The following is a 230,686-nucleotide window of genomic DNA, read 5'->3' on the forward strand; positions in this document are numbered from 1 at the left end:
TGAAGAATTCACACCGGCTTACCTCATGGAAAAAATGGGATTGACGCCAAACCAGTTTATTGACCTCAAAGCCTTGATGGGAGATAAATCGGATAATATTCCAGGAGTGACCAAAATCGGTGAAAAAACTGGGCTCAAGCTCCTTCATGAATTTGGTAGTTTAGAAGGTATCTACGAGCATATTGATGGATTCAAGACCTCAAAAATGAAAGAAAACTTGATTAATGATCGTGACCAAGCTTTCCTATCTAAAACGCTCGCCACTATCAATACAGCATCTCCTATCACAATTGGCTTAGATGATATTGTCTACAATGGTCCAGATGTTGCTAGTCTCTCTCAATTTTACGATGAGATGGATTTTGTGCAACTCAAGAAAGGTCTTGCTAGCCAGATGCCTCAAGAGCCAGTAGCTGTCATTTCCTATCAAGAAGTGACCAATGTGTCTGCTGATTTGTTTAGCGCAGAAGACATCTTCTACTTTGAAACGCTTCGGGACAATTACCATCGTGAGGCCATCATTGGTTTTGCTTGGGGACATGGTGAGCAGATTTACGCATCCACAGACCTTGGCCTATTAGCGACGGATAGTTTTAAGCAGGTCTTCCAAAAACCCATTGCCACTTATGATTTTAAACGTAGCAAGGTCTTGTTGAGCCACTTAGGAATTGAGTTGGTAGCACCTAGCTATGATGCTAGATTAGCTAATTACCTTCTGTCAACTGTAGAAGACAATGAGCTTAGCACCATTGCCCGCATTTTTACTGACATCTCTTTGGAAGAAGACGATACAGTCTATGGTAAAGGTGCTAAACGGGCTGTTCCTGATAAAGACGTCTTACTAGAACACTTAGCTCGTAAGGTCAAAGTATTATTAGATAGCAAGTCTCAAATGCTAGACAAGCTCACTGCCCATGAGCAACTAGACCTCTATCAGAATATTGAATTGCCTTTGGCTAATGTCCTTGCTAAAATGGAAATTGAAGGGATCAAGGTTAATAGGGCGACTTTGCAAGATATGGCAGAGCAAAACAAGGTCATTATTGAAGCGCTCACCCAAGAGATTTATGATATGGCTGGCCAAGAATTTAATATCAATTCGCCTAAACAGTTAGGCAGTATCTTGTTTGAGAAGATGCAACTACCTCTTGAGATGACTAAGAAGACCAAAACAGGTTATTCTACAGCTGTTAATGTTTTGGAACGTTTGGCACCGATTGCTCCAATTGTGGCTAAAATTTTGGATTACCGCCAGATTACCAAATTACAGTCTACTTATGTGATTGGTTTACAGGATTATATTCTGGCTGATGGCAAGATTCATACCCGCTATGTGCAGGATCTCACGCAGACAGGGCGTTTGTCTAGTGTGGACCCTAATCTTCAAAACATTCCCATTCGTTTGGAACAGGGGCGTTTGATTCGTAAGGCCTTTACCCCATCTCATGAAGATGCCGTCTTGTTGAGTTCAGATTACTCACAGATTGAATTGCGGGTACTGGCACATATTTCAGGGGATGAGCATTTGATTGCTGCCTTTAATGAAGGGGCAGACATTCATACCTCAACGGCTATGCGTGTGTTTGGGATTGACAGGGCAGCAGATGTTACTGCCAATGACCGCCGTAATGCCAAGGCTGTTAACTTTGGAATTGTGTATGGGATTTCTGATTTTGGTTTGTCAAATAACCTTGGTATCACCCGTAAACAGGCCAAGTCTTACATTGATACCTATTTTGAACGCTATCCTGGGATTAAAGCCTATATGGAAAATGTGGTGCGTGAGGCTAAAGACAAGGGCTATGTAGAGACCCTCTTTAAGCGTCGTCGTGAATTACCGGATATCAACTCTCGTAATTTCAACGTTCGCTCTTTTGCGGAGCGTACAGCCATCAACTCGCCCATTCAAGGAAGCGCAGCTGATATTCTCAAAATCGCTATGATTAATCTGGATAAGGCCTTGCAAGCAGGTGGTTTTAGAGCTAAAATGCTGCTTCAAGTGCATGATGAAATCGTTTTGGAAGTGCCAAATGATGAGTTGACTGCTATAAAAAAACTTGTCAAAGACACCATGGAAGCTGCTGTTGATTTAGCTGTTCCTTTATGTGTCGATGAAAGTACTGGGCATAGCTGGTACGAAGCCAAATAAGTTTTCTTACTTGTTATTTCTCATTTTGACAACTTATGTTATAATAAACTAAAAAATTGTAGGAGAAGTCATGAAGCTGCTTTGAGCTTTTTGACGGATAAGGTTAAAAGTGATTGAAGCCATGCTTTAGGAGTTATCCTGCTATATTGAACAGCTGTAGAGGTTATTAAATAGATAGGGGAACAAGTGATTTATTCGTTTCAAAATCCCTCAGAGGATGTCCTAAAAGCTTACTTGGAGTCAGCCAAAACCATTGCGGTTGTTGGTCTTTCTGACCGCAAAGACACAGCAGCTTATGGTGTCGCCAAATTTATGCAGGCTATGGATTATCGGATCATTCCAGTCAATCCCAAATTAGCAGGTCAGCTTATTTTGGGAGAGAAGGTCTATGCCAGTATCAAGGCAATTCCCTTTGAGGTTGACATTGTAGATGTCTTTCGCAGAAGTGAGTTTTTACCAGAAGTTGCCAGAGACTTTTTAGCAGGTCAGGCCAAAGTCTTTTGGGCGCAATTAGGCCTTGAAAACCAAGAAGCACAAACCATTTTACGGTCGGCAGGCAAAGAGGCTATTGTGATGAACCGCTGCCTAAAAATAGACTATTTGCAATTAGTCGCTAAACCAGAATGCATCACAAATCATTGAAACTAGAGACGTGCGTGATAATAAAGGAAAAAAAGATAGGAGTAGCAGCTTATGGACATTCATTCACATCAGCAAGCCCTAGATGCCTATGAAAATGTCCTAGAGCATCTACGGGAAAAACATATTCGAATTACAGAGACACGTAAAGCCATTATTTCTTACATGATTCAGTCCACAGAACACCCTAGTGCCGATAAGATTTACCGTGACTTACAGCCTAACTTTCCTAACATGAGCCTTGCCACAGTCTATAATAATTTGAAAGTTTTAGTTGATGAAGGTTTTGTCTCAGAATTGAAAATCAGCAATGATTTAACCACCTACTATGACTTTATGGGCCATCAACACGTCAATGTGGTTTGTGAAATATGTGGGAAGATTGCTGACTTTATGGATGTTGATGTTATGGATATTGCCAAAGAAGCCCATGAGCAAACAGGTTATAAGGTCACGCGTATCCCAGTTATTGCTTACGGGATTTGTCCGGATTGCCAAGCAAAAGACCAACCTGATTTTTAGAGTTAACCCTTAAATAAAGGCATTATAAATATAGTGCCTTTACAAATCAAAAACCCCCAGTTCACTACCAGACCTTTGTTGCTTATTTTAAAGAGTTATTTGCTGGGGATCATAAGGAATTAAAGGAAAGAACCATCAATCATCTCCTCTATTGTTTGTTCCTCACCTGGGAAAATCTCTTTCTTACAAATCAATCGCGTCGTCGCTTGAAACTATTAGTGGTTGAGAGAAGTTATAACAATGTTGGCAACTTCTTAAAAGAGTATTTTGGAGGATTTTTTGAGATTGTCAACTTTGATGACTTGAGGCTGACCATGGTTGATATGGTGTCACTGTCTTCAGAGTATGACGTAATTGTGACAGATATGATTCTTGAGCAAACAACGGACTCCGAAATTTTATTTTTCAATCAGATGGCCCCTAGTGTGGTGGCGAATAGATTGACAGACATGTAACTAAACAATGATAATATCTGTGAGAGCATCGGAATTTAAAAAATGAGCGATAAATAAGATTAAGAATAAGTTAGACTTACAAGGAGTAGAGTCTATTACCTTGAAAAAGAAAAGCAAGGTTTAATTATTCAACTTGAAAAATTAAAAAACAAAAAGATCGAAAAAGAGATTCTTAGTGAATCTATGTATTAATATTTTTAAATGCATAATGAGGAAGTTTAGTGAAAAAGTATTTAAATCAAAATGTTTATGATGCATTGATAGAAAGATTACATTTTTTGTTTAATGATTTTCCTATTGTCTATATTTCCTTCTCAGGTGGAAAAGATAGTGGGTTACTTCTTAATATTTTACTGGATTTTAGAGATAAATATTATCCGGATAGAGAAATAGGTGTGTTTCATCAAGATTTTGAAGCACAGTACAGTTTAACAACAAAATATGTTCAAGAAACATTCACTTCTTTAGAAGGTAGAAAAAAAGTTTCTTTGTATTGGGTGTGCTTACCGATGGCTACTAGAACTGCACTTAGTAGTTATGAAATGTTTTGGTATCCGTGGGATGACAAAACAGAAGATATCTGGGTAAGACCAATGCCATCTCAAGATTATGTTATTAATTTGGAAAATAATTCAATTACTACTTATCGTTATAAAATGAATCAGGAGGATTTAGCGAAACAATTTGGTAGGTGGTATAAACAAATTCACGGAAATCAAAAAACAGTTTGTATATTAGGAAACCGTGCTTCAGAATCCTTACACAGATATAGTGGTTTTATCAATAAAAAGTATGGTTATCAAAAGGAATGCTGGATTACCAAACAATTCAAAGATGTCTGGACAGCATCTCCCTTATATGATTGGTCAGTGGAAGACATATGGCATGCTTACTATAAGTTTTCTTATTCTTATAACGAACTTTATGATCTATTTTATAAAGCGGGTTTAAAACCATCACAAATGAGAGTTGCATCTCCTTTTCAAGACTATGCTGTTGATAGCCTAAATCTTTATAGAATAATAGATCAAGAAACTTGGGTAAAGCTTTTGGGACGTGTTCAAGGAGTTAACTTTTCGAATATTTATGGACGTACTAAAGCAATGGGATATAAATCAATTGCTTTACCAAAGGGTCATTCGTGGAAGTCGTATACTCAGTTTCTTTTATCAACGCTACCAGTGAGGTTAAGAAATAATTATGTTAGAAAATTTAATAAATCAATAGACTTTTGGCATAAAACAGGCGGAGGACTTGCGGAGGAAACAATTAATGAACTAATTGAAAAAGGATATCGTATTGCTAGAAATGGTATTTCAAATTATACCTCTTTTAAACATTCAAGGGTTATTTTTTTAGATCAAATTCCTGATGATACAGACGATATTGTAACAACAAAGGATATACCAAGCTGGAAACGAATGTGTTTCTGTATTTTAAAAAACGATCATATTTGTCGAACTATGGGGTTTGGTTTGACAAGAGAGCAACAAAAAATAGTAGCCTTTTTAAAAGAGAAATATAAGACGAGTTTAAAGGAGTTAGAAAGTGAGTAATTTTATTAGTCCAGTCTATGAGATTAAATCAATTCCAATTGAAAAGATTTCTCCAAATGATTATAATCCGAATTCAGTTGCTCCGCCTGAAATGAAATTATTGTATGATAGTATAAAATCTGATGGTTATACTATGCCGATTGTTTGCTATTACGATAAGGAAGAGGATCGGTATAGTATTGTTGATGGTTTTCATAGATATCGTATAATGCTAGATTATTCAGATATTTATGAAAGGGAAAGTGGGAGATTACCTGTTTCTGTTATTGATAAGTCATTAGACTATCGAATGGCTTCTACCATTCGACATAATAGAGCTAGAGGAAGTCATGATGTTGATTTGATGAGTCAGATTGTAAAGGATCTTCATGAGTGTGGGCGAAGTGATAACTGGATTGCAAAACATTTAGGAATGGATAAAGATGAAATTTTAAGACTGAAACAAATAACAGGATTGGCTTCTCTTTTTAAGGACCATGAGTTTAATCAATCTTGGGAACCAGAAGAGCTATTAAATGAGTAAACAGGAAGTAAGAGACTCATTGTCAACTGTAGTGGGTGACTTATCATTAACAACGAGAGAGAATCAGATTGGTTCTCTCTTTTTGGATGTTCAAAGCGATGAGGATTTTGGTTTTAAAGTTGTCAAAGTTCTGAAATCTAAAGGCATTGTACTTAATGCCCTTGATGAGTCTGTTTGTGGCTTCAAGTTTGTCGTTGAATGAGGCAGCTGGAGGGCAGCGGTGACGTATTTTTGTAGCGGACAGAGGATTGAGAGCTGTTTTGAAAGTATGTGTATAAGGGGACTTCATACCATGGACTTGTCAAGAAAAATAGACATAAAGTTAAGCTAATGAGTAACTATTTTTTCAAATTCTACAGGTGAGAGATACCCTAAAGCTGAATGCAGACGTTTAGGGTTATAGTAAGTCTCACTATATTTAAAAATCTCAAGCTGAGCTTGCTTAATAGTTGCGAAATGAGCATCATTGACAAGCTCTCTTTTTAATGTTTTATAAAAGGCCTCCATGAGTGCATTATCGTATGGATTACCTTTTCGACTCATCCTGGACTTACATTTTTTCCATCTAAGTAGGTCCTGAAATCATGCTCCGGTATATTGAGAACCCTGATCTGTATGGACGATTACCCCTTCTTTAGGCTTTTCTCTATTATAAGCTTGATTGAAAGCTTCTGTTACCAACTTGTCTTGCATACGTTAGCCCATTGCCCAACCAACAACCTTTCTACTATAAACGTCTATCAAGACAGACACATAAAGTATTCCTTCTTGTGTAGGAATGTAGGTTAGGTCTCCTAGCCATAATTTATTCTTACCAGTCGCTTGGAAACATTGATTAACAAGATTGGGACGAGTTCATGAAGAACGTCGACGGTTATAGTATTTATATTGATATCGACTTCCTTTAGCATAGAGACCTAGCTGATGAAGGAGTCTACCAACACGTTTATAATTGACATGGATGCCACGTCTACAAAGTTCTTGGGTAATTCGTACACTTCCGTAACGCTCTTTATGTTCATAGAAAATGGCTTTAATCATTTCCTTTAAAGCTTCATTCTCAACATGCCTTGAAGAGGGACGACGTTTTAAATAAGCATAGAAACCTGAACGGGAGACTTGAAGAGTTTGACAGGTGTGATGACTATTCAAGCTAACACTATTTTCCTTCAGAAGCTGAAATTTTATTTCCGGTTTGGCTTCAAAAAGACCTGGAACTTTTTTAGAAGAGCTAATTCCTCCTGTAGCAGTTTGTGCTCTTTTTCAAGTTTTTTTGTCTCAAATTGAGCATGACGAAGTGCGCTCCCATGTCCTGGGAACGCACTTTCTCCATATTTTTCATATTCTTGAATCCATTGATAAAGACTATTGGGATGAATTTCTAAAGTTGAACTAACCATTTTTACAGACTGCTCTTCCTCAAGGATGAGTTTTACAGCAGAGAGTTTGAAGGCTTTATCAAAGGTTTTTCTTGGCATAATGACTTTTCCTCGTTTCCACTTAATTTTGTGTCTACTTTATTATACCAAGTCCAACCTTAAGTTAGACAATAAATCTAACTTAAGGAAGCTAGCAGCATGAGAATCCAGATGGTCAAGAGTGCCAAACTTAAGCTGATGGGCACACCCAGAAGAATTTGTTTTTTGAAAGCAAGACTGCGTTCCTCTATATGGGGAAGGGAGAGTTGAATGAGGGAACCAGCTGATGAAAAAGGAGAGATATTAGTAGATAGAGCGCCAATAATAGTGGCTGTTGTGAGTAAGCGAATATCAATGTGAGGACTTTGAGCACTGATGGTAGCAATGATGGGAAAGAGAGTTGGGGCTACGACGGATAGGGTGGAACTAAAGAGTGACATCACTCCGGCTATCACACAAAAGAACAGAGGTAACCAGAAATGAGGAATGGTTGTTGTTATGAGGTGCCCTATCAGTGTAACTAAACCTGACTTGACCGCTAGAGACATTAGTAAGCTCATACCGCAGAGCATGATAATTATAGCCCAGGGAACCTTAGCCAAAATGGCTTCTTGCTTCCCTAATTTGAGCCTTAAGGCGAGGCAGACCATGAGTATTGAGACAAAGCCAATATCAAATGTTTGTCGATAAGTAGCTATCCATGCGATGTTTGGGAAAATGAGATGCAACAAGGGAAAAAGCCAAACCAAAACCATGCTGCTGATCATGAGCAAGGTGGTTTGTCTTTGGACCTTGCTGAGGACTGGTGGTTGGTCAATAGTCAAGGATGAGTTTGTTCTTCCCTTACTGTAGCGGATGTAACAAGATAATAAAAGCAAGACGATGAGTGGGTAGATAATGCTGACGATAAAGATATGATTGCCAAGTGAAAAAGCTTGCTCTTCCCATCCCATTTGCTTAAACAGGCCTTGAAAGACAATGCCTGAGCCACTGGTTATCAAATTAGCCCCTCCTGAAGCTCCCCAATTGACGGCTTGAGCTCCAATCAAAGGGTGTTTGTCCGCTTTTTGACAGAGGGTAATCGCTAGAGGACAGCAAACGGCCATAGTAGTGAAAAATCCAGCACCTAAAGCAGACAAAAGGGTTGCTATCAGGTATAAAATCATGTAGAGGGCGTTAGGGTGGGTGCGTGTGCGGTAGAGAATGTGTTGAGCCAAAACATCAAGAGTGCCGTTAGTTGTTGCAACGTTATAAAAGAGAGAGACGCTAAAAATGGTAAAAAAGAGTGAGGTTGGCCAAAAATGAAGAAGTTCTTTGGGGCTTAATCCCATGAGAGTGGTTGCGATGAGGTAAGAAAAAGCAATAGCCAGCAGGCCAATATTGATTTTGGTGCGGTAACCAATTCCAATGGCTAGAGCAATGGCGCTAATTATTATTAAATGAATCATTGAATTGTCCTTTAGTTAGAATATGAAAATAGGTTGGCAATTTTGGCGCTCAAAAGACCACCTGTTTCCTATTGGTACTTGACTATTATACACAAAAAAATTACAATTGTCTTGACACTTGTTGGGATTTAAAATGAGGTATTCAGGTTTGTGATTTCCTACGGAAGTTAATAGCAATTGCCTCTAGTGCTTACAAGTGATATTAAAAATAGAGGACTTAGTGATGTCAATCATTTCAACTGATTTAACCCCTTTTCAAATAGATGATACATTGAAAGCAGCCTTGCGAGAAGATGTTCATTCCGAAGATTACAGTACCAATGCCATTTTTGATCATCATGGCCAAGCCAAGGTGTCGCTTTTTGCCAAGGAAGCTGGTGTTTTAGCGGGGCTAACCGTTTTTCAAAGGGTTTTTACCCTATTTGATACTGAGGTGACCTTCCAGAATCCTCATCAATTTAAGGATGGGGATCGTTTGACTAGTGGCGATTTGGTTTTAGAAATCATAGGCTCGGTGAGAAGCCTCTTAACATGTGAACGCGTTGCCTTGAATTTTTTACAACATTTATCAGGGATTGCTTCGATGACAGCTGCTTATGTAGAAGCCTTAGGCGATGATCGCATTAAGGTATTTGATACTCGAAAAACCACTCCTAATTTACGTCTTTTTGAGAAATATGCCGTGAGAGTTGGCGGTGGCTATAATCATCGCTTTAATTTATCAGATGCTATCATGCTAAAAGACAATCACATTGCGGCAGTAGGTAGTGTTCAAAAGGCGATTGCTCAAGCGCGTGCCTATGCCCCTTTTGTGAAAATGGTCGAGGTGGAAGTGGAAAGCCTTGCTGCTGCCGAAGAAGCTGCGGCGGCGGGTGTTGATATTATCATGTTGGATAATATGTCATTGGAACAGATTGAACAGGCCATTACTCTAATTGCAGGACGTTCTCGGATTGAATGTTCTGGAAATATTGATATGACCACTATTAGCCGTTTTCGTGGTTTAGCGATTGATTACGTCTCCAGTGGTAGTTTAACCCATAGTGCTAAGAGTCTCGATTTTTCCATGAAGGGTTTAACCTACCTTGATGTCTAAGTTGCAAAATAAACTAACTTTTTAAAGGATGTCTTTCCTCTAGAACGAGTTTTATGTCAGATAGTTTAAACGCCTTTTCAAATACTTTCCCTGTTTTCACCTGATTCGTGTCCGCTTATTATACCAATTCCAAGCATTCACCTGAAAAAACGATAGGGAGAGGTTAGTGTTTTTATTGTAAAAGTTCCACGCCAAATCCATGAAGAAAATTTTGTTTTCAGAAATCACGATTCATCATAATAAAATCAATCAAAGTCGTTAACTAGGAGTGTACTGACCCCAAAAAGTTGGACAAATAATTATTGAAAGGATTTAGTTCTGTATTGGACAGGACTAAATCCTTTTAGTTTTGCTTTAATTCGTTTGTTGTTGTAGTAAAAAATGTAATCTGTAATAGCTTCTTCAAGCTTGTCAAGTGATTGATAAGTTGTCTCGAGTCCATAAAACATTTCAGATTTGAGAATGCCAAAGAAGGATTCCATCATGCCGTTATCCGGACTATTCCCTTTGCGGGACATGGATGCCAGAATACCTTTAGACTCTAAAAAATCATGGTAGGACTGGTGTTGGTATTGCCACCCCTGGTCACTATGAAGAATAGTTCCGCTGTATGAATCTGCTGGAAAAGTCTTCTCAAGCATGGTTTGAACCTGTTTCAAGTTAGGAGACCGAGATAGAGTGAAATCAATAATCTCACTGTTATAGCCATCAAGAACAGGTGATAAGTAGAGTTTTCCTTCAGGTAAGGCCAACTCCGTCACATCAGTGTAACATTTTTCGTAAGGTTTAGAGCCTTCGAAGTGACGTTTAATCAGATTATCAGCCTTCTTACCAACCTCTCCTTTGTAAGAAGAATACTTGCGCTTCCGACGAATGCGGGCTGCTAAGCCCATGACTTTCATGAGACGTTGAACTTTCTTATGATTGACCACAAATCCTCGGTTACGCAACTCCATATGAATACGACGATAACCGTAATTACCTTTATGCTCATCATAAATCTCTCGAATCACATGCTTTAGTTCTATATCCTTATCTCCTTGAGCTAGTCGCTTCACTTGATAGTAATAGGTGGAGCGTGATAAATCAAGGATTTCAAGTAGCATCTCTAAGGGAAATTGATTCCTTAATGCTTGAATGATTTCTGTTGCTCTTTGAGTTTTGCTTCGTCCCTCAAGCGGTATTCTCTCAGCTTTTTTAGCACAGCATTCTCCGCTCTAGGGTATTCTAATTCCTTCTGAAGACGTTCAACCTCTGTCATCTCTTCCAAATTTTTCTTACGTTTACGCCCCATCTTACTCGGTCTCCCTCTTGGTTTTTCAAGAATAGTATAACCGTTTTTCTTGTATTGCGCTATCCACCTTGAGAGCATACTAGAAGTTGGTAAAGCATAATCTAAGGATGTTTGTTTCTGAGATTGGCCGTCAATCAGGACTTTATTTATTATCTCTTGCTTCAGTTCTGGAGAATAATAATGATTCTTACATTTTTGAACAATGGTTACCCCATACCTATCAATCAAGCGAATCATATATTTGAGATCGGATTCTGCCATATCAAACTTTTTTGATATGGATTTAATGGACTCTCCCATTTGCCGTAACTCATAAATCTTAACTTTCGTTTCTTGATTAAATTTCATAAAAAAATAGCACCCCAATCGTTAGATTTTGTGTCTAACTTTTGGGGTGCAGTTCAAGGGCTATTTTTATGGATGGAGGATTTATTTAGTCTTTTTGATCGTCATACATCATAGGAGTAGGATTTTTATTAAGCTGATGAAGGCTTAAATGTTCTCCTTCAATTGGGTCATCTTTGTCTTTGAAACGTTTCTTGAGTTGATCATAAAAAATGACATTGGCTGTTGTAAAATATGGTAAAAGATAGATATTAAGTAACCCAAAAGTAACAATATTCAGTAGAAACCAACCGGTGAAGCTAAGTTGTAGGAAAAAAAGCTTCCATTTATAACCTTTCATCATAGCTACACTTGTTTCAATGACGGCTATAGCTCCTAGATAAGTCCCCTCTTTAACCTCATCGTAGAGAAGGTATTCTGATAGACTATAAGCGTAATAACGGTTGATATAAATACCAAAACCAATTAAGGACAAAACTGCTCCAAATAGTAAAAAGATCAGTGAAATGACTGTTGAGCTACCTGATTTAGCATTGACCAAAAACGCTGAAAGTCCGGAAAGGAAAATAAAGAGGCCAAAAAACCAAATTAGTGACCAGATGAGAAAGAATAGCCACTTAGTGATCGCTAAAACCAGCAGGTTCCCAAAGAATTCTTTTGAGAAGGCTGTTGTTGATTCGGCAAAAGAAACTTTCTGACGAAAATGCCTAACAACATCAATCATCGTAAAGGATGCTGATAAAATGAAAAGGCTAAGGATAAGTCCTAGTAGTAATGGGAAATAACTAGCCGCTAGCGAGACTTCAATACCACTAGATAGGACGTAACCTTGATGAATCTCAATACCGAAATGAAACATAAAGAGAAGGGTTGGAATTAAAAATAGTAAATACTTGCCAGAGAGATTTTTTAACGTGTCTCTAGCCTGGCCTTTGATTGCTTTAATTGACATAACAGACTCCTTTATTTCATTATACCATAAAACAAAATGAGACAGCTAACCATTATTTTGACTATACTTTTTTGGGAAAGCATGACAAATTATGGATTTTTTGATAAAATGATAGGCGCTAGAACAACATGTCATCTTGAAGCCCTTCATTATGATGGAAACTCAGGCAGATCAAAAAAGCTCAAGACTGTTTAACTTGATAGCAAGGAAGAAAGCACATGACAGATTATCCGATTAAGTATCGCCTTATCAAAGCAGAAAAGCACACCGGTGCACGCTTGGGCGAAATTATCACCCCTCACGGGACCTTTCCGACACCAATGTTTATGCCAGTGGGAACTCAGGCTACTGTTAAAACACAGTCTCCAGAAGAGTTAAAAGCAATTGGATCAGGGATTATTTTATCAAACACTTATCACCTCTGGTTGCGTCCAGGAGATGAGTTGATTGCTCGCTCTGGTGGTCTGCACAAGTTTATGAACTGGGATCAGCCAATCTTAACCGATTCGGGTGGTTTTCAAGTTTACTCTTTAGCCGATTCACGAAACATCACTGAAGAAGGAGTGACTTTCAAAAATCACTTGAATGGCTCAAAAATGTTTCTATCACCCGAAAAAGCCATTTCCATTCAGAATAACCTTGGCTCAGACATCATGATGAGTTTTGACGAGTGCCCGCAATTTTACCAACCTTATGATTACGTGAAAAAATCCATTGAACGTACTAGCCGTTGGGCAGAACGTGGCTTGAAAGCCCATCGTCGTCCTCATGACCAAGGATTATTTGGAATTGTGCAAGGAGCTGGATTTGAGGACCTTCGTCGTCAGTCTGCGGCAGATTTGGTGGCTATGGATTTCCCAGGTTATTCTATTGGTGGTTTAGCTGTTGGGGAGAGCCATGAAGAAATGAATGCCGTCCTTGACTTTACGACTCCCCTCTTACCAGAAAATAAACCTCGTTACCTGATGGGAGTGGGAGCACCAGATAGCTTGATTGATGGTGTGATTCGTGGTGTCGATATGTTTGACTGTGTCTTGCCAACGCGTATCGCCCGTAACGGAACTTGTATGACTAGTGAGGGGCGTCTTGTGATTAAAAATGCCAAATTCGCTGAAGATTTTACCCCACTTGATCATGACTGTGACTGCTACACTTGTCAAAACTATAGCCGTGCCTACATTCGTCACTTGCTAAAAGCGGACGAAACTTTTGGTATTCGTTTGACAAGCTACCACAACCTTTATTTCTTGGTTAACTTGATGAAAAAAGTACGTCAGGCTATTATGGACGATAACTTACTTGAATTCCGCCAAGATTTTCTTGAACGGTATGGTTATAATAAATCAAACCGTAATTTCTAATTAAAAATGCTATGATCCTGGAACTGAGGGCGATCTATCGTCTTTGGTTTCAGTTTTTTTGTATAGACGGATGTCCTATTGCTTTCAACTGATAGGTCACTCTTTAAAGGGAAGTTCTTGTTTTACGTGTTCTTTTTCAGAAAACAGTTACCCTTTTGTAAAAATAGAGTTGACAAATCATAAGCTTTTGATTAAACTATTACAAGAGGATGAGATATGACGGACTGTTTTGGAATTGACCTTGACCAAGAGTATCGGTGCCTACATTATCATACCCCGCTTGATATTGTTGGGCTCAAATGTGCTTCTTGTCAGACTTATTATGCTTGTTACCATTGCCATGACCAGTTAACAGATCATGCCTTTGTGCCAACAGGACATCAAGAAACATCTCCTGTTATTTGTGGGCATTGTCGAAAGCTCTTGAGTCGAGCTGAGTATGGTTGTGGATGCTGTCCTTATTGTCAAAGTCCCTTTAATCCAGCCTGTCATAGGCACAAGGATATCTATTTTTTAAAGGAGTCGTAACTGATGTTTACAACCAAAGAACTTGTTAAGGTGGCTATGATGACCACTTTGATTATTATTTTAGGCTTTATTCCTGCTATCCCGCTAGGCTTTATCCCAGTCCCTATTGTTTTACAAAACTTAGGTGTCATGTTGGCTGGATTGATGCTGGGTGGTAAAAAGGGAACCTTATCTGTTTTCTTATTTTTAGTGATTGGCCTTTTCTTACCTGTTTTCTCAGGCTCAAGAACAACCATTCCAGTATTGATGGGGCCATCTGCTGGCTATGTTATTGCCTACCTTCTTGTGCCTATTGTCTTTTCATTACTTTACCGCAATTGGTTCTCAAAAAGCACGCCATTAGCATTCCTAGCTCTTTTAATCTCAGGAGTTGTACTGGTTGATGTTCTGGGTGCTATCTGGTTGTCAGCCTACACTGGCATGTCTCTTGTGACATCGCTTTTATCAAACTTGGTCTTTATTCCAGGAGATACCATCAAAGCAATCATTGCGACCATTATCGCTGTTAAATACAAAGATAGTTTTTTGAATACAAAACAGTAATCTAATCATCAAATAGTTAAGTTGTGTTGAACAGGTCTTGGCAGATTTATCTGCTAGGACCTGTTTTTGGTGGGTCTCAATCCTCTTTGACACTAATTTTTGTTATAATAAGAGTTAAAGCAAGAAAGAAGGGTTTGAGATGAAATTAACCACCTTAGGGTCTTGGGGAGCCTATCCCTATCAAGATGCAGGCACAACCTCTTATTTGGTCACAGGACATGACGGCTTTCAGTTATTGATGGATGCTGGTAGTCGAGCGCTCAATGAGCTGGAAAAAGAAATCAGTCCTCTCGATTTGGATGCAGTGATTATTAGCCATTACCATCCAGACCACGTGGCCGATTTAGGCGTGTTGCGCCATTATTTTCAACTTTATCCTAAACACCTGTGGCAGCCTAAAGTATTGCCCATTTATGGGCATGATGAGGACCGAAACGAATTTGCTAAGTTAAGCATTCCTGATGTTTCAGAAGGTAGAGCCTATGATGTTACTGGAGTTGAACAGATTGGTTCTTTTGACATTACCTTTCTTAAAACAGTCCATCCAGTTGTGTGTTATGCCTTTCGAATTGTAGAAAGAGCGACTGGTCAGGTACTTGTCTTTACTGGAGACAGTGGTTATTTTGAAGGATTGGCAGACTTCGCAAAAGAAGCAGACCTTTTCTTAGCGGATGTTTACTTATACGAAGGCAATGAAAATCATATGGCCCATTTGACCAGTAAGGAAGCAGGACTAATGGCTAGCCAGGCAGGTGTTAAGAAGCTTGTCTTGACCCACATGCCACCGGTTCCTCCAGATGGTATTAATTCCAAAAACCATTTAGAAGTGTTGAGGCAAGAAACACAGGCCTATGCAGGTAATATTCCTGTTGACCTTGCCTTACCACACAAATCTTGGAACTTGGGGAGTCTTTCTTGATGCCATATAGTTTAGAAGAGCAAACTTATTTCATGCAAGAGGCTTTAAAAGAAGCCGAAAAATCCTTACAGAAAGCTGAAATCCCCATTGGCTGTGTCATTGTCAAGGATGGTGAGATTATTGGTCGTGGGCACAATGCGCGTGAAGAGAGTAACCAAGCCATTATGCACGCTGAAATGATGGCTATTAACGAGGCTAACGCTCATGAAGGCAACTGGCGTTTATTAGATACCACACTCTTTGTGACCATCGAGCCTTGTGTGATGTGTAGTGGTGCCATTGGGCTAGCAAGGATTCCGCATGTTATTTATGGAGCCAGCAATCAAAAATTTGGTGGAGTAGACAGCCTTTACCAGATTTTGACAGATGAGCGCTTAAACCATCGCGTGCAAGTTGAACGAGGCCTGCTAGCAGCAGACTGTGCTAACATCATGCAAACCTTTTTCCGCCAAGGGCGAGAGCGCAAAAAAATAGCTAAGCATTTGATCAAGGAACAGTCAGATCCCTTTGACTAGAGTTTTAAGGAGTTTGTTATCACATGCATTTTTGGTGAAGGGTAGCCTGTCAAAATACTGAGTGAAACGTTAGACCATTTTTCCAATGGTTGTTAGATTCAACATACGAAGATAGAATATACAAAAGGGCGTTTCCAAGTACTAGAAGCGCTCTTTTTCAGACCCAATCGAGATGAAAACAATCGAAAAATAAAACACGTGATGACTAGATGAGTTAGTCATTCTTAAAAAGATTTACTATCTAAAAACAGATAGTAATGGCTCACCTTATTTTTGTTTTTAGTAAACTTATCAAGTTCAGACTTCTAGGGCTCAGAGCTGTCAGTTATCTGTTGCGTAGATTGACACTGACACAGGGATTAAAAACAAGTGACTTATAGGCATGGCTTGAGTTATTTAATCTTTTGTCTTAGCTGATATATTTTGCTAAAGCATTAAAAAAGAGCTCATCACTGTTGCTAATGTTACAAGCATTAGATGTGCTCAATCTGAAAAGGTTATATCTATTGAAGACGGTTAGAATAATAATCGCCTTCAATTGTGTTAGTATATCAATTTCTTGTAATGTTTGACAAAGATAATCATCTTAACTTTGTGTTTCATGTGTCTAAACCTAGTTCCTACTAGCAAATGAAATACTAAGAGTCTCTGGTAAGAGTCCATAGGTAAAGCCCGTATAATTATTCCAATACTGATTGAAAAGGTTATGATAACCTGTTTGATTCGTCGTTAAATCAGTTACCATTTGTTGATAATCATCTTGATGAGCAAATTGTAGAGACAGTGGCTCTTGTCTATTTAACAACTGATTTTCAAGGCTTGCAAGGATGGCGTCACTGTCAAACGTTGAGATATAGCTTTGATGACGTTTAGAATAAAGCAAAGAATCATCTGTACAAGAAGGTATAGTCCAAACATTTTCAAAACGTTCTTTAGTATTAAAAGCAATGTCTTTGCTTGGCTGATGTGATAAGGCCATTAGATAATCTGGCAGGCATAGAAAACTGTAATTGATAGTTCCTTGCTTTTGATGTGAGAGATGGTTATCAAAAACAGGGTCACCCCAAGTGACATCAACGCCATAATAAGTGTTATTAATTTGAACAGCATTCCATGCATGTGCAAAAGATTGCTGAGGTTGCTGAGATGTACCAGTTCCACGGATATAGGCGACTGGAATGCCAGCTTTTTGACAAAGAAACTGAAAGGCTTGGGCATAGCCATTACAAACAGATAAATGATCAATAAAAACACTTTTAATGTCTTGATTAGAAGCGACCTGGGCTTGACTGCCTGATTGATAGGCTTCAAAGGCTTTTTTATTGTAGTCTGTGTCTCGAATGATGACCTCATAAAAATATTTGACCTGCTCATAGCGATCCTTTGATGGCGTGTTTGCGACGATATCATTACCGATTGCTTGCAAGTCTTGATAAATGTTCTTGGCATCTTCTGGGATAGGAAAGGTGACAAAGACCGTTTGATCAGAAAACTCAAATCGATAATCGGCAGATGTAATCCAGTAAAATTCGGGATTATCCATCACAAAGGCGTCAATTGTTTTAATTAAGCTTTTTTTAGAAGCCGGCGTCAAACTGATGATTTCACGAAATTGTGCTAAACTATCGTATAAAGTGAGGTAATTTTCTTGTTCGGTTTTGGATAATTGTTGGAAATAATACCGTTGTCTTACTTGTTTGACGATTTGTTGGCGCTTTTTTCCGGTTAAAGAAAAAACAGAATCGGTATTAGAAGGTTTGCTAGTGTTGTGACACGCAGACATACCAACTGTCATAAGGCCAATTACTGTTAAGATTTTAATCTTTTGTTTCATCATAACTCCCATTCTAATCTAATAATCTTATTATAACATAGAGAATAGCTGGAATGGGGAGAGGGAAAGATTTTCAAAAAGCAAAATCGTGTTTGGAAAGGGTCATGATTTTTCTAGGTATTCAGTCCATCTTGTCCCAAAATGAAGCTATGCTCACTTGAAAGTGATTTTACTTAGTTGGAAAACTTGCAAACTGTCCGTAATATGATATAATAATAGGCGGAGCAACACTTGTGCGTGAAGTGGGTCAGGGGAGGAATCCAGCAGCCCTAAGCGATTTTCGGGTGTGTGCTCTTTTTTTGTTGACTTTACTAAAGTAATTTCCTCCTTCTATAGTGTCATCAGTTGTTGAAACCGATTGATATTTTTATTTAGGCTAAGAGGTATAAAACAGGACATAAAAAGTTTTAAATGAAAACAAACATTTTGACAATTATCATATTATCATGTGTTTTTAGCTATGGAAGTCAATTAGCTTATGCAGATGAAAATTTAAAAGATTTAAAAAGAAGTTTAAGATTTGCCTATAATATTACCCCATGCGATTATGAAAATGTAGAAATTGCATTTGTTACTACAAATAGCATACATATTAATACTAAACAAAAAAGATCGGAATGTATTCTTTATGTTGATTCTATTGTATCTTTAGGCATTACTGATCAGTTTATAAAAGGGGATAAGGTCGATGTTTTTGGTCTCCCTTATAATTTTTCCCCACCTTATGTAGATAATATTTATGGTGGTATTGTAAAACATTCGAATCAAGGAAATAAATCATTACAGTTTGTAGGAATTTTAAATCAAGATGGGAAAGAAACTTATTTGCCCTCTGAGGCTGTTCGCATAAAAAAGAAACAGTTTACTTTACAGGAATTTGATTTTAAAATAAGAAAATTTCTAATGGAAAAATACAATATCTATGATTCGGAATCGCGTTATACATCGGGGAGCCTTTTCCTTGCTACTAAAGATAGTAAACATTATGAAGTTGATTTATTTAATAAGGATGATAAGCTTTTAAGTCGAGACAGTTTCTTTAAAAGGTATAAAGATAATAAGATTTTTAATAGTGAAGAAATTAGTCATTTTGATATCTACTTAAAAACGCACTAGTGCTATTCTCCCCCCTTTGCTTTTTAAGTATTCAAATGATTGCCATTTTTAGATAATGAGAGTAAGTAATGTTAAGAAGATAGCATGAGAAAGTATTTACAGGTGATTGGGGCTTCAATTGCCTTTGTAGGTGTGGCTTTATGCATTGATCATATGCATGATGGGGTTATTACCCGTGTTGAAATGATAAAATCCTTAAAATAAGTTATTACGGTAAAGCGGCCTCAGGGCCTTTTTTCATGATATTTTTAGGAAATATGAAATCCTATTTTCTCTTAAAAAACCACTATGATGAGAATATGCTTGCATTGACACATGTTTTATGTCTGAAAAAACGAAAACCTTTTCAAAAAACCTAGCTTTTTCACAGGTGAAAACCACTAAAAACCATTGAAATATTAGATAGAAAAGGTTATCATACTAATGAAACTTAAAATTTTAAGGGAGCGAAACTCATGTCACATATTACATTTGATTATTCAAAAGTCCTCGAGTCATTTGCGGGACAACATGAAATTGATTTTTTACAAGGCCAAGTAACAGAAGCTGACAAGTTATTGCGTGAAGGAACTGGACCAGGTTCAGATTTCTTGGGCTGGCTTGATCTTCCAGAAAACTATGATAAAGATGAATTTGCACGTATCTTGACTGCTGCTGAAAAGATTAAGGCAGACAGCGAAGTTCTTGTGGTGATCGGTATCGGTGGGTCATACCTTGGTGCCAAAGCAGCGATTGATTTTTTAAATCATCATTTTGCTAACTTGCAAACTGCCAAAGAGCGCAAAGCCCCACAAATTCTTTACGCTGGAAACTCTATTTCATCTACTTACCTTGCCGATTTAGTTGAATACGTTCAAGACAAAGAGTTCTCAGTAAACGTGATCTCTAAATCAGGTACAACCACTGAACCAGCTATTGCCTTTCGCGTGTTCAAAGAACTTTTGGTTAAAAAATATGGCCAAGAAGAAGCTAACAAACGTATCTACGCTACCACAGACAAAGTTAAGGGTGCTGTTAAGGTAGAAGCTGACGCTAACAACTGGGAAACATTTGTGGTGCCAGATAATGTTGGTGGTCGTTTCTCAGTCTTGACTGCTGTTGGTTTGCTTCCAATTGCTGCATCAGGTGCAGATATTACTGCTCTTATGGAAGGGGCAAATGCTGCTCGTAAAGACCTTTCTTCAGACAAAATCTCTGAAAACATTGCTTACCAATACGCTGCTGTTCGTAATGTGCTTTACCGTAAAGGCTACATCACTGAAATCTTGGCTAACTACGAGCCATCTCTTCAGTACTTTGGCGAATGGTGGAAACAATTAGCTGGTGAATCAGAAGGAAAAGATCAAAAAGGGATTTACCCAACTTCAGCTAACTTCTCAACAGACCTTCACTCACTTGGTCAATTTATCCAAGAAGGTTACCGTAATCTCTTTGAAACAGTTATTCGTGTTGATAATCCTCGTAAAAATGTTATCATTCCTGAATTAGCAGAAGACCTAGATGGACTTGGTTACCTTCAAGGTAAAGACGTTGATTTCGTTAACAAGAAAGCTACAGATGGTGTGCTTCTTGCCCACACAGATGGCGGCGTGCCAAACATGTTTGTCACTCTTCCAGCTCAAGACGAGTTTACCCTTGGTTACACTATTTACTTCTTTGAGCTTGCCATCGCTGTTTCAGGCTACATGAATGCTGTTAACCCATTTGATCAACCAGGTGTTGAAGCTTACAAACGTAACATGTTTGCGCTTCTTGGAAAACCAGGTTTTGAAGCATTATCAGCAGAGCTTAATGCTCGCCTCTAATCAACAGATAGTCAAAAAGACTTCTTCCTTGTACAAGAGCTTAAAAGTTAGCCAAGCAATCTAAGAATTGGGGCGGCACTTCCATCATCGAGTGGATACAAGGTTAAGTAAAAGGGATAATAAAGTGCGCTTCCAGAACATGGGAGCGCACTTTATTATACCAAATTTCAGATAAGACCTTCAAAAAAGGGAAGAAGATCCTACAAGAGGAGTTGAACCGCTATAACAGTTCCAGTTCTGTTTCTAAGCAAATAGCAATGGCTAAAAAGAGAGCTTATCAAGGTTGCAAGTGACAACCTTAAAGACCCTCCTAGACTGTGAAAGTATCTAGGAGGGACTGTCAAAAAATTAAGAAGGAACTCTCCAAAGTTCTTCTAAACGTTTTTGGTAGTGGTTCTGGTGCAAGGCTAAGATGGTTTTGATTAAATCTTCGCGCTGCTGTTGGATACAGTCCAAACTCAAACCAAACAAGCGGGTCTCTTTGGGAAAAACACCGAGTTCTTTTAAGAAAGGCAAGAGCTTCTGACTGGTTACAACCAGATCTACAGGTTTATCATAGGGATAAATATTATCAGATAAGATATTGACCCGTGACAGTTTAACTTTGTAAGAAGGGATAGTTGAGGTGATGAAATTAGCTATAACGTTACCAACAGTTTCTTGGCTCTCAATAACAGTAATATTGATTGGAGCAATAGAGCTTTCCAAGATCTGCTCAAGGTATAAACACATCAAGTGTAAGTGACCAGAACTAATACTGCCTTGACGGCCTGTGTCATAAAGCCAATCTTTGATAACGGTTTCAAGCTTATCTAGTAGTAGCATGTTGCCTTGATATTGATCAAAATAATAACCATCAAAGGTAATTAAAGTTTGTAAATTGTAGAGAGTTCTTTTGAAAAAAGGAATTAAGTTAGGGATATGCTCATGAATATCGGAATATTTTCCAACTAGTGCCTGAAGACGATGGATTAGTAAATGATAATCGGGATCTTTGGTGATTAAATGGTAAAGTTGTTGTCGCTGATGACTTGTCCAGTACCCACTCAAGAAGGAGTTATCAGTCGTTAAATAAATTAAAAAGAGATAGTCAAAATCATCAGACGAAAATGTGACACGAGTTCGAGGTGCTAGCTCATCCACGGCAATGGTTTTGATATTGTCAAAAATAGGCAAGGATTTGAGATGTTCAAAAAGAGCTAAATGAGGCAAATGAACAGGATAGCGATGGCGCTTCCAAGTCAACATCAACAGCACATCAAAAAACAAGAAGCGTCTATCTAAAAAGGCAGAAGGTTGTAAGTTTTTTTGTGCTGCAAAGATAAAAGCATGAATCGTTTCAATGTCTGCAGGTTGTATATCATATAATATAATGCCGTACTCTTTATGTAAAAGAGCAATCAAATACCGTATTTTAAGTTCATCTCCGATAACAGTATTGTCTACAATATTTAAACCAATGTCTTGTAAATAATGTTTTAATTTATGAATAAGACGATAAGCTTTTGACTGGGATATCCCTTGTTTTCGTGTATAAACAGCGATTGATTTGTGTTTGGGATTATCTAGTAATAAGAATGTCAACATTTTTAGAGTATCTGATAAGGCAAAAATGTCATAAAAAAATGCTTCTCGCTTATCATTTAATACCTCACAATAAATACGAGATTTAATAAGCTCAATACGTAAGTACCCTTTAAATAAGGCGTTAAATTGTCGAAGATACTGCTTTATTTTTAAAGCAGTCAAAGTTGTTTGAGAACAAGCTGCTGCCATCGTCAGTTCTTTTTCTGTCAACAAAATAGCCAGTAGGATTTTCTGGTCAATAATATCGGATTCCAAATAATAATCTAACAATGTAATTTTTCTCTCCTTAAATTAAATTGTATAATCCTATATATTGTAGCGAATCTACCGTAAAAGTCAACTAAAATCAATAGGATTACCAGTATAGTCACAATAAAGATCATCAAAAAGCAGCAAACTTCATCAATAGATTGATTGATGCGTGTTTTTAGCCCATAATTGAGAGAGCTAAGAACACGCGGGTGAAATCATATTTTTGCTGTTGACTTTTTAAATTTAAAAACCTAACCAGCCGGTTAACTGGTCAGGTTTAAACAAGGGAGGGCACCTAAGAAGATAGGTGCCCAGGAGATTTATGAAAAGGGAAAACAAGGGGAAAACCTATTCTCCCAACGGTTTAGGTAAACCGCTTTTTAGGATGTTTTCATTCTACGATAGTAACCTTAAAGTTTTCTTAAATGATTCTTTAGAATGCCTTTATTTTTAATCTTTTTTGAGAGAGCTAGTTTCCACGCCAAACGCATGAAGAAACTTTTGTTTTCAGAAAACTAGATTCATAATGACAAAATCAATCAAAGTAGTACACTATAGATGAGGTGACTACGATGATTGATTTTATTATTTCTATTGATGATTGCGCAGTTGAATTGGATAGTCGTCAATCTTGGAAAATTCGCTACCCCTTATCAACCATTCTATTTCTTGTCTTCGTTTGTCAGTTAGCTGGCATTGAAACCTGGAAGGAGATGGAAGATTTTATTGAAATGAATGAACCATTGTTTGCGACCTACGTTGATTTGAGTGAAGGTTGTCCGTCTCATGATACCTTAGAGCGTGTGATTAGTCTTGTTAATTCAGACCGTTTAAAAGAGCTTAAAGTTCAATTTGAGCAATCATTGACAAGCTTAGATGCCGTTCATCAACTGATTTCAGTGGACGGTAAAACGATTCGAGGCAATCGAGGTAAAAATCAGAAGCCTGTTCATATTGTAACGGCTTATGATGGGGGTCATCATCTTAGTTTGGGACAGGTAGCGGTTGAGGAGAAAAGTAATGAAATTGTTGCCATCCCTCAGCTATTGCGGACAATTGATATCCGTAAAAGCATTGTAACGATAGACGCAATGGGCACGCAGACGGCTATCGTTGATACGATTATAAAAGGTAAAGCAGACTATTGCTTAGCCGTCAAAGGAAATCAAGAAACACTTTATGATGATATTGCTCTTTATTTTAGTGATGTCAACTTATTGGAAGAACTCCAAGAAAATGCACAGTATTATCAGACTGTTGAAAAATCTAGGGGACAGATTGAAGTTAGAGAATACTGGGTGTCTTCCGATATCAAATGGTTGTGTCAAAATTATCCCAAATGGCATAAGTTACGTGGTATTGGGATGACTCGTAACACGATTGATAAGGATGGTCAGCTGAGTCAAGAGAATCGTTATTTTATCTTTAGCTTTAAGCCGGATGTCCTCACATTTGCCAATTGTGTACGAGGTCATTGGCAGATAGAGAGTATGCACTGGTTATTGGACGTTGTTTATCATGAAGATCATCATCAGACATTGGATAAAAGAGCCGCATTTAACCTAAATCTTATCCGAAAAATGTGCTTATATTTTCTCAAAGTGATGGTATTTCCTAAAAAAGACCTCAGTTATCGTCGCAAACAACGGTATATTTCTGTCCATTTGGAAGATTATTTAGTCCAATTATTTGGAGAAAGAGGCTAAGCAGATGATTGATTTAAAAAGGAATCTTTTCAAAATTGATGTCCGGGCACAAAAGGATGAAGAGAAAGTTTTCATGCGTACGGCGTGGCTAGTTTCTTGTCAGCCTTGAACCTTTTTCCTAATTTATGGTATGATAAGAAGATGATGAAAAAAGAGATTCTCAAAGAACTCTTCTAGTCTTTACGAACTATGGATGTAGACTTAAAACGTCAAAATGATCAAGCTTTATTAGTGGATGTTGTTAGCAATCAAGCTTATCAGCGGGCCAATACGATTGCCAAATCAAACGATTTATGATATTGCTGTTTAGGAGGTTTATCTTAGATGACACAGTTATTAAAACGATATCCTATTACTATTTTCCTTTTAGGGTTAACAGGCTTAATTTTTATAGCAATGCAAGTGGTATATGGACATTTAGCAACTGGTGCTCAAGCTATTTATCAAGTTGGAGGTATGTTTGGATTACTAGTAAAAGCAATGCCAGACCAGTTGTGGCGATTGGTGACTCCGATATTTATTCATATCGGCTTTGGTCATTTTTTTGTCAATGGATTAACACTATATTTTGTTGGTCAAATCGTCGAAGACCTCTGGGGCTCACGCCGTTTTTTATTACTTTATGTTTTATCAGGTGTTATGGGCAATGCCTTTACTTTTTGGTTGACTCCTGAAACAGTAGCTGCAGGAGCATCGACGTCGTTATTTGGACTTTTTGCTGCTATTGTAGTATTGAGTTTTTTGGGTAAGAACCAAGCGTTGAAAGATTTGGGCAAGTCATACCAGACGTTAATTGTAGTCAATTTACTGATGAATCTTTTTATGCCAAACGTGAGTATGGCAGGCCATATTGGCGGTGTCGTGGGTGGTGCGTTACTGAGTATAGTTTTTCCAACTAAGATGAGAGTGATAACAGTGAAGAAAACCAAGCGAATGTTGGCTTTAGTGAGCTATGGTATTATTTTGGTTGGTGTGTTAGTGCTTGGGTTTTTATAAAAATAAGTGAGTGGTTAGCACTGTTACTTCTCAGATGGCTAGTAGGATGAAATGACTTAAAAACCATAAAAATAAGGAGGGATTTTCCCTCCTTATTTTTATGGTTTTGTCTTCTCTAGTGCTTTGCCCAGTTGGATGATGTAGGCTTTCAAGTCATCTTTGACTTGAGGGTGTTTCAGGGCATAATCCAAAGAAGTTTTCATAAACCCAAATTTATCGCCAACATCATAGCGTTTCCCTTTAAACTCACGAGCAAAGACACGCTGTGTCTTATTGAGGGTATCAATAGCATCAGTCAGTTGAACTTCATTGCCTGCACCAGGTTCTTGTTTTTCTAAAATACTAAAAATTTCTGGTGTGAGCAAGTAACGTCCAATAATTGCCAAATCACTAGGTGCATCTTGAGGTTGTGGTTTTTCAACAAAAGTATCCACACTATAGAGTCCTTTTACTGCTTTTGCTTGAGGAGCAATGATACCGTAGTTAGAGACATCCTCGTGAGGAACCCTCATGACGGCAATAGTTGCAGCATGAGTTTCTTCATAGTCATCGATCAATTGTTTGGTTAATGGTTTTACATTTGGATTTGTAATATCCATCAGATCATCACCTAGCATGACAACAAAAGGTTCATTGCCAACAAAGGTCTTTGCTTGAAGAACTGCGTCTCCTAATCCTCTTGGATGACTCTGTCGAATAAAGTGAAGATTAATAGAAGTGGTCTCGTCTACTAACTTTAGAAGTTCGATTTTTCCTTTAGCCTGTAAATTATATTCTAATTCAAAATTAGAATCAAAATGATCTTCTATGGAGCGTTTGGATTTTCCAGTAACGATAAGAATTTCTTCGATACCTGATTTTAGAGCTTCTTCAACGATAAATTGAATAGTTGGTTTATCAACAATAGGTAGCATCTCCTTGGCAAGGGCCTTGGTTGCAGGTAAAAAACGTGTGCCTAAACCTGCTGCGGGAATAATAGCTTTTCTGACTTTGGTCATCAGCACCTCCTCTTATTTTAGTGACGCATGGCTTAATGCCATTCATTTTCAGAACGAAATTCATTTGACATCATGCCGAGGATGCTTTCTTTGATATCAGCGCCCTCGTAGATGGACTTATAAATAGCTGTTGTAATTGGCATGTAAACTCCGAGGTCTTGGGCAATTTCATAGGCTACCTTAGTTGTTGCGATACCTTCGATAACCATACCCATGTTGCGTTCAATATCTTCTAATTTTTCACCACGTCCAAGGGCAGCTCCAGCCCGCCAGTTACGTGAATGGACAGAAGTACCTGTTACAATTAGATCACCAACACCAGATAACCCACTGTAGGTTAACGGGTCAGCACCAAGCTTGACGCCTAGACGGGTGATTTCAGCTAACCCACGAGTAATTACCGCTGCTTTGGCATTATCTCCATACCCAAGTCCATGGAGAGCTCCTGCTCCAACAGCAATAATGTTTTTGAGGGCACCAGCTGTTTCAACTCCGATGACGTCGGTATTGGTATAAAGTCGGAAGTAGTGGTTACTAAAGAGGGACTGAACATACTTTGCAGCTTCAATATCTTTTGAGGCTGCCGTGATGAGAGTAATATCGCGAACGATAGTTTCTTCAGCATGACTAGGACCTGATACAACGACCACTTCACTACGAAAATGAGCTGGAATTTCTTCTTCTAGGATAGTTGATAAACGTTCGTGGGTCTCTGGTTCTAGACCTTTTGAGGCATGCATGACCACTACTTTATGATCTAAAATGGCGGCAACTTGTCTAGCAACTAATCGTGTTACTTTAGTTGGCACAACAAAAAGCACCGCATCAACATCTGATAGGGCTTGACCTAAATCAAGAGTTGCCGTAATGTTTTTGTCTAACACAATGTCTTTGAAGTAGTGTCTATTGGTATGCTTGGTATTTATCTCTTCAATTTGATCAGGAATATTTCCCCATAAACGGACGTCATGGCCATTGTCATTAAGAACCTGAGAAAGGGCAGTTCCCCAAGAACCAGGTCCTAAAATAGCTACTTTTTGTTTTGTCATTCTAAATTCTCCTTCAAGAGCTAGTCACTCTATTATAACATAACACCTTGATTAGCTCTATTAGAAAAGGTATATGGTCTTGGCTAATAAGGCGTTCCCAAGAGAGCTAGCTATATTAATAATGTTGTTTAATAAGCTTCATCAGGTGAGCTGTTGTCATGGCTTTGCCCTGTTCTTTTTAGTTATTTAAGTTCGGAAACTTATTTTTAAAAATAAAGATATTTTAATTGACAATAGTTATCTAGAGAACTAAAATACTTATCATAGAAACTATTAAAGAAAATAAGGAGGGAAGAGATGTCACAAGTGATAGGTGATTTACGTGAATTGATACATCAAATCGAACAAATTAGTGATGAGATTGCAAAAAAATATGATGTAGAGCATCTAGCAGGTCCTCAAGGTTATGTTCTTGTTTTTTTAGCTAAACACCAAAATCAAGAAATATTTGTCAAAGATATTGAAAAACAACTTCGTATCTCAAAGTCAGTTGCTAGTCATTTAGTGAAACGTATGGTCAAAAATGGGTTTATCAATGTGATGCCTTCCCAAGTGGATAAGCGTTATAAGCAAGTAGTGTTAGCGCAGGTTGGTAGAGATAAATTGCCTTTGTTGCGGGAGTGTCGTAAGGATATCGAGCACTATTTTTTAAAAGAAATTACAAAAGAAGAGTTGCTGACAGCGAAAAAAGTAATTGAACAGCTCAAGCAAAATATGCTAACTTATAAAGGAGACAACGATGCTTAAAGACGCAATCTTACGTTATAAATGGTATGCTTTAGGCTCATTTTTTATGGTTATTGGGGTTGTTGCAAGTAGTCTCTTGCAACCACATTATCTTAAATCTGTGCTAAGCGCTGTTATTCAAAATAATCAAGAGAAAATTTATGAGGTTGGGAAACCATTACTTATTATTGCCCTTTTAGGGTTAATGTCTGGAGCGATTAATACGGTTTTAGCTGCTAAAATAGCTCAAGGTGTATCTGCTGATATGAGGGAGAAGACCTTTCGAAAAATCCAAGACTTTTCATATGCCAATATTGAAGCTTTTAATGCTGGTAATCTTGTGGTTAGGCTAACTAATGATATCAATCAAATCCAAAGTTTAGTCATGATGATGTTTCAAATTCTCTTTCGTTTGCCGATCCTTTTTATTGGCGCGTTTATTATGGCAGTTCAGACATTCCCTCAATTATGGTGGGTCATTGTTGTAATGGTTATCTTAATTGCCCTCATCATGGGTTTGGTGATGCGTCAAATGGGTCCTCGTTTTGGTAAATTTCAACGGTTAATGGATAAGATTAATCGCATCGCTAAGGAAAATCTCCGTGGCGTTCGCGTGGTTAAATCATTTGTACAAGAACAACAACAATACACTAAATTTAAAGAAACGTCCAATGATCTTTTGGCGTTAAATTTATCTATTGGTTATGGTTTTTCACTAATGCAGCCGGCTTTAATGTTGGTGTCTTATTTGGCAGTTTATGTTTCTATAAATGTTGTTTCGACCATGGTCGAAACAGATCCAACAGTGATTGGGAATATTGCCTCTTTCATGACTTATATGATGCAAATTATGTTTTCAATTATTGTGGTTGGTTCCATGGGGATGCAAGTTAGTCGTGCTTTTGTTTCTATGGCTAGAATTAGGCAAATATTGTCTACAGAACCTGCCATGACATTTGAAAATGAAAAGGAAGAAACCATCTCAGGAAGCATTGTATTTGACGATGTTAGTTTTACATATCCTAATGATGATGAGCCAACCTTGAAGCACATTTCTTTTGCTATTGAACCTGGGCAAATGGTCGGCATCGTTGGTGCAACAGGATCTGGGAAATCAACGCTTGCACAGCTCATCCCTCGCTTATTTGATCCTCAAGATGGCCAAATTTTGTTAGGAGGAAAGCCGATTAAAACCCTAAGTCAAACAACCCTGCGCCAATCGGTTTCCATCGTGTTGCAAAAGGCTATTCTCTTTTCAGGAACGATAGCTGATAACCTTCGCCAAGGCTCAGCAAAAGCTGATATTGATGCTATGCAAAAAGCCGCTCAAATCGCGCAAGCAAAAGAATTTATTGATCGTATGGATAGCCGTTATGAGAGCCAAGTTGAAGAGCGAGGTAGTAACTTGTCTGGCGGACAAAAGCAACGTCTGTCTATTGCACGTGGTGTCATTAATCATCCCAAAATTCTTATATTAGACGATTCCACTTCAGCTCTTGATGCAAAATCTGAAAAACGCGTTCAAGAAGCCTTAAGTCATAAATTAGAAGGTACAACTACAGTTATTGTTGCTCAAAAAATTTCATCGGTAGTTAAGGCAGATAAGATCTTAGTCCTTGACCAAGGACAGTTAATTGGAGAAGGAACACACGCAGAGTTGGTGGCTAATAATGCGATTTATCGTGAAATTTATGAGACACAAAAAGGAAGGGAGGAGTAGTGATGAAAACAGCACGTTTTTTCTGGTTTTATTTTAAACGCTATCGTTTCTCATTTACTGTCATTGCTGTTGCCGTTATCTTAGCAACTTATTTACAAGTAAAAGCTCCTGTCTTCTTAGGAGAGTCCTTGACTGAGTTGGGAAAAATCGGTCAGGCTTATTACGTTGCTAAGATGAGTGGCCAGACACATTTTAGCCCTGATTTATCAGCTTTTAATGCCGTGATGTTTAAGCTTTTGATGACTTATTTCTTTACTGTTTTAGCTAATCTAATATATAGTTTCTTACTTACACGTGTTGTCTCACATTCGACTAACCGCATGCGCAAGGGCTTATTTGGTAAATTAGAACGTTTAACCGTCGCCTTTTTTGACCGCCATAAAGATGGGGAGATTCTTTCTCGTTTCACGAGTGATTTGGATAATATTCAAAACTCGCTGAACCAATCCTTGATTCAAGTGGTGACTAATATTGCCCTTTACATCGGCCTGGTCTGGATGATGTTTAGGCAAGATAGCCGTTTAGCTTTGTTAACCATCGCATCAACCCCAGTTGCTCTCATTTTTTTAGTGATTAACATCCGTTTGGCAAGAAAATACACCAATATCCAACAGCAAGAAGTCAGTGCTTTAAATGCTTTTATGGATGAAACCATTTCAGGACAAAAGGCTATTATTGTACAAGGTGTCCAAGAAGATACGATGACAGCCTTTTTAAAGCATAATGAAAGGGTTCGACAAGCCACCTTCAAACGCCGTCTGTTCTCAGGACAATTATTTCCAGTCATGAATGGAATGAGCCTTATTAACACGGCTATCGTGATTTTTGTCGGTTCAACAATTGTCCTCAGTGACAAATCTATGCCAGCAGCGGCAGCGCTTGGTTTAGTGGTTACTTTTGTACAATATTCCCAGCAATATTACCAACCCATGATGCAAATCGCGTCTAGTTGGGGAGAATTGCAGCTGGCCTTTACCGGTGCTCACCGTATTCAAGAAATGTTTGATGAAACCGAAGAAGTTCGTCCACAAAATGCACCAGCGTTCACCAGCTTAAAAGAAGCAGTGGCGATTAACCACGTCGATTTTGGGTATCTTCCTGGGCAAAAAGTTTTATCAGATGTGTCAATCGTTGCACCCAAGGGCAAAATGATTGCCGTGGTTGGACCGACAGGTTCTGGAAAGACCACTATTATGAACTTGATTAACCGTTTCTACGATGTGGATGCAGGTTCGATTACCTTTGATGGCCGTGATATTCGTGACTACGATTTGGATAGTCTTCGTCAAAAGGTAGGGATTGTGTTGCAAGAGTCAGTTCTTTTTTCAGGAACCATTACGGATAATATTCGTTTTGGTGATCAGACCATTAGTCAAGACATGGTTGAAACTGCTGCGCGTGCGACCCATATTCATGACTTTATCATGTCCTTACCAAAAGGGTACAATACCTATGTCTCAGATGATGACAATGTCTTTTCAACAGGTCAAAAGCAGTTGATTTCTATTGCTAGGACGCTACTGACTGACCCTGAAGTGTTGATTTTGGATGAGGCCACTTCAAATGTTGATACGGTTACCGAAAGTAAAATTCAACGGGCCATGGAAGCTATCGTGGCAGGTCGAACTAGCTTTGTCATTGCTCACCGCCTCAAAACCATTTTAAATGCCGATCACATTATTGTGTTGAAAGATGGCAAGGTCATTGAGCAAGGAAATCATCATGAGCTATTGCATCAAAAAGGCTTTTATGCCGAATTGTATCACAATCAATTTGTCTTTGAATAGATGGCATCAGCTCCGCGTCTTAGCGGAGTTTTTTGGTGAACAATAAAGCAGTCAAGCTTTCTTTTCTGATATGGTATAATAGCAAGCAAGAGAAAAAACAATTAGAAAGTAGCCACAATGATTGATTTACAAGAGATTCTCGCTAACATGAATCCCAATCAAAAGATAAATTATGACAGGGTCATGCAACAGATGGCCAAGGTTTGGGAGAAGGAATCCGTGCGCCCCAGTATTTTAATGCATGTCTGCTGCGCCCCATGCTCCACTTACACCCTAGAATACCTGACGCAGTTTGCTGACATTACGGTTTACTTTGCCAATTCTAATATTCACCCTAAGGACGAATACCATCGCAGAGCTTATGTGACACAACAGTTTGTCTCCGAGTTCAACGCTAAAACAGGCAATACTGTTCAGTTTCTCGAAGCGGACTATGTCCCCAATGAGTACGTTCGACAAGTGCGAGGCTTAGAAGAGGAACCAGAAGGTGGGGACCGTTGCCGTGTCTGTTTTGATTACCGACTAGACAAGACCGCTCAAAAAGCAGTGGAACTTGGTTTTGACTACTTTGCCAGTGCCCTAACCATCAGTCCTCATAAAAATTCGCAAACCATTAATGATGTGGGCATCGATGTGCAAAAGGTTTACACCACCAAATACCTGCCAAGTGATTTCAAGAAAAACAACGGTTATCGCAGATCCGTTGAAATGTGTGAGGAGTATGATATTTACCGCCAATGCTATTGTGGCTGTGTCTATGCTGCCAAAATGCAAGGTATTGACTTGGTTCAAGTGAAAAAAGATGCCAAAGCTTTTATGGCAGACAAGGATTTGGATAATGATTTCACCCACATCCGCTTTAGTTATCGTGGGGATGAGATGTGATGGCATGATTAAAAGTGGTCCGTTTAAAGTTGACCGCTTTTTTGCTATTCTTTTACGAATAGTCTATAATAAGAGGATATGATTGACTTGAAAGGATATACCTATCATAATGACAAAAATTCGTGGTTTCGAGCTTGTTTCAAGCTTTACTAATCCTGATTTACTACCAAAACGTGAGACGACTCATGCAGCTGGTTATGACCTGTCTGTTGCTGAGGCTGTAACCATTGCCCCAGGGGAGATTAAGTTGGTACCAACAGGGGTTAAGGCCTATATGCAAGATGGCGAGGTGCTTTACCTCTATGATCGTTCGTCAAATCCACGAAAAAAAGGGATTATCCTGATTAATTCAGTAGGTGTGATTGATGCAGATTATTATGGTAATGAGGCTAATGAAGGACATATTTTTGCACAAATGCAAAACATTACAGATCACCCTGTGACATTAGCTGTGGGTGAGAGGATCGTTCAGGGTGTTTTTATGCCTTTTTTAATTGCTGATGGTGACCAAGCCAGAGGTGAACGAACAGGTGGTTTTGGTTCGACAGGGCAGTAAAGCGATTTAACAAAAATGCTTATGACAGCAGACCTATTCTTTAAGAGTGGGTTTGTCTTGTATAGGGGAGGGAGATTACTATGGCAAAGAAAAAAGCAACCTTTATCTGTCAGGAGTGTGGCTACCAGTCGCCAAAGTATTTAGGGCGCTGTCCAAATTGCTCGGCCTGGTCTTCTTTTGTGGAAGAAGTAGAGGTCAAAGAAGTCAAAAATGCCCGTGTTAGTCTAGCTGGAGAAAAGTCCAGACCGGTTAAACTAAAAGATGTGGATAATATTAGTTATCACAGAACACAGACTGACATGTCTGAATTTAATAGAGTTCTTGGAGGGGGTGTGGTTCCTGGAAGCTTGATTTTAATTGGTGGTGATCCAGGTATTGGAAAATCCACCTTACTCTTGCAGGTATCCACGCAGCTCGCTAATAAGGGAACGGTTCTCTATGTGTCTGGGGAAGAATCAGCAGAGCAGATTAAACTGCGGAGTGAGCGTCTGGGTGATATTGACAATGAATTTTACCTCTATGCCGAAACCAATATGCAAGCTATTCGCACAGAAATTGAAAATATTAAACCAGATTTTTTAATTATTGACTCCATTCAGACCATCATGAGCCCTGATATTACAGGTGTTCAAGGATCAGTCAGTCAGGTGAGAGAAGTCACTGCAGAATTGATGCAGCTTGCAAAGACGAACAACATTGCAACCTTTATTGTGGGTCATGTCACCAAGGAAGGAACCTTGGCTGGGCCTCGTATGTTAGAACATATGGTGGATACCGTTCTCTACTTTGAAGGGGAAAGGCATCACACCTTTCGCATTCTGCGGGCTGTGAAAAACCGCTTTGGCTCCACTAACGAGATTGGCATTTTTGAAATGCAGTCTGGCGGCTTGGTAGAGGTCTTAAATCCTAGTCAAGTCTTTTTAGAGGAACGCTTAGATGGGGCAACAGGATCGGCTGTCGTTGTAACGATGGAAGGAAGTCGTCCTATCTTAGCAGAGGTGCAATCTTTAGTGACACCAACCGTTTTTGGCAATGCCAGACGAACCACTACGGGACTTGATTTCAATCGCGTAAGCCTAATAATGGCAGTTTTAGAAAAGCGCTGTGGTTTACTCTTACAAAATCAAGATGCCTACCTCAAGTCGGCTGGTGGTGTCAAACTAGACGAACCTGCCATTGATTTGGCAGTCGCTGTGGCTATCGCATCCAGTTATAAGGAAAAACCAACCAGCCCTCAAGAAGCTTTCTTAGGCGAGATCGGGTTAACAGGTGAGATTCGGCGAGTGACCCGTATTGAGCAACGGATTAATGAAGCAGCAAAGCTTGGCTTTACCAAGGTCTATGCTCCTAAAAATGCCTTGCAAGGCATTGATATCCCTCAAGGTATTGAGGTTGTCGGAGTGACTACGGTTGGTCAGGTTTTAAATGCAGTTTTTAGCTAGAGGATCAGAAACTAAGAGCAAATGAGGAGGAAATTTGTCAAGAAAGTATCCCAATCATTTGTTTTTTTAACTTTTCGAACGATACCGACCGTCTAAGAGGTTAATCCAGCTATTTTCCATAAAAGATGTTAAGATAAGACAAACTAACAGCAAAAATAGCTCTGCTGTTTCTCAAAAGGAGTTTATTGATGTCTTATTTTGAACATTTTATGGCTGCCAATCAGGCTTATGTGGCCTTGCATGGGACAGCTCATTTGCCCTTAAAACCCAAGACTAAAGTAGCGATTGTGACTTGTATGGATTCACGGCTACATGTGGCCCAAGCTCTGGGGCTGGCTCTAGGAGATGCTCATATTTTAAGGAATGCTGGCGGACGTGTCACCGAAGACATGATTCGGTCGCTGGTTATTTCTCAGCAGCAAATGGGAACGAGAGAGATTGTGGTTCTCCACCATACAGATTGTGGCGCGCAGACTTTTACTAATGAAGGCTTTGCCAAGCATATTCATGAGCACTTAGGTGTGGATGTTTCAGGGCAAGATTTCCTTCCCTTCCAAGATGTGGAAGACAGTGTCCGCGAGGATATGGCTAAGATAAGAGCCTCCTCTCTTATCTCTGATGATGTCGTTATTAACGGTGTCGTCTACGATGTGGATACTGGAAAGATGACACAAGTAATGGAATAGTTAGTAGCCAAGTTGTAGAGCTGAATTCAGCTCTTTTTTATTTTTAAAAATTATTGAAAATATTAGACAAAGAAATAGGGAAGCGTTATAATAATTGTATCAAGTTATTCATACAAACAAGGAGAGTAAGATGGTCGACAATAGAATGAGATTTACGATTGATCAAAACATGCAATTTCCACTAGTTGAGATTGATCTGGAACATGGGGGATCAGTTTACTTACAACAAGGAAGTATGGTTTATCATACTGAGAATGTAACCTTGAATACCAAATTGAATGGTAAGGGATCTGGTTTAGGAAAATTAGTTGGAGCCATCGGCCGTTCCATGGTTTCTGGTGAATCAATGTTCATTACACAAGCTATGTCAAATGGAGATGGTAAATTAGCATTAGCACCCAATACACCAGGACAGATTGTTGCTTTAGAACTAGGTGAAAAACAATATCGTCTAAATGATGGTGCCTTTCTAGCCCTAGATGGTTCAGCACAGTACAAAATGGAACGTCAAAATATTGGAAAAGCACTTTTTGGTGGTCAAGGCGGACTTTTTGTCATGACAACTGAAGGCCTTGGTACCTTACTTGCTAACTCGTTTGGATCTATCAAGAAAATCACACTTGATGGTGGCACAATGACTATTGATAATGCCCATGTTGTAGCATGGAGCAGAGAACTTGATTATGATATTCATTTAGAAAATGGCTTTATGCAGTCAATTGGTACAGGTGAAGGAGTTGTTAATACCTTTAGAGGTCATGGTGAGATTTATATCCAAAGTCTTAACCTTGAGCAATTTGCTGGGACTCTTAAACGTTATCTACCAACTAGTTCAAATTAGTCAAAATAACATAAAATCAGCTTTTTAGGGCTGATTTTTTTCGCCTAAGCAAGTAAAATATGCTATAATAAGAAAGATTTTAGAAGAAGTCTGAAAAGGTCTTGGCAAGCTCAAATCATCATTTGTTGCTTGTTTTTCGTGCCACAGGTTTCTGAGTGATATATGTAACAGGAGAAGAAGCATGTCTAAACCAATTCGTGTGCGTTATGCACCAAGTCCAACAGGGCTTTTACATATCGGGAATGCCCGCACAGCCCTATTTAATTACCTTTATGCCCGTCGTCACGGAGGTACTTTTATCATTCGTATTGAAGATACTGACCGTAAACGTCATGTTGAAGATGGTGAACGTTCTCAACTTGAAAACCTAAAATGGTTAGGAATGGATTGGGATGAAAGCCCAGAAACGCATGAAAATTACCGCCAGTCTGAACGTCTAGCACTTTATCAACAATATATTGATCAATTGTTAGCTGAAGGAAAAGCCTACAAGTCTTACGTGACTGAGGAAGAATTGGCAGCAGAGCGTGAACGCCAAGAAGCAGCTGGCGAAACGCCTCGCTATATCAATGAATTTATTGGTATGTCAGCTGACGAAAAAGCTAAGTACATTGCTGAGCGTGAAGCAGCAGGTATCGTTCCAACAGTCCGTCTTGCTGTTAATGAGTCCGGTATTTACAAATGGACTGACATGGTTAAAGGCGATATCGAGTTTGAAGGTGGTAACATCGGTGGTGACTGGGTTATTCAAAAGAAAGATGGCTATCCAACTTATAACTTTGCCGTTGTTGTTGATGATCATGATATGCAAATTTCTCACGTTATCCGTGGCGATGACCATATTGCCAATACGCCAAAACAATTGATGGTCTATGAAGCTCTTGGCTGGGAAGCGCCAGAGTTTGGTCATATGACTCTTATCATCAATTCTGAAACGGGTAAAAAATTATCAAAACGCGACACCAATACCCTCCAATTCATTGAAGATTACCGCAAAAAAGGTTATATGCCTGAAGCTGTCTTTAACTTCATCGCCCTTCTTGGCTGGAATCCTGGCGGAGAAGAGGAAATCTTCTCTCGTGAGCAACTGATTGCCCTTTTTGATGAAAATCGCCTTAGCAAGTCGCCAGCTGCCTTTGACCAGAAGAAAATGGATTGGATGAGCAATGAGTATCTTAAACATGCGGATTTTGAAACAGTTTATGCCCTCTGCAAACCATTCCTTGAAGAGGCAGGCCGTTTGACAGAAAAAGCTGAGAAGCTAGTAGAATTATACAAACCTCAATTAAAATCTGCAGATGAGATTATTCCATTGACTGACCTTTTCTTTTCTGATTTCCCTGAATTAACAGAAGCCGAAAAAGAAGTGATGGCAGGTGAAACAGTTTCGACAGTCTTGCAAGCTTTCAAGGCTAAGTTGGAAGCTATGTCAGATGAAGACTTCAAACCAGAAAATATTTTCCCACAAATTAAGGCTGTTCAAAAAGAAACAGGAATCAAAGGGAAAAACCTCTTTATGCCTATTCGTATTGCAGTATCTGGTGAAATGCATGGCCCAGAATTACCAAATACGATTTATTTATTGGGACGTGATAAATCCATTGAGCACATCAAAAACATGCTATAAGGCTGTATCGTTCACCTTTATTTTTAAACGCTTTAAGGAGTTAAAAAGTCACGACAACGAAAGATTGAAGATTAAGTTCTTCAGTCTTTTTTATCGTTATCTGAGCTTGCTACCTTGGTAAAGTAAAAAATAGTATAGTTTATTTCTATTTTGGAGATTGGATTTGAAAGAGAGGTGGTGAGATGCTTACGTGATAATGACAGCAAACGGTGAGGTTTTGATTAGTGTGATTTAAAGAAATGGTTTTTATGAATCAATTAGTGTACAATATTTTTTTGGTATATACTGAAAGAGACTAGTTTAGTACTCACTTAGCTAATCAATTGTAATCAAATAATATTGTAATCATTGTCATAAAATATGCTAAAATAATAAAGTTGGAAAGGAGAAAAAAATGGCTAATAGCGAATATATGTTTTTATTATTATCAATTATTGTCTATTATATGACAAAAATTTATATTTTTTCCTTTCTATCTGATATCACATTACCAGTTTGGAAACAACTAACGATTTTGGCTTTAGCCCTATTTTTCAATCAGTTCCCGTATTTGTCGCCATTGCTAATTGATCCTCTATTATTTTTAGTTGTTTTAAGGCAAGAAACCAAGCAATTATTTTCTTTGAAAGCTCTTTTTTTGGCTGTTGCACCTAGTGTTTTGGTGGATTTGCTATCTCGATTTATGGGTACAATCGTTATCCCCTATCTTTTTTTGTCGAGTGGTATTTATCTGGGTCATATTATCTTTGACTTGCTTGCTTATCTGCTGATTTTTCCAAGTTTTGCTATTATTAATTATATGATTGGAAAAGATTACAAGATGATATGCCAATCCGGATATTCGAAACGATCGCATAATTTCTATCAAACATTGCTGATTTTTGTTTTGGTTTATTATGTGGACATTTTTGTCATTTTAGGATTTACGGACCCCTTTTTACATTTTCATCATTCTCTTTTTGTTCCCACACCTTATAAGTTATTGTTTTTGATGTTTATACTTCTTTTAGTTTATCTTCTATCTTATTTTAATCATAGTTCTAAAGAATACCTTAAAAATGAGTTGAGAAGAGAACAACAAGCTTATATGACTAACTTAGAGATTTATGGGAAACATCTTGAGAAACTCTATCGAGATGTAAGAGCTTTTCAAAGTGATTACCTGAGCCGTATAGAGCGTTTAGGTCAAGCCATTAAGAGTGAATCCATTACTCAGATTCAAGATATTTATGCCCAAACGGTTCATGAAGCTAACGACTACTGGGATGATAAACACTATAATATCTCGAAGCTTAGGAAAATTAATATCTCATCGATTAAGAGCTTATTGTCAGCTAAAATTATCAGTGCGGAAAAATCAGGTATTGATTTGAATGTGGAAGTGCCAGATAATATAAAAGAGACTTACATTCCTGAGTTGGACTTACTATTGTTGATGTCTATTTTTTGTGATAACGCCATTGAGGCAGCTCTTGAAGCACAACAACCTCATATGTCAATTGCTTACTTTTTGTTAGGTGACTATCAGATGTTTGTTGTGACAAATACGACTAAAAAAAAGGTAGACATTAACAAGATCTTTGAAGAAGGCTATTCTTCAAAAGGTTCAGAACGTGGTATCGGCCTTTCTAATGCGCAGCGTATTCTCAAAAAGTATCCTTATTTATCCTTGCGGACTAAAAGTTTTGATAAGGAATTTAGCCAAACCTTGACCATGCCAAAGGAGGAGGTGGATAGATGATGGTTATATACAGTATGGCTTTATTCTATGCTACCATCTTTATTAACAGCTGGGTCATTTTTGCAAAGGTTTCTGCTATTAAACTAAGCTGGAAACGGGTTAGCATTATAGGCATTAGTTTTGTAATTGCTAATATGATATTTGACAAAGTCATTTTGATTGACCAACTGTTCTTTATTATTGTTAGTTTGTTAAGTGCTCCGAAAAAGAAATTATTTGAGCATATGTTTAATGGTTTCTTTACTATCTTGATTGTCGAATTACTGTTTCGCGTCATCGGATCTTTCTTTTTACCAGCTGTCTTAGGATTTAGCATTGGTCAAATTAATAATAACCTTAAGCTTTTAGAGTTATGTTATCTTTTTGTATTACCAATATTTTATCTGTTTAGCTACATTTTCAGTATTGACTTAAGCTTAATAAGGTTTATCAGTGAAGATAAGATGAAAAAGTGGGTATTTTGGATGAATACTGCCATGTTTTCTTACTACTTTTTCGCCCATTTTTTGGTAACTGTGCAAAGCGGATTTCTTGCACTATATTTCCAGTACCGGTCTATTTTAGTATTTATTTATTTAGCTATTTTTATTTGGGTTATTGTGAAATTAGATCGATTTGCTAAAGATCAGCTGTCACAAAAATTAACACAAGCACAAAATGAACGTATTGCGTATCTTGAAAATTACAATCAATCGATTGAGCAACTTTACCGAGAAATCAGAACAGTTAAACATGATTCTGAAAATATTTTAATTAGTCTAAAAGATAGTATCGATAGTGGTGATATAGATCTGATTACTAGAGTTTATGACACGGTTATTCAGCAATCGGCAACTTCTATGATGCGCACAAATTATGAAATATCTTCTTTAGACAATATCAAAGAGGCTGTGATTCGCAGTATCATGAATTCCAAATTGCTTGAAGCTCAGTATTTGGGTATTGAACTTTATATTGAGATTCCAGATGTTATCGATCATTTACCTATTAAGTTAATCGACTTAATTGTACTTTTTACTGGACTAGTGGACAATGCTATTGAGACAGCCAAAGGCAGTAGACGTCCTTTTTTATCTATTGCATACTTTAAACAAGATAACAAGCAATTATTTATTATTGAAAATAGCACAAAAACCAATCGTGTGGATATAGCCAAACGCTTTGATGCTCAGCAGCAGAACTCAGCCCACTTTTTGACTGTTTTAGATAGTTACCCCCAAATAACGCTTTCGACTAAAAGTGACCATTATCGATTAAGACAATTGTTAGAAATGAGATAAAGTATGATGAACATTTTTATTCTTGAGGATGATTTTATCCAGCAGACACGCATAGAATCTATCGTAGTAGGCATCTTAAAAGAGACTAGAATACCATGTAATCAGCTTGAAGTGTTCTCGACTCCTCAAAAATTATTTGAGAGTATCCAAGAAAGAGGAGACCATCAGCTGTATTTTTTAGATATTGAAATTGGTGAATATACTCGTTGTGGGCTTGAATTAGCTGCAGCTATTCGACAAAAAGATCCTAATGCCGTTATTGTGTTTGTCACCACTCATTCAGAATTTGCTCCTATTTCTTTTAAATATAAGGTATCCGCTCTAGATTTTATTGATAAAGCAGGTGGTCAAAAACAGTTTAAAGAACAAATCGAAGAATGTATCCGATATACTTACGATATGATGTCTAGTCGTGAGTCAAAGGACATGTTTTTATTTGAGACTCCACAGACAAGATTAAAATTGCCCTATAAGGATATTTTATACTTTGCTACAGCCACAACTCCTCACAAAGTTTGTTTATGGACTCAGACAGAAAGATTAGAGTTTTATGGTAATCTATCTGAGATTCAAGCAGTAGCACCGAAACTTTTTTTGTGCCATAGATCCTACCTTGTGAATCTAGATAAGGTTGTTCGAATTGATAAGAGTAAGCAGCTCCTTTATTTCGAAAATGGTGATTCTTGTATGGTATCACGATTAAAAATGAAATGTCTGTTTGAACGGTGGGAGGCTCTTCGCTAAAGTTAAGAGAGCAATAACATTTTAGGACGAAAAAGCAACATTTCAGGAAATGATGCTCTTATTGAAACATTTTTCGCTATAATAATTAGTGTAAATAAAGATTTACGAAGTCATGAGTTTATCGAGCAATCAATCCCCAATTCAATCAAAATATTGTTTTCTCTCTCTCCATAAACAAATAGTATTTTTGATATGATGGCTCGGCAGACAAAATGACGATGTCAGTTGTCTTTGTTTGGATATCACATTAGCTGATTGTAAAATCAGTATTAAAGCCCGGCTTGCCGGGTTTTTTGATAGGTAAATACAGGGATAAGTAGCTGACGTCTTGTGGATTCTGACTTTTTATGGTTGTTTTCTGAAGGTTATTCCTTTGTCGAAAGAAGAACTATACTACGAAAAGATGGAGTGACAAGAGGCAGTTGAAGCACAAAAACTAGAAATAGTACAGAAAGAGGCTTAATCTGAAAGGGTTAGGGCTTTTTAATTTTTTAGGGGATGTGGTATAATGGTAATAATTTAGATATTGGAGTTAAATTTTGAAGAAGACCTATCGTGTCAAGCGTGAGAAAGATTTCCAAGCCATATTTAAGGATGGAAAAAGTACAGCAAATCGAAAATTTGTCATTTATCATTTAAATAGAGGCCAAGACCACTTCCGTGTGGGTATTTCTGTCGGTAAAAAAATAGGAAATGCAGTCACCAGAAATGCAGTCAAACGAAAGATACGTCATGTTATCATGGCATTAGGGCATCAGCTGAAGTCAGAGGATTTCGTGGTGATTGCCCGTAAGGGTGTCGAGTCTTTGGAGTATCAAGAGCTTCAACAAAATTTACATCATGTTTTAAAGTTAGCACAATTGCTTGAGAAAGGTTTTGAGAGTGAAGAAAAACATTAAAATTGCAAGAATAGTCCCCTTAGTTCTATTATTAGTGGCCTGTGGTCGTGGTGAGGTAACGGCACAATCATCTAGTGGTTGGGACCAGTTGGTTTACTTATTTGCCAGAGCAATTCAATGGCTTTCCTTTGATGGTTCAATTGGTGTTGGCATTATTCTTTTTACCCTTACTATCCGTCTCATGCTCATGCCTTTGTTTAACATGCAAATCAAATCAAGCCAGAAGATGCAAGACATCCAACCTGAGCTTAGAGAATTGCAAAGGAAATACGCTGGTAAAGACACACAAACGCGGATGAAGTTGGCTGAAGAAAGTCAAGCCCTTTACAAAAAATATGGGGTTAACCCTTATGCTAGTCTCTTACCCCTCTTAATTCAGATGCCAGTTATGATTGCCTTATTCCAAGCCTTGACACGGGTATCTTTCTTAAAAACAGGGACTTTCTTGTGGGTGGAATTGGCACAACATGATCATTTGTACCTTTTACCAGTTTTGGCAGCTGTCTTCACTTTCTTGTCCACTTGGTTGACCAATCTAGCGGCTAAAGAAAAAAATGTCATGATGACTGTTATGATTTATGTGATGCCGCTAATGATCTTTTTCATGGGCTTTAACTTGGCTAGTGGAGTAGTGCTCTATTGGACGGTCTCCAATGCCTTTCAAGTGGTACAACTACTGTTATTAAACAATCCTTTTAAGATTATTGCGGAAAGACAACGTCTTGCCAATGAAGAAAAAGAACGCCGTCTTCGTGAACGTCGTGCTCGTAAAAAAGCAATGAAGAGAAAATAGGAGTTTAGGTTATGGTATTATTTACAGGAAAAACAGTCGAAGAAGCTATCGAAACAGGACTTCAAGAGTTAGGGTTATCACGCCTTAAAGCGCATATCAAAGTCATTTCAAAAGAGAAAAAAGGTTTCCTCGGGTTTGGTAAAAAGCCAGCCCAAGTTGATATCGAAGGTATCAGCGACAAGACGGTTTATAAGGCTGATAAAAAAGCCACTCGAGGTGTTCCAGAGGATATTAATCGTCAAAATACTCCCGCGGTCAATTCTGCTGATGTAGAACCTGAAGAAATAAAAGCCACTCAAAGGTTAGAAGCAGAAGATACCAAAGTGGTTCCTCTCATGTCTGAAGATAGTCCAGCGCAAACCCCTTCTAATCTTGCTGAGACAGTCACTGAAACAAAAGCACAACAACCGTCAATCCCAGTCGAAGAATCAGAAGTGCCCCAAGATGCTGGTAATGATGGTTTCAGCAAAGATATTGAAAAAGCTGCTCAGGAAGTGTCCGATTATGTGACTAAAATTATCTATGAAATGGATATCGAAGCTACCGTTGAAACCAGCAACAATCGTCGCCAAATCAATTTGCAGATTGAAACGCCAGAGGCGGGACGTGTGATTGGTTACCATGGTAAGGTCTTGAAATCCTTGCAGTTGTTAGCTCAAAATTTCTTGCACGACCGCTATTCAAAAAATTTTTCAGTATCCTTGAATGTCCATGATTATGTGGAACATCGAACAGAAACCTTGATTGACTTTACGCAAAAAGTTGCCAAACGCGTTTTGGAATCTGGTCAAGATTACACCATGGATCCCATGAGTAACAGTGAGCGTAAAATCGTTCATAAAACCGTTTCATCCATTGAAGGGGTTGATAGTTATTCTGAAGGCAATGACCCTAACCGCTATGTGGTAGTCAGTCTTCAACGTTAGATCCTAAAAAGAATCTTTGGTAGTTAGTTTAGCTATCGAAGATTTTTTGTATGGCCAGCTTAACCGTTTGTTTTACTGATCTCATTGATTATTGTTGCTATTGATAAGGTTTCAACGGTAAGGCAAAGGAACAGTGTCAAAGAAGAGACACTTTATGAAATGAGCGGCCTCTTAAATGAGAGAGAAACTGTTGAAAAACGAAAATAAATCTTGACAGTAGACCCTCTTTAAGATAGAATATTATAGTATGTTTAGTAACTGATATCACAAATAGCCGGCTAAACGAATACAAAATCTATGAGGAGGTATTCACTGTGAAACGTACTTATCAACCAAGTAAAATCCGTCGTCAACGTAAACACGGATTCCGTCACCGTATGTCAACTAAAAACGGACGTCGCGTGCTTGCTGCACGTCGTCGTAAAGGACGTAAAGTATTATCAGCTTAATTGCAAAAAATACAACTAAAGTAAACCAAGAGTGCTCGAGGCTCTTGGTTTTTTAACGTTTTCTAATCGGAAATTTGCAATGTATAAGTATGGTGTCAACTCCTTACCTTTTTATTTGTTGTATGAAAGAGCATTCCAAATAATAGAAAATAATATAAAAAATGAAAGTAGATTCTAAAAGTCTCATTGCTATTGAAAGCGCTTTATTTTTTGTTATAATAACTTTGTGAACGTTATTTTTATTAAAACTAAGAAACACAAGGAGTAGAAACTATGCCTGATAAACCAACCAAAGAAAAGCTCATGGAGCAGTTAAAGGGTGGGATTATCGTTTCTTGTCAGGCTTTGCCAGGTGAGCCTCTCTATTCAGAGACTGGGGGTATTATGCCACTGATGGCAAAAGCTGCTCAAGAAGCTGGTGCTGTCGGCATCAGAGCTAATTCGGTTAGAGACATTAAAGAAATTCAAGCCATAACAGACCTACCAATTATCGGTATCATCAAAAAAGATTACCCGCCGCAAGAGCCTTTTATTACGGCAACGATGACCGAAGTGGATCAATTAGCTGCCTTAAATATTGCAGTGATTGCTATGGATTGTACCAAGCGTGACCGACATGATGGCTTGGATATTGCTAGCTTTATTCGACAAGTTAAGGAAAAGTACCCCAATCAGCTTTTGATGGCAGATATTAGTACCTTTGATGAAGGACTAGTGGCCCATCAGGCTGGCATTGATTTTGTTGGAACCACCTTGTCAGGCTACACCCCGTATAGCCGTCAGGAAGCAGGTCCTGATGTGGCATTGATAGAAGCTCTTTGCAAAGCAGGCATTGCTGTCATTGCCGAAGGAAAGATTCATTCCCCAGAAGAAGCCAAGAAAATTAATGACTTAGGTGTGGCAGGTATTGTTGTTGGAGGGGCCATCACAAGGCCTAAGGAAATTGCAGAGCGTTTTATCGAAGCGCTCAAATCCTAATAGTGGTTGTCAAACTAGAAACACACATCAAAAAAAGGAGATTTTACGATGAACATGAAGAAGTTAGCTTCATTAGCGATGCTTGGTGCATCTGTTTTAGGACTAGCAGCTTGTGGCGGAAAGAGCCAGAAAGAGGCTGGTGCAAGTAAATCTGATACTGCTAAGACAGAAATCACATGGTGGGCTTTCCCGGTCTTCACGCAAGAAAAAGCTGAAGATGGTGTGGGAACCTATGAGAAGAAATTGATTGCTGCCTTTGAGAAAGCTAATCCAGAAATCAAGGTAAAATTGGAAACCATTGATTTTACATCTGGTCCTGAGAAAATCACAACTGCTATTGAAGCTGGAACAGCTCCTGATGTCCTCTTTGATGCTCCAGGTCGTATCATTCAATATGGTAAAAATGGGAAATTGGCTGACTTGAATGACTTGTTCACAGAAGAGTTTACCAAAGATGTTAACAATGACAAATTGATTCAAGCCTCAAAAGCAGGAGATACAGCTTACATGTATCCTATCAGCTCTGCTCCATTCTACATGGCGTTGAATAAAAAAATGCTCAAAGATGCTGGCGTCCTTGATCTTGTGAAAGAGGGTTGGACAACAGATGATTTTGAAAAAGTCTTGAAAGCATTGAAGGACAAAGGATATAACCCAGGTTCTTTCTTTGCTAATGGTCAAGGTGGTGACCAAGGACCACGTGCCTTCTTTGCTAACCTTTATAGTAGTCATATTACCGATGACAAAGTAACCAAATACACCACAGATGATGCTAACTCTATTAAAGCCATGACCAAGATTTCCAATTGGATTAAAGATGGTTTAATGATGAATGGCTCTCAGTACGATGGTTCAGCTGATATTCAAAACTTTGCGAATGGCCAAACTTCCTTTACCATTCTTTGGGCGCCTGCACAACCAGGCATCCAAGCTAAATTGTTAGAAGCTAGTAAAGTGGATTACCTTGAAATCCCATTCCCATCAGATGATGGCAAACCAGAACTAGAATACCTCGTAAATGGTTTTGCGGTCTTTAATAACAAAGATGAACAAAAAGTCGCTGCCTCTAAGACATTTATCCAATTTATCGCTGATGATAAAGAATGGGGACCTAAAAATGTTGTTCGTACAGGTGCTTTCCCTGTAAGAACTTCTTATGGGGATCTTTACAAAGACAAACGAATGGAAAAAATTGCTGAATGGACAAAATTCTACTCACCATACTATAACACGATTGATGGGTTTGCTGAAATGAGAACTCTTTGGTTCCCAATGGTTCAAGCCGTCTCTAATGGTGATGAAAAGCCAGAAGATGCTTTGAAAGCCTTCACTGAAAAAGCAAACAAGACAATCAAAAAAACACAATAAGTGTTCCTAACAAGTGGCTTCTTTTCAATGCACATGTCAAATGGTCACTGGAAAGAAGCTTTTCTTTTTAGAAAAGTTGAACAGAAAAAAGAGGTATTTCAAGTGAACGTCAATAAATTAAAAATGAGAGAGACGCTCATCTCATACGCTTTCTTAGCTCCGGTCTTGGTTTTCTTTGTGATTTTTGTCTTGATACCGATGATTATGGGCTTTGTGACGAGCTTTTTCAATTATTCCATGACAGAGTTTACCTTTGTTGGTTTTGCTAATTATGCTAGGATGTTTCAAGATCCCATTTTCATGAAGTCTCTTATTAACACCTTGATTATTGTTATTGGTTCGGTACCTGTTGTAGTTTTCTTTTCCCTCTTTGTGGCGGCTAAAACCTACGACAAAAATGTAGTGGCGCGTTCGTTTTACCGGGCAGTTTTCTTTCTGCCTGTTGTTACCGGAAGTGTTGCGGTGACGGTGGTTTGGAAATGGATCTATGATCCAATGTCAGGGATTTTGAATTATGTCTTAAAATATGCTCATGTGATTGAACAAAATATTAGTTGGCTGGGAGATAAGCACTGGGCTTTGTTGGCTATTATTGTTATTTTATTAACCACATCTGTTGGGCAGCCTATTATTCTATATATTGCTGCTATGGGAAATATTGATAACTCTTTGGTAGAAGCTGCGCGTGTGGACGGCGCCACAGAATTTCAGGTGTTTTGGAATATCAAGTGGCCAAGTCTGCTGCCAACAACCTTATATATTGCTGTCATAACAACCATTAATTCCTTCCAATGTTTTGCTTTGATTCAACTTTTGACGTCTGGAGGGCCAAATTATTCAACCAGTACCCTCATGTACTATTTGTATGAAAAGGCCTTTAAGCTCTCTGAATACGGCTATGCCAACACAATGGGTGTATTCTTGGCAGTCATGATTGCAATCATCAGCTTTGCTCAATTTAAAATTTTAGGTAATGATGTGGAATATTAGGAGGATATTAAGATGACGAAAAAGAAACTAACCGCATCAGATATCTTAACCACTGTGATGCTATGTGTTTTGACCATTTTGTTTATTTTTCCATTTTATTGGATTATGACAGGAGCATTTAAGGCTCAAGCCGATACCATTATGATTCCACCGCAATGGTGGCCAAAGGCGCCTACTATTGAAAATTTTAAGGCCTTGGTAGTGCAAAATCCAGCCTTAAAATGGTTGTGGAATAGTGTCTTTATTTCGGTGGCGACCATGTTCTTGGTTTGTGGAACCTCCTCGTTGGCTGGCTATGCTTTGGCCAAAAAGCGGTTTTATGGACAGCGGCTTTTGTTTTCGATTTTTATTGCTGCTATGGCCTTGCCAAAACAGGTTGTTCTAGTGCCTCTTGTGCGGATTGTTAATTTTATGGGAATCCATGACACTTTGGCGGCTGTTATTTTGCCTCTTGTGGGCTGGCCATTTGGTGTTTTCCTTATGAAACAGTTCTCAGAAAATATTCCAACCGAGTTATTGGAATCCGCCAAGATTGATGGATGTGGCGAAATTCGTACCTTTTTCAATGTGGCTTTCCCTATTGTCAAACCAGGCTTTGCAGCGCTAGCGATTTTTACCTTTATCAATACTTGGAATGATTATTTTATGCAGTTAGTGATGTTAACCTCTCGAGAAAATTTAACGATTTCACTTGGGGTTGCCACTATGCAAGCTGAAATGGCTACTAATTATGGCTTGATTATGGCAGGGGCTGCCATGGCTGCAGTGCCTATTGTAACAGTCTTTCTTGTCTTCCAAAAATCATTTACCCAAGGCATTACTATGGGTGCTGTGAAAGGTTAGACTAAATAAAGCGTGTCGCTAAGCTTAATCTATAGGTTGCTTATTAATTTAGGTGCATACATAGATAAATCAGATGGGAAGCAAGTCATGTGTTAAACGTTTAAGAGGAGAGTTAGCTTTTGTTTGTAAGCGTATTTCTAGAAAGGAAGTTGTGATTTGACATCGAAAAAACAGGGACTTTTACACTCTCTCTTCAAGCTTGATAGTAAATGGATGAGGGCTAGCGCAGCACTGTTTGATTTGCTCGTGTTTAATCTCTTATTTGTCTTGTCCTGCCTTCCCCTTCTAACGATTGGGGTTGCTAAAATGGCTTTGTATGCGAGTTTGTTGGATTGGCGAGAAGGTCAAGTTAGTCAGCTTGTTACTACTTATAGCTCTCATTTTAAATATTACTTTAAAAGTGGGCTACGCCTTGGCCTTATTGAGCTTGGGATAATGACTATTTGTCTCTTAGATCTTTTCTTAATTCGAAACCAATCAGGCCTAGTTTTTCAAGGGTTTAAAGTACTTTGCGTTGCTGTTTTATTTTTGGTGGTTATACTCTTTTTGTACGCTTATCCTCAGGCCGTCAAAAGAGACCTTTCCCTATCTACGCTGTTTAAGCGAAGCTTTTTATTAGCAGGACTCTTTTTTCCATGGAGTTTTGCTTTCTTGGCTTTTATTTGTCTCACGATATTTAGCCTACAATTGTCTCTGTTAACGTTATTTGGAGGCGTGTCTTTGCTAGCTATCATCGGCATCAGTAGTCTAACTTATCTCTACTTGATTATCATGGAATCTCTTCTTAGGCGATTCCCACTTAATAATGACATTGAATAAAGGACATTACTATGACAGATCTTACGAAATACCAAGGCATTATTCCTGCCTTTTACGCTTGTTACGATGACCAGGGGAATATCAGCCCTGAGCGTGTGCGTGCCTTGACCCAGTACTATATTGACAAAGGGGTTCAGGGGCTTTACATTAATGGCTCTTCTGGAGAGTGTATTTACCAGAGCGTTTTTGACCGTCAATTGGTGTTAGAAAATGTCATGGCAGTCGCTAAGGGCAAGCTGACGATTATTAATCACGTTGCCTGCAACAACACTAAAGATAGTATTGAATTGGCAGCTCATTCAGAACGTTTGGGCGTGGATGCCATTGCAGCTATTCCGCCTATTTATTTCCGGTTACCAGAATATGCGGTTGCTGATTATTGGAATGCTATTTCTTCGGCTGCTCCTCACACAGATTTTATCATCTATAATATTCCTCAACTGGCAGGGGTTGCCTTGACGCCAAGCCTTTATAAGACTATGTTGGCTAATAAGCGCGTGATTGGCGTTAAAAATTCATCTATGCCAGTGCAGGATATTCAAACCTTCTGTGCGATTGGTGGGGACGATCATATTGTTTTTAATGGCCCAGATGAACAATTTCTAGGAGGGCGCTTGATGGGTGCTGCTGCAGGCATTGGTGGTACCTACGGGGCTATGCCAGAATTATTTTTAAGGCTGAACCAACTTATTGCTGACAAGGATTTAGAAAAGGCCAAGGCCCTTCAATATACTATTAATGAGATTATCGGTGTCCTTGTTTCTGCTCACGGCAATATGTATGGGGTTATTAAAGAAGTACTTCGTATTAATGAGGGTCTTGATATTGGTTCTGTTCGATCACCTTTAGCTGAGTTGGTCGAGGAAGATAGGGTTATTTGCCAACGGGCTGCTGCTCTGATTAATCAGGCTAAGGAAACCTTTTGATAAGATGCGAGGGGATAACAAATGAAGCATTATTTAGCAATTGATATTGGTGGTACTGCTATCAAGTATGGCTTGATTTCTGAAACAGGAGACCTGTTGGAAAAAGAGGAAATGGCCACTGAGGCTTATAAAGGTGGTCCCTCTATTTTGGAAAAGGTCAAGGGCTTGGTAAAGACCTATCAAGACCAAATGGATCTGGCTGGAGTGGCCATTTCTTCTGCAGGAATGGTTAATCCTGATGAGGGAGAAATCTTTTATGCCGGCCCTCAGATTCCTAACTATGCTGGAACTCAGTTTAAAAAAGAGATTGAAGAGACTTTCGGGTTACCGTGTGAAGTGGAAAACGATGTTAACTGTGCTGGTCTGGCCGAAGCTATTTCTGGTAGTGCCAAGGATTATCCTGTGGCTCTTTGCTTGACAATTGGGACGGGAATCGGTGGCTGTTTATTGTTTAATTCCCAAGTTTTTCATGGTAGTAGTCATTCAGCTTGCGAAGTTGGTTACCTTCATTTGTCAGATGGTCAGTTTCAGGATCTGGCATCTACCACAGCTCTTGTTCAAGAGGTGGTCTTAGCTTATGGCGATGACATTAGCCAATGGGATGGTCGTCGTATTTTTGAGCAGGCTAAAGCGGGTGATGCGATTTGTATAGCAGCCATTAGTAAGCAGGTGGATTACTTAGGACAAGGTATTGCTAATATCTGCTACGTTGTTAACCCAAATGTGGTGGTGCTTGGTGGCGGTATCATGGCGCAAAAAGACTATTTAGCTGATAAATTAAAGACAGCTCTTGATAGCTACTTGGTTTCTAGTCTTGCCAAGAAAACTCAGCTGAAGTTTGCTAGTCATGGAAATAATGCTGGTATATTAGGAGCTTACTACCATTTTAAACAAAAGAATGAGCGATCTTGTTCATTTATAACTCTTGAGAAAATCGAAAATAATTTAGCGAGTAGCTAATCTTAGTGGCTGTGAGTCTATATGACGTGAAGAGTTCTTGTTTAAGTATACTGGGGGAGGTGAATGACGACCCTTTAAAAAGAAAACAACGCCCTTTTTGCTATTGTAGTCTAAAGGTCGTTATTTTCTTTGTCAATAATAGTGTTTTTGAAGATTTTTTCTTTGTGCGGTTTGTCAATCGCTAAAACGTAAGCATAAATAATGTCCATCATAATAAGAAGAGGAAATTGTGGTGACACACGATTCCCATAATGTAGTTGGTGAGTTGATGATACGGGAATAATATCTAAGGAGTCGTCAAATTCGGTTTGATTATCTGTTGTTAAGAGGACAGTTTTGGCTCCTCGCTGACTAGCTTGATGAAGTGCTGTGATGACAGAGTTTGTTTTGCCAGATAAAGAAAAACCAAAAACAAGGCAATTTTCATTGACGAGGCTATTTGCCCAAGTAAAACCATCAGTGTCTGAATAAGCATCACAGATTAAACCAAGTCGCATAAAGCGTAGCTTCATTTCTCTTGCTACTAGTCCAGAAGATCCTTTGCCAAAGAAATAGACTCGCTCAGAAGAATCGATCAGCTTGGCTAAGTTCAGTAATTTTTCCTCATTAACGAGCTCATAGGTTTTATTAATAAGAGCGTCGTAGTCCATCAGCACGCGCTTTGTCAATTCTAAGTGAATAGATTGGAAAGTCTCTTGTGATTCTTGAAGACTGTGAAGGTAATCAAAGGCAAAAGCACGATAACCAGTAAAACCACATTTTTTTGCAAATCGAGTCAAGGCGGCTTGAGAGATGTGTAGTCGCTTAACTATCTCGGATGCGGTCAACTCTTGAGGTGTCAGATCGGTTGTAATAAAAAAATGAGCAATCCCTTTTTCTAAACTGGTCATATGTTCCAATGATGCTTCGATTTTGGTAATTAGGCGGTGGTTTTTAGGCATAGCAAAGCACACTCCTTACAGTTTAACTACCTACTAGTATAGCATAGATCGCTAACAGAAGGTAGCGACCCTTTTTGTGATACAGATTTGTTCAACCCACTTTATTTGAGTAGGTTGTAGTATTTTTGAGGGCTTATGTAGGAGCCGACTATTAAAGGTCATTTGTCAAAAAAGTAGAAAATAGACAAGTGTCAGCTAGCAAAGGGTTTTACGATCAACCTAAACGGCAGAAGTTCTCACCAAGTTTTCTGATGTGGTTAAGATCTTTATGTTATAATAACATCATGACAAATAAAGTAGAAAAACTAACTATTTTTGATACCCATACGCACCTGAATGTAGCAGAATTTCAAGGACACGAAACTGAAGAATTGACTTTGGCTCAAGAAATGGGCGTGGCCTACCATAATGTGGTTGGCTTTGACCAGGCCACTATTAGTGGGGCACTAACTCTAGCCAATAAATATGCCAATATTTATGCAACTATTGGGTGGCATCCAACAGAAGCAGGTTCTTATTCAGAGGCTGTTGAGGAGGCTATCGTCTCTCAATTATCACATTCCAAAGTGATTGCCTTAGGTGAAATTGGCTTAGACTATTATTGGATGGAGGACCCCAAAGAGGTGCAAATAGAGGTTTTTAAGCGCCAAATGCAATTAGCAAAAGACCATGATTTGCCTTTTGTGGTGCACACCCGCGATGCCTTGGAAGATACCTATGAGGTCATCAAAGCAGCTGGTGTTGGCCCTCGTGGAGGCATCATGCATTCTTACTCAGGGTCATTAGAGATGGCTGAACGTTTCATTGAACTTGGCATGATGATTTCCTTTTCAGGTGTGGTCACTTTCAAAAAGGCTCTTGATATTCAAGAGGCAGCGCAGCACTTGCCTTTGGATAAGATTTTGGTGGAAACAGATGCCCCTTATCTTACACCAGTTCCAAAACGTGGCAAACAAAATCATACAGCTTATACCCGCTATGTGGTTGATAAAATCGCAGAGCTACGGGGGATGACTGTGGAAGAAGTTGCAAAAGCAACGACTGCTAATGCAAAGAGGGTATTCAAGCTTGACTGAAAAAATTAATATTCAAGAGGTTCTTGTTGTAGAAGGCAAGGACGACACGGCTAACCTACGCCGTTTTTACGAGGTGGATACCTATGAGACTAGAGGCTCTGCTATCACTGAAGAAGATTTAGAACGAATCAATCGCCTAAACGATTTGCGTGGTGTTATCGTTTTAACAGACCCAGATTATAATGGTGAGCGCATTCGTAAGCTCATTATGGCTGCTGTGCCAACAGCTCGTCATGCCTTTTTAAACCGAAACGAGGCGGTTCCGAGTTCTAAGAGTAAGGGTCGTTCCTTAGGGGTTGAACATGCCAATTTTGAGGATCTCCAAAAGGCACTTGCTCATGTCACTCAGCAATATGATGATGAGTCTTATTTTGACATTCGTCAAACAGACCTGATTCGTCTAGGGCTTTTAATGGCGTCAGATAGCCGTAAACGCAGGGAATACTTGGGTGAAAAGCTCCGCATCGGTTATGCCAACGGCAAACAACTGCTCAAGCGCCTCGAATTATTTGGCATTACCCTAGCAGAAGTGGAAGAAGTGATGGAGACATATGAGGAGTAAAGAGTACAATAAAATATAACAGCCCCATTAACTGAATGGCGTGTCCTGGCAAAAAAGTTTAGGCTAGTGGTTCAAATGCCAAAAAGAAAGTGATCATAAAAAGAAGAGAATATATGAGAATTGCAGATTATAGCGTGACCAAGGCTGTCCTTGATCGTCACGGATTTACCTTTAAGAAATCTTTTGGTCAGAACTTTTTGACCGATACCAATATTTTACAGAAAATCGTTGACACGGCTGAGATTGATCAGAATGTCAATGTTATCGAGATTGGTCCTGGAATTGGGGCTTTGACGGAATTTTTGGCAGAAAATGCTGCTGAAGTGATGGCTTTTGAGATTGATGACCGCTTGGTGCCGATTTTGGCAGATACCTTGCGCGATTTTGATAATGTGCAAGTGGTCAATCAAGATATTTTAAAAGCTGATTTGCAGACCCAAATCAAGCAGTTTAAAAATCCTGATTTGCCCATTAAGGTGGTGGCTAATCTACCTTACTACATCACAACGCCTATTCTCATGCACTTGATTGAGAGCAAAATTCCATTCCAAGAGTTTGTGGTCATGATGCAGCGTGAAGTGGCAGATCGTATTTCTGCGGAGCCAAACACTAAAGCTTATGGTTCCTTGTCCATTGCGGTGCAGTATTACATGACTGCCAAGGTTGCCTTCATTGTGCCGCGCACCGTCTTTGTACCTGCACCAAATGTCGATAGTGCTATCCTCAAAATGGTGCGTCGCGACCAGCCTTTGATTGAGGTTAAGGACGAAGATTTCTTTTTCAGAGTGTCTCGTCTCAGTTTTGTCCATCGTCGCAAGACCCTGTGGAATAACTTGACTAGCCATTTTGGGAAGTCTGAAGACATCAAGGCTAAACTTGAAAAAGGTCTGGCACTAGCAGATATCAAGCCTTCTATTCGTGGTGAGGCCTTGTCGATTCAAGATTTTGGCAAATTAGCTGATGCTTTAAAAGAAGTTGGATTATAAAAGCTTTCCCCCGGTGACAATAAAAAAATTCCCTTGTAGACAAAACAGAGATGTTCAGTTCAGGGGGATTTTTCTTATTGAAGCTGGCCGTTAAGGCATCGCAGTGCAGAGCTAGTTTTTTTAATACCCCGGAAAAAAAGGGCAATTAACAAGAGCGTGACTATAGCGGTACGGTTAGACTCTTTTTCGTAAATAGCAAAGGTCTTCTTAAAATTCATATCGTTTCCTACCTCAAAAAATCATCAGTGATCTGATTTTTAGTTGATAAAATATTCTATTTTTAAAAAGCAGTGACCTAAATGATAGCCAGTGGTCTAGAGAATCTTGACAGTTTTTAAAGCGAGTGAAACTTAGACTCAAATGCTGATTTGGGAGCGGTTTTCTGATATAATAGAGTTATTATAGTAGGGCAAAGGAGCACAGTTGCAAGGTAAAATCATTAAATCTCTGGCTGGTTTTTATTACGTGGAGTCAGAAGGACAGGTATATCAGACGCGAGCGCGTGGTAATTTTAGGAAGCGCGGTGAGACACCTTATGTTGGAGATATCGTGGATTTCTCAGCAGAGGACAACTCTGAAGGTTATATTTTAGCGATTCATCCTCGTAAAAACAGTTTGGTAAGACCTCCTATCGTCAATATTGATCAAGCAGTGGTTATTATGTCTGCTAAAGAACCAGAATTTAACAGCAATCTTCTAGACCGCTTTCTCATCTTGCTTGAACACAAAGCCATTCATCCAGTGGTTTATATCTCTAAGATGGACTTATTAGATAGTCCCGAGGAGATTAAGGCTATTGGTCGACAGTATCAGGCAATCGGTTACGATTTTGTGACCAGTCTTGAGGAATTGCTGCCTTTGCTAGCTGATAAAATTACCGTCTTTATGGGACAAACAGGTGTTGGGAAATCAACCCTTCTCAACCGAATCGCCCCCGAATTGGCTCTTGAAATAGGAGAAATCTCAGATAGTCTAGGGCGTGGTCGTCACACCACCCGAGCTGTGAGTTTTTACAATACCCATGGCGGAAAAATCGCGGATACGCCAGGTTTTTCATCATTAGACTATGATATTGCTAATGCTGAAGATTTGAACGAGGCTTTTCCAGAGCTGCGCCGGCTGAGCCATGAGTGTAAGTTTAGATCCTGTACCCATACCCACGAACCCAAGTGTGCTGTCAAGGCAGCGCTTGAAACGGGAGAGTTGTGGCCAGTTCGTTATGAGCATTACCTGCAATTTCTCAGTGAAATTGAAAACCGTCGTGAAACATATAAAAAAGTTATCAAAAGAAAGTAGGTCTACTCCATGTCAACTCTAAAAATTGCCCCATCTATTCTAGCAGCTGATTATGCTAATTTTGCTTCTGAGCTAGCTCGTATTGAAGAAACAGATGCCGAATACGTTCACATTGATATTATGGATGGTCAATTTGTTCCTAACATCAGTTTTGGTGCAGATGTTGTGGCAAGTATGAGAAAGCACAGTAAATTGGTCTTTGATTGCCATCTAATGGTGGTTGATCCTGAACGCTATGTTGAGGCTTTTGCACAAGCTGGTGCTGATATCATGACCATTCACACAGAAAGTACTCGTCATATTCATGGAGCCCTTCAAAAAATCAAGGCAGCTGGCATGAAAGCAGGGGTAGTGATTAATCCAGGAACTCCTGCAACAGCCCTAGAACCTTTGCTAGACTTAGTTGACCAAGTCCTCATTATGACAGTCAACCCAGGTTTTGGGGGTCAGGCCTTTATCCCAGAATGTTTAGAAAAAGTGGCTACCGTAGCCAAATGGCGAGATGAAAAAGGATTGTCCTTTGACATTGAGGTTGATGGCGGAGTAGACAATAAGACCATTCGTGCTTGTTATGAAGCAGGGGCCAATGTCTTTGTGGCAGGTTCTTACCTTTTCAAGGCCAGTGACCTAGTGAGCCAAGTCCAAACCTTAAGGACGGCCTTGAATGTCTAAAGTTGCTCTTTTTGCGGGAGGAGATCTCTCTTATATCAGCCGTGATTTTGATTATTTTGTCGGTATTGATAGAGGGAGCCTATTTTTATTAGAAAATGGGCTTCCTTTGAATATGGCTGTTGGTGATTTTGATTCGGTTTCCCAAAAAGCGTTTACGGATATAAAAGAGAAGGCAGAGCTTTTTATTACTGCTCATCCAGAAAAAAATGATACGGATACGGAATTAGCCCTTAAAGAGGTCTTTGCTCGTTTTCCTGAGGCGGAAGTGACCATTTTTGGGGCTTTTGGGGGTCGAATGGACCACCTCTTATCCAATATTTTCTTGCCTAGCGACCCTGGTATTGCTCCCTTTATGGCACAAATCGCCTTGCGTGACCAACAAAATATGATTACCTACCGCCCGGCAGGTCAGCACCTTATCCATCAAGAAGAAGGGATGACCTATGTGGCATTTATGGCAGAAGGAGAAGCTGACTTGACCATTACTGGTGCTAAATTTGAGTTGACGCAAGATAATTTTTTCAAAAAGAAAATCTATTCCAGTAATGCCTTTATCCATCAACCTATTACAGTTAGTTTGCCAAGTGGCTACTTGATTATTATTCAAAGTAAAGATTGGAGTTAGTATGGACCTTATCTTGTTCCTTTTGGTCTTGGTTCTCTTAGGTTTAGGGGCTTATCTGTTGTTCAAAGTCAACGGCCTTCAACATCAGCTTGCCCAAACCCTAGAAGGCAACGCGGATAATTTGTCTGACCAAATGACCTACCAGTTGGATACAGCTAACAAGCAACAATTGTTAGAGCTAACACAGCTGATGAACCGACAACAAGCAGGCCTTTACCAACAATTAACAGATATTCGTGACGTCTTGCACCGTAGTTTGTCTGATAGTAGGGACCGGTCTGACAAACGCTTAGAAAAAATTAACCAGCAGGTCAACCAATCGCTCAAAAATATGCAAGAATCTAACGAAAAACGTTTGGAGAAAATGCGCCAGATCGTTGAAGAAAAATTGGAAGAAACCTTAAAAAATCGTCTGCACGCCTCTTTCGATTCTGTATCCAAGCAACTAGAAAGTGTCAATAAAGGCTTGGGAGAAATGCGTAGCGTGGCTCAAGATGTGGGTACTTTAAATAAGGTTTTGTCCAATACCAAAACACGAGGCATTTTAGGCGAACTTCAACTAGGCCAAATCATTGAGGATATCATGACATCAAGCCAGTACGAAAGAGAATTTGTAACGGTTAGTGGTTCTAGTGAACGCGTAGAATATGCGATTAAGCTCCCAGGAAATGGTCAAGGCGGTTATATTTACCTACCGATTGACTCAAAATTCCCTCTTGAAGATTATTACCGATTAGAAGATGCTTACGAAGTTGGTGATAAACTGGCCATCGAGGCTAGCCGAAAAGCACTTCTGGCAGCTATCAAACGCTTTGCCAAAGACATTCATAAAAAGTACTTGAACCCCCCAGAGACGACCAATTTCGGAGTTATGTTCTTACCAACAGAAGGTCTTTATTCAGAAGTGGTCAGAAATGCGTCTTTCTTTGATAGCCTTCGTCGGGAAGAAAATATTGTGGTTGCAGGCCCTTCGACCCTGTCTGCTTTGCTGAATTCCTTATCTGTTGGTTTCAAGACCCTTAATATCCAAAAAAATGCTGATGACATCAGTAAAATTTTAGGCAATGTCAAGTTAGAATTCGATAAATTTGGCGGCCTGCTTGCCAAGGCTCAAAAACAAATGAATACAGCTAATAATACGCTGGATCAGCTCATTTCAACAAGGACAAATGCCATTGTTCGAGCCTTGAATACCGTTGAAACTTATCAAGACCAAGCAACAAAATCTCTCTTGAACATGCCCTTATTAGAAGAGGAAAATAATGAAAATTAATCAAATGAAAAAAGACCAGCTTTTTGAAGGGTTCTACCTCATTAAGTCGGCAGAGGTTCGTAAGACAAGAGCTGGTAAAGATTTTATTAGCCTTACCTTTCAGGATGACACTGGCGAGATTTCAGGAAATCTGTGGGATGCCCAACCTTATAACGTTGAAGAATTTACTGCTGGTAAAGTCGTGTTTATGAAAGGGCGACGCGAGGTGTATAATGGTACCCCTCAGGTTAATCAAATCACCTTGCGAAATGTTCGCCCAGGTGAGCCCAATGATCCAAAGGACTTCAAAGAAAAGGCACCTGTCAGTGTGACAGAAGTACGTGACTATTTGGAACAGATGCTCTTTAAAATTGAAAATGCAACGTGGCAACGAATTGTAAGGGCTCTTTATCGTAAGTATGATAAAGAATTTTATACTTATCCTGCAGCTAAAACAAACCACCATGCTTTTGAGTCAGGCCTCGCCTACCATACTGCTACGATGGTCAGACTAGCAGATAGCATTGGAGATATCTACCCTGACTTAAATAAGAGTCTACTGTTTGCAGGTATTATGTTACATGACTTAGCTAAAGTCATAGAATTAACAGGACCAGATAATACAGAATACACCGTTCGTGGTAACTTGATTGGGCATATTTCTCTCATTAACGAAGAAATTACAAAAGTAATTTCAGAACTACAAATCGATGATACCAAAGAAGAAGTCATTGTCCTTAGGCACGTGATTTTAAGCCATCACGGGCAATTAGAATACGGTAGTCCGGTACGTCCACGCATCATGGAAGCTGAAATTATTCATATGATTGACAATATTGATGCTAATATGATGATGATGACAACAGCTCTTAGCCGTGTTAGCGAGGGCGAGATGACCAATCGGATTTTTGCCATGGATAATCGGTCTTTTTACAAGCCAAACTATTGATCAGTGTTTCTCGAGTAATAGTTCCTTTGCTTTTGTGATGATTTTTGATGTGCTTAACACTTATGATGGTTTCATAAGTGTTTTTGGCTCTTGTTATGGTTATTAAGTAGAATGTCCTTTCAGTAGGAATGTTGATTAGTTTATCTTAGATTGAATTCTTGCATGATATTAATAAGAACAAAAAAACCAATATTTTCCTAATCGAATGTTCGTTTTTTATTAACTTTATGGTATAATAGCAAAAAGTACATAAAAATGGGGAAACTATGAAATTAAGACGAAGTGAACGTATGGTTGTCATTTCAAATTATTTGATTAACAATCCGTATAAATTAACTAGTTTAAACACCTTTGCAACTAAATATGAGGCCGCAAAATCTTCTATCTCAGAAGATATCGCTATTATCAAGAAAGCTTTTGAAGAAGCTAACATTGGTGATATCGATACACTTACAGGAGCAAGTGGAGGCGTAATTTTTACCCCCAGTATTTCAGAAACAGAAGCGCGTACCATTGTTGAAGACCTGTGTCAAAGGTTATCAGAGAGTGATCGCATCTTACCTGGAGGCTATATCTATTTGTCAGACTTGCTGAGTACACCTAAAATTTTACAAAATATTGGTCGTATTATTGCCAATGCCTTTAAAGGAGAAAAGATTGACGCTGTGATGACAGTTGCAACCAAAGGAGTTCCTTTAGCAAATGCAGTGGCTAATATTTTAAGTGTTCCTTTTGTCATTGTTAGACGTGATTTAAAAATAACAGAAGGATCGACAGTGTCTGTCAATTATGCGAGTGCTTCTAGTGATCGTATTGAAAAGATGTTTCTGTCAAAGCGTAGTTTGAAACCCAATAGTCGTGTATTGATTGTAGATGATTTCTTGAAGGGCGGGGGGACGATTACAGGAATGATCAGTCTCTTGACAGAATTTGACAGCACTTTAGTTGGTGTTGCTGTGTTTGCAGAAAACGCTCAATCAGAGCGTGAGCAAATGACCTTCAAATCATTGCTGAAAGTTTCAGAGATTGATGTCAAAAACAACAATGTTGTTGTAGAAGTTGGTAATATTTTCGATAAATGGAAAAAGGAGAGAGAATGGACTTAGAACAAACGAAGCCAAACCAAGTTAAGCAGAAAATTGCTTTAACCTCAACAATTGCTTTATTGAGTGCCAGTGTAGGCGTATCTCACCAAGTCAAAGCAGATGATAGAGCCTCAGGAGAAACGAAGGCGAGTAATACTCACGACGATAGTTTACCAAAACCAGAAACAATTCAAGAGGCAAAGGCAACTATTGATGCAGTTGAAAAAACTCTCAGTCAACAAAAAGCAGAACTGACAGAGCTTGCTACCGCTCTGACAAAAACTACTGCTGAAATCAACCACTTAAAAGAGCAGCAAGATAATGAACAAAAAGCTTTAACCTCTGCACAAGAAATTTACACTAATACTCTTGCAAGTAGTGAGGAGACGCTATTAGCCCAAGGAGCCGAACATCAAAGAGAGTTAACAGCTACTGAAACAGAGCTTCATAATGCTCAAGCAGATCAACATTCAAAAGAGACTGCATTGTCAGAACAAAAAGCTAGCATTTCAGCAGAAACTACTCGAGCTCAAGATTTAGTGGAACAAGTCAAAACGTCTGAACAAAATATTGCTAAGCTCAATGCTATGATTAGCAATCCTGATGCTATCACTAAAGCAGCTCAAACGGCTAATGATAATACAAAAGCATTAAGCTCAGAATTGGAGAAGGCTAAAGCTGACTTAGAAAATCAAAAAGCTAAAGTTAAAAAGCAATTGACTGAAGAGTTGGCAGCTCAGAAAGCTGCTCTAGCAGAAAAAGAGGCAGAACTTAGTCGTCTTAAATCCTCAGCTCCGTCTACTCAAGATAGCATTGTGGGTAATAATACCATGAAAGCACCGCAAGGCTATCCTCTTGAAGAACTTAAAAAATTAGAAGCTAGTGGTTATATTGGATCAGCTAGTTACAATAATTATTACAAAGAGCATGCAGATCAAATTATTGCCAAAGCTAGTCCAGGTAATCAATTAAATCAATACCAAGATATTCCAGCAGATCGTAATCGCTTTGTTGATCCCGATAATTTGACACCAGAAGTGCAAAATGAGCTAGCGCAGTTTGCAGCTCACATGATTAATAGTGTAAGAAGACAATTAGGTCTACCACCAGTTACTGTTACAGCAGGATCACAAGAATTTGCAAGATTACTTAGTACCAGCTATAAGAAAACTCATGGTAATACAAGACCATCATTTGTCTACGGACAGCCAGGGGTATCAGGGCATTATGGTGTTGGGCCTCATGATAAAACTATTATTGAAGACTCTGCCGGAGCGTCAGGGCTCATTCGAAATGATGATAACATGTACGAGAATATCGGTGCTTTTAACGATGTGCATACTGTGAATGGTATTAAACGTGGTATTTATGACAGTATCAAGTATATGCTCTTTACAGATCATTTACACGGAAATACATACGGCCATGCTATTAACTTTTTACGTGTAGATAAACATAACCCTAATGCGCCTGTTTACCTTGGATTTTCAACCAGCAATGTAGGATCTTTGAATGAACACTTTGTAATGTTTCCAGAGTCTAACATTGCTAACCATCAACGCTTTAATAAGACCCCTATAAAAGCCGTTGGAAGTACAAAAGATTATGCCCAAAGAGTAGGCACTGTATCTGATACTATTGCAGCGATCAAAGGAAAAGTAAGCTCATTAGAAAATCGTTTGTCGGCTATTCATCAAGAAGCTGATATTATGGCAGCCCAAGCTAAAGTAAGTCAACTTCAAGGTAAATTAGCAAGCACACTTAAGCAGTCAGACAGCTTAAATCTCCAAGTGAGACAATTAAATGATACTAAAGGTTCTTTGAGAACAGAATTACTAGCAGCTAAAGCAAAACAAGCACAACTCGAAGCTACTCGTGATCAATCATTAGCTAAGCTAGCATCGTTGAAAGCCGCACTGCACCAGACAGAAGCCTTAGCAGAGCAAGCCGCAGCCAGAGTGACAGCACTGGTGGCTAAAAAAGCTCATTTGCAATATCTAAGGGACTTTAAATTGAATCCTAACCGCCTTCAAGTGATACGTGAGCGCATTGATAATACTAAGCAAGATTTGGCTAAAACTACCTCATCTTTGTTAAATGCACAAGAAGCTTTAGCAGCCTTACAAGCTAAACAAAGCAGTCTAGAAGCTACTATTGCTACCACAGAACACCAGTTGACTTTGCTTAAAACCTTAGCTAACGAAAAGGAATATCGCCACTTAGACGAAGATATAGCTACTGTGCCTGATTTGCAAGTAGCTCCACCTCTTACGGGCGTAAAACCGCTATCATATAGTAAGATAGATACTACTCCGCTTGTTCAAGAAATGGTTAAAGAAACGAAACAACTATTAGAAGCTTCAGCAAGATTAGCTGCTGAAAATACAAGTCTTGTAGCAGAAGCGCTTGTTGGCCAAACCTCTGAAATGGTAGCAAGTAATGCCATTGTGTCTAAAATCACATCTTCGATTACTCAGCCCTCATCTAAGACATCTTATGGCTCAGGATCTTCTACAACGAGCAATCTCATTTCTGATGTTGATGAAAGTACTCAAAGAGCTCTTAAAGCAGGAGTCGTCATGTTGGCAGCTGTCGGCCTCACAGGATTTAGGTTCCGTAAGGAATCTAAGTGATGCATTCGTCATAAGCAATTGCATCAAAGGAAAAATTCTATTTGACATGAAGTGCCGTCTGTGTTATTATATTAGACGGTACTTTTTACTTTTGGTCTCTCAAAAGTGTACAGAGACGTGCTGACAATTGTTGCAAAAAGTGCACCGGATATGGGCTGTCACCAAGTGCTATATCAACCAAAAATAAAAAAACACAGGAGAATGTAGATGCCTACAATTAACCAGTTGGTACGTAAACCACGTAAATCTAAAATTGAAAAATCAGATTCACCAGCTTTGAACATTGGTTACAACAGTCACAAAAAAGTTCAAACTAAAATGGCTGCCCCACAAAAACGTGGCGTTGCTACTCGTGTTGGAACAATGACACCTAAAAAACCTAACTCAGCCCTTCGTAAATTCGCTCGTGTACGTTTGAGCAACCTTATCGAAGTAACTGCCTACATCCCAGGTATCGGACACAACTTGCAAGAGCACAGCGTTGTTCTTATCCGTGGCGGACGTGTAAAAGACCTTCCAGGGGTACGTTACCATATCGTTCGTGGCGCACTTGATACTGCAGGTGTTGCTGACCGTAAACAAGGCCGTTCTAAATACGGTGCGAAACGTCCAAAAGGATAATAGAAGGGGGATAAGAGAAAATGAGTCGTAAAAATCAAGCGCCTAAACGCGAAGTATTACCAGATCCATTATATAACTCAAAAATCGTAACACGTCTTATCAACCGTGTTATGCTTGACGGTAAACGTGGTACAGCTGCTACTATCGTTTACGATGCTTTCAACGCTATCAAAGAAGCAACAGGAAATGACGCTCTTGAAGTATTTGAAACAGCTATGGACAACATCATGCCTGTACTTGAAGTACGCGCACGCCGTGTCGGTGGTTCTAACTACCAAGTCCCAGTTGAAGTTCGTCCAGAACGTCGTACAACACTTGGACTTCGTTGGTTGGTAAACGCATCACGTGCTCGTGGTGAACACACTATGAAAGATCGTCTTGCTAAAGAAATCATGGATGCTGCAAACAACACAGGTGCATCAGTTAAGAAACGTGAAGACACTCACAAAATGGCTGAAGCTAACCGTGCCTTTGCTCACTTCCGTTGGTAATATAAGATATTTTAGCGTCAAACAAATGCTAGACAAAATAGGGAAATTGACGCAGAAACTTCAGTTTCTAGGAACTATTATCTTTTTGTCAGTGGCTTGTAGCTCGAACTCAATTAATAAGATACGAAGGCGTATAGAACGCAAAGTGAAAATAGGAAATTTGACGAAGAAACCTTTGTCTCTAGGAAAGTTTATCTTTTTCACACAGCGTTTAGCCTGAGTTCAATGAATAAGATACCAAGCCTTATAAAGGCAATAGGTATTATCTTTACCAACAAATATTTAGATAACGGGTAGGTCCTGCCTATCCGTTTTTGCTAAATAGTGCTATAATGAAAGAGTAAACTAAAAAAATAGGAGAAACACATGGCTCGCGAATTTTCACTTGCAAAAACTCGTAATATCGGTATCATGGCTCACGTCGATGCTGGTAAAACAACTACAACAGAGCGTATCCTTTACTACACTGGTAAAATTCATAAAATCGGTGAAACGCACGAAGGCGCATCACAAATGGACTGGATGGAGCAAGAGCAAGAACGTGGTATCACTATTACTTCTGCCGCTACAACAGCTCAATGGGATGGTCACCGCGTTAACATCATCGACACACCAGGACACGTGGACTTCACCATCGAAGTACAACGTTCTCTCCGTGTTCTTGATGGTGCTGTAACCGTTCTTGACTCACAATCGGGTGTTGAGCCTCAAACTGAAACAGTTTGGCGTCAAGCAACTGAATACGGTGTTCCACGTATCGTTTTCGCCAACAAAATGGATAAAATCGGTGCTGACTTCCTTTACTCAGTACAAACCCTTCATGACCGTCTTCAAGCAAATGCACACCCAATCCAATTGCCAATCGGTGCAGAAGATGATTTCCGTGGTATCATTGACTTGATCAAGATGAAAGCAGAAATCTATACCAACGACCTTGGTACAGATATTCTTGAAGAAGATATTCCAGAAGAATACTTAGAACAAGCTCAAGAATACCGTGAAAAATTAATCGAAGCAGTTGCTGAAACTGATGAAGACTTGATGATGAAATACCTTGAAGGTGAAGAAATCACTAACGACGAATTGATTGCTGGTATCCGTAAAGCAACAATCAACGTTGAATTCTTCCCAGTACTTTGTGGTTCTGCCTTCAAAAACAAAGGTGTTCAATTGATGCTTGATGCGGTTATCGCATACCTTCCAAGCCCACTTGACATCCCTGCAATCAAAGGTGTTAACCCGGATACAGATGCTGAAGAAGAACGTCCAGCATCTGATGAAGAGCCATTTGCAGCTCTTGCCTTCAAGATCATGACTGACCCATTCGTAGGTCGTTTGACATTCTTCCGTGTTTACTCAGGTGTTCTTAATAGCGGTTCTTACGTTATGAACACATCAAAAGGTAAACGTGAGCGTATCGGACGTATCCTTCAAATGCACGCAAACAGCCGTCAAGAAATTGAAACAGTTTACGCTGGTGACATCGCTGCCGCTGTTGGTTTGAAAGACACAACAACTGGTGACTCATTGACTGATGAAAAAGCAAAAGTTATTCTTGAGTCAATCGAAGTTCCAGAACCAGTTATCCAGTTGATGGTTGAGCCAAAATCTAAAGCAGACCAAGACAAGATGGGTGTTGCCCTTCAAAAACTTGCTGAAGAAGATCCAACATTCCGTGTTGAAACAAACGTTGAAACTGGTGAAACAGTTATCGCTGGTATGGGTGAACTTCACCTTGATGTCCTTGTTGACCGTATGAAACGTGAGTTCAAAGTTGAAGCTAACGTTGGTGCTCCTCAAGTATCTTACCGTGAAACATTCCGTGCTTCTACACAAGCTCGTGGATTCTTCAAACGCCAATCTGGTGGTAAAGGTCAATTCGGTGATGTTTGGATTGAATTTACACCAAATGAAGAAGGTAAAGGTTTCGAATTCGAAAATGCTATCGTTGGTGGTGTGGTTCCTCGTGAATTTATCCCAGCTGTTGAAAAAGGGTTGATCGAATCTATGGCAAACGGTGTTCTTGCTGGTTACCCAATGGTTGACGTTAAAGCTAAACTTTACGATGGTTCATACCACGATGTCGACTCATCTGAAACTGCCTTCAAGATCGCAGCATCTCTTGCTCTTAAAGAAGCAGCTAAATCAGCACAACCAGCTATCCTTGAGCCGATGATGCTTGTAACGATTACAGCTCCAGAAGACAATCTTGGAGACGTTATGGGACACGTGACAGCTCGTCGTGGACGCGTTGATGGTATGGAAGCACATGGTAACAGCCAAATCGTTCGTGCTTATGTTCCACTTGCTGAAATGTTCGGTTATGCAACAGTTCTTCGTTCTGCTACTCAAGGACGTGGTACATTCATGATGGTATTTGACCACTATGAAGATGTTCCTAAGTCAGTTCAAGAAGAAATCATTAAGAAAAACAAAGGTGAATAACCACCACTAAGAGGTTGAGGATAACTATCCTAACCTCTTTTTTAGTGTAACAGAACGTTATAGTACAGTTTGAAGTTTTGGAAATCTTTCCCAATAAAAAGATAAATTACAGAATAGAACATAGAAAAAAGAAAGCCCTTTCCTATATTTGGTGGGTTTTGAAGGCTAGAAGAAAGAAGCTGCCCTTTATGAAAATGGCTAATTTATTTGCATTTTTTCTGAAATAGTTATATAATAGTTCTGTTGAAAGGTTGTTACAGATGACTGTAAGTTAATCTTTTCACAATAGGTAGGGAGCATTCCCTCTAAATAATATTCTTTTGATTTTCATAAGGAGGAAATCACTAATGGTAGTTAAAGTTGGTATTAACGGTTTCGGTCGTATCGGACGTCTTGCATTCCGCCGTATTCAAAACATCGAAGGTGTTGAAGTAACTCGTATCAATGACCTTACAGATCCAAATATGCTTGCACACTTGTTGAAATACGATACAACTCAAGGTCGTTTTGATGGAACAGTTGAAGTTAAAGAAGGTGGATTTGAAGTAAACGGAAACTTCATCAAAGTTTCTGCTGAACGTGATCCAGAAAACATCGACTGGGCAACTGATGGGGTTGAAATCGTTCTTGAAGCAACTGGTTTCTTTGCTAAAAAAGAAGCAGCTGAAAAACACTTACATGCTAACGGTGCTAAAAAAGTTGTTATCACAGCTCCTGGTGGAAACGATGTTAAAACAGTTGTTTTCAACACTAACCACGACATTCTTGACGGTACTGAAACAGTTATCTCAGGTGCTTCATGTACTACAAACTGTTTAGCTCCTATGGCTAAAGCTCTTCACGATGCATTCGGTATTCAAAAAGGTCTTATGACTACAATCCACGCTTACACTGGTGACCAAATGATCCTTGACGGACCACACCGTGGTGGTGACCTTCGTCGTGCACGCGCTGGTGCTGCAAATATCGTTCCTAACTCAACTGGTGCTGCTAAAGCTATCGGTCTTGTTATCCCAGAACTTAACGGTAAACTTGACGGTGCTGCACAACGTGTTCCTGTTCCAACTGGATCAGTAACTGAGTTGGTTGTAACTCTTGACAAAAACGTTTCTGTTGACGAAATCAACGCTGCTATGAAAGCTGCTTCAAACGATAGCTTCGGTTACACTGAAGATCCAATCGTTTCTTCAGATATCGTAGGCGTATCATACGGTTCATTGTTTGACGCAACTCAAACTAAAGTAATGGAAGTTGACGGATCACAATTGGTTAAAGTTGTATCATGGTATGACAACGAAATGTCTTACACTGCTCAACTTGTACGTACTCTTGAGTACTTCGCAAAAATTGCTAAATAATTAGTTATAACGAAAGAGAGCTTGGTTTATGCTGAGTTCTTTTTCGTATACTTTAAACACTACCTTAAATGTATGATTTTAACGTTTTGAACTATTCTAGACTCTAGCATAAAAGATATTTTAAAATAGTTCCCTTAATAAACTGTATACAAAAAGGCTAAGATGGAAGGGGTGTCTTAGCCTTTTTTTGTCTGACTTAAATTTGGAGAGATAAAAAGTAAAATCTTATTTTTTACCGTAACGTTTGTACTCGTGAATAATCTTCAGAGCACGTTTTCTGGTTTTAATATTGGGACTTTTCAGTCTTCTGTAAGCTGACGATAAGTCAGTTTTTTCTGCCATATTATCCTCCTAAATATAAATTATTAACGTTAACAAAAATAAGTATAGCATAAAATAGTTAACTGGTAAAGTATTTTATGACAAATTCTTTTTGAATTGAAAAAAGACCCAACTGGCATAGAAATAGTTGGATCCTTTATCTTATTTTAAGAAGCGTTGTAAAAATTCTTTGGTACGATCTTGTGTAGGATTCTCGAAAATTTGTTGAGGACTTCCTTCTTCAGTAATCAATCCCTTATCCATGAAGATGATACGGTCAGAAACATCACGAGCAAATTCCATTTCATGGGTAACAATAATCATGGTCAACCCTGATTTTGCCAAGTCTTGCATGGTTTTAAGGACCTCACCAACCATTTCAGGATCAAGAGCTGATGTTGGTTCATCAAAGAGCATGGCTTCTGGATTGACAGATAAGGCTCTGGCAATGGCAACCCGTTGTTTTTGCCCCCCTGATAATTGTTTTGGTTTGGCTTGCCAGTATTGTTCTGTCATACCAACCGCATTGAGGTTTTCTTTAGCGATTTGTTCGGCTTGTGCACGGTCTCTTTTGAGGACGGTGGTTTGAGCGACGATAGCATTTTCCAATACATTTAGGTTTTCAAACAAGTTAAAGGATTGGAAAACCATGCCTAGTTTTTCACGGTAGTGAGTCAAGTTGTAGTGTTCAGCAAGGACATCTTCACCATGAAAGAGGATTTGACCGGCACTTGGCTCTTCCAAAAGATTGATCGAGCGCAGGAGGGTTGATTTTCCAGAACCAGAAGAACCGATAATGGAAATCACTTCTCCCTTGTTAACAGAAAGGGAGATATCTTTGAGTACTTCATTGCTGCCGTAAGATTTTTTGAGATTTTTGATTTCAATAATTGAGTTAGACATTTGAGACCTCCGCAATCTGCATTTGGTTTGCTCCAGTGGTGTAAGTATCGGCATCGAAACGGCGTTCAATATAACGAAGGATACGTGTCACCGTGAAGGTAAGAACAAAGTAGATAATGGCGATAATCGTAAAGGTTTGGAAATATTGGTAGGTTTGTGTGGCTACGGTATTACCTGAGAAGTAAAGTTCCACAACAGAGATAACATTCAAGACAGAAGTATCTTTGATATTGATGACAAACTCATTACCTGTTGCTGGTAAAATGTTGCGAACAACTTGTGGTAGCACGATTTTACGCATGGTTTGTCCGTGAGTAAAGCCAAGAGCAGTTGCTGCTTCGAATTGACCTTTGTCGACAGCGAAAATACCACCGCGAACAATTTCACTCATATAGGCACCCGTATTGATAGATACGATAAAAATAGCCGCTAGGGTACGGTCGATCGAAATACCAAAGGCTTGCGCTGTTCCGTAGTAGATAACCATAGATTGAACAATCATAGGTGTCCCACGGAAGATTTCGATATAAATAGTGAGTAACCAACCAAAGAGTTTTTGTCCCAAGGCAGCTACTTTATGCTTAGCTTTAGGAGCTGTACGGAAAATACCGATTAATAATCCAATAAAGAGACCTGTAATGGTTCCGACCATGGAAATCAGAAGGGTCATTCCAGTTCCACGTAAGAATTGCTTCCAGTTACCTTTAAAAATAGCCCACATTTGGCCTAGAAATGATGCTTTAGCATCTTCGGCTTTCTTTTCCACGGGTTGTTTGGTAACCATATCATCCATCAGGGCCATACGATCTGTTTGAGAAAATCCTTCAAGCACTTGGTTGACAGTTGCCATACGATCGTCATTTTTTTTCATTCCGACAGCGATAGCAGCATCTGATTCAGCAACAGCAAACCCTTTTTTAAGAGTGATCATTTTCAAACGGCTATCAGCAGCTTCAGCAGTCATGGCTTCAGGTCGTTCAGAAATATAGGCATCGATAACACCCGAAGTAAGGGCTTGTCGCATTTGAGAGAAATCTCCCATTGGTGTTTGTAACTTAGCACCTTTTAGTTGAGTTAAGAGATTGACATGCCAAACGCCTTGCTGGGCAGTTACTTTAGCTCCAGAAAAATCCTTGAGGCTTGTTGCATCAGCATATTTGCCATTGGCAGTTACGACTAGAACAGGTTGGCTAGTGTAGTAGCTGTTTGAGAAGCTAATTTCGTTTCTACGCTCTTTGGTAGGACTCATACCAGCAGCGATCATATCGATTTTTCCAGAAGTTAATGCTGGAATTAAACCGGTCCAAGAGGTCTTAACGACTAAAAGTTCTTTGTTCATAGCTTTAGCGACTTTTTTAGCGACTTGGACATCGTAACCGTTGGCGTATTGGCTAGTTCCTTCAATTGGAACAGCCCCGTTTGAAGCGTCATCTTGAGTCCAGTTAAAAGGAGCATAGGCTGCTTCCATTCCGACTCTTAAATATTGGTTTGCTTGAGCCCGGCTCATTCCTCCAAACAGAAGGGCCAAGGCGACCAAACAGCTAAGGATTAGCTTTTTCATATAGGTCTCCTGTTTCAAAAATAGTATTCAGACCTATTTTACAGCAATTTGCATCCTATTTCAATATATTATCAGTGAATAGGTTGAAATATGGAAAAATATTCAAAATAATGATTAAAAATAAGATGAAGGACTTGGTTTAGGTTTTGTCATCTCCTTAAAATATGGTAAAATGAGGGCAGAAAGAGGATGTTGCCATGAAAAAAATTTTGATGACGCTTGTGCTCTGCTTCAGTCTTTTAGGGATACGAATAAAAGCAGCTGATGTAGACTATAGCATCACCAACTATGAAGGTCAGTTACTGTTATCAAAAGAAAATACTGCTCGGTTTGAGCAAAAAGTAACCTATCAATTTGACACTTCTTATAACGGCCAGTATATTTCGCTGGGCCGGACAGGTCATTTGCCAGCGGGCTTTGCTATTGACCAAAAGCCTAAAGTTGAGGTATATCAGAATGGTCAACAGGTACCTGTTAGTCAAGAGTTTAGTGACCTTGGAGATGGCTATCGTTTAAAACTTTATAATGCTGGCCAAGCTGGTGATAAGGTTGACGTCAAGGTTATCTGGCAACTGCACCACCTTTTAACAGCTTATCAAGACGTGGCAGAGCTGAATTGGACACCGATTAGTGATTGGGACAAAACATTAGAAAAGGTGAGTTTGACCGTCACTACCCCAACTGATATTCAGGATTCTAATCTATGGGCTCACAGAGGATATTACCAAAAGAAACCTCAAGTGTTAAAAGAAGGTAACAGTCGCTATCAGATTAATGCCAAGAATGTCTCAGGGCAACTGGAATTGCATGCTTATTGGGATAAAAAAGCATTATTGGGAAAAGAGCCAGTTGATGTTTCAACGAGTAAAAAGAATAAAATTGTAGCGTTAGAAACTAAGATTTCCAGACGAAGGACCTTGTTACAGCTGCTATTTGGCAAAGTCATTCCTCTGGTAGAGGTAGGTTTTCTTCTTTGGCAGTTAATACAGTTTACAAGATTAAAGAAACAATTCAATCGTTATCATTTGGCTAACCATACAGATCACAGTTACGAAGTCCCTGAAGATCTTTCGCCTCTTGTGTTGACACAAGCGATTTATGGACAGAGTTTTGCCTATTTATCCCCTACAGCATCAGAAAGCCAGAAATTATTGATCCCTAAAGGAGTGACCTTTGAGGCCCTTGTTCAAGCTACCTTGTTGGATCTGATCGACCAAAAGGTGCTTTTATTAACGAAAGAAGAAGGGAAAGCTTATCTTGAAATCAGTCAGTTAGATCGTGTGACAGATGAGGAAGCTGCCTTCTTAGATATGGCTTTTGGAAACAAGGTGACATTGCCGGTGGATCAATTGTTTAGTCAATACCATTATGATGCTGATACCATTAAACAATTAAAGAAAACGTACAAAGGTAAAAAGCTCGAGCAAGAAGTCCGTCAATCGTCTGAGCAGGTGATTAAGGCGATGAAAAAAGCGTCGGCAGCTATTACAAACAATGTCCTAGAAACTATCAAAAAGTTAAACTTACCAGATACTTATCGTCAAATGACCCCGGCAGAGAAACGAAAAAGCAATAGTGTCCAGGGATTAGGTTGTTTGTTGCTTATTCTAAATAGTGGTTTATTGATTTACTTGGCTATTAAAGAAAGTGGGTTAGCCCTCATTTACCTTGCTTTAATGGTGCTAACGATGTGCCTTGGCTTTTACATTAGCCTGAAGTTAGATCAATACAAGAAATTGGGTATTGAAACACCTGAGGGGGGTGTTCGGTTACATCAATGGCAGAGCTTTAAAAACATGATACGAGACATTGACAAATTTGAGGATGTTGCTATTGAAGGTTTGGTTGTTTGGAACCGTGTTTTGGTTTATGCCACCTTATTTGGTTACGCTAAGAAAGTGGAACGCTATTTGAAAGTCCATCGTATTGCCTTACCTGAGGTTTACCAAGCTGTTCGACCAGGTGAATTATCAATGGTAATGTATGCTACGACACCAACCTTTGTGTCTAGCTTGTCTTCAGCTACAACTTCCTCAAATTTCTCAGTCTCTTCCGGAGGCGGGATTAGTGGTGGTGGCGGCGGCGGTGCCTTTTAAAAAAGCTGCTTGGCATTAATCACAGTTTAGAAAATCACAATAAGAGTGGTTAATAAGGAGAAAACATGTTAATTATCGAATTGCTAAAAGCCATTTTCTTTGGCATCATTGAGGGAATCACAGAATGGTTACCAGTTTCAAGCACTGGTCACCTCATTTTGGTGCAGGAATTTATCCGACTAAATCAGGATAAGGCTTTTATAGAAATGTTTAATATCGTTATTCAATTAGGGGCGATTATCGCTGTTATGTTGATTTATTTTGAACGTCTCAATCCCTTTCAACCTGGGAAAACAGCAAGAGAAGTACAGCTTACCTGGCAATTATGGCTAAAAGTGGTGATTGCGTGTATTCCTTCTATTTTAATAGCGGTTCCTCTTGATAATTGGTTTGAAGCACATTTTTATTTTATGGTTCCGATTGCCATCGCTTTAATCGTCTACGGGATTGCCTTTATCTGGATTGAAAAACGAAATGCTCAACAAGAACCTGCTGTCACTGAATTAGCTAGAATGTCTTACAAAACAGCTTTCTTCATTGGTTGTTTTCAAGTCTTAAGTATTGTGCCTGGTACTAGTCGATCAGGGGCTACCATCTTAGGAGCTATTATTTTAGGAACTAGTCGAACAGTGGCCGCTGATTTCACCTTCTTTTTGGCCATTCCTACCATGTTTGGATATAGTGGATTAAAGGCTGTAAAATTTTTCCTTGATGGCCATCACCTTGATTTTGCACAAGTCCTTATTCTTTTAGTGGCTAGCTTGACCGCTTTTGTGGTTAGTTTATTGGCGATTAGGTTCTTGACAGATTATGTTAAGAAACACGATTTCACCATTTTTGGGAAATACCGTATTGTGTTAGGAAGCCTTTTACTTATTTATAGCTTCTTTAAATTTGTTTTTTAAACTTACATATCGTTTAGGATGTTGCGACAGACCTTGGGGACTGTCGCTTTTTAAATTTCCTTTTGTAGACGAGGAGTTAGTCATAAATTGCGAAATTACAGCATTTCTAGTATAATAAAATGACTACGCGTGCGAGGTATTGAGAATGGAAATGAAACAAATTAGCGAGACAACGCTAAAAATAACAATTAGTATGGACGATTTAGAAGAAAGAGGAATGGAGTTGAAAGATTTCTTGATTCCTCAAGAAAAAACAGAAGAGTTTTTCTATTCTGTGATGGACGAACTCGATCTTCCAGATAATTTTAAAGATAGTGGTATGCTTAGTTTTCGAGTGACTCCACGCAAGGACCGTCTAGATGTTTTTGTTACCAAATCTGAGATAAATAAAGATATTAATCTTGAAGATTTAGCAGAGTTTGGTGATATGTCCCAAATGACTCCGGAAGATTTTTTCAAGAGCTTGGAGCAATCCATGCGTGAAAAGGGAGATGTCAAAGCTCATGAAAAATTGGAAAAAATTGAAGAGATAATGGAAGATGTTGTTGAAGCCACTCTAGCTAATCAGTCTGAGGCGGCTGATCCATCAACTAATCATGAGTCAGAACCTTTAGACTATGTCCATTATGTATTGGATTTTTCAACGATTACAGAGGCAGTGGCTTTTGCTAAAACGATTGATTTTTCGATAGAAGCTTCAGAGTTATATAAGGGGAGCAACTGCTACCATATGACTATTTTATTAGATGTTCAGCAACAACCATCTTATTTTGCGAACGTCATGTATGCGAGATTGATTGAGCATGCAAACCCTGGATCAAAAACAAGAGCTTATTTACAAGAGCATGGCTTACAATTGATGCTTGATGGTGCTGTTGAGCAATTACAAAAGATTGAGTTGGGATAAAATAGTATGTTTTCATTCACAATAGATTATGTCCTTGTTCTGATAGGGGCTTTGTTAATGTCCTTATTCTTAACCCCTCTTGTTCGCTTTTTAGCCTTTCGTGTGGGTGCAGTAGACAATCCCAATGCCAGACGGGTCAATAAGGTTCCGATGCCAACCAGTGGTGGATTAGCTATTTTTATGTCTTTTTTAGTAGCAAGTTTGGGACTTATTCCGATTGCTTCTAAAGGCGCCATGTTTTTTGGTCAGACCTACTTCAGTTATATTTTACCTGTCGTGATTGGTGCTACAGTAATTACCCTTACTGGTTTTTTAGATGATTTGTATGAGTTAAGTCCTAAATTAAAGATGTTTGGTATTCTAATTGGTGCAGTGATTGTCTGGGCTTTTACCGACTTTAAATTTGATAGCTTCAAAATTCCTTTTGGAGGGCCGTTGTTAGTTTTTGGTCCTTTCTTAACCTTATTCTTAACAGTCCTGTGGATTGTTTCCATCACTAATGCTATTAACTTGATTGACGGTTTGGATGGTTTGGTTAGTGGGGTCTCTATTATTAGTTTAGTGACCATGGCTATTGTATCTTATTTCTTTTTACCTCAAAAGGATTTCTTTTTGACGTTAACCATTTTGGTCTTGATTTCTGCTATTGCAGGATTTTTTCCTTATAATTACCATCCAGCTATGATTTATTTGGGTGACACAGGAGCCCTCTTTATTGGCTTTATGATAGGGGTTTTGTCTCTTCAAGGATTGAAAAATTCAACGGCTGTGGCTGTGGTGACACCTGTTATTATTCTTGGTGTACCCATTATGGATACCATCGTGGCTATTATTCGACGTAGTTTATCAGGTCAAAAATTCTACGAGCCGGATAAGATGCACCTGCATCATCGACTCTTATCAATGGGCTTTACTCATCGAGGAGCTGTCTTAGTAGTTTATGGTATTACCATGCTTTTTTCCCTTATTTCTTTACTTTTAAATGTTTCTAGTCGAATTGGTGGCGTCCTCTTGATGCTTGGACTTTTATTTGGTTTAGAAGTTTTTATTGAAGGATTGGAGATCTGGGGTGAAAAGCGAACGCCTTTGTTTAACTTGTTAAAGTTTATTGGTAATAGTGATTATCGTCAAGCAATGCTTCTGAAATGGAAAGAAAAGAAGGATTTGAAACACTAAAAAAGCCGAGTAAGGCTTTTTTTGCTATAATAGATGCAGTGACCATTATAAAAAAAGCAGTGCAAATGACACTGTCTTTTCTTGAGATGGTATAGATGACAGAGAAAATAAGGGGTGTATCATGTCAATTCTTGAGATTAATAATTTACATGTTTCAATAGAAGGTAAAGAGATTTTGAAAGGGGTTAACCTAACTCTTAAAACTGGGGAAGTAGCTGCCATTATGGGGCCAAATGGGACAGGAAAGTCTACCCTTTCAGCAGCTATTATGGGAAATCCTAACTACGAAGTGACCCAAGGGCAAATTTTGCTTGACGGGGTCAATATTCTCGATCTAGAAGTTGATGAGCGTGCGAGACTGGGACTTTTTCTCGCCATGCAATACCCTTCAGAAATTCCAGGGATTACCAACGCTGAATTTATGCGTGCAGCAATGAATGCCGGTAAGGCAGATGAGGATAAGATTTCCGTGCGAGATTTTATCACCAAACTTGATGAGAAAATGGCTTTGTTAGGTATGAAAGAAGAGATGGCAGAGCGTTACCTCAATGAAGGTTTTTCTGGTGGGGAGAAAAAACGCAATGAAATTCTTCAATTGCTCATGTTAGAGCCTAAATTTGCTTTGTTAGATGAGATTGATTCTGGTCTTGATATTGATGCCCTAAAAGTAGTCTCTAAAGGGGTTAATGAGATGCGTGGGAAAGACTTTGGAGCTATGATTATCACCCACTATCAACGTTTGTTGAATTACATTACCCCAGACCTAGTTCATGTTATGATGGATGGTCGTATTGTCTTATCTGGTGATGCTGCCTTGGCTACTCGTCTTGAAAAAGAAGGCTACGCAGGTATTGCACAGGATCTGGGAATCGAGTATAAGGAAGAAAGTTAAGTTTTTGGAGACAATTACTTTAGCTTTCTACAAAAAGCTAGGTGATGTTCTATATACCCAGCCAATTTAAAAACCAGAGACAAAGGATTGACAGATGACAAAAGAAAAACTAGTGGCTTTTTCGCAAGCCCACGCTGAGCCTGCTTGGCTGCAAGAACGGCGTTTAGCGGCATTAGAAGCCATTCCAAATTTGGAATTACCAACCATCGAAAGGGTTAAATTTCACCGTTGGAATCTAGGAGATGGTACCTTAACAGAAAATGAAAGTCTAGCTAGTGTTCCAGATTTTATAGCTATTGGAGATAACCCAAAGCTTGTTCAGGTAGGCACGCAAACAGTCTTAGAACAGTTACCAATGGCGTTAATTGACAAGGGAGTTGTTTTCAGTGATTTTTATACGGCGCTTGAGGAAATCCCAGAAGTAATTGAAGCTCATTTTGGTCAGGCATTAGCTTTTGATGAAGACAAACTAGCTGCCTACCACACTGCTTATTTTAATAGCGCAGCCGTGCTCTACGTTCCTGATCACTTGGAAATCACAACTCCTATTGAAGCTATTTTCTTACAAGATAGTGACAGTGACGTTCCTTTTAACAAGCATGTTCTAGTGATTGCAGGAAAAGAAAGTAAGTTCACCTATTTAGAGCGTTTTGAATCTATTGGCAATGCCACTCAAAAGATCAGCGCTAATATCAGTGTAGAAGTGATTGCTCAAGCAGGCAGCCAGATTAAATTCTCGGCTATCGACCGCTTAGGTCCTTCAGTGACAACCTATATTAGCCGTCGAGGACGTTTAGAGAAGGATGCCAACATTGATTGGGCCTTAGCTGTGATGAATGAAGGCAATGTCATTGCTGATTTTGACAGTGATTTGATTGGTCAGGGCTCACAAGCTGATTTGAAAGTTGTTGCAGCCTCAAGTGGTCGTCAGGTACAAGGTATTGACACGCGCGTGACCAACTATGGTCAACGTACGGTCGGTCATATTTTACAGCATGGTGTGATTTTGGAACGTGGCACCTTAACGTTTAACGGGATTGGTCATATTCTAAAAGACGCTAAGGGAGCTGATGCTCAACAAGAAAGCCGTGTTTTGATGCTTTCTGACCAAGCAAGAGCCGATGCCAATCCAATCCTCTTAATTGATGAAAATGAAGTAACAGCAGGTCATGCAGCTTCTATCGGTCAGGTTGACCCTGAAGATATGTATTACTTGATGAGTCGAGGACTGGATCAAGAAACAGCAGAACGATTGGTTATTAGAGGATTCCTAGGAGCGGTTATCGCTGAAATTCCTATTCCATCAGTCCGCCAAGAGATTATTAAGGTTTTAGATGAGAAATTGCTTAATCGTTAAGACCTACTGCCAAAAAGAAAGAGGTTAGTATTGCTAGACGCAAAAGACATCAAACAAGACTTTCAAATCTTAAATCAACAAGTCAATGATGAACCCCTTGTTTATTTGGATAATGCCGCCACCACACAAAAACCGGCGCTTGTTCTTGAGGCTTTGCAATCCTATTATCAAGAAGATAATGCTAATGTCCACCGAGGAGTTCATACCTTGGCTGAACGTGCAACGCTCAAATATGAGGCCAGTCGCCAGCAGGTTGCTGACTTTATTCATGCTAAATCAAGTAAGGAAGTGCTCTTTACCAGAGGAACAACAACCAGTTTGAATTGGGTTGCTCGGTTTGCAGAGCAGGTCTTGATGCCAGAAGATGAGGTGTTGATTTCGATTATGGAGCATCATGCCAATATCATTCCTTGGCAACAAGCCTGTCAAAAAACAGGAGCAAGGTTAGTCTATGTTTATTTAAAAGATGGCCAACTTGACATGGACGATTTGGCAAACAAATTGACGACAAAAACACGTTTTGTTAGCCTAGTACATGTCTCCAATGTTCTTGGTTGCATCAATCCCATTAAAGAAATTGCCAAGCTGGCACATGCTAAAGGAGCCTACCTTGTTGTTGACGGTGCCCAGTCGGTTCCACATTTGGCTATTGATGTTCAAGACTTGGATTGTGATTTCTTTGCTTTTTCAGCTCATAAGATGTTGGGGCCAACAGGTTTGGGTGTTCTTTACGGCAAAGAAGAGCTTTTGAATCAAGTGGAGCCTCTTGAATTTGGCGGAGAAATGATTGATTTTGTTTACGAACAAGAGGCCACTTGGAAAGAATTGCCCTGGAAGTTTGAAGCAGGAACACCTCACATAGCTGGTGCTATTGGGCTAAGCGCAGCCATTTCTTACCTTCAGAGACTAGGCATGGCTGATATACATGCGCATGAAGCAGAACTAATAGCCTATGTCTTGCCGAAATTAGAAGCTATTGAGGGGCTTACCATATATGGACCAAGCCAGCCTAGTGCAAGATCTGGTCTGATTTCTTTTAATCTGGATGATTTGCATCCTCATGACTTGGCAACAGCCTTGGACTATGAAGGTGTTGCAGTAAGAGCAGGGCACCACTGCGCCCAACCTCTTCTTAGTTATTTAGGTGTACCAGCAACTGTTAGAGCAAGTTTTTATATCTATAACACCAAGGCAGATTGTGACCGTCTAGTCGAAGCAATTCTAAAAGCAAAGGAGTTTTTCAATGGCACTCTCTAAACTGAACCATCTATACATGGCTGTGGTAGCGGACCATTCGAAACGTCCACATCATCATGGGCAACTAGATGGCGTAGAGGCTGTTCAACTGAATAATCCGACTTGTGGTGATGTGATTTCTTTGACCGTTAAGTTTGACGAAGATAAAATTGAAGATATTGCTTTTGCAGGCAACGGCTGTACCATTTCCACAGCTTCATCAAGCATGATGACAGATGCTGTTATTGGTAAAAGTAAAGAAGAAGCACTCGCGTTAGCTGATATTTTTTCAGAGATGGTACAAGGACAGGAAAATCCTGCTCAAAAAGAGCTAGGTGAAGCAGAATTGTTGGCAGGAGTTGCAAAATTTCCACAGCGTATCAAATGCTCTACCCTAGCTTGGAATGCTCTCAAGGAAGCCATTAAACGAAGTGCCAATGCTCAGCACCTCACGGACCAAAATGTAAAGGAAGGGAAAAATGTCTGATATAAATGAGAAAGTAGAGCCAAAGCCAATTGACTTAGGGGACTACCAATTTGGATTTCACGATGATGTAGAGCCCATTTATTCTACAGGAAAAGGATTGAGTGAGGCAGTGGTTCGCGAACTATCAGCTGCCAAAAATGAACCTGAGTGGATGTTGGAGTTTCGTTTAAAATCCTTGGAAACCTTTAATAAAATGCCGATGCAAACCTGGGGAGCAGACTTATCAGATATTAACTTTGATGATATCATTTACTATCAAAAAGCATCTGATAAGCCAGCTCGTTCTTGGGATGATGTTCCAGAAAAAATAAAAGAAACCTTTGATCGTATTGGAATTCCAGAAGCAGAACGTGCTTATCTTGCTGGGGCATCAGCTCAGTATGAGTCAGAAGTGGTTTACCATAACATGAAGGGTGAATTTGAAAAGCTAGGGATTATCTTTACAGATACCGATTCCGCCCTCAAAGAATATCCTGATTTGTTCAAACAATACTTTGCCAAACTGGTTCCGCCAACAGACAACAAATTAGCAGCCCTTAATTCAGCAGCTTGGTCTGGTGGTACCTTTATTTATGTTCCTAAAGGGGTCAAGGTAGATATCCCTTTGCAAACTTATTTCCGCATTAACAATGAAAATACTGGTCAATTTGAGCGGACATTGATTATTGTTGATGAAGGAGCAAGTGTTCATTATGTTGAAGGATGTACAGCTCCCACTTATTCAAGTAACAGCTTACATGCTGCTATCGTTGAAATCTTTGCGCTTGATGGTGCATACATGCGTTATACCACCATTCAAAACTGGTCAGACAATGTGTATAATCTAGTAACAAAACGTGCACGCGCCCTTACGGATGCAACAGTGGAATGGATTGATGGCAATCTAGGAGCTAAAACCACCATGAAGTACCCTTCTGTTTATCTTGATGGGCCAGGTGCGCGTGGCACCATGCTGTCTATTGCCTTTGCTAATGCAGGTCAACACCAAGATACAGGGGCTAAAATGATTCACAATGCTCCACATACATCATCATCAATTGTGTCAAAATCAATTGCCAAGTCTGGTGGTAAAGTAGATTATCGTGGCCAAGTGACCTTTAACAAGCAATCTAAAAAATCCGTTTCCCATATTGAATGTGATACTATTTTGATGGACGATATTTCTAAATCAGATACAATCCCATTTAACGAAATTCATAATTCACAGGTGGCGTTAGAACATGAAGCCAAAGTGTCTAAGATTTCTGAAGAACAACTCTACTATCTCATGAGCCGTGGCTTATCAGAAAGCGAAGCCACAGAGATGATTGTCATGGGATTTGTGGAGCCTTTTACCAAAGAATTGCCAATGGAATACGCGGTCGAACTCAATCGATTGATTTCCTATGAGATGGAAGGTTCTGTCGGTTAATTGCATTTTCTCTTATCCATCTGAAAGATCTTTGAGATAGGATTTTATGAGTTGTAGTACTAACCCCAAGTGGTTAGTTTTTAGTTGCCTTGAACACGTAAGATAACATATCAAAAACCTCTGTGCTTTGACAGAGGTTTTTGATAATTCATTATTGGCGTCCCATTGCAAAGACAACGAGGCTTAGTAAAAGGATAGTAATTATAAAGATAGCTAAGCAAATAAGCAAGAAAGTGTGGTTGTGATTCATAAAATCTTCGACTCTTTCCAAGTACGATTGCTTTTTAGTGGCTTTGAAGTGCTGCTGTTTAGATGATGTTTCTTTTTTGGTTTGTGGCACTAATTTTTCGAGTTTTTGGCGTGCTTTTTTGGATAAGGTCTTACTATCTTTAAACCCTTTCTCAGTCAAGGCATTGACGAAAGGATGTCTATAAAACTCCCCGTTTTGATCTGACCAATCTCCGACCCCCATGACAATAGTAATGAGTCGAGTTTTGCCTCTTTTGGCAGTTATCATGGCGTTAAAAGCAGCACTGGGACTAGAACCTGTTTTTAATCCATCAACTCCTTTCATACCAAATTGATTATCTGGGAGAGAGTGGTTATAGGTGTGAAATTCTTCTTCATATGGCGTTCCTACCATAGTGTGCACAACAGATTTATTTGTAAAGGAGATAATTTCAGGGTATTTTTTTAAGAAGGCATAGAGTAACTTGGACAAATCTCGAGCGGTCGTAATATTTGAAGCAGATAAATCATATTTAGTAGGATTATAATAACCTTGAAAAGCTTGTGCTGCTGCACCACTAGCGTTTGAAAAATGAGTGTTAGTCATGCCTAATTGTTTGGCTGTGGCATTAACACGATCGATAAACGCAGAAGCATCATTGTTTGATAAATAATTGGCAATCATAACAGTTGCTGCATTTGATGAAGGCACAGCTGTCATAGTAATAAGATCACGAATAGGATAAGCTACTCCAGCGACGATATTATTATTGCTAATCTCATAAATGTTAGCGATAGCTTGATCGGTTGGAGTTGCCGTAATAGTAGTGTCCATCGTAATTTTTCCCTTAGCGAGCTCTTCAAATAAAATGTAAAGCGTAAACATCTTAGACATACTAGCAGGATCCCTAGGAATATCAATATTATCTTGCCAAAGAATATCTGAACTATTTGCATCAACGACAATAGAAGATTTTGGTCGATTAACCTCACTAACTGTGTAGCCTGCTTGCCTTGTAATATCCATGACATCTTCGGCGTGGACAAGAGGCATCACCGAAAAGCAAATAAAGGTAAAAATAGTTAGTATAATTCTTTTGGTCAATTTCCGACTCCTTTAAATGTAATGCATTTTCAGTATATCACTTTGCTAATACAATGTGAAGTTTTTTTGAAAAATTGTTAGGATTGGCCTAGTTTGCTTAAATAAAAATGAAAAAGACTGCAGAAGTACTCTGTCAGTCAATGTCATACAAAAAGCATTGTGTTATTCTATAAAGAGGTATTGACATACCTCACAAAACGGTTCCACCAGACCTTTAAAAAGAAACTTTTAGAAATGTTTTTTTGAAGGATAAGATTGATAGAAGGAGGAGTATCCAGATAACCTTGTCCAATAAGATGTTTATCTTGAAGGGTTGCTCTACCTAAGACTTGTCCCTTTGATAGAGGTGCGATCATTGTGGATGATTTCTTAGTAATATGGACGGTATTTTTGGTCTTTGTATGTATTGGTTTGATAAAAAATAAACTATTTTGGGCTACAAGTTTGACAGTTTTTTCAGGACTGTCTAAGACATATAACGTTTTTACTGGTTTATTATTTTCAATTAACTGGACTTTTTGAAAATTAATTAAAAGGTACTGCAACAATTGATTGGTTGTTTTAAATATAGCTAAATCATCCTCGTGGCTTTGATCAGCATTTAAAACTACTGTAATAACCCTCATTTGATTTTCGACACTAGTAGCTACAAAAGAAGCACCGGCTTTTTTAGAATAACCAACAAAAAGACCATCCACGCCTTCTCGATAACAAGGCATGCCTTTAAGCATGTAATTATAACTGTAAATGGTTTGTCCAGCAAAAATAGTGGAGGATTTGCTAGATAATTTCAGTACTTCTGGAAATTCTAATAAGAGATGCCTGGCAATAATAGCTAAATCAGTGGCGCAAAAACAATTTTCATCATCTGGTTCTGTATTAGGATAAGTATTAGCTCCTAAAAAATGGTTAGTTAAGCCAGTTGAATTGACGACCTTTGCATCGGAAATGCCCCATTGTCTTAATTGTTTTTTCATTTTGTCAACAAATTTGGGTTCGGTTCCGCCTATTTTTTCAGCTAAAGCAATAGCGGGGCTATTGGCGTTATTAACAACTAACGCACTTAAAAGTTCTTTAACGGTATATTTTCTCTTATCAAGAGGAACGTTACTAATAGTATAGTTTGTAGTGAGTTCATAAGGGTAGTTAGAAATAGTTACAGGACTATCCCAATTTAGCTTGCCCTTAGAAACTTCTTTGTAAACCAGATAGGTTGTCAAGAGCTTACTGACTGAGGCGACTGGGACAACTTCTTTAGCATCTTTTTCGTATAAAACTTTGCCACTTTCAAGGTCAACGGCAATCGCATGCTTAGCAGTTACCGAATACTCTTCACCGCTAACAGTGCTTGCTGCAAAAAATAAGGCGATGACCACTAGGGAAATTAATCGTTTGATCATTTATAGATTATCCTTACTCAAGTATTATTTTTTTAATTATACCATATTTTTGTCTAAGGTAATGACTTACCTCACAAGAGTAGTGATGTAATAAAACGCTACCATGAGAGAATGACAATCTTTATTAAACTAATTGAAACCTCATTAAAAAAGGAGTGTAACGCTTTCATATAGATAAATGTATAAAATAAAGAAAATTCTACGAAATATTCAGATAATTTTTCATTTCATTATTTTCTTTAAGAAAGTTTTATGATATAATGTCTTCAATTAACCAATTTCATTTAGCAATTGCCAAAAAATGAAAAATAAAGTTTAGGGGTGACTTTTATGAAGAAAAGTAAATGGTTGGCAGCTGTAAGTGTTGCGATCTTGTCAGTATCCGCTTTGGCAGCTTGTGGTAATAAAAATGCTTCAGGTGGCTCAGAAGCTACAAAAACCTACAAGTACGTTTTTGTTAACGATCCAAAATCATTGGATTATATTTTGACTAATGGCGGTGGAACGACTGATGTGATAACACAAATGGTTGATGGTCTTTTGGAAAACGATGAGTATGGTAATTTAGTACCATCACTTGCTAAAGATTGGAAGGTTTCAAAAGACGGTCTGACTTATACTTATACTCTTCGCGATGGTGTCTCTTGGTATACGGCTGATGGTGAAGAATATGCCCCAGTAACAGCAGAAGATTTTGTGACTGGTTTGAAGCACGCGGTTGACGATAAATCAGATGCTCTTTACGTTGTTGAAGATTCAATAAAAAACTTAAAGGCTTACCAAAATGGTGAAGTAGATTTTAAAGAAGTTGGTGTCAAAGCCCTTGACGATAAAACTGTTCAGTATACTTTGAACAAGCCTGAAAGCTACTGGAATTCAAAAACAACTTATAGTGTGCTTTTCCCAGTTAATGCGAAATTTTTGAAGTCAAAAGGTAAAGATTTTGGTACAACCGATCCATCATCAATCCTTGTTAATGGTGCTTACTTCTTGAGCGCCTTCACCTCAAAATCATCTATGGAATTCCATAAAAATGAAAACTACTGGGATGCTAAGAATGTTGGGATAGAATCTGTTAAATTGACTTACTCAGATGGTTCAGACCCAGGTTCGTTCTACAAGAACTTTGACAAGGGTGAGTTCAGCGTTGCACGACTTTACCCAAATGACCCTACCTACAAATCAGCTAAGAAAAACTATGCTGATAACATTACTTACGGAATGTTGACTGGAGATATCCGTCATTTAACATGGAATTTGAACCGTACTTCTTTCAAAAACACTAAGAAAGACCCTGCACAACAAGATGCCGGTAAGAAAGCTCTTAACAACAAGGATTTTCGTCAAGCTATTCAGTTTGCTTTTGACCGAGCGTCATTCCAAGCACAAACTGCAGGTCAAGATGCCAAAACAAAAGCCTTACGTAACATGCTTGTCCCACCAACATTTGTGACCATTGGAGAAAGTGATTTTGGTTCAGAAGTTGAAAAGGAAATGGCAAAACTTGGTGATGAATGGAAAGACGTTAACTTAGCTGATGCTCAAGATGGTTTCTATAATCCTGAAAAAGCAAAAGCTGAGTTTGCAAAAGCCAAAGAAGCTTTAACAGCTGAAGGTGTAACCTTCCCAGTTCAATTAGATTACCCTGTTGACCAAGCAAACGCAGCAACTGTTCAGGAAGCCCAGTCTTTCAAACAATCTGTTGAAGCATCTCTTGGTAAAGAGAATGTCATTGTCAATGTTCTTGAAACAGAAACATCAACTCACGAAGCCCAAGGCTTCTATGCTGAGACCCCAGAACAACAAGACTACGATATCATTTCATCATGGTGGGGACCAGACTATCAAGATCCACGGACCTACCTTGACATCATGAGTCCAGTAGGTGGTGGATCTGTTATCCAAAAACTTGGAATCAAAGCAGGTCAAAATAAGGATGTTGTGGCAGCTGCAGGCCTTGATACCTACCAAACTCTTCTTGATGAAGCAGCAGCAATTACAGACGACAACGATGCGCGCTATAAAGCTTACGCAAAAGCACAAGCCTACCTTACAGATAATGCCGTAGATATTCCAGTTGTGGCATTGGGTGGCACTCCACGAGTTACTAAAGCCGTTCCATTTAGCGGGGGCTTCTCTTGGGCAGGGTCTAAAGGTCCTCTAGCATATAAAGGAATGAAACTTCAAGACAAACCTGTCACAGTAAAACAATACGAAAAAGCAAAAGAAAAATGGATGAAAGCAAAGGCTAAGTCAAATGCAAAATATGCTGAGAAGTTAGCTGATCACGTTGAAAAATAAAACGATGTTCAAAAGAACTTTCTCGTTTATGTGAGGGAGTTCTTTTGAACTATTGAGGACAACTATGAAAAAATATATTTTAAACCGTATCATGCGATCGTTAGTGTCGGTAGTTCTGGTAACGGCTTTAACATACACCATCGTATATACTCTAGTACCTACCAGCCTTATCTTTAAACAAGACCCTAATTATAATAAAATGACAACAACACCAGATAAAAAAGTAGCGTATGAAAATCTAACTTTTCAACGTATGGGTTATGTCAATTATTTTTCAAGCAAAGAATTAAAAGATAATGCTTCTAAAGTAGATAGTAGTGTAACGACAGAAGCAACTAGTGCTAACAAAGCTATCTATGAGAAGTATATTGATTCTCTTGGCAATGGCTGGCAGCTAAAACGCTTCCCCACTAGCAAACAGTTTTATGCAATTCGCAATATTCCTATTTACGAACGTGTTTGGAACTTTTTCTCAAATCTAGTTGTTATTGATCACCCTTGGAAGATTCAGGATAAAGATAATCCAAAATTAGCTAGGTATATTCGTCTAGAAAAAGATAAATCAGTTGGCTGGTCACTTGTTGGTTCGGGGACAAAACATAAGTATCTCCTCTATACTAACGGAAAATTTCCTTATCTTCACCAAAACTTTGTTACCTTAAACTTAGGGACATCTTATCCAACATACAGCAATATTCCTGTTCTTCAGGTCATTTCACAAGGGCAAGGACGAACAGCTCTTCAAGATGTGACCTTCCCATCAGGTGTCACTAAGAAATCGTCAGTGGATATCTATAGCCGTAGCTACAAAAATCCAAAATCATTGGATGATATCACCAAGGTAAACTATGGTAAGGGAGATTCCTACACTAAAACCATCAATAATTATGTCGACCCATCAATGATTCACAATTCTTTTGTAATTGGTTTTTTTGGTGTTATGTTTTCCTATATCGTTGGTTTGCCTCTTGGTTTATTTATGGCTCGGTTTAAAAATACCTATTTTGACAGTTTCTCAACAGCGACCATGACCTTCATGCTTGCTTTACCAAGTATTGCTGTTATCTATGTTGTTCGCTTCCTAGGTGGCATGGTTGGTTTACCAGATAGTTTCCCAATGCTGGGGGCATCTGATCCTAAATCTTATATTTTACCAGCCCTTATTTTAGGAATTTTAAATATTCCAACTACGGTTATCTGGTTCCGTCGCTATCTTGTTGACCTTCAGGCCAGCGATTGGGTACGTTTTGCGCGTTCAAAAGGATTATCAGAATCTGAAATTTACAGAGGGCATCTCTTCAAAAATGCCATGGTCCCAATTGTGTCAGGGGTTCCTGCAAGTATTATCCTTGCTATTGGTGGTGCAACATTAACAGAGACTGTCTTTGCCTTCCCGGGTATGGGTAAAATGTTAATTGATTCTATTAAATCTGCTAACAATTCTATGATTGTTGGATTAACCTTTATCTTCACTGTCTTGTCAATTGTTTCACTTTTACTAGGAGATATTGTCATGACCCTTGTCGATCCACGTATTAAATTGTCAACAAAAAAAGGAGGTAAGTAATGGAATCGATTGATAAATCTAAATTTCGATTTGTTGAGCGCGATAGTGAAGCCTCCGAAGTGATTGATACCCCTGCTTATTCTTACTGGAAATCAGTGTTTCGTCAGTTTTTTTCTAAAAAATCTACAGTCTTTATGCTCGTAATTTTAGTGACAGTCTTGATGATGAGCTTTATTTATCCAATGTTTGCCAACTACGACTTTAATGACGTTAGTAATATCAATGACTTTTCAAAGCGTTATATTTGGCCAAATGCAGAGTACTGGTTTGGAACCGACAAAAATGGGCAATCTCTGTTTGATGGTGTTTGGTATGGGGCACGTAATTCTATTTTAATCTCAGTTATAGCGACACTAATTAATATCACCATTGGGGTAGTGTTAGGAGCCATATGGGGAGTTTCTAAAGCATTTGATAAAGTTATGATTGAAATTTATAACATTATCTCAAATATCCCTTCTATGCTTATTATCATTGTTTTGACCTATTCATTAGGTGCAGGATTTTGGAATTTGATTCTAGCTTTCTGTATCACTGGATGGATTGGTGTCGCCTACTCCATCCGTGTTCAAATCTTGCGTTACCGTGATTTAGAATACAACCTTGCTAGTCAAACTTTGGGAACACCAATGTACAAGATTGCTGTTAAGAACCTCCTGCCTCAATTGGTTTCAGTTATCATGACTATGTTGTCACAAATGCTACCAGTTTATGTATCTTCTGAGGCCTTCTTATCCTTCTTTGGGATTGGTTTACCAACCACCACTCCAAGTTTAGGACGTTTTATTGCTAATTATTCAAGCAACTTAACAACAAATGCCTACCTCTTTTGGATTCCCTTAGTAACATTGATTTTAGTATCGTTACCACTATACATTGTCGGACAAAACTTGGCTGATGCCAGTGACCCACGTTCACATAGATAGGAGTTAAAATGACAAAAGAAAATAATGTAATCTTAACTGCCAAAGATGTGGTGGTAGAATTTGATGTGCGTGATCGTGTTTTAACAGCTATCCGTAACGTCTCACTGGAACTTGTTGAAGGAGAAGTCCTTGCTTTTGTAGGGGAATCAGGCTCAGGTAAATCTGTTTTAACAAAGACCTTTACAGGGATGTTGGAGTCTAATGGACGCATTGCTAATGGTTCAATTGTCTATCGTGGGCAAGAATTGACAGATTTAAAAACAAATAAAGAGTGGGCAAAGATTCGCGGCTCAAAAATCGCAACGATTTTCCAAGACCCAATGACCAGTCTTAGTCCCATTAAAACTATCGGTAGCCAAATCACAGAAGTGATTATTAAGCACCAAAAAGTAAGTCATGCCAAAGCTAAAGAAATGGCCCTTGATTACATGAATAAAGTGGGTATCCCAAATGCCAAAAAACGCTTTGAAGATTACCCATTTGAGTATTCAGGAGGAATGCGTCAACGTATTGTTATCGCTATTGCTTTAGCTTGTCGCCCAGATATTCTTATCTGTGATGAGCCAACAACAGCCCTTGATGTGACTATTCAAGCTCAAATCGTTGAGTTATTGAAGTCGCTTCAACGAGAATATCATTTCACCATTATCTTTATTACGCACGATTTAGGTGTTGTGGCAAGCATTGCAGATAAAGTGGCTGTCATGTATGCAGGAGAAATTGTTGAATTTGGAACAGTCGAAGAGATTTTCTATGATCCAAGACACCCCTATACATGGAGTTTGCTGTCTAGCTTACCGCAGTTGGCAGATGAATCTGGTGAACTTTACGCTATTCCAGGAACGCCTCCATCACTTTATTCACCAATTATCGGAGATGCCTTTGCACTTCGCTCAGAATATGCTATGGTTTTAGACTTTGAAAAAGCACCTCCGGCGATTAACGTATCTGAGACTCATTGGGCCAAAACATGGCTTTTACACCCAGAGGCTCCAAAAGTTCAAAAACCAGAAGTCATTCAAGATTTGCATCAAAAAATCTTAAGAAAAATGTCACAACAGGAGGAAGGAAATGTCTGAGAAATTAGTCGAAGTAAAAGACCTAGAAATTTCCTTCGGAGAAGGAAAGAAAAAATTTGTTGCAGTTAAAAATGCTAATTTCTTTATTAAAAAAGGAGAAACCTTTTCTTTAGTTGGAGAATCTGGGAGTGGTAAAACAACAATTGGTCGTGCTATTATTGGTTTGAACGATACTAGTTCAGGTCAAATTTTATACGATGGGAAAGTAATTAATGGCAGAAAATCAAAATCAGAAGCCAATGAGCTCATTCGTAAAATTCAAATGATTTTCCAAGATCCCGCTGCTAGTTTGAATGAACGGGCAACCGTTGACTACATCATTTCAGAAGGTCTTTATAACTTTAATCTGTTTAAAACAGAGGAAGAACGTAAAGAAAAAATTAAGAACATGATGGCCGAAGTTGGTTTGCTATCAGAGCATTTGACGCGCTACCCTCATGAATTTTCAGGAGGTCAACGTCAGCGGATCGGTATCGCTAGAGCCCTAGTAATGAACCCTGAATTCGTTATTGCTGATGAACCGATTTCAGCTTTGGACGTTTCCGTTCGCGCACAGGTCTTGAATCTTCTTAAAAGAATGCAAGCCGAAAAAGGTTTGACTTATCTCTTCATTGCCCATGATCTTTCAGTCGTTCGCTTTATTTCAGATCGTATTGCGGTTATCCATAAAGGGGTTATTGTAGAAGTTGCAGAAACAGAAGAACTGTTTAATAACCCAATTCATCCCTACACCCAATCTTTGTTATCAGCCGTGCCTATCCCAGATCCAATTTTAGAGCGTCAAAAAGAACTTGTTGTCTATCATCCAGACCAACATGATTATACATTAGATAAGCCATCAATGGTTGAAATCAAACCAAATCACTTTGTTTGGGCAAACCAAGCAGAAATTGAAAAATATCAAAAAGAATTGTAAAAGAGATGCACTGACCCCAAAAGTTGGCTACTCTATTTTAAGTAAAGGATTTAGTTTTGTATTGTAGAGGACTAAGTCCTTTTAGTTTTATTTTGATACGTTTATTGTTGCAATAATCGATGATAATAGTAGGTAGAACGAGTCAATACAGCCGTTCTTAAAAGAAAATCTAATCAGAACTCGTCTTTGTCCATTTTTTATAATGGTTTTTTTGTCTTCTTCTTTGCAGAGATGCTTCTTTCAAACGGAGTTCCTCGGTTTTTTTAAGTAAGCAACCTCAGTTCTGAGATATTCATTTTCTTCTTGAAGCCGCTCTAATTTAGTCATTTCTTCAGGTTTCTTTTGGTTTACGTCCTGTTTGTGATGGTCTTGCTCTTGTTTTCTCAACAGTATAACTGTTTTTCTTATATTGTGCTATTCAACTTGGGAGAGTTCCTGCATGTAACAAGCCATAAACAAGTGATACTTGGTATTGTGGCGGGCCTTCTATCAAAACGTTATCCATTATTTCTTGCTTTATCTCTGGTGGATAGTAGATATTTTTTTCTTTCTTAACGATGTCTATTTCGTACTTTCATCACTTAATTTCATAAAAAATACCCCGAACGTTAGATTTTTTTGTCTAACGTTTGGGGTGTAGTTCAAGGCTTTTTCTCTTTTTTGTTGCACTTCATTTTACAACGCGGGCAAATAAAAAAGTACAAAAAAAGTAAAAAAAGAGTTGACAATGACAGTAAAGATATCGTATACTAATAAAGCTGTCAGAGAGGTTCCTGTAACACACTTATTGAAAAAAGATGAAAAAGTAGTTGACAGGCTATGAGAAACCTGATAGAATAAAGAAGTTGTCTCTTAGGAGACGTTAAGACCTTTGAGAACTGAATAAGACGAACCAAACGTGAGGGTGATATGGAGACATATTACCCGTCAAGAAACGAGAAATAAATCTGTCAGCGACAGAAGGAACGAGTAAGTTCAAACGCAAATTAAAGAGAGTTTGATCCTGGCTCAGGACGAACGCTGGCGGCGTGCCTAATACATGCAAGTAGAACGCTGAGAACTGGTGCTTGCACCGGTTCAAGGAGTTGCGAACGGGTGAGTAACGCGTAGGTAACCTACCTCATAGCGGGGGATAACTATTGGAAACGATAGCTAATACCGCATAAGAGAGACTAACGCATGTTAGTAATTTAAAAGGGGCAATTGCTCCACTATGAGATGGACCTGCGTTGTATTAGCTAGTTGGTGAGGTAAAGGCTCACCAAGGCGACGATACATAGCCGACCTGAGAGGGTGATCGGCCACACTGGGACTGAGACACGGCCCAGACTCCTACGGGAGGCAGCAGTAGGGAATCTTCGGCAATGGGGGCAACCCTGACCGAGCAACGCCGCGTGAGTGAAGAAGGTTTTCGGATCGTAAAGCTCTGTTGTTAGAGAAGAATGATGGTGGGAGTGGAAAATCCACCAAGTGACGGTAACTAACCAGAAAGGGACGGCTAACTACGTGCCAGCAGCCGCGGTAATACGTAGGTCCCGAGCGTTGTCCGGATTTATTGGGCGTAAAGCGAGCGCAGGCGGTTTTTTAAGTCTGAAGTTAAAGGCATTGGCTCAACCAATGTACGCTTTGGAAACTGGAGAACTTGAGTGCAGAAGGGGAGAGTGGAATTCCATGTGTAGCGGTGAAATGCGTAGATATATGGAGGAACACCGGTGGCGAAAGCGGCTCTCTGGTCTGTAACTGACGCTGAGGCTCGAAAGCGTGGGGAGCAAACAGGATTAGATACCCTGGTAGTCCACGCCGTAAACGATGAGTGCTAGGTGTTAGGCCCTTTCCGGGGCTTAGTGCCGGAGCTAACGCATTAAGCACTCCGCCTGGGGAGTACGACCGCAAGGTTGAAACTCAAAGGAATTGACGGGGGCCCGCACAAGCGGTGGAGCATGTGGTTTAATTCGAAGCAACGCGAAGAACCTTACCAGGTCTTGACATCCCGATGCCCGCTCTAGAGATAGAGTTTTACTTCGGTACATCGGTGACAGGTGGTGCATGGTTGTCGTCAGCTCGTGTCGTGAGATGTTGGGTTAAGTCCCGCAACGAGCGCAACCCCTATTGTTAGTTGCCATCATTAAGTTGGGCACTCTAGCGAGACTGCCGGTAATAAACCGGAGGAAGGTGGGGATGACGTCAAATCATCATGCCCCTTATGACCTGGGCTACACACGTGCTACAATGGTTGGTACAACGAGTCGCAAGCCGGTGACGGCAAGCTAATCTCTTAAAGCCAATCTCAGTTCGGATTGTAGGCTGCAACTCGCCTACATGAAGTCGGAATCGCTAGTAATCGCGGATCAGCACGCCGCGGTGAATACGTTCCCGGGCCTTGTACACACCGCCCGTCACACCACGAGAGTTTGTAACACCCGAAGTCGGTGAGGTAACCTATTAGGAGCCAGCCGCCTAAGGTGGGATAGATGATTGGGGTGAAGTCGTAACAAGGTAGCCGTATCGGAAGGTGCGGCTGGATCACCTCCTTTCTAAGGAAATGGAACACGTTTATCGTCTTATTTAGTTTTGAGAGGTCTTGTGGGGCCTTAGCTCAGCTGGGAGAGCGCCTGCTTTGCACGCAGGAGGTCAGCGGTTCGATCCCGCTAGGCTCCATCAGGATACAATCCTACTAAACTTAATACAAGTGAAGTTGAACACGCAACTCACTTCCTAGGAAAATGGACAATCTTCCCTTGTGTGCAAGGCCCACATGGTCAGATTCCTAATTTTCTACAGAAGTTTCGCTAAAGCGAGCGTTGCTTAGTATCCTATATAATAGTCCATTGAAAATTGAATATCTATATCAAATTCCACGATCTAGAAATAGATTGTAGAAAAGTAACAAGAAAATAAACCGAAAACGCTGTGACTATTTAATAAGTTTTCTAGTTTAAAAAAACTAGGTTAATAAGGTTAAGTTAATAAGGGCGCACGGTGGATGCCTTGGCACTAGAAGCCGAAGAAGGACGTGACAAACGACGAAATGCTTTGGGGAGCTGTAAGTAAGCGCTGATCCAGAGATGTCCGAATGGGGGAACCCACTAACTAATGGTTAGTATCCATAACTGTTAAGGTTATGAGAAGGAAGACGCAGTGAACTGAAACATCTAAGTAGCTGCAGGAAGAGAAAGCAAACGCGATTGCCTTAGTAGCGGCGAGCGAAACGGCAGGAGGGCAAACCGAAGTGTTTACACTTCGGGGTTGTAGGACTGCGACGTGGGACTTTAAAAGGATAGAAGAATTACCTGGGAAGGTAAGCCAAAGAGAGTAAAAGCCTCGTATTTAAAATTCTTTTGAGCCCTAGCAGTATCCTGAGTACGGCGAGACACGTGAAATCTCGTTGGAATCTGGGAGGACCATCTCCCAACCCTAAATACTCTCTAGTGACCGATAGTGAACCAGTACCGTGAGGGAAAGGTGAAAAGCACCCCGGGAGGGGAGTGAAATAGAACCTGAAACCGTGTGCCTACAACAAGTTCGAGCCCGTTAATGGGTGAGAGCGTGCCTTTTGTAGAATGAACCGGCGAGTTACGATATGATGCGAGGTTAAGTTGAAGAGACGGAGCCGTAGGGAAACCGAGTCTTAATAGGGCGATTTAGTATCATGTTGTAGACCCGAAACCATGTGACCTACCCATGAGCAGGTTGAAGGTGAGGTAAAACTCACTGGAGGACCGAACCAGGGCACGTTGAAAAGTGCTTGGATGACTTGTGGGTAGCGGAGAAATTCCAAACGAACTTGGAGATAGCTGGTTCTCTCCGAAATAGCTTTAGGGCTAGCGTCGATGTTAAGTCTCTTGGAGGTAGAGCACTGTTTGGGTGAGGGGTCCATCTCGGATTACCAATCTCAGATAAACTCCGAATGCCAACGAGATATCATCGGCAGTCAGACTGCGAGTGCTAAGATCCGTAGTCGAAAGGGAAACAGCCCAGACCACCAGCTAAGGTCCCAAAATAACTGTTAAGTGGAAAAGGATGTGGGGTTGCACAGACAACTAGGATGTTAGCTTAGAAGCAGCTATTCATTCAAAGAGTGCGTAATAGCTCACTAGTCGAGTGACCCTGCGCCGAAAATGTACCGGGGCTAAAACAGTTTACCGAAGCTGTGGATGACACAAAAGTGTCATGGTAGGAGAGCGTTCTATGTGTGAAGAAGGTGTACCGTGAGGAGCGCTGGAACGCATAGAAGTGAGAATGCCGGTATGAGTAGCGAAAGACAGGTGAGAATCCTGTCCACCGTAAGACTAAGGTTTCCAGGGGAAGGCTCGTCCGCCCTGGGTTAGTCGGGACCTAAGGAGAGACCGAAAGGTGTATCCGATGGCCAACAGGTTGATATTCCTGTACTAGAGTATATAGTGATGGAGGGACGCAGTAGGCTAACTAAACCGGACGATTGGAAGAGTCCGGCTAAGCAGTGAGGTGTAAGATGAGTCAAATGCTTATCTTTATAACATTGAGCTGTGATGGGGAGCGAATTTTAGTAGCGAAGTTAGTGATGTCACACTGCCAAGAAAAGCTTCTAGCGTTTAATGATACTCTACCCGTACCGCAAACCGACACAGGTAGTCGAGGCGAGTAGCCTCAGGTGATCGAGAGAACTCTCGTTAAGGAACTCGGCAAAATGACCCCGTAACTTCGGGAGAAGGGGTGCTGACTTAGGTCAGCCGCAGTGAATAGGCCCAAGCAACTGTTTATCAAAAACACAGCTCTCTGCTAAATCGTAAGATGATGTATAGGGGGTGACGCCTGCCCGGTGCTGGAAGGTTAAGAGGAGGGTTTAGCGCAAGCGAAGATCTGAATTGAAGCCCCAGTAAACGGCGGCCGTAACTATAACGGTCCTAAGGTAGCGAAATTCCTTGTCGGGTAAGTTCCGACCCGCACGAAAGGCGTAATGATTTGGGCACTGTCTCAACGAGAGACTCGGTGAAATTTTAGTACCTGTGAAGATGCAGGTTACCCGCGACAGGACGGAAAGACCCCATGGAGCTTTACTGCAGTTTGATATTGAGTATCTGTACCACATGTACAGGATAGGTAGGAGCCATTGACTTCGGGACGCCAGTTTCGAATGAGGCGTTGTTGGGATACTACCCTTGTGTTATGGCTACTCTAACCCAGATAGGTTATCCCTATCGGAGACAGTGTCTGACGGGCAGTTTGACTGGGGCGGTCGCCTCCTAAAGAGTAACGGAGGCGCCCAAAGGTTCCCTCAGATTGGTTGGAAATCAATCGCAGAGTGTAAAGGTATAAGGGAGCTTGACTGCGAGAGCTACAACTCGAGCAGGGACGAAAGTCGGGCTTAGTGATCCGGTGGTACCGAATGGAAGGGCCATCGCTCAACGGATAAAAGCTACCCTGGGGATAACAGGCTTATCTCCCCCAAGAGTTCACATCGACGGGGAGGTTTGGCACCTCGATGTCGGCTCGTCGCATCCTGGGGCTGTAGTCGGTCCCAAGGGTTGGGCTGTTCGCCCATTAAAGCGGCACGCGAGCTGGGTTCAGAACGTCGTGAGACAGTTCGGTCCCTATCCGTCGCGGGCGTAGGAAATTTGAGAGGATCTGCTCCTAGTACGAGAGGACCAGAGTGGACTTACCGCTGGTGTACCAGTTGTCTTGCCAAAGGCATCGCTGGGTAGCTATGTAGGGAAGGGATAAGCGCTGAAAGCATCTAAGTGCGAAGCCCCCCTCAAGATGAGATTTCCCATGATTTTATATCAGTAAGAGCCCTGAGAGATGATCAGGTAGATAGGTTAGGAGTGTAAGTGTAGCGATACATGTAGCGGACTAATACTAATAGCTCGAGGACTTATCCAAAAAGAAATATTGACAACGTTACGGATTCTTGTTAGACTATAGATATTCAATTTTGAGTGGGTTATGAAAATAGCACATTTACAAGTTAAGTGACGATAGCCTAGGAGATACACCTGTACCCATGCCGAACACAGCAGTTAAGCCCTAGAACGCCTGATGTAGTTGGGGGTTGCCCCCTGTGAGATAAGGTAGTCGCTTAGCGTTTATCCGCCATAGCTCAGTTGGTAGTAGCGCATGACTGTTAATCATGATGTCGTAGGTTCGAGTCCTACTGGCGGAGTAGAGAGAGGTAGGAAGCGTCCTATCTTTTTTTGCATTTTAGAGAAGAGTGTGGTAAGATAGAGGCAAGATATGCGTTGGCACCCTTAGCTCAACTGGATAGAGTACCTGACTACGAATCAGGCGGTTAGAGGTTCGACTCCTCTAGGGTGCATAATGAAAAAAACAACAGGACATTAATGTCCTGTTGTTTTTTTGTGGTTCTCTTTATACTAGGGATAGTTAAAAAGAAAAGGAGACTCAAAATGTCGATAGAGACAAGAGCAGCGTTTGAAAAAGTTAAGCCCATTATTTTGAAATTAAAGCGACACTATTATATTCAATTGTGGGATAGAGATGACTGGTTACAAGAAGGACATATTATCTTATTACAGTTACTAGAAAGGTACCCAGAGTTAATTGAGGAAGAAGAGCGTTTATATCGCTATTTTAAAACAAAATTTTCATCTTATTTGAAAGATTTATTACGCCGTCAAGAAAGTCAAAAGCGTCAGTTCCATAAGTTAGCATATGAAGAGATAGGGGAGGTTGCACATGCCATTCCATCGAGAGGGTTATGGCTAGACGACTATGTGGCTTATCAAGAGGTAATAGCTAGCTTAGAGAACCAATTAAATTCGCAAGAGCGTATGCAGTTTCAAGCACTTATCAGGGGCGAACGTTTCAAGGGAAGACGTGCTCTACTTAGGAAGATCAGTCCCTATTTTAAGGAATTTGCACAGCAGTTGTAAGCAAGACCTATAAGGAATTGGGGGTAAATCTATGAAAAAAGTGTAATCATTTTTTGATTTACAGTTATTATCATGTGTTATCTGGCGACTGTCCTGTTTACAAGTAAGTTCACAAGTATGGGATAAAATAGTATAAACTATAGTAAATACTGAATAGTCAAAGAAAAATATCGGCATAGGTCAGAAGAGCTGATATGTTTAATACTTTTTGCGGATATCTACTGTATTTAAATGTATTTGATATCCTTGTCAAGGATATACGTCTAAACAAGTTCAAAACGAAATCATTTGTGATTATCTTATCAGGAGTTGACTCTTGATAAGATTTTTGTATATCAGTACTGTGGTACGTTTAGATAGCTTGGCAGTGAATTTATAGAGTGTCAAACAACGAGTGTTTTGTGTTACACTAACCATTAGAAGAGTCTATTGTTGAGCATATCAAGGTGTTATCTTTTCGAGTTGAGGTATCATATCTAGTTGTAATGTCAAACATATCTAGTATATTTAACTATCACGCCAAACGCATGCAGAAACTTTTGTTTTTAGAAAACTAGATTCATAATGACAAAATCAATCAAAGTAGTACACTATAGATGAGGTGACTACGATGATTGATTTTATTATTTCTATTGATGATTGCGCAGTTGAATTGGATAGTCGTCAATCTTGGAAAATTCGCTCCCCCTTATCAACCATTCTATTTCTTGTCTTCGTTTGTCAGTTAGCTGGCATTGAAACCTGGAAGGAGATGGAAGATTTTATTGAAATGAATGAACCATTGTTTGCGACCTACGTTGATTTGAGTGAAGGTTGCTCGTCTCATGATACCTTAGAGCGTGTGATTAGTCTTGTTAATTCAGACCGTTTAAAAGAGCTTAAAGTTCAATTTGAGCAATCATTGACAAGCTTAGATGCCGTTCATCAACTGATTTCAGTGGACGGTAAAACGATTCGAGGCAATCGAGGTAAAAATCAGAAGCCTGTTCATATTGTAACGGCTTATGATGGGGGTCATCATCTTAGTTTGGGACAGGTAGCGGTTGAGGAGAAAAGTAATGAAATTGTTGCCATCCCTCAGCTATTGCGGACAATTGATATCCGTAAAAGCATTGTAACGATAGACGCAATGGGCACGCAGACGGCTATCGTTGATACGATTATAAAAGGTAAAGCAGACTATTGCTTAGCCGTCAAAGGAAATCAAGAAACACTTTATGATGATATTGCTCTTTATTTTAGTGATGTCAACTTATTGGAAGAACTCCAAGAAAATGCGCAGTATTATCAGACTGTTGAAAAATCTAGAAGTTAGAGAATACTGGGTGTCTTCCGATATCAAATGGTTGTGTCAAAACCATCCCAAATGGCATAAGTTACGTGGTATTGGGATGACTCGTAACACGATTGATAAGGATGGTCAGCTGAGTCAAGAGAATCGTTATTTTATCTTTAGCTTTAAGCCGGATGTCCTCACATTTGCCAATTGTGTACGAGGTCATTGGCAGATAGAGAGTATGCACTGGTTATTGGACGTTGTTTATCATGAAGATCATCATCAGACATTGGATAAAAGAGCCGCATTTAACCTAAATCTTATCCGAAAAATGTGCTTATATTTTCTCAAAGTGATGGTATTTCCTAAAAAAGACCTCAGTTATCGTCGCAAACAACGGTATATTTCTGTCCATTTGGAAGATTATTTAGTCCAATTATTTGGAGAAAGAGGTTAAGCAGATGATTGATTTAAAAAGGAATCTTTTCAAAATTGATGTCCGGGCACAAAAGGATGAAGAGAAAGTTTTCATGCGTACGGCGTGATTTAACTATGGTTTTAAATGCTATTTCAAAAAAAATATGATAAAATAGAAAGTACTAATTATTTTGGAGATGACATGAGTATCGATGATTATAGGCCGACCTATATGGTAGAGGCTATTTATGATTTAAGAGCAAATGATTTGTTGCGTCATGGTATTACGGCTGTTTTAGTGGATTTAGATAATACCTTAATTGCATGGAATAATCCTGATGGCACACCAGAGGTTCGCGCTTGGCTTGATGAAATGACTATCGCGGATATTAGCGTGGTTGTTGTTTCAAATAATAAACATTCTCGTGTTGAGCGTGCCGTTTCACGATTTGGTGTTGACTTTATTAGCCGTGCTTTGAAGCCATTTGCTTATGGTATTGAAAAAGCCATTGCTCGTTATGGATTTGATCGCAACGAGGTTATCATGGTTGGAGATCAACTAATGACTGATATCAGAGCTAGTCATAGAGCTGGAATAAAATCAGTTTTAGTCAAACCACTTGTTGCTTCTGATGCTTGGAATACTAAAATTAACCGCTGGCGTGAACGCCGTGTGATGGCAAAATTAGAAGAGAAATATGGTAAATTATCATATCAAAAAGGAATTTAATGGAAGAATTATTTTGTATAGGCTGTGGTATCCAGATTCAAACTGAAGATAAAGAAAAAGCTGGTTTTACGCCAGCTGCTGCTTTGAAAAAGGGTATGGAAACAGGAGAACTCTATTGTCAGCGCTGCTTTAGATTGAGGCATTATAATGAAATTACAGATGTCCATATTACCGATGATGAATTTTTAAGACTTCTTCACGAAGTGGGTGATAGTGATGCTCTTGTGGTTAATGTGATTGATATTTTTGACTTTAATGGTTCTATTATTCCAGGTCTATCTCGCTTTATTTCTGGTAATGATGTCTTACTGGTTGGGAATAAAAAAGATATTTTGCCAAAGTCTGTTAAGGATGGTAAAGTTACTCAATGGTTGACGGAACGTGCACACGAAGAAGGTCTTCGCCCATTAGACGTTATGTTAACGAGCGCTCAAAATAAATATGCGATTAAAGACTTGATTGGGCGTATCAATGAGTTACGTAATGGTCGAGATGTTTATGTTGTGGGGGTCACTAATGTTGGTAAATCAACCTTGATTAATGCTATTATCCAAGAGATTACTGGTAACAAGGATGTCATCACGACGTCTCGTTTTCCTGGGACAACTCTTGACAAAATTGAAATTCCTTTGGATGATGGGACGTTCATTTTTGATACGCCAGGAATTATTCACAGGCACCAGATGGCTCATTATTTATCCCCTAAAGAGCTAAAAATAGTGAGTCCTAAGAAGGAAATCAAGCCTAAGACGTATCAATTAAATCCAGAACAAACTCTCTTTTTAGGTGGTCTGGCTCGCTTTGACTTTATCAACGGTGAGCGTCAAGGATTTACAGCTTTTTTTGACAATCAACTAGAATTACATCGTACAAAATTAGCTGGAGCAGATGCTTTTTATGATAAGCATGTTGGAACTTTGTTAACCCCGCCAGATAAGAAAGAGTTGACTGCATTTCCTAAATTAGTTCGTCATGAATTTACAATTGATCAGAAAATGGATATTGTTTTTTCTGGTCTAGGATGGATTCGTGTTAATGGTCAAAAAGACTCAAAAGCGATAGTTGCTGCATGGGCTCCTGAAGGGGTTGCTGTCATTGTTCGTAAAGCGATTATTTAAAAATAAAAAAGAAGTTGGAAAAAAATGCTTACAAGTAAACAAAGAGCTTTCTTAAAATCTGAGGCTCATAGCTTAAAACCGATTGTACAAATTGGCAAAAATGGATTAAATGACCACATTAAGACTAGTATTCGTCAAGCTTTGGATGCTAGAGAATTGATAAAGGTCACTTTGTTGCAAAATACTGATGAAGATATTCATGAAGTAGCAGAGATTTTAGAAGAAGAAATTGGGTGTGATACGGTTTTGAAAATTGGTCGTATCTTGATTCTCTATAAGGTTTCTGCTAAGAAAGAAAACCGCAAGTTGTCCCCTAAAGTTAAAGCAATCTAGTCCTTTTATTTGTATAGGGACTGGTTTTATGAGACGAGGACTATTGTCGCGAGAATTTTGGAGAAAGTATGGCATTAGAATTGTTGACGCCTTTTACGAAGGTGGAATTAGAGGAAGAAAAAAAAGAAAGCAACCGCAAACAGATTGGGATTTTAGGAGGGAATTTTAATCCTATTCACAATGCACACCTTGTGGTTGCAGATCAAGTTCGCCAGCAATTAGGATTAGATCAGGTGCTATTGATGCCTGAATGTAAACCACCGCATGTGGATGCCAAAGAGACTATTGATGAGAAGCATCGTCTTCGCATGTTGGAATTGGCTATTGAAGATGTTGAAGGGCTAGCTATTGAAACCTGTGAACTTGAACGTCAGGGAATCAGCTATACCTATGATACGATGCTTTATTTGACTGAGCAGCATCCTGATGTTGATTTTTATTTTATCATCGGAGCTGATATGGTTGATTATTTGCCAAAGTGGCACCGTATTGATGAACTGGTCAAACTCGTTCAATTTGTTGGAGTTCAACGTCCAAAATATAAAGCTGGAACCTCTTACCCGGTCATTTGGGTAGATCTTCCTTTGATAGATATTTCTTCTAGTATGATTAGGGATTTTATTAAAAAAGGTCGTCAGCCCAATTATCTCTTACCTAAGCGGGTTTTAGACTACATTACTCAAGAAGGTTTGTATCAATGACATATGAAGATTATCTTCCTTATAGCAGGACCGAACTGTTAGCAAAAATTGCAGAGCAGATGAGCCCTAAACGGTTTAAACATGTACTTGGCGTGGAAAAGGCAGCCTTGTCCTTGGCAGAGTGTTATGGTTGTAACCCAGACAAAGCAGGGTTAGCAGCTCTTTTACATGATTATGCCAAGGAGTGCCCTGACCAGGTCTTTTTAGACTTAATTGACAAGTACCAATTATCTCCAGAATTAGCTAAATGGAATAATAATGTCTGGCATGGTATGGTTGGTATTTATAAGATTCAAGAAGACCTAGGGCTAAAAGACAAAGATATCTTGCGAGCTATTGAAATTCACACCGTTGGTGCTGCTGAGATGACCTTGCTGGATAAGGTCTTATACGTTGCTGATTATATTGAAGAAGGTCGCATTTTTCCTTTGGTTGATGACGCTAGAAAAATCGCGAAGCTCGATTTGAATCAGGCTGTTGCCTATGAAACAGTGAACACTGTCGCTTATTTAGCCTCAAAAGCGCAGCCTATTTTCCCACAAACTCTGGATACCTATAATGCGTTTTGCAGCTATTTAAAGGAATACTAATGGATAATGATATGAGGAATAAAATGAAAAAAGAAGAACTCTTAAAAATTGTTGTGGAAGCAACTGAGGAAAAGCGTGCTAAAGATATTTTAGCCTTGGATTTAGAGGGGTTAACTAGTTTGACCGATTATTTTGTGATTGCGAGTGCAACAAACAGTCGTCAATTAGAGGCTATTGCGGATAATATTCGTGAAAAGGTAAAAGAGGCTGGTGGAGATGCTAGCCATGTTGAAGGTAATAGCCAAGCAGGCTGGGTCTTGCTTGATTTGACCGATGTGGTGGTACATCTTTTTTTAGAAGACGAGCGTTACCACTATAATCTTGAAAAATTGTGGCATGAAGCGCCTGCTGTGGCTCTAGATGCCTATTTAGCTTAATGTTACAAAGAGACCTTGTCAATACGACAGGGTTTTTGAGGATGATAATGGAACATAATTATGAAAAATTTGCGTCAGTTTATGATGCTGTGATGGATGATTCTCTATATGACTTGTGGACAGATTTTTCACTTCGACATTTACCAAAGTCTAAGGGTCGAAATCGTTTGTTAGAGTTGGCCTGTGGAACCGGTATTCAGTCAGTTCGTTTTGCTCAAGCAGGTTTTGATGTGACTGGTTTAGACTTAAGTCAAGACATGCTGGCTATTGCTAAAAAGCGTGCGCAATCTGCTAAAAAGAAAATTGATTTTATTCAAGGTAACATGCTGGATTTGTCACAGGTGGGGCAGTTTGATTTTGTAACCTGCTATTCGGATTCCATTTGCTATATGCAAGACGAAGTTGATGTTGGCGATGTTTTTAAAGAAGTTTATGATGTTTTAGCAAACGATGGCATCTTTATTTTTGATGTGCATTCAACCTATCAAACGGATGAGTGTTTCCCTGGTTATTCCTATCATGAGAATGCAGATGATTTTGCAATGGTTTGGGATACCTATGCTGACGAGGCTCCTCACTCTGTTGTTCACGAACTCACTTTCTTTATCCAAGAAGACGATGGACGTTTTTCTCGCTTTGATGAAGTGCATGAGGAACGAACGTATGAGTTATTGACTTATGATATTTTGTTGGAACAAGCAGGGTTCAAGTCATTTAAGGTCTATGCTGATTTTGAAGATAAGGAGCCAACTAAGACCAGCAAGCGTTGGTTTTTTGTAGCATATAAATAGAAGAAAAAAGTAGCCTTTTTAGCTATAGGATTTAATGAATTATCTTGAATGTTACTTATATGAAAAGAGTTCATTAGGCATTAAATGCTATTATCAAAGCTTAGAAGTATTGGAGACATTACGATTGACACTATGTCTGAAGGTTGCTACCAACTTTAAAGAAAGCATTTTCTATTATACGTTGTGCTTAAGCATTTGATTTAACTCTTATTAGCCCTATAAAAGACTATTTAGTACAATTTGAGGAGATTCTATGACTGTTACCGGAATTATAGCTGAGTTTAATCCGTTTCACAATGGACACAAATATTTGCTAGAAACAGCAGAGGGACTAAAAATTATTGCTATGTCAGGAAATTTTATGCAAAGAGGAGAGCCTGCTCTTATTGATAAATGGATTCGATCAGAGATGGCTCTTAAAAATGGTGCAGATATTGTTGTGGAATTGCCCTTTTTCGTTTCAGTTCAATCAGCAGACTATTTTGCTCAAGGAGCTATTGATATTCTTTGTCAATTAGGAATTCAGCAATTAGCATTTGGGACAGAGAATGTGATTGATTATCAAAAACTGATTAAGGTCTATGAGAAAAAATCAGAGCAAATGACTGCCTATTTATCGACGCTTGAAGATACATTTAGCTATCCACAAAAAACACAAAAAATGTGGGAAATCTTTGCTGGAGTTAAATTTTCAGGGCAAACGCCAAATCATATTTTGGGGTTAAGTTACGCAAAGGCTAGCGCTGGAAAGCATATACAACTATGTCCTATCAAGCGTCAAGGGGCTGCCTACCATTCGAAAGACAAAAATCATCTGCTAGCTTCTGCAAGTGCCATTAGACAGCACCTGAATGATTGGGATTTCATAAGTCATTCAGTACCAAATGCAGGTTTACTTATAAACAATCCCCATATGTCATGGGACCATTATTTTTCATTCTTAAAATATCAAATTCTGAACCATTCTGATTTAACTAGTATTTTTCAGGTCAATGATGAATTGGCAAGTCGTATTAAAAAAGCGATAAAAGTTAGTCAAAATATTGACCACCTAGTTGACACTGTTGCTACCAAACGCTATACAAAAGCTCGTGTAAGACGTATTTTAACCTACATTTTGGTTAATGCTAAGGAACCTACTTTACCTAAAGGAATTCATATTCTAGGGTTTACCTCAAAAGGACAAGCACATTTAAAAAAATTAAAAAAAAGCAGGCCTCTGATTACTAGAATTGGAGCAGAAACTTGGGATGAGATGACACAAAAAGCAGACAGCATCTATCAACTTGGGCATCAGGATATCCCAGAACAAAGTTTTGGAAGAATACCTATTATAATAAAAAATGAGAGGCTCAATTAAACTCTAATTGAGTTTTTTTGGGGGCTTGACTCTAACATTACGTTGATGGTTTATACTTCAGTTAATCCAATGAGGAAATTTTATAACAATAATTAAAAAAGTCAGTCAAAAGATATACTTTCGAAGAACAGGCTAACGTTTTTACAAGATTATATCAGTAATCATTTTGACAATTGTAGTAATGGAATGTTGCCAAAATTTAGAACGTTGTATGTTATGGATGACAAGATTTTAAAGGAATACTAATTAAACGGGAGGTCGTGAACCGGAAGCTGTTGTCACTCAAGCGCCAAAATCTGTCTGTAACATAATATTGATGTATGGGAACGCAATTATTTGGTTTTTATTGTGATGCTTAAAACGATTTTATATTTCTATTTTACCAAAGCTTTTCAAAGTGCTATAATAAGGGAGTTAGAGTCAATATTAGTAACGTTAATGTTGACAATATTCAATAAAATACTATTAAAAGGAGACAAAAATGGGACGTAAATGGGCAAATATTGTTGCTAAAAAAACTGCTAAAGATGGAGCAACATCAAAGGTCTATGCCAAATTTGGTGTTGAAATTTATGTGGCTGCCAAACAAGGCGAGCCAGATCCAGAGTTAAATACAGCTCTTAAATTTGTCATTGATCGTGCAAAGCAAGCACAAGTGCCAAAGCATGTTATTGATAAAGCGATTGATAAAGCTAAAGGAAACACAGATGAAACTTTCGTAGAGGGACGCTATGAAGGTTTTGGTCCAAATGGTTCAATGATTATTGTGGATACTTTGACATCAAATGTTAACCGTACAGCGGCAAATGTACGTACGGCTTACGGTAAGAACGGTGGCAATATGGGAGCTTCAGGATCTGTATCCTACTTATTTGATAAAAAAGGGGTCATCGTTTTTGCTGGTGATGATGCTGACAGTGTCTTTGAACAATTACTTGAAGCGGATGTAGACGTAGATGATGTTGAAGCAGAAGAGGGAACAATAACAGTTTACACTGCCCCAACAGATCTTCATAAAGGTATCCAAGCACTTCGCGATAATGGTGTAGAAGAATTCCAAGTTACTGAACTTGAAATGATTCCTCAATCAGAAGTAGTTTTGGAAGGTGATGACCTTGAAACTTTTGAAAAGCTTATTGATGCACTTGAATCAGATGATGATGTTCAAAAAGTGTATCATAATGTAGCAGATTTTTAAATTGACATAGAATAATAAAAAGAGTTGAAATCTATTTCAGCTCTTTTTAAGTGATGCTTTTATAAGTAAGTACCAGGTAACATAGTCGTTGTTAGAAGATAATGAACAATAGTAAATCAGTATCAACTTGATAGGAATCAATTATTAGTGAACTCTAATTAAAAATGGTAAACTAGACACAAGAACAAAAAGGAGAGATAGGATGATTAAAAAACAGTATTTAGGAAGGGCAACAATTGCCCTAGCATCGACCCTTGTGCTAGCAGCTTGTGGGTCATCAAAAACAGCTGAGTCAGGAAATCAGGGGAGTTCTAAAGAAGTCTTATTTGCAACGGTTGGAACAACAGCTCCCTTTTCTTATGAAAAAGGTGGTCAACTAACTGGCTACGATATCGAGGTGGCTAAAGCAGTCTTTAAAGGATCGGATGATTACAAGGTGTCCTTTAAAAAAACAGAATGGTCTTCTATCTTTACAGGTTTGGACTCAGGAAAATACCAAATGGGTGGTAACAACATTTCCTTTACCAAAGAGCGTTCAGCTAAGTACCTTTTTTCTTATCCAATCGGATCAACACCTTCTGTTTTAGTTGTTCCAAAAGACAGTGATATCAAGAGCTTTGATGATATCCAAGGGCATACGACACAAGTTGTTCAAGGGACTACAAGTGTTGCACAGTTAGAAGACTTTAATAAGAAACACAGTGACAACCCGGTTACTCTAAAATTCACCAATGAGAACATTACTCAAATGTTAACCAATTTGAGTGAAGGCAAGGCAGATTTCAAGATTTTTGACGCTCCAACGGTTAACGCCATTATTAAAAATCAAGGGTTAGATAATCTCAAAACAATTGAACTCACCTCAACAGAGCAACCATTTATTTATTTTATCTTTAGTCAAGATCAAGAGAAATTGCAAAGCTTTGTTAACAAGCGTATTAAAGAGTTGACTGCTGATGGAACTCTTAGCAAGCTTGCCAAAGAGCACCTTGGCGGTGATTACGTGCCATCAGATAAAGAGTTGAAACTTCCTACAGCTAACTAAACCATCTATTAACCAGTTATTCATCTAGAAGACTGGTTTTTCTGATCGGAAACAATATTATAGTTTATGAGGTTATGTTATAAAAATTGCAAATAGCCTTAATCAAAATGAGATGTTAAAGTGCTTTTTGAGAAGTGAATATTGTATAAGAAGTATGCTTTGGGTTTTAGTCCTCAAATACCAAGTTTTTTGTTGACTAAACAAATAAGGATGGTTAGCATAGCATATAGTTTAAAACTATGGTATATGCTAGCCATTATCAATTTGAAAACTATATCTAATTAAGATACAATAATGATCGTAAACAAAATGAATCGAGGATAACGCTATGTCTTTTAAAAAATGGATTGGAATAGTCGGAATCGCTTTAGCATCAACTGTATTGGTTGCTTGTTCTGAAAAACAAGATGATAAAAACACTTTAACTATTGGGGTGATGACAAAAACAGAATCTGATCAAGCGAGATGGGATAAAGTTGAAGAATTATTGAAAAAAGACAATATCACTTTGAAGTACAAAGAATTTACAGATTACTCGCAACCTAATAAGGCAGTTGCTAATGGTGAAGTCGATATTAATGCCTTCCAACACTATAATTTCTTAAATAACTGGAATAAGGAAAATAAGGAACATTTGGTGGCCATTGCTGATACCTATATCAGCCCAATTAACCTTTTCTCTGGAACCAGTCAAGATGGAAAGGCTAAATACAAATCAGTAGCTGATCTGCCAAATGGTACTCAAATTGCAGTACCAAATGATGCGACCAATGAAAGCCGTGCCCTCTATGTGCTGCAATCAGCTGGCCTCATTAAATTGAATGTGTCTGGTGATCAATTAGCAACCATTGCCAATATCTCAGAGAACAAAAAGAAATTAGATATCAAGGAATTAGATGCTAGCCAAACGGCACGTGCTTTAGTATCTGCTGATGCAGCTGTTGTCAATAATAGTTACGCTGTTCCTGCAAAAATTGACTACAAAACCTCTCTTTTCAAAGAAAAAGCAGATGACAATTCAAAACAGTGGATTAACATTATTGCAGGTCAAAAAGATTGGGAAAAATCAGAGAAGGCTGATGCTATTAAAAAACTCATCAAGGCCTACCAAACTGATGAGGTGAAGAAAGTCGTGGAAAAAACTTCAAATGGTATAGATGTATCCGTATGGTAAATTTTAGCCATTGTTATAACAAGAGTGTGGTCGTGTTTAAAACACATGCTTTCTTGCATGCTTGAGGAAGAGTTTACGACTAATTTACCTTTAGAAAGCTATTTAAGACCTTTTCCCTTTTAGGATTTAGAAACCTTGGGAAGACTATTGCATGTTATCTTAATAGTCATGATTATGCAGGCGATGAAAACATTGCTATCGTAGATTACTGTCGCCATATCGTACTAATAGAGGAGTTATTAAAATCTTATGAATGAAGCAATAATTCAATTAGATCATATTGATATTACCTTCCGTCAAAAAAAACGGGTTATCGAAGCTGTTAAAGATGTCACGGTTCATATCAATCAAGGAGATATTTATGGCATTGTTGGGTATTCAGGTGCCGGGAAATCAACTCTTGTGCGTGTGATTAACCTGCTACAGGCACCAACAAACGGGAAAATCACTGTTGATGGGGATGTGACTTTTGACCAGGGGAAAATTCAATTGTCAGCTGATGCCCTTCGCCAAAAACGACGTGATATTGGTATGATCTTCCAACATTTCAATTTGATGGCCCAAAAAACAGCCAAAGAAAATGTAGCATTTGCGCTCCGTCATTCGTCGTTAAGTAAGACTGAGAAAGAACACAAAGTTATCGAACTGCTAGAACTTGTAGGTTTATCAGAGCGAGCAGATAACTACCCTGCCCAGTTATCGGGTGGGCAAAAACAAAGGGTGGCTATTGCGCGTGCTCTAGCTAACGATCCAAAAATTTTGATTTCAGATGAGGCCACATCAGCACTAGATCCAAAAACCACTAAACAAATTTTGGCGCTCTTGCAAGAATTAAACCGCAAACTTGGCCTTACCATTGTTATGATTACTCATGAAATGCAAATTGTTAAGGATATTTGTAATCGTGTTGCTGTTATGCAAAATGGTGTTTTGATTGAAGAAGGTTCTGTCCTTGATATCTTTTCAAATCCAAAAGAAGCCTTGACACAGGAATTTATCACAACAGCTACAGGGATTGATGAGGCTTTAGAAAAAATTAACCAACAAGACATTGTTAAACATTTGCCTGCAAATGCCCTTCTAGCTCAGTTGAAATATGCAGGAACTTCTACGGATGAGCCTCTACTTAATAGCATTTACCGTCAGTTTGAAGTGACAGCTAATATTTTGTATGGCAATATTGAGATTTTAGATCATATTCCAGTTGGTGACATGATTGTTGTCTTGGAAGGGCAAGCTGAAAATATTCTTGCGGCTGAGAAAGCCTTGCATGAAGCTGGTGTTGATGTTAGTATTTTAAAGAGAGGAGCCTAGATGTCACAGTTAATTCAAACTTATTTGCCAAATGTTTATGAACTCGGATGGTCTGGAGATGCTGGTTGGGGCTTAGCGATTTGGAATACTTTATACATGACCATTGTGCCTTTTATTGTTGGGGGTGCTATTGGTCTCTTATTAGGCTTGTTATTAGTTTTAACAGGACCGGACGGTGTTATTGAAAACAAAACGATTTGTTGGGTTATTGATAAAGTTACCTCTATTTTTAGAGCCATTCCTTTTGTTATTTTGATTGCTATTTTAGCTAGCTTTACCTATTTGCTTTTAAGAACAACTTTAGGAGCAACAGCGGCCTTGGTACCTTTAACCTTTGCGACTTTTCCTTTTTATGCCCGTCAGGTCCAAGTTGTTTTTTCAGAATTAGACAAGGGTGTTATTGAAGCAGCACAAGCTTCAGGTGCTACTTTCTGGGATATTGTCAAAGTGTATCTCAGTGAAGGTTTACCAGATCTTATTCGTGTTTCTACAGTCACCTTAATTTCTTTAGTTGGGGAAACTGCCATGGCAGGAGCTATCGGTGCTGGAGGATTAGGAAATGTAGCGATTTCTTATGGTTATAATCGTTTTAACAATGATGTGACTTGGGTAGCGACTATTATTATTCTTTTAATTATTTTTGCTATCCAATTTATTGGTGATAGCTTGACTAGAAGGTTTAGTCATAAATAAACGAAACAACACCCTAAGTAAAAACTTAGGGTGTTGTTGTTTAGATGATGTCATTAGCTTTTCTTCGTTTTACTTAGTATAAGCCCTATTAAAAAACCAATAGCAGCAAAGATAATCCATCCCATTGAGAATTGCCCTAGTGGAACAGTTTTTTGGAAAAAAGTTACAACGGCTTCTGGTAAATGAAATAATCCAGTCATTTGTGATAGTGTTAGGAGTGCATCAAATATGGCAGGAATAAAGGTTAGACCAATTGTAGTTCGATAGACAATAGGATCATTATTGAAGCATTTTTGTGCCAAAACAAGGAAAATTAAATCGACTGTTAATGGGTATAAAAGGAATAAAACAGGAGCTGACCAGTTGATAATGACTGATAAGCCACCAAAATAAAAGAAAGCTGATAGTAAAGTAAAGATAGTTGCCCAAGCAATATGAGATAAAGCAGGCACTAATTTATGGAAGTATTCAGCACTTGACGTGATTAAGCCTGTTGAAGTGGTTAGACAGGCCAGGAAAATCACAACAGCTAGAAATGCTTGTCCGATGCCACCTAGGTAAAAACGAGAAGCATGACTTAAGATTTGACCGCCATTAACTGGATTACCATGAAGGGTAAAGCTGCCATCAATAAAAGGAAATAATGATTGTGATGTTGCTCCAATACGACCGACAAAGATATAGACAAGTGCTAATAGCAAAATGGCAATAGCCCCAGAAATAAGTGTTATTTTGGTCATTTCTTTGTCCGTCTTAGCGCCAAATTGTTTGGTAGCCTCAATGACTAAAATAGCAAAAACAAGAGAAGCTAGTGCATCCATAGTGCCATAACCTTGAATTAATCCTGCTATAAAAGGAAAATCTTTAAAGGCATTATTAACACCGACCCCAGCGTTAAAAGCATCACCGTAATTTCCAGCAGGATGGACAAAGGACGCGATAACCAAAATAGAAATAACAACTAACAACGTTGGCGTTAAAAATTTTCCGATATTTTCAGCTAGTTTACTAGGTTTGATAGCAAGGAAGTAGGACAGACCAAAAAATAGTATAGCATAAATAGCTTTATTGGTTGTATTATCTCCTAAGATAGGAGCGATACCGACTGAAAAAGAAGTGGCTCCTGTTCTTGGAATAGCAAAAAATGGGCCAATAGATAAATACAAAATGGAAGAATAGAAGATTGCATACCATTTAGAGATGGGGCGTGCCAAACTTTCAACATCGCCTGATCCAGATTTAGCAACAGCAATGACACCGAGTAAAGGCAAGGAGACACCAGTTAAACAAAAACCAATGATAGACCATAGAATCTGATGACCTGAGTAGATGCCTAAAAAAGCTGGGTAAATGAGGTTTGCTGCTCCAAAAAATAGCGCAAATAGCATGAATCCAATGACGATATATACATTTTTTTGTTTCATTTATAAATAGTCTTTCTATTGATACTAATCCGAAGATTCTAACAATTTTAATTATATTATGTGTCAAAATAACAACAAAGGTTATTATATCTAAGATTACTTCGATAGTCAATAGAAATTGACTGAAAATTCTTAGCACAAAAAATGGTTAAGATATGTAGCTCATTCGATTTGACGAATAGATAGAATTATATTATTATAAAAAACATGTAACTTTAGTAAGGATGTAACGTATGAAAAAAATATATGATTTATGGGTTAGGGTTAGTCTAATCAAAAAAATAGGTATCGGTGTTGTAATAGGAGTCATGTTGGGCATTTTGGCTCCTGATCTTACAGGTTTTAGTATTTTAGGAAAGTTATTTGTTGGTGGTTTAAAGGCTATCGCACCTTTGCTTGTATTTGCTTTGGTTTCCCAAGCTATCTCCCATCAGAAAAAAGGGAAACAGACTAATATGACATTAATCATTGTTCTGTATTTATTTGGTACCTTTGCGTCAGCTTTAGTAGCAGTACTGACAGCTTATCTATTCCCTTTGACGTTAGTGTTAAATACACCTGTAAATACAGAATTATCACCACCTCAAGGTGTTGCTGAAGTTTTTCAGTCACTTCTATTAAAATTAGTGGATAATCCGATCAATGCTTTAGCTACTGCCAATTATATTGGTGTGCTATCATGGGCAATTATTTTTGGACTAGCATTAAAGGCTGCAAGTAAAGAAACAAAGCATCTTATAAAAACAGCGGCAGAAGTTACTTCACAAATAGTTGTTTGGATCATCAATCTGGCACCTATTGGGATTATGAGTCTGGTGTTCACTACGATTTCTGAAAACGGTGTTGGAATCTTATCTGATTATGCTTTTTTGATACTAGTTTTAGTAGGAACAATGCTTTTTGTCGCCTTAGTGGTTAATCCACTTATTGCGGTTTTGATTACACGACAAAATCCTTATCCCCTTGTCTTGAGATGTTTACGTGAGTCAGGTCTTACAGCATTTTTCACACGAAGTTCTGCAGCCAATATTCCAGTCAATATGCAATTATGCCAAAAAATTGGATTGAGTAAAGATACTTATTCAGTGTCAATTCCACTTGGAGCAACTATTAATATGGGTGGGGCAGCAATTACCATCAATGTCCTAACGCTTGCTGCTGTACACACTTTTGGTATTCCTATTGATTTTCTAACAGCCCTCTTACTTAGCGTTGTTGCTGCTGTCTCTGCTTGTGGTGCTTCTGGTGTTGCTGGGGGATCGTTGTTACTTATTCCTGTAGCATGTAGTTTGTTTGGCATTTCAAATGATCTTGCGATGCAGGTGGTTGGTGTTGGTTTTATTGTTGGTGTTATCCAGGATTCTTGTGAGACAGCCTTAAATTCGTCAACCGATGTTCTTTTTACAGCTATTGCTGAAAATGCTTTTTGGAAACGTAAAAAAGCATAGCTAGATTTAACATAGTAAAAAACATCCTTGGAAAACGCCAAGGATGTTTTTTTATTATTTAAGATAGCCAAGATAATCAAATTTTTCAAAGGTGTGGTCATTAGCGATGGCCACAATGATAGTATTCGGTTCTAAAGGTTCAAAAGGTTTGACATTAGTATCTAAGGTTTTAACTTCTTTTTGACGCATGCCAATCACATTTAACTCATATTTACGACGAACATCTAGTTCGGAAAGAGATTGTCCTTCCCAGCTTTTAGGAATGACAAATTCAATCATCGAAATACCATGTTCCAAATAGATGATGCTTTCGATATGACGTCTTAACAGATTTGAAGCTACACGTTTTCCAGAATCACGTTCAGGGGTGATGACTTTAGTTGCTCCGATGCCATATAGAACTTCTTCAAAAATTTTATTTTTAGCCTTGGCAATAATGGTTGGAACACCGAGTTTTTTACAGTGCATGACTGCAAGAACAGAAGATTCCAAGTTATTCCCTGAAGCGATAACGACAGTATCACAATGTTCAATCCCTACAGCTAATAGAAATTCTTTGTCAGTAATATCTCCAACAGCGGCTTTAGTGACCAAGTCGGCCACCTCTTTGACATGACTTTCTCTGATATCAATAGCAATAACGTCTTGATCAAAGTTACTTAATTCTCTGGCAACAGTACGGCCAAAAATACCAAGGCCAAGAACGCCGACAGTTTTACGTTTTAACATGTTTTCTCCTTAACCCACTAGAATATCAGTAGTGGCATATTGAATGGTTTTTTCTTTTCGTTGAATCAGACTGATGAGGACAGTAATTGGGCCAACGCGGCCGACGAACATCAAGACAATGACAATAAGACGTCCAGCAGTAGACAATTGTGGTGTCAAATCCATAGATACCCCAACTGTCGCGATGGCAGAAATAGATTCAAATAAGAGTGGTATAGGAGCGATATGAGGCTCCACGCTAAGTAATAAAATAAAACCTATCATAAGAACTGCAAAAAAGAAGATAAGAACTGTCATGGTCTGCTTAATTGTCTTATTTGCGATAATTCGGTTACGAAAGGTAACTTCTGATTGCCCTGAAAGTTCCGCTTTAAAGAGTAAGAAAGTAATGGCAGCAGTCGTCACTTTAATACCACCAGCTGTTCCACCAGGAGCACCACCAATAACCATTTGAATCATATAAAGAATGTTAGTCGGTGCTAGGGTATCGTTATAAGAGATTGTTGCAAAGCCAGCTGTTCTCATAGTGACTGTTTGAAAAAATGAAACCATAAGTTGCTGATGTAAACTAAAATTGGCAATGGTTTTGCTGTTATCTTTTTCTAAAAACCAGGTTAAGAAGGTTCCAAGAAAAAGAATAACAGCTGTGGTTTGTAGTACTAGACGAGACTGATTGGATAATTTACGAAAAGTTGCCCCATAACAATGAGGTCTTTCAAAAAAGTATTTTTTAAAAGCTACTCCTAAATCAACCCAAACCGCAAAACCAAGTCCACCAGAGATAATCAAGAACGTAATGATAACATTTAATGTAGGATTTAACATAAAGTCTTTTAAACTAGAAGATCCTAAATTGTCAAAACCAGCGTTACAAAACGCCGACACAGCTAAAAAAATACTATTGAAGATACCATTTTTCCACCCGAAGCGGGGGATGAAGTCAATCATGATAACTATCGCAGCAAAGGCTTCTAGACTAAAGGTTACTTTATAAGCAAAAAAAAGGTAGTGCTTTAAATCTTTGCTATCACCTCGATTTAACGCTGATTGGAGCAAGGTTTGATCGCTCAATCGCATTTTTCGCTTGAGGGCAAAAGTACTCACAGCTATTAACGTCACCAAGCCAAGACCACCAATCTGCATTAGTGCCATAGCAATGGTTTGTCCGATACCGTTATACACTTCAGCGACGGGAACAACAGAAAGTCCAGTCACACAAACCATGGAAACCACATTAAAGAAATGATCAAGATAGACGGTATTAGGACCATTTTGATAATGGGTAAAGGGCATGGATAACAAGAGAGTCCCAATCAGAATCACAATGGCAAAACTAAATGTTAAGCGCTGTGTGACTGAAAGAGATTTGATAAAAGAGCGTTTCATGTTTCCTCCAGACATAATATCTCCTACTATAATAACAAAAATAAGTTAAAAAAGCTAAGTTTCATCTTAGCCTTTGGTACTATTTTATAGAGGTTTTTTGTTAGGCAAGCCAGCTTTTCTTGGATACTTGTTAGGTGTTTCCTTTTTCTTCTCAACAATGGTGATGAAGCGAGAATCTCCATTTGGCAATTGGTAGCTATGGTTTTTAATGACTTTACCAAAAAGAAGACAAAGAGCATTCTTAGCTTCTTCTAACTCTTGGTCAGCAGCTTGTGCCTTTAAGGCGATTAATTTTCCTCCAATTTTTAAAAAGGGGATGGTTAATTCAGATAGAACCTGCATCCGAGCAACCGCTCTGGCAGTAACAACATCAAATTGACCTCGAAAGGCCTTGTCCTGTCCGAAATCTTCTGCTCTACCATGAAAAAAGTGGACATTTTCCAAGCCCAATTCCTGAGCAAGGAGTGTCAGAAAAGAAATCCGCTTATTAAGAGAATCAATAATGGTAACCTCAAGGTTTGGGAAAAGAATTTTCATGGGTAGGCTAGGAAAACCAGCTCCAGCTCCAATGTCCAATAATTTGATTGGTTCATTAGCTAAAAAGCCCTGTAAAATAGGAGCGATGGAATCATAAAAATGCTTGAGGTAAACCTCATTTTCTTCTGTAATAGCTGTTAAATTAATTTTAGTGTTCCATTCCACTAGTGATTTGAAGTAGGTGTCAAATTGTTCTTTTTGTTTCGATGATAAGGAAAAACCATCTTCCTCTAGTGTTCGGTAAAAGTCTTGGGGTGTCATTTGTATCCTCTGTTTTTGATAGTTGTTACCATTCTATCATAAAATAGCCTATAACAAAATCCAATAAATCATCAGAAATAACACCTCATTACTTGCTATTAGCCTAGAAATTGCTATAATTGAGACACAAAGATTAAAGGAGACCCACTATGCCAACAGTTTTGATTATCTTAGTCGTTTTAGGAGTGCTTGCGCTATGGTTAATGATTAGTTACAATAGCCTGGTTAAATCTCGGATGCACACAAAAGAAGCTTGGAGTCAGATTGATGTGCAATTAAAGCGTCGTAATGACTTGATTCCAAATCTTATTGAAACCGTAAAGGGATATGCTAGCTACGAGCAAAAGACATTTGAAAAAATCACTGATTTGCGTGCGCGTGTTGCGAATGCCTCAACTCCTCAAGAAACCATGGCGGCTTCTAACGAATTGAGTAAACAAGTGACCAGTTTGTTTGCCGTTGCTGAAAATTACCCAGACTTAAAAGCTAACGAAAACTTCTTGAAATTACAAGAAGAGTTGACCAATACGGAAAATAAAATCTCATATTCTCGTCAACTCTATAATTCAACAACGTCTAATTACAACCTTCAATTAGAATCTTTCCCAAGCAATATCGCTGGTAAATTATTTGGTTTTAAACCAAGTGAATTCTTACAAACACCAGAAGCTGAAAAAGAAGTTCCAAAAGTTGAATTTAACTTTTAAATATGAAATTATCATCTAGTAGGCAATCATAAGAGAAAGGAGAATTATGCTTTATCAACAGATTTCACAAAATAAGCAACGAACAGTTGTTTTATTAGTTGTTTTCTTCGCTCTCTTAGCACTTATTGGAGCTTCAGCAGGCTATCTGCTGTTAGATAATTATGCCATGGGCTTGGTCCTTGCTCTTGTCATTGGGGTGATTTATGCTACCAGTATGATTTTTCAATCCACCAGTCTTGTAATGAGTATGAACAATGCTAGAGAAGTTACAGAAAAAGAGGCTCCAGGCTTTTTCCATATTGTCGAGGATATGGCTATGGTGGCCCAGATTCCGATGCCGAGAGTTTTTATTATTGAAGATCCTTCTTTAAATGCTTTTGCGACAGGATCTAGCCCTCAAAATGCTGCTGTTGCAGCAACGACAGGTTTACTTGAAGTCATGAATCGTGAAGAACTTGAAGGTGTTATCGGCCATGAAATTAGCCACATCCGAAATTATGATATCCGTATTTCGACTATTGCTGTAGCTTTGGCGAGTGCTGTTACCGTTATTTCTAGTATCGGTGGGCGTATGCTATGGTATGGTGGCGGTTCTCGCAGGCAAAGAGATGACGGAGATGATGATGTTTTAAGAATCATTACATTACTTTTGTCGTTATTATCTTTGCTTTTAGCGCCCCTAGTAGCAAGTTTGATTCAGTTGGCTATTTCTCGTCAAAGAGAATATCTAGCTGATGCTAGTTCTGTTGAACTAACAAGAAATCCCCAAGGTATGATTAAGGCTCTTGAAAAATTGCAGTTATCTCAGCCAATGAAGCATCCTGTTGATGATGCTAGTGCGGCCTTGTATATTAATGAGCCTCGCAAAAAAAGGAGCTTCAGTTCATTATTCAGCACCCATCCTCCTATTGAGGAGAGGATTGAAAGGTTAAAAAACATGTGAGCGTTTGGGGTTTTTGCTCAAGCCTCACTTTTTTATGTCTTTGGGCAGATAATCTAAAATGGCAGGAATTATCAAAAATATCTGAACAAAAAGAAAAAAATGAGTGAAACAATGGTTAAAAATAGAATGATTTAAATCTTAAAATTAAAAAACGTCAGAAAATAAATGCAAAACTATTGACAAATCTTTTAGATAGTAGTAAAAATAAATGAGAGTTTTATTAGGAGAAGATGATGTTAGCTATTTCCGAAATCAGAAAACACCCAGACGGTCTCTCGTTTGATCGTTTATGTGATGTCAAAAGTATGTTACTTGAGCGTGACCAACAGATTATTGACATAAAGGCAGTTAAAGCTGTCGGTAATGTTCGCTATGATAAGGGGCTTTATCTGTTAGATTATCAATTGAGTTACGAAGTGATATTACCGTCTAGCCGTTCTATGGTTCCGGTCTGTTTAAGTGAAGTCCAACACATTCAAGAATTATTTATAGAGGCGACAGATTTAGCTGATAAGAAAGAGTTGGTTGAAGACAATCTGGTATTAGTTTTAGACAAAGACGCTATTAACCTCGAAGAAAGTATTGTGGATAATATCTTACTTGCTATTCCGCTACAGGTCTTGACAGAGGAAGAAAAGAAATCAAAAGAGTTGCCAGCAGGTCAAAATTGGGCAGTTTTGACAGAAGAAGACTACCAGTGTCTAAAAGAAGAAAAGCAAAAAGAAAATAATCCTTTTGCTAGCTTGCAAGGGTTGTTTGATGAATAAAACTGAATATTAAAGATGTCTGTAATTTTTATTTGAAAAAACAGCTATTCTTTGATATACTCTTTAGAGAATATGGTTACTTATCTAAAGTAGAAGGTATTTTGACCATAGAGGGCAGAGAAGGTAATGACTATTAGATGCTTCATATTTTATTCGCTAGAAGACTATTTGACCATTAGAACTGAAATAGTCTAGGATATGAGATGAATTTCATAGTTTTCTTTCTGGGAGAAAAAGATAGATTAAGAGGATAAGGGTTGGTATAAATGACAAAGAAAATTTTAATTATTGAAGATGAAAAGAATCTGGCTAGATTCGTTTCTCTTGAGCTGCAACATGAGGGTTATGAAGTCATTGTTGAGGTCAATGGTCGTGAAGGGTTAGAAACTGCTTTGGAAAAAGAGTTTGATTTAATCCTGCTTGACTTAATGTTACCAGAGATGGATGGTTTTGAAGTGACCCGTCGTTTGCAAACCGAAAAAACAACGTATATCATGATGATGACTGCGCGTGATTCTATTATGGATGTGGTTGCAGGTTTAGACCGCGGTGCAGACGACTATATTGTTAAACCGTTTGCCATTGAAGAACTACTTGCCCGTATTCGTGCTATTTTCCGCCGTCAAGATATTGAATCTGAGAAGAAAGTGCCTAGTCAAGGCATTTATCGAGATCTAGTTTTAAATCCACAAAACCGTTCAGTTAATCGTGGCGACGATGAGATTTCTCTCACTAAACGTGAATATGATTTGCTTAATATTTTGATGACTAATATGAATCGTGTCATGACACGTGAAGAATTATTGTCAAATGTTTGGAAATATGATGAAGCCGTTGAGACTAATGTTGTAGATGTCTATATTCGTTATCTCCGCGGCAAAATTGACATTCCAGGCAAGGAATCTTATATCCAAACAGTGCGTGGCATGGGATACGTTATTCGTGAGAAATAAGTCATATGGAAAATCAGAAACAAAAACAGAAGAAATATAAAAATTCGTTACCAAAACGACTATCTAATATCTTTTTTGTTCTTTTTTTCTGCATTTTCTCTGCCTTTACACTGATTGCCTATAGTTCAACAAACTATTTCTTATTGAAGAAAGAAAAGCAGTCAGTCTTTCAAGCTGTAAATATTGTTAGAGTTCGTCTTTCTGAGGTGGACTCTAATTTTACATTAGAGAACTTAGCAGAAGTTTTGTACAAAAACGATAAAACACATCTGAGAATTGATGACAGAAAGGGCAGTCGAGTCATTAGGAGTGAGCGCGATATCACAAATACTCTAGATGCGAATCAAGATATTTATGTCTATAACATTGATAAACAGATGATTTTTACCACAGATAACGAAGAATCATCTCCTGGCTTGCATGGTCCTATCGGTCGTGTGTATCACGACCATATCGAAGATCAGTATCGTGGGTTTTCCATGACACAAAAGGTATATTCTAATCGGACTGGAAAATTTGTGGGCTATGTTCAAGTCTTTCATGATTTAGGCAATTATTATGTCATTAGAGCAAGACTGCTGTTTTGGCTACTAGTTGTTGAGTTATTTGGCACAAGCTTAGCCTATTTAATCATCTTAATTACTACGCGGCGCTTTTTGAAGCCTTTACACAATTTACATGAAGTGATGCGTAATATCTCTGAAAATCCTAATAATTTAAACCTGCGCTCAGATATTTCGTCAGGAGATGAAATCGAAGAATTGTCTGTTATCTTTGACAATATGTTAGACAAATTGGAGACACATACTAAGTTGCAATCACGTTTTATTAGTGATGTCAGCCATGAATTACGAACACCGGTTGCGATTATTAAAGGGCATATTGGTCTCTTACAACGTTGGGGTAAAGATGACAGTGATATTCTTGAAGAAAGCTTGACAGCAACAGCGCATGAGGCTTGACCGTATGGCAATCATGATTAATGATATGTTAGACATGATTCGCGTACAAGGCTCATTTGAGGGACATCAAAATGATATGACAGTTTTGGAAGATTCTATTGAAACTGTTGTTGGTAATTTTAGAGTTTTAAGAGAAGATTTTATCTTTACATGGCAGTCAGAAAATCCAAAAACGATAGCCCGTATTTATAAAAATCATTTTGAGCAGGCTTTGATGATTCTGATTGACAATGCTGTGAAGTATTCCCGTAAAGAAAAGAAAATCGCGATTAACCTTTCAGTGACTGGCAAACAAGAAGCTATTGTTAGAGTTCAAGATAAAGGCGAAGGAATTTCTAAAGAAGATATTGAACATATCTTTGAACGCTTTTATAGAACGGATAAATCACGTAATCGAACAAGTACCCAGGCTGGATTAGGGATTGGCTTGTCTATTCTCAAGCAAATTGTAGATGGGTATCATTTACAGATGAAGGTTGAAAGTGAATTAAATGAAGGTTCAGTGTTTATCTTACATATTCCTTTGGCCCAGTCTAAAGAGAGTTAGAGTAGCTTAAGGCATTGTTAATGTGACAGGTATAGTATGTAATCATTAGATAATAGTAGCAGTCTTTTGCCACAACTGGTTAGAAGCTGATGCTATTTTTTTAGCAATGATGGATGACATGAAAGAAATACTGTCAATCGCGATGTCTTTTGTTATCCTTGAGAATATGGTAAAATAGTATATTAGATTAATTTGATAGAATTGGGGTGTTTGCGTGCGTTGTCCAAAATGTAATTACCATAAATCGAGTGTTGTTGACAGTAGACAAGCTGAAGACGGCAACACCATTCGTCGTCGAAGAGAATGTGAACAGTGTCATACTCGCTTTACTACCTTTGAGCGTGTTGAAGAACTCCCTTTATTAGTCATCAAAAAAGATGGCACACGAGAGCAATTTTCTAGAGATAAAATATTAAATGGGGTTGTTCAAAGTGCGCAAAAACGACCTGTCTCGAGCACAGATATTGAAAATGTCATTTCTCGTATTGAACAAGAAGTTCGAACAACCTACGAAAATGAAGTGTCAAGTACTGCTATTGGTAATTTAGTGATGGATGAGTTGGCCGAACTCGATGAAATCACATATGTACGCTTTGCTAGTGTCTACAAGAGTTTCAAGGACGTTGATGAAATCGAAGAACTTTTGCAACAAATTACGAATCGCGTACGCGGAAAGAAAAAACGTTTAAATAATGATGAAACCAATTGATACTTTTACATATCTAAAACGCAACAAAGTAACTCTTGATTCGGTGACTTTAATACAGTTGTACTTTCCAATTATTGGAAGTGACGCGGTCTCTATCTACCAATACTTTATTCACTTTTTTGACGATGGTTTACAACGTCATAAATTCAGCGATATTTTAAATCACCTACAGTTTGGTATGAAACGTTTTGAAGATGCTCTTGCTATATTGACAGCAATGGAATTAGTGAGTGTGTATCAGCTATCAGATACATATCTTATTACGTTGCACCAGCCGCTTAGCCGTGACTTGTTTTTTCAACATCCAGCTTATTCTCGATTATTAGAACAAAAGATTGGAGAGGTAGCTGTCTCTGAGTTGCAGGTAACTGTCCCAAGTCAAGCAAGAAATATTTCTAAGCGATTTTCGGATATTTTTGGGGTGCAAGGAGATTTGACGAACGTACCTCAAAAGCCACAAAAGAATTTTGACCTTTCAAGTTTCCAGCAATTAATGGTTCGTGATGGGTTACAATTTGAAGATAATCAAAAAGATATCATTAGCCTTTACAGTATTGCTGAACAGTATGATATGACGTGGTTTGATACTTATCAAATAGCTAAGGCGACGGCTGTTAATGGGAAAATTCGACCTGAACGCTTATTGGCTAAAAAAAATCAAAGCATGACAAAACCAAGCAAAGAAAATTTTTCACAGGCTGAGCAAATTATTTTGCGAGAAGCAAAGCAAGACAGTGCTTTAGTCTTTTTGGAAAAAATTAAAAAGGCTAGACGTGCAACGATTACTAAGGATGAACGCATTTTATTGCAAACATTGGCCAAAATGAATTTTCTTGATGATGTTATCAATGTCATGGTGCTTTATACCTTTAATAAGACAAAATCTGCTAATTTACAGAAGAGTTATGTCTTAAAAATGGCCAATGATTTCGCCTACCAAAAGGTGTCAACGGCTGAAGAAGCTATAGTGGTTTTGCGAGCCTTCACGGATCGTCAAAGTCGTCGGCAATCAAAAGTAAAAACAAGTCAAAGTAATGTGCCTAAGTGGAGCAATCCTGATTACCAAGAGACAACAAGTCAAGAAGAGCAGGCGAAACTAGATCAGTTCAAACAGGCTGCTTTGAAGAGGTTAGAAAACCTAGGAAAAGGGGGTGACTAGATGGAAAAGATTGGAGAAACCATGGCGAAATTGGGTCAAAACACTCGTGTTAATAGCGACCAGTTGATTCAAACCATTTTAGCGGATCCTGAAGTAGCAAGCTTCATCAGTCAACATCACTTATCTCAAGAGCAAATTAACCTTAGCTTATCTAAGTTCAATCAATTTTTGGTGGAACGCCAGAAGTATCAACTCAAAGATCCCTCTTATATTGCTAAGGGCTATCAGCCTATTCTAGCTATGAATGAGGGCTACGCTGATGTGTCTTATTTGGAAACCAAAGAATTGGTAGAAGCTCAAAAACAGGCAGCTATCTCTGAACGGATTCAACTGGTTAGTTTGCCAAAATCCTATCGCCATATTCATTTATCAGATATTGATGTTAATAATGCGAGCCGTATGGAAGCCTTCTCTGCTATTTTAGATTTTGTGGAACAATACCCATCAGCAGAGCAAAAAGGCTTGTATTTGTACGGAGATATGGGAATTGGCAAGTCTTACTTGTTGGCTGCTATGGCCCATGAATTGTCTGAGAAAAAAGGTGTGTCAACGACCCTTCTACATTTTCCGAGCTTTGCCATTGATGTAAAAAATGCCATTTCAAACGGCTCTGTTAAAGAAGAAATCGATGCGGTCAAAAATGTACCGGTGCTCATTTTAGATGATATTGGTGCAGAGCAAGCCACTTCTTGGGTCCGTGATGAGGTGTTGCAGGTGATTTTACAATACCGTATGTTAGAGGAATTGCCAACCTTCTTTACCTCTAATTACAGCTTTGCGGATTTGGAGCGAAAATGGGCAACCATCAAAGGAAGTGACGAAACTTGGCAGGCCAAACGTGTCATGGAACGCGTGCGTTATTTGGCTAGAGAGTTTCATTTAGAAGGGGCTAACCGCCGTTAAGTTTGAGATAGCAATCAAGAAGAATAGCTACACGTATGAGTGAGTGAAAGAAAAGGAGAATCATGGTTTTACCTACCGTTGCCATTGTGGGCCGTCCAAATGTGGGCAAGTCCACCTTATTTAATCGAATCGCAGGAGAGCGCATTTCAATTGTAGAAGACGTTGAAGGGGTTACTCGTGACCGTATTTATGCTACTGGGGAGTGGCTTAACCGCCAATTCTCATTGATTGATACAGGTGGTATTGATGACGTTGATGCCCCGTTTATGGAGCAAATCAAGCACCAGGCTCAAATTGCCATGGAAGAAGCTGATGTTATCGTTTTTGTTGTTTCTGGTAAAGAAGGGGTGACCGACGCTGACGAATATGTGTCTAAAATTCTGTATCGAACCAATACCCCAGTCATTTTAGCTGTTAATAAGGTTGATAATCCTGAAATGCGTAATGACATTTATGATTTTTATTCACTTGGTTTGGGTGATCCTTATCCAGTTTCTTCTGTTCATGGTATCGGAACAGGGGATGTCTTAGATGCGATCGTTGAAAACTTGCCAGTAGAAGAGGCTGAAGAAAATGATGATATTATTCGCTTCAGTTTAATCGGTCGTCCTAATGTTGGGAAATCTAGCTTGATTAACGCTATTTTAGGTGAGGACCGTGTTATCGCTAGCCCTGTCGCAGGGACAACACGTGATGCCATTGACACGCATTTTACGGATGCTGACGGTCAAGAATTTACCATGATTGACACGGCTGGAATGCGCAAATCTGGCAAGATTTACGAAAATACAGAGAAATATTCTGTCATGCGTGCCATGCGTGCCATTGACCGCTCCGATGTGGTCTTGATGGTTATCAATGCTGAAGAAGGTATCCGTGAATACGACAAGCGTATCGCTGGCTTTGCACACGAAGCTGGTAAAGGAATGATTATCGTGGTTAACAAATGGGATACCATTGACAAGGATAATCATACCGTTGCTAAGTGGGAAGCCGATATTCGTGACCAATTCCAATTTTTGACATACGCTCCGATTATTTTTGTGTCAGCTTTGACGAAGCAGCGCCTCAACAAATTGCCTGACTTGATTAAACGTATCAGTGAGAGTCAGAATAAACGTATCCCATCTGCTGTCCTCAATGATGTTATCATGGATGCTATTGCCATTAATCCAACGCCAACGGATAAGGGTAAACGTTTGAAAATTTTCTATGCCACTCAAGTGTCAGTAAAGCCACCAACATTTGTCGTCTTTGTTAACGAGGAAGAATTGATGCACTTCTCTTATCTACGCTTCTTGGAAAACCAGATTCGCGCAGCCTTTACCTTTGAAGGGACACCGATTCATCTAATTGCTCGCAAACGAAAATAAGAAATGAACATCAACTAAAATGCTGACCTAAGAAATAATCTCATCATTGATAAGGACTGTGTTGTGTATGTTACAGGAGACAGTCCTTTTTATAATACCTTTAAGGGTGTAGACGGAAGATTAGTAGCAAACAAAGAAAAAGGATTTTGACAAGAAATATCAGTCGGTTTTTGCTATAATGAAAGGATAAGCAAAAAGGTGGAAAAATGATGGCTAGATTAATTCCAGGACGAGTAAGGAATGAAGGTATTAAGCTTTATGAGCAAGGTTTAGTTTCATTCCAAGATGATAATAAAGGCATTCTTCAAATAGAAGTGGAGACTTATCAGGTTCAATATGGAGCAGATGATGAGGATATCACTTGTCAATGCGACACATTTCATATGAAACATTATTGCAAGCATATTGCAGCAGTCGAGTATTTTTTAAAAAATGATCAAAAAGGTAAGCTTTTTTTAAAACAGTTAACAAATCAAACAAAAATCAAAGAAACAACAAAGAAAATGACATCTTTTGGTAGCCTCTTTTTAGATAGCTTAGCCATGAATGAAGATGATTCTGTTAAATACAGGCTGTCTGCTCTTGGTAGTCGAAGCCCTTTTTCGTCAGATTACTGGTGGAGTCTGAAAATCAATCGTTTACCAGATGATCGTTCTTATGTGATTCGGGATATTAAAGGCTTTTTGCAGCTTATTAAAAAAGAAGGCTTTTATCAGATTGGAAAAAATTATTTTGAACAACTTTCATGGCTGCAGTTTGACCCATCTAGTCAGGCCCTTATTGAGTTTTTATGGCGCTTAGCATCTGATACTGACAAAGGGGACAACGAGAACATTTTTCCAAATCATGCAAGGCATTTGCGCTTACCTAGTGGTTTTTTTGAAGAAGGTATTCACTATTTGACGTCACTTTATGACTTTACTTTTGAGGGGCCTTCTCAAACTTATCATCATCTTTTTGTCCGTTCTTTGGAAGCAGAGGCAGGCCTTTATGAGTTTAAAGTGGAAGTGCATCGCAAATCTATTGAATTGCAAATTGCTGAAAAAAATGTGCAATACCTCTTTGATAATGACTATCTTCTTTATCAAGATACCTTTTATCACTTGACGTTAAAGCAACGAAAAATGGTTCAGGCTATTCGTAGTCTGCCCATTGAGGCCGACTTGGCTAAACATATTCATTTTGATTTGGATGATCATGCGAAATTAGCTGCAAGCTTATCAGATTTTAAACAGATCGGTCTAGTAGAGGCTCCTAAAAGCTTTGCTATTAGAGACTTTGAGGTGACTTTTCAATTTGATTTGTTAAATCGAGATGAAATCAGTTGTCAGCTTATGTTTGATTATGGCAATTACCAAGTTAGTGACAAAGCAAGTTTAGAAGCACTTCCTTTTGCTAGTCATTTAAAAAAAGAAGAAAAAATCAATCGTTCTTTACTTGCTTTTGGCTTCTCGCCACAATTTTACTCAAAAAAGCGACTAACAAGTGCAAAAGAGCTCTATACTTTTTTTGAAGAAACAGTTCCATGTTTTGAGCGCTTAGGTAATGTTGCGTTGAGTACAGCTATCCAAGCATTACAAGTGAAAGAAATGCCCAAGATCGCTATTAGACGCAATCAGGGATTACTAGATATTTCGTTTGATTTTTCAACCATTATTGAAAATGATATTGACCAAGCTGTTACAGCTCTTTTTCAAAATAATCCTTATTTTGTGAGTCAAACGGGTCAATTAGTGGTTTTTGATGATGAAACTCAAAAAGTTAGCAAAAGTTTACAAGAATTAAGAGCAAGACAGCTAAAAAATGGTCACTTGCAACTGGATGGCATTAGAGCTCTACAAGTATCCAAACTTTTTGAAGGCATGACATCTGTTCATTTTTCAAAGGAATTAGAAGAGTTAGCCTATCATTTGCAGCATCCTGAAACTTTTTCAATAAAACCGTTACCAGTTAAGGCTCAAATGCGAGATTATCAACGCAACGGTGTTCAGTGGTTATCAATGCTCAATCATTATGGCTTTGGTGGCATTTTAGCAGATGACATGGGACTTGGAAAAACTCTCCAGACACTTGCTTTTTTAGCTAGTCACCTGAAATCAGATAGTAAAGTGCTCATTTTATCTCCATCTAGTCTTATCTATAATTGGTTTGATGAATGTCAAAAATTCACACCTCAGCTAGATGTTGTGGTTTCTTACGGACTTAAACAAATCAGAGATCAAATCATCGAAGAAGGTCATCAAATAACCATAACCAGCTATTCCTCCTTTAGACAGGATTTTGAGACCTATCAAGCGTTTCACTACGATTATCTTATCTTAGATGAAGCTCAAGTGATAAAAAATGCACAAACTAAGATTTCACACTGTTTACGTGCGTTTAATACAGCCAATTGTTTTGCGCTTTCGGGCACTCCTATTGAAAATAAAATGCTTGAAATTTGGTCCATTTTCCAAATTGTTTTGCCAGGGTTGCTACCGACTAAAAAAGAGTTTTTAAAATTAACAGCTGAGCAAGTATCACGCTATATCAAACCCTTTGTGATGCGTCGTAAAAAAGAAGATGTCCTACCAGAATTACCTGATTTAATTGAAACTAATTATTCAAACGAGATGACAGATGAACAAAAAGCTATTTACTTAGCGCAGTTAAGGCAGATGCAAGATCAAATTCGAAATTCTAGTGATGTGGATATTAGCCGTCAAAAAATTGAGATTTTATCTGGTATCACTCGATTGAGGCAAATCTGTGACACTCCAAGTCTCTTTATGGATTACCAAGGCAAAAGTGGTAAACTAGATAGTTTGCGAATCTTATTGACACAAATTAAAGAAAATGGTCATCGGGCTTTGATTTTTTCTCAATTTAGAGGGATGCTGGACTTGGCCAAGCAAGAGATGACTGCTCTAGGGTTGACCTCTTATCAAATGACGGGATCTACCCCTGCCAATGAACGTCAAGAAATGACTAGAGCCTTTAATAACGGTTCCAAGGATGCTTTTTTGATTTCCCTCAAGGCAGGTGGAGTTGGAATCAACCTTACGGGAGCAGACACAGTGATTTTAATCGATTTATGGTGGAATCCTGCTGTTGAAATGCAGGCAATCAGTCGCGCCTACCGTATTGGTCAAAAAGAAAACGTTGAAGTATATCGCTTAATCACTCGAGGGACGATTGAAGAAAAGATTTTAGAGCTTCAAGAAAGTAAGCGCAATTTGGTGACTACAGTTTTGGATGGCAATGAAAGCCGAGCAAGTATGTCCATTGAAGAAATAAAAGAAATTTTGGGGCTAAACACTCATTAATCTTCCTTGATTTTAGTGACATTAAAAACCCTTTAAAGAAGATGACACCAAAAGCACCTTATATAACCTCGTTAAAACGCTTCTTTTTGAAATATCTTTATTGATATAGCGATTGTCATTTGCTAGTAATGATTAAAACATTTAGAAAAAGACACGTCATAGAATCATCAAGGAATGCTTTGAAAAATAACAGTATTTAAGTTATAATAGAGGATGCTACAAGAAGGGAGAATCAAAAAAGGATGGTAAAAAATCAGTTTCCTTTAGTTGCAGATGGCATTGCTATTAGTGATCCAGCAAAGCAAATGGCTCTGTATGAAAATGAAGATCTCATTACCAACATCCGTGGCTATTACCAGGACAAGGAGTATGATGATATTGCTAGAAATGAGGAGTTTACTGCTAAAGCAACTTCTCGGCAGACCCCTTCTAGTAAGCGCTTTTGTAGCAATGATGAAAAACACCATTATGTCAAAGAGGCGCGTCAAAAAGCAAAGCAAGATCTCAAGGAAAAAAGACAGGCTTATCTTGCCAAAGAAATGGCCTATGTTCCTAAACAGGTTTCTAAAAAGCAACAGCCTGCGGATTCTTCTCCTTCTCAAAAGCAAGCAACAACAGAAATGAGTCGTTTTACAAAAAAGCTTCATCAAGACAACTATATTTTAGCTGAGTTGCCAAAAGAATATAAAGAGCCAAAAAATCTTCCTCAACAAGGAACTACAAAAAAAAATAATTACGATTTTTTAAAATCCAGTCAAATTTACAATAATAAAGAAATGAGACAACAACGAGAAAAAACAATTGCGCAAGAGCTTAATCTTAGTAGGTTTGAGGATCTTCCTTAATAAATCTACTCAGCGTATGCAGATGACAAAGGAGTTAAGATGTCAAAAACGTATCATTTTATCGGAATTAAAGGGTCAGGAATGAGTGCCTTGGCCCTTATGTTGCATCAAATGGGGCATAAGGTGCAAGGTAGTGATGTTGAAAAATACTATTTCACTCAAAGAGGATTGGAACAAGCGGGCATCACTATCTTACCTTTTAGCGAGGACAACATTACGCCAGATATGGAACTTATCGTTGGGAATGCCTTTCGTGAAAACAACAAAGAAGTGGCCTATGCTTTGAGACACCAGATTCCTTTCAAACGTTATCATGACTTTTTAGGTGATTTTATGAAATCATTTATCAGTTTTGCAGTAGCAGGTGCTCATGGTAAAACTTCTACAACGGGTTTATTGTCACATGTCTTGAAAAATATCACAGACACATCTTATTTAATTGGTGATGGTACTGGGCGTGGATCTGCTAATGCACAGTATTTTGTTTTTGAATCAGACGAATACGAACGCCATTTTATGCCTTATCACCCAGAATACTCTATCATTACTAATATTGATTTTGACCATCCTGATTATTTCACAGGAATTGCTGATGTGCGAAACGCTTTCAACGATTATGCTAAGCAGGTCAAGAAAGCTTTGTTTGTTTATGGTGAAGATGACGAACTAAAAAAGATCGAAGCACCTGCACCTATTTACTATTATGGTTTTGAAGAGGGCAATGATTTTATCGCTTACGACATTACGCGTACTACGAACGGATCGGACTTTAAGGTAAAACACCAAGGAGAGGTCATTGGTCAGTTTCACGTACCTGCTTATGGAAAACATAACATTTTAAACGCTACAGCAGTAATTGCAAACTTGTTTGTAGCCGGCATTGATATGGCTCTAGTGGCAGACCATCTTAAAACTTTTTCAGGTGTGAAACGTCGTTTTACAGAGAAAATTATCAATGACACTATTATTATTGATGACTTTGCTCATCATCCAACCGAAATTGTGGCAACAATTGATGCGGCTAGACAAAAATACCCAAGTAAAGAAATTGTAGCAATATTCCAGCCACATACTTTTACTCGCACTATTGCCTTATTAGAGGATTTTGCTTGTGCTTTAAATGAAGCTGACAGTGTTTATTTAGCCCAGATTTATGGTTCTGCACGTGAAGTAGATAAAGGTGAAGTTAAGGTTGAAGATTTGGCTGCTAAGATTATCAAACCATCACAAGTAGTAACGGTGGAAAATGTCTCTCCTCTTCTTGATCACGATAATGCTGTTTATGTTTTTATGGGAGCTGGAGATATTCAGCTATATGAACATTCTTTTGAGGAATTACTTGCAAATTTAACTAAAAATAACCAATAACATGTCCTGCCTTAGGCAGGTTTTCTCATTCTAAAGGAGTTTGATATGTTGATTAGACAGGTTCAAGGATCCGATTTGGAAGTTATTGCTACCATTGAAAGTGACAATTTTTCACCACAAGAAGCAACGACAAGAGCAGTTCTTGAAGAGCACATACGGCTGATACCAGATACTTTTTTAGTGGCACTTATCGATCAGGAAATTGTTGGCTATATCGAAGGTCCAGTTGTCACTACTCCTATTTTGGAGGATTCTTTGTTCCACGGGGTGACTAAAAATCCTAAAACTGGAGGCTATATTGCTATTACTAGTTTGTCCATAGCTAAACATTTTCAGCAACAAGGGGTTGGGACAGCTTTGTTGGCGGCACTAAAAGATTTAGTAGTAGCGCAGCAAAGAACAGGTCTTATTTTGACTTGTCATGATTACTTGATTTCCTATTATGAAATGAATGGGTTTATTAACCAAGGAATTTCAGAGTCTCAACATGGTGGAACCCTTTGGTACCAAATGATTTGGAAACTTTAGAATCACAGCTGATTCAACTGTTGGTTTGTTAAAAATAAGTAACAAATGCATCATTTAATTGCAATTAGGATACTTTTAAGTTATAATGGCGGTTGATTATATTTAGGAGGATTGGCTTTGACCTATTTTAAGGATAAAGACCAACAAGATCAGCAGCGAAGCTTTAAAGAGCAGATTCTTGCTGAGTTGGAAAAAGCAAATCAAATCAGAAAAGAAAAAGAGGAAGAACTTTTTCAAAAAGAGTTGGAAGCTAAAGAAGCAGCTAGGAGAACGGCCCAGCTATATGCTGAATATAAAAGACAAGATGCTTTTCAAAAAGAGTCTATAGCACATAACAATAAGACAGCTAAACACTTTCAAGCTATAAAAGGTGCGGTAATGACTTCAGAAGCGCTTAAACCGACTTTACTTTCTGAAAAAGAAAACTCATCTTTAAAAACGACAAATAAGAGAGTCGTGCAGGCAAATGAGCTTCAAGAGACTGCCTCTAAAGAATCTCAAGTACCGTTAACTATTGAGAAAGGTCATTCAGTGAGACGAAAATTAAGCAAACGCCAACAGACTGAGCGAGCTGCTAAAAAGATTTCAACCGTTTTGATTAGTTCTATTATTATAACCCTTTTGGCTGTTACTCTAGCAGGAGCAGGCTATGTTTATAGTGCTTTAAATCCTGTTGATAAAAATAGTGATGCCTTTGTTCAAGTTGAGATTCCATCTGGGTCAGGCAATAAATTGATTGGTCAAATTCTTCAAAAAAAAGGTTTAATCAAGAATAGCACTGTTTTTAGTTTTTATACAAAATTTAAAAACTTTACAAATTTTCAGAGCGGGTATTATAATCTGCAAAAAAGTATGAGTCTAGAAGAAATTGCTAGTGCTTTACAAGAAGGTGGTACAGCAGAACCTACCAAGCCATCTCTTGGGAAGATCTTGATTCCAGAAGGATACACGATTAAACAAATAGCTAAAGCTGTTGAGCATAATAGCAAGGGAAAGACCAAAAAAGCTAAAACACCTTTTAACGAGAAGGATTTTTTGGATTTAGTCACGGATGAGGCTTTTATTCAAGATATGGTAAAAAGATATCCAAAATTATTAGCAACTATCCCAACTAAAGAAAAAGCTATTTACCGTTTGGAAGGTTACCTTTTCCCAGCAACCTATAACTATTACAAAGAAACTACCATGAGAGAACTTGTAGAGGACATGCTGGCAGCTATGGATGCTACTTTGGTACCCTATTATGATAAAATTGCTGCTAGTGGTAAGACAGTCAACGAGGTATTGACCTTGGCCTCTTTGGTTGAAAAAGAAGGTTCAACAGACGATGACAGACGTCAAATTGCAAGTGTCTTTTATAACCGCCTTAATAGCGGAATGGCACTACAATCTAATATAGCTATTTTGTATGCGATGGGGAAACTTGGTGAGAAAACAACCTTGGCTGAGGATGCTACTATTGACACCACCATTAATTCTCCTTATAATATTTATACCAATACAGGTCTGATGCCTGGTCCAGTTGCTAGCTCGGGGGTTTCTGCAATTGAAGCAACCCTAAATCCAGCCTCAACGGATTATTTATACTTTGTGGCCAATGTCCATACTGGTGAAGTTTACTATGCAAAAACATTTGAAGAACACTCTGCAAATGTTGAAAAATATGTGAATAGTCAAATTCAGTAAACACAAACATGGTGCTTAAGCACCATGTTTGTGTTTCTGATTCGTTCAAAAAAGAAAAGAGAGAAAACAATTATGGCAGAAAAAACGTATCCGATGACCCTAACGGAAAAAGAACAACTTGAAAAAGAACTTGAAGAATTAAAACTTGTGCGTCGTCCAGAAATAGTGGAGCGTATTAAAATTGCACGTTCGTATGGAGATCTTTCAGAGAACTCTGAATACGATGCCGCAAAAGATGAGCAAGCTTTTGTTGAAGGTCAAATTTCAACGCTTGAAACTAAGATTCGCTATGCTGAAATCATTGACAGTGATGCTGTTGCAAAAGATGAAGTCGCTATCGGAAAAACAGTTATCGTTCAAGAAGTTGGAACAACAGATAAAGATACTTATCATATTGTAGGTGCTGCTGGAGCAGATATCTTCTCCGGAAAAATTTCAAATGAAAGCCCGATTGCTCAAGCTTTGATTGGTAAAAAAACAGGTGACAAGGTTAGAATTGAATCACCAGCAGCTACTTATGATGTTGAAATCATCAGCGTTGAAAAGACAAATTAATCCGATGAAGCCATTATTTGCCTAACCACTAAGTGTTTTGGTTGCTAATGGCTTTTCTAGTATCTTCAAATGAGGTTGACTGTTAGGAAGGTCAAGTATTAATCGCATTGATTATGAGTCAAGAGGACTATAGATCAAAGATCGTTTTCGATGGTTATTTAATACCAAAAGAAAAGACCAGCACCTTAATGTACTGACCCCAAAAAGTTGGACACTATATTTTAAGTATAGGAAGTGTATAATCTAAGGAAACTGACACTAATGATTGACCGTTTTGCAAGACTTTATTAATGATTTCTTGCTTTATTTTAAATGAATAAGTCTGATATGTTTCCTTCCTTAACACTATCGACTCCATAATGACCCATCAGTCAAACGGTATATCTCAAACGACTACGGTTTACTCCAAATTCATTGGCTAGTTGAGGCCAAGAAACACCTGATTTTTTAATGCTAAATTTCTAGCTTATCTTCATAGCTTAATTTCATACAAAAAAACCCCAATCGTTAGATTTTTTTGATATGTCCCCTTTCACTAGATGAGTCCAGTAAAAGGGGGCATATCGTTTTTTGTCTAACTTTTGGAGTGCAGTTCATAATTGTGCTAGGTTTTTTGTCTTTCTTAACGCTTTCGCTGTTTTCCAGCATTACGATTGGATTTTATTTTTTTAGGCAAGTTAGCCTGTTCCATGTTTTGTGAAGGCGTAACGTCCTTACGAGAAGAAGTTGATTGGTATGCTTTAGGCGGGTTTTTAGCGTATTCTTCTTTAATTTGCTTATGCAATCGAGGTTTTAAGAGGTAGGTTGTGATTAACTGTTGAATAATACTAAAGAAACCACCAACTAGCCAGTAAAGACCAACACCAGCAGGGAGTGAGAAGGACATGAAGATCATCATGATAGGCATGGTGTACATCATCGTCTTCATTTGCTCACGTTGTTCTTCTGAAACGGCCATCATTGATAACCATGATTGGAAGAAGTAAAGAGCAGCGATAATTGCTGTTAACACTAAACTACGGCTACCAAGATCAATACCCATAAAGGTGCTTGTTGATACTCCTTTAGTGTATTGAGCGGCAAAATACATGGCAGAAAAGAATGGCATCTGGATGAGAAGAGGTAGACATCCAATACCTCCAAGAGGGTTAATCCCATGAGCACGCTGAGCAGCCATTAATTCTGTTTGGGCAGCCATTTTTTCTTCCTGACTATTTGCCTGTTTGATACGTTTGTTGATTGGTTCAAAAACAGGTTTCAAGAAGGCCATTTTCTCAGATTGATAACTTGCTTTCCAAGATTGATATAGACCTAGTGGTAAGATAAGTGTTCTAACAATAATGGTTACGATGATGATAGCCAGTCCATAACCTAGTCCAGCATTGTTTGCAAAGTAATCGATAAAGTATGACATGGGTTTTCCAAGAAATTCCCAAATCATACCTTTGGGATTTCCGTGAGCGTCTCTTCCCACACAGCCTGTCAAGGTGAGTAGAATTGACAGTGCTAGTCCTGAAAAGAGGATGCGATTTAATGTTAGTTTCAATGTGTTTATCCTTTAATTTTAATATACTTATCTATTTTACAGTTTTTTTCAGAAATTCACAATAGTTCTGAAGGCCGATTTTTACTTGCCTATTTGAAAGTCCTGAAAGTCTTCAAAATTAGCCATGGTGACATCCACATAAGTGACTTTTGCCCATTTGGATGGTCCTTTACGAACTTCTTGAATAAATGTGGCTATTTTATCTGAATCTTTTGATTGGGCCAGAATTTCAACGGTCCCATCGTTGTTATTCCAGACACGACCATAAATATCTCCTATATCTAGAGCTAAAGTATGGGTAGCGTATCGAAAACCAACACCTTGTACACGTCCAGAAACAATTAAACGTACTTTTTGCATAAGAAGGGCCTCCTTGCTTTTATTATAGCACATACTTAGCAGGAAATCTCTTTAGCTAATTGTCTACCACGCCGTACGCATGAAAACTTTCTCTTCATCCTTTTGTGCCCGGACATCAATTTTGAAAAGATTCCTTTTTAAATCAATCATCTGCTTAACCTCTTTCTCCAAATAATTGGACTAAATAATCTTCCAAATGGACAGAAATATACCGTTGTTTGCGACGATAACTGAGGTCTTTTTTAGGAAATACCATCACTTTGAGAAAATATAAGCACATTTTTCGGATAAGATTTAGGTTAAATGCGGCTCTTTTATCCAATGTCTGATGATGATCTTCATGATAAACAACGTCCAATAACCAGTGCATACTCTCTATCTGCCAATGACCTCGTACACAATTGGCAAATGTGAGGACATCCGGCTTAAAGCTAAAGATAAAATAACGATTCTCTTGACTCAGCTGACCATCCTTATCAATCGTGTTACGAGTCATCCCAATACCACGTAACTTATGCCATTTGGGATGGTTTTGACACAACCATTTGATATCGGAAGACACCCAGTATTCTCTAACTTCTAGATTTTTCAACAGTCTGATAATACTGCGCATTTTCTTGGAGTTCTTCCAATAAGTTGACATCACTAAAATAAAGAGCAATATCATCATAAAGTGTTTCTTGATTTCCTTTGACGGCTAAGCAATAGTCTGCTTTACCTTTTATAATCGTATCAACGATAGCCGTCTGCGTGCCCATTGCGTCTATCGTTACAATGCTTTTACGGATATCAATTGTCCGCAATAGCTGAGGGATGGCAACAATTTCATTACTTTTCTCCTCAACCGCTACCTGTCCCAAACTAAGATGATGACCCCCATCATAAGCCGTTACAATATGAACAGGCTTCTGATTTTTACCTCGATTGCCTCGAATCGTTTTACCGTCCACTGAAATCAGTTGATGAACGGCATCTAAGCTTGTCAATGATTGCTCAAATTGAACTTTAAGCTCTTTTAAACGGTCTGAATTAACAAGACTAATCACACGCTCTAAGGTATCATGAGACGGACAACCTTCACTCAAATCAACGTAGGTCGCAAACAATGGTTCATTCATTTCAATAAAATCTTCCATCTCCTTCCAGGTTTCAATGCCAGCTAACTGACAAACGAAGACAAGAAATAGAATGGTTGATAAGGGGTAGCGAATTTTCCAAGATTGACGACTATCCAATTCAACTGCGCAATCATCAATAGAAATAATAAAATCAATCATCGTAGTCACCTCATCTATAGTGTACTACTTTGATTGATTTTGTCATTATGAATCTAGTTTTCTGAAAACAAAAGTTTCTTCATGCGTTTGGCGTGATTGTCTACTTCCTGTCACTTTTACTAAAGACAAGAATACAAAAATGAGATAGTTAGTAGTACTAACAGTAAAAGAGGTTTGTCTATTTTAAAAATAGTATCAAAAAAAGGTCTTTTAGGTTTAAAACATTGAACTGACCCCAAATTGACCATCTAAGAAGTTGATGCTTTCAAATGCTGTCGCGTATGGTATAATAGGCGCATGGTTATTACATCAAAAGCAAATCAACTAATTAAGCAAACAAAAAAATTATTGCAAAAAAAGCATCGAAAACAGTCCTATTTGATTGAGGGCTGGCACCTTTTTGAAGAAGCCCAAAAATCAGGACAAGTTTTTCGCCACATCTTTGTTTTAGAGGAAATGGTGGAGCGTCTAGCAGGTGAGCAAGAACTCGTTATTGTTAGCCCACAAGTGCTCAAGGAGTTGACTGACTCTCCTAGTCCACAAGGCATTGTTGCTGAGGTGGAGATACCTAAGTTAGCCTTTCCATCAGATTACAAAGGGAAATATTTGGTTTTAGAGGACGTCCAAGACCCAGGAAATCTTGGGACCATCATTCGTACAGCAGACGCTGCACGGTTTGATGGGGTCTTTCTTTCTGAAAAATCAGCAGATATTTACAACCAAAAAACCCTACGTTCCATGCAAGGTAGCCATTTTCATTTACCAATTTGGCGAACAGATGTCTATCAGCTTTGTCGAGAGCTCCAAGAGTATGAAACTCCCATCCTAGCAACAACTCTGTCAAAGAAATCTGTTGATTATAAAAGCCTCACACATCATGAAAGGTTAGCTTTGGTGTTGGGAAATGAAGGCCAGGGCATTAGTGCTGAAATGGCAGCCCTAGCAGACCAACTGGTTCATATTACAATGCCTGGTCAGGCGGAAAGTTTGAATGTTGCCGTAGCAGCAGGAATCCTCATTTTCAGCTTGATTTAAGCTAATATGATATAATAACCAAGTGAGGTAATTATGTTATGCATTATACAGAAGATAAAGAATATATGGAACACGTCGGTCATTTGATCGCTCATCCTCGCTTTCAAAAATTGAGTCATATTGTTCAGCACCAACATTCAACGCGTCTTGAACATTCTATCAATGTTTCTTATTCAAGTTATAAATTAGCCAAGCGATTCGGTTGGGATGCTAAAAGTACAGCCAGAGGGGGCTTACTTCATGATTTCTTTTATTATGATTGGCGCGTGACCAAGTTTAATAAGGGTCATGCCTGGGTTCATCCTCGTATTGCTGTACGAAATGCGAAAAAGTTAACAGAACTCAATAAAAAAGAAGAGGATATCATTCTAAAACACATGTGGGGAGCGACCATTGCTTTTCCGCGTTACAAGGAAAGTTATATTGTGACAATGGTAGATAAATACTGGGCTGTCAAGGAAGCAGTGACGCCTTTGAGACAAAAATGGTCTAATCGACGGTTTCTTCGCCGCAAGACCCTCCAAAGTCATAATCGTTAAGTAAAGGAGTTATTATGAACGATCACGTTATTTATACACAATCAGATGTGGGATTAAATCAGTTTTTTGCTAAAATTTATAGTCTAGTGGGAATGGGAGTGGGTTTGTCTGCTTTTGTTTCTTATTTGATGCTTTATCCATTTAGAGAAAATTTAATCTCTATTCTTGTTAATCAGCCGATGATTTACTATGGTGCTGCGATTATTGAACTTATTTTAGTTTTTGTAGCCAGTAGTGCAGCACGAAAAAACACACCAGCTGCATTGCCCATTTTTCTTATCTATTCTGCGCTAAATGGCTTTACCCTAAGCTTTATTATTGTGGCATACGCTCAAACGACAGTTTTTCAAGCATTTCTTTCTTCAGCAGCTGTGTTTTTTGCCATGTCAATCATTGGTGTCAAGACTAAACGGGATATGTCAGGTCTTAGAAAGGCTATGTTTGCTGCTTTGATTGGTGTTGTTGTGGCTAGTCTGATTAATCTTTTTATTGGTAGTGGGATGATGAGTTATGTCATTAGTGTGATTTCCGTGCTAATTTTCTCAGGTCTCATCGCATCAGATAATCAAATGATTAAGCGCGTTTATCAAGCAACAAATGGCCAGGTTGGTGATGGCTGGGCTGTTGCTATGGCCTTAAGCTTGTATTTAGATTTTATTAACTTATTTATCAGCCTTCTTCGTATTTTTGGAAGAAATGATTAACATTAAAAAGTGAGTATAACTACTCACTTTTTAATGTTAACAGGATAAGTAAACTGTAAGGAAGAAATTCGAGATAGATATAAGATGAGGCTGCTAAAAGACCTAGTGTTAATTTGTAAACTCTTTCTTTTTTTGGTATACTATTAAGGATTAAATACGAGGAGAATATAGATAGATATGTCAACAGCTATTTGGATTTTATTACTTATTGTTGCCCTTGGGGTAGGTGTTTTTGGTGGGATTTTTATTGCCCGTAAACAAATTGAAAAAGAAATTGGTGAACACCCACGTTTAACACCAGAAGCTATCCGTGAAATGATGAGCCAGATGGGGCAAAAACCAAGTGAAGCAAAAATCCAACAAACTTATCGTAATATCATCAAACAATCAAAAGCAGCCGTATCCAAAGGCAAAAAATAAAAGCTAATTGTTATAGGGGAAACCTTTGTGATAGTTAGAAGTGAACAGTCTTTGATCTCAATGTTCAGTAGCACTTGTCTTATCAGTTAGATTTGTCAACTGTTCAGGGTTTAAAAAGAAACTCAGTTGGCTATTTCCAACTGAGTTTTTCATATCGTCAGTAAGGAAGTAAACATAATGGATACAAGACCAATTGGGTTTTTAGATTCTGGTGTGGGAGGTCTGACCGTCGTTTGTGAATTGATTCGTCAGCTCCCTCATGAGAAGATTGTATATATTGGTGATTCAGCAAGAGCCCCCTATGGTCCTAGACCCAAAAAACAAATTAAGGAGTATACTTGGGAGCTAGTCAATTTTTTGCTGACTCAAAATGTTAAAATGATTGTTTTTGCATGCAATACCGCAACAGCGGTGGCTTGGGAAGAAGTAAAAGCAGCTTTAGATATTCCTGTTTTAGGAGTTGTCTTACCGGGGGCAAGCGCAGCTATTAAATCAACGACAAAAGGCCAGGTTGGGGTCATCGGAACCCCAATGACAGTGGCTTCAGACATTTATCGCAAAAAAATCCAGCTATTAGCACCATCTATTCAAGTAAGGAGTCTTGCTTGCCCGAAGTTTGTACCGATTGTGGAATCAAATGAGATGTGTTCGAGTATAGCTAAAAAAATAGTTTATGACAGTCTAGCACCATTAGTCGGTAAAATAGATACCCTTGTACTAGGATGTACTCACTATCCCTTGTTACGACCAATTATCCAAAATGTTATGGGGCCATCTGTTAAGCTGATTGACAGTGGAGCAGAATGCGTCCGAGATATCTCTGTCTTATTAAACTATTTTGACATTAACGGTAATTATCATCAAAAAGCTGTCGAACACCGCTTTTTTACAACAGCAAATCCTGAGATTTTTCAAGAAATTGCCTCGATTTGGCTGAAACAAAAAATAAATGTGGAGCATGTCACCTTATGAGTGAAAAAATTTACGAATACAAAGATGAAAATAACTGGTTTATCGGAAAGATGACTGGTCATAATTTAATATCGGGCTGGGGAGTCAAACACACGACAATCAAAAAAATAGATGACCTTTTAGACGGTATTGCCGCAACGTTAGATTGGGAAAATCCTAAAGGTTACGATGTTTCGGTGGTGCGTCATCAGTCTCCTTTATCTCTCATCACCTTTATTATCGACATGATAAATCAAGAGACCCAGCGTGAGATTAAGGTAACTCCCCATGCAGGCACGATTTTATTAATGGAAAATGCGAAACTGCTTGCAGTTTATCTCCCAGAAGGTGGAGTTTCAACGGCTACATTTTTTGCGACTAGTGAACAGGGATTTGGGGATATTATTTTAATCGCTACACGAAACGAGGGAAAAACCAAAGAGTTCCGCAATCTGTTTGGCCAGCTAGGTTATCGTGTGGAAAATCTTAATGATTATCCAGAATTGCCAGAAGTAGCAGAAACTGGTACTACTTTTGAAGAAAATGCTCGCTTGAAAGCAGAAACGATTTCACGCCTCACAGGAAAAATGGTATTAGCAGACGATTCAGGACTAAAAGTTGATGCCTTGGGTGGTTTACCTGGTGTTTGGTCAGCTCGTTTCTCAGGACCAGATGCCACAGATGCCAAGAATAATGCCAAACTCTTACACGAATTAGCTATGGTGTTTGACCAAAAGAAGCGCTCAGCTCAATTTCATACGACTTTGGTAGTGGCTGCTCCCAATAAAGATAGTTTGGTTGTGGAAGCCGATTGGCCAGGCTATATTGCTACGCAGCCTAAGGGAGAAAATGGTTTTGGGTATGATCCTGTCTTTATCGTCGGAGAGACTGGGCATCATGCTGCAGAATTAGAGGCTGACCAAAAAAATCAGTTGTCGCATAGAGGTCAAGCAGTTCGAAAATTAATGGAGGTCTTTCCAGCATGGCAAGCAAAACAATCATAGTAATGAGTGACTCTCATGGTGACCGAGATATCGTTCAAGCCATTAAAGACAAGTATCTTGGTCAAGTTGATGCTATTTTCCATAATGGGGATTCTGAATTAAACAGCTCAGATCCTATTTGGGCTGGTATTTATGTCGTTGGCGGTAATTGTGACTATGATACAGGTTACCCTGATCGTTTAGTAACTCAATTAGGCACAGTTACGATTGCCCAGACACATGGTCACTTGTACCATATTAATTTCACTTGGGATAAACTGGACTACTTTGCTCAAGAAGTAGTAGCAGATATTTGTCTATATGGACACCTACACCGTCCAGCTGCTTGGCAAGTTGGGCAAACCCTCTTTATGAATCCCGGATCAGTAACACAACCTCGCGGAGAAATTAACGAGAAATTATATGCTCGTGTTGAACTAACTGATACTCAAATTAAAGTTGATTACTTTACCAGAGATCATAAACTTTACCCATCACTGTCTAAGGAATTTAAACGATGATCGCAAAAGAATTTGAAACATTTTTAATGAGTCATTTAGATAATTATCTTATCCCGGAACAAGACTTGGCTATTTTTATCGACACACATAATGCAGACCATGTGATGTTACTATTGGTGAGCAATGGTTTTTCTAGAGTTCCTGTTATCACACGGGAGAAAAAATATGTGGGAACCATTAGCATCTCAGATATTATGATGTACCAATCTAAAAGGCAGCTGACAGATTGGGAAATGAGTCAAACAGATATTGGCGAGATGGTTAATACCAAAATTGAAACCATTAGCATTACTTCTAGCCTAACAGAAATTATGCACAAGTTAATTGATTTCCCATTCTTACCGGTTGTAGATAGAGCGAATCGCTTTGTTGGGATTATTACGCGAAAATCTATATTAAAGGCTGTCAACAGTCTTTTACATGATTTTACAGATGATTACACGATTATAAAAAAATGAAGAGTTATATTGAACCTTTTATTGCTAGCAAGGCTTTATCTCAAAATAGTCAAAAAGCTTATCGATACGATTTGCAACAGTTTTGTCAACTGATTGGTGAACGTGTCAATCAAGACAAACTATTACTTTATCAAAATAGCATAGCTAACCTAAGTTTATCTGCAAAAAAACGCAAATTATCAACAGCTAATCAATTCTTATATTACTTGTATCAAATAAAGTATTTAAATAGCTATTTTCGATTAACAGACACCATGAAAGTGATGCGGACTGAGAAGCAGCAAGCTGCTATTATTAATACTGATATTTTCTATCAAAAAACCCCTTTTGTGTGGGGGCAATTAATCAGCTTATTAATATTGGAGCTGGGTTTAACTCCGAGTGAAGTAGCTGGTATTGAAGTAGCTAACTTGGATTTAAATTTTCAAATGTTGACGCTAAAGACTAAAAAAGGTGTGCGTGTATTACCTTTATCGCAAATACTAATCCCTTTTTTAGAACAACAACTCGTTGGCAAAGAAGTCTATCTTTTTGAACATCGAGGCATCCCTTTTTCAAGACAATGGTTTTTTAATCACCTAAAAACCTTTGTTCGAAGTATTGGTTATGAAGGATTGACTGCTCAAAAATTACGAGAGCAATTTATTTTGAAAGAAAAACTAGCTGGTAAATCGATAATAGAACTTAGCGATATTCTTGGGCTGAAAAGCCCTATGACCTTAGAAAAATACTACAAATCATAATGGATATAAAACTTAAAGATTTTGAAGGTCCTCTTGATTTACTCTTACACTTGGTATCACAGTACAAAGTTGACATCTACGAGGTTCCTATTGTTGAGGTTATTGAGCAGTACCTTAATTATATTGAAACCTTACAGGTAATGAAACTTGAAGTGGCTGGTGACTACATGCTGATGGCAAGTCAGCTCATGTTAATCAAAAGTAGAAGGCTATTACCAAAGGTGGTAGAACACATCGAAGAAGATTTAGAACAAGATCTGTTAGAAAAGATCGAAGAATATAGTCGCTTTAAAGCAGTTAGTCAAGCGTTAGCGAAGCAACATGACCAAAGGGCAAAATGGTATTCAAAACCTAAACAAGAATTAATTTTTGAAGATGCTATCTTACAGGAAGATAAAACGGTGATGGATCTATTTCTAGCTTTTTCAAACATAATGGCAGCTAAAAGAGCAGTTTTAAAAAACAACCATACAGTCATCGAGCGTGATGATTATAAGATTGAAGACATGATGGCTTCTATTAAACAGCGACTGGAAAAAGAAAACGTTATTAGATTATCAGCGATTTTTGAGGAATGCCAAACATTAAATGAAGTTATCAGTATATTTTTAGCTAGTCTAGAATTGATTAAGCTTCACGTGGTATTTGTAGAGCAGCTCTCTAATTTTGGGGCTATCATACTACGAAAGGAGAAGAAATGACGTATTTGTCACAGATAGAAGCGCTGCTATTTGTTGCAGGTGAAGAAGGATTAAGTTTGCGACATCTAGCGTCTATGTTATCATTAACGCCAACAGCTCTTCAACAGCAATTAGAAAAACTCTCTCAAAAGTATGAAAAAGATCAACATTCTAGTCTTTGCTTGATAGAAACAGCTAATACCTACAGGCTAGTAACTAAAGAAGGTTTTGCAGAACTCTTGCGTGCTTATGCCAAAACACCAATGAACCAAAGTTTATCTCGTGCGAGTTTAGAGGTCTTGTCTATTGTTGCATACAAACAACCTATTACACGAATAGAAATTGATGACATTCGAGGGGTAAACTCCAGTGGAGCTTTGAGTAAATTATTGGCATTTGATCTCATTAGAGAAGCTGGCAAAAAAGATGTGGTTGGGCGTCCTCATTTGTATGCGACAACAGATTATTTTCTGGACTATATGGGAATTAATCATTTAGACGAATTGATTGAAGTATCTGCCGTTGAACCAGCAGATGAAGAGATTGCTCTTTTTAGGACACAAGACTGAGTTTTGCTTGTCATCAAATAGCAAATGGCGTTTACAAAAGGATTTGTTTTAAGGCGTTTTAGTTGAAAAAAAAGCCTTAAACTAGGGACAACAAAAAGTTGCTCAAAAGAAAGAAGAATATAATGCGAATTAACAAATACATTGCCCATGCGGGTATTGCCAGTCGTCGTAAGGCTGAAGAATTGATTAAGCAAGGCTTAGTAACCTTAAATGGTCAGGTTATTACGGATTTAGCAACCACTGTAAAATCGGGAGACGTGGTTGAAATAGAAGGAAGTCCTATTTACAACGAGGAAAAGGTTTACTATTTGCTTAATAAACCTCGTGGCGCTATCTCAAGTGTGTCAGATGACAAAGGCCGTAAAACGGTACTGGATTTACTACCTCAGGTTAAAGAACGCATATACCCTGTTGGACGATTGGATTGGGACACATCAGGGGTCCTTATTTTAACGAATGATGGTGATTTTACAGATACTATGATTCATCCTAGAAATGAAATAGACAAGGTTTATCTGGCGCGTGTCAAAGGTATTGCAACGAAAGAAAATCTTCGTCCCTTAACTCGAGGAATTGTTATTGATGGTAAAAAGACCAAACCAGCTCGCTACAATATTGTTCGTGTAGAAGCTGATAAGAGTCGATCGATCGTAGAATTGACTATCCATGAAGGGCGAAACCATCAAGTGAAAAAAATGTTTGAGTCTGTGGGGCTTCTGGTTGATAAATTATCTCGTACACGTTTTGGGACCGTCGACTTAAAGGGACTAAGACCAGGAGAAGCAAGACGCTTAAATAAAAAAGAAATAAGTCAACTGCATAACTTAGCTAATACGAAAAAATGATGAAAAAACTATTAATAGTATCTGTTAAAGCTTATCAAAAATACATTTCTCCTTTATCTCCTCCTAGTTGTCGCTACAAGCCAACCTGTTCAGCTTATATGTTAACTGCTATTGAAAAACATGGTACTAAGGGAATATTAATGGGGATAGCAAGAATATTAAGATGTCACCCTTTTGTTGCTGGTGGTGTCGATCCTGTTCCAGAAGATTTTAGCCTAATGAGAAATAAAAACACGTCTAAAAACGCTGAAAAGGCATGACTTTATCAAAAAATGGCTTGACATTGATAGCTGAAGTGTTATAATGGAAAATAAGCATTCGTTGGTTTAAATCAAACCTGTTATGATTTAAGTTAGCGAGTCACCATCAACCACATTGTTTGCTGAGCATGACTCCGAGCAGTGTGGTTTTTTAAATTAAAAAGAGTAAATGAGATTATGACGACAAAAGAACTTATCAACAAAAACGACAAAGTAAAAAAGGCTCGCAATCATATTGTCCTGTTTCAACCCCAAATTCCACAAAATACTGGTAATATTGCTAGAACATGTGCTGCAACTAATGCACCTTTACATATTATTAAACCCATGGGATTTCCTATTGATGACCGCAAAATGAAGCGTGCAGGCTTGGATTACTGGGACAAGTTAGAACTGCATTTTTATGATCATTTAGAACAGTTTATCAATCAATGTCACGGACAGCTTCACCTGATTAGCAAGTTTGCAGTTAATAATTATTCTCAAGCTACTTATGCTGATGGCGATTCCCATTATTTCTTGTTTGGACGAGAAGATACAGGCCTGCCAGAAGATTTTATGCGAGAACATGCTGAAAAAGCACTTCGTATTCCGATGAATGATGAGCATGTACGGAGTTTAAATGTCTCAAATACGGTTTGTATGGTGATTTATGAAGCCCTTAGACAACAGGGCTTTCAAGGGTTAGAGTTAAAGCATACTTACGAACACGATAAACTAAAATAATGGACTTTTTAAAAGCGTCAGTTTTTGGCAACATGCGTTGTCAGTAGCTGACGCTTTTAAAAATTTAGTCAAAGCTATTGCTATCTAGGTTTAAATCTGCTATGCTAGAAGTGTCTTCAGGGCAGGGTGTGATTCCCGACCGGCGGTGACTAGTAACTAGAAGTCCGCGAGCGCAAGCTGATGTGGTGTAACTCCACAACCGACAGTATAGTCTGGATGAGAGAAGACCGGGCTTTTTGTGTAGGCTTATTTTAGCTACACAATAACGACGGAACTTCTTTCAATTTGAAAAAATTGGAGGAATTTTTTAATGTCAAAAACACATAAAATGATTATGATTGGTATACTTTCTGCGATATCATTTCTATTGATGCTAGTTAGCTTTGCCATTATTCCAGGCGCAGCTTTTTTAAAAATTGAATTTAGTATTATTCCTGTTTTATTTGGTTTAATGATTATGGACTTAAAGAGTGCTTACTTAATTTTGTTATTGAGGTCCTTATTGAAACTCTTTTTGAACAATCGTGGGGTTAATGATTTTATTGGTCTCCCAATGAATATTATCGCTATCGCTTTATTTGTGATGGCTTTTGCCTTAGTTTGGAACCGTCAAAAAACGCTTAGTCAATATGTATTTGCTAGCTTACTAGGCACAGGGTTATTAACGTTTGGCATGGTTGTTCTTAATTATACTTTTGCCATTCCTTTATATGCTATATTTGCAAATATTGATATCAGAGCTTATATTGGTGTTACTAAGTATATGATGACTATGGTTATTCCGTTTAATCTTGTTGAAGGGTTGATATTTGCAATTACCTTTTATTTTGTGTATATTGCAAGTAAACCAATTTTAGAAAGATACTTACACTAATATGATGACAAACAAACAAACTCACTTTTTAATAGCTTCTTTTGCATTGCTAATCTTTGTTATAATAGGCTATACGGTCAAATTTTTTCCTGAACGTTTGGCACTTCTAGATAATACTATTCAAGCAGAGATTAGAGGCAACCTTCCTATAGTGCTGACGCAATTCTTTAGGGGTGTTACTGTATTTGGAAATGTCATGACACAAGTTTTGTTAGTTATTGTGTCGGTCCTAGTTTTATTCTTTATGAAGTGGAAAATTGAAGCCTTGTTTATCTTGTCAAATGGTGCCATTGCAGCATTTTTGATTACGACTCTCAAGCTCTTTTACCAAAGACCAAGACCTGCTATTGAGCATTTGGTTTATGCTGGTGGCTATTCGTTTCCCAGTGGCCATGCGATGGGTAGCATGCTGATTTTTGGTAGCCTATTGATTATTTGTTATCAGAGGCTACATTCAAAACTATTACAATTTGTGACTAGCATGATCTTTATAATACTAATTTTATTAATTGGGTTATCTCGTATTTATCTAGGAGTACACTACCCAAGTGATATTTTAGCAGGCTTTGTATTAGGATTTGGTATTTTGCACTTTATTTATCCTTTTTATAAGCAAAAACGATTTGAATGGCGATTTCTTTTGAAACAAGACTAATTTTTCTTGAGAAGACATAGGCTTATTTAAATCATTTAGAATAACATTGGCAAGCATCACCCCCTTGATTGCCAGTGTTATTTTAGTTTTAGTTAGATGATGTGAGCTGATGATTAGTAAATATGTTTAGATAAAAAACGATTAAAGTGCTATGTAACGTCAGAAAAGACGTGATTTTTGTTGATCTGTAATCATTAAGTAAGCTGATGTAGAAGTAGTGAATTCTAATGACTGAGCTATCTTTTGCATAGATGACTATCTTGCTAGTAATGATTTGTGCTACAATAGAAACATGAAAAAAAGATATCAGACATTAAATGAGCATTACCGTCAACTATTTGGCGCAAAAATGTTTAAAGTTCCGATTGATGCCGGCTTTGATTGTCCCAATCGTGATGGAACGGTAGCTCATGGAGGATGTACTTTTTGCACAGTATCAGGTTCTGGAGATGCTATTGTAGCACCAGATGCTCCAATTAAAGAGCAATTTTATAAAGAAATTGATTTTATGCACCGTAAATGGCCTGATGTCAATCGCTATTTGGTTTATTTTCAAAACTTTACCAATACTCATGATACAGTTGATGTGATTCGCGACCGTTACGAACAAGCTATTAACGAACCTGGAGTTGTTGGTATTAATATTGGCACACGGCCTGACTGTCTACCAGATGATACCATTGCTTACTTAGCAGAATTATCAGAACGCATGCATGTGACAGTGGAGCTAGGCTTACAGACAACTTATGAAGAAACTTCTAGGCTAATTAACAGAGCACATTCTTATGATTTGTATAAAGAAACGGTGAGGCGACTAAGGCATTACCCCAACATTAATATTGTCTCGCACTTGATTAATGGATTGCCAAAAGAAACTCATGACATGATGCTTGAAAATGTGAGACGCTGTGTAACAGACAATGACATTCAAGGAATTAAATTGCATTTGCTGCATTTGATGACCAATACTAGAATGCAAAGAGATTATCATGAAGGACGCTTAAAGTTGTTGAGTCAAAAGGACTATGTTTCGATTATTTGTGACCAGCTAGAGATTATCCCTAAGCATATTGTGATTCACCGTATTACAGGAGATGCCCCACGCGATATGTTGATTGGGCCCATGTGGAGTCTAAATAAGTGGGAAGTATTGAATGCCATTGATAAAGAAATGGAAAGACGAGGAAGCTTTCAGGGCTGTAAAGTTGACTAATTTGTCTCATTTTGACGGATTTGGATAGGAGAAAAGTGATGCTAAAACGCCCCATTCATCTCTCGCATGATTTTTTAGCGGAGGTTGTGGATAAGTCTAGTGTGGTTGTTGATGCCACGATGGGTAATGGAAATGATACTGCCTTTTTGGCACAATTAGCTAAAAAGGTTTATGCTTTTGATGTGCAAGAACAAGCTATTAGAAAAACAAGTGAGCGGTTAGCGCAGCTAGGATTATCGAACGCTGAGCTGATTTTAGCGGGTCATGAAGCGGTTGATCAGTATGTGACAGAGCCGGTGCGCGCAGCGATTTTTAACCTTGGTTATTTGCCCAGCGCAGATAAATCTATTATTACCTTACCAAATACCACACTCCAAGCTTTATCAAAACTACTAACGTTATTAATGGTAGGTGGGCGTATTGCTATTATGGTCTATTATGGGCATGATGGAGGCAGTTTGGAAAAAGATGCTTTATTAGATTTTGTCAAGCAATTAGACCAAAGAAAGGTTTCTGCAATGCTTTATCAGCCTCTTAATCAGGTGAATACCCCACCTTTTTTAATCATGTTGGAGAAATTAGCAGACTTTTAGCTCTTATCCCTGTGTCAAGTCTACTAGAAGTTCTGCGATTATTTCGGTGGAAAAAGAAGAAATCCCATAGGCTTTGGCTATAAATGTGATATAATGAAGTCACTATATTATTTTTTTAGGAGTTACATTAACATGGAAGACCCTGTGAGTCAGCCCTTAGTGATTCAATTTTTATTGTTAGTTGTTTTAACCTTGTTAAATGCTTTTTTTTCAGCCAGTGAAATGGCCTTAGTTTCTCTCAATCGTTCTCGGGTGGAACAAAAAGCAGCAGACGGTGATAAAAAATACGCTCGTTTGTTGCGGGTTTTAGAGGAACCTAATCATTTTTTATCAACGATTCAAGTTGGGATTACCTTTATTAGTTTACTATCAGGAGCAAGTTTATCAGCTTCTTTGGGTAAGGTGATCTCAGGTTGGCTAGGTAATTCAGCGACCGCAAGGACAGCTGGTACTATCATCTCCTTGGTTTTCTTGACTTATGTCTCTATTGTTTTAGGAGAATTGTATCCAAAACGGATTGCCATGAACCTCAAAGACAAGTTGGCGATTGTTTCAGCCCCTATTATCATTGGGTTAGGGAGACTGGTTAGTCCCTTTGTATGGCTCTTATCAGCTTCTACTAATTTACTGAGCCGACTTACCCCTATGACCTTTGATGATGCAGATGAGCAAATGACACGTGATGAAATCGAGTATATGTTATCAAAAAGTGAGGCGACCCTTGATGCTGAAGAAATTGAGATGTTGCAAGGAGTTTTCTCACTTGATGAAATGATGGCGCGTGAAGTCATGGTCCCAAGGACCGATGCTTTCATGATTGACATTAACGATGATCCGCTTGAAAATATTCAGGAAATCTTAAAACAAAGTTTTTCACGCATTCCTGTTTATGATGTGGATAAAGATAAAATTATCGGTCTCATCCACACTAAGCGTCTCTTGGAGTCAGGTTTCCGCCAGGGATTTGATCAGATTAACATGCGAAAAATGTTACAAGAACCTCTTTTTGTTCCCGAAACCATTTTTGTAGATGATCTCTTACGCCAGCTGCGCAATACCCAAAATCAGATGGCTATTTTGCTAGATGAATATGGTGGTGTGGCAGGACTTGTGACTTTGGAAGACTTGCTTGAAGAAATCGTCGGTGAAATCGATGATGAAACCGATAAAGCAGAACAATTTGTTCATGAGATTGGAGACAATACCTATATTGTTGTTGGTACTATGACTTTAAATGAGTTTAATGACTATTTTGATACCGAACTAGAATCAGATGATGTAGATACCATTGCTGGTTTTTATTTGACAGGTATCGGAACCATTCCAAGCCAGGAGCAAAAAGAAGCCTACGAAATAGATAACAAAGACAAACATTTAGTTCTAATCAACGATAAAGTCAAAGATGGCCGTATTACGAAATTAAAATTAATCCTGTCTAATATAGAACAGATTATTGAGGAAGACTAGGCTCCATGCCTAGTCTTTTTGATGAAAAGTGTTATAATGAAAATGTAAAAACGTTTACAAGTAATGAAGGAGATGCAATGACTGAGAAAGATTATGGACAAGTAACAGGGATGGTGCATTCGACAGAAAGTTTTGGTTCTGTAGATGGTCCAGGCATTCGTTTTATCATTTTCTTGCAAGGCTGTAAATTACGTTGCCAATATTGCCATAATCCGGATACTTGGGAGATGGAAACCAACAATTCAAAAATCAGAACAGTCAATGATGTCTTGAAAGAAGCCCTTCAGTACAAACATTTCTGGGGAAAAAAAGGAGGAATTACCGTATCTGGTGGTGAAGCTATGCTTCAAATTGATTTTATCACTGCCTTATTCATCGAAGCTAAAAAATTAGGTATCCATACCACACTAGACACCTGTGGCTTTACCTATAGACCGACACCTGAATACCATCAGGTTCTTGATAACTTATTGGCAGTGACCGATTTGATTTTATTGGACTTAAAAGAAATTGATGAAAAACAACATAAAATTGTCACGCGTCAGCCTAATAAAAACATATTGCAATTTGCTAGGTATTTATCCGACAAGCAGATTCCTGTCTGGATTCGACATGTCTTGGTTCCAGGCTTGACTGATATTGATGATCATTTGACACGATTGGGTGAGTTTGTCAAAACCTTGAAAAATGTCGATAAATTTGAAGTTTTGCCTTACCATACCATGGGAGAATTCAAGTGGCGTGAGCTAGGTATTCCTTATCAGTTAGAAGGTGTTAAACCACCAACTAAGGAACGCGTTCAAAATGCTAAAAATCTGATGCAGACCGAATCTTACACAGAATATATGAATCGGATTCATCAGTCATAAGAGCTGTTATAGGGTTGAGGTTTCTTCAACTTTTTAAAGTATTATAAGCAGATCTTTTGTAATCTTCCTTTGATTTTAGGGGGTAATTTTGCTAAAATAAAATGAATAAACAAAATGAGGTAGAATGATTATGTCAAAAATTTTAGTTTTTGGTCATCAAAATCCTGATACGGATGCTATTGCATCATCTTATGCTTTTGATTACTTATCCCAAAAAGCGTTTGGTTTGGATACTGAAGTCGTAGCTTTAGGAACACCTAACGAAGAAACAGCTTTTGCCCTTGATTATTTTGGTGTTGAGGCACCACGTGTGGTAGAGTCTGCTAAAGCACAAGGGTCTGAACAAGTGATTTTGACAGACCACAATGAATTCCAACAATCCATTGCAGATATCCGTGAGGTTGAGGTATATGGTGTGGTTGATCACCACCGTGTGGCTAATTTTGAAACTGCAAATCCTTTATACATGCGTGTGGAACCAGTAGGATCAGCCTCATCTATTGTTTACCGTATGTTTAAAGAAAATGGCATCGAGGTGCCAAAAGCGATTGCAGGGATGCTCTTGTCTGGTTTGATTTCAGATACCTTGTTGTTGAAATCTCCAACAACTCATGTGTCTGATCACCTTGTCGCTGAAGAATTGGCAGAGCTAGCAGAAGTGAACTTGGAAGACTATGGAATGGCTCTTTTAAAAGCAGGTACAAACCTTGCAAGCAAATCAGAAGTAGAATTGATTGGTATTGATGCCAAAACATTTGAATTAAATGGCAATGCTGTGCGCGTGGCACAAGTGAACACTGTTGACATTGCAGAAGTCTTAGAACGTCAAGAAGCTATTGAAGCAGCCATTAAAGATGCCATGGCTGCAGAAGGTTATTCAGATTTTGTTTTGATGATCACGGATATTGTTAACTCAAACTCTGAAATTCTAGCTATTGGAGCAAACATGGACAAGGTTGAAGCAGCCTTTAACTTCACCCTTGACAACAATCATGCCTTCTTAGCAGGTGCCGTTTCTCGTAAAAAACAAGTGGTTCCACAATTGACAGAAAGTTTTGGAGCTTAATGAAAAGACGCTTTAAAAGGACTTGATTTTTTTGACCAAGTCCTTTTGTCACTCTTCTATGTTATAATAGAAGGTATGATAACAGTATTTCATTCAGATAAACTCACCAGACAACCTTTCTTTCAAGACCTTATCAATTATCTCGACCAGCATGATCACGTTATATTACGAGAGATCAAAAAAGCCTTTCCTAATGTGACAGGTATTGACAAGGCCATCGAAAGCTATGTTCAAGCTGGCTATATTCGCCGTGAAAATAAGCGTTATGGCATCAATCTTCCTTTGGTGAGTTCTGATCAGCAGCTGGCCTTAGACACTATGCTTTTTGTGGACACCTGTTCAGCTATGTATGAAAATATTTTAGCGGTTGTTTTTGAGACTCAGCTAACAAACCAAACCAATCGCGTGATGATCAAGGAAAAGACCAACATCACGAGAGACGATTTGACCCTGGCTAATTATTTTTACCGTCTCAAAAGAGGTGAGAAGCCATCAGCTGAGCAGATGGACTTGTATGACCTCTTGGGGGATGTGAATCAGGAATATGCCCTTAAATATATGACAACTTTTTTGCTTAAATTCACGCGCAAAGACTTTGTGATGCAAAAACGTCCTGATATATTTGTGGAAGCTCTGGTTACACTTGGTTACCTAAAACAAGTGGAGCCTACAACATACCAGCTGCTAATGACCTTGGATAAAGAAAGTTTAACCTTTATAGCACCATAGAAAAGAGCTAGGAACAAGGACTGTTCTTAGCTTTTTGAGTGCTTTTATTTTGTTTTTGCCATTAAGTAAAGAAAATAAGGGGCTCCGATAAGCGACACTAAAATCCCTGTCTGGATATTACTGCCAACCAGATAGACTCGTCCTACTGTATCTGCAACAAGAAGTAGGATCATTCCGATTAAAATACTAATGGGTATTGTTATTTTATGATTACTCCCTACCAAGTATGTACTAAAGTGTCCAGCTATTAAGCCGATAAAACTAATATTACCAACCAAAAGAACACTCAAAGCACCTAAGCCAGCTGCTAAGACAAGTATCAAACGACGCTTACGGTTTAAAGGGAGTCCTAGCCCAATAGCAGTATTATCAGCTAATCCCATAATATTAAGGAAATGGGCTTGACTATAAGTCAATAGCCAAAAACACAATAACAAAGGAGCGATGACACTCAGAGTAGGCCAGTCGTCTCCTATTAATTGGCCGCTAAGCCAATTGATGACCAAATCGACTTTGTAGCGATTAATATGACCAACAAGAGCAACCATTAGACTTGAAAGCATGGTAGTAACAGCTACACCAGTAAGAATTAACCGTGTAGGATCAATTTGTCCTTGTTTTGTCAAAGATAGCCAATAAACGCTAAAGGTTGTTACAATAGCACCAAGCATGGCAAATAAAGGCAAGTAATGGCTGATATGAGCTTGCTCAAAGAAAGAAAAGGAGACCACAATAGCCAAAGAGATACCTGCTCCTATAGTAATACCTAATACACCAGAGTCAGCTAAGGGATTTCGTGTTAAACGTTGTAATAATAGCCCTGATAAAGCAAGAGAACCGCCTCCTAGACAAGCAGCTAGAATTCTTGGCAGACGAATGTTAATAACGATGAAAGATATGGCATGGCTAGATTTTCCCAAAAACACATGGACAAGGTCCAAAAAAGATAGATGAGATTCTCCAAGGGACAAAGCTAATCCCATAAGACTTACAAGTAGCAGGATCAGGCTAGTATATAACCTTAAAAGGTGTCTTTGAGATTTCAATAGCGGCCTCCTCTTCTTATTAACCATAAAAAGCATGGAAAACCAATTAAGCTAACCAATGCCCCAAGAGGGGTTTCATAAGGCGGATTGAGATTACGACAAGCAATATCAACCCATACCATGAAACTAGCGCCAGAAACTGCACAAAGCGGCAAAAGGTATCGGTAATGATGAGGTGTAAAATGTTTCATAAGATGAGGAATGACTAAGCCGATAAAAGAAATGCTTCCAGCAATGGCTACAGCTGCTGATGATAAAATAAGAACCAAAATCATAAAGACTGCACTGATCAAGTTGGTTTTTTGCCCAAGAGCTTTTGCCTGAGACTCACTTAGACTAAGGACGGTCAGGTGATAAGATAATAGCTGGGCTAAACAAAGACTAAGAATAATAAGAGGAGCAATATAGCCGATCATTTGCCAATTGACCCCGACAAGACCTCCTGCTTGCCAGCCGATAACAGCATTTGCCAGATGATAGTAATTGGTAATACCTTGACCTAATGCTGATAGCAGTATGGAAACCATAGCTCCTGCTAAGACAAGGCGGAGCTGATGGTAGCCTTTGCCAGATTGATAAGAAAGGCCAAAGACTAAGGTTGCTGCCAGGCTAGACCCTAACAACGAAAGCAGAATAATGAGGGAATAGTGCAAGTGAGGTACAAACGCATAAGCCAGTACCAAGGCTAGTCCTGCTCCAGCATTAATGCCTAAAAGGCCAGGCTCAGCGATAGGATTACGTGTGATTGCTTGCATGATAGTTCCAGAAACAGCTAACGCAGAGCCAGTTAAGGTAGCACCAAAAAGTCTCGGTAATCGTATAGCGAGTAAAACATTGGCTTTATGGCCGTTTTGCTTTCCAAATAAAATAGAGTTAAGATCCTGATGTGATAAAGCAACGGCTCCAAAGCGCAGATGACAGTAAATAGCAACACATAAGCTAAAACTAAGTAGCACAAAGACAAGCCAAAAGATATGTGACTTAGTGATTATCTGCGTTTTTTTTAAGCAAAAACGCTCGAGACACAAAAAGGGATGCTTAGTTTTCACTTGATAAGATTGCCTCTCGTAAAGTCTCTAATTGATATTCTAAAGAAAGAGGATCAGTAAAGTAAAAAACATTGGCATTGACTTTGATCACATGGTGTTTTTTCACAGCTGGAATGGATTGCCATAGCTTGCTTTCATATAGAGCAGAACCAGTCTTATCATCTTCTGCAGCAACGACGACATAATCACCAATATAGTCTGGCAAGACTTCCTGCGACAATGACAGGTAACCTTGTTTAAAAACTTCAGTCTTCACTTTTTCAGGAGCATCATAATGGAAAGCTTGATGGATAATCTCTCCGCCACGTCCCCAGTCTTTACCAAAAAGGTAAACGTCTTTTTCATAAAGCCCCATAATAGTAAAGGTTGCTTTGTCACCTGTAACGGCCTTGACTTCTTTTTCATAAGCTGCTGTTTTAGTTTTCCAATCTTTTAACCACTTCTTGGCTTTGTCTTCTTTGTTAAAGATGCGGCCGAAGTCAGATAACACTTGTAAATAATCACGTTTGCGGTATTCAATCGAGATAACAGGCGCAATTTCTGCCAATTGTTTAATATTTTCTTCTGTAGAGCCAACAACAATGAGGTCAGGCTTAAGCGTTGTAACGGCTTCTAAATCAGTTGCAGCAACTTGCTTTGCTTTTTTTACAGTCTTTGCTAAGATGGGGTTTTTCTTGTCATAAGAAGTAACCCCGACTAGATTCATATCTAATTTTTTGAGGTAACCAGTGTAAGTTGAAGCCAGACTGACTACTCGCTTAGGCTGTTTAGGAATATCTCCGTAATAAGTCACACCAGCAATTTGAGGCATAGGCGATAAACTTTTTGAGGCGGTGTTAGAATGATTAGTTGCTTGATTACCACAGGCGATTAAGGTAATAGTTGTCAAACAGAGTGTTAATAGTAGAGTTAATTTTTTCATGTATGCTAATTCTCCTAGAATAAAGTTATTGAAGCTGATAAGTCAGCACTATAGGACAGTTGTGGATAGGATCATCAACCAGTACCGGTTTGATTTGGAAGATGTCTTGAATGATAGGTGAAGTCATAACATCTGCTATAGTACCAGTATAATGGATCTTGCCATGTTTCATAGCAATCAGATGATCCGAATAGCGGGCTGAAAGATTGAGGTCGTGAAGAACCATAACAATAGTCTTGCCGGCATCCTTATTTAGGGATTTAACGAGCTCTAGGATTTCTAGTTGATGATTTAAATCTAAATAAGTAGTTGGCTCATCTAAAAAAATAGTATCAGTGCCTTGGGCTAATGCCATTGCAAGCCAAACCCTTTGACGTTGCCCCCCAGAAAGAGCATCAACAGGTTGATCAGCATAGGCCATGACATTGGTGGCTTGCATAGCCCAATGAATGGCTTTTTTGTCAGCTGGACTAAGATTTCCAAAGTAAGATTGATGGGGAAAACGTCCGTAAGAAACCAATTCGTAAACAGTTATGCCGTTAGTTGCTTCTTGAACTTGAGGTAAAAGAGCTAGTTTTTTAGCAACCTCTTTAGTTTCTAATGTGGCAATGTTTTGCCCATTTAAATATACAACTCCCTGTTTTGGTGGTAATAATCTTGTCAGTGCTTTTAATAAACTAGACTTCCCACAGCCATTGGCGCCAATAATGGTCGTAATTTTACCTTCAGGAATATAAAACGATAATTTATCGATGATGGTACGCTGTTCATAGGCAATTGTGAGGTCTTCAGCACTAATTGTTGTCATATGGTTGCCTCCTTTCTAAAAAGAGTCAAAGGGTTGATGAAAGTGCACATTAAAGTGTTCATCTGCCCATTTTAAAATAGTTGAGAAGTAGCTTATTTTCTCAAAATCTTCACTATTATAGCATAGAAAAAAGGCTTAACAAAGCCTTTTTTGATGTGATTTTTAGGATGTATTAAAAAAGAAATATTAGTTTAGAATGATTAAAAACAATAGCGATAATCATTCTAAACTAACGTCAACATACTCTAGAGGTAGTGTTTGGCGATTGCTAAATCACCAGCATAAGCTACTTGTTGTCCTTTAACAATTTGATAAGCATCTGCGCCTTTCCCAGCGATAATCACAGCATCTTTTGCTCCTTGGCAAAGAGACATGGCTTTTTGAATAGCTTGCTCACGGTCACTAATAATCTCTACTGGGCGTGCGATATGGCTGGCAATTTCTTTTGAAATATCTTCTGGATCCTCGAAATTAGGGTCATCAGCAGTGAGAATGACGGTGAGGTTTGGATGCTGATGAATCACCCTACCAAAATCAGCTCGTCTGCTCTCGCCTTTATTTCCTGGTGCACCTAAAATCAACATTAATTTGCCTGTCTGATGTTCTTCCACAACGCTGAGTAATTTTTCTAAGCTGTCACCATTATGGGCATAATCAACAAAAACTTTAGCATGATTTGTCATAGTGAGGACTTCCATACGGCCTGGGACGCGAGTCTTAGCGATACCTTTTTGAATATCAGCTAGGCTAGCACCCAAACGAAGGCAGGCAAGTCCAGCTGCCATAGCATTTTCTTGGTTAAAATGGCCAATTAATTGAATGTCATAATGGCCAGCTAATTGTCCTTTAGCTTCAAAGGAGAAGGCTTGGCTAGTGGTGATCTGGTTGTCAGACAAGGGACCATAAAACACATGCTCTTGATCCGCTACCTGATCCGCTAGAAATGAAAAATGATCCATCCCGCTATTGATCACAACAGCTCTGCTATTCTCCATTAAAAGACGCTTATGATAGAAATAATCTTCAAACGTTGGATGCTCGATTGGGCCAATATGATCAGGACTAATATTTAGGAAAACCCCAACATCGAACGTAAGCCCATAGACACGGTCAACGAGGTAAGCCTGACTAGAAACTTCCATAATCAAGTGGGTCATGCCATTAGTCACACACTCAGCCATCATAGCAAAAAGATCCAAGCTCTCAGGAGTTGTGAGTTGTGATTTGAAAAAGGTCTTGCCATCTAAGGTGGTATTCATGGTAGAAAACATGGCAGGTTTATAGGATTCTTTCAACATGTGGTAGGCAAAATAAGCAGCCGTCGTCTTTCCCTTAGTACCTGTAAAAGCTAGTAGTTTGAGCTTTTCTTGAGGGTTGCCATAGAAAGCCATGGCAATTAGACTCATAGCTTTTTTGATATCAGTGACCAAAACAACGGGAATACCAAGCTCGTAATCTACCTCTGAAATATAGAGTTGTAATCCGTTAGTGATTGCTTCTTTAAGGTAGTCAGCTTTGAAAGTTGCCCCTTTAGCAAAAAAAAGGGTCTTGCCATCTACTTGACGGCTATCGTAACTCAAGCGCTCAAAACTAAAGCCTTGATAATGGTAGTGGTATCCGTCGGCATCAAGAACCTCACGAAAATTATGGTCTTTTTTTAAAATGTCTAATAATTGTTCAATGGTTATCATACCCTTATTTTATCCTTAAAGTTCTTGTTTTACAAGTCACAAGCAAAAGTTTATAATAAAGCTAATAGAAACTAGGAAAGAATAGATATGTCGACAGAAAAAAAACAACTGACACAAGAAGAATTGATGGTTCAGGGAGCAGCCTGGTCCACAGCTGGTAATTTCATTAGCCGACTTTTGGGAGTGTTATACATTATTCCCTGGTACATTTGGATGGGGCAATACGCGATTCAAGCCAACGCTCTTTTCAATATGGGGTATAATGTTTATGCTTATTTTTTATTGATTTCAACCACAGGACTCAATGTTGCGATTGCTAAGCAGGTTGCCAAGTACAATTCCATGGGACAAACTGAGCATAGCTATCAATTAATCCGAAGTACCCTAAAACTCATGCTTGGTCTGGGCCTTATTTTTTCAGCCATTATGTATCTGGGCTCTCCTTTATTTGCGAGCTTATCTGGTGGTGATGACACACTTGTTCCCATTATGCACAGCCTTTCTTTAGCAGTTTTTATTTTTCCTGTAATGAGTGTGATTCGAGGCATCTTTCAAGGCCACAATAATATCAAGCCTTATGCAGTTAGTCAGATTGCTGAGCAACTCATTCGGGTTATCTGGATGCTTTTGACCACCTTTTTTATCATGAAGTTGGGTTCTGGTGATTACGCTTCAGCAGTGACTCAGTCAACTTTTGCAGCCTTTATCGGGATGGTGGCTAGTATGGGTGTTCTGGGGTACTATCTTTGGAAACAGGGACTTCTAGCAGCTATTTTTAGTAAGCCAGATCATACTGTTTCTATTGATATCAAGGGCTTGTTGCTTGAAACCTTAAAAGAATCCATCCCCTTTATCGTAACAGGAAGTGCCATTCAAGCCTTTCAATTGATTGATCAATGGACTTTTGTCAATACGATGACTCTTTTTACAGATTATAGCCGTTCTCAATTGCTTGTTTTATTTGGTTACTTTAACGCAAACCCAGCCAAAATTACAATGGTCTTAATTGCAGTAGCAGCATCTATTGGTGGTGTAGGTATTGCCTTGTTAACTGAAAATTATGTCAAAAAAGACATGAAAGCAGCTGCTCGTTTAATCATTAACAACATTGAAATGTTAGTGATGTTTTTGTTACCTGCTCTTACTGGGGCAATTATTTTAGCAAGACCTCTATATTCTGTTTTTTACGGAGCTAGCGAGGAGCGTGCCATTCACCTCTTTGTGGCGGTTCTCTTTCAAACCTTGCTACTGGCGCTTTACACCCTCTTTTCACCGATGCTTCAAGCTCTTTTTGAAAATCGAAAAGCGATTTACTACTTTGCCTATGGTATCTTGATTAAGTTAGTTTTACAGATACCGCTTATTTATTTGCTACATGCTTATGGTCCTTTACTAGCGACGACGATTGCTTTAGTGGTGCCGATTTATTTGATGTATCGACGCCTATATCAGGTTACTCATTTTAACCGCAAACTGTTGCAAAAACGTTTATTATTAACCTTAATTGAAACCTTATTAATGGGACTGGTCGTGTTTGTGGCCAACTGGCTATTGGGCTATGCCTTTAAACCGACAGGCCGCTTGACCAGCCTTCTTTACCTCCTCATTATTGGTGGCTTGGGAATGACGGTTTACACGGCACTCACCTTGCTGACGCATCAACTGGATAAATTAATTGGTAGCAAAGCTAGTCGCCTTCGTCAGAAATTAGGCTGGCATTAATATAATGACACCAAGAACGATTTCGTGAGTGCTTATCGAAATCGTTTTTTTCTTAATGATCTCGCTTAGTAAAGGTAGCTGATAAAAAATCAGGATTTCCCAAGCAAACTACTGATATTTTTGGTATAATGATAAAAGTGTAAAAAAATAGAAGGAAGTATATCAACATGGGAAAATGTCAAGTTATTTCGCATCCGCTTATCCAACACAAACTTTCAATCTTACGTCGTCAAACCACATCAACTAAAGATTTTCGTGAGTTGGTTAATGAAATTGCGATGCTGATGGGATATGAAGTGTCACGCGACCTTCCCTTAGAAGATGTCGACATCCAAACGCCAGTCTCAAAAACGGTCCAAAAACAGTTAGCTGGTAAAAAATTAGCTATTGTTCCGATTCTTCGTGCTGGTATTGGGATGGTTGATGGCTTGTTAAGTTTGGTACCAGCTGCAAAAGTTGGCCATATCGGCATGTACCGTAATGAAGAAACCCTTGAACCTGTTGAATACCTCGTTAAACTACCAGAAGATATTAACCAACGACAAATTTTCCTTGTTGATCCAATGTTGGCAACAGGTGGCTCGGCTATCTTAGCAGTGGATTCGTTGAAAAAACGTGGCGCAGCAAATATTAAGTTTGTCTGTTTAGTTGCAGCACCAGAAGGGGTGAAAAAACTTCAAGAAGCTCATCCAGATATTGATATCTTCACAGCAGCACTTGATGATCATTTAAATGAACATGGCTATATCGTGCCAGGATTGGGCGATGCTGGTGATCGTTTATTTGGGACAAAATAAAAGAGACAACCATCAAATAGTAGCCTTTTTAGGCCAATCGTTCTTGATTTTGTTTAAAAAATCAGAGAGATTTCTCTTCTTTAAAGGAAAAGCAAGTTTATGATTTGACCTTTATTGACCAAAATATTATAATAAAGACAATCAGTAAAAAAGAGATGACCTAGTGGGTTGCCGTCTCTCAAAATGACGCTACTAAAAACCCTTGTAGATTGGAGAATGTATTATGATTCCTGTTGTTATTGAACAAACTAGCCGTGGAGAACGTTCTTATGACATTTATTCACGTTTATTAAAAGACCGTATTATCATGTTAACAGGGCCTGTCGAAGACAACATGGCCAACTCTGTCATAGCGCAGCTCTTATTCCTTGACGCGCAAGACAACACTAAAGATATCTACCTATATGTCAACACACCAGGTGGCTCTGTCTCAGCAGGCTTGGCTATTGTCGATACCATGAACTTTATCAAGGCCGATGTGCAAACTATTGTCATGGGTATGGCAGCTTCTATGGGGACAGTCATTGCTTCATCAGGAACAAAAGGCAAACGCTTTATGTTACCAAATGCAGAGTATATGATCCACCAGCCAATGGGTGGTACAGGTGGTGGCACGCAACAAACGGATATGGCTATCGCAGCAGAACATCTCTTAAAAACACGTCACCGTTTAGAAAAAATCTTAGCGCAAAATGCTGGAAAAACGATTAAACAAATCCATAAAGATGCTGAGCGTGATTATTGGATGAGTGCTGAAGAAACCTTGGCTTACGGTTTCATTGATGAAATCATGGAAAACAACGAACTAAAATAAAGAGGATCTCTGCAAAAGTATTCTAGAAACTTCTAGGATGCTTTTTCTCTTAGAAAGGAAAATAATGATACAGCCTACTGCATTAAAACAGCTTCAAGAGTTAAAACGTCAGTTCAGATCCCTTTGCAACCAATTATGAGATAGTTTGAGGATGATCCTTAGCAGCTGTGTGCAAGAAGTTATGACGATTTCATAAAGGATGACCTAGCCAGTCTTTCTTCGTCTCTTTTACTTAAAGTGTGGTATAATCAGATTATGCTAGCCAAAACTAAAAAAGGCATTGCCATTAAAGGTGTTGTAGATCGGCTTATCCTAGATCTCATAACAATGCTGTAGTACCACCCTTACCTTGCTACTAAAGGCGCTGTTGAAGCACAAATTGACTTGCAAAGGATCTTGACTGATAATATGTCCGGTGGAATCGCCAAAGCAGCAAAAAGACCAAGACCCTTATTTGGTCTCTACCAAAATATAATAGAAAAGGATTTAGAATGTTTCAAAAACAAGAACGTATTGGACTCGTCGTTTACCTGTATTATAACCGAGATGCCAGAAAGTTATCAAAATTTGGTGATTTATATTACCATTCCAAGCGCTCTCGTTACCTCATTATTTATATTAATAAAAATGATTTAGACACAAAATTAGAAGAAATGAGACGTTTGAAATGTGTTAAAGACATTAGACCATCAGCTTTTGATGATATTGACCGCCAATTTGTAGGTAACCTTCATCGCGACGAAACAAACAACCATCAAAAGGGTTAACAACCCCCTAGTTACTGATTAGCGTTTCAGATTTAGTTAGCTTATTAAAGTAAGAAGGTTTTGACAGATGCTCACACTACTTCAAGACAATGAGACAACTAGAGCATTAGTGAATAACTGAGTTGACTGTCACTTCTTTAATAAGAACGGATAGGATTGGTCCTAAAATAGAGCACTGCAAAGATATGCCAGTGCTTTTTAGCTCATTTTTTGATAAAATAGAACTACTAAAAAGTGAAGGAAATAAGATGATCACAGGAAAACTCATAACCGTTGAAGGTCCAGATGGCGCAGGGAAAACGACTGTTTTAGAGCAACTCATTCCACTGTTAAAACAAAAAGTGGCTCAGGATATCTTGACAACAAGAGAGCCTGGAGGTGTTGCCATTTCAGAACACATTAGAGAACTTATTTTAGACATCAACCATACTGCTATGGACCCTAAAACAGAACTCTTACTTTATATTGCGGCTCGAAGGCAGCATTTGGTGGAAAAGGTACTACCAGCTCTTGAAGCAGGCCAGTTGGTTTTTATTGATCGTTTCATCGATAGTTCAGTAGCTTATCAAGGTGCGGGACGCGGTTTGATCAAAGCAGACATTCAGTGGCTCAACGAGTTCGCAACAGATGGTTTAGAGCCTGACTTGACCCTTTATTTTGATGTTCCTTCTGAAATTGGTTTAGCACGGATTAACGCGAACCAACAAAGAGAAGTCAATCGTTTAGATTTGGAAACAATAGAGATACATCAACGAGTACGAAAAGGATACCTAGCCTTAGCTAAGGAGCATCCAAAACGTATTGTCACAATTGATGCGACTAAACCATTGAAAGAAGTTGTCTCTGTCGCTTTGGAACATGTCTTAGCCTTGCTTTTAGCCTAGGATAAGGGAGGGTAGGAATGGATTTAGCGCAAAAAGCTCCTAACGTTTATCAAGCTTTTCAGACAATTTTAAAGAAAGACCGTCTGAATCATGCTTATCTTTTTTCGGGTGATTTTGCTAATGAAGAAATGGCTCTTTTTTTAGCTAAGGTCATCTTTTGTGAACAGAAAAAGGATCAGACGCCCTGCGGGCATTGTCGCTCTTGTCAATTGATTGAACAAGGAGATTTTGCCGATGTGACGGTATTGGAACCAACAGGGCAAGTGATTAAAACGGATGTGGTCAAAGAAATGATGGCTAACTTTTCTCAGACAGGATATGAAAACAAACGACAAGTTTTTATTATCAAAGATTGTGACAAAATGCATATCAATGCCGCTAATAGCTTGCTAAAATACATTGAGGAGCCTCAGGGAGAAGCTTACATATTTTTATTGACCAATGATGATAACAAAGTGCTTCCGACCATTAAAAGTCGGACACAGGTTTTTCAGTTTCCTAAAAACGAAGCCTATCTTTACCAATTGGCACAAGAAAAGGGATTATTAAACCATCAGGCTAAGCTAGTAGCCAAACTTGCCACAAACACCAGTCATCTAGAACGTCTGTTGCAAACGAGCAAGCTTTTAGAACTGATAACTCAAGCAGAGCGTTTTGTATCTATTTGGCTGAAAGATCAGTTGCAGGCATATTTAGCGTTGAACCGTCTGGTACAGTTAGCAACTGAAAAAGAAGAACAAGATTTAGTTTTGACCCTTTTGACCTTGCTCTTGGCAAGAGAGCGTGCGCAAACGCCTTTGACACAATTGGAGGCTGTCTATCAGGCTAGGCTCATGTGGCAGAGCAATGTTAATTTTCAAAACACATTAGAATATATGGTGATGTCAGAATAAGTGCAATTGGAATTCGTTATGGGGAAACGAAGCTTGTCAAAAGACTTGCCCGTAGCGACCAAAGTAGCGGCGCATAAGGGCAAAAAAGCTTTTGAAGAAAATACTGCCTTTGCAACAGATTTGATGAAAGAAGTATCACGATTAATAACACAAAATCAACTTGAAATGACGTTTGTTAATAGTGTCTTTCTCTTAGATCAGCATGTTGTCCTAATTCCCTTTTCAGCAGAAGAGCACATGGATTTTTACAACTGTTAAAAGATTTAGCGGTCGATTTTAGGTCAAGAAGTGAGCTGCCCCAGATTAACAGCCAAGAAGATTTCATTTTCTATGGAGGCTATGGACCGTGTGGCAGGCCACTGTGCTGCTTTCGTTTTTGGGAAAATTTCTGACAGTATCTATTAAAATACTAAAAAGTCAAGGGTTATCATTGACTTTGGGTAAAGCAACAAGCCCTTATGGCCGTTTGCTTTGCTGTCTCTATGATGAAGGTGTCTTTTACCAATAAAGCAAGAAAAAATTCCCTGAATATGGTACCATAGTAGAGACAAGTGATGGCCCTGCAACAGTAGCAGCCGTTGATATATTTACAGATCCCATTAAGGTGCGGTTAAAAGACCAGTTGACCTTAGTCACTTATGCTTTAGAGGAGGTTAAAGTAGGTGAATAAAAAAGAATTATTCGATGCTTTTGATGGATTTTCCCAAAATTTAATGGTTACTTTAGCTGAAATTGAAGCCATGAAAAAACAAGTCCAATCACTAGTAGAAGAAAACACGATTCTTCGCCTAGAAAATACAAAACTACGGGAACGTTTGAGTCACCTAGAACATGAAACGGTAGCTAAAAATCCTTCCAAACAAAGGAAGGATCACTTAGAGGGAATTTATGATGAAGGGTTTCATATCTGCAATTTTTTCTATGGACAACGTCGTGAAAATGATGAAGAATGTATGTTTTGCAGAGAATTATTAGATAGAAAGTAAGGGCATGCAGGTTCAAAAAAGTTTTAAAGACAAAAAAACAAGCGGAACCTTGTATTTGGTTCCAACCCCAATTGGCAATCTGCAGGACATGACCTTTAGAGCAGTGGCAACGTTAAAAGAGGTTGATTTTATTTGTGCAGAAGACACAAGAAACACAGGTCTTTTGCTAAAACACTTTGATATTGCTACCAAGCAAATCAGCTTTCATGAGCACAACGCCTATGAGAAGATTCCTGATTTAATTGATTTATTAATATCAGGACGGTCACTAGCTCAGGTGTCTGATGCAGGAATGCCATCGATTTCTGATCCTGGGCATGATTTGGTCAAGGCTGCTATTGATAGTGATATCGCAGTCGTTGCTTTACCAGGTGCCTCAGCAGGGATTACAGCTTTGATTGCTAGTGGACTGGCTCCTCAACCCCATGTTTTTTATGGGTTTTTACCCAGAAAAGCAGGGCAACAAAAGGCTTTCTTTGAGGACAAACACCATTACCCAGAGACACAAATGTTTTATGAATCACCCTATCGCATCAAAGATACCCTGACCAATATGTTGGCTTGTTATGGTGATCGTCAAGTGGTGCTTGTCAGAGAATTAACCAAGCTTTTTGAGGAGTACCAACGGGGGTCGATTTCAGAAATCTTGTCCTACCTTGAGGAAACACCCCTCAAAGGGGAGTGTCTGCTGATTGTGGCTGGAGCCCAAGCAGACAGTGAGGCTGAGCTGACAGCTGATGTTGACTTAGTGTCTCTAGTGCAAAAAGAAATTCAAGCAGGAGCCAAGCCAAATCAGGCTATTAAAACAATTGCTAAAGCTTACCAGGTAAATCGCCAAGAGCTTTACCAACAATTTCATGACTTATAAGTCATCGTAGATTAGGAGAAAAACAAATGACAGAAGATCAAGCAACTATCCTTATTTTAGGAGTATACGGAATCATATTGGCTGTATTCTTATTATCAGCTTTATTATGCCTTATCGCTAACTGGCGACTCTTTAAAAGAGCAGGTTACAAAGGATGGTATAGTCTCATTCCTTTCTATGCAGGTTTTGTCAAACACAAAATCACTTTTGGAGAAGATAATAAATGGTTTTACTTTATTGGTTGGGTCATTGCTATTTATTATTACTATGTGCACTTTTGCTATGTCCGTGCTTTTGGTGGATCAAAGGGTCTAGCAGTATTTGGCTTGTTTTTCCCAGGCATTGCTTCTTTGATAGTGGCTTTTGGAAAAACTTATACCACACAAGAATGCCACCCTGTGCCACATCTTTTAAACTAAGAGAAAAAAGACCATCAATTGGATTTATTGATGGTCTTTTAGGTGTTTAAATGATTTTAGTCCCGTGAACAATGGCCGTTCCAGTGAGTTGACTCAAGCTTTGGCAATTCTCAGCAGTGATGCCTCCCCCAATCATGATTTCAATGCGTTTATTGGCATAGGTCACAAGACTTTTAAGCTGTTCCACATTGTCTGTAATAGGAGTAGCTTCAGGTGAGCCATGAGTTAGCACACGCACAAAGCCATAATCAATCAGTTGGTCAAGCGCTTGGTGCTGGTGATCAGTCGGAATCCGGTCAAAAGCCATGTGGAAAACCAGTGGCAAGCCTTGTGTAGCAGGCAGTAATTGCTCGATAGCGTCGGTATCCAGTTGATTTTCTGTGGTCAGCAAGCCTAAGACTAGCGCATCTGAGCCAGCTTCAACAGCTTTTAAGATATCTTCTTCCATAGCTTTTAGTTCGAGGTCGTTATAGACAAAATCGCCACCGCGAGGTCGAATCATGGTCGCTACGCTAATCTTTTTATCGTGTAAGAGCTGACAGGCTTCTTTGATGACGCCATAAGATGGCGTGGTCCCTCCGACAGCTAGGTTATCACAGAGTTCCACACGACTGATTTGACCAGCATCAAGGGTTGGCAGTAGTGTGAGGTTCTCAGCACAAAATTCTTTAATCATTTTTAGATCTCCTTTATCAGTAATATTATAGCACGAATGAAGCTAGTCATCAGGAAACATTTTTGTCAAATCATGGACATTATGCTATACTCACTAGTATTAAAAGTAGGCCAAAACAGCAGCAAATACTTTGAAAAAAGATTGCTATGTTCTACGGCAATATCAGTCTTTACCAACGAACTCTCAAGAAGAAAAGAAAGACAAAGCTTAGCATTTTAAAAAAGCCCCCTTTTTTTTGTGAAATGATGACCAAAAACAGGCGCCTCACGCCTAAAACAGTTACACTAAAGGAGAACAAATGATTACGATTTACCAATACCCAAAATGTAGCACCTGCCAAAGAGCCATGGCTGAATTAAAGCAACTGGTTAGTGACTTTGAAGCCATTGACATCAAAGCTAATCCACCCAAAGCTCAGGACCTCAAACATTGGATGGAAACATCTGGTTATACCATCAAAAATTTCTTTAATACCAGTGGTAACAGCTACCGCGAATTGGGACTTAAAGATAAAATAGACCAGCTTAGCCTTGATAAAGCTGCTGAACTTTTAGCCACAGATGGTATGTTGATTAAACGGCCTATTCTGATTAAGGACGGTAACGTCTTACAAGTTGGCTATCGCAAGCCATATCAAGAGTTGGATTTAGGATAATGCGACAAAGTCTCAAAAAAGGACAAGGCAACATTATAACGCCTTGTCCTTTTTTGGGATCTGTTTTTAGAAATTAGAGATCAATATCTAGTAAAATTGGCGTATGGTCTTGGCGTTCCCCAGAAGAAATCATTTCAGAACGCTTAACCTTATCCACAAGTCGGTTTGAAGCTAGCCAATAGTCAATTCTCCAACCGGTATTATTGATTTTGCTGGTTTTGCTACGTTGTGCCCACCAGGTATAAACATGAGGAATATCGCCGTGCACGTGACGAAAAGTATCTGTAAAGCCTCTTGCTAATAGGTTAGTAAAGCCTTGACGTTCTTCGTCGGTAAAACCAGGAGAACGTCGATTGCTGTTTGGATTTGCCAAATCAATCTCTTTATGGGCAACGTTGTAATCTCCCGTAGCCAAAACAGGCTTTTGAGCATCCAGTTCAGTCAAATAATCAGCGTATTTGTGGTCCCAAATTTGACGGTCATCTAAACGTCTAAGGCCATCACCAGCATTAGGCGTGTAAACCTGTGTGACGAAAAAGTCTTCAAATTCTAGGGTAATGATACGGCCCTCAGCATCCATTGTTGTTGGGGCACCAATTTCTGGAAAAGTAATGACAGGGTTTAACGTGTTTTTGTACAGGAACATGGTGCCAGCATAGCCTTTCCTAGCAGGCTCAACTGAAGAACGCCACACATGCAAATAGTTTGGAAAGTAACTAAGTAGGGTCTCGATATGTTTTTTGGTAGGCCCCTTAGCAGATAATTTAGTTTCTTGGATGGCAATAATATCCGCATCTTGAGCGACTAAAGTGTCTAAAACAGCGCGTGATAAAAGCGCACGAGGGGACTCTCCTGTGAGAGCAGCATTTAAGGAATCAATGTTCCATGAAATCAGTTTCATTTGGTTTCTCTTTCTAACAGATAGTCTTGTTGTTATTGTAACAAAAAACGAAACGATAAGCGACTTTGGGCACCTAGCCCCCATAAAACAGTCTAGCCAAATGAAGCATAGCAGCGTAAGAACAAGACAAGGAGGTGATCAGTGAGCATATCGTTTGACAGTTAAGAGTAGGATTACTATAATAGAAGCATAAATGTAAGCGCTAACAAAATAAAAAATATAGGAGAATGTCAATGGCACAAAAAACAGTCATCACCGAAGAAACAACCGATTTTGTTATGGATTTCAAAACAAGTAGCGCTGAGGGAAATGTTGATTTTATTAACGTTTTTGACCTTGAGAAAATGGCACAACAGGTCATCCCTAAAGGAGCCTTTGGTTATATTGCTAGTGGTGCTGGTGATACCTTTACCCTCCATGAAAATATTCGCTCATTTAATCATAAATTAATTGTCCCTCACTCCCTCAAAGGGGTTGAAAATCCGTCAACAGAGATTACGTTTGATGGTGATTACTTAACCTCTCCTCTTATTTTAGCACCTGTAGCGGCTCATAAACTGGCCAATGAACAAGGAGAAGTAGCGTCTGCTAAAGGATTGAAGGAATTTGGAAGTATCTACACCACTAGTTCCTACTCAACAACTGACCTGCCAGAAATCAGTGCTGCCTTAGGTGGGACACCCCATTGGTTTCAATTTTATTACAGTAAAGACGATGGCATTAATCGTAATATTATGGATCGTGTCAAAGCACAAGGTTGCAAAGCTATCGTTTTGACAGCAGATGCAACAGTTGGAGGAAACCGCGAAGTTGATAGGCGAAACGGTTTTGTTTTTCCGGTCGGTATGCCAATTGTTCAAGAATATTTACCTGATGGTGCAGGTAAAACAATGGATTATGTCTATAAATCAGCTAAACAAGCGCTTACCTCAAAAGATATTGAATATATCGCAACTTACTCAGGCCTGCCTGTTTATGTCAAAGGACCACAGTGTGCTGAGGATACCTTGCGGGCATTGGACGCAGGAGCATCAGGTATCTGGGTAACCAATCATGGTGGCCGTCAATTAGATGGTGGTCCAGCTGCTTTTGATTCCTTACAAGAAGTCGCTGAAGCAGTTGATCAAAAAGTTCCTATTGTCTTTGACTCAGGTATAAGACGGGGTCAACATATTTTCAAAGCTCTTGCTTCAGGTGCTGACCTTGTTGCCTTGGGGGGTCCAGCGATTTACGGCTTGGCTATGGGAGGAAGCATTGGTACTCGTCAGGTCTTTGAAAAGTTAAATGACGAGTTAAAAATGGTTATGCAACTGGCTGGGACACAAACTATCCAAGATGTTAAAGCCTTTAACCTTCGCCACAATCCGTATGATTCATCGATTCCATTTGATCAAAATGCGCTACGCTTAGATTAGAACAGACAAAAACCTCCGCTATCATGTCACAAATAGTAGAGGTTTTACACTGCAAAAAGAGGTATGAAAATCCAATAACATAGTTACAAGGTTTTCGTTTACCCCCCACTAATAGATTAAAATGAAAGACTTCTTACATTAATAGAAATTTCTGTTGCTTTTCTCAGAAAAATGTGGTTAAATAATCAAATATTATTAACGAAAAATGAGTTAATGATTAACATTAAACTGGTTTTAGTTAAAACATTTAGGAGGGTATCAGGTGGAGAAAAAGCAACGTTTTTCCCTTAGAAAATACAAATCAGGAACGTTTTCGGTCTTAATAGGAAGCGTTTTCTTGGTGATGACAACAACAGTAGCAGCAGATGAGCTAAGCACAATGAGCGAACCAACAATCACGAATCACGCTCAACAACAAGCGCAACATCTCACCAATACAGAGTTGAGCTCAGCTGAATCAAAATCTCAAGACACATCACAAATCACTCTCAAGACAAATCGTGAAAAAGAGCAATCACAAGATCTAGTCTCTGAGCCAACCACAACTGAGCTAGCTGACACAGATGCAGCATCAATGGCTAATACAGGTTCTGATGCGACTCAAAAAAGCGCTTCTTTACCGCCAGTCAATACAGATGTTCACGATTGGGTAAAAACCAAAGGAGCTTGGGACAAGGGATACAAAGGACAAGGCAAGGTTGTCGCAGTTATTGACACAGGGATCGATCCGGCCCATCAAAGCATGCGCATCAGTGATGTATCAACTGCTAAAGTAAAATCAAAAGAAGACATGCTAGCACGCCAAAAAGCCGCCGGTATTAATTATGGGAGTTGGATAAATGATAAAGTTGTTTTTGCACATAATTATGTGGAAAATAGCGATAATATCAAAGAAAATCAATTCGAGGATTTTGATGAGGACTGGGAAAACTTTGAGTTTGATGCAGAGGCAGAGCCAAAAGCCATCAAAAAACACAAGATCTATCGTCCCCAATCAACCCAGGCACCGAAAGAAACTGTTATCAAAACAGAAGAAACAGATGGTTCACATGATATTGACTGGACACAAACAGACGATGACACCAAATACGAGTCACACGGTATGCATGTGACAGGTATTGTAGCCGGTAATAGCAAAGAAGCCGCTGCTACTGGAGAACGCTTTTTAGGAATTGCACCAGAGGCCCAAGTCATGTTCATGCGTGTTTTTGCCAACGACATCATGGGATCAGCTGAATCACTCTTTATCAAAGCTATCGAAGATGCCGTGGCTTTAGGAGCAGATGTGATCAACCTGAGTCTTGGAACCGCTAATGGGGCACAGCTTAGTGGCAGCAAGCCTCTAATGGAAGCAATTGAAAAAGCTAAAAAAGCCGGTGTATCAGTTGTTGTAGCAGCAGGAAATGAGCGCGTCTATGGATCTGACCATGATGATCCATTGGCGACAAATCCAGACTATGGTTTGGTCGGTTCTCCCTCAACAGGTCGAACACCAACATCAGTGGCAGCTATAAACAGTAAGTGGGTGATTCAACGTCTAATGACGGTCAAAGAATTAGAAAACCGTGCCGATTTAAACCATGGTAAAGCCATCTATTCAGAGTCTGTCGACTTTAAAGACATAAAAGATAGCCTAGGTTATGATAAATCGCATCAATTTGCTTATGTCAAAGAGTCAACTGATGCGGGTTATAACGCACAAGACGTTAAAGGTAAAATTGCTTTAATTGAACGTGATCCCAATAAAACCTATGACGAAATGATTGCTTTGGCTAAGAAACATGGAGCTCTGGGAGTACTTATTTTTAATAACAAGCCTGGTCAATCAAACCGCTCAATGCGTCTAACAGCTAATGGGATGGGGATACCATCTGCTTTCATATCGCACGAATTTGGTAAGGCCATGTCCCAATTAAATGGCAATGGTACAGGAAGTTTAGAGTTTGACAGTGTGGTCTCAAAAGCACCGAGTCAAAAAGGCAATGAAATGAATCATTTTTCAAATTGGGGCCTAACTTCTGATGGCTATTTAAAACCTGACATTACTGCACCAGGTGGCGATATCTATTCTACCTATAACGATAACCACTATGGTAGCCAAACAGGAACAAGTATGGCCTCTCCTCAGATTGCTGGCGCCAGCCTTTTGGTCAAACAATACCTAGAAAAGACTCAGCCAAACTTGCCAAAAGAAAAAATTGCTGATATCGTTAAGAACCTATTGATGAGCAATGCTCAAATTCATGTTAATCCAGAGACAAAAACGACCACCTCACCGCGTCAGCAAGGGGCAGGATTACTTAATATTGACGGAGCTGTCACTAGCGGCCTTTATGTGACAGGAAAAGACAACTATGGCAGTATATCATTAGGCAACATCACAGATACGATGACGTTTGATGTGACTGTTCACAACCTAAGCAATAAAGACAAAACATTACGTTATGACACAGAATTGCTAACAGATCATGTAGACCCACAAAAGGGCCGCTTCACTTTGACTTCTCACTCCTTAAAAACGTACCAAGGAGGAGAAGTTACAGTCCCAGCCAATGGAAAAGTGACTGTAAGGGTTACCATGGATGTCTCACAGTTCACAAAAGAGCTAACAAAACAGATGCCAAATGGTTACTATCTAGAAGGTTTTGTCCGCTTTAGAGATAGTCAAGATGACCAACTAAATAGAGTAAACATTCCTTTTGTTGGTTTTAAAGGGCAATTTGAAAACTTAGCAGTTGCAGAAGAGTCCATTTACAGATTAAAATCTCAAGGCAAAACTGGTTTTTACTTTGATGAATCAGGTCCAAAAGACGATATCTATGTCGGTAAACACTTTACAGGACTTGTCACTCTTGGTTCAGAGACCAATGTGTCAACCAAAACGATTTCTGACAATGGTCTACACACACTTGGCACCTTTAAAAATGCAGATGGCAAATTTATCTTAGAAAAAAATGCCCAAGGAAACCCTGTCTTAGCCATTTCTCCAAATGGTGACAACAACCAAGATTTTGCAGCCTTCAAAGGTGTTTTCTTGAGAAAATATCAAGGCTTAAAAGCAAGTGTCTACCATGCTAGTGACAAGGAACACAAAAATCCACTGTGGGTCAGCCCAGAAAGCTTTAAAGGAGATAAAAACTTTAATAGTGACATTAGATTTGCAAAATCAACGACCCTGTTAGGCACAGCATTTTCTGGAAAATCGTTAACAGGAGCTGAATTACCAGATGGGCATTATCATTATGTGGTGTCTTATTACCCAGATGTGGTCGGTGCCAAACGTCAAGAAATGACATTTGACATGATTTTAGACCGACAAAAACCGGTACTATCACAAGCAACATTTGATCCTGAAACAAACCGATTCAAACCAGAACCCCTAAAAGACCGTGGATTAGCTGGTGTTCGCAAAGACAGTGTCTTTTATCTAGAAAGAAAAGACAACAAGCCTTATACAGTTACGATAAACGATAGCTACAAATATGTCTCAGTAGAAGACAATAAAACATTTGTGGAGCGACAAGCTGATGGCAGCTTTATCTTGCCGCTTGATAAAGCAAAATTAGGGGATTTCTATTACATGGTCGAGGATTTTGCAGGGAACGTGGCCATCGCTAAGTTAGGAGATCACTTACCACAAACATTAGGTAAAACACCAATTAAACTTAAGCTTACAGACGGTAATTATCAGACCAAAGAAACGCTTAAAGATAATCTTGAAATGACACAGTCTGACACAGGTCTAGTCACAAATCAAGCCCAGCTAGCAGTGGTGCACCGCAATCAGCCGCAAAGCCAGCTAACAAAGATGAATCAGGATTTCTTTATCTCACCAAACGAAGATGGGAATAAAGACTTTGTGGCCTTTAAAGGCTTGAAAAATAACGTGTATAATGACTTAACGGTTAACGTATACGCTAAAGATGACCACCAAAAACAAACCCCTATCTGGTCTAGTCAAGCAGGCGCTAGTGTATCCGCTATTGAAAGTACAGCCTGGTATGGCATAACAGCCCGAGGAAGCAAGGTGATGCCAGGTGATTATCAGTATGTTGTGACCTATCGTGACGAACATGGTAAAGAACATCAAAAGCAGTACACCATATCTGTGAATGACAAAAAACCAATGATCACTCAGGGACGTTTTGATACCATTAATGGCGTTGACCACTTTACTCCTGACAAGACAAAAGCCCTTGGCTCATCAGGCATTGTCCGCGAAGAAGTCTTTTACTTGGCCAAGAAAAATGGCCGTAAATTTGATGTGACAGAAGGTAAAGATGGTATCACAGTTAGTGACAATAAGGTGTATATCCCTAAAAATCCAGATGGTTCTTACACCATTTCAAAAAGAGATGGTGTCACACTGTCAGATTATTACTACCTTGTCGAAGATAGAGCTGGTAATGTGTCTTTTGCTACCTTGCGTGACCTAAAAGCGGTCGGAAAAGACAAAGCAGTAGTCAATTTTGGATTAGACTTACCGGTCCCTGAAGACAAACAAATAGTGAACTTTACCTACCTTGTGCGGGATGCAGATGGTAAACCGATTGAAAACCTAGAGTATTATAATAACTCAGGTAACAGTCTTATCTTGCCATACGGCAAATACACGGTCGAATTGTTGACCTATGACACCAATGCAGCCAAACTAGAGTCAGATAAAATCGTTTCCTTTACCTTGTCAGCTGATAACAACTTCCAACAAGTTACCTTTAAGATAACGATGTTAGCAACTTCTCAAATAACTGCCCACTTTGATCATCTTTTGCCAGAAGGCAGTCGCGTTAGCCTTAAAACAGCTCAAGATCAGCTAATCCCGCTTGAACAGTCCTTGTATGTGCCTAAAGCTTATGGCAAAACCGTTCAAGAAGGCACTTACGAAGTTGTTGTCAGCCTGCCTAAAGGCTACCGTATCGAAGGCAACACAAAGGTGAATACCCTACCAAATGAAGTGCACGAACTATCATTACGCCTTGTCAAAGTAGGAGATGCCTCAGATTCAACTGGTGATCATAAGGTTATGTCAAAAAATAATTCACAGGCTTTGACAGCCTCTGCCACACCAACCAAGTCAACGACCTCAGCAACAGCAAAAGCCCTACCATCAACGGGTGAAAAAATGGGTCTCAAGTTGCGCATAGTAGGTCTTGTGTTACTCGGACTTACTTGCGTCTTTAGCCGAAAAAAATCAACCAAAGATTGATAACAAAGCGCAAAGAGACAACAAATCATCCCTTTTAACAGTCTGACCTTTCTTTGAGATTGAGCTGGCAGATGATCATTTCTTAACAAAAGTTAAAGAGTTGAGCAAAGTAAGGAACAGACATAAAGACCATAAAAGCAAGCCAGTTTGGCTTGCTTTTATGGTGTTATTGTCGTGTGCTACGATGACTAAAAAAGAACAACGAACAATGACCTCGAATCACCAAAAGGACTTGATTTGATAGCTTCCCTATGCTATACTAAGCCTATTCTTTCAAGAAGGACTCCTTTTGTGGAAAAGACTGAAAAAAAGGACACTAATCTATCCAAAAACTCCAGATGAGTAGCTGCAAACGATGCCTTTGCTGTGATCAAGGTGGTAAAGCAGACTGACTTGTCACTATCTGAGCAGGTGTCAAAAAAAGAAGCTTTGGCTTTGTCATTCAACATACTGAGCTTCAGTCTTTCAGAACGGAGACACCCCCAGTTTTGTACTCAAAAAGCATAAACAGCTCTGCTGATGTGACATCTGATTTCTACGTGCGCAGTGAGCCAAAACAGCTGCTGTTTGCTATGGAAAAAGTGGCGCCAATCGAGATTTTTGAGACCCTAGGCTCAAAAATAAGGCATAGAATTCCAAAGGAAGTCGCTGCCGTGAGCACAACCTAAGAAAAACTATCCCAAAAGACTTTTTCTGCAATTTGAAATACTGAATTTCAGTATTTTTTCTTTTGTAACTAAGAGCAATGAATGAGGTAAAAAAAGGCAACAATGTCAAAAAAGAAACGAAAACACTATCAGGTTTATGAGGGATTACGCTGTGCTATGACGCTTTGTTTTATCAGTGGCTATGTCAATGCCTTTACCTATATGACCCAAGGAAAACGTTTTGCAGGTGTTCAGACAGGCAACCTTTTGTCATTTGCCATTCGCTTGTCAGAACAGCAACTGAAGGAGGCACTGCAATTTTTACTTCCCATGATCGTTTTTATGCTTGGGCAGTCCTTTACTTATTTCATGCACCGCTGGGCCACTAAAAAAGGGCTCCACTGGTACTTATTATCAAGTGTTATCTTAACAGGGATTGCTTTTGGAACGGCCCTATTCACGCCTTTTCTTCCTTCCAATGTTACGGTAGCAGCTTTAGCCTTTTTTGCCTCTATTCAGGTTGATACGTTTAAAACCTTACGAGGAGCTAGCTATGCTAATGTGATGATGACAGGAAATATCAAAAATGCCGCCTATTTACTAACCAAAGGCTTGTACGAAAAAAATCACGAACTAACACATATCGGACGCAACACCTTAATAGTCATCTTGGCTTTTGCTGTTGGGGTGGTTTGTTCGACGTTGCTTTGCATAGCTTATGGCGAGTATGCTTTGATGCCTATTTTAATGCCTTTACTCTATGTCAATTACCTGTTGGCTCAGGAATTTTATCACATTCAAACCAAAATCAAACCGATTAAAAGAACTTAATGGACTTGTGGAGAAAGAAAGTTCATTTAGGGTAAGTTTTTACTCACCCTCCTTTGATTGACTGGTTTTGCTGCCCCTTAAAATATGATATAATAGACCGTTGATAGCTGTTACTTAACAGAAGGCTGATAAAAAAGGTTCCATTAGCCTTGAGGGTTGAATTTAAACAGGAAAAAACGAAATCCTACACTATGCATCTCAATCGTACTTTCATTTGAGTATGGTTCTGAAAGGAAACTATGATGAAAAAACCATTTTACATTACGACACCCATTTATTACCCATCTGGGAAATTACACATTGGTTCTGCCTATACAACTATTGCTTGTGATGTCTTGGCACGCTACAAGCGCCTGATGGGCCATGAGGTCTTTTACCTCACAGGACTAGATGAACACGGACAAAAGATTCAAACCAAGGCAAAAGAAGCTGGTATTACACCTCAAACCTACGTTGATAACATGGCAAAGGATGTCAAAGCCCTTTGGCAATTGCTAGATATTTCCTATGACACATTTATCCGGACAACGGACGATTACCACGAAGAGGTCGTTGCTGCTGTCTTTGAAAAATTGCTGGCGCAAGATGACATTTACCTTGGCGAATACTCTGGTTGGTATTCTGTCTCTGATGAGGAATTTTTCACTGAAAGCCAATTAAAAGAAGTCTTTAGAGATGAAGACGGTCAGGTTATTGGAGGGATTGCCCCATCAGGTCATGAGGTCGAGTGGGTCTCTGAAGAATCCTACTTCCTACGCCTTAGCAAATACGATGATCGTCTTGTGGCCTTCTTTAAAGAGCGACCTGACTTTATCCAACCAGATGGTCGTATGAATGAAATGGTGAAAAACTTTATCGAGCCAGGCCTAGAAGATTTGGCTGTTAGCCGTACTACCTTTACATGGGGTGTACCTGTTCCATCAGACCCAAAACACGTGGTTTATGTCTGGATCGATGCCCTCTTAAACTACGCGACAGCTCTTGGTTATCGTCAAGCTAATCACGCTAACTTTGATAAGTTTTGGAATGGAACGGTTTTCCACATGGTTGGAAAAGATATCTTGCGTTTTCATAGCATCTACTGGCCAATTTTACTCATGATGCTTGATTTACCAATGCCAGACCGCTTAATTGCCCATGGTTGGTTTGTCATGAAAGACGGTAAAATGTCTAAATCAAAAGGCAATGTGGTCTATCCAGAAATGTTAGTTGAGCGCTTTGGACTTGATCCTCTTCGTTATTACCTCATGCGTTCTTTGCCAGTTGGTTCAGACGGGACCTTTACCCCTGAAGATTATGTGGGTCGTATCAACTATGAGTTAGCCAACGACCTTGGCAATTTATTGAACCGTACCGTTGCCATGATCAACAAGTATTTTGACGGCACGGTGCCAGCTTATGTTGACAATGGAACTGCCTTTGATGCTGACTTAAGTCAACTGATTGATGCTCAGCTAGCAGACTACCATAAGCACATGGAAGCGGTGGACTACCCACGCGCCTTGGAGGCTGTTTGGACCATCATCGCTCGTACCAACAAATACATCGATGAAACCGCTCCTTGGGTGCTCGCTAAAGAAGATGGTGACAAAGCTCAACTAGCCAGTGTCATGGCACACTTAGCAGCCAGCTTGCGTCTGGTCGCTCATGTGATCCAACCCTTTATGATGGAAACATCAGCTGCTATCATGGCCCAGCTTGGTTTGGAACCTGTTTCTGATTTGTCAACACTTGCTCTAGCAGATTTTCCTGCCAATACAAAGGTTGTTGCCAAAGGGACACCGATTTTCCCACGTCTTGACATGGAAGCTGAGATTGACTACATCAAAGCCCAAATGGGTGACAGCTCAGCTATTTCCCAAGAAAAAGAATGGGTCCCTGAAGAGGTTGCGCTCAAATCTGAAAAAGACGTCATCACATTTGAAACCTTTGATGCTGTGGAAATCCGTGTGGCAGAAGTCAAGGAAGTGTCAAAAGTGGAAGGTTCAGAAAAATTGCTGCGCTTTAGAGTAGATGCAGGAGACGGGCAAGACCGTCAAATCTTGTCAGGTATTGCCAAATTTTACCCCAACGAACAAGAATTAGTGGGTAAAAAACTACAAATTGTTGCTAACCTGAAACCGCGTAAAATGATGAAAAAATACATCAGTCAAGGGATGATTCTATCAGCAGAGCATGGAGATCAGCTAACGGTCTTAACCGTTGATTCCTCTGTTCCAAATGGAAGTATCATTGGCTGATGCTGACCTATTATTCAAAAAACCTAAGCAAGAACATGTGCTTAGGTTTTTTTGATTGCCTTCAAGAAAGACGAATAACGAGATGGGTGATATGACATCAAAAGCATAACTATCCTAGGACCTGTCCTAGTAAGATTGCTGTGCTTTTGACAAGTGAACAGAGAGGTCTTAAAACTATATCTTGTCATAAAAAAGATTGCAAAACACTATATCTTGTGTTATTATGGTTTTTATAAAAGTTAAGCATACTTAACTTTAGCCAAACAAAAGAGGACACTAGAGCGTGTCCCACAAGACAGTTGAGCCCTTCGCTTTTTTAGTAGAGTAGGAGTGCTCAAGTCAAAAAGAGACATCCCATCAAACCATTGCTGTTTAGCAGGTCTTTTTGTGTTGCTCAAAAAAACAATTCCTGTCTGTTTGGCGTCTAGTGATGACTTAGGCTTAGCGCTACTAGACTTTTGTTTGAAAAATACCTCAAGCCTTGAAGGAGACAAATGACCCAACATTATTATGAACGTTCGCAATCCCCAATTGAATACGCCCTATCTGAAACACAAAAACAGTTGCGCTCCATCAATTGGAATTACCTTAATGATGACAAAGATTTAGAAGTGTGGAACCGTGTCACTCAAAATTTTTGGTTGCCTGAAAAGGTTCCTGTTTCTAATGATTTAAATTCTTGGCGCTCCTTGGGTGAGGATTGGCAACAGCTCATCACAAGGACCTACACTGGGTTGACCTTACTAGATACAGTACAAGCAACGGTTGGTGATGTGGCACAAATTCAGCATTCACAAACCGACCACGAACAAGTCATCTATACGAACTTTGCCTTTATGGTGGGGATTCATGCCCGCTCTTACGGGACGATTTTTTCGACCCTTTGCAGCAGCGAGCAAATCGAAGAAGCACATGAATGGGTGGTCTCAACACAGAGCTTGCAAGACCGTGCCCGTGTCTTGATTCCTTACTATACGGGTGATGACCCTTTGAAATCAAAAGTAGCAGCAGCTATGATGCCAGGATTTTTGCTGTATGGCGGCTTTTACCTTCCTTTTTACCTATCAGCACGTGGTAAAATGCCAAACACATCTGATATCATCCGCCTGATTTTACGCGACAAAGTTATTCACAACTATTACAGCGGTTACAAATACCAACAAAAAGTAGCACGTCTTAGCCCAGAAAAACAGGCTGAAATGAAGGCCTTTGTCTTTGACTTGCTCTATGAACTCATCGACCTTGAAAAAGCTTACTTGAGAGAACTGTATGCAGGCTTTGATTTGGCAGAAGATGCTATCCGTTTTAGCCTTTATAACGCTGGAAAATTCCTTCAAAATTTAGGCTATGAGTCGCCCTTCACAGATGAAGAAACGCGCGTTTCACCAGAAGTATTTGCTCAGCTATCAGCGCGTGCAGACGAAAACCATGACTTTTTCTCAGGCAATGGCTCATCTTATGTGATGGGGATCACCGAAGAAACCACAGATGACGATTGGGAGTTTTAAGAAATGGCAGAGCTGATTATTGTGTATTTTTCATCTAAGTCCAATAACACCCATCGCTTCGTCCAAAAATTAGGCCTGCCTGCTCAGCGCATACCAGTAGATAATAGGCCACTTGAAGTTTCCACCCATTACCTTTTGATTGTGCCTACCTATGCAGCTGGTGGCTCAGATGCCAAAGGAGCCGTTTCTAAACAAGTGATTCGTTTTTTGAATAATCCTAACAATCGTAAACATTGTAAGGGAGTGATTTCTTCTGGAAATACCAATTTTGGCGATACCTTTGCCTTAGCAGGCCCTATCATTTCTCAAAAATTGCAGGTCCCCTTATTACACCAATTTGAACTATTAGGCACTGCTACAGATGTCAAAAAGGTACAGGCGATTTTTGCCCGCTTAAAGCATCACACACACGACAAGCAAAAACAAACCAACAACCTGATTACAGAAAGGACACACCCATGTCACAAACCAATGCGTCATACCTCTCATTAAATGCACTGACCCGTTTTAAAAAACCAGACGGCAGCTACCATTTTGATAGCGATAAAGAAGCTGTTAGGCGCTACCTGGAAGAACATGTCTCTCCCAATCAAATGGCTTTTAACTCACTAGAAGATAAGCTAGCTTACCTCATCAATGAAGGGTATTATGAGCAGGCCATTTTTGATGCCTATCCTAATGACCTTATCAAGGAGGCCTTTCATTATGCCTATCAACAAGGCTATCGCTTTTTAAATCTCATGGGCGCTATGAAATTTTACCAGTCCTATGCCTTAAAAACCTTGGACGGTAAGCAGTATCTAGAAACATTTGAAGACCGTGCTGTGATGAATGCACTCTTTTTAGCTGATGGAGATCAAACCTTTGTCTTTGACGTGATTGATGCCATCTTGCACCGACGCTTTCAACCAGCTACCCCAACGTTTTTAAATGCCGGAAAAAAACGCCGTGGCGAATACATTTCGTGCTATCTTCTTCGTGTCGAAGACAATATGGAATCTATCTCTCGCGCCATTAGCACCAGCTTGCAACTCTCAAAAAGAGGAGGCGGAGTCGCCTTGTGCCTCACCAACCTCAGAGAAATCGGAGCACCGATAAAAGGGATTGAAAATCAGGCAACAGGCATCGTTCCTGTCATGAAACTACTAGAGGACTCTTTTTCCTATGCCAATCAACTAGGTCAGCGCCAAGGAGCAGGTGCGGTTTACCTTCATGCCCATCACCCTGAGGTTTTGACCTTTTTAGACACCAAACGTGAAAATGCCGATGAGAAAATTCGCATTAAGTCCCTAGCATTGGGACTTGTGATCCCAGATATTACCTTCCAGTTAGCCAAAGAAAACAAAGACATGGCACTCTTTTCACCCTATGATATCAAGCGTGCCTATGGCAAGGACATGTCAGACATCTCCATCACAGAGGAATACGATAAACTGCTAGCCAATCCAGCCATCAAAAAGACCTACATCAGTGCTAGAAAGTTCTTTCAGTTAATTGCAGAGCTACATTTTGAGTCAGGCTACCCTTACCTCTTGTTTGATGACACGGTCAATAAGCGCAACCCTCATGCCAAAAAAGGCAGAATCGTCATGTCTAACCTGTGTTCTGAAATCGCTCAAGTTAGCACCCCAAGCACTTTCAAAGAAGATTTGAGTTTTGAAACCATTGGAGAGGATATCTGCTGTAATTTAGGGTCTATCAATATTGCCCAGGCTATGGCAGATGCGCCACACTTTGAACAGCTCATCACAACGAGCATCAGAGCACTTGATCGTGTCTCTAGAGTGTCTGACCTGAATTGTGCGCCTTCTGTTGAGACAGGCAATGCAGCCAACCATGCAGTAGGATTAGGCGCCATGAACCTACATGGTTTTTTGGCAACCAACCACATCTACTATGATACAAAAGAAGCCGTTGACTTTACAGATCTGTTTTTCCATGCCATGGCCTATTATGCTTTTAAAGCCTCTTGCCAATTAGCCAAAGAAAAAGGCGCTTTTGCAGGATTTTCGTTATCAACCTATTCAGATGGCACTTATTTTGCCAAGTATTTGCAAGAAGATGCCAAGCCACAAACAGCCAAGGTTGCCACATTGTTGCAAGATTACGGCTTCACGTTGCCAACGGTGGCGGATTGGCAAGCCCTAGTAGCAGATATCAAGCAGTTTGGCCTAGCCAATGCGCACTTGCTAGCGGTTGCTCCGACAGGCTCCATCAGCTACTTATCATCCTGCACTCCGAGTCTACAACCAGTCGTTGCTCCTGTTGAGGTCCGAAAAGAAGGTAGCCTGGGCAGGATTTACGTCCCTGCCTATCAGATTGACCAGGCTAACTATGCTTACTATGAACGTGGTGCCTATGAGGTCGGCCCAAAAGCCATCATCGACGTTGTAGCTGCTGCCCAAAAACACGTTGACCAAGCCATCTCATTGACCCTGTTTATGACCGATCAAGCGACCACACGTGACCTGAACCGCTCCTATATCCAAGCTTTTAAGCAAAATTGTGCATCGATCTATTATGTGCGAGTGAGGCAAGACGTCCTAGCAGGCAGCGAACAGTATGACGAGGATAGTCTTGTGACAGCTCCTGGAGCTAGTGATGAGACCACCACAGAGTGTCAAAGCTGTATGATCTAACAGCTACTAGAAAGCTCTCGTGTCCCCTATCACATGCATAGGATCAGTGCACTCGACCTTTCAAGACAAGCAAGCATCAGCTCTTGCTTGTCTTTTTTTGGCCTCAAAGCCCGTTAGTCTGCTGCTATGCGAGGCTTTTTTGAGCATCAGAACGTCAAAAAAAAGGACATGGAGTCCTTTTTTTGGCGATCGGTGTTGAGGCCGTCACAAACTGCCCTTGAAATACGCTTCTATGTGGAGCTTTTTTTGGTCCTGTGACACGTAAGCTCCAACGACCTCCAGCTGACAGCCTCTTGGAAACAAGAGCTCAACCTCTGAAGGCACAGCCGAATAAGGCTCGACAAAGGCTGCCTTGGCCCCTTTTTTGACACAGATGCGCACCTCCACCGGTCGATGGGTCATGGCGCCGTTTTTCAAGGCTGTCGTGCTCATAAAACTGTGCTTGGTGTAGCGTGTACCAAGCTTGATCTTACAAAGGATATGAGGGTCAAACTGATGGTTACGGTAGTAAGACGTGAGATCAGCATGTGAAACACCGATATCACGCAAAAACGTCTCGTATACATAGCGGTATACTACAATGTTCCACGGGATGACTAGCCGGTGAGTCGCAGCATCGAGCTGGGCCACCTGATCCCTTAGCTCAGGCGTGAGTTGGCTGAGCTCACCTTTGGCTTTGTCTAGGCTGGTGTTGATAGGGCCTGCCTGCTGACAGGTATAAGCAGCCATCGCCTCTTGCTCAGCCCTTGGGTAGATGAGACCCTTGCCCCATCGCTTTTTAATCAGTGTCTCAGCGCCCTTTTGATCCGAAAAGGTAAAATAAGCAGGCGTCCCCTCACAAACCGCCCGCTCATAGTGCTCACAGACAAAAAGCTCGACCAAGCCCTCAGTTTGCCAGATCAGACTAAAACAGCTAAGAAGAAGGACAATAGCCAGTTGATAGCGCTTTTTTAGCATAGTTCCCCCTGACACCAGCCCAAAAGGCTGACCCTTCCCCTAGACCTTTTGGCTAGCTCTTGACACCACCAGTTTCTCAGACAGGCTAATCTTTTTGTCATCTCTTTCTCCCTAAACAGACTCTCTTATCATGATATTATGCTATTATGAGCGATTTGTCAATCCATAGCAACCGTTTTTTAGTTAGATAAGTAAGCTTTTGACCTAGAGGCAGACAAGAGTGGCAGTACCTCCCGTTTGCTGTGGTGGCTAATAAGGACTAACACAAAATCTCAAACGCTTTCAAAAACAGCTCCTAAGCTTAAAAAAGCTGATGAACAGATTTGTTGAACTTAAGAGAGATTGCCATGATTTTCTAATCATTTGATGTTTAAAATGATAAAAACATGAACTTGAAATGAAATAATGAGAGGAGTAAACTAGAACCATATCAAAAAATAATGAAATGGAGTGGTTTTATGAAAACAAAATCAAAACGCTTTTTAAACCTAGCAACCCTTTGCTTGGCCCTACTAGGAACAACTTTGCTAATGGCACATCCCGTACAGGCGGAGGTGATATCAAAAAGAGACTATATGACTCGCTTCGGGTTAGGCGATTTAGAAGATGATTCAGCTAACTATCCTTCAAATTTAGAAGCTAGATATAAAGGATATTTAGAGGGATATGAAAAAGGCTTAAAAGGAGATGATATACCCGAACGGCCCAAGATTCAGGTTCCTGAGGATGTTCAGCCATCTGACCATGGCGACTATAGAGATGGTTATGAGGAAGGATTTGGAGAAGGACAACATAAACGTGATCCATTAGAAACAGAAGCAGAAGATGATTCTCAAGGAGGACGTCAAGAAGGACGTCAAGGACATCAAGAAGGAGCAGATTCTAGTGATTTGAACGTTGAAGAAAGCGACGGTTTGTCTGTTATTGATGAAGTAGTTGGAGTAATTTATCAAGCATTTAGTACTATTTGGACATACTTAAGCGGTTTGTTCTAAAAAATATTTTTTATAGTACAATTTTTTAGCAAATTGTTTTGAAAAAGAACACTTTATAAATAGTTCATATTTATAGTATAATACCTAATTCAAGTATTTTTAAATGGTTGGTGAATTCTTGGCTGATAAAATTCTTTATTAGTGTTGAGCAGTCCCACTGTTTTAAAACAATTTTCTGCTATAATTGGGATAATCCCTTTAGTAGTCAGGCCACCTCTGATAGGGGTGGCTTTTTTGGGTTTTAGTGACCCGTGTGTTGAGAAAGGAGCATTTATGCCAGAAAAGAAAGTGTTGCCCGTCCTAAGCATAGTGGTGAGTTTTGTCTGCCTGCTTGATCATATCTTCTTTTTTGCTACTTATAGTTATCTCTACTTACCGCTTGTAGCAAGTAGTCTAGCTCTTATCGGTCTGGTGCAAAACAAAGGCAGGCAAAAGGTGTGGTCGCTAGCTGGACTCGTCCTAGCTGCTCTAGCCGTGGCAGTAGTGGCCTATGCCTACTATGACCCAACCGTCATCCCCTACTAACCTTAACCACTCCTTCGCACGCAATCAACAGCACAAAAAGCACCCCTGACAGGTGCTTTTTGTGCTTTAGCCAACCTATAGCCTCGTAATCCCTCACTGAAACAGTCCCTTAAAGTTCCACCACTGATCTTGGATGCTCTCACTTAACCGCTGATGCCAAGGTTTATGGTCTTCTTCTCTTATCTGCTTTAGCATGCTTTCTTCTAGCTGTTTTTGTTGCTTTTCCTCTTCCTTTTTTTGAAGTGCTTCTTCAGCTTCTTTTTCTTTTTTTATAGTATCAGAGTCTCTATAGATATAGCTACCGACATAAAATCCGTCTTCTCCTTTAAATGAGAAAGTTAATTTTTCTCCTTTCTTCAAAGGATCTTCTCCTAAGTTAAGAATATAAGGTACTCCTGTATAATATTGACGATAAGGATCTGTTTTTGTTATATTTTTTTCGAGAATAGGACTAGCTAAAATTCCTCGTTCTTTACTGTTATGATCACATTGTCTGTAAAGATATACCCACCATCCTTGAGGGATATATATTTTTACTACTTTACTACCAACATATAAGTCTTCTAGAGTGATTGTGTTGCCACTATAATCTTTAATTTTTTGTTGAGGTCCATCCAAATCAAATTTTACTGGCTTTTGTGTACTACTTTGTTCATCCTCCGCTCTGACGCTACTAGTTACCCCGATGGCAAAGAGTGCCAGTAGCAAAGTTAATGTCTTTTTCATTTCGTTCTCTCCTTTTGCTCATTTTTTAAGACAAGGCTTATTATACCAATTCTTGCGCTAAAAAGATAGGGATTGATTGGCTGAGGCGATCGGAGAAGTCCTAGATTTCTCTGAGTGGCTGCCACTCACTTAATGTTTCACTATTTTATTGGGATATGCTAATACTTCAAGATATCTTTATATCGTCTATAGTCAAGAGCCTATTTGACACTTTATCTCTATGTAAATAATTTGCACACTCTGTTAAGTGCTCTTTTTGGTCGCTTATCCTCTTTTAAAGTTGTTTTATGTCAGTTGAAAACGATGTTTCTTGAGTAACCTAACTTACCTGATATCTCGTATCGTGATACGTTATTTATCAATATTATGAAATAGAACAACGATATTAGGCATTCTTTTCGATTAACTTCGAATAGCTTAATAAATGTTTATCATCTGCAATTTTTAGCATAATTTAAAGAAATACGACTGTATCTTGATAGGTACTGTTTTTTGATGTCTTTAACAATATATTCTCAAATTTTCAAGAATAACTACCTTGCTAAAGATATATTTTATATTTTTAATTTTCTCATAAAAACAATCTATCGAAAACTATTTACAAAAATAAAATTTATTATATAATAATCTAGTGTTTTTATAATTTATAGCACATGTAATTAAAAAAGGAAGGTTTTTATGAAAAAAACACTATTATTAAGTACTGCTGTTTTGACGCTAGCCGGTACTGTCGCCCTATTAACTCATTCTGTAGATGCATCGACTTATTCTTACTACAGCACTAGTCATTTTTTAAGACAAGATGGAAGAGAGACTCTTAGAGAAGCTAAATATGCGGCAGAGTTACAAATTAGAAACTTGTTAAGTCAGTATCATATTAATGGAAAAGAATATAATAATTATTTCAGATATTATTATAGACAAGCTATGCAAGCTAGAAATATAGACGAAGTTAATAAAATCATTGAAGATTTAGAAAAAAACTTGCAAGCACAATAAAGTAAAGATTAATCCAGATATATATAGTAGCAGAGTAATTCTCGCTGCTTTTTATTTCAACGCTTTACGTTTATGGATACCTCGCACAGTAATGACAAGCGCTCTTTTTGGTACTTTTATTGTCGTAAGAAATGAAGAAACGATTATTTTATTAGCCATAGCTACCCTCTAGCCATAAAAATACCTCTTAAGTAGATTTTGATTATTTAACCTGTCTACTTAAGAGGTATCATATCATATTTTATGAGCGGTTTTATATTTGGTATCAATATCTTATAGGGCAATTGATCATATTTATTGAAAGCTCCTATCTTATTTAGTCCAAAGGTAAATATCAAAATGGCTGAAATCTTTCATATTTATAGTCTTATTGTCTTTATATTTTTTAAAAATATCACTCCTTGTACTAGATGAGGTTGCATCATATAAGTTAAAACTTTCATGTTTATTGCCATTGATCGCAATTTCTAATTGCCCTTTTATGTATGGAGAATTAGGATCATAAATTTTGTATGTTTGCATAAGATATTGTCTGATTTTGAAGTCAAATTCTTGAATCGTAAAAATAGGTTTATCTATTTTTATGGGATTTATTAGTGTTTTTTGCTGGACTCCATCTATTAGTAAATTACCTACAATTTTACTATTTTCCGAATTACTGTTTACTGATGGTGTAACCCCACCATATATATAATAAACATCATAACGAGTAAATATGTACGGAAGACCAAAAATATTTACTTTTTGATTTTTCGTAAACTTTGTTGTAATATAGCTCTCGACCTCAGAATCAACTGAAAAATTTTTCTTTTTATAACTGGAAATATCAATATAAAAATCATGAGTAGTCAAGTAATCAATATTACAATTCGTATAATCTACTGGTATGATTTCGTATGCGTAATTTAATTGTAGCTTAACGTCTTTAATATTTTCACTATCTGATTTTACACTTCCGTACCCATGAAAGATTATTATAACTAAAATTATTGTTTTTATTATTCTTTTCATACCTCTCCTCGTTCACCTCGTACCCCACAAACTACTTTATCCTAAAAAACCATAAAATCAACATTGAGGACTTTTTTGGTTCCCATAAATTGTTAACTATGTCATTTTAGAGCAATCATATAGAGACTAAGATATAATTTTACCAAAGTTTTGAAAGCTATTGAAGAGTATCTTGATTTTGTCTAGGTTCTAAGCACCTGTAAGGGTGCTTTTTGTGCTTTAGCCAACCTCATAGTCTAGTAAACCCTCACTGAAACAGTCCCTTAAAGTTCCACCACTGATCTTGGATGTTTTCGCTTAACCGCTGATGCCAAGGTTTATTAGCCTCTCTTTCGGTTTGTTTTTTAAACATCTCTAGTGCATCATTTTCAAGATCTTGTCTCTCTAGGTCATCCTCAATTTTCTTAATTTCTTCTTCGTATTGTTTGTCTTCTTTTATGGATAGTGAATCTCTATAGAAGCAGTAACCTGCTCCCCAAAAATCTTCATCTCTGAATGTCAAAGTGACTCTCTCACCTTTTGTAAGTTGGGATGATAATTTAATAGTATGTTGGGTACCATAAGGTAATCTTTTAGAAAATTGACCTTCTTTATTCTCTGAGCTATTGCTTAAAGGTTTTTGTTCTCCAGAATTAGAAATGCTTGATTTTGGTGAATGTTCTCTAGAAATTTTGACCGACCAAGCTTGAGGAAGCCAGACTTTGATTTTAGATTCTCCAACAGAAAAATCTGATACACTAACTTCTTTTACTTTTTCCTGTAATCCATCAAGTATAAACTTATTCTGTTCATCCTCCGCTCTGACGCTACTAGTTACCCCGATGGCAAAGAGTGCCAGTAGCAAGGTTAATGTTTTTTTCATTTTTTCCTCTCCTTTTGCTCATTTTTAAGATAAGACTTATTATACCAATTCTTGCGCTAAAAAGATAGGGAGTTTATGTCTTGTGGTTGGGAAATGGCGTGACTATTCTTGGTAGGGGCAGACAGGTTTTTTCCTAGCCAGTTGCTAACCGTTACCCTTTTACCTTTGCAAGCCGTTTGGGCATCAGGTCGTGTTTTGAGGTTGCCAATACTTTTAGTTGCTTTTTGACAAAAATGCGTTATGATAGACTAAATAAAAGAAGATAGCATTTTCGATGAATGATGCGTGAGTCCACAAATTTATTTTTAGGAGTTTATAGACTGCCTAAAAGTGTCTATTTCGTCAATAAAGGAGAACAATATGACATTTGAAGAGATTTTACCAGGTTTAAAAGCCAAGAAAAAATATGTACGTACAGGTTGGGGTGGCGCTGAAAATTATGTGCAGTTGTTTGATACCCTTGAAGTGGATGGGAAAGTACTACAGGCGACGCCTTATTTTCTGATTCATGTTACTGGTGCAGGTGAAGGTTTTTCCATGTGGGCACCGACACCATGTGATGTGTTAGCAGAGGATTGGATTGAGGTCAATGACTAAAGTTGTTTTAGTGACGGGCTGTGCTAGTGGGATTGGTTATGCACAGGCCCGCTATTTTTTGAAACAAGGGCATCACGTATATGGTGTGGATAAGTCGGATAAACCGGACTTAAGCGGTAACTTTCACTTTATCAAATTGGATTTATCCTCTGAGTTAGCCCCACTATTTAAAGTGGTCCCCAGTGTTGATATTTTGTGTAATACTGCAGGGATTTTAGATGCCTACAAGCCACTTTTAGACGTCAGTGATGAAGAAGTGGAACACCTATTTGATATTAATTTTTTTGCGACGGTGAAGTTAACACGTCATTATCTTAGACGTATGGTGGAAAAGCAGTCAGGTGTTATCATCAATATGTGCTCAATAGCAAGTTTTATAGCGGGTGGCGGTGGTGTTGCCTATACGAGTTCTAAGCATGCCCTTGCGGGATTCACGCGCCAGCTGGCTTTGGATTACGCCAAAGATCAGATTCACATTTTTGGTATAGCACCAGGTGCTGTCAAAACCGCTATGACGGCTAACGATTTTGAGCCTGGTGGCTTAGCAGACTGGGTAGCTCGTGAGACGCCAATTGGGCGTTGGACTAAACCAGATGAAGTTGCTGAATTAACGGGATTTCTTGCTTCAGGAAAAGCGAGATCAATGCAAGGCGAGATTGTCAAAATTGACGGTGGCTGGACTTTGAAATGATCACATGCCTTAGCTTGAGCTGGCGCAGTAAGCCCTAGAGGTGTGATGAGTCAAACAGTCAAAGGAGATGAACAAATGAAATTAGCGGTTTTGGGGACAGGTATGATTGTTAAGGAAGTTTTGCCTGTCTTGCAGAAAATTGATGGTATTGATTTAGTTGCTATCTTATCAACAGTTAGAAGTTTAACGACAGCTAAAGACCTCGCTAAGGCACATCACATGCCTCTAGCTACGAGTAAATATGAGGCTATCTTAGGCAATGAGGAGATTGACACGGTTTATATTGGACTGCCGAATCACCTGCATTTTGCCTATGCTAAGGAGGCCCTTCTAGCTGGCAAACATGTCATTTGTGAAAAGCCCTTTACCATGACAGCAGGAGAATTAGATGAACTGGTGGTAATCGCTAGAAAACGAAAACTCATTTTGTTAGAAGCGATTACGAATCAGTACCTGAGTAACATGACCTTTATCAAAGAGCATCTTGACCAACTTGGCGATATCAAAATTGTAGAATGCAATTATTCACAATATTCTTCACGCTACGATGCCTTCAAACGAGGTGATATCGCGCCAGCTTTTAATCCTAAAATGGGTGGTGGAGCTTTACGTGATTTAAACATCTACAACATTCATTTTGTGGTAGGGTTATTTGGTCGCCCTAAAACGGTTCAATATTTAGCCAATGTCGAAAAAGGCATTGACACCTCAGGCATGCTTGTCATGGACTATGAGCAGTTTAAAGTGGTGTGTATCGGGGCCAAAGACTGCACTGCAGAAATCAAATCAACCATCCAAGGTAACAAAGGGTCACTGGCAGTGCTTGGAGCAACAAATACCCTCCCTCAGGTTCAGTTAAGTCTACACGGTCACGAACCACAAGTGATTAACCACAACAAGCATGACCACCGGATGTATGAAGAGTTTGTCGCTTTTAGGGACATGATTGACCAAAGAGACTTTGAGAAAGTGAATCAGGCTTTGGAACATAGCCGAGCTGTCATGGCTGTGTTGGAGCGCGCTGTTCATTCGTGATGGTAATCTGGTAGCCATTGCCTTTTGTGCAGGTGCTATGGTAATGGTTGAAAGACGTGTTTTCACGAGGGGGAGCCCCCTCGTGCTTTTTTGGCAAAAATAACTTGTTCAGGATTTGGGCTTTCTTTGTGAGATGAGAGATGCCTGACGAATTGATTTGATTAAAATAATGATAAAGCCAAACGATTTAAGAAATGACCGTTCGGAAATTCTGCCCCAAAGGGGCTCTAGAAGCAGTAAAATCGAATTTGTAAGCGTTGACACTGTTGCATAACTCTGTTACACTAAGAGAATGTCATGACAAAAATTACAGTGTAGGAGTTTAATTGTTTATGGAAGAGGATTATAACAAAAGAGAACCTGAGAAGTTTACGCAATTTCTGCGCCGTCAAAAGGTCGTCTTTTTTGTCGCATTTTTTGGTTATGTGTGTGCTTACTTGGTACGCAACAATTTCAAACTAATGTCAAACACTATTATGGTGCAAAATGGTTGGGACAAGGCTCAAATTGCGATCTTGTTATCGTGTTTGACCGTTTCTTATGGCTTAGCAAAATTCTATATGGGAGCCTTAGGGGATCGTGTTAGCTTGAGGAAGCTCTTTTCAATCAGCTTGGGTGCAAGCGCTTTGATTTGTATTTTAATTGGTTTTTTCAATAGTTCAATGGTGGTATTAGGAATACTGCTAGTCTTGTGTGGTGTCGTACAAGGTGCCTTGGCACCTGCCTCACAAGCCATGATTGCCAATTATTTTCCAAATAAAACACGCGGCGGAGCCATCGCTGGATGGAACATTTCTCAAAACATGGGATCAGCCCTCTTGCCATTAACCATCGCCTTGCTCACCAGTATGGGCTTGGTGGTACCAGCTAATGGCAATATTTTACTTGCCTTTTTAATCCCTGGCGTTTTAGTGTTCTTGTTTGCTTTGTGTTGCTGGAAGCTTGGCGGTGATAACCCTGAGTCTGAGGGACTTGACTCTCTTCGAACGATGTATGGTGATGCGGGCGAGTCAGCTGTTGCCAGTGAAGAAGAAAAGCATAACCTGTCTTATTGGCAACTCATCTGGAAATACGTTTTTTGTAACCCGTCGCTCTTACTTGTTGCTGCTGTCAATGTGGCCCTTTATTTTGTTCGTTTTGGGATTGAAGACTGGATGCCGATCTACTTGTCACAAGTAGCCAATATGTCAGAGGCTCATATCCATTTTGCGATTTCAATGTTAGAGTGGGTCGCTATTCCAGGCTCGCTGGTATTTGCGTGGTTAGCGGTTCGTTATCCTAATAAAATGGCCAAGGTTGGGGCTATTGGGCTTTTTGTGTTAGCGGCTATTGTCTTTGTCTATGAACGCTTGACTGCCACAGGTGCTCCAAATTATTTCTTGTTGCTTGTTATTGCAGGTATTTTAGGGTCATTGATTTATGGCCCACAGTTGATCGTGAATATTTTAACAATCAACTTTGTTCCTTTAAATGTTGCAGGAACAGCGATTGGTTTTGTAGGAGTAACAGCTTATCTCATCGGCAATATGGGAGCAAACTGGCTGATGCCGATTTTGGCAGATGGTTTTGGCTGGTTTTGGTCATATATTGTCGTTGCAGCCTTATCTGCTTTTTCAGCGGTTGGTTATTTGATTTTAGCCAAACGTGAGGAAGAAATCATCAAAGATTAGCTAGGCAAATGCCTAAGAAAGACAGACTTATTGCTGAAGTCCTGTCTTTTTTAGTTATCACAAGCCGCAAATGACACTATAAAAGACAAGAAAATGCTAGGATGTTTCAGGAAAAAAAGAGAAAATATGCTATAATGAGAAGGTATTTAAATTATATAGTAAGGAAAAACAAATGACAAATTATGCCATTATTTTAGCAGCGGGCAAAGGGACTCGCATGACTTCTGATCTCCCAAAAGTTCTTCATAAAGTATCTGGACTAACCATGCTTGAGCATGTTTTTCGTAGTGTAAAAGCGATTAGTCCTGAAAAATCCGTGACGGTTATTGGTCACAAATCAGAAATGGTACGTGCTGTCTTAGCAGATCAATCAGCCTTTGTCCATCAAACAGAGCAGTTAGGAACTGGCCATGCCGTGATGATGGCAGAAACACAACTAGAAGGACTAGAAGGGCATACCTTGGTGATTGCAGGAGATACTCCCTTGATCACTGGAGAAAGCCTGAAGAGTCTGATTGATTTTCATGTGAATCATAAAAATGTCGCCACTATTTTAACAGCTACGGCTCAAGATCCATTTGGTTATGGTCGTATTGTTCGCAACAAAGATGGCGAAGTGATCAAGATTGTTGAGCAAAAAGACGCCAATGAGTATGAGCAACAATTAAAAGAAATCAATACAGGAACCTATGTGTTTGATAACAAGCGTCTCTTTGAAGCGCTCAAATGCATCACTACCAACAATGCTCAAGGAGAGTATTACCTGACTGACGTTGTGGCTATTTTTAGAGCAAACAAAGAAAAGGTAGGAGCCTATATCCTGAGAGACTTCAATGAAAGTCTGGGAGTAAATGATCGTGTGGCCTTAGCAATAGCTGAAACAGTGATGCGTCAGCGCATTACCCAAAAACATATGGTCAATGGGGTGACTTTCCAAAATCCTGAAACTGTTTATATTGAAAGCGATGTTGAGATTGCTCCAGACGTCCTTATCGAAGGAAATGTGACCTTAAAAGGGCGTACACATATCGGCTCAGGAACTGTCTTGACGAATGGTACTTATATTGTGGATTCTGAAATTGGTGATAACTGTGTTGTTACCAATTCGATGATCGAATCATCTGTTTTAGCTGCAGGAGTTACGGTTGGCCCTTACGCCCACCTTCGACCGGGAACGACCTTAGATAGGGAAGTCCATATCGGTAACTTTGTCGAGGTCAAGGGTTCTCACATTGGTGAAAAAACAAAGGCTGGGCATCTGACTTATATTGGAAACGCTCAGGTTGGGTCTTCAGTCAATGTTGGGGCTGGAACCATCACTGTCAACTACGACGGCCAAAACAAATATGAAACAGTCATTGGAGATCACGCTTTTATTGGGAGCAACTCGACTCTCATTGCACCTTTGGAAGTTGGGGATCACGCTTTAACAGCAGCAGGTTCAACGATTTCAAAAACAGTTCCTATCGATAGCATTGCTATTGGTCGTAGCCGCCAAGTCACAAAAGAAGGTTATGCCAAGCGCCTAGCGCATCACCCAAGTCGAAGCAAATAATTCAAGATCTATTTAGTAAGGAGGCCAGGCATGAAATTTGAAGAAAAAACGCTTAAGAGACAAACAGTTTTTGATGGTCATATTTTTAAAGTTGTTGTGGATGATGTTGAACTTCCCAACAATCTGGGGCAATCCAAGCGAGAATTAATTTTTCATCGTGGTGCCGTTGCTGTTTTGGCTATTACTCCTGAACGTAAGATTGTCCTTGTCAAACAATACCGTAAGGCTATTGAACGTGTCTCATACGAGATCCCAGCGGGTAAGCTAGAGATTGGTGAGGAAGGCTCAAAGCTAAAAGCTGCTGCACGTGAGCTAGAAGAAGAAACAGCCTATACGGGGACATTGACGTTTTTGTATGAATTTTATACAGCGATTGGTTTTTGCAACGAAAAAATCACACTTTTCTTAGCGACAGACCTAATACAAGTTGCCAATCCCAAACCTCAAGACGACGATGAAGTTATCGAGGTCTTAGAGTTGACATATCAAGAGTGCATGGACTTAGTCGCTCAAGGTAAACTTGCTGACGCTAAAACGTTGATTGCTTTGCAATACTATGCCTTACATTTTGGAGGTGAGCAGTGATGGGAAGGCCATTGTTGACCGATGATATCATCGAAAAAGCGAGACGAATGGAAACATTTGAGCCAGATGATGCTGTAAACTTTGACACAAAAGTAATGACGCTACCAGAAAAAGATGATAAAGCACGCATTTATAAAAGTCGTCGGATTGAAAATGCCAAACGCAGCCAATTGCAATCTAAATTAAATGTGATTTTGATAGCTGTTATGCTGTTAATTGCCATCTTGGTATATGCTATCTTTTATCTTTAAAAAAACGTAAGGAAATGATATGAAAATAGGAATTATTGCTGCTATGGAGGAGGAGTTGTCCCTGCTCTTAGCAAATCTTTTGGATGCTCAAGAACATCAGGTGCTTTCAAAAACTTACTATACGGGTCGTTTTGGCAAGCATGAGCTCATTTTGGTACAGTCGGGTGTTGGAAAAGTGATGTCTGCTATGACAGTTGCGATCTTGGTTGAGCATTTCAAAGCCCAAGCTATTATCAATACAGGATCAGCAGGGGCAGTCGCTTCACATTTAGCGATCGGAGATGTGGTGGTTGCAGATCGGTTAGTGTATCATGATGTGGATGCTACTGCATTTGGTTATGCTTATGGTCAAATGGCTGGTCAACCATTATACTATGATTGTGATCCACAGTTTGTGGCTATCTTCAAACAAGTCCTAAAACACGAAAAGACAAATGGCCAAGTTGGTTTGATTGCAACAGGAGACAGTTTTGTTGCTGGTCAGGACAAGATTGACCAGATCAAAACAGCTTTTAGCGACGTGTTAGCAGTAGAAATGGAAGGCGCAGCTATTGCTCAAGCAGCACATACTGCAGGGAAACCCTTCATCGTTGTTCGTGCGATGAGTGATACCGCAGCGCATGATGCCAATATTACTTTTGATCAATTTATTATAGAAGCTGGCAAGCGTTCGGCCCAGACATTAATGACATTTTTAGAAAACTTACCTGTTTAACTCACTTTATCGTGAGACAATTAGCTGGATAATCTCTATTTTAGGAGTCTGGTCACTTCTTGTTTTGAAACCTAAAAATAAGAATTGCAATCACTTGACCAAACGCTATAATGGGTTAAGTAACGATAGATTACTAAAAGGAGTCTAAAAATGACACTAAAAAAACACTATTATCTTCTCAGCCTGCTAGCTCTTGTAACGGTTGGTGCTGCCTTTAACACAAGCCAGAGTGTCAGTGCACAAGTTTATAGCAATGAAGGGTATCACCAGCATTTGACTGATGAAAAATCACACCTGCAATATAGTAAAGACAACGCACAACTTCAATTGAGAAATATCCTTGACGGCTACCAAAATGACCTAGGGAGACACTACTCTAGCTATTATTACTACAACCTAAGAACCGTTATGGGACTATCAAGTGAGCAAGACATTGAAAAACACTATGAAGAGCTTAAGAACAAGTTACATGATATGTACAATCATTATTAAGTCAAAGGCTTAAAAATGGCGACTAGCCCCTCAAAAAAAGAGGCCACACTCATTTAAATTTAAATGAGTGTGGCCTCTTTTTTTGAGGAGACGCAAGGGGTTAAAGGGCTGTGACATAAAGTTGCTTAGCAATATTTTCAGGGATGACAAGTTCCTTGTCGCCATAACAAATCGTATAGGTTTTTGCAAAGGTATCAATTTGAGTTAAGGTTAGCTCGGTATTGATATTGAGGTGATGTGCTTCTAGATACTGGATTAAATCAAAGTGGTCGTGGATTCTGCTTAGACGAAACCGTCCCAACTCCGTGATGGTGTTGAGAGTTGTAGTGTTCATTTCGACAAGAGGCTGACCATAGCGAGGAATAGTCCCTCCGTGTGGGCAGAAATCTGGAAAATCAAGGATCTTGTCTAAACGGTCGATAAAGGAGTCTGAGACAGTGTGCTCTAAGACTTCAGCTTCTTGGTGCACTTCTTGGGTATTATAGCCCAGCTGATGAATCAAAAATACCTCAATCAAGCGGTGTTTGCGGTAGAGGTTAGCAACAAGAGCATAGCCTTTGTCTTTTAGCAAATAGCCTTTTGCTTTATCTTTGACAATCCAGCCTTGTGAAATCATTTTTTTAATCATCTCTGAAACGGCAGGTGCCGAAACGTGCATCTTTTCTGCAACCATTTTATTTGTAATCTTGGGTTCTTGTTCTCCAATTTCATAAATACATTTCAAGTAATCTTCTTTATTAGGCGTCATATCGTTTGGCCTTTCTCTTATTTATAATGATTATTATATCAGAATTTTTAGGAAAAAGCTTGACAAAAAGCCTAAAAGAGGATATCCTTATAGCATAATTAACTAAACTTAATTAAATAAATAATATATCCTAAGGAGAGAAATGATGGGAAAGAGAATGAGCCTCATTTTGGGTGCTTTTTTATCTGTTTTTCTTTTAGTAGCTTGTTCGTCAACTGGCACTAAAACTGCTAAGAGTGATAAATTAAAAGTCGTGGCAACCAATTCAATTATTGCCGACATGACAAAAGCTATTGCTGGTGATAAAATCGATCTGCACAGCATTGTGCCAATCGGTCAAGACCCTCATGAGTACGAACCATTACCAGAAGATGTTGAAAAAACAAGTAATGCTGATGTGATTTTCTATAATGGTATCAATCTAGAAGATGGCGGGCAAGCTTGGTTCACCAAACTAGTGAAAAATGCTCAAAAAACGAAAAACAAAGATTACTTTGCCGTGTCTGATGGCATTGATGTGATTTACTTGGAAGGTGCAAGCGAAAAAGGAAAAGAAGATCCACATGCTTGGTTAAATCTCGAAAACGGAATCATTTATTCAAAAAACATTGCCAAACAATTGATTGCAAAGGATCCTAAAAACAAAGAAACTTATGAAAAGAACCTAAAAGCTTATGTGGCTAAATTGGAAAAACTAGACAAAGAAGCCAAATCAAAATTTGATGCTATTGCAGAAAATAAAAAATTGATTGTGACTAGTGAAGGCTGCTTCAAGTACTTTTCAAAAGCTTACGGTGTCCCATCTGCTTATATCTGGGAAATTAACACCGAAGAAGAAGGAACACCAGATCAAATTTCATCATTGATTGAAAAACTAAAAGTCATCAAGCCATCTGCGCTTTTTGTAGAGTCAAGTGTCGATAGACGCCCTATGGAAACTGTTTCTAAAGATAGTGGTATTCCTATTTATTCTGAGATCTTTACAGATTCAATTGCTAAAAAAGGTAAACCTGGCGATAGTTATTATGCTATGATGAAATGGAACCTTGACAAAATTTCTGAAGGTCTAGCAAAATAAGATAACAATAAAGCACAGCGATTTTAGTGTTGTGCTTTGTTTTATTTATGTAAAGGAGACAAAATGATTACAACTAACAATCTTTGTGTGACCTACGATGGCAACAGTAATGCTTTAGAAGCGATTAATGTGACAATTGAAGGTCCTTCTATCGTTGGTATTATTGGTCCTAATGGAGCTGGAAAATCAACCTTTATGAAAGCTATCTTAAATCTTATTGATTATCAAGGTCACGTAACGGTTGATGGCAAAGATGGTCGTAAGCTTGGGCATACAGTAGCTTACGTAGAACAACGAAGCATGATTGACTATAATTTTCCTATTACTGTTAAAGAATGTGTTGCGCTAGGGACTTATAGTAAATTAGGCCTTTTTCGCCGAGTAGGAAAAAAACAATTTGAGCAGGTTGATAAGGTTCTCAAACAAGTTGGTTTAGAAGACTTTGGCCATCGACCGATAAAATCCTTATCTGGTGGTCAGTTTCAGCGGATGTTGGTTGCGCGTTGCTTGATTCAAGAATCAGACTATATTTTCTTAGATGAACCGTTTGTTGGCATTGACTCGGTCAGCGAAAAAATCATTGTAGATCTTTTGAAAGAGCTCAAAATGGCTGGCAAAACGATTTTAATTGTACATCATGATTTGAGCAAAGTAGAGCATTATTTTGACAAACTCATGATTTTAAATAAACATTTGGTGGCTTATGGCAACGTTTGTGAGGTATTTACTGTTGATACCTTGTCAAAAGCTTATGGCAATCATTTGATTTTAGGAAAGGAGATGGTGTAAATGTCTATGAAATTTTTTGAGGGCTTGATGTCATACCACTTTTTACAAAATGCACTGATAACGGCTGTAGTCATTGGTATCGTCTCAGGTGCTGTAGGGTGTTTTATTATCCTTAGGTCAATGTCTCTTATGGGTGATGCCATCTCACACGCTGTTTTACCAGGGGTTGCTTTGTCATTTATTTTAGGAGTCAATTTTTTTATTGGAGCGATTATTTTTGGGTTATTAGCTTCTGTTATTATTACTTATATCAAGGAAAACTCTGTCATTAAAGGAGATACGGCTATTGGTATCACCTTTAGCTCTTTTTTGGCACTGGGAGTCATCTTGATAGGGGTAGCCAATAGTTCGACGGACTTATTTCATATTTTGTTTGGGAATATTTTAGCTGTGCAAGATAGCGATAAGTGGATTACTATTGGTGTTTCGATTTTTGTTTTAGTGGTTATTAGTCTCTTTTTCAAAGAACTATTATTAACATCATTTGATCCTATCTTAGCCAAATCAATGGGTGTGAAGGTCAATGCGTATCATTATTTGTTGATGGTCCTATTAACTTTAGTGGCTGTTACGGCGATGCAAAGCGTGGGTACTATCTTGATTGTTGCCTTATTGATTACGCCAGCAGCGACAGCTTATTTATATGCTAATAGCTTAAAAGTAATGTTAGTGATGTCATCTTTACTAGGCGCTTTAGCATCGGTTTTAGGGCTTTATTTGGGCTATACCTTTAATGTTGCCGCAGGGTCAAGTATCGTACTGACTTCTGCGATGATGTTTTTGATCAGTTTCTTTGTTTCACCCAAGCAAGGCTACCTTAAAAGATGGATGCAAAAAAAAGAAAAAACACCTTAAACTTTTCGCTTTAAACACCTTAGTGGTTTGCAAATAGTAGCAAATAACATCAAAGGGTGTTTTTTATATGTCATCAAAAGACCATAAAAAACCTTATCAAACCAAGGTATTTAGCCTATTATCTGATAAGGTTTTTTTAAGCATGATTTAGTTTTTAAAGCGATAATCTTTGACAATGTCAATTGAGGTAATCGTAATGTCTTGTTCTGGTTTATCATTTTGGTTGATAGAAGTAGCGGCAATTTTATCGACAACATCCATACCATCAATGACTTGACCAAATACAGTATAACCGCCATCTAAGCTTGGATTGCCGCCATGCTCATAGGCAGAGATGATAGGTTTTGGGTAGTTGGTACTTGATAATCCCTTGCTTTGATTTTTCTTGTTTTGGTTGATATAAAATTGGCTACCGTTAGTATTAGCACCAGCATTTGCCATGGCAAGAGCACCGCGAATATGATATAAAAATGGAGAGATTTCGTTGACAAAGCCATTGCCAGCATCTTTTTTAGGATCCTTGCCTTTCCAAATCGATTCACCACCTGTGCCATCTCCTTTGGGGTCACCTGATTGAATCATAAAGTCGTTGATCACACGATGGAAGGTAAGGTTATCATAGTAGCCTTTTTTAGCATGGGTGAGGAAGTTCTCAACAGCTAAGGGAGCATATTTTGGGAATAACTTAAGGGTAATGTCCCCTTGACTTGTCCTCATTACGACCTTAGCTTCTTCTTTGCCGACTTCTTTGGTTAGTTGTGGAAATTGGCTAGCATCAGCTTTGAGAGCTTTTTGAATGCTTTCTTCATAGGCTTTAGAAGCTGCTTCGCTTTCTTCTTTGGCAGTTTTTTCATCAATGTATTTATCGCCTTTTATAGCGCGGTCAACAGATTCACAAGCACTCAAACTAAGTAAACTAATGGCTACTAAACTGAGAGATAATAATTTTTTCATGTCTACTCCTAAGAATGATTTTCTTTATTTTATCATAAAATGCAACAGAAAATAGTAGTAAAGAGTTAAAAACGCCTATTTTTGTGTTTTATGATCTAACCTTGGTTAAAAGGCTGCTACGACTGTTATTATAGCACAAGATGCTATAGAAAAACTTAAAACACCTTGGTTTTTTAGAGCTATTTCCTAATAGTTAAAAAATGGTATAATAGTGTTATGGTTAAAAGAAATCAAAGAAAAAAAAGTGCGCCTAAGAAGCGTTTAACAAAAGCAGAAGTGGAAAAGCAACGTGCCATTAAGAGGATGATTTTATCTGTTTTAATGGCTTTGTTGCTTATTTTTGCGATGCTTCGCTTGGGCGTCTTTGGTGTGACAACTTATAATATGATTCGTTTTTTGGTGGGTAGTTTAGCCTATCCGTTTATGTTTGCCTGGTTAATTTACTTATTTTGTTTTAAATGGTTACGGCAAAAAGATGGAATGATTGCGGGAGTTGTTATTGCCTTTTTGGGATTGCTAGTTGAGTGGCACGCCTTCTTATTTGCGATGCCTAGGATGCTTGATCAAGATATTTTTCTAGGCACTGCTCGGCTAATTACAAGAGATTTACTAGCCCTGCGCGTGACTGAATTTGTTGGTGGAGGAATGCTTGGTGCATTACTTTATAAACCCATAGCCTTTTTATTTTCGAATATCGGCTCTTACTTTATTGGTTTTTTGTTTATCTTATTAGGATTATTTCTAATGACGCCTTGGGATATCTATGATGTGAGTCACTTTGTGAAAGAGGCTGTTGATAAACTAGCAGTGGCTTATCAGGAAAATAAAGAAAAGCGGTTCATCAAACGAGAAGAGCACCGCTTACAAGCTGAAAAAGAGGCTTTAGAGAAACAAGCACAAGAGGAAGAAAAACGTCTAGCAGAATTGACGGTTGATCCTGAGACGGGAGAGATTGTTGAGGATAGTCAGTCTCAAGTCAGCTATGATTTGGCTGAGGATATGACAAAAGAACCAGAGATTCTTGCTTATGATAGTCACCTCAAAGACGATGAGACAAGCTTATTTGATCAAGAAGACTTGGCTTACGCTCATGAGGAAATTGGGGCTTATGACTCTTTATCTGCTTTAGCATCTTCTGAAGATGAGATGGATATGGATGAACCTGTTGAAGTTGATTTCACACCAAAAACCCATCTTCTTTATAAACTTCCAACGATAGATTTATTTGCACCAGATAAGCCCAAAAACCAGTCCAAAGAGAAAAACTTAGTCCGCAAAAATATCAAGGTGCTTGAAGATACCTTCCAAAGTTTTGGGATTGATGTCAAGGTAGAGCGAGCAGAAATCGGGCCTTCCGTCACCAAATATGAAATCAAGCCAGCTGTCGGGGTCCGAGTTAATCGTATTTCAAATCTTGCTGATGATTTGGCACTTGCTCTGGCTGCTAAAGATGTTCGTATTGAAGCACCAATTCCTGGAAAATCCTTAATAGGTATTGAAGTTCCTAACTCAGAAATTGCAACGGTTTCTTTCCGCGAACTTTGGGAACAATCTGATGCCAATCCTGAAAACCTTTTAGAAGTACCACTAGGTAAAGCTGTTAATGGCAATGCGCGCAGTTTTAACTTAGCTAGAATGCCGCATCTTTTGGTAGCTGGTTCAACTGGTTCAGGTAAATCTGTGGCAGTTAATGGCATTATTTCAAGTATTTTGATGAAGGCACGTCCAGATCAAGTTAAGTTTATGATGATTGACCCCAAAATGGTTGAATTATCTGTTTATAATGATATTCCACATTTATTAATCCCAGTTGTAACCAATCCGCGTAAAGCCAGTAAGGCACTCCAAAAAGTGGTTGATGAGATGGAAAACCGCTACGAGTTATTTAGTAAAATTGGTGTGCGTAATATAGCAGGTTATAATACAAAGGTTGAAGAGTTTAATGCTTCTTCTGAGCAAAAACAAATACCGTTGCCTTTAATCGTTGTCATTGTAGATGAATTGGCTGACTTGATGATGGTGGCTAGTAAAGAAGTTGAAGATGCTATTATTCGTTTGGGACAAAAAGCACGTGCTGCAGGTATCCATATGATTCTTGCAACTCAACGTCCCTCTGTAGATGTTATTTCTGGTTTGATTAAAGCAAATGTTCCGTCGCGTATGGCATTTGCTGTTTCAAGTGGTACTGATAGCCGTACGATCCTTGATGAAAATGGTGCTGAAAAGCTCTTGGGACGGGGTGATATGCTCTTTAAGCCGATTGATGAAAATCACCCTGTTCGCTTGCAAGGGTCTTTCATCTCAGATGATGATGTGGAGCGTATTGTCAACTTTATCAAAGACCAAGCTGAAGCGGATTATGATGACGCCTTTGATCCTGGTGAAGTTAGCGACAATGATCCTGGTTTTTCTGGAAATGGCGGAGCTGCTGAAGGTGATCCTCTTTTTGAAGAAGCAAAAGCCTTGGTCTTAGAAACACAAAAAGCTAGTGCCTCAATGATTCAAAGGCGTTTGTCGGTTGGATTTAATCGTGCCACGCGCTTGATGGATGAATTGGAAGAAGCAGGTGTTATCGGTCCAGCAGAAGGAACCAAGCCTCGTAAGGTATTGCAGACAAACTAAAAGAACCTGACGTCTCATGATGAGATGTTAGGTTCTTTTTTTGTGATGTCAAGCCAGTTGATGAGATGCCTATGCTAATGTAAAAATAAAGATAACTAGAATCAGGTAGAAAATAACGGTGACTAAAAAGCCAACTCGCCAAAATAGCTTCATAAAGCGATGGTAAGAAAACGACTGAGTTCGGATGACTAGCAGTAGTGAAATGACGATGGCTAGCAGCGACATGATAATAAGGTAATAAGGCAGTAAATTATGGGTGAAAAATTTTCCTGAGACAAGCACAATTTCTATCGCAAAAAGTAAAAGTGCGACATCTGGAAATTTAAATCCCTTTTTATTAAGTTTAAATAAAGAGGTTACAATCATGGCAAAAAGAGGCGTTACTATCAAGAAAGCTAAGGCAGTTAATTTATAGATCATCATAGGTCTATTTTATACTCAAATCCCTTACTTGTAAACTGATACTTACCTGTTGTGATAGAAAATGATCTTTGAGAGGGAAAGCGTCTACTTCAATTTAAACATTGCAAAAGGCATCAGCTATTTTAACAAAAAGACTTGATTTATTTTGGCAATAAGCTATAATGGTAAGGTATGCAATATTGCATATCTGTGGGAGGTAAAAATCTCAATTACCGCCAAAACCACAACAGGAGGATTTTTAAAATGGCTAAAAAAGTCGAAAAACTTGTAAAACTTCAAATCCCTGCTGGTAAAGCTACACCAGCTCCACCAGTTGGACCAGCTCTTGGTCAAGCAGGTATCAACATCATGGGCTTCACTAAAGAATTTAACGCTCGTACAGCTGATCAAGCTGGTATGATCATCCCAGTTGTTATCTCAGTTTATGAAGACAAATCATTTGATTTCATCACTAAAACACCACCAGCTGCTGTTCTTTTGAAAAAAGCTGCAGGTGTTGAAAAAGGATCAGGTACACCTAACACTACTAAGGTTGCGACAGTTACTCGTGCACAAGTACAAGAAATTGCTGAAACTAAGATGCCAGATTTGAACGCTGCAAACATTGAAGCTGCAATGCGTATGATCGAAGGTACTGCTCGTTCTATGGGATTCACTGTTACTGACTAGTCAGTCAAGAACCCCTATTACCCGCACGACTTCATCATAAGAGATGAGTGACGTGGGAGATTTTAAATCAAATCGATATGACCACATTACAAGGAGAATTTTAAAATGGCTAAAAAAAGCAAACAAATGCGTGCTGCACTTGAAAAAGTAGATAGCACAAAAGCGTACAGTGTAGAAGAAGCTGTAGCATTAGTAAAAGAAACGAACTTCGCAAAATTTGATGCGTCTGTTGAAGTTGCTTACAACTTGAACATTGACGTTCGTAAAGCAGACCAACAAATCCGTGGCGCAATGGTATTGCCAAACGGAACTGGTAAAACACAACGTGTTCTTGTTTTTGCACGTGGTGCAAAAGCTGAAGAAGCAAAAGCAGCTGGTGCAGACTTCGTAGGTGAAGACGACCTTGTTGCAAAAATCAATGGTGGATGGCTTGACTTTGACGTTGTTATCGCAACGCCAGACATGATGGCTATCGTAGGTCGTCTTGGACGTGTCCTTGGACCTCGTAACTTGATGCCAAACCCTAAAACTGGTACAGTAACGATGGATGTTGCTAAAGCCGTTGAAGAGTCTAAAGGTGGTAAAATCACTTACCGTGCTGACAAAGCAGGTAATGTTCAAGCTCTTATTGGTAAAGTTTCATTTGATGCTGACAAATTGGTTGAAAACTTCAAAGCCTTCCACGATGTAATGGCTAAAGCTAAACCTGCAACAGCTAAAGGAACTTACATGGCAAACGTCTCAATCACATCAACACAAGGTGTTGGTATCAAGGTTGATCCTAACTCACTTTAAGAAAAAAATTAGGGCATCGCCTAATCATAGCAAAAAGACAAATTTCTGAAGACAAATCTTCACTAGAGGTTTGTCTTTTTTATGGTTTAAAATGGGATGCAAACAAAAAAGTGTAGGCGATAATACCATGAAAGGAGTTGATTCTCTTAATGAGATGTGGTGTTAACACATCATGAGCTCACAAAAAATGATAAAGGAAGTATCGGTGGTGTTAAAAAAAGGGATTTTAATTGACATTTATTAGCCTCTAAAATGTCCTTTCCCTATTCATAATTGAGGGTTTGTGGTAAAATAGTAAGGACAAACTAAGGAGAACATAGTAGTGGAACCTAAATATCAACGTATATTAATTAAGTTATCTGGTGAAGCATTAGCAGGTGAAAAAGGAGTTGGCATTGACATTCCAACTGTTCAGGCTATTGCAAAAGAAATTGCCGAAGTTCATGTGTCGGGAGTACAGATCGCTCTTGTTATTGGTGGAGGCAATCTCTGGCGTGGAGAGCCTGCAGCAGACGCTGGAATGGACCGTGTTCAGGCTGATTACACTGGCATGCTTGGAACGGTGATGAATGCCCTAGTCATGGCTGATAGTCTTCAACATTATGGTGTTGATACCCGTGTGCAAACAGCTATTCCTATGCAAAATGTAGCAGAACCTTATATTCGCGGACGTGCCTTGCGCCATCTAGAAAAAAATCGGATTGTTGTTTTTGGAGCTGGTATTGGCTCGCCTTATTTTTCAACAGACACCACCGCGGCACTGCGTGCTGCTGAGATTGAAGCAGATGCTATTTTAATGGCAAAAAATGGTGTGGATGGGGTCTATAATGCTGATCCTAAAAAAGATGCTAATGCGGTTAAATTTGATGAATTAACACATGGTGAAGTGATCAAACGTGGTCTCAAAATCATGGATGCAACGGCATCGACCTTATCGATGGATAACGATATTGATTTGGTGGTTTTCAATATGAATGAAGCTGGCAATATTCAACGTGTTGTCTTTGGAGAACATATTGGAACTACTGTATCAAATAAAGTTTGTGACTAAAAGTTAGAAAAGAAAGAGAGTAATTATCATGGCAAATGCAATTATTGAAACTGCAAAAGAACGTTTTGCACAATCCCATCAGTCTTTATCACGTGAATATGCCAGCATTCGTGCGGGTCGTGCCAACGCTAGTCTTTTAGACCGTATCCAAGTTGATTATTACGGGGCACCGACACCATTAAATCAATTGGCTTCAATCACTGTACCAGAAGCGCGTGTCTTATTGATCTCGCCTTTTGATAAATCTTCTATCAAAGATATCGAGCGCGCTCTTAACGCATCAGATTTAGGCATTACACCTGCTAACGATGGCTCTGTCATTCGTTTGGTTATTCCAGCTTTGACCGAAGAAACACGTAAAGAATTAGCCAAAGAAGTGAAAAAAGTTGGTGAAAATGCTAAAATTGCAATCCGTAATATCCGCCGCGATGCTATGGATGATGCTAAAAAGCAAGAAAAAGCAAAAGAAATCACTGAAGATGAGTTAAAAACACTTGAGAAAGATATCCAAAAAGCAACCGATGATGCTATCAAAGAAATTGACCGCATGACGGCTGAAAAAGAAAAAGAATTGCTCTCAGTGTAACAGGATTCCTACGAAAAATAGACGACTATAGACACAAAAAGATAGGTGACCATTTCAGAAGCGTTTGGTTTTGATTTGTCCCTATCTTTTTAAAGAAAGAAAAAAGATATGAATGATTTACTAGCAACAGTCATTACTGGGCTTATTAAAGAAGAAAACGCTAATGACTATTTTATCCACAAAGAAGGGTTTACCTTTACCTTGTCTAAAGCAGAAGGAGAACGCCAGATTGGTGATATGGTCACAGGCTTTGCCTATACAGACATAGAGCAAAAGGCACGTCTCACAACCAAAGAGATCCGTTCAACACGGACAAGTTATGGCTGGGGGGAAGTGACAGAGGTTCGTCGTGACCTAGGCGTTTTTGTCGATACAGGAATTCCAAATAAAGAAATTGTGGTTTCTTTGGACGTGTTGCCTGAGATGAAAGAACTATGGCCTAAAAAAGGGGATAAACTTTACATTCGTTTGGATGTGGATAAAAAAGACCGTATTTGGGGACTTCCAGCAGAGCCTGAGGTCTTTCAAAAGATGGCTAGCCCTGCTTACAATAACATGCAAAATCAACATTGGCCAGCAATTGTTTACCGCCTAAAATTAACAGGAACGTTTGTTTACCTGCCTGAAAACAACATGTTGGGCTTTATTCACTCAAGTGAACGCTACGCAGAACCGCGCTTAGGTCAGGTTTTAGATGCCCGTGTGATTGGGTTTAGAGAGGTCGATCGTACCTTGAATTTATCGTTGAAACCACGTTCTTTTGAGATGTTGGAGAATGACGCTCAGATGATTGTTACTTATCTGGAAGCCAATGGTGGTTTCATGACTTTAAATGACAAATCAAGTCCAGAAGAGATTAAAGCAAGCTTTGGTATTTCAAAAGGCCAGTTTAAAAAAGCCTTGGGTGGATTGATGAAAGCTAAACGTATCAAACAAGACGCCACAGGAACTGAATTAATAGGATAAAAATGCTTTGCCACTGGCAAAGTTTTTTGTTACAATGAAGACCATTAAGTGAAGAAAAAGGGGATATAGAGAATGGAAAGAGCCATTTTTGCAGGAGGTTGTTTCTGGTGTATGGTGCAACCTTTTGAGGAGCAAGCAGGTATTTTGTCAGTCAGAAGTGGCTACACAGGTGGGCATCTCCCAAATCCTAGCTATGAACAAGTTTGTGCCAAAACAACAGGACATACAGAAGCTGTTGAAATTATTTTTGACCCTAAGCAAATCGCTTATAAAGATTTGGTAGAGCTCTATTGGACGCAGACGGATCCAACAGACGCCTTTGGGCAATTTGAAGATCGTGGGGACAACTACCGTCCTGTCATTTACTACACAACGGAAAGACAAAAAGAAATTGCAGAGCAATCAAAAGCAAACTTGCAAGCTTCAGGACGTTTTGACCAACCCATTGTCACCACTATTGAACCAGCAGAGCCATTTTATCTCGCAGAGGATTATCACCAAGGATTTTATAAAAAGAATCCCAAGCGGTATGCACAAAGCAGTGCTATTCGTCATCAGTTTTTAGAGGAGAATTGGTCATGAGAAAATCATTTTACAGCTGGCTGATGACACAACGTAACCCTAAATCAAATGAACCTGTGGCGATTTTAGCAGATTTGGTGTTTGATGACACCACTTTTCCAAAGCATACCAATGATTTTGAACTCATTAGTCGGTATCTAGAAGATCAAGCTAGTTTTTCCTTTAATTTAGGTCAATTTGATGAAATCTGGGAAGATTATCTAGCACATTAATACGTGGATAAAAAAGAGTCATATCGACTCTTTTGAAGGGTTATCACGTTATTATTACAAAATGACATCACTTTCTTTCAAAAAAATGACAAGCTACTTTTTTTCTTAAAAATATGCTATGATATAGCTTAGAAAAAAATAAAAAGGAAGCAGAGATGATTATTACTAAAAAGAGCTTATTTGTGACAAGTGTCGCTTTGTCGTTAGTACCTTTGGCGACAGCGCAGGCACAAGAGTGGACACCACGATCGGTTACAGAAATCAAGTCTGAACTCGTCCTAGTTGATAATGTTTTTACTTATACTGTAAAATACGGTGACACTTTAAGCACAATTGCTGAAGCAATGGGGATTGATGTGCATGTCTTAGGAGATATTAATCATATTGCTAATATTGACCTAATTTTTCCAGACACGATCCTAACAGCAAACTACAATCAACACGGTCAGGCAACGAATTTGACGGTTCAAGCACCTGCTTCTAGTCCAGCTAGCGTTAGTCATGTACCTAGCAGTGAGCCATTACCCCAAGCATCTGCCACCTCTCAACCGACTGTTCCTATGGCACCACCTGCGACACCATCTGATGTCCCAACGACACCATTCGCATCTGCAAAGCCAGATAGTTCTGTGACAGCGTCATCTGAGCTCACATCGTCAACGAATGATGTTTCGACTGAGTTGTCTAGCGAATCACAAAAGCAGCCAGAAGTACCACAAGAAGCAGTTCCAACTCCTAAAGCAGCTGAAACGACTGAAGTCGAACCTAAGACAGACATCTCAGAAGCCCCAACTTCAGCTAATAGGCCTGTACCTAACGAGAGTGCTTCAGAAGAAGTTTCTTCTGCGGCCCCAGCACAAGCCCCAGCAGAAAAAGAAGAAACCTCTGCGCCAGCAGCACAAAAAGCTGTAGCTGACACCACAAGTGTTGCAACCTCAAATGGCCTTTCTTACGCTCCAAACCATGCCTACAATCCAATGAATGCAGGGCTTCAACCACAAACAGCAGCCTTCAAAGAAGAAGTGGCTTCTGCCTTTGGTATTACGTCATTTAGTGGTTACCGTCCAGGTGATCCAGGAGATCATGGTAAAGGTTTGGCCATTGATTTTATGGTGCCTGAAAATTCTGCTCTTGGTGATCAAGTTGCTCAATATGCCATTGACCATATGGCAGAGCGTGGTATTTCATACGTTATTTGGAAACAGCGATTCTATGCGCCATTTGCAAGTATTTACGGACCAGCCTACACATGGAACCCCATGCCAGATCGCGGCAGTATTACAGAAAACCATTATGATCATGTTCATGTCTCCTTTAATGCTTAATTCATGCTATTAAAAAAACTCACGTTTAGGCGTGAGTTTTTTGACAATTCTGACAGAGTAAGCCCTATAAGAGGCTGAGATACGCTTTTAATACCTGTTGTTTTTCTCACCCTTTAGACAGTTTTAACGTTATGTCTAAAAGAGATGGTTTTTATTAGCGCAAATATGGGTTTAGGGGTAAAATAAAGGTAATTAACCTGATATGATCATGATAAAGGTAGAAGAATACCTATTATTTCGTGACAACTGAGCAATCTGCCTTACCTTTGGAGTGATGATATCACTTTGCTTGACTATTCAAGGAGGTCTTGAAATGTATTATACTAGTGGTAATTACGAAGCTTTTGCAACACCTCGAAAACCTGAAGGGGTAGATCAGAAATCAGCTTATATTGTTGGTACTGGTTTAGCTGGTTTAGCAGCAGCTGTTTTCCTTATTCGCGATGGGCATATGGCTGGGGAACGCATTCATCTGTTTGAGGAATTGCCTTTAGCAGGTGGTTCTTTAGATGGTATTGAAAAGCCTCATCTTGGTTTTGTGACCCGTGGTGGTCGTGAGATGGAAAATCATTTTGAGTGTATGTGGGACATGTATCGGTCTATTCCCTCACTGGAAATTCCCGGTGCGTCTTATTTAGATGAATTTTATTGGTTGGATAAGGATGATCCTAACTCATCCAACTGTCGTTTGATTCACAAGAGAGGAAATCGTGTGGATGATGACGGCCAGTATACGCTCGGTAAACAGTCAAAAGAATTAATCCATTTAATCATGAAGACAGAAGAATCTCTAGGAGACCAAACCATTGAAGAGTTCTTCTCAGAAGATTTCTTTAAGAGTAATTTTTGGGTGTATTGGGCAACCATGTTTGCTTTTGAAAAATGGCATTCTGCTGTAGAAATGCGACGCTATGCGATGAGGTTTATCCACCATATTGATGGTTTGCCAGATTTCACCTCCCTCAAGTTCAACAAATATAACCAATATGACTCTATGGTCAAACCGATTATTGCTTACCTAGAATCACACGACGTTGACATCCAATTTGACACAAAAGTCACTGATATTCAGGTGGAGCAAACAGCTGGTAAAAAGGTAGCAAAAACCATCCATATGACGGTGTCTGGGGAGGCTAAGGCGATTGAGCTAACACCTGATGATTTGGTTTTTGTGACCAATGGTTCTATTACTGAAAGCAGCACATACGGTAGTCATCACGAAGTGGCTAAGCCAACCAAAGCGTTAGGTGGTTCTTGGAATTTATGGGAAAATCTAGCTGCTCAATCAGATGATTTTGGTCATCCTAAAGTGTTTTACCAGGACTTGCCTGCTGAAAGCTGGTTTGTGTCTGCTACAGCAACCATAAAACACCCAGCTATCGAGCCTTATATAGAACGTTTGACCCACCGTGACTTGCACGATGGCAAAGTGAACACTGGCGGCATCATCACTATTACAGATTCTAACTGGATGATGAGCTTTGCCATTCACCGTCAACCTCATTTTAAAGAACAAAAAGAAAATGAGACCACTGTCTGGATTTACGGTCTTTATTCCAATAGTGAGGGCAATTACGTCCACAAGAAAATTGAGGAGTGTACAGGTCAAGAAATCACAGAAGAATGGTTGTACCACCTTGGGGTACCTGTTGATAAAATCAAGGACTTAGCGAGTCAGGACTATATCAATACAGTTCCTGTTTACATGCCTTATATTACGAGTTACTTTATGCCACGCGTCAAAGGAGACCGTCCGAAAGTTATCCCAGATGGTTCAGTCAACTTGGCCTTTATTGGTAACTTTGCGGAATCTCCATCTCGAGATACGGTCTTTACGACTGAGTATTCTATTCGTACTGCCATGGAAGCAGTGTATAGCTTCTTGAATGTGGAACGAGGCATCCCAGAAGTCTTTAATTCAGCCTATGATATTCGTGAATTGCTCAAAGCCTTTTATTACCTTAATGATAAAAAGGCAATCAAGGATATGGATTTGCCAATTCCTGCACTGATTGAGAAAATCGGACATAAAAAAATCAAGGATACCTTTATCGAAGAATTGCTCAAAGATGCTAATCTTATGTAACATGCCTTAGAGTAGTTAAAGCTGATAAGTTTAGGCTTATCAGCTTTTTTGATGATTTATAGAAAAGTGATAAAGGAAAAGTCTGACGTGAACGTCACATAAGAATTTAAAATTTGTTATAATGTAAGCAATAAAGATGAAAGAAAGAGGGACTCTATTTGCAAGAGTATTCTATTGACATTACCTTAACCCATCCTGATGATGTTTTAGCTCTTTTTGGTAGCAACGAGCGTCATTTGAAGCTAATAGAAGCTCATTTAGGAGTTATTGTTCACGCAAGAACCGAGCGAGTCCAAGTGATTGGTGATGATGAAGAAGCTGTGGAATTGGCTCGATTGACCATCAAAGCCCTACTGGTTCTAGTGGGTCGTGGCATGGTGGTCAACACATCAGATGTGGTGACAGCTTTATCTATGGCAGAATCTCATCAGATTGACCAATTTATGGCGCTTTATGAAGAAGAAATCATTAAAGATAACTATGGTAAGGCAATACGAGTCAAAACATTAGGTCAAAAAACCTATGTTGATAGTGTCAAACGTCATGATGTGGTTTTTGGTGTAGGACCTGCAGGGACAGGTAAAACCTTCTTAGCTGTTACGCTTGCAGTCACTGCTCTGAAAAGAGGACAGGTAAAGCGTATTATTTTGACGCGTCCTGCGGTAGAAGCTGGCGAAAGCCTAGGTTTTTTACCAGGCGATTTGAAAGAAAAGGTGGATCCTTACCTCAGACCTGTTTACGATGCCCTTTATCACATTTTAGGCAAGGAACAAACCACACGCCTGATGGAACGAGATGTGATTGAGATTGCTCCGTTAGCTTATATGCGAGGTCGTACTCTGGATGACGCTTTTGTTATCTTAGATGAGGCTCAAAACACGACCATCATGCAAATGAAGATGTTTTTGACCCGTCTTGGTTTTAATTCTAAAATGATTGTCAATGGAGATACGAGTCAGATTGACCTCCCTCGAAATGTCAAGTCTGGTTTGATTGATGCTACTCAGAAATTACAAGGCATTAAACAGATTGATTTTGTCTATTTCTCTGCTAAGGATGTTGTCCGACATCCTGTTGTGGCTGATATTATCAAGGCTTATGAAACGTCCTCAGAGGAGATGAAGGACTTACTAAAACCTAAGGCTAGTGACGTTGAAGCTGATTACCAGCCAGGCTTGACAAAATACCCTGTGATCGGTCAAGAGCACTAAGACTTTTACGATGATGTTTAATATGGCCTTTTTAAGGAGGATTCTATGGATGATTTAACCAAAGCTATTATGGCAGATGAGGCTAATCTCTCCTATACCGAAAGAGGTATTTTTCCTTTATATGATGCTCCTCAAACAGCTAGGATTATTATTGTTGGCCAAGCTCCTGGAATAGTAGCTCAAGGAACCAAACTTTACTGGAATGATCGTAGTGGCATCCGCTTACGAGACTGGCTAGGTGTGGACAATGACACCTTTTACCACTCAGGATTGTTTGGCATTATCCCTATGGATTTCTATTATCCTGGTAAGGGAAAATCCGGTGACTTACCACCTAGAGAAGGTTTTGCGGCTAAGTGGCACCCGCCATTAAGAGCATTGATGCCAGAAGTTGAATTGACGATTTTGGTTGGTCGCTATGCTCAGGACTTTTACCTTGGTAACAAGGCTTACAAAACCTTAACTGAAACAGTCCGTCACTTTGAGGATTACTTGCCAGACTATTTTCCACTTGTTCATCCTTCTCCAAGAAACCAATTGTGGTTAGCTAAGAACCCCTGGTTTGAGCAGGATTTATTACCTATCTTGCAAAAACGTGTGGAGGCAATTCTAACCAAATAGGCCCTGATTTACCTAGCATTCCCATTTTTAAGGGGCTTGTGGTATAATGGGTAAATAACAAATGCTGATTGAAAGGATAAGGGAAATTATCTGTCAGATAATAATGGGTGCCCAACATACCAAATGAGGTGGGCAGCCCTTCCCTAACAATTAACCTTATGTATATCGAGATGATTGACGAAACGGGACAAGTTTCGCAAGAGATTATGGAGCAAACACTTGATTTGCTCAATTTTGCTGCTCAAAAGACGGGCAAAGAAGAAAAAGAAATGTCTGTGACCTTTGTGACCAATGAAAGAAGTCATGAACTCAACTTAGAATACCGAGATACTGATCGTCCAACAGATGTGATTTCTCTAGAATATAAGCCAGAAACGCCTATTTTATTTAGTCAAGAGGATTTGGCTGCTGATCCTAGTTTGGCAGAGATGATGGCAGAGTTTGATGCTTATATTGGCGAATTGTTTATTTCTATTGACAAGGCGCGTGAGCAGTCCCAAGAATATGGGCACTCTTTTGAGCGTGAAATGGGATTTTTGGCTGTTCATGGATTCTTACATATTAATGGGTATGATCACTACACCCTTGAAGAAGAAAAAGAGATGTTTACCTTACAGGAAGAGATTTTGACTGCTTATGGCCTTACACGACAATAATACCACCAAACGGAAATGGAAAAACAGAACCATTACCTCAAGCTTGGAGTTTGCCTTGACAGGGGTTTTCACAGCTTTTAAGGAAGAACGCAATCTCAGAAGCCACCTTTTGTCTGCCTGTTTAGCTTGTGTTGCTGGTTTATTTTTTAGCATTTCAGCCATCGAATGGTTATTTTTACTTCTAGCCATTTTTTTGGTCATTACCTTAGAAATTGTCAATTCTGCTATTGAAAATGTAGTTGATTTGGCTAGTGACTATCACTTTTCTATGCTAGCTAAAAATGCCAAGGATATGGCAGCAGGTGCTGTTTTGATGATTTCTGGCTATGCTGTCTTGACAGGACTTATTATTTTTATTCCTAAAATTTGGAATATTTTCGTTCATTAAAAAGAAAGGAATGGGCTATCCTATGTGATGATGGCATAGGAGAATAAGGAAAGGACAAGACGGTTAAGCTTAGTGACAAGCTTGATCTGAAGCCCTACCGTTAAAGCCCGTAATTATCTATGTTTAAATCAGGCTTTGTAGCCATTCTTGGTCGTCCAAATGTTGGCAAATCCACCTTTTTAAATCACGTCATGGGGCAAAAAATTGCCATCATGAGTGACAAGGCTCAGACCACCCGTAATAAAATTATGGGCATTTACACCACAGAAACAGAACAAATTGTCTTTATTGATACGCCAGGTATTCATAAACCAAAGACCGCCCTTGGTGATTTTATGGTTGAATCTGCTTATAGTACTTTACGTGAAGTTGAGACGGTTCTTTTCATGGTTCCTGCCGATGAAAAGCGTGGTAAGGGTGACGACATGATTATCGAGCGGCTAAAAGCAGCTAAGATTCCCGTTATTTTAGTCATCAACAAAATTGATAAGGTTCATCCAGACCAACTTTTGGAACAGATTGATGACTTCCATAGCCAAATGGATTTTAAAGAAGTGGTCCCAATTTCTGCCCTAGAAGGTAATAATGTGCCAACTTTGATCAAGTTATTAACTGATAATCTTGAAGAAGGTTTCCAATATTTTCCAGAAGATCAGATTACTGATCATCCAGAACGTTTCCTTGTGTCAGAAATGGTTCGTGAGAAGGTACTGCATTTGACGCAACAAGAGGTTCCACATTCCGTAGCTGTTGTTGTCGAATCCATGAAGCGAGATGAAGAGACTGATAAAGTGCATATCCGTGCAACCATTATGGTGGAGCGCGATAGCCAAAAAGGCATCATCATTGGAAAACAAGGAGCCATGCTCAAAAAAATCGGAAAAATGGCGCGCCGTGATATTGAACTCATGTTAGGCGACAAGGTCTACTTAGAAACGTGGGTCAAAGTCAAGAAAAACTGGCGGGATAAAAAGCTTGATTTAGCTGATTTTGGCTATAATGAGAAAGAATACTAACATAGTAAAGCGAGATCATATGCCACAAGACTACATTTCTTATATCCGCTCCAAAGTTGGGCATGATAAGATTATTCTTAACTTTGCTGGTGGGATTTTGACCAATGATGACGGCAAGGTGCTGATGCAGCTGCGTGGTGATAAGAAAACCTGGACTATTCCTGGTGGCACTATGGAACTGGGTGAGAGCTCTTTAGAGACTTGCAAACGTGAGTTCTTAGAGGAAACCGGAATTGAGGTTGAAGCTGTTCGCTTACTGAATGTTTACACTCATTTTGAGGAAGTTTATCCCAACGGTGATGCTGTTCAGACTATTGTCTTTATCTATGAACTAACGGCTGTTTCTGATATGGCTATTGATAACTTTCATAATGAGGAAACGCTCAAGTTACAATTTTTCTCTCATGAGGAGATAGCAGAGTTAGAGAGTGTCTCAGCCAAACATCGCCTGATGTTAGAGGAATATTTTAGTGATAGCTTTGCTATGGGGCATTAAGAACTCTCTAGGACAGTTGGAGTATTTTTGGAGATTGGCTTGTTAAAAAAATTTTTGAAAGACGATATTCGAGAGCTTATGCTCTCTTTTTTTGCTTCCAATTTTTCTGATTAAGTCTGAATAATTTTGTTAAATGTTAACAGGATTTTCTTTCCAATTGATACTAGCAGACATCAAACATTTGTTTTAGAGTTATGACGAATTGCCACCTAGCCATGCATGACTTAGGCAAGTTGAACCTAACTGTGACAATAGACTTGGGAGGGGTGACAAGAATCATTTCCTAAAAGAATTGATGAAGTGCCTATCCATTATTCGAATTGTAAAGTTCGTCTAAGTAAAGTTGAATTTGGTCTCGAATGGACCTTAATGATTTATGACTTGTTGTGTCAATAACACCAAAAACTCGATAATGATTTTTAAATATTTCCTCGTAATTAATATGATTTCCGATTAGAATAATATGAGCATGAGGATAACGCATACGTATTTCGTTTAGAAGGTCATATACTTGCTTAGATTTAAAAAAGTATGATTTATGATAAAATAAACCTGACATTTGTATTTATAATCTAAGTTTTTCCCACTAATAATTTGAGTTTTTAGAAAGTATCTCTTGAGGTAATAGTTAATATAGATAGATATCATATATCCTAAAAGAGAACGATGTCTTGTAAGTATTTTCGAAGACTATAATATTAAGTTCGGAGCTCGTATTCATAAAGGATTCGGAGTATGTTTTGACACACTTGATAGCTTATTTGACTAATATTCAAAAACTCTACTCTTGTGTTTACACAACATTATTGACAGTCTCTAATATGTTAAAAAGTTTATTTGAGATGTTTATACAACCATTCACGACATAGAAAAAAATTTTTATAATAATATGCTATATTTAGTTTGTCAAAGTTGCAACAAGATGAATATAACATTTTAGAAAGGTTTTTAAAGTTATGATAAAATTTGCAGAAGAAATACAAAAAGAAGAGTTGTTCCATATTATTGGAGGTTATAGTGCTACAGATTGTAAAAATCATTTAATTGGTGGTATTACTTCAGGTGCTATTGCAGGTGGTGTTGGAGCAGGTATGGCTACTTTAGGTGTTGGAGGAGTTGCAGGTGCGTTTGCAGGTGCACATGTAGGTGCTATTGCGGGTGGATTAACTTGCGTTGGTGGTATGTTATTTAATGGAAAATAATTTTGAGGTGAAAAATGGATAATTTTTTAGAATTACAGTTTGAAGAATTAGTAAATATTTCTGGTGGAAAAGGAAATATTGGATCTGCTATCGGAGGGTGCTTAGGTGGGATGCTTATAGCTGCAGCAGGAGGTCCAATAACTGGAGGTGCGGCAGCATTTGTATGTGTAGCATCTGGAATTGCAGCTTATCAATGATATGATTATAGTTATAATACTCGGTTTAATTTGTCTAATACTTTCCCAAATTTTTTTGAAGGATAAAGAGGTAAGAGAAAATGCAAGTAAAGTAATTTTAATTGTGATATTTGTTTATGTCTTACTAAGTACTATTACAAATTAATAATATTAAAATGTTGTGTAAACACAAGAGTAGAGTTTTTGAATATTAGTCAAATAAACTATCAAGTGTGTCAAAGCATGCTCCGAATCCTTTATGAATACGAGCTCCGAACTTAATATTATAGTCCTCGAAAATACTTACAAGACATCGTTCTAAGGCTTCTTCATTTGGAAAAACCACCCTCCTTCTTGCTTTGTCGCTTGATTTCTTTATTGAGTGATTCAATCAAGTTTGTAGAGTAAATACTAGACCAAATGTAATGTGGAAATTGATAGAAAGTTAGGAGATTTTCCGTTGTTTCAAGTGATGTCATAACCTTTTTGTAACGAGGCTTCCACTCAGAAACAAGTGGTCACCATACATGCGCTTAATAATGTCACTGATTTCGCGTGTCGTAACGCCAGTCTGATAGAGTTTGATCACTATCTCTTCCAAGTGGTCCTCTCGTCTAGCATAAGATGGTAATAAAACTGGTGAAAACTCGCCGTTTCGATCTCTTGGGATGATTAAATTGACTAAGCCATACTTTGTTTCAAACTGACGAGAATAAGTCCCATTACGGCTATTACCTGTGTTGTAACCTTCTTTTTCATAAGGTTCATAACCAAGAAAAGCTGATAGTTCAACTTGCAAGAGGTCATTCATAGCTATTTCTAAAGAGGAGCGAAAGAATTCATCAATATCTTGTTTTTGTGCTAGGAAGTTAAGTAATTCTGTGGTAAACTGAGTCATGGGAATAAATCTCTTTCTAGTAAGTGTCGCAACTCTACTATACAGGATTTATTCCTTTTTGTGTGTTTACACAAGATATTTTACACTACCATCAAAAATCTTAAAAGGTATTTATAAAAGCATGAATGGTATCATTTAAACTTCTTAATTAATTAACTATTGTCACAGCGTAAGTGTAGAGAGGATAAAAAGACATTTCATGATGAAAAATAGCCTTTTAAGATTTTGAAACCATGATACTGTTCTTTATGATATTCTGTACTAGCTCGAGGTTGCAACGAGACAAATTTAAGAATTATGAAAAGAAGTTATTCGATATGGAGATAAAGAAACTGGAAACATTTCACCAAATGACTATAGAAAAGCTTGCCAAGGTTGAGGGTGGTAAGAATAATTGGCAGGCAAATGTCAGTGGGGTTATCGCTGCAGGTAGTGCTGGAGCTGCTATAGGTTTTCCAGTTTGCGGTGTAGCCTGGAGCTAAAACAGCTATTACTCTTTGGGCTGGTGTAACAGGAGCTACAGGCGGATTCTAGAGGAAGGAAAGGATGACAACAATGAAGGAATTAACAATTAATGACATGTCTAGTATAAGTGGAGGAAACGCTCCAGGAGATGCTGTAATTGGTGGTCTTGGAGGCTTAGCTTCTGGATTGAAATTTTGTAAACTGCCACATCCAGTATTGACAGGTGGATGTGTTGTAGGATTTACAGTTGGTGGAGCATATTTGGGATATACAGCAAATTAAATGATCTATACGATTTTTATTATTATGCATGCGTCTATAATGTTTTTAATGATTGTTGATGCCATTCATAAAAAAATGTTGATAAATCTATACCATATTTAGTGTTTTTAATTTTCAATCAATTATCCCTTTCGGAAAAATCGGTAAACATGTTATCTATCGTAGCTTTGGTAGCGTCATTATTTGTTTTTATCGATAAAAGAAAATAGTGATTATGCCAATGAATTTAGATATCACTCTTAGCTTTTTAAAATACAAAAGAGTGAAATTAAAATGAAAAAGACTTCAAAAATATGGAAGTGCTAAAAAATGGTCTGGCTATCATAAATGGAGGCGGAAAAGACGGAGCAAATATCTTTTTGACAGGGATGGCAGGTGCTGCGCAGGGAGTGACAGTTTGTGCTCAGACAGGCGTATTTATCCCTTGGCAAGGTTATATTTTGTGTGGAGCAGCTGGTGCTGCTACAAATATTATCTGGCCTCACTAAATATATAAATGACTATCTATCACTGATGTATAAGTAGTAGAGGAGTGGTATGAAAACTTTAGATATTGTTGTTTGCTATACAATAGGAATGATTTTATCATTAGGTCGTCTTATTTCTCCTAATCACTCTATATTTAATAAACTTAAAAAGTGAAATGAATAATATTTAAAGTTTGTTTTTAAATAATGGGACTAGTTTAGTGTAACCGATTCAATTAAAGAATAGTTCGTGACAAGAAGATACCTTTGAAGTTTCAGAAATAATCTGTTTTCCATCCTGCTATACTCATCTTTGCCAAAGCTCGTCATTTTATATGATTTATATAGAATTACGAGTTTTTTGTTAGACTAATATGAGAAAATATAGTATGTCGAATTCCTAAATAAAAAATAATGAAAGGAACATGATGATGTTAAGAGATGTTAAAGTTAAAACGAGCAGTTTATTAGTTGGTTGTGCGGCTACTTTACTAGTCAGTTTGAGTAGTACAGTTGCGGCAGATTCAGTCCATTCGTCTGATAGACGTTTTGGAGTTGGCTTTTGGAGTTGGCTATAAGGAAGAAACAACCTCTCAGTTTTCTTCGGATCAGCCCTCCCAAGTGGTTTTGTATCGAGGTGAGGCTAACACGGTTAGGTTTGCCTATACCAATCAGATGTCTCTGATGAAAGATATTCGCATTGCTTTGGATGGTTCTGATAAGTCTTTGACCGCTCAGATTGTTCCTGGTATGGGTCATGTTTATGAGGGCTTTCAAACTTCTGCTAGAGGGATTTTTACGATGTCAGGAGTTCCTGAAAGCACTGTTCCCGTTGCTAACCCTAATGTACAAACCAAATATATAAGGTATTTCAAAGTCATTGATGATATGCATAACACAATGTATAAAGGAACTGTTTTTCTTGTTCAACCGCAAGCTTGGAAATACACCATGAAATCTGTTGATCAGTTACCAGTAGATGACTTGAACCATATTGGCGTTGCTGGTATTGAACGAATGACAACTCTCATTAAAAATGCGGGTGCCCTTTTAACCACAGGAGGTAGTGGGGCTTTCCCAGACAATATTAAAGTATCTATTAATCCAAAGGGGAGGCAGGCCACGATTACTTATGGGGACGGCTCTACGGATATTATTCCTCCAGCAGTTTTATGGAAAAAAGGCTCCGTAAAAGAGCCTACTGAAGCCGATCAATCTGTCGGAACACCGACTCCTGGTATTCCTGGTAAATTCAAACGAGACCAGAGCCTTAACGAGCATGAAGCTATGGTAAATGTCGAACCACTGTCTCATGTAGTAAAAGACAATATAAAGGTCATAGATGAAAAATCAACAGGGCGGTTTGAGCCTTTTAGACCTAATGAAGATGAGAAGGAGAAGCCTGCCAGCGATGTTAAGGTAAGACCAGCAGAAGTTGGTAGCTGGCTAGAACCAGCGACAGCTCTTCCTAGTGTTGAAATGAGCGCTGAGGACAGGTTAAAAAGTTAGTTAATAATTTGCCGGTTGCTTTAGACAGGCAAACAGGAAAGGGCTTGGAGGTTTCTTCTGAAGTAGCTGTGAGCGCCTCACAGCCGGAAGAATTGCATCGATTGCCTAACCGTTTGATACCTGAGGAAGACAATAATAAACTATCACGAGTAGCCAAGGAAGTCGTTACTGAGCCAAGGCTAAATAACCCCTTTTTGTTACCCAAGAAGGTTCTTTCGTTAGAAGATGATGCTGCTATCCTTAATCATTTGGAGGAAGACCGTGATGTCAATAAGTTGTTCCTCGAGCCAGTTGCGGCTGAAGCCAAGAGAGAAATTAATTTTCATCCAAGTGACCAGCAGGTGACTGCTAAAGTTAAGGAGTCATCTGATTTTCATCAGAAACAGCACCAAACAGGGATTACTTATGGAGATGATACTCTGGCAGATCTGACGCATCATTTGCTTCATTCAGATGGTGTTATTCCTAGTCTAAATGATAAGAGTGCTTAAGAATTATGTGCTAGTAAGTCTCGCTAAGAAGAGGAGTGTTACAAGATAAATAAAGAAGAGGTCAGGGAACTACCGGCCTCTTTTTGTCCGAAATAGCGAGAATGACTCTAGCTTACCTGTATGTAGGTCCGTGCTACACATCTTGTTAATGATAGGGAGCTGGGATCAGAAAATAATTGGTATATCGTTTTCTCCTAACTTTTTAAGAAAGTGCGGGCAAAGTGGGCTGTTAGGGTGATGGGGTTGCTCTTTCATGATCAGTTTTTTAGCTTGAAGAAAGCGTGGTGATGAGATTAGCTTAAAAAAGAACACTACCGAAATGGTAGTGTCCACTGATTTTAGGAGAGCTAAGATTGGTCATCTAACAGGAGTCTAACTGTCATGCTAATAACAGATTTGATAGCGCTGTCCCCACTTGGAAGAAAAAGAGCCTTATTTTTGTTTTTTTTGTGTTTAAGGGCTTCTTTTTTGTGAGGGTTTTGTTTTGAGTGGCCTATGGTCATCGCAGTCCTTTTCCTTTCAATAGTGTGTTTAAGAATTGGTGGTTTAGGGCTGACGGCAAGAATAAAACACAGTATGCTAATAGCTAAGATAAGATAAAACTGTTTTTTGGTCATTGTTTAGGCCTTTCTATTTGAAAAATGTAGTTGTTGTTAGTTTAGCCTTTTTGGTAGCTGGTATTTAAAATAGCATTAGCCAAGTGGTTGTACTGGCTATCTAAACGGTACTCAGTATTCCTCACGTCTTTTCCAGCAAGGAAATACCTTGTGGTGTATGCTGAATCATTCCAGGTAGCATCAACGTAGGAATTAACACCATGAATGGTAACGATGTTTCAAGCATGGTGCTCATTCAATCCTTTTTTATCACATACCAAGCTGATAAGCCTGCAGCTTCTGCCATATCTTTAAACATGACGGCATAAGCTTGACAAACACCACACTTGTCACGATAAAGAGCTTTAGGAGTATGATTGTTGATGCTGCTTACGGTTTTGCAATTGGTGCTAAGTTATTTTGTGGCGTAAGTGTATTCGTTGATTAAATGGTTATAAATAACCTTAGCCTTGTCGTAGTCACTGGTGATCGGTTTATCTGTAATATTTTTTTGACAAAGGTTTTATATTCCTTATGAAGGGCTACCAAATTGTCTTTAAGAGTATAGGTAACTGTAATATCACTGTTAACCATGATACGTTGGCTTTGTCTACCAAGTGTATAAGTACTGGTACGACTTTGGGAAGTAAATGAAGTAAGGGTTCCATAATAATCACCTCATTCGTCGAGAGTGGCACCAGGTCGTTGCTGGTTAATGGAGCTGATAGTTTGATAGTAAGTGTTTTGTCCAGACACATCATAACGGTATGCTCCTGCTGTTTCATCAGCCTTGACCTTGCTGTCAATGGCAGCAAACGCACTTAAGAGTAAAGCTGCCGCTAGGTCGCTAACACTCTTTTTAATATTTATTAGTTTTCCTGTTACAAACTAAATATAAGGGTTTCCCAAAAGTGGATTGTTTTTAAGCGAAAGGTTATCCACCAACGATAATCAGGATATCCATGATCAATGTAAAAAGCAAAGCTTTATTAACTTTTTTCATGACTGTCTCCTTTCTGATTTTCTATTTTGTACTTGTATTATATAATGGATTTAGCAGATTTTAATTTTTTGTTGTGAAAGTGGGAAAAATGGAAAAAGAACTCGGAAAAACCTTAAGGCGATTACGTAAGGGTAAGCAGGTTAGCATTTCTTTTTTAGCAGATGAATACCTGTCCAAGTCACAAATTTCAAGATTTGAACGAGGGGAATCAGAAATCACCTGCAGTCGCTTGCTTAATCTTTTGGATAAACTGAATATTACGATTGACGAATTTGTTTCGGCTCATTCCAAGACGCATACGCATTTTTTCACGCTCTTAAGTCAGGCGAGAAAATGTTATGCTGAGAAAAACGTGGTTAAATTGACCAAACTGTTGAAGGATTATGCCCATAAAGATTATGAACGAACGATGATTAAAGCTATTCTTTTTTCTATTGACTCCTCAATTGCACCTAGTCAAGAAGAATTGACTCGCCTCACAGATTATTTATTTAAAGTGGAACAGTGGGGATATTATGAAATCATTCTTCTGGGGAATTGCTCGCGCTTCATGAATTACAATACCCTATTTTTATTGACTAAGGAAATGGTAGCATCTTTTGCTTATTCGGAACAAAATAAAACCAATAAAATGTTAGTGACTCAGTTATCCATTAATTGTCTCATTATCAGTATTGACCATTCTTGCTTTGAACATAGTCGCTATTTGATTAACAAAATTGATCTTTTGCTGCGAGACGAGCTCAATTTTTATGAAAAGACTGTTTTCTTATATGTGCATGGGTATTATAAATTAAAGCAGGAAGAAATGTCTGGAGAAGAGGACATGCGGCAGGCCTTGCAGATTTTTAAGTATCTTGGAGAGGACTCATTGTATTATAGTTATAAGGAACATTACCGTCAAATAGTGCTGGGAGGTAAGGGGGATGAGGACTGGTCTGAGGCAGATTTATGAGTTGCTTTCTATCAGATGTGTTCGTAAAATAAGAAATAAGAAAGGAGAAGGACAGCTGTGTTTTTTGAAACGCAGTCAGTAGCCTAGACCTGAGTCTATTGAGTGACTTTTTTATACTGAGTTTATTCTTTGTAGGAGCAAAGGGTCTAGCTGTCCTTTAAATAACGGATTATGCCAGAATTACCAGAAGTTGAAACGGTCCGACGAGGACTTGAGACTTTAGTGCTTGGCCAAGAAATTGTGGCTGTTACGCTTAAAGTGCCAAAAATGGTTAAAACCGACTTAGAGACGTTTGCCCTGACCCTACCTGGTCAAATCATTCAGTCAGTTGGCCGTCGGGGAAAATATTTATTAATTGATTTGGGGCAATTAGTGTTGGTATCACATTTGCGGATGGAAGGCAAATATTTGCTTTTTCCAGATGAGGTCCCTGATAACAAACACTTTCATGTCTTTTTTGAATTGAAAAATGGTTCGACCTTGGTTTACCAAGATGTGCGTAAATTTGGAACCTTTGATTTGATAGCAAAATCTCAATTATCAGCGTTTTTTGCCAAACGAAAACTAGGCCCTGAACCAAAGAAAGAGACCTTTAAGTTAAAAACCTTTGAGGCTGCTCTGCTATCCTCCCAAAAACCCATAAAACCACATCTTTTAGACCAGACCTTGGTTGCTGGTTTAGGGAATATTTATGTGGACGAGGTACTTTGGGCTGCTAAGGTTCATCCAGAAACTGCGTCTTCTAGGTTGAATAAGGCGGAGATAAAACGGCTGCATGATGAAACCATACGAATCCTAGCTTTAGGAATTGAAAAGGGCGGTTCGACCGTCCGTACTTACCGTAATGCTTTGGGAGCTGATGGCACCATGCAGGACTATTTGCAGGTTTATGGTCAAACTGGGAAACCGTGTCCTCGTTGTGGACAGGCTATTGTCAAATTAAAAGTTGGAGGAAGGGGGACGCACATTTGTCCAAAATGCCAGAAAAAAAGACTATGATTATTGGCATCACAGGAGGCATTGCATCAGGAAAATCGACTGTGGTTAAGGTCATTAGAAAAGCTGGTTATCAGGTGATTGATGCGGATCAAGTGGTCCATGACTTGCAAGAAAAAGGCGGTCGTCTTTACGAGGCTCTTAGAGAAGCTTTTGGGAATCAGATTTTAAAAGCAGATGGTGAGTTAGATCGCACAAAGCTGTCAGAAATGCTTTTTTCAAACCCAGATAATATGGCAACATCCTCAGCCATTCAAAATCAAATCATTAAGGAAGAATTGGCGGCTAAGCGTGACCACTTAGCACAGAGCCAAGCCATTTTTTTCATGGATATTCCCCTTTTAATGGAATTGGGCTACCAAGACTGGTTTGATGCGATTTGGCTGGTTTATGTAGATGCTCAGACACAATTGCAGCGCTTAATGGCTAGAAATCGTTTAGACAAAGGAAAAGCAAGGCAGCGAATAGCCAGTCAGTTACCAATAGAGGAAAAAAAGCCCTATGCCAGTCTAGTGATTGATAATAGTGGGGATATTGCAGCCTTAATAAAGCAAGTACAATCTGCGTTGTTGTTATTAGCCAATCCGAGGTAGCTAAGCTGAGAGATTCGTATCATAGCTGTCAAAATCAAGCTATTTCTGTCTAAAACTAGCTGGTCCCTTTTAAATTAGCGCATCAAGGGTTATATGTTATAATAGTATTAAGAGTGAGACCCTTCTAAACACTTTAACTTATGGGTAAACACATATCGATAAGTATGATCATCAAAAAAGAGGAAGCCTATGACTACAATGACAATTGCAAAAGGCAATCAACCGATAGCCTTACAATTAGGGATGCTAAATCGTCACGGTTTGATTGCTGGAGCGACTGGAACAGGTAAAACTGTGACCTTAAAAGTGCTAGCAGAGCAATTAAGTTTAGCTGGTGTGCCAGTCTTTTTGGCAGATATCAAAGGAGACCTGTCTAATCTTACTAAAGCAGGAGAGGTGACTGATAAATTGGCTGCGCGTTTAGCCACAATCGGGGTAAGTGATTACCAGCCTCAGGCCTTTCCTGTAAGAATGTGGGATGTTTTTGGTCAAAACGGTCAACCCTTACGGACAACGATTTCTGAGCTGGGACCTATGATGTTGTCGCGTTTATTGAATCTTAATGATACCCAGACAGGTGTCTTAAACATCGTCTTTAAAATCGCCGACGAGAAAGGTTGGCTTTTGATTGATTTGAAAGACTTGCAGGCTATCTTAAAAGAAGTTGGTGACCATGCCTCAGACTACTCCAGCCATTACGGTAATATCGCTAAGCAATCTATCGGGGCTATCCAAAGAAGTCTCTTGACTTTGGAACAAGAAGGGGCCCACCAATTTTTTGGAGAGCCTGCTTTAGATGTGGCTGATTTGATGCAATTAGATGTTGCTTCGGGTTATGGAGCCATTAACATTTTGTCAGCGACTAAGCTTTTTCAATCTCCTACCCTTTACACAACCTTCTTACTTTGGTTATTATCAGAGCTGTACAAATTATTGCCAGAAGTTGGGGATTTGGACAAACCTAAGATGGTTTTCTTTTTTGATGAAGCTCACTTGCTCTTCAAAGATGCCCCTAAAGTTTTCTTGGAAAAAGTTGAACAGATTGTGCGACTTATTCGTTCAAAGGGAGTTGGGATTTTCTTTGTGACTCAAAACCCACTTGATTTGCCAGAAACGGTTTTGGCTCAGCTTGGAAATCGTATTCAGCATGCCTTTCGCGCTTATACACCGAAAGAACAAAAGGCGGTTCGTGTCGCTGCGGATACTTTCCGACAAAATCCTGACTTAGATGTGGCAAGGGTGATTACAGAACTAGAAGTCGGTGAGGCCTTGATTTCTGTTTTGAATGATAAGGGACAACCATCCATCGTTGAACGTGCCTATATCATGCCGCCTAAGAGTAGCTTTGCTGTTTTGTCAGAGATAGAGAGTCAGCAGCTTGTGCAGTCCTCACCTTTTGCCAGTAAATATAGTCAGTCCATTGACCGTGAATCTGCTTATGAAAAATTAGCTGCTAAGGTTTTAGAAGACAACCGACTGGCCCAAGAAGCGATAGCGACAGCACAACGCGAAAAAGAAGCTAAAGAAGCCATCAAGGCGCAAGCAGCTACCAAAAAAGCTAATCGGCGTTCTGTTGGGCGTTCCCACAAAACAGTCGTCGAAAAAGCAACAGATGCGTTTATTAGTACGACGGTTAGAACAATTGGGCGAGAACTGGTCAGAGGTTTACTGGGTAGTTTACGTAAACGATGAAGGCTATCAGATGAGACTTAGCACTATTATGGGACACTGTTTTTGGCAGAAATGTGTTATAATAATCAAAGGCCCAATGGAAAGAAGATGATGATCTATTAGTGATAAAGCGGTAACGACAGTGAACTGGCGACAAAATCTAAAAGTGGCTTGGCTTGGTAACTTCTTTACTGGGGCAAGCTTTTCACTTGTTATGCCTTTTATGGCTCTATATGTGGAAAATTTAGGTACTCCGACAGAATTAGTAGAATACTATGCTGGTCTGGCAGTTGCTGTGACGGCACTTGCTTCAGCTTTATTTGCTCCTGTTTGGGGGAAGTTGGCTGATCGTTATGGCCGAAAACCTATGATGCTGCGAGCCAGTTTTGTTATGACATTTACAATGGGTGGTTTAGCTATTATTCCTAATGTGTTTTGGTTACTCATTTTGAGATTATTAACAGGTGTCTTTGCGGGCTATGTGCCAAATGCCACTGCCTTGATTGCCAGCCAAGCCCCAAAAGAGGAGTCAGGTTATGCTTTAGGCACATTAGCAACAGGAGTGACAGCAGGCGCTTTAATTGGTCCTTTACTAGGGGGAATTTTGGCAGAGCTATTAGGAATTCGACAAGTTTTCTTATTAGTTGGTGTGATATTATTTTTATGTTCTTTAATGACAGC

The 230,686-nt window shown here is 39.0% G+C and carries 214 protein-coding genes, 3 tRNA genes, 3 rRNA genes, 1 other RNA gene, 10 pseudogenes and 1 riboswitch (2 of these 232 only partly in view); of the genes and pseudogenes, 188 read left to right on the top strand and 43 right to left on the bottom strand.

The genetic code is table 11. From position 1 onward, the window contains the following. From polA to B6D67_RS01045, 6 genes are all read left to right on the top strand, one after another. On the top strand, positions 1–2,149 hold the 3' portion of the coding sequence (polA, locus tag B6D67_RS01020) for a DNA polymerase I (protein WP_010921844.1). Its footprint begins 494 nt before the window's first position; the window shows 2,149 of its 2,643 coding nt (coding positions 495–2,643); the start codon falls outside the window, past its left edge; the stop codon is at positions 2,147–2,149. Positions 2,150–2,335: 186 nt separating this feature from the next. Continuing rightward, positions 2,336–2,791 carry a CoA-binding protein gene (locus tag B6D67_RS01025; RefSeq protein ID WP_002986334.1) on the top strand — a complete coding sequence of 152 codons (456 nt, stop codon included), beginning with the start codon at positions 2,336–2,338 and terminating at the stop codon, positions 2,789–2,791. Between the two features lie 51 nt (positions 2,792–2,842). Beyond that, complete coding sequence (gene perR / locus B6D67_RS01030; RefSeq protein ID WP_002986328.1) at positions 2,843–3,310, top strand: peroxide-responsive transcriptional repressor PerR; 468 nt, start codon at positions 2,843–2,845, stop codon at positions 3,308–3,310. Positions 3,311–3,528: 218 nt separating this feature from the next. Further along, positions 3,529–3,765 carry a hypothetical protein gene (locus B6D67_RS01035; RefSeq protein ID WP_014635252.1) on the top strand — a complete coding sequence of 79 codons (237 nt, stop codon included), beginning with the start codon at positions 3,529–3,531 and terminating at the stop codon, positions 3,763–3,765. Positions 3,766–3,986: 221 nt separating this feature from the next. Further along, positions 3,987–5,321: a phosphoadenosine phosphosulfate reductase gene (locus tag B6D67_RS01040; RefSeq protein WP_010921845.1), complete on the top strand. Its 1,335-nt coding sequence runs from the start codon at positions 3,987–3,989 to the stop codon at positions 5,319–5,321. Further along, positions 5,314–5,844 (top strand): IbrB-like domain-containing protein, encoded by a 531-nt coding sequence (locus B6D67_RS01045; RefSeq protein WP_002987925.1) that lies wholly within the window; start codon positions 5,314–5,316, stop codon positions 5,842–5,844. Before B6D67_RS01040 ends, B6D67_RS01045 begins: the two co-directional genes overlap by 8 nt. 46 nt (positions 5,845–5,890) lie before the next feature. Here the strand turns inward: B6D67_RS01045 and B6D67_RS10180 are convergent. The 3 genes and pseudogenes from B6D67_RS10180 to B6D67_RS01070 all read right to left on the bottom strand — a co-directional run. Next, positions 5,891–6,040, bottom strand: a pseudogene (locus B6D67_RS10180) (ISL3 family transposase); the annotation flags it as partial. Positions 6,041–6,171: 131 nt separating this feature from the next. Beyond that, positions 6,172–7,322, bottom strand: a pseudogene (locus B6D67_RS10060) (IS3 family transposase). Between the two features lie 77 nt (positions 7,323–7,399). Then, the gene (locus tag B6D67_RS01070) at positions 7,400–8,710 is read right to left on the bottom strand and encodes an SLC13 family permease (RefSeq protein WP_002984130.1); all 1,311 of its coding nucleotides are present in this window, start codon (positions 8,708–8,710) and stop codon (positions 7,400–7,402) included. Positions 8,711–8,933: 223 nt separating this feature from the next. Between B6D67_RS01070 and nadC the strand changes: the two genes are divergently transcribed. Continuing rightward, complete coding sequence (gene nadC, locus B6D67_RS01075) at positions 8,934–9,806, top strand: carboxylating nicotinate-nucleotide diphosphorylase (protein WP_010921848.1); 873 nt, start codon at positions 8,934–8,936, stop codon at positions 9,804–9,806. 299 nt (positions 9,807–10,105) lie between these two features. On the opposite strand, the gene B6D67_RS01080 is transcribed toward nadC, so the two are convergent. Together B6D67_RS01080 and B6D67_RS01085 are read right to left on the bottom strand one after the other, a co-directional pair. Then, positions 10,106–11,448 (bottom strand): IS3 family transposase gene (locus B6D67_RS01080; RefSeq protein WP_164875334.1). Its coding sequence is split into 2 segments (ribosomal slippage): positions 10,106–10,998 and positions 10,998–11,448, totalling 1,344 coding nucleotides; the frame shifts between segments, so codons are not numbered across the junction. A gap of 85 nt (positions 11,449–11,533) precedes the next feature. Continuing rightward, positions 11,534–12,397 carry a DUF975 family protein gene (locus B6D67_RS01085; protein WP_010921851.1) on the bottom strand — a complete coding sequence of 288 codons (864 nt, stop codon included), beginning with the start codon at positions 12,395–12,397 and terminating at the stop codon, positions 11,534–11,536. A 218-nt stretch (positions 12,398–12,615) separates the two neighbouring features. Here B6D67_RS01085 and tgt point away from each other — a divergent pair, with 218 nt between their 5' ends. From tgt to tadA, 5 genes are all read left to right on the top strand, one after another. After that, positions 12,616–13,758, top strand: coding sequence for a tRNA guanosine(34) transglycosylase Tgt (gene tgt / locus B6D67_RS01090; RefSeq protein ID WP_010921852.1), 1,143 nt, complete (start codon positions 12,616–12,618; stop codon positions 13,756–13,758). A 216-nt stretch (positions 13,759–13,974) separates the two neighbouring features. Then, positions 13,975–14,286: a CHY zinc finger protein gene (locus B6D67_RS01095; RefSeq protein ID WP_010921853.1), complete on the top strand. Its 312-nt coding sequence runs from the start codon at positions 13,975–13,977 to the stop codon at positions 14,284–14,286. Positions 14,287–14,289: 3 nt separating this feature from the next. Then, positions 14,290–14,829, top strand: a complete 540-nt coding sequence (locus tag B6D67_RS01100; RefSeq protein ID WP_010921854.1) for a biotin transporter BioY — start codon at positions 14,290–14,292, stop codon at positions 14,827–14,829. 139 nt (positions 14,830–14,968) lie between these two features. Further along, entirely contained in the window at positions 14,969–15,748 is a 780-nt protein-coding gene (locus B6D67_RS01105; protein ID WP_010921855.1) for an MBL fold metallo-hydrolase, read from the top strand. Further along, entirely contained in the window at positions 15,748–16,263 is a 516-nt protein-coding gene (tadA, locus tag B6D67_RS01110; RefSeq protein ID WP_011285373.1) for a tRNA adenosine(34) deaminase TadA, read from the top strand. Before B6D67_RS01105 ends, tadA begins: the two co-directional genes overlap by 1 nt. A 613-nt stretch (positions 16,264–16,876) precedes the next feature. On the opposite strand, the gene B6D67_RS01115 is transcribed toward tadA, so the two are convergent. Further along, positions 16,877–18,109 carry a transglutaminase domain-containing protein gene (locus B6D67_RS01115; protein WP_010921856.1) on the bottom strand — a complete coding sequence of 411 codons (1,233 nt, stop codon included), beginning with the start codon at positions 18,107–18,109 and terminating at the stop codon, positions 16,877–16,879. A 199-nt stretch (positions 18,110–18,308) separates the two neighbouring features. Here B6D67_RS01115 and ffs point away from each other — a divergent pair. The 3 genes from ffs (at position 18,309) to B6D67_RS01130 (ending at position 21,018) form a co-directional block, all read left to right on the top strand. Beyond that, an RNA gene (gene ffs / locus B6D67_RS01120) (signal recognition particle sRNA small type) lies at positions 18,309–18,407 on the top strand. Between the two features lie 101 nt (positions 18,408–18,508). Further along, positions 18,509–19,213 (top strand): streptococcal pyrogenic exotoxin SpeG, encoded by a 705-nt coding sequence (speG, locus tag B6D67_RS01125; RefSeq protein ID WP_010921857.1) that lies wholly within the window; start codon positions 18,509–18,511, stop codon positions 19,211–19,213. 455 nt (positions 19,214–19,668) lie between these two features. Continuing rightward, positions 19,669–21,018, top strand: a complete 1,350-nt coding sequence (locus B6D67_RS01130; RefSeq protein WP_010921858.1) for a glucose-6-phosphate isomerase — start codon at positions 19,669–19,671, stop codon at positions 21,016–21,018. Between the two features lie 348 nt (positions 21,019–21,366). Here the strand turns inward: B6D67_RS01130 and B6D67_RS01135 are convergent, their stop codons facing one another. Further along, complete coding sequence (locus B6D67_RS01135; RefSeq protein ID WP_010921859.1) at positions 21,367–22,875, bottom strand: helix-turn-helix domain-containing protein; 1,509 nt, start codon at positions 22,873–22,875, stop codon at positions 21,367–21,369. Between the two features lie 554 nt (positions 22,876–23,429). On the opposite strand from B6D67_RS01135, the gene B6D67_RS01140 reads away from it, so the two are divergent. Both B6D67_RS01140 and B6D67_RS01150 read left to right on the top strand, forming a co-directional pair. Then, positions 23,430–24,563 carry an ISAs1-like element IS1548 family transposase gene (locus B6D67_RS01140; protein WP_011285737.1) on the top strand — a complete coding sequence of 378 codons (1,134 nt, stop codon included), beginning with the start codon at positions 23,430–23,432 and terminating at the stop codon, positions 24,561–24,563. 324 nt (positions 24,564–24,887) lie between these two features. After that, positions 24,888–25,559 carry a rhomboid family intramembrane serine protease gene (locus B6D67_RS01150; RefSeq protein WP_002991199.1) on the top strand — a complete coding sequence of 224 codons (672 nt, stop codon included), beginning with the start codon at positions 24,888–24,890 and terminating at the stop codon, positions 25,557–25,559. A 98-nt stretch (positions 25,560–25,657) separates the two neighbouring features. Here B6D67_RS01150 and galU read toward each other — a convergent pair whose 3' ends face one another. Further along, a complete protein-coding gene (gene galU / locus B6D67_RS01155; RefSeq protein WP_002986125.1) occupies positions 25,658–26,557 on the bottom strand; it encodes a UTP--glucose-1-phosphate uridylyltransferase GalU in 900 nt (299 codons plus the stop codon). Between the two features lie 32 nt (positions 26,558–26,589). After that, entirely contained in the window at positions 26,590–27,606 is a 1,017-nt protein-coding gene (locus tag B6D67_RS01160; RefSeq protein WP_002986123.1) for an NAD(P)H-dependent glycerol-3-phosphate dehydrogenase, read from the bottom strand. Between the two features lie 297 nt (positions 27,607–27,903). Here B6D67_RS01160 and B6D67_RS01165 point away from each other — a divergent pair, with 297 nt between their 5' ends. The 23 genes from B6D67_RS01165 to B6D67_RS01275 all read left to right on the top strand — a co-directional run bounded on the left by B6D67_RS01165 (position 27,904) and on the right by B6D67_RS01275 (position 51,592). Continuing rightward, on the top strand, positions 27,904–28,353 hold the full coding sequence (locus tag B6D67_RS01165; RefSeq protein WP_002986120.1) for a MarR family winged helix-turn-helix transcriptional regulator: 450 nt from the start codon (positions 27,904–27,906) through the stop codon (positions 28,351–28,353). After that, positions 28,346–30,052, top strand: a complete 1,707-nt coding sequence (locus B6D67_RS01170; RefSeq protein ID WP_010921864.1) for an ABC transporter ATP-binding protein — start codon at positions 28,346–28,348, stop codon at positions 30,050–30,052. The genes B6D67_RS01165 and B6D67_RS01170 overlap by 8 nt, the downstream gene beginning before the upstream one ends. Positions 30,053–30,054: 2 nt before the next feature. Beyond that, on the top strand, positions 30,055–31,839 hold the full coding sequence (locus B6D67_RS01175; protein WP_010921865.1) for an ABC transporter ATP-binding protein: 1,785 nt from the start codon (positions 30,055–30,057) through the stop codon (positions 31,837–31,839). Between the two features lie 117 nt (positions 31,840–31,956). Next, the gene (locus B6D67_RS01180) at positions 31,957–32,724 is read left to right on the top strand and encodes an epoxyqueuosine reductase QueH (protein WP_002986113.1); all 768 of its coding nucleotides are present in this window, start codon (positions 31,957–31,959) and stop codon (positions 32,722–32,724) included. Between the two features lie 109 nt (positions 32,725–32,833). Continuing rightward, on the top strand, positions 32,834–33,280 hold the full coding sequence (locus tag B6D67_RS01185) for a dUTP diphosphatase (protein WP_002986111.1): 447 nt from the start codon (positions 32,834–32,836) through the stop codon (positions 33,278–33,280). Between the two features lie 80 nt (positions 33,281–33,360). Then, positions 33,361–34,722 (top strand): DNA repair protein RadA, encoded by a 1,362-nt coding sequence (radA, locus tag B6D67_RS01190; protein WP_010921866.1) that lies wholly within the window; start codon positions 33,361–33,363, stop codon positions 34,720–34,722. Positions 34,723–34,910: 188 nt separating this feature from the next. Further along, a complete protein-coding gene (locus B6D67_RS01195; RefSeq protein WP_029714234.1) occupies positions 34,911–35,408 on the top strand; it encodes a beta-class carbonic anhydrase in 498 nt (165 codons plus the stop codon). Positions 35,409–35,538: 130 nt separating this feature from the next. Further along, positions 35,539–36,249, top strand: a complete 711-nt coding sequence (locus B6D67_RS01200; protein ID WP_011017311.1) for a TIGR00266 family protein — start codon at positions 35,539–35,541, stop codon at positions 36,247–36,249. Positions 36,250–36,430: 181 nt separating this feature from the next. Further along, complete coding sequence (gene gltX, locus B6D67_RS01205) at positions 36,431–37,876, top strand: glutamate--tRNA ligase (RefSeq protein ID WP_002986105.1); 1,446 nt, start codon at positions 36,431–36,433, stop codon at positions 37,874–37,876. Between the two features lie 394 nt (positions 37,877–38,270). After that, complete coding sequence (locus B6D67_RS01210) at positions 38,271–39,617, top strand: sensor histidine kinase (protein WP_011285380.1); 1,347 nt, start codon at positions 38,271–38,273, stop codon at positions 39,615–39,617. Next, on the top strand, positions 39,614–40,897 hold the full coding sequence (locus B6D67_RS01215; protein ID WP_010921869.1) for a sensor histidine kinase: 1,284 nt from the start codon (positions 39,614–39,616) through the stop codon (positions 40,895–40,897). Before B6D67_RS01210 ends, B6D67_RS01215 begins: the two co-directional genes overlap by 4 nt. Before the next feature lie 3 nt (positions 40,898–40,900). Next, positions 40,901–41,641, top strand: coding sequence for a response regulator transcription factor (locus B6D67_RS01220; protein ID WP_002986100.1), 741 nt, complete (start codon positions 40,901–40,903; stop codon positions 41,639–41,641). A 539-nt stretch (positions 41,642–42,180) separates the two neighbouring features. After that, positions 42,181–42,540, top strand: coding sequence for a ribonuclease P protein component (gene rnpA / locus B6D67_RS01225; protein WP_002992035.1), 360 nt, complete (start codon positions 42,181–42,183; stop codon positions 42,538–42,540). Next, positions 42,506–43,333 carry a YidC/Oxa1 family membrane protein insertase gene (locus tag B6D67_RS01230; protein WP_010921871.1) on the top strand — a complete coding sequence of 276 codons (828 nt, stop codon included), beginning with the start codon at positions 42,506–42,508 and terminating at the stop codon, positions 43,331–43,333. The genes rnpA and B6D67_RS01230 overlap by 35 nt, the downstream gene beginning before the upstream one ends. Positions 43,334–43,344: 11 nt before the next feature. Beyond that, a complete protein-coding gene (gene jag / locus B6D67_RS01235; RefSeq protein WP_010921872.1) occupies positions 43,345–44,259 on the top strand; it encodes an RNA-binding cell elongation regulator Jag/EloR in 915 nt (304 codons plus the stop codon). Between the two features lie 314 nt (positions 44,260–44,573). Then, entirely contained in the window at positions 44,574–44,708 is a 135-nt protein-coding gene (gene rpmH, locus B6D67_RS01240; protein WP_002885866.1) for a 50S ribosomal protein L34, read from the top strand. A 273-nt stretch (positions 44,709–44,981) separates the two neighbouring features. Next, positions 44,982–45,686, top strand: a complete 705-nt coding sequence (locus tag B6D67_RS01245) for an N-acetylmannosamine-6-phosphate 2-epimerase (RefSeq protein WP_010921873.1) — start codon at positions 44,982–44,984, stop codon at positions 45,684–45,686. 48 nt (positions 45,687–45,734) lie between these two features. Further along, complete coding sequence (locus B6D67_RS01250; RefSeq protein WP_010921874.1) at positions 45,735–47,054, top strand: ABC transporter substrate-binding protein; 1,320 nt, start codon at positions 45,735–45,737, stop codon at positions 47,052–47,054. 102 nt (positions 47,055–47,156) lie between these two features. Then, positions 47,157–48,044 (top strand): carbohydrate ABC transporter permease, encoded by an 888-nt coding sequence (locus B6D67_RS01255; protein ID WP_003052879.1) that lies wholly within the window; start codon positions 47,157–47,159, stop codon positions 48,042–48,044. 12 nt (positions 48,045–48,056) lie between these two features. Next, positions 48,057–48,887 carry a carbohydrate ABC transporter permease gene (locus B6D67_RS01260; protein ID WP_009880516.1) on the top strand — a complete coding sequence of 277 codons (831 nt, stop codon included), beginning with the start codon at positions 48,057–48,059 and terminating at the stop codon, positions 48,885–48,887. A gap of 156 nt (positions 48,888–49,043) precedes the next feature. Then, positions 49,044–49,706, top strand: coding sequence for a DUF624 domain-containing protein (locus B6D67_RS01265; RefSeq protein WP_010921876.1), 663 nt, complete (start codon positions 49,044–49,046; stop codon positions 49,704–49,706). 11 nt (positions 49,707–49,717) lie between these two features. Then, positions 49,718–50,632, top strand: a complete 915-nt coding sequence (locus B6D67_RS01270) for a dihydrodipicolinate synthase family protein (RefSeq protein ID WP_010921877.1) — start codon at positions 49,718–49,720, stop codon at positions 50,630–50,632. Between the two features lie 21 nt (positions 50,633–50,653). Next, a complete protein-coding gene (locus B6D67_RS01275; protein WP_010921878.1) occupies positions 50,654–51,592 on the top strand; it encodes an ROK family protein in 939 nt (312 codons plus the stop codon). A gap of 110 nt (positions 51,593–51,702) precedes the next feature. On the opposite strand, the gene B6D67_RS01280 is transcribed toward B6D67_RS01275, so the two are convergent. After that, complete coding sequence (locus B6D67_RS01280) at positions 51,703–52,533, bottom strand: MurR/RpiR family transcriptional regulator (RefSeq protein WP_010921879.1); 831 nt, start codon at positions 52,531–52,533, stop codon at positions 51,703–51,705. 284 nt (positions 52,534–52,817) lie between these two features. On the opposite strand from B6D67_RS01280, the gene B6D67_RS01285 reads away from it, so the two are divergent. From B6D67_RS01285 to gap, 14 genes are all read left to right on the top strand, one after another. Then, a complete protein-coding gene (locus B6D67_RS01285) occupies positions 52,818–53,609 on the top strand; it encodes a TatD family hydrolase (protein WP_015055911.1) in 792 nt (263 codons plus the stop codon). Further along, entirely contained in the window at positions 53,581–54,171 is a 591-nt protein-coding gene (gene rnmV, locus B6D67_RS01290) for a ribonuclease M5 (protein ID WP_011285382.1), read from the top strand. The genes B6D67_RS01285 and rnmV overlap by 29 nt, the downstream gene beginning before the upstream one ends. Before the next feature lie 113 nt (positions 54,172–54,284). After that, on the top strand, positions 54,285–55,157 hold the full coding sequence (gene rsmA / locus B6D67_RS01295) for a 16S rRNA (adenine(1518)-N(6)/adenine(1519)-N(6))-dimethyltransferase RsmA (protein WP_002991156.1): 873 nt from the start codon (positions 54,285–54,287) through the stop codon (positions 55,155–55,157). 423 nt (positions 55,158–55,580) lie between these two features. Beyond that, complete coding sequence (gene rsgA / locus B6D67_RS01300; RefSeq protein WP_010921881.1) at positions 55,581–56,453, top strand: ribosome small subunit-dependent GTPase A; 873 nt, start codon at positions 55,581–55,583, stop codon at positions 56,451–56,453. Between the two features lie 9 nt (positions 56,454–56,462). After that, positions 56,463–57,125: a ribulose-phosphate 3-epimerase gene (gene rpe / locus B6D67_RS01305; RefSeq protein WP_002992061.1), complete on the top strand. Its 663-nt coding sequence runs from the start codon at positions 56,463–56,465 to the stop codon at positions 57,123–57,125. Then, entirely contained in the window at positions 57,118–57,750 is a 633-nt protein-coding gene (locus B6D67_RS01310; RefSeq protein WP_010921882.1) for a thiamine diphosphokinase, read from the top strand. The genes rpe and B6D67_RS01310 overlap by 8 nt, the downstream gene beginning before the upstream one ends. Position 57,751: 1 nt before the next feature. Continuing rightward, positions 57,752–59,023, top strand: coding sequence for a DNA recombination protein RmuC (locus B6D67_RS01315; protein ID WP_010921883.1), 1,272 nt, complete (start codon positions 57,752–57,754; stop codon positions 59,021–59,023). Beyond that, on the top strand, positions 59,013–59,951 hold the full coding sequence (locus tag B6D67_RS01320) for a 3'-5' exoribonuclease YhaM family protein (protein ID WP_002986055.1): 939 nt from the start codon (positions 59,013–59,015) through the stop codon (positions 59,949–59,951). Before B6D67_RS01315 ends, B6D67_RS01320 begins: the two co-directional genes overlap by 11 nt. Before the next feature lie 266 nt (positions 59,952–60,217). Then, on the top strand, positions 60,218–61,057 hold the full coding sequence (gene purR, locus B6D67_RS01325) for a pur operon repressor (RefSeq protein WP_002992072.1): 840 nt from the start codon (positions 60,218–60,220) through the stop codon (positions 61,055–61,057). Next, positions 61,048–63,669 (top strand): SEC10/PgrA surface exclusion domain-containing protein, encoded by a 2,622-nt coding sequence (locus B6D67_RS01330; RefSeq protein WP_010921884.1) that lies wholly within the window; start codon positions 61,048–61,050, stop codon positions 63,667–63,669. The genes purR and B6D67_RS01330 overlap by 10 nt, the downstream gene beginning before the upstream one ends. Positions 63,670–63,876: 207 nt before the next feature. After that, positions 63,877–64,290: a 30S ribosomal protein S12 gene (rpsL, locus tag B6D67_RS01340; protein ID WP_002986049.1), complete on the top strand. Its 414-nt coding sequence runs from the start codon at positions 63,877–63,879 to the stop codon at positions 64,288–64,290. Positions 64,291–64,310: 20 nt separating this feature from the next. Continuing rightward, positions 64,311–64,781 (top strand): 30S ribosomal protein S7, encoded by a 471-nt coding sequence (rpsG, locus tag B6D67_RS01345; protein WP_002992078.1) that lies wholly within the window; start codon positions 64,311–64,313, stop codon positions 64,779–64,781. A 366-nt stretch (positions 64,782–65,147) separates the two neighbouring features. After that, on the top strand, positions 65,148–67,226 hold the full coding sequence (fusA, locus tag B6D67_RS01350; RefSeq protein ID WP_002986045.1) for an elongation factor G: 2,079 nt from the start codon (positions 65,148–65,150) through the stop codon (positions 67,224–67,226). Between the two features lie 347 nt (positions 67,227–67,573). Beyond that, on the top strand, positions 67,574–68,584 hold the full coding sequence (gap, locus tag B6D67_RS01355; protein WP_002986042.1) for a type I glyceraldehyde-3-phosphate dehydrogenase: 1,011 nt from the start codon (positions 67,574–67,576) through the stop codon (positions 68,582–68,584). A gap of 225 nt (positions 68,585–68,809) precedes the next feature. On the opposite strand, the gene B6D67_RS10070 is transcribed toward gap, so the two are convergent. The 3 genes from B6D67_RS10070 to B6D67_RS01365 all read right to left on the bottom strand — a co-directional run bounded on the left by B6D67_RS10070 (position 68,810) and on the right by B6D67_RS01365 (position 71,369). After that, entirely contained in the window at positions 68,810–68,926 is a 117-nt protein-coding gene (locus tag B6D67_RS10070) for a putative metal homeostasis protein (protein ID WP_000818733.1), read from the bottom strand. A 141-nt stretch (positions 68,927–69,067) separates the two neighbouring features. After that, the gene (locus B6D67_RS01360) at positions 69,068–69,808 is read right to left on the bottom strand and encodes an amino acid ABC transporter ATP-binding protein (RefSeq protein WP_002986037.1); all 741 of its coding nucleotides are present in this window, start codon (positions 69,806–69,808) and stop codon (positions 69,068–69,070) included. Next, on the bottom strand, positions 69,801–71,369 hold the full coding sequence (locus tag B6D67_RS01365) for an ABC transporter substrate-binding protein/permease (protein WP_011285384.1): 1,569 nt from the start codon (positions 71,367–71,369) through the stop codon (positions 69,801–69,803). The genes B6D67_RS01360 and B6D67_RS01365 overlap by 8 nt, the downstream gene beginning before the upstream one ends. A gap of 197 nt (positions 71,370–71,566) precedes the next feature. On the opposite strand from B6D67_RS01365, the gene B6D67_RS01370 reads away from it, so the two are divergent. From B6D67_RS01370 to sufB, 9 genes are all read left to right on the top strand, one after another. Then, positions 71,567–73,465, top strand: a complete 1,899-nt coding sequence (locus B6D67_RS01370) for a DUF2207 domain-containing protein (RefSeq protein WP_010921886.1) — start codon at positions 71,567–71,569, stop codon at positions 73,463–73,465. 65 nt (positions 73,466–73,530) lie between these two features. Then, on the top strand, positions 73,531–74,370 hold the full coding sequence (locus tag B6D67_RS01375) for an undecaprenyl-diphosphate phosphatase (protein ID WP_002986031.1): 840 nt from the start codon (positions 73,531–73,533) through the stop codon (positions 74,368–74,370). A gap of 145 nt (positions 74,371–74,515) precedes the next feature. After that, on the top strand, positions 74,516–75,277 hold the full coding sequence (gene mecA, locus B6D67_RS01380; protein ID WP_002986029.1) for an adaptor protein MecA: 762 nt from the start codon (positions 74,516–74,518) through the stop codon (positions 75,275–75,277). A gap of 6 nt (positions 75,278–75,283) precedes the next feature. Then, positions 75,284–76,453: a glycosyltransferase family 4 protein gene (locus B6D67_RS01385; RefSeq protein WP_002991122.1), complete on the top strand. Its 1,170-nt coding sequence runs from the start codon at positions 75,284–75,286 to the stop codon at positions 76,451–76,453. 121 nt (positions 76,454–76,574) lie between these two features. After that, positions 76,575–77,345, top strand: a complete 771-nt coding sequence (gene sufC, locus B6D67_RS01390; RefSeq protein WP_002986023.1) for a Fe-S cluster assembly ATPase SufC — start codon at positions 76,575–76,577, stop codon at positions 77,343–77,345. 94 nt (positions 77,346–77,439) lie between these two features. Continuing rightward, the gene (gene sufD / locus B6D67_RS01395; RefSeq protein WP_010921887.1) at positions 77,440–78,702 is read left to right on the top strand and encodes a Fe-S cluster assembly protein SufD; all 1,263 of its coding nucleotides are present in this window, start codon (positions 77,440–77,442) and stop codon (positions 78,700–78,702) included. A gap of 30 nt (positions 78,703–78,732) precedes the next feature. Beyond that, positions 78,733–79,959 (top strand): cysteine desulfurase, encoded by a 1,227-nt coding sequence (locus tag B6D67_RS01400; RefSeq protein WP_029714224.1) that lies wholly within the window; start codon positions 78,733–78,735, stop codon positions 79,957–79,959. Beyond that, positions 79,946–80,425 carry a Fe-S cluster assembly sulfur transfer protein SufU gene (gene sufU / locus B6D67_RS01405; protein ID WP_002986018.1) on the top strand — a complete coding sequence of 160 codons (480 nt, stop codon included), beginning with the start codon at positions 79,946–79,948 and terminating at the stop codon, positions 80,423–80,425. Before B6D67_RS01400 ends, sufU begins: the two co-directional genes overlap by 14 nt. Then, positions 80,418–81,836 carry a Fe-S cluster assembly protein SufB gene (sufB, locus tag B6D67_RS01410; RefSeq protein ID WP_010921889.1) on the top strand — a complete coding sequence of 473 codons (1,419 nt, stop codon included), beginning with the start codon at positions 80,418–80,420 and terminating at the stop codon, positions 81,834–81,836. Before sufU ends, sufB begins: the two co-directional genes overlap by 8 nt. A gap of 151 nt (positions 81,837–81,987) precedes the next feature. Here the strand turns inward: sufB and B6D67_RS01415 are convergent, their stop codons facing one another. Then, positions 81,988–83,169, bottom strand: a complete 1,182-nt coding sequence (locus tag B6D67_RS01415; RefSeq protein ID WP_015055912.1) for a D-alanyl-D-alanine carboxypeptidase family protein — start codon at positions 83,167–83,169, stop codon at positions 81,988–81,990. A 167-nt stretch (positions 83,170–83,336) separates the two neighbouring features. Next, positions 83,337–84,569: a D-alanyl-D-alanine carboxypeptidase PBP3 gene (gene pbp3 / locus B6D67_RS01420; RefSeq protein ID WP_010921890.1), complete on the bottom strand. Its 1,233-nt coding sequence runs from the start codon at positions 84,567–84,569 to the stop codon at positions 83,337–83,339. A 330-nt stretch (positions 84,570–84,899) separates the two neighbouring features. Here pbp3 and B6D67_RS01425 point away from each other — a divergent pair, with 330 nt between their 5' ends. From B6D67_RS01425 to B6D67_RS01445, 5 genes are all read left to right on the top strand, one after another. Then, on the top strand, positions 84,900–86,870 hold the full coding sequence (locus B6D67_RS01425; RefSeq protein WP_011285389.1) for a peptide ABC transporter substrate-binding protein: 1,971 nt from the start codon (positions 84,900–84,902) through the stop codon (positions 86,868–86,870). A 64-nt stretch (positions 86,871–86,934) separates the two neighbouring features. Then, on the top strand, positions 86,935–88,437 hold the full coding sequence (locus B6D67_RS01430) for an ABC transporter permease (RefSeq protein ID WP_010921891.1): 1,503 nt from the start codon (positions 86,935–86,937) through the stop codon (positions 88,435–88,437). Next, a complete protein-coding gene (gene oppC / locus B6D67_RS01435) occupies positions 88,437–89,363 on the top strand; it encodes an oligopeptide ABC transporter permease OppC (protein ID WP_010921892.1) in 927 nt (308 codons plus the stop codon). The genes B6D67_RS01430 and oppC overlap by 1 nt, the downstream gene beginning before the upstream one ends. 8 nt (positions 89,364–89,371) lie before the next feature. Continuing rightward, on the top strand, positions 89,372–90,442 hold the full coding sequence (locus tag B6D67_RS01440) for an ABC transporter ATP-binding protein (RefSeq protein ID WP_010921893.1): 1,071 nt from the start codon (positions 89,372–89,374) through the stop codon (positions 90,440–90,442). Then, the gene (locus B6D67_RS01445; RefSeq protein ID WP_002986000.1) at positions 90,435–91,358 is read left to right on the top strand and encodes an ATP-binding cassette domain-containing protein; all 924 of its coding nucleotides are present in this window, start codon (positions 90,435–90,437) and stop codon (positions 91,356–91,358) included. Before B6D67_RS01440 ends, B6D67_RS01445 begins: the two co-directional genes overlap by 8 nt. A gap of 37 nt (positions 91,359–91,395) precedes the next feature. Here the strand turns inward: B6D67_RS01445 and B6D67_RS10605 are convergent. Both B6D67_RS10605 and B6D67_RS10630 read right to left on the bottom strand, forming a co-directional pair. Next, positions 91,396–91,479 (bottom strand): annotated as a pseudogene (locus B6D67_RS10605) (IS3 family transposase); the annotation flags it as partial. Between the two features lie 133 nt (positions 91,480–91,612). Continuing rightward, positions 91,613–91,872: pseudogene (locus tag B6D67_RS10630) on the bottom strand (hypothetical protein); the annotation flags it as partial. A 471-nt stretch (positions 91,873–92,343) separates the two neighbouring features. Between B6D67_RS10630 and B6D67_RS01460 the strand changes: the two are divergent. From B6D67_RS01460 to B6D67_RS01570, 21 genes and pseudogenes are all read left to right on the top strand, one after another. Then, positions 92,344–93,892 (top strand): 16S ribosomal RNA (locus B6D67_RS01460). Between the two features lie 51 nt (positions 93,893–93,943). After that, positions 93,944–94,016, top strand: a tRNA-Ala gene (locus B6D67_RS01465). A gap of 298 nt (positions 94,017–94,314) precedes the next feature. Continuing rightward, a 23S ribosomal RNA gene (locus B6D67_RS01470) occupies positions 94,315–97,217 on the top strand. Between the two features lie 85 nt (positions 97,218–97,302). After that, a 5S ribosomal RNA gene (gene rrf / locus B6D67_RS01475) occupies positions 97,303–97,418 on the top strand. Together the 16S, 23S and 5S rRNA genes with 3 tRNA genes alongside form the textbook arrangement of a ribosomal RNA operon. A gap of 5 nt (positions 97,419–97,423) precedes the next feature. Continuing rightward, positions 97,424–97,497, top strand: a tRNA-Asn gene (locus tag B6D67_RS01480). A gap of 79 nt (positions 97,498–97,576) precedes the next feature. Further along, positions 97,577–97,650, top strand: a tRNA-Arg gene (locus B6D67_RS01485). Between the two features lie 25 nt (positions 97,651–97,675). After that, positions 97,676–98,227 carry a sigma-70 RNA polymerase sigma factor region 4 domain-containing protein gene (locus B6D67_RS01490; RefSeq protein ID WP_010921894.1) on the top strand — a complete coding sequence of 184 codons (552 nt, stop codon included), beginning with the start codon at positions 97,676–97,678 and terminating at the stop codon, positions 98,225–98,227. A gap of 610 nt (positions 98,228–98,837) precedes the next feature. Beyond that, positions 98,838–99,960 (top strand): annotated as a pseudogene (locus B6D67_RS01495) (ISAs1-like element IS1548 family transposase). Between the two features lie 162 nt (positions 99,961–100,122). Next, positions 100,123–100,650: a YqeG family HAD IIIA-type phosphatase gene (locus B6D67_RS01505; protein ID WP_002991099.1), complete on the top strand. Its 528-nt coding sequence runs from the start codon at positions 100,123–100,125 to the stop codon at positions 100,648–100,650. Further along, the gene (gene yqeH / locus B6D67_RS01510; RefSeq protein WP_002991828.1) at positions 100,650–101,768 is read left to right on the top strand and encodes a ribosome biogenesis GTPase YqeH; all 1,119 of its coding nucleotides are present in this window, start codon (positions 100,650–100,652) and stop codon (positions 101,766–101,768) included. Before B6D67_RS01505 ends, yqeH begins: the two co-directional genes overlap by 1 nt. Before the next feature lie 24 nt (positions 101,769–101,792). After that, the gene (gene yhbY, locus B6D67_RS01515; protein ID WP_002991094.1) at positions 101,793–102,101 is read left to right on the top strand and encodes a ribosome assembly RNA-binding protein YhbY; all 309 of its coding nucleotides are present in this window, start codon (positions 101,793–101,795) and stop codon (positions 102,099–102,101) included. 68 nt (positions 102,102–102,169) lie between these two features. Further along, positions 102,170–102,802, top strand: coding sequence for a nicotinate-nucleotide adenylyltransferase (locus B6D67_RS01520; protein WP_010921896.1), 633 nt, complete (start codon positions 102,170–102,172; stop codon positions 102,800–102,802). After that, on the top strand, positions 102,799–103,392 hold the full coding sequence (yqeK, locus tag B6D67_RS01525; RefSeq protein WP_002985989.1) for a bis(5'-nucleosyl)-tetraphosphatase (symmetrical) YqeK: 594 nt from the start codon (positions 102,799–102,801) through the stop codon (positions 103,390–103,392). Before B6D67_RS01520 ends, yqeK begins: the two co-directional genes overlap by 4 nt. Before the next feature lie 23 nt (positions 103,393–103,415). After that, positions 103,416–103,769, top strand: coding sequence for a ribosome silencing factor (rsfS, locus tag B6D67_RS01530; RefSeq protein WP_015055915.1), 354 nt, complete (start codon positions 103,416–103,418; stop codon positions 103,767–103,769). 47 nt (positions 103,770–103,816) lie between these two features. After that, positions 103,817–104,560, top strand: coding sequence for a class I SAM-dependent DNA methyltransferase (locus B6D67_RS01535; protein ID WP_014407307.1), 744 nt, complete (start codon positions 103,817–103,819; stop codon positions 104,558–104,560). Positions 104,561–104,813: 253 nt separating this feature from the next. Next, on the top strand, positions 104,814–105,920 hold the full coding sequence (locus B6D67_RS01540) for a nucleotidyltransferase (RefSeq protein ID WP_010921898.1): 1,107 nt from the start codon (positions 104,814–104,816) through the stop codon (positions 105,918–105,920). Positions 105,921–106,401: 481 nt separating this feature from the next. Beyond that, positions 106,402–107,118: a YebC/PmpR family DNA-binding transcriptional regulator gene (locus B6D67_RS01550; protein ID WP_002985979.1), complete on the top strand. Its 717-nt coding sequence runs from the start codon at positions 106,402–106,404 to the stop codon at positions 107,116–107,118. A 202-nt stretch (positions 107,119–107,320) separates the two neighbouring features. Further along, positions 107,321–108,163, top strand: coding sequence for an amino acid ABC transporter substrate-binding protein (locus B6D67_RS01555; protein WP_009880638.1), 843 nt, complete (start codon positions 107,321–107,323; stop codon positions 108,161–108,163). Between the two features lie 328 nt (positions 108,164–108,491). After that, complete coding sequence (locus tag B6D67_RS01560) at positions 108,492–109,337, top strand: MetQ/NlpA family ABC transporter substrate-binding protein (RefSeq protein ID WP_010921899.1); 846 nt, start codon at positions 108,492–108,494, stop codon at positions 109,335–109,337. A gap of 249 nt (positions 109,338–109,586) precedes the next feature. After that, positions 109,587–110,651 (top strand): methionine ABC transporter ATP-binding protein, encoded by a 1,065-nt coding sequence (locus B6D67_RS01565; RefSeq protein WP_002985970.1) that lies wholly within the window; start codon positions 109,587–109,589, stop codon positions 110,649–110,651. After that, the gene (locus B6D67_RS01570; RefSeq protein ID WP_002991836.1) at positions 110,652–111,344 is read left to right on the top strand and encodes a methionine ABC transporter permease; all 693 of its coding nucleotides are present in this window, start codon (positions 110,652–110,654) and stop codon (positions 111,342–111,344) included. It abuts the gene before it with no gap. A gap of 53 nt (positions 111,345–111,397) precedes the next feature. On the opposite strand, the gene brnQ is transcribed toward B6D67_RS01570, so the two are convergent. Next, positions 111,398–112,768 (bottom strand): branched-chain amino acid transport system II carrier protein, encoded by a 1,371-nt coding sequence (brnQ, locus tag B6D67_RS01575; RefSeq protein ID WP_010921901.1) that lies wholly within the window; start codon positions 112,766–112,768, stop codon positions 111,398–111,400. 233 nt (positions 112,769–113,001) lie between these two features. On the opposite strand from brnQ, the gene sstT reads away from it, so the two are divergent. Continuing rightward, the gene (sstT, locus tag B6D67_RS01580) at positions 113,002–114,216 is read left to right on the top strand and encodes a serine/threonine transporter SstT (protein ID WP_010921902.1); all 1,215 of its coding nucleotides are present in this window, start codon (positions 113,002–113,004) and stop codon (positions 114,214–114,216) included. A gap of 54 nt (positions 114,217–114,270) precedes the next feature. Here sstT and ktrA read toward each other — a convergent pair whose 3' ends face one another. From ktrA to rsmG, 3 genes are all read right to left on the bottom strand, one after another. Beyond that, the gene (ktrA, locus tag B6D67_RS01585; RefSeq protein ID WP_002991064.1) at positions 114,271–114,945 is read right to left on the bottom strand and encodes a potassium uptake transporter gating subunit KtrA; all 675 of its coding nucleotides are present in this window, start codon (positions 114,943–114,945) and stop codon (positions 114,271–114,273) included. A 9-nt stretch (positions 114,946–114,954) separates the two neighbouring features. After that, positions 114,955–116,331: a potassium uptake transporter channel subunit KtrB gene (gene ktrB / locus B6D67_RS01590; protein ID WP_023605004.1), complete on the bottom strand. Its 1,377-nt coding sequence runs from the start codon at positions 116,329–116,331 to the stop codon at positions 114,955–114,957. An 84-nt stretch (positions 116,332–116,415) separates the two neighbouring features. Continuing rightward, positions 116,416–117,129, bottom strand: a complete 714-nt coding sequence (rsmG, locus tag B6D67_RS01595) for a 16S rRNA (guanine(527)-N(7))-methyltransferase RsmG (RefSeq protein ID WP_010921904.1) — start codon at positions 117,127–117,129, stop codon at positions 116,416–116,418. A 149-nt stretch (positions 117,130–117,278) separates the two neighbouring features. Here rsmG and B6D67_RS01600 point away from each other — a divergent pair, with 149 nt between their 5' ends. The 15 genes and pseudogenes from B6D67_RS01600 (at position 117,279) to greA (ending at position 134,439) form a co-directional block, all read left to right on the top strand. Next, positions 117,279–117,836 (top strand): LemA family protein, encoded by a 558-nt coding sequence (locus B6D67_RS01600; protein ID WP_002985956.1) that lies wholly within the window; start codon positions 117,279–117,281, stop codon positions 117,834–117,836. A gap of 46 nt (positions 117,837–117,882) precedes the next feature. After that, a complete protein-coding gene (gene htpX / locus B6D67_RS01605) occupies positions 117,883–118,779 on the top strand; it encodes a zinc metalloprotease HtpX (protein ID WP_002985953.1) in 897 nt (298 codons plus the stop codon). 233 nt (positions 118,780–119,012) lie between these two features. After that, on the top strand, positions 119,013–119,546 hold the full coding sequence (locus tag B6D67_RS01610; RefSeq protein ID WP_011054200.1) for a YceD family protein: 534 nt from the start codon (positions 119,013–119,015) through the stop codon (positions 119,544–119,546). 266 nt (positions 119,547–119,812) lie between these two features. Further along, positions 119,813–120,499 carry a two-component system response regulator CovR/CsrR gene (covR, locus tag B6D67_RS01615; protein WP_002991052.1) on the top strand — a complete coding sequence of 229 codons (687 nt, stop codon included), beginning with the start codon at positions 119,813–119,815 and terminating at the stop codon, positions 120,497–120,499. Positions 120,500–120,504: 5 nt separating this feature from the next. After that, positions 120,505–122,008, top strand: a pseudogene (gene covS, locus B6D67_RS01620) (two-component system sensor histidine kinase CovS/CsrS). A 214-nt stretch (positions 122,009–122,222) separates the two neighbouring features. Then, positions 122,223–122,717 (top strand): transcriptional regulator NrdR, encoded by a 495-nt coding sequence (gene nrdR, locus B6D67_RS01625; protein WP_002985941.1) that lies wholly within the window; start codon positions 122,223–122,225, stop codon positions 122,715–122,717. Beyond that, on the top strand, positions 122,701–123,876 hold the full coding sequence (locus B6D67_RS01630; RefSeq protein ID WP_002991019.1) for a replication initiation and membrane attachment family protein: 1,176 nt from the start codon (positions 122,701–122,703) through the stop codon (positions 123,874–123,876). Before nrdR ends, B6D67_RS01630 begins: the two co-directional genes overlap by 17 nt. Further along, on the top strand, positions 123,877–124,779 hold the full coding sequence (gene dnaI / locus B6D67_RS01635) for a primosomal protein DnaI (RefSeq protein WP_002991016.1): 903 nt from the start codon (positions 123,877–123,879) through the stop codon (positions 124,777–124,779). 62 nt (positions 124,780–124,841) lie between these two features. Then, positions 124,842–126,152, top strand: a complete 1,311-nt coding sequence (gene der, locus B6D67_RS01640; RefSeq protein WP_002991013.1) for a ribosome biogenesis GTPase Der — start codon at positions 124,842–124,844, stop codon at positions 126,150–126,152. Between the two features lie 206 nt (positions 126,153–126,358). After that, positions 126,359–129,457, top strand: coding sequence for a DEAD/DEAH box helicase (locus B6D67_RS01645; protein WP_011285397.1), 3,099 nt, complete (start codon positions 126,359–126,361; stop codon positions 129,455–129,457). A gap of 242 nt (positions 129,458–129,699) precedes the next feature. Then, the gene (locus B6D67_RS01650; RefSeq protein ID WP_010921908.1) at positions 129,700–130,302 is read left to right on the top strand and encodes a hypothetical protein; all 603 of its coding nucleotides are present in this window, start codon (positions 129,700–129,702) and stop codon (positions 130,300–130,302) included. Between the two features lie 39 nt (positions 130,303–130,341). Beyond that, complete coding sequence (murC, locus tag B6D67_RS01655; RefSeq protein ID WP_002991005.1) at positions 130,342–131,670, top strand: UDP-N-acetylmuramate--L-alanine ligase; 1,329 nt, start codon at positions 130,342–130,344, stop codon at positions 131,668–131,670. A 45-nt stretch (positions 131,671–131,715) separates the two neighbouring features. Further along, positions 131,716–132,198 carry a GNAT family N-acetyltransferase gene (locus B6D67_RS01660; protein WP_010921909.1) on the top strand — a complete coding sequence of 161 codons (483 nt, stop codon included), beginning with the start codon at positions 131,716–131,718 and terminating at the stop codon, positions 132,196–132,198. 111 nt (positions 132,199–132,309) lie between these two features. Continuing rightward, entirely contained in the window at positions 132,310–133,884 is a 1,575-nt protein-coding gene (gene mltG, locus B6D67_RS01665; protein ID WP_029714324.1) for an endolytic transglycosylase MltG, read from the top strand. Between the two features lie 72 nt (positions 133,885–133,956). Next, on the top strand, positions 133,957–134,439 hold the full coding sequence (gene greA / locus B6D67_RS01670; protein ID WP_002990993.1) for a transcription elongation factor GreA: 483 nt from the start codon (positions 133,957–133,959) through the stop codon (positions 134,437–134,439). Positions 134,440–135,061: 622 nt separating this feature from the next. Here greA and yidC read toward each other — a convergent pair. The 3 genes and pseudogenes from yidC to B6D67_RS01690 all read right to left on the bottom strand — a co-directional run bounded on the left by yidC (position 135,062) and on the right by B6D67_RS01690 (position 137,622). Beyond that, a complete protein-coding gene (yidC, locus tag B6D67_RS01675) occupies positions 135,062–135,985 on the bottom strand; it encodes a membrane protein insertase YidC (protein WP_010921911.1) in 924 nt (307 codons plus the stop codon). Between the two features lie 81 nt (positions 135,986–136,066). Then, positions 136,067–136,345, bottom strand: a complete 279-nt coding sequence (locus tag B6D67_RS01680) for an acylphosphatase (RefSeq protein WP_010921912.1) — start codon at positions 136,343–136,345, stop codon at positions 136,067–136,069. A 154-nt stretch (positions 136,346–136,499) separates the two neighbouring features. Further along, a pseudogene (locus B6D67_RS01690) lies at positions 136,500–137,622 on the bottom strand (ISAs1-like element IS1548 family transposase). Between the two features lie 297 nt (positions 137,623–137,919). Between B6D67_RS01690 and B6D67_RS01695 the strand changes: the two are divergent. The 22 genes from B6D67_RS01695 (at position 137,920) to B6D67_RS01800 (ending at position 154,522) form a co-directional block, all read left to right on the top strand. After that, positions 137,920–138,657, top strand: coding sequence for a TrmH family RNA methyltransferase (locus B6D67_RS01695; protein ID WP_002990984.1), 738 nt, complete (start codon positions 137,920–137,922; stop codon positions 138,655–138,657). Positions 138,658–138,695: 38 nt separating this feature from the next. Next, positions 138,696–139,196: an HD domain-containing protein gene (locus B6D67_RS01700; RefSeq protein WP_002985912.1), complete on the top strand. Its 501-nt coding sequence runs from the start codon at positions 138,696–138,698 to the stop codon at positions 139,194–139,196. 14 nt (positions 139,197–139,210) lie between these two features. Then, entirely contained in the window at positions 139,211–139,900 is a 690-nt protein-coding gene (locus B6D67_RS01705; protein WP_010921913.1) for a Bax inhibitor-1/YccA family protein, read from the top strand. A gap of 177 nt (positions 139,901–140,077) precedes the next feature. Further along, positions 140,078–140,320, top strand: coding sequence for a YneF family protein (locus B6D67_RS01710; protein WP_002985908.1), 243 nt, complete (start codon positions 140,078–140,080; stop codon positions 140,318–140,320). A 177-nt stretch (positions 140,321–140,497) separates the two neighbouring features. Further along, positions 140,498–141,292: a glutamate racemase gene (gene racE / locus B6D67_RS01715; RefSeq protein ID WP_010921914.1), complete on the top strand. Its 795-nt coding sequence runs from the start codon at positions 140,498–140,500 to the stop codon at positions 141,290–141,292. Next, positions 141,289–142,275, top strand: coding sequence for a nucleoside-triphosphate diphosphatase (locus B6D67_RS01720; RefSeq protein ID WP_010921915.1), 987 nt, complete (start codon positions 141,289–141,291; stop codon positions 142,273–142,275). The genes racE and B6D67_RS01720 overlap by 4 nt, the downstream gene beginning before the upstream one ends. After that, positions 142,254–142,775 carry a metallophosphoesterase gene (locus tag B6D67_RS01725; protein WP_010921916.1) on the top strand — a complete coding sequence of 174 codons (522 nt, stop codon included), beginning with the start codon at positions 142,254–142,256 and terminating at the stop codon, positions 142,773–142,775. Before B6D67_RS01720 ends, B6D67_RS01725 begins: the two co-directional genes overlap by 22 nt. After that, on the top strand, positions 142,772–143,233 hold the full coding sequence (gene cbpB, locus B6D67_RS01730; protein ID WP_002985900.1) for a cyclic-di-AMP-binding protein CbpB: 462 nt from the start codon (positions 142,772–142,774) through the stop codon (positions 143,231–143,233). Before B6D67_RS01725 ends, cbpB begins: the two co-directional genes overlap by 4 nt. Beyond that, a complete protein-coding gene (gene xerD, locus B6D67_RS01735) occupies positions 143,230–143,976 on the top strand; it encodes a site-specific tyrosine recombinase XerD (RefSeq protein ID WP_010921917.1) in 747 nt (248 codons plus the stop codon). The genes cbpB and xerD overlap by 4 nt, the downstream gene beginning before the upstream one ends. Then, the gene (locus B6D67_RS01740) at positions 143,976–144,677 is read left to right on the top strand and encodes a segregation/condensation protein A (RefSeq protein ID WP_010921918.1); all 702 of its coding nucleotides are present in this window, start codon (positions 143,976–143,978) and stop codon (positions 144,675–144,677) included. Before xerD ends, B6D67_RS01740 begins: the two co-directional genes overlap by 1 nt. Continuing rightward, positions 144,674–145,225, top strand: a complete 552-nt coding sequence (gene scpB, locus B6D67_RS01745) for an SMC-Scp complex subunit ScpB (protein WP_002985894.1) — start codon at positions 144,674–144,676, stop codon at positions 145,223–145,225. Before B6D67_RS01740 ends, scpB begins: the two co-directional genes overlap by 4 nt. A 122-nt stretch (positions 145,226–145,347) precedes the next feature. After that, entirely contained in the window at positions 145,348–146,070 is a 723-nt protein-coding gene (locus B6D67_RS01750) for a pseudouridine synthase (protein WP_010921919.1), read from the top strand. After that, positions 146,067–146,330: a membrane protein insertion efficiency factor YidD gene (gene yidD, locus B6D67_RS01755; RefSeq protein ID WP_002985889.1), complete on the top strand. Its 264-nt coding sequence runs from the start codon at positions 146,067–146,069 to the stop codon at positions 146,328–146,330. Before B6D67_RS01750 ends, yidD begins: the two co-directional genes overlap by 4 nt. Positions 146,331–146,507: 177 nt before the next feature. Beyond that, positions 146,508–147,056, top strand: coding sequence for a tRNA (uridine(34)/cytosine(34)/5-carboxymethylaminomethyluridine(34)-2'-O)-methyltransferase TrmL (locus tag B6D67_RS01760; protein ID WP_002990965.1), 549 nt, complete (start codon positions 146,508–146,510; stop codon positions 147,054–147,056). Positions 147,057–147,164: 108 nt separating this feature from the next. Next, positions 147,165–147,288, top strand: a riboswitch (FMN riboswitch). Between the two features lie 78 nt (positions 147,289–147,366). Further along, a complete protein-coding gene (locus tag B6D67_RS01765) occupies positions 147,367–147,930 on the top strand; it encodes an ECF transporter S component (RefSeq protein ID WP_029714022.1) in 564 nt (187 codons plus the stop codon). A 1-nt stretch (position 147,931) separates the two neighbouring features. Further along, on the top strand, positions 147,932–148,585 hold the full coding sequence (locus tag B6D67_RS01770) for a phosphatase PAP2 family protein (RefSeq protein WP_002985882.1): 654 nt from the start codon (positions 147,932–147,934) through the stop codon (positions 148,583–148,585). A gap of 292 nt (positions 148,586–148,877) precedes the next feature. Next, positions 148,878–149,798 carry a tRNA modification radical SAM protein MnmL/YtqA gene (gene mnmL / locus B6D67_RS01775; protein ID WP_002990957.1) on the top strand — a complete coding sequence of 307 codons (921 nt, stop codon included), beginning with the start codon at positions 148,878–148,880 and terminating at the stop codon, positions 149,796–149,798. 38 nt (positions 149,799–149,836) lie between these two features. Then, a complete protein-coding gene (mnmM, locus tag B6D67_RS01780; protein WP_010921921.1) occupies positions 149,837–150,391 on the top strand; it encodes a tRNA 5-(aminomethyl)-2-thiouridylate-methyltransferase MnmM in 555 nt (184 codons plus the stop codon). A 132-nt stretch (positions 150,392–150,523) separates the two neighbouring features. Next, a complete protein-coding gene (locus B6D67_RS01785) occupies positions 150,524–151,858 on the top strand; it encodes a hemolysin family protein (protein ID WP_002990953.1) in 1,335 nt (444 codons plus the stop codon). A gap of 77 nt (positions 151,859–151,935) precedes the next feature. Then, a complete protein-coding gene (gene pflA / locus B6D67_RS01790) occupies positions 151,936–152,727 on the top strand; it encodes a pyruvate formate-lyase-activating protein (protein WP_010921923.1) in 792 nt (263 codons plus the stop codon). A gap of 130 nt (positions 152,728–152,857) precedes the next feature. Next, positions 152,858–153,793: a manganese-dependent inorganic pyrophosphatase gene (locus B6D67_RS01795; RefSeq protein ID WP_002990948.1), complete on the top strand. Its 936-nt coding sequence runs from the start codon at positions 152,858–152,860 to the stop codon at positions 153,791–153,793. A gap of 75 nt (positions 153,794–153,868) precedes the next feature. Then, positions 153,869–154,522 carry a DUF1803 domain-containing protein gene (locus B6D67_RS01800; protein ID WP_010921924.1) on the top strand — a complete coding sequence of 218 codons (654 nt, stop codon included), beginning with the start codon at positions 153,869–153,871 and terminating at the stop codon, positions 154,520–154,522. 44 nt (positions 154,523–154,566) lie between these two features. On the opposite strand, the gene B6D67_RS01805 is transcribed toward B6D67_RS01800, so the two are convergent. The 5 genes from B6D67_RS01805 to B6D67_RS01825 form a co-directional block, all read right to left on the bottom strand. Beyond that, positions 154,567–155,568, bottom strand: coding sequence for a FecCD family ABC transporter permease (locus tag B6D67_RS01805; RefSeq protein ID WP_015446088.1), 1,002 nt, complete (start codon positions 155,566–155,568; stop codon positions 154,567–154,569). Beyond that, on the bottom strand, positions 155,565–156,617 hold the full coding sequence (locus B6D67_RS01810) for a FecCD family ABC transporter permease (RefSeq protein WP_011054214.1): 1,053 nt from the start codon (positions 156,615–156,617) through the stop codon (positions 155,565–155,567). Before B6D67_RS01810 ends, B6D67_RS01805 begins: the two co-directional genes overlap by 4 nt. Then, a complete protein-coding gene (locus B6D67_RS01815; RefSeq protein WP_010921927.1) occupies positions 156,607–157,539 on the bottom strand; it encodes an iron-hydroxamate ABC transporter substrate-binding protein in 933 nt (310 codons plus the stop codon). The genes B6D67_RS01810 and B6D67_RS01815 overlap by 11 nt, the downstream gene beginning before the upstream one ends. Before the next feature lie 25 nt (positions 157,540–157,564). Further along, positions 157,565–158,347: an ABC transporter ATP-binding protein gene (locus B6D67_RS01820; RefSeq protein ID WP_002985861.1), complete on the bottom strand. Its 783-nt coding sequence runs from the start codon at positions 158,345–158,347 to the stop codon at positions 157,565–157,567. 245 nt (positions 158,348–158,592) lie between these two features. Then, entirely contained in the window at positions 158,593–160,038 is a 1,446-nt protein-coding gene (locus B6D67_RS01825) for a UDP-N-acetylmuramoyl-L-alanyl-D-glutamate--L-lysine ligase (protein ID WP_010921928.1), read from the bottom strand. Between the two features lie 87 nt (positions 160,039–160,125). Between B6D67_RS01825 and B6D67_RS01830 the strand changes: the two genes are divergently transcribed. The 10 genes from B6D67_RS01830 to B6D67_RS01880 all read left to right on the top strand — a co-directional run bounded on the left by B6D67_RS01830 (position 160,126) and on the right by B6D67_RS01880 (position 168,188). After that, positions 160,126–161,760 carry a putative polysaccharide biosynthesis protein gene (locus B6D67_RS01830; RefSeq protein WP_002985856.1) on the top strand — a complete coding sequence of 545 codons (1,635 nt, stop codon included), beginning with the start codon at positions 160,126–160,128 and terminating at the stop codon, positions 161,758–161,760. A 167-nt stretch (positions 161,761–161,927) separates the two neighbouring features. Continuing rightward, complete coding sequence (gene upp, locus B6D67_RS01835; protein ID WP_002985854.1) at positions 161,928–162,557, top strand: uracil phosphoribosyltransferase; 630 nt, start codon at positions 161,928–161,930, stop codon at positions 162,555–162,557. Between the two features lie 223 nt (positions 162,558–162,780). Further along, positions 162,781–163,371, top strand: coding sequence for an ATP-dependent Clp protease proteolytic subunit (locus B6D67_RS01845; RefSeq protein ID WP_002985850.1), 591 nt, complete (start codon positions 162,781–162,783; stop codon positions 163,369–163,371). Between the two features lie 491 nt (positions 163,372–163,862). Next, complete coding sequence (locus B6D67_RS01850; protein WP_002985847.1) at positions 163,863–164,138, top strand: YlbG family protein; 276 nt, start codon at positions 163,863–163,865, stop codon at positions 164,136–164,138. 248 nt (positions 164,139–164,386) lie between these two features. Beyond that, positions 164,387–165,022 carry a dTMP kinase gene (gene tmk, locus B6D67_RS01855; protein ID WP_010921930.1) on the top strand — a complete coding sequence of 212 codons (636 nt, stop codon included), beginning with the start codon at positions 164,387–164,389 and terminating at the stop codon, positions 165,020–165,022. A 17-nt stretch (positions 165,023–165,039) separates the two neighbouring features. Beyond that, the gene (locus B6D67_RS01860) at positions 165,040–165,915 is read left to right on the top strand and encodes a DNA polymerase III subunit delta' (RefSeq protein WP_010921931.1); all 876 of its coding nucleotides are present in this window, start codon (positions 165,040–165,042) and stop codon (positions 165,913–165,915) included. 18 nt (positions 165,916–165,933) lie between these two features. Then, a complete protein-coding gene (locus B6D67_RS01865) occupies positions 165,934–166,173 on the top strand; it encodes a PSP1 C-terminal domain-containing protein (protein ID WP_010921932.1) in 240 nt (79 codons plus the stop codon). A gap of 404 nt (positions 166,174–166,577) precedes the next feature. Beyond that, positions 166,578–166,901, top strand: a complete 324-nt coding sequence (gene yabA / locus B6D67_RS01870) for a DNA replication initiation control protein YabA (protein ID WP_002985838.1) — start codon at positions 166,578–166,580, stop codon at positions 166,899–166,901. 4 nt (positions 166,902–166,905) lie between these two features. Continuing rightward, entirely contained in the window at positions 166,906–167,769 is an 864-nt protein-coding gene (gene rsmI / locus B6D67_RS01875) for a 16S rRNA (cytidine(1402)-2'-O)-methyltransferase (RefSeq protein ID WP_029714023.1), read from the top strand. 26 nt (positions 167,770–167,795) lie between these two features. Next, positions 167,796–168,188: a DUF5684 domain-containing protein gene (locus tag B6D67_RS01880; protein WP_002985833.1), complete on the top strand. Its 393-nt coding sequence runs from the start codon at positions 167,796–167,798 to the stop codon at positions 168,186–168,188. 46 nt (positions 168,189–168,234) lie between these two features. On the opposite strand, the gene B6D67_RS01885 is transcribed toward B6D67_RS01880, so the two are convergent. Then, entirely contained in the window at positions 168,235–168,864 is a 630-nt protein-coding gene (locus B6D67_RS01885; protein ID WP_010921934.1) for a copper homeostasis protein CutC, read from the bottom strand. A 298-nt stretch (positions 168,865–169,162) separates the two neighbouring features. On the opposite strand from B6D67_RS01885, the gene B6D67_RS01890 reads away from it, so the two are divergent. Continuing rightward, positions 169,163–169,519: an arsenate reductase family protein gene (locus tag B6D67_RS01890; protein ID WP_011284536.1), complete on the top strand. Its 357-nt coding sequence runs from the start codon at positions 169,163–169,165 to the stop codon at positions 169,517–169,519. 73 nt (positions 169,520–169,592) lie between these two features. Here the strand turns inward: B6D67_RS01890 and B6D67_RS01895 are convergent, their stop codons facing one another. Then, positions 169,593–170,420, bottom strand: a complete 828-nt coding sequence (locus B6D67_RS01895) for an exodeoxyribonuclease III (protein WP_010921936.1) — start codon at positions 170,418–170,420, stop codon at positions 169,593–169,595. Between the two features lie 233 nt (positions 170,421–170,653). Between B6D67_RS01895 and lctO the strand changes: the two genes are divergently transcribed. The 7 genes from lctO (at position 170,654) to nrdE (ending at position 184,906) form a co-directional block, all read left to right on the top strand. Beyond that, on the top strand, positions 170,654–171,835 hold the full coding sequence (gene lctO / locus B6D67_RS01905; protein WP_029714024.1) for an L-lactate oxidase: 1,182 nt from the start codon (positions 170,654–170,656) through the stop codon (positions 171,833–171,835). 262 nt (positions 171,836–172,097) lie between these two features. Continuing rightward, on the top strand, positions 172,098–177,041 hold the full coding sequence (gene scpC, locus B6D67_RS01910; RefSeq protein WP_029714025.1) for a CXC chemokine-degrading serine protease SpyCEP: 4,944 nt from the start codon (positions 172,098–172,100) through the stop codon (positions 177,039–177,041). Between the two features lie 770 nt (positions 177,042–177,811). Beyond that, entirely contained in the window at positions 177,812–178,519 is a 708-nt protein-coding gene (locus tag B6D67_RS01925) for a YoaK family protein (RefSeq protein ID WP_010921939.1), read from the top strand. A gap of 242 nt (positions 178,520–178,761) precedes the next feature. Next, positions 178,762–180,759 (top strand): methionine--tRNA ligase, encoded by a 1,998-nt coding sequence (metG, locus tag B6D67_RS01930; protein ID WP_011285406.1) that lies wholly within the window; start codon positions 178,762–178,764, stop codon positions 180,757–180,759. A 494-nt stretch (positions 180,760–181,253) separates the two neighbouring features. Next, on the top strand, positions 181,254–182,267 hold the full coding sequence (gene nrdF, locus B6D67_RS01935) for a class 1b ribonucleoside-diphosphate reductase subunit beta (RefSeq protein WP_010921941.1): 1,014 nt from the start codon (positions 181,254–181,256) through the stop codon (positions 182,265–182,267). A 3-nt stretch (positions 182,268–182,270) separates the two neighbouring features. Then, positions 182,271–182,759, top strand: coding sequence for a class Ib ribonucleoside-diphosphate reductase assembly flavoprotein NrdI (gene nrdI, locus B6D67_RS01940; RefSeq protein WP_010921942.1), 489 nt, complete (start codon positions 182,271–182,273; stop codon positions 182,757–182,759). Beyond that, positions 182,726–184,906: a class 1b ribonucleoside-diphosphate reductase subunit alpha gene (nrdE, locus tag B6D67_RS01945; protein ID WP_010921943.1), complete on the top strand. Its 2,181-nt coding sequence runs from the start codon at positions 182,726–182,728 to the stop codon at positions 184,904–184,906. Before nrdI ends, nrdE begins: the two co-directional genes overlap by 34 nt. 204 nt (positions 184,907–185,110) lie before the next feature. Here nrdE and B6D67_RS01955 read toward each other — a convergent pair whose 3' ends face one another. Then, positions 185,111–185,863, bottom strand: coding sequence for an ADP-ribosyltransferase (locus B6D67_RS01955; RefSeq protein WP_010921944.1), 753 nt, complete (start codon positions 185,861–185,863; stop codon positions 185,111–185,113). Positions 185,864–186,321: 458 nt separating this feature from the next. On the opposite strand from B6D67_RS01955, the gene B6D67_RS01960 reads away from it, so the two are divergent. Next, the gene (locus B6D67_RS01960) at positions 186,322–186,858 is read left to right on the top strand and encodes a FliH/SctL family protein (protein WP_011285408.1); all 537 of its coding nucleotides are present in this window, start codon (positions 186,322–186,324) and stop codon (positions 186,856–186,858) included. Positions 186,859–187,131: 273 nt separating this feature from the next. Continuing rightward, on the top strand, positions 187,132–187,383 hold the full coding sequence (locus tag B6D67_RS01970; protein WP_010921947.1) for a hypothetical protein: 252 nt from the start codon (positions 187,132–187,134) through the stop codon (positions 187,381–187,383). Between the two features lie 93 nt (positions 187,384–187,476). On the opposite strand, the gene B6D67_RS01975 is transcribed toward B6D67_RS01970, so the two are convergent. Continuing rightward, a complete protein-coding gene (locus tag B6D67_RS01975; RefSeq protein ID WP_010921948.1) occupies positions 187,477–188,109 on the bottom strand; it encodes a hypothetical protein in 633 nt (210 codons plus the stop codon). A gap of 678 nt (positions 188,110–188,787) precedes the next feature. Here B6D67_RS01975 and B6D67_RS01980 point away from each other — a divergent pair. Then, on the top strand, positions 188,788–189,108 hold the full coding sequence (locus tag B6D67_RS01980; RefSeq protein ID WP_002993880.1) for a hypothetical protein: 321 nt from the start codon (positions 188,788–188,790) through the stop codon (positions 189,106–189,108). Between the two features lie 312 nt (positions 189,109–189,420). Here the strand turns inward: B6D67_RS01980 and spej are convergent, their stop codons facing one another. Both spej and B6D67_RS01990 read right to left on the bottom strand, forming a co-directional pair. Next, entirely contained in the window at positions 189,421–190,119 is a 699-nt protein-coding gene (gene spej / locus B6D67_RS01985) for a streptococcal pyrogenic exotoxin SpeJ (RefSeq protein WP_010921949.1), read from the bottom strand. Positions 190,120–190,366: 247 nt separating this feature from the next. Beyond that, the gene (locus B6D67_RS01990) at positions 190,367–190,981 is read right to left on the bottom strand and encodes a hypothetical protein (protein ID WP_010921950.1); all 615 of its coding nucleotides are present in this window, start codon (positions 190,979–190,981) and stop codon (positions 190,367–190,369) included. Positions 190,982–191,341: 360 nt separating this feature from the next. Between B6D67_RS01990 and B6D67_RS01995 the strand changes: the two genes are divergently transcribed. The 9 genes from B6D67_RS01995 (at position 191,342) to B6D67_RS02035 (ending at position 198,572) form a co-directional block, all read left to right on the top strand. Further along, complete coding sequence (locus tag B6D67_RS01995) at positions 191,342–191,578, top strand: DUF2829 domain-containing protein (RefSeq protein ID WP_002990844.1); 237 nt, start codon at positions 191,342–191,344, stop codon at positions 191,576–191,578. Then, a complete protein-coding gene (locus tag B6D67_RS02000) occupies positions 191,571–192,269 on the top strand; it encodes a 3-oxoacyl-ACP reductase (protein ID WP_010921951.1) in 699 nt (232 codons plus the stop codon). Before B6D67_RS01995 ends, B6D67_RS02000 begins: the two co-directional genes overlap by 8 nt. Positions 192,270–192,344: 75 nt before the next feature. Further along, complete coding sequence (locus B6D67_RS02005; RefSeq protein ID WP_010921952.1) at positions 192,345–193,304, top strand: Gfo/Idh/MocA family protein; 960 nt, start codon at positions 192,345–192,347, stop codon at positions 193,302–193,304. 332 nt (positions 193,305–193,636) lie between these two features. After that, positions 193,637–194,974, top strand: coding sequence for an MFS transporter (locus tag B6D67_RS02010; protein ID WP_010921953.1), 1,338 nt, complete (start codon positions 193,637–193,639; stop codon positions 194,972–194,974). 172 nt (positions 194,975–195,146) lie between these two features. Beyond that, positions 195,147–196,529, top strand: coding sequence for a bifunctional UDP-N-acetylglucosamine diphosphorylase/glucosamine-1-phosphate N-acetyltransferase GlmU (gene glmU, locus B6D67_RS02015; protein WP_010921954.1), 1,383 nt, complete (start codon positions 195,147–195,149; stop codon positions 196,527–196,529). A gap of 30 nt (positions 196,530–196,559) precedes the next feature. Further along, positions 196,560–197,114: an NUDIX hydrolase gene (locus B6D67_RS02020; protein WP_010921955.1), complete on the top strand. Its 555-nt coding sequence runs from the start codon at positions 196,560–196,562 to the stop codon at positions 197,112–197,114. Continuing rightward, positions 197,114–197,365, top strand: a complete 252-nt coding sequence (gene macP, locus B6D67_RS02025) for a cell wall synthase accessory phosphoprotein MacP (RefSeq protein ID WP_010921956.1) — start codon at positions 197,114–197,116, stop codon at positions 197,363–197,365. Before B6D67_RS02020 ends, macP begins: the two co-directional genes overlap by 1 nt. Positions 197,366–197,384: 19 nt before the next feature. Further along, positions 197,385–198,080: a 5'-methylthioadenosine/adenosylhomocysteine nucleosidase gene (locus tag B6D67_RS02030; protein ID WP_010921957.1), complete on the top strand. Its 696-nt coding sequence runs from the start codon at positions 197,385–197,387 to the stop codon at positions 198,078–198,080. A gap of 150 nt (positions 198,081–198,230) precedes the next feature. Next, positions 198,231–198,572 (top strand): hypothetical protein, encoded by a 342-nt coding sequence (locus B6D67_RS02035; RefSeq protein WP_010921958.1) that lies wholly within the window; start codon positions 198,231–198,233, stop codon positions 198,570–198,572. Positions 198,573–198,672: 100 nt separating this feature from the next. Here the strand turns inward: B6D67_RS02035 and B6D67_RS02040 are convergent, their stop codons facing one another. Continuing rightward, the gene (locus B6D67_RS02040; protein ID WP_011285412.1) at positions 198,673–199,320 is read right to left on the bottom strand and encodes a metal-dependent transcriptional regulator; all 648 of its coding nucleotides are present in this window, start codon (positions 199,318–199,320) and stop codon (positions 198,673–198,675) included. Positions 199,321–199,465: 145 nt separating this feature from the next. Here B6D67_RS02040 and B6D67_RS02045 point away from each other — a divergent pair, with 145 nt between their 5' ends. From B6D67_RS02045 to B6D67_RS02055, 3 genes are all read left to right on the top strand, one after another. Then, a complete protein-coding gene (locus B6D67_RS02045) occupies positions 199,466–200,398 on the top strand; it encodes a metal ABC transporter substrate-binding protein (RefSeq protein WP_004218965.1) in 933 nt (310 codons plus the stop codon). 63 nt (positions 200,399–200,461) lie between these two features. Continuing rightward, positions 200,462–201,187 (top strand): metal ABC transporter ATP-binding protein, encoded by a 726-nt coding sequence (locus B6D67_RS02050; protein ID WP_002985780.1) that lies wholly within the window; start codon positions 200,462–200,464, stop codon positions 201,185–201,187. Next, on the top strand, positions 201,188–202,042 hold the full coding sequence (locus tag B6D67_RS02055; RefSeq protein ID WP_002990814.1) for a metal ABC transporter permease subunit: 855 nt from the start codon (positions 201,188–201,190) through the stop codon (positions 202,040–202,042). 147 nt (positions 202,043–202,189) lie between these two features. On the opposite strand, the gene B6D67_RS02060 is transcribed toward B6D67_RS02055, so the two are convergent. Further along, positions 202,190–202,996 carry a peptidylprolyl isomerase gene (locus tag B6D67_RS02060; RefSeq protein WP_002990808.1) on the bottom strand — a complete coding sequence of 269 codons (807 nt, stop codon included), beginning with the start codon at positions 202,994–202,996 and terminating at the stop codon, positions 202,190–202,192. A gap of 216 nt (positions 202,997–203,212) precedes the next feature. On the opposite strand from B6D67_RS02060, the gene B6D67_RS02065 reads away from it, so the two are divergent. Next, complete coding sequence (locus B6D67_RS02065; RefSeq protein ID WP_011285414.1) at positions 203,213–205,618, top strand: DNA translocase FtsK; 2,406 nt, start codon at positions 203,213–203,215, stop codon at positions 205,616–205,618. Between the two features lie 69 nt (positions 205,619–205,687). On the opposite strand, the gene B6D67_RS02070 is transcribed toward B6D67_RS02065, so the two are convergent. After that, positions 205,688–206,041: a DUF3397 domain-containing protein gene (locus tag B6D67_RS02070; protein ID WP_010921962.1), complete on the bottom strand. Its 354-nt coding sequence runs from the start codon at positions 206,039–206,041 to the stop codon at positions 205,688–205,690. Between the two features lie 243 nt (positions 206,042–206,284). Between B6D67_RS02070 and rplK the strand changes: the two genes are divergently transcribed. The 15 genes from rplK to B6D67_RS02145 all read left to right on the top strand — a co-directional run bounded on the left by rplK (position 206,285) and on the right by B6D67_RS02145 (position 218,701). After that, a complete protein-coding gene (rplK, locus tag B6D67_RS02075) occupies positions 206,285–206,710 on the top strand; it encodes a 50S ribosomal protein L11 (protein WP_002990800.1) in 426 nt (141 codons plus the stop codon). A 105-nt stretch (positions 206,711–206,815) separates the two neighbouring features. Then, positions 206,816–207,505, top strand: coding sequence for a 50S ribosomal protein L1 (gene rplA / locus B6D67_RS02080; RefSeq protein ID WP_002985768.1), 690 nt, complete (start codon positions 206,816–206,818; stop codon positions 207,503–207,505). 322 nt (positions 207,506–207,827) lie between these two features. Next, on the top strand, positions 207,828–208,556 hold the full coding sequence (pyrH, locus tag B6D67_RS02085; protein WP_002985765.1) for a UMP kinase: 729 nt from the start codon (positions 207,828–207,830) through the stop codon (positions 208,554–208,556). A 28-nt stretch (positions 208,557–208,584) separates the two neighbouring features. Then, the gene (frr, locus tag B6D67_RS02090) at positions 208,585–209,142 is read left to right on the top strand and encodes a ribosome recycling factor (protein WP_002985763.1); all 558 of its coding nucleotides are present in this window, start codon (positions 208,585–208,587) and stop codon (positions 209,140–209,142) included. A 108-nt stretch (positions 209,143–209,250) separates the two neighbouring features. After that, on the top strand, positions 209,251–210,108 hold the full coding sequence (locus tag B6D67_RS02095) for a CvfB family protein (RefSeq protein WP_010921963.1): 858 nt from the start codon (positions 209,251–209,253) through the stop codon (positions 210,106–210,108). Between the two features lie 72 nt (positions 210,109–210,180). Beyond that, on the top strand, positions 210,181–210,690 hold the full coding sequence (gene msrA, locus B6D67_RS02100; protein WP_010921964.1) for a peptide-methionine (S)-S-oxide reductase MsrA: 510 nt from the start codon (positions 210,181–210,183) through the stop codon (positions 210,688–210,690). Beyond that, the gene (locus tag B6D67_RS02105) at positions 210,687–210,902 is read left to right on the top strand and encodes a YozE family protein (RefSeq protein WP_002985757.1); all 216 of its coding nucleotides are present in this window, start codon (positions 210,687–210,689) and stop codon (positions 210,900–210,902) included. The genes msrA and B6D67_RS02105 overlap by 4 nt, the downstream gene beginning before the upstream one ends. Before the next feature lie 155 nt (positions 210,903–211,057). Then, positions 211,058–212,227, top strand: coding sequence for a LysM peptidoglycan-binding domain-containing protein (locus B6D67_RS02110; RefSeq protein WP_010921965.1), 1,170 nt, complete (start codon positions 211,058–211,060; stop codon positions 212,225–212,227). Positions 212,228–212,540: 313 nt separating this feature from the next. Next, a complete protein-coding gene (locus B6D67_RS02115) occupies positions 212,541–214,313 on the top strand; it encodes an oleate hydratase (protein WP_010921966.1) in 1,773 nt (590 codons plus the stop codon). 158 nt (positions 214,314–214,471) lie between these two features. Further along, on the top strand, positions 214,472–215,524 hold the full coding sequence (locus B6D67_RS02120; RefSeq protein WP_010921967.1) for a PhoH family protein: 1,053 nt from the start codon (positions 214,472–214,474) through the stop codon (positions 215,522–215,524). Positions 215,525–215,569: 45 nt separating this feature from the next. Further along, entirely contained in the window at positions 215,570–216,145 is a 576-nt protein-coding gene (locus tag B6D67_RS02125; RefSeq protein ID WP_010921968.1) for a uracil-DNA glycosylase family protein, read from the top strand. Positions 216,146–216,303: 158 nt separating this feature from the next. Then, positions 216,304–216,801: an rRNA maturation RNase YbeY gene (gene ybeY, locus B6D67_RS02130; RefSeq protein WP_002985748.1), complete on the top strand. Its 498-nt coding sequence runs from the start codon at positions 216,304–216,306 to the stop codon at positions 216,799–216,801. Continuing rightward, positions 216,782–217,189, top strand: coding sequence for a diacylglycerol kinase family protein (locus B6D67_RS02135; RefSeq protein ID WP_002985746.1), 408 nt, complete (start codon positions 216,782–216,784; stop codon positions 217,187–217,189). The genes ybeY and B6D67_RS02135 overlap by 20 nt, the downstream gene beginning before the upstream one ends. Before the next feature lie 119 nt (positions 217,190–217,308). Then, on the top strand, positions 217,309–218,205 hold the full coding sequence (era, locus tag B6D67_RS02140; protein ID WP_010921969.1) for a GTPase Era: 897 nt from the start codon (positions 217,309–217,311) through the stop codon (positions 218,203–218,205). 19 nt (positions 218,206–218,224) lie between these two features. Then, on the top strand, positions 218,225–218,701 hold the full coding sequence (locus B6D67_RS02145; protein WP_010921970.1) for an NUDIX hydrolase: 477 nt from the start codon (positions 218,225–218,227) through the stop codon (positions 218,699–218,701). A gap of 304 nt (positions 218,702–219,005) precedes the next feature. Here B6D67_RS02145 and B6D67_RS10355 read toward each other — a convergent pair whose 3' ends face one another. After that, positions 219,006–219,260: a hypothetical protein gene (locus B6D67_RS10355; protein WP_010921971.1), complete on the bottom strand. Its 255-nt coding sequence runs from the start codon at positions 219,258–219,260 to the stop codon at positions 219,006–219,008. A 397-nt stretch (positions 219,261–219,657) separates the two neighbouring features. Here B6D67_RS10355 and B6D67_RS02155 point away from each other — a divergent pair, with 397 nt between their 5' ends. Both B6D67_RS02155 and B6D67_RS02160 read left to right on the top strand, forming a co-directional pair. Further along, complete coding sequence (locus B6D67_RS02155) at positions 219,658–219,903, top strand: Blp family class II bacteriocin (RefSeq protein WP_002994504.1); 246 nt, start codon at positions 219,658–219,660, stop codon at positions 219,901–219,903. A gap of 14 nt (positions 219,904–219,917) precedes the next feature. Continuing rightward, the gene (locus tag B6D67_RS02160; RefSeq protein ID WP_002987564.1) at positions 219,918–220,100 is read left to right on the top strand and encodes a class IIb bacteriocin, lactobin A/cerein 7B family; all 183 of its coding nucleotides are present in this window, start codon (positions 219,918–219,920) and stop codon (positions 220,098–220,100) included. A 190-nt stretch (positions 220,101–220,290) separates the two neighbouring features. Here the strand turns inward: B6D67_RS02160 and B6D67_RS02165 are convergent. Next, a pseudogene (locus tag B6D67_RS02165) lies at positions 220,291–220,977 on the bottom strand (transposase). A gap of 317 nt (positions 220,978–221,294) precedes the next feature. Here B6D67_RS02165 and B6D67_RS02170 point away from each other — a divergent pair. From B6D67_RS02170 to B6D67_RS02195, 5 genes and pseudogenes are all read left to right on the top strand, one after another. Next, positions 221,295–221,511, top strand: a pseudogene (locus B6D67_RS02170) (Blp family class II bacteriocin). 12 nt (positions 221,512–221,523) lie between these two features. Then, positions 221,524–221,724 carry a class IIb bacteriocin, lactobin A/cerein 7B family gene (locus tag B6D67_RS02175; protein ID WP_010921972.1) on the top strand — a complete coding sequence of 67 codons (201 nt, stop codon included), beginning with the start codon at positions 221,524–221,526 and terminating at the stop codon, positions 221,722–221,724. Positions 221,725–222,017: 293 nt separating this feature from the next. After that, the gene (locus tag B6D67_RS02185; RefSeq protein WP_002990768.1) at positions 222,018–222,212 is read left to right on the top strand and encodes a hypothetical protein; all 195 of its coding nucleotides are present in this window, start codon (positions 222,018–222,020) and stop codon (positions 222,210–222,212) included. A gap of 404 nt (positions 222,213–222,616) precedes the next feature. Next, a pseudogene (locus B6D67_RS02190) lies at positions 222,617–223,700 on the top strand (hypothetical protein). A gap of 92 nt (positions 223,701–223,792) precedes the next feature. After that, a complete protein-coding gene (locus tag B6D67_RS02195; RefSeq protein WP_014635342.1) occupies positions 223,793–224,191 on the top strand; it encodes a hypothetical protein in 399 nt (132 codons plus the stop codon). Positions 224,192–224,538: 347 nt separating this feature from the next. Here the strand turns inward: B6D67_RS02195 and stcA are convergent, their stop codons facing one another. From stcA to shp2, 3 genes are all read right to left on the bottom strand, one after another. Continuing rightward, complete coding sequence (gene stcA / locus B6D67_RS02200; RefSeq protein ID WP_010921974.1) at positions 224,539–224,808, bottom strand: quorum-sensing system protein StcA; 270 nt, start codon at positions 224,806–224,808, stop codon at positions 224,539–224,541. A 521-nt stretch (positions 224,809–225,329) separates the two neighbouring features. Next, positions 225,330–225,572: a hypothetical protein gene (locus B6D67_RS10535; RefSeq protein WP_029714026.1), complete on the bottom strand. Its 243-nt coding sequence runs from the start codon at positions 225,570–225,572 to the stop codon at positions 225,330–225,332. Between the two features lie 149 nt (positions 225,573–225,721). Continuing rightward, entirely contained in the window at positions 225,722–225,790 is a 69-nt protein-coding gene (gene shp2, locus B6D67_RS10080) for a peptide pheromone SHP2 (protein ID WP_128650799.1), read from the bottom strand. A gap of 88 nt (positions 225,791–225,878) precedes the next feature. On the opposite strand from shp2, the gene rgg2 reads away from it, so the two are divergent. The 5 genes from rgg2 to B6D67_RS02230 form a co-directional block, all read left to right on the top strand. Further along, positions 225,879–226,745 carry a quorum-sensing system transcriptional regulator Rgg2 gene (gene rgg2, locus B6D67_RS02210; RefSeq protein ID WP_002990747.1) on the top strand — a complete coding sequence of 289 codons (867 nt, stop codon included), beginning with the start codon at positions 225,879–225,881 and terminating at the stop codon, positions 226,743–226,745. Between the two features lie 171 nt (positions 226,746–226,916). Then, complete coding sequence (mutM, locus tag B6D67_RS02215; protein ID WP_010921975.1) at positions 226,917–227,744, top strand: DNA-formamidopyrimidine glycosylase; 828 nt, start codon at positions 226,917–226,919, stop codon at positions 227,742–227,744. Further along, positions 227,741–228,334, top strand: coding sequence for a dephospho-CoA kinase (coaE, locus tag B6D67_RS02220; protein WP_010921976.1), 594 nt, complete (start codon positions 227,741–227,743; stop codon positions 228,332–228,334). Before mutM ends, coaE begins: the two co-directional genes overlap by 4 nt. Before the next feature lie 189 nt (positions 228,335–228,523). After that, the gene (locus tag B6D67_RS02225; RefSeq protein WP_010921977.1) at positions 228,524–230,026 is read left to right on the top strand and encodes a helicase HerA-like domain-containing protein; all 1,503 of its coding nucleotides are present in this window, start codon (positions 228,524–228,526) and stop codon (positions 230,024–230,026) included. Between the two features lie 121 nt (positions 230,027–230,147). Continuing rightward, positions 230,148–230,686, top strand: partial view of a multidrug efflux MFS transporter gene (locus B6D67_RS02230; protein WP_011285425.1) — the 5' end (the start) only. Its footprint extends 655 nt past the window's final position; the window shows 539 of its 1,194 coding nt (coding positions 1–539); the start codon lies at positions 230,148–230,150; the stop codon falls past the right edge of the window.

The sequence above is a fragment of the Streptococcus pyogenes genome (assembly GCF_002055535.1).
GTDB classification, from domain to species: Bacteria; Bacillota; Bacilli; order Lactobacillales; family Streptococcaceae; genus Streptococcus; species Streptococcus pyogenes.

Bases quoted from the DNA above. Each gene is read 5' to 3' on its own strand.
- B6D67_RS02050 (WP_002985780.1), top strand. From the start codon at position 200,462: ATGATTACAACTAACAATCTTTGTGTGACCTACGATGGCAACAGTAAT.
- B6D67_RS10535 (WP_029714026.1), bottom strand. From the start codon at position 225,572: ATGAAACAGCAGGAGCATACCGTTATGATGTGTCTGGACAAAACACTT.
- B6D67_RS01720 (WP_010921915.1), top strand. From the start codon at position 141,289: ATGAGTGAAAAAATTTACGAATACAAAGATGAAAATAACTGGTTTATC.
- lctO (WP_029714024.1), top strand. From the start codon at position 170,654: ATGGCACAAAAAACAGTCATCACCGAAGAAACAACCGATTTTGTTATG.
- B6D67_RS01660 (WP_010921909.1), top strand. From the start codon at position 131,716: ATGTTGATTAGACAGGTTCAAGGATCCGATTTGGAAGTTATTGCTACC.
- B6D67_RS02010 (WP_010921953.1), top strand. From the start codon at position 193,637: ATGGAAGAGGATTATAACAAAAGAGAACCTGAGAAGTTTACGCAATTT.
- perR (WP_002986328.1), top strand. From the start codon at position 2,843: ATGGACATTCATTCACATCAGCAAGCCCTAGATGCCTATGAAAATGTC.
- B6D67_RS01560 (WP_010921899.1), top strand. From the start codon at position 108,492: ATGTCTTTTAAAAAATGGATTGGAATAGTCGGAATCGCTTTAGCATCA.
- B6D67_RS01845 (WP_002985850.1), top strand. From the start codon at position 162,781: ATGATTCCTGTTGTTATTGAACAAACTAGCCGTGGAGAACGTTCTTAT.
- B6D67_RS01610 (WP_011054200.1), top strand. From the start codon at position 119,013: ATGTTAGCTATTTCCGAAATCAGAAAACACCCAGACGGTCTCTCGTTT.
- brnQ (WP_010921901.1), bottom strand. From the start codon at position 112,768: ATGAAACAAAAAAATGTATATATCGTCATTGGATTCATGCTATTTGCG.
- cbpB (WP_002985900.1), top strand. From the start codon at position 142,772: ATGATCGCAAAAGAATTTGAAACATTTTTAATGAGTCATTTAGATAAT.
- B6D67_RS01865 (WP_010921932.1), top strand. From the start codon at position 165,934: ATGGGGAAACGAAGCTTGTCAAAAGACTTGCCCGTAGCGACCAAAGTA.
- B6D67_RS01990 (WP_010921950.1), bottom strand. From the start codon at position 190,981: ATGAAAAAAACATTAACCTTGCTACTGGCACTCTTTGCCATCGGGGTA.
- B6D67_RS02145 (WP_010921970.1), top strand. From the start codon at position 218,225: ATGCCACAAGACTACATTTCTTATATCCGCTCCAAAGTTGGGCATGAT.
- macP (WP_010921956.1), top strand. From the start codon at position 197,114: ATGGGAAGGCCATTGTTGACCGATGATATCATCGAAAAAGCGAGACGA.
- B6D67_RS01825 (WP_010921928.1), bottom strand. From the start codon at position 160,038: ATGATAACCATTGAACAATTATTAGACATTTTAAAAAAAGACCATAAT.
- B6D67_RS01800 (WP_010921924.1), top strand. From the start codon at position 153,869: ATGATAACAGTATTTCATTCAGATAAACTCACCAGACAACCTTTCTTT.
- B6D67_RS02125 (WP_010921968.1), top strand. From the start codon at position 215,570: ATGGATGATTTAACCAAAGCTATTATGGCAGATGAGGCTAATCTCTCC.
- nrdE (WP_010921943.1), top strand. From the start codon at position 182,726: ATGTCACAAACCAATGCGTCATACCTCTCATTAAATGCACTGACCCGT.
- B6D67_RS02005 (WP_010921952.1), top strand. From the start codon at position 192,345: ATGAAATTAGCGGTTTTGGGGACAGGTATGATTGTTAAGGAAGTTTTG.
- B6D67_RS01555 (WP_009880638.1), top strand. From the start codon at position 107,321: ATGATTAAAAAACAGTATTTAGGAAGGGCAACAATTGCCCTAGCATCG.
- B6D67_RS01680 (WP_010921912.1), bottom strand. From the start codon at position 136,345: ATGCAAAAAGTACGTTTAATTGTTTCTGGACGTGTACAAGGTGTTGGT.
- B6D67_RS01520 (WP_010921896.1), top strand. From the start codon at position 102,170: ATGGCATTAGAATTGTTGACGCCTTTTACGAAGGTGGAATTAGAGGAA.
- B6D67_RS01315 (WP_010921883.1), top strand. From the start codon at position 57,752: ATGGACCTTATCTTGTTCCTTTTGGTCTTGGTTCTCTTAGGTTTAGGG.
- B6D67_RS01600 (WP_002985956.1), top strand. From the start codon at position 117,279: ATGCCAACAGTTTTGATTATCTTAGTCGTTTTAGGAGTGCTTGCGCTA.
- gltX (WP_002986105.1), top strand. From the start codon at position 36,431: ATGTCTAAACCAATTCGTGTGCGTTATGCACCAAGTCCAACAGGGCTT.
- B6D67_RS02155 (WP_002994504.1), top strand. From the start codon at position 219,658: ATGATAAAATTTGCAGAAGAAATACAAAAAGAAGAGTTGTTCCATATT.
- B6D67_RS01630 (WP_002991019.1), top strand. From the start codon at position 122,701: ATGATGAAACCAATTGATACTTTTACATATCTAAAACGCAACAAAGTA.
- greA (WP_002990993.1), top strand. From the start codon at position 133,957: ATGGCAGAAAAAACGTATCCGATGACCCTAACGGAAAAAGAACAACTT.
- B6D67_RS01955 (WP_010921944.1), bottom strand. From the start codon at position 185,863: ATGCTAAAAAAGCGCTATCAACTGGCTATTGTCCTTCTTCTTAGCTGT.
- B6D67_RS02115 (WP_010921966.1), top strand. From the start codon at position 212,541: ATGTATTATACTAGTGGTAATTACGAAGCTTTTGCAACACCTCGAAAA.
- B6D67_RS01105 (WP_010921855.1), top strand. From the start codon at position 14,969: ATGAAATTAACCACCTTAGGGTCTTGGGGAGCCTATCCCTATCAAGAT.
- B6D67_RS01425 (WP_011285389.1), top strand. From the start codon at position 84,900: ATGAAGAAAAGTAAATGGTTGGCAGCTGTAAGTGTTGCGATCTTGTCA.
- B6D67_RS01150 (WP_002991199.1), top strand. From the start codon at position 24,888: ATGACACAGTTATTAAAACGATATCCTATTACTATTTTCCTTTTAGGG.
- mutM (WP_010921975.1), top strand. From the start codon at position 226,917: ATGCCAGAATTACCAGAAGTTGAAACGGTCCGACGAGGACTTGAGACT.
- ktrB (WP_023605004.1), bottom strand. From the start codon at position 116,331: ATGAAACGCTCTTTTATCAAATCTCTTTCAGTCACACAGCGCTTAACA.
- B6D67_RS01260 (WP_009880516.1), top strand. From the start codon at position 48,057: ATGACGAAAAAGAAACTAACCGCATCAGATATCTTAACCACTGTGATG.
- B6D67_RS01160 (WP_002986123.1), bottom strand. From the start codon at position 27,606: ATGACAAAACAAAAAGTAGCTATTTTAGGACCTGGTTCTTGGGGAACT.
- B6D67_RS02160 (WP_002987564.1), top strand. From the start codon at position 219,918: ATGGATAATTTTTTAGAATTACAGTTTGAAGAATTAGTAAATATTTCT.
- B6D67_RS01270 (WP_010921877.1), top strand. From the start codon at position 49,718: ATGACAGATCTTACGAAATACCAAGGCATTATTCCTGCCTTTTACGCT.
- rplK (WP_002990800.1), top strand. From the start codon at position 206,285: ATGGCTAAAAAAGTCGAAAAACTTGTAAAACTTCAAATCCCTGCTGGT.
- B6D67_RS01785 (WP_002990953.1), top strand. From the start codon at position 150,524: ATGGAAGACCCTGTGAGTCAGCCCTTAGTGATTCAATTTTTATTGTTA.
- B6D67_RS02040 (WP_011285412.1), bottom strand. From the start codon at position 199,320: ATGACGCCTAATAAAGAAGATTACTTGAAATGTATTTATGAAATTGGA.
- B6D67_RS01365 (WP_011285384.1), bottom strand. From the start codon at position 71,369: ATGAAAAAGCTAATCCTTAGCTGTTTGGTCGCCTTGGCCCTTCTGTTT.
- B6D67_RS01770 (WP_002985882.1), top strand. From the start codon at position 147,932: ATGATGACAAACAAACAAACTCACTTTTTAATAGCTTCTTTTGCATTG.
- B6D67_RS01180 (WP_002986113.1), top strand. From the start codon at position 31,957: ATGATTGATTTACAAGAGATTCTCGCTAACATGAATCCCAATCAAAAG.
- B6D67_RS01540 (WP_010921898.1), top strand. From the start codon at position 104,814: ATGACTGTTACCGGAATTATAGCTGAGTTTAATCCGTTTCACAATGGA.
- gap (WP_002986042.1), top strand. From the start codon at position 67,574: ATGGTAGTTAAAGTTGGTATTAACGGTTTCGGTCGTATCGGACGTCTT.
- B6D67_RS01210 (WP_011285380.1), top strand. From the start codon at position 38,271: ATGGCTAATAGCGAATATATGTTTTTATTATTATCAATTATTGTCTAT.
- B6D67_RS02045 (WP_004218965.1), top strand. From the start codon at position 199,466: ATGGGAAAGAGAATGAGCCTCATTTTGGGTGCTTTTTTATCTGTTTTT.
- B6D67_RS02020 (WP_010921955.1), top strand. From the start codon at position 196,560: ATGAAATTTGAAGAAAAAACGCTTAAGAGACAAACAGTTTTTGATGGT.
- B6D67_RS01310 (WP_010921882.1), top strand. From the start codon at position 57,118: ATGTCTAAAGTTGCTCTTTTTGCGGGAGGAGATCTCTCTTATATCAGC.
- sufU (WP_002986018.1), top strand. From the start codon at position 79,946: ATGGCACTCTCTAAACTGAACCATCTATACATGGCTGTGGTAGCGGAC.
- sstT (WP_010921902.1), top strand. From the start codon at position 113,002: ATGAAAAAAATATATGATTTATGGGTTAGGGTTAGTCTAATCAAAAAA.
- B6D67_RS01200 (WP_011017311.1), top strand. From the start codon at position 35,539: ATGGTCGACAATAGAATGAGATTTACGATTGATCAAAACATGCAATTT.
- B6D67_RS01980 (WP_002993880.1), top strand. From the start codon at position 188,788: ATGAAAAAAACACTATTATTAAGTACTGCTGTTTTGACGCTAGCCGGT.
- yidD (WP_002985889.1), top strand. From the start codon at position 146,067: ATGATGAAAAAACTATTAATAGTATCTGTTAAAGCTTATCAAAAATAC.
- fusA (WP_002986045.1), top strand. From the start codon at position 65,148: ATGGCTCGCGAATTTTCACTTGCAAAAACTCGTAATATCGGTATCATG.
- B6D67_RS01505 (WP_002991099.1), top strand. From the start codon at position 100,123: ATGAGTATCGATGATTATAGGCCGACCTATATGGTAGAGGCTATTTAT.
- tadA (WP_011285373.1), top strand. From the start codon at position 15,748: ATGCCATATAGTTTAGAAGAGCAAACTTATTTCATGCAAGAGGCTTTA.
- B6D67_RS02175 (WP_010921972.1), top strand. From the start codon at position 221,524: ATGACAACAATGAAGGAATTAACAATTAATGACATGTCTAGTATAAGT.
- B6D67_RS01925 (WP_010921939.1), top strand. From the start codon at position 177,812: ATGTCAAAAAAGAAACGAAAACACTATCAGGTTTATGAGGGATTACGC.
- coaE (WP_010921976.1), top strand. From the start codon at position 227,741: ATGATTATTGGCATCACAGGAGGCATTGCATCAGGAAAATCGACTGTG.
- B6D67_RS01185 (WP_002986111.1), top strand. From the start codon at position 32,834: ATGACAAAAATTCGTGGTTTCGAGCTTGTTTCAAGCTTTACTAATCCT.
- B6D67_RS01830 (WP_002985856.1), top strand. From the start codon at position 160,126: ATGTCGACAGAAAAAAAACAACTGACACAAGAAGAATTGATGGTTCAG.
- B6D67_RS01370 (WP_010921886.1), top strand. From the start codon at position 71,567: ATGAAAAAAATTTTGATGACGCTTGTGCTCTGCTTCAGTCTTTTAGGG.
- rsmA (WP_002991156.1), top strand. From the start codon at position 54,285: ATGAGAATTGCAGATTATAGCGTGACCAAGGCTGTCCTTGATCGTCAC.
- B6D67_RS02030 (WP_010921957.1), top strand. From the start codon at position 197,385: ATGAAAATAGGAATTATTGCTGCTATGGAGGAGGAGTTGTCCCTGCTC.
- B6D67_RS01130 (WP_010921858.1), top strand. From the start codon at position 19,669: ATGTCACATATTACATTTGATTATTCAAAAGTCCTCGAGTCATTTGCG.
- B6D67_RS01850 (WP_002985847.1), top strand. From the start codon at position 163,863: ATGTTTCAAAAACAAGAACGTATTGGACTCGTCGTTTACCTGTATTAT.
- rplA (WP_002985768.1), top strand. From the start codon at position 206,816: ATGGCTAAAAAAAGCAAACAAATGCGTGCTGCACTTGAAAAAGTAGAT.
- glmU (WP_010921954.1), top strand. From the start codon at position 195,147: ATGACAAATTATGCCATTATTTTAGCAGCGGGCAAAGGGACTCGCATG.
- msrA (WP_010921964.1), top strand. From the start codon at position 210,181: ATGGAAAGAGCCATTTTTGCAGGAGGTTGTTTCTGGTGTATGGTGCAA.
- radA (WP_010921866.1), top strand. From the start codon at position 33,361: ATGGCAAAGAAAAAAGCAACCTTTATCTGTCAGGAGTGTGGCTACCAG.
- B6D67_RS01995 (WP_002990844.1), top strand. From the start codon at position 191,342: ATGACATTTGAAGAGATTTTACCAGGTTTAAAAGCCAAGAAAAAATAT.
- xerD (WP_010921917.1), top strand. From the start codon at position 143,230: ATGAAGAGTTATATTGAACCTTTTATTGCTAGCAAGGCTTTATCTCAA.
- mnmL (WP_002990957.1), top strand. From the start codon at position 148,878: ATGAAAAAAAGATATCAGACATTAAATGAGCATTACCGTCAACTATTT.
- B6D67_RS10355 (WP_010921971.1), bottom strand. From the start codon at position 219,260: ATGTCAGGTTTATTTTATCATAAATCATACTTTTTTAAATCTAAGCAA.
- B6D67_RS01285 (WP_015055911.1), top strand. From the start codon at position 52,818: ATGACAAATAAAGTAGAAAAACTAACTATTTTTGATACCCATACGCAC.
- der (WP_002991013.1), top strand. From the start codon at position 124,842: ATGGTTTTACCTACCGTTGCCATTGTGGGCCGTCCAAATGTGGGCAAG.
- B6D67_RS01170 (WP_010921864.1), top strand. From the start codon at position 28,346: ATGCTTAAAGACGCAATCTTACGTTATAAATGGTATGCTTTAGGCTCA.
- B6D67_RS01760 (WP_002990965.1), top strand. From the start codon at position 146,508: ATGACGACAAAAGAACTTATCAACAAAAACGACAAAGTAAAAAAGGCT.
- B6D67_RS02135 (WP_002985746.1), top strand. From the start codon at position 216,782: ATGGCCTTACACGACAATAATACCACCAAACGGAAATGGAAAAACAGA.
- B6D67_RS01220 (WP_002986100.1), top strand. From the start codon at position 40,901: ATGATGAACATTTTTATTCTTGAGGATGATTTTATCCAGCAGACACGC.
- B6D67_RS01440 (WP_010921893.1), top strand. From the start codon at position 89,372: ATGACAAAAGAAAATAATGTAATCTTAACTGCCAAAGATGTGGTGGTA.
- nrdF (WP_010921941.1), top strand. From the start codon at position 181,254: ATGACCCAACATTATTATGAACGTTCGCAATCCCCAATTGAATACGCC.
- B6D67_RS02070 (WP_010921962.1), bottom strand. From the start codon at position 206,041: ATGATGATCTATAAATTAACTGCCTTAGCTTTCTTGATAGTAACGCCT.
- murC (WP_002991005.1), top strand. From the start codon at position 130,342: ATGTCAAAAACGTATCATTTTATCGGAATTAAAGGGTCAGGAATGAGT.
- B6D67_RS02065 (WP_011285414.1), top strand. From the start codon at position 203,213: ATGGTTAAAAGAAATCAAAGAAAAAAAAGTGCGCCTAAGAAGCGTTTA.
- B6D67_RS01115 (WP_010921856.1), bottom strand. From the start codon at position 18,109: ATGGGAGTTATGATGAAACAAAAGATTAAAATCTTAACAGTAATTGGC.
- B6D67_RS01815 (WP_010921927.1), bottom strand. From the start codon at position 157,539: ATGAAAAAATTAACTCTACTATTAACACTCTGTTTGACAACTATTACC.
- B6D67_RS01570 (WP_002991836.1), top strand. From the start codon at position 110,652: ATGTCACAGTTAATTCAAACTTATTTGCCAAATGTTTATGAACTCGGA.
- pflA (WP_010921923.1), top strand. From the start codon at position 151,936: ATGACTGAGAAAGATTATGGACAAGTAACAGGGATGGTGCATTCGACA.
- B6D67_RS01860 (WP_010921931.1), top strand. From the start codon at position 165,040: ATGGATTTAGCGCAAAAAGCTCCTAACGTTTATCAAGCTTTTCAGACA.
- galU (WP_002986125.1), bottom strand. From the start codon at position 26,557: ATGACCAAAGTCAGAAAAGCTATTATTCCCGCAGCAGGTTTAGGCACA.
- B6D67_RS02035 (WP_010921958.1), top strand. From the start codon at position 198,231: ATGACACTAAAAAAACACTATTATCTTCTCAGCCTGCTAGCTCTTGTA.
- nrdI (WP_010921942.1), top strand. From the start codon at position 182,271: ATGGCAGAGCTGATTATTGTGTATTTTTCATCTAAGTCCAATAACACC.
- dnaI (WP_002991016.1), top strand. From the start codon at position 123,877: ATGGAAAAGATTGGAGAAACCATGGCGAAATTGGGTCAAAACACTCGT.
- upp (WP_002985854.1), top strand. From the start codon at position 161,928: ATGGGAAAATGTCAAGTTATTTCGCATCCGCTTATCCAACACAAACTT.
- B6D67_RS01195 (WP_029714234.1), top strand. From the start codon at position 34,911: ATGTCTTATTTTGAACATTTTATGGCTGCCAATCAGGCTTATGTGGCC.
- pbp3 (WP_010921890.1), bottom strand. From the start codon at position 84,569: ATGATCAAACGATTAATTTCCCTAGTGGTCATCGCCTTATTTTTTGCA.
- era (WP_010921969.1), top strand. From the start codon at position 217,309: ATGTTTAAATCAGGCTTTGTAGCCATTCTTGGTCGTCCAAATGTTGGC.
- B6D67_RS02060 (WP_002990808.1), bottom strand. From the start codon at position 202,996: ATGAAAAAATTATTATCTCTCAGTTTAGTAGCCATTAGTTTACTTAGT.
- sufD (WP_010921887.1), top strand. From the start codon at position 77,440: ATGACAAAAGAAAAACTAGTGGCTTTTTCGCAAGCCCACGCTGAGCCT.
- covR (WP_002991052.1), top strand. From the start codon at position 119,813: ATGACAAAGAAAATTTTAATTATTGAAGATGAAAAGAATCTGGCTAGA.
- B6D67_RS01385 (WP_002991122.1), top strand. From the start codon at position 75,284: ATGTTTTCATTCACAATAGATTATGTCCTTGTTCTGATAGGGGCTTTG.
- B6D67_RS01535 (WP_014407307.1), top strand. From the start codon at position 103,817: ATGGAACATAATTATGAAAAATTTGCGTCAGTTTATGATGCTGTGATG.
- B6D67_RS01275 (WP_010921878.1), top strand. From the start codon at position 50,654: ATGAAGCATTATTTAGCAATTGATATTGGTGGTACTGCTATCAAGTAT.
- rsmI (WP_029714023.1), top strand. From the start codon at position 166,906: ATGCAGGTTCAAAAAAGTTTTAAAGACAAAAAAACAAGCGGAACCTTG.
- B6D67_RS01445 (WP_002986000.1), top strand. From the start codon at position 90,435: ATGTCTGAGAAATTAGTCGAAGTAAAAGACCTAGAAATTTCCTTCGGA.
- B6D67_RS01645 (WP_011285397.1), top strand. From the start codon at position 126,359: ATGATGGCTAGATTAATTCCAGGACGAGTAAGGAATGAAGGTATTAAG.
- spej (WP_010921949.1), bottom strand. From the start codon at position 190,119: ATGAAAAGAATAATAAAAACAATAATTTTAGTTATAATAATCTTTCAT.
- B6D67_RS01100 (WP_010921854.1), top strand. From the start codon at position 14,290: ATGTTTACAACCAAAGAACTTGTTAAGGTGGCTATGATGACCACTTTG.
- B6D67_RS01895 (WP_010921936.1), bottom strand. From the start codon at position 170,420: ATGAAACTGATTTCATGGAACATTGATTCCTTAAATGCTGCTCTCACA.
- sufC (WP_002986023.1), top strand. From the start codon at position 76,575: ATGTCAATTCTTGAGATTAATAATTTACATGTTTCAATAGAAGGTAAA.
- B6D67_RS01705 (WP_010921913.1), top strand. From the start codon at position 139,211: ATGAACGATCACGTTATTTATACACAATCAGATGTGGGATTAAATCAG.
- B6D67_RS01245 (WP_010921873.1), top strand. From the start codon at position 44,982: ATGCCTGATAAACCAACCAAAGAAAAGCTCATGGAGCAGTTAAAGGGT.
- sufB (WP_010921889.1), top strand. From the start codon at position 80,418: ATGTCTGATATAAATGAGAAAGTAGAGCCAAAGCCAATTGACTTAGGG.
- B6D67_RS01890 (WP_011284536.1), top strand. From the start codon at position 169,163: ATGATTACGATTTACCAATACCCAAAATGTAGCACCTGCCAAAGAGCC.
- B6D67_RS01280 (WP_010921879.1), bottom strand. From the start codon at position 52,533: ATGCCTAAAAACCACCGCCTAATTACCAAAATCGAAGCATCATTGGAA.
- B6D67_RS01740 (WP_010921918.1), top strand. From the start codon at position 143,976: ATGGATATAAAACTTAAAGATTTTGAAGGTCCTCTTGATTTACTCTTA.
- metG (WP_011285406.1), top strand. From the start codon at position 178,762: ATGAAAAAACCATTTTACATTACGACACCCATTTATTACCCATCTGGG.
- rpsL (WP_002986049.1), top strand. From the start codon at position 63,877: ATGCCTACAATTAACCAGTTGGTACGTAAACCACGTAAATCTAAAATT.
- rpsG (WP_002992078.1), top strand. From the start codon at position 64,311: ATGAGTCGTAAAAATCAAGCGCCTAAACGCGAAGTATTACCAGATCCA.
- B6D67_RS01975 (WP_010921948.1), bottom strand. From the start codon at position 188,109: ATGAAAAAGACATTAACTTTGCTACTGGCACTCTTTGCCATCGGGGTA.
- B6D67_RS10070 (WP_000818733.1), bottom strand. From the start codon at position 68,926: ATGGCAGAAAAAACTGACTTATCGTCAGCTTACAGAAGACTGAAAAGT.
- B6D67_RS01880 (WP_002985833.1), top strand. From the start codon at position 167,796: ATGACAGAAGATCAAGCAACTATCCTTATTTTAGGAGTATACGGAATC.
- rsmG (WP_010921904.1), bottom strand. From the start codon at position 117,129: ATGACACCCCAAGACTTTTACCGAACACTAGAGGAAGATGGTTTTTCC.
- B6D67_RS01765 (WP_029714022.1), top strand. From the start codon at position 147,367: ATGTCAAAAACACATAAAATGATTATGATTGGTATACTTTCTGCGATA.
- rnmV (WP_011285382.1), top strand. From the start codon at position 53,581: ATGCAAAGAGGGTATTCAAGCTTGACTGAAAAAATTAATATTCAAGAG.
- B6D67_RS01725 (WP_010921916.1), top strand. From the start codon at position 142,254: ATGGCAAGCAAAACAATCATAGTAATGAGTGACTCTCATGGTGACCGA.
- B6D67_RS01140 (WP_011285737.1), top strand. From the start codon at position 23,430: ATGATTGATTTTATTATTTCTATTGATGATTGCGCAGTTGAATTGGAT.
- B6D67_RS01970 (WP_010921947.1), top strand. From the start codon at position 187,132: ATGCCAGAAAAGAAAGTGTTGCCCGTCCTAAGCATAGTGGTGAGTTTT.
- B6D67_RS02225 (WP_010921977.1), top strand. From the start codon at position 228,524: ATGACTACAATGACAATTGCAAAAGGCAATCAACCGATAGCCTTACAA.
- yhbY (WP_002991094.1), top strand. From the start codon at position 101,793: ATGCTTACAAGTAAACAAAGAGCTTTCTTAAAATCTGAGGCTCATAGC.
- racE (WP_010921914.1), top strand. From the start codon at position 140,498: ATGGATACAAGACCAATTGGGTTTTTAGATTCTGGTGTGGGAGGTCTG.
- rpe (WP_002992061.1), top strand. From the start codon at position 56,463: ATGTCAACTCTAAAAATTGCCCCATCTATTCTAGCAGCTGATTATGCT.
- B6D67_RS01960 (WP_011285408.1), top strand. From the start codon at position 186,322: ATGAAAACAAAATCAAAACGCTTTTTAAACCTAGCAACCCTTTGCTTG.
- oppC (WP_010921892.1), top strand. From the start codon at position 88,437: ATGGAATCGATTGATAAATCTAAATTTCGATTTGTTGAGCGCGATAGT.
- ktrA (WP_002991064.1), bottom strand. From the start codon at position 114,945: ATGTTAAAACGTAAAACTGTCGGCGTTCTTGGCCTTGGTATTTTTGGC.
- B6D67_RS02000 (WP_010921951.1), top strand. From the start codon at position 191,571: ATGACTAAAGTTGTTTTAGTGACGGGCTGTGCTAGTGGGATTGGTTAT.
- scpB (WP_002985894.1), top strand. From the start codon at position 144,674: ATGACGTATTTGTCACAGATAGAAGCGCTGCTATTTGTTGCAGGTGAA.
- tgt (WP_010921852.1), top strand. From the start codon at position 12,616: ATGACAGATTATCCGATTAAGTATCGCCTTATCAAAGCAGAAAAGCAC.
- B6D67_RS01085 (WP_010921851.1), bottom strand. From the start codon at position 12,397: ATGTCAATTAAAGCAATCAAAGGCCAGGCTAGAGACACGTTAAAAAAT.
- B6D67_RS01885 (WP_010921934.1), bottom strand. From the start codon at position 168,864: ATGATTAAAGAATTTTGTGCTGAGAACCTCACACTACTGCCAACCCTT.
- B6D67_RS01165 (WP_002986120.1), top strand. From the start codon at position 27,904: ATGTCACAAGTGATAGGTGATTTACGTGAATTGATACATCAAATCGAA.
- jag (WP_010921872.1), top strand. From the start codon at position 43,345: ATGGTATTATTTACAGGAAAAACAGTCGAAGAAGCTATCGAAACAGGA.
- yqeH (WP_002991828.1), top strand. From the start codon at position 100,650: ATGGAAGAATTATTTTGTATAGGCTGTGGTATCCAGATTCAAACTGAA.
- B6D67_RS02110 (WP_010921965.1), top strand. From the start codon at position 211,058: ATGATTATTACTAAAAAGAGCTTATTTGTGACAAGTGTCGCTTTGTCG.
- frr (WP_002985763.1), top strand. From the start codon at position 208,585: ATGGCAAATGCAATTATTGAAACTGCAAAAGAACGTTTTGCACAATCC.
- tmk (WP_010921930.1), top strand. From the start codon at position 164,387: ATGATCACAGGAAAACTCATAACCGTTGAAGGTCCAGATGGCGCAGGG.
- mecA (WP_002986029.1), top strand. From the start codon at position 74,516: ATGGAAATGAAACAAATTAGCGAGACAACGCTAAAAATAACAATTAGT.
- htpX (WP_002985953.1), top strand. From the start codon at position 117,883: ATGCTTTATCAACAGATTTCACAAAATAAGCAACGAACAGTTGTTTTA.
- B6D67_RS01750 (WP_010921919.1), top strand. From the start codon at position 145,348: ATGCGAATTAACAAATACATTGCCCATGCGGGTATTGCCAGTCGTCGT.
- B6D67_RS02185 (WP_002990768.1), top strand. From the start codon at position 222,018: ATGGAAGTGCTAAAAAATGGTCTGGCTATCATAAATGGAGGCGGAAAA.
- nadC (WP_010921848.1), top strand. From the start codon at position 8,934: ATGTCAATCATTTCAACTGATTTAACCCCTTTTCAAATAGATGATACA.
- B6D67_RS01070 (WP_002984130.1), bottom strand. From the start codon at position 8,710: ATGATTCATTTAATAATAATTAGCGCCATTGCTCTAGCCATTGGAATT.
- B6D67_RS01490 (WP_010921894.1), top strand. From the start codon at position 97,676: ATGTCCTGTTGTTTTTTTGTGGTTCTCTTTATACTAGGGATAGTTAAA.
- ybeY (WP_002985748.1), top strand. From the start codon at position 216,304: ATGTATATCGAGATGATTGACGAAACGGGACAAGTTTCGCAAGAGATT.
- mnmM (WP_010921921.1), top strand. From the start codon at position 149,837: ATGCTAAAACGCCCCATTCATCTCTCGCATGATTTTTTAGCGGAGGTT.
- B6D67_RS01550 (WP_002985979.1), top strand. From the start codon at position 106,402: ATGGGACGTAAATGGGCAAATATTGTTGCTAAAAAAACTGCTAAAGAT.
- B6D67_RS01710 (WP_002985908.1), top strand. From the start codon at position 140,078: ATGTCAACAGCTATTTGGATTTTATTACTTATTGTTGCCCTTGGGGTA.
- B6D67_RS01175 (WP_010921865.1), top strand. From the start codon at position 30,055: ATGAAAACAGCACGTTTTTTCTGGTTTTATTTTAAACGCTATCGTTTC.
- B6D67_RS01795 (WP_002990948.1), top strand. From the start codon at position 152,858: ATGTCAAAAATTTTAGTTTTTGGTCATCAAAATCCTGATACGGATGCT.
- B6D67_RS02055 (WP_002990814.1), top strand. From the start codon at position 201,188: ATGTCTATGAAATTTTTTGAGGGCTTGATGTCATACCACTTTTTACAA.
- B6D67_RS01095 (WP_010921853.1), top strand. From the start codon at position 13,975: ATGACGGACTGTTTTGGAATTGACCTTGACCAAGAGTATCGGTGCCTA.
- B6D67_RS01430 (WP_010921891.1), top strand. From the start codon at position 86,935: ATGAAAAAATATATTTTAAACCGTATCATGCGATCGTTAGTGTCGGTA.
- rsfS (WP_015055915.1), top strand. From the start codon at position 103,416: ATGAAAAAAGAAGAACTCTTAAAAATTGTTGTGGAAGCAACTGAGGAA.
- B6D67_RS01360 (WP_002986037.1), bottom strand. From the start codon at position 69,808: ATGTCTAACTCAATTATTGAAATCAAAAATCTCAAAAAATCTTACGGC.
- B6D67_RS01330 (WP_010921884.1), top strand. From the start codon at position 61,048: ATGGACTTAGAACAAACGAAGCCAAACCAAGTTAAGCAGAAAATTGCT.
- B6D67_RS02095 (WP_010921963.1), top strand. From the start codon at position 209,251: ATGAATGATTTACTAGCAACAGTCATTACTGGGCTTATTAAAGAAGAA.
- rgg2 (WP_002990747.1), top strand. From the start codon at position 225,879: ATGGAAAAAGAACTCGGAAAAACCTTAAGGCGATTACGTAAGGGTAAG.
- speG (WP_010921857.1), top strand. From the start codon at position 18,509: ATGAAAACAAACATTTTGACAATTATCATATTATCATGTGTTTTTAGC.
- B6D67_RS01700 (WP_002985912.1), top strand. From the start codon at position 138,696: ATGCATTATACAGAAGATAAAGAATATATGGAACACGTCGGTCATTTG.
- B6D67_RS01820 (WP_002985861.1), bottom strand. From the start codon at position 158,347: ATGACAACAATTAGTGCTGAAGACCTCACAATTGCCTATGAACAGCGT.
- B6D67_RS02105 (WP_002985757.1), top strand. From the start codon at position 210,687: ATGAGAAAATCATTTTACAGCTGGCTGATGACACAACGTAACCCTAAA.
- B6D67_RS01565 (WP_002985970.1), top strand. From the start codon at position 109,587: ATGAATGAAGCAATAATTCAATTAGATCATATTGATATTACCTTCCGT.
- stcA (WP_010921974.1), bottom strand. From the start codon at position 224,808: ATGACCAAAAAACAGTTTTATCTTATCTTAGCTATTAGCATACTGTGT.
- B6D67_RS01650 (WP_010921908.1), top strand. From the start codon at position 129,700: ATGGTAAAAAATCAGTTTCCTTTAGTTGCAGATGGCATTGCTATTAGT.
- yqeK (WP_002985989.1), top strand. From the start codon at position 102,799: ATGACATATGAAGATTATCTTCCTTATAGCAGGACCGAACTGTTAGCA.
- B6D67_RS01320 (WP_002986055.1), top strand. From the start codon at position 59,013: ATGAAAATTAATCAAATGAAAAAAGACCAGCTTTTTGAAGGGTTCTAC.
- B6D67_RS01375 (WP_002986031.1), top strand. From the start codon at position 73,531: ATGTTAATTATCGAATTGCTAAAAGCCATTTTCTTTGGCATCATTGAG.
- B6D67_RS01215 (WP_010921869.1), top strand. From the start codon at position 39,614: ATGATGGTTATATACAGTATGGCTTTATTCTATGCTACCATCTTTATT.
- B6D67_RS01695 (WP_002990984.1), top strand. From the start codon at position 137,920: ATGGTTATTACATCAAAAGCAAATCAACTAATTAAGCAAACAAAAAAA.
- B6D67_RS01250 (WP_010921874.1), top strand. From the start codon at position 45,735: ATGAACATGAAGAAGTTAGCTTCATTAGCGATGCTTGGTGCATCTGTT.
- purR (WP_002992072.1), top strand. From the start codon at position 60,218: ATGAAATTAAGACGAAGTGAACGTATGGTTGTCATTTCAAATTATTTG.